Annotated in this window: 218 protein-coding genes, 4 tRNA genes, 1 pseudogene and 1 riboswitch (2 of these 224 cut by a window edge); of the genes and pseudogenes, 132 read left to right on the forward strand and 91 right to left on the reverse strand. The window is 63.8% G+C overall.

The window, feature by feature from the left end:
- The 5 genes from pheT to hisN all read right to left on the reverse strand — a co-directional run.
- Positions 1-1,475, reverse strand: partial view of a phenylalanine--tRNA ligase subunit beta gene (pheT, locus tag QYC26_RS08280; protein ID WP_317514906.1) — the 5' portion only. Its footprint begins 898 nt before the window's first position; only the first 1,475 of its 2,373 coding nucleotides appear in the window; its start codon is at positions 1,473-1,475; its stop codon lies off the left edge, out of view.
- On the reverse strand, positions 1,472-2,548 hold the full coding sequence (gene pheS, locus QYC26_RS08285; protein ID WP_317514907.1) for a phenylalanine--tRNA ligase subunit alpha: 1,077 nt from the start codon (positions 2,546-2,548) through the stop codon (positions 1,472-1,474). Before pheS ends, pheT begins: the two co-directional genes overlap by 4 nt.
- A 113-nt stretch (positions 2,549-2,661) precedes the next feature.
- Positions 2,662-3,027 (reverse strand): 50S ribosomal protein L20, encoded by a 366-nt coding sequence (gene rplT / locus QYC26_RS08290; RefSeq protein ID WP_317514908.1) that lies wholly within the window; start codon positions 3,025-3,027, stop codon positions 2,662-2,664.
- 13 nt (positions 3,028-3,040) lie between these two features.
- Positions 3,041-3,244, reverse strand: coding sequence for a 50S ribosomal protein L35 (gene rpmI, locus QYC26_RS08295; protein ID WP_317514909.1), 204 nt, complete (start codon positions 3,242-3,244; stop codon positions 3,041-3,043).
- A 131-nt stretch (positions 3,245-3,375) separates the two neighbouring features.
- Entirely contained in the window at positions 3,376-4,164 is a 789-nt protein-coding gene (gene hisN, locus QYC26_RS08300; RefSeq protein ID WP_317514910.1) for a histidinol-phosphatase, read from the reverse strand.
- Positions 4,165-4,249: 85 nt separating this feature from the next.
- On the opposite strand from hisN, the gene QYC26_RS08305 reads away from it, so the two are divergent.
- Positions 4,250-4,678, forward strand: a complete 429-nt coding sequence (locus QYC26_RS08305) for a VOC family protein (protein ID WP_317514911.1) — start codon at positions 4,250-4,252, stop codon at positions 4,676-4,678.
- Between the two features lie 18 nt (positions 4,679-4,696).
- On the opposite strand, the gene QYC26_RS08310 is transcribed toward QYC26_RS08305, so the two are convergent.
- Positions 4,697-5,632 (reverse strand): ribose-phosphate pyrophosphokinase, encoded by a 936-nt coding sequence (locus QYC26_RS08310; protein ID WP_317514912.1) that lies wholly within the window; start codon positions 5,630-5,632, stop codon positions 4,697-4,699.
- A gap of 110 nt (positions 5,633-5,742) precedes the next feature.
- Between QYC26_RS08310 and QYC26_RS08315 the strand changes: the two genes are divergently transcribed.
- The 4 genes from QYC26_RS08315 to QYC26_RS08330 all read left to right on the forward strand — a co-directional run bounded on the left by QYC26_RS08315 (position 5,743) and on the right by QYC26_RS08330 (position 9,068).
- Complete coding sequence (locus QYC26_RS08315; RefSeq protein ID WP_317514913.1) at positions 5,743-7,398, forward strand: NAD+ synthase; 1,656 nt, start codon at positions 5,743-5,745, stop codon at positions 7,396-7,398.
- Positions 7,395-8,714 (forward strand): glutamate--tRNA ligase, encoded by a 1,320-nt coding sequence (gltX, locus tag QYC26_RS08320; RefSeq protein WP_317514914.1) that lies wholly within the window; start codon positions 7,395-7,397, stop codon positions 8,712-8,714. Before QYC26_RS08315 ends, gltX begins: the two co-directional genes overlap by 4 nt.
- Positions 8,714-8,905, forward strand: coding sequence for a DUF4169 family protein (locus QYC26_RS08325; RefSeq protein ID WP_317514915.1), 192 nt, complete (start codon positions 8,714-8,716; stop codon positions 8,903-8,905). Before gltX ends, QYC26_RS08325 begins: the two co-directional genes overlap by 1 nt.
- Before the next feature lie 72 nt (positions 8,906-8,977).
- Positions 8,978-9,068: transfer RNA gene (locus QYC26_RS08330), tRNA-Ser, on the forward strand.
- Between the two features lie 212 nt (positions 9,069-9,280).
- Here the strand turns inward: QYC26_RS08330 and QYC26_RS08335 are convergent.
- Together QYC26_RS08335 and QYC26_RS08340 are read right to left on the reverse strand one after the other, a co-directional pair.
- Positions 9,281-9,355: transfer RNA gene (locus QYC26_RS08335), tRNA-Gln, on the reverse strand.
- An 85-nt stretch (positions 9,356-9,440) separates the two neighbouring features.
- On the reverse strand, positions 9,441-10,535 hold the full coding sequence (locus QYC26_RS08340; protein ID WP_317514916.1) for a branched-chain amino acid aminotransferase: 1,095 nt from the start codon (positions 10,533-10,535) through the stop codon (positions 9,441-9,443).
- An 89-nt stretch (positions 10,536-10,624) separates the two neighbouring features.
- On the opposite strand from QYC26_RS08340, the gene QYC26_RS08345 reads away from it, so the two are divergent.
- Positions 10,625-11,122 carry a MarR family winged helix-turn-helix transcriptional regulator gene (locus tag QYC26_RS08345; protein ID WP_317514918.1) on the forward strand — a complete coding sequence of 166 codons (498 nt, stop codon included), beginning with the start codon at positions 10,625-10,627 and terminating at the stop codon, positions 11,120-11,122.
- A gap of 65 nt (positions 11,123-11,187) precedes the next feature.
- Here QYC26_RS08345 and QYC26_RS08350 read toward each other — a convergent pair whose 3' ends face one another.
- From QYC26_RS08350 to QYC26_RS08375, 6 genes are all read right to left on the reverse strand, one after another.
- Positions 11,188-12,330, reverse strand: a complete 1,143-nt coding sequence (locus tag QYC26_RS08350) for an aromatic ring-hydroxylating oxygenase subunit alpha (RefSeq protein WP_317514920.1) — start codon at positions 12,328-12,330, stop codon at positions 11,188-11,190.
- Between the two features lie 2 nt (positions 12,331-12,332).
- Positions 12,333-13,211, reverse strand: a complete 879-nt coding sequence (locus tag QYC26_RS08355; protein ID WP_317514921.1) for an amidohydrolase family protein — start codon at positions 13,209-13,211, stop codon at positions 12,333-12,335.
- Positions 13,208-14,845, reverse strand: a complete 1,638-nt coding sequence (locus tag QYC26_RS08360) for a class I adenylate-forming enzyme family protein (RefSeq protein ID WP_317514922.1) — start codon at positions 14,843-14,845, stop codon at positions 13,208-13,210. The genes QYC26_RS08355 and QYC26_RS08360 overlap by 4 nt, the downstream gene beginning before the upstream one ends.
- A 366-nt stretch (positions 14,846-15,211) precedes the next feature.
- A complete protein-coding gene (locus QYC26_RS08365; protein ID WP_317514923.1) occupies positions 15,212-16,087 on the reverse strand; it encodes an SDR family NAD(P)-dependent oxidoreductase in 876 nt (291 codons plus the stop codon).
- A 104-nt stretch (positions 16,088-16,191) separates the two neighbouring features.
- Complete coding sequence (locus tag QYC26_RS08370) at positions 16,192-17,376, reverse strand: acyl-CoA dehydrogenase family protein (RefSeq protein ID WP_317514924.1); 1,185 nt, start codon at positions 17,374-17,376, stop codon at positions 16,192-16,194.
- Positions 17,373-18,491, reverse strand: coding sequence for an acyl-CoA dehydrogenase family protein (locus QYC26_RS08375; protein ID WP_317514925.1), 1,119 nt, complete (start codon positions 18,489-18,491; stop codon positions 17,373-17,375). Before QYC26_RS08375 ends, QYC26_RS08370 begins: the two co-directional genes overlap by 4 nt.
- A gap of 246 nt (positions 18,492-18,737) precedes the next feature.
- Here QYC26_RS08375 and QYC26_RS08380 point away from each other — a divergent pair, with 246 nt between their 5' ends.
- From QYC26_RS08380 to QYC26_RS08405, 6 genes are all read left to right on the forward strand, one after another.
- The gene (locus tag QYC26_RS08380) at positions 18,738-19,484 is read left to right on the forward strand and encodes an SDR family oxidoreductase (protein ID WP_317514926.1); all 747 of its coding nucleotides are present in this window, start codon (positions 18,738-18,740) and stop codon (positions 19,482-19,484) included.
- Positions 19,485-19,669: 185 nt separating this feature from the next.
- A complete protein-coding gene (locus QYC26_RS08385; protein WP_317514927.1) occupies positions 19,670-21,370 on the forward strand; it encodes an FAD-dependent oxidoreductase in 1,701 nt (566 codons plus the stop codon).
- A 28-nt stretch (positions 21,371-21,398) separates the two neighbouring features.
- The gene (locus QYC26_RS08390; RefSeq protein WP_317514928.1) at positions 21,399-22,172 is read left to right on the forward strand and encodes an SDR family NAD(P)-dependent oxidoreductase; all 774 of its coding nucleotides are present in this window, start codon (positions 21,399-21,401) and stop codon (positions 22,170-22,172) included.
- Between the two features lie 5 nt (positions 22,173-22,177).
- Complete coding sequence (locus tag QYC26_RS08395) at positions 22,178-22,801, forward strand: nuclear transport factor 2 family protein (protein WP_317514929.1); 624 nt, start codon at positions 22,178-22,180, stop codon at positions 22,799-22,801.
- The gene (locus tag QYC26_RS08400; RefSeq protein ID WP_317514930.1) at positions 22,801-23,871 is read left to right on the forward strand and encodes an alkene reductase; all 1,071 of its coding nucleotides are present in this window, start codon (positions 22,801-22,803) and stop codon (positions 23,869-23,871) included. The genes QYC26_RS08395 and QYC26_RS08400 overlap by 1 nt, the downstream gene beginning before the upstream one ends.
- Position 23,872: 1 nt before the next feature.
- Entirely contained in the window at positions 23,873-24,370 is a 498-nt protein-coding gene (locus tag QYC26_RS08405; protein WP_317514931.1) for a nuclear transport factor 2 family protein, read from the forward strand.
- Here QYC26_RS08405 and QYC26_RS08410 read toward each other — a convergent pair.
- The gene (locus QYC26_RS08410) at positions 24,367-24,672 is read right to left on the reverse strand and encodes a hypothetical protein (protein WP_317514932.1); all 306 of its coding nucleotides are present in this window, start codon (positions 24,670-24,672) and stop codon (positions 24,367-24,369) included. The two genes, QYC26_RS08405 and QYC26_RS08410, sit on opposite strands and share 4 nt — an antisense overlap.
- A 185-nt stretch (positions 24,673-24,857) precedes the next feature.
- Here QYC26_RS08410 and QYC26_RS08415 point away from each other — a divergent pair.
- Positions 24,858-25,513 (forward strand): annotated as a pseudogene (locus tag QYC26_RS08415) (peptidylprolyl isomerase).
- Positions 25,514-25,566: 53 nt separating this feature from the next.
- Here QYC26_RS08415 and QYC26_RS08420 read toward each other — a convergent pair.
- Positions 25,567-26,397: an SDR family NAD(P)-dependent oxidoreductase gene (locus QYC26_RS08420; protein WP_317514933.1), complete on the reverse strand. Its 831-nt coding sequence runs from the start codon at positions 26,395-26,397 to the stop codon at positions 25,567-25,569.
- A gap of 323 nt (positions 26,398-26,720) precedes the next feature.
- On the opposite strand from QYC26_RS08420, the gene QYC26_RS08425 reads away from it, so the two are divergent.
- The 4 genes from QYC26_RS08425 to QYC26_RS08440 all read left to right on the forward strand — a co-directional run bounded on the left by QYC26_RS08425 (position 26,721) and on the right by QYC26_RS08440 (position 29,560).
- Complete coding sequence (locus QYC26_RS08425; protein ID WP_317514934.1) at positions 26,721-27,215, forward strand: Lrp/AsnC family transcriptional regulator; 495 nt, start codon at positions 26,721-26,723, stop codon at positions 27,213-27,215.
- A gap of 12 nt (positions 27,216-27,227) precedes the next feature.
- The gene (locus QYC26_RS08430; protein ID WP_317514935.1) at positions 27,228-27,734 is read left to right on the forward strand and encodes an Lrp/AsnC family transcriptional regulator; all 507 of its coding nucleotides are present in this window, start codon (positions 27,228-27,230) and stop codon (positions 27,732-27,734) included.
- Between the two features lie 92 nt (positions 27,735-27,826).
- The gene (locus QYC26_RS08435) at positions 27,827-28,369 is read left to right on the forward strand and encodes a flavin reductase family protein (protein WP_317514936.1); all 543 of its coding nucleotides are present in this window, start codon (positions 27,827-27,829) and stop codon (positions 28,367-28,369) included.
- Between the two features lie 111 nt (positions 28,370-28,480).
- Positions 28,481-29,560, forward strand: coding sequence for a Rieske 2Fe-2S domain-containing protein (locus QYC26_RS08440; RefSeq protein WP_317514937.1), 1,080 nt, complete (start codon positions 28,481-28,483; stop codon positions 29,558-29,560).
- A 107-nt stretch (positions 29,561-29,667) separates the two neighbouring features.
- Here QYC26_RS08440 and QYC26_RS08445 read toward each other — a convergent pair whose 3' ends face one another.
- Positions 29,668-30,969, reverse strand: a complete 1,302-nt coding sequence (locus tag QYC26_RS08445; protein WP_317514938.1) for an Hsp70 family protein — start codon at positions 30,967-30,969, stop codon at positions 29,668-29,670.
- Between the two features lie 116 nt (positions 30,970-31,085).
- Between QYC26_RS08445 and QYC26_RS08450 the strand changes: the two genes are divergently transcribed.
- Positions 31,086-31,715 (forward strand): NAD(P)H-dependent oxidoreductase, encoded by a 630-nt coding sequence (locus QYC26_RS08450; protein ID WP_317514939.1) that lies wholly within the window; start codon positions 31,086-31,088, stop codon positions 31,713-31,715.
- Between the two features lie 10 nt (positions 31,716-31,725).
- Here QYC26_RS08450 and QYC26_RS08455 read toward each other — a convergent pair whose 3' ends face one another.
- Positions 31,726-32,304: a TlpA disulfide reductase family protein gene (locus tag QYC26_RS08455; RefSeq protein ID WP_317514940.1), complete on the reverse strand. Its 579-nt coding sequence runs from the start codon at positions 32,302-32,304 to the stop codon at positions 31,726-31,728.
- Between the two features lie 31 nt (positions 32,305-32,335).
- Here QYC26_RS08455 and argH point away from each other — a divergent pair, with 31 nt between their 5' ends.
- From argH to QYC26_RS08480, 5 genes are read left to right on the forward strand one after another with little or no spacing between them, the layout of a single operon-like run.
- Entirely contained in the window at positions 32,336-33,712 is a 1,377-nt protein-coding gene (gene argH / locus QYC26_RS08460; RefSeq protein ID WP_317515032.1) for an argininosuccinate lyase, read from the forward strand.
- Positions 33,709-33,948 (forward strand): hypothetical protein, encoded by a 240-nt coding sequence (locus tag QYC26_RS08465; RefSeq protein ID WP_317514941.1) that lies wholly within the window; start codon positions 33,709-33,711, stop codon positions 33,946-33,948. Before argH ends, QYC26_RS08465 begins: the two co-directional genes overlap by 4 nt.
- Positions 33,949-33,965: 17 nt before the next feature.
- Entirely contained in the window at positions 33,966-35,237 is a 1,272-nt protein-coding gene (gene lysA, locus QYC26_RS08470; protein ID WP_317514942.1) for a diaminopimelate decarboxylase, read from the forward strand.
- Between the two features lie 57 nt (positions 35,238-35,294).
- A complete protein-coding gene (locus QYC26_RS08475) occupies positions 35,295-36,068 on the forward strand; it encodes a bifunctional precorrin-2 dehydrogenase/sirohydrochlorin ferrochelatase (protein WP_317514943.1) in 774 nt (257 codons plus the stop codon).
- Positions 36,065-37,021 carry a zinc transporter ZntB gene (locus QYC26_RS08480; protein WP_317514944.1) on the forward strand — a complete coding sequence of 319 codons (957 nt, stop codon included), beginning with the start codon at positions 36,065-36,067 and terminating at the stop codon, positions 37,019-37,021. Before QYC26_RS08475 ends, QYC26_RS08480 begins: the two co-directional genes overlap by 4 nt.
- Here QYC26_RS08480 and QYC26_RS08485 read toward each other — a convergent pair whose 3' ends face one another.
- The 3 genes from QYC26_RS08485 to mgtE form a co-directional block, all read right to left on the reverse strand.
- Positions 37,022-37,624 (reverse strand): beta/gamma crystallin-related protein, encoded by a 603-nt coding sequence (locus QYC26_RS08485; protein ID WP_317514945.1) that lies wholly within the window; start codon positions 37,622-37,624, stop codon positions 37,022-37,024. It abuts the gene before it with no gap.
- A gap of 99 nt (positions 37,625-37,723) precedes the next feature.
- The gene (locus QYC26_RS08490; protein WP_317514946.1) at positions 37,724-38,125 is read right to left on the reverse strand and encodes a DUF1489 domain-containing protein; all 402 of its coding nucleotides are present in this window, start codon (positions 38,123-38,125) and stop codon (positions 37,724-37,726) included.
- A 36-nt stretch (positions 38,126-38,161) separates the two neighbouring features.
- On the reverse strand, positions 38,162-39,580 hold the full coding sequence (gene mgtE / locus QYC26_RS08495) for a magnesium transporter (RefSeq protein ID WP_317514947.1): 1,419 nt from the start codon (positions 39,578-39,580) through the stop codon (positions 38,162-38,164).
- 196 nt (positions 39,581-39,776) lie between these two features.
- On the opposite strand from mgtE, the gene QYC26_RS08500 reads away from it, so the two are divergent.
- A complete protein-coding gene (locus tag QYC26_RS08500; protein WP_317514948.1) occupies positions 39,777-40,226 on the forward strand; it encodes a peptidylprolyl isomerase in 450 nt (149 codons plus the stop codon).
- A gap of 61 nt (positions 40,227-40,287) precedes the next feature.
- On the opposite strand, the gene QYC26_RS08505 is transcribed toward QYC26_RS08500, so the two are convergent.
- Positions 40,288-41,181, reverse strand: a complete 894-nt coding sequence (locus QYC26_RS08505; protein WP_317514949.1) for a LysR substrate-binding domain-containing protein — start codon at positions 41,179-41,181, stop codon at positions 40,288-40,290.
- 274 nt (positions 41,182-41,455) lie between these two features.
- On the opposite strand from QYC26_RS08505, the gene QYC26_RS08510 reads away from it, so the two are divergent.
- Entirely contained in the window at positions 41,456-43,750 is a 2,295-nt protein-coding gene (locus tag QYC26_RS08510; RefSeq protein ID WP_317514950.1) for a CDC48 family AAA ATPase, read from the forward strand.
- Here the strand turns inward: QYC26_RS08510 and QYC26_RS08515 are convergent.
- Positions 43,707-45,020 carry an MFS transporter gene (locus QYC26_RS08515; protein WP_317514951.1) on the reverse strand — a complete coding sequence of 438 codons (1,314 nt, stop codon included), beginning with the start codon at positions 45,018-45,020 and terminating at the stop codon, positions 43,707-43,709. The two genes, QYC26_RS08510 and QYC26_RS08515, sit on opposite strands and share 44 nt — an antisense overlap.
- 194 nt (positions 45,021-45,214) lie before the next feature.
- On the opposite strand from QYC26_RS08515, the gene QYC26_RS08520 reads away from it, so the two are divergent.
- A complete protein-coding gene (locus QYC26_RS08520) occupies positions 45,215-45,844 on the forward strand; it encodes a methyltransferase (protein ID WP_317514952.1) in 630 nt (209 codons plus the stop codon).
- A 6-nt stretch (positions 45,845-45,850) separates the two neighbouring features.
- Here QYC26_RS08520 and QYC26_RS08525 read toward each other — a convergent pair whose 3' ends face one another.
- Positions 45,851-46,987, reverse strand: a complete 1,137-nt coding sequence (locus QYC26_RS08525; protein ID WP_317514953.1) for a phosphatidylserine/phosphatidylglycerophosphate/cardiolipin synthase family protein — start codon at positions 46,985-46,987, stop codon at positions 45,851-45,853.
- A gap of 162 nt (positions 46,988-47,149) precedes the next feature.
- Here QYC26_RS08525 and rpoZ point away from each other — a divergent pair, with 162 nt between their 5' ends.
- Entirely contained in the window at positions 47,150-47,494 is a 345-nt protein-coding gene (gene rpoZ / locus QYC26_RS08530) for a DNA-directed RNA polymerase subunit omega (protein ID WP_317514954.1), read from the forward strand.
- A gap of 76 nt (positions 47,495-47,570) precedes the next feature.
- Here rpoZ and QYC26_RS08535 read toward each other — a convergent pair whose 3' ends face one another.
- On the reverse strand, positions 47,571-48,074 hold the full coding sequence (locus tag QYC26_RS08535) for a helix-turn-helix domain-containing protein (RefSeq protein WP_317514955.1): 504 nt from the start codon (positions 48,072-48,074) through the stop codon (positions 47,571-47,573).
- A gap of 115 nt (positions 48,075-48,189) precedes the next feature.
- Here QYC26_RS08535 and QYC26_RS08540 point away from each other — a divergent pair, with 115 nt between their 5' ends.
- From QYC26_RS08540 to QYC26_RS08670, 27 genes are all read left to right on the forward strand, one after another.
- Positions 48,190-48,498, forward strand: a complete 309-nt coding sequence (locus QYC26_RS08540; RefSeq protein ID WP_317514956.1) for a CC_3452 family protein — start codon at positions 48,190-48,192, stop codon at positions 48,496-48,498.
- A gap of 63 nt (positions 48,499-48,561) precedes the next feature.
- A complete protein-coding gene (locus QYC26_RS08545; RefSeq protein WP_317514957.1) occupies positions 48,562-50,655 on the forward strand; it encodes a bifunctional (p)ppGpp synthetase/guanosine-3',5'-bis(diphosphate) 3'-pyrophosphohydrolase in 2,094 nt (697 codons plus the stop codon).
- A gap of 47 nt (positions 50,656-50,702) precedes the next feature.
- Positions 50,703-51,512 carry a tryptophan 2,3-dioxygenase gene (locus QYC26_RS08550; RefSeq protein WP_317514958.1) on the forward strand — a complete coding sequence of 270 codons (810 nt, stop codon included), beginning with the start codon at positions 50,703-50,705 and terminating at the stop codon, positions 51,510-51,512.
- On the forward strand, positions 51,509-52,672 hold the full coding sequence (locus QYC26_RS08555; RefSeq protein WP_317514959.1) for an aminotransferase class V-fold PLP-dependent enzyme: 1,164 nt from the start codon (positions 51,509-51,511) through the stop codon (positions 52,670-52,672). The genes QYC26_RS08550 and QYC26_RS08555 overlap by 4 nt, the downstream gene beginning before the upstream one ends.
- A gap of 215 nt (positions 52,673-52,887) precedes the next feature.
- A complete protein-coding gene (locus QYC26_RS08560) occupies positions 52,888-54,297 on the forward strand; it encodes an O-antigen ligase family protein (RefSeq protein ID WP_317515033.1) in 1,410 nt (469 codons plus the stop codon).
- Between the two features lie 245 nt (positions 54,298-54,542).
- On the forward strand, positions 54,543-55,250 hold the full coding sequence (locus tag QYC26_RS08565) for a polysaccharide biosynthesis/export family protein (RefSeq protein WP_317511813.1): 708 nt from the start codon (positions 54,543-54,545) through the stop codon (positions 55,248-55,250).
- Positions 55,251-55,264: 14 nt separating this feature from the next.
- On the forward strand, positions 55,265-57,454 hold the full coding sequence (locus QYC26_RS08570) for a polysaccharide biosynthesis tyrosine autokinase (RefSeq protein WP_317511814.1): 2,190 nt from the start codon (positions 55,265-55,267) through the stop codon (positions 57,452-57,454).
- 19 nt (positions 57,455-57,473) lie between these two features.
- Positions 57,474-58,688: a hypothetical protein gene (locus tag QYC26_RS08575; RefSeq protein ID WP_317511815.1), complete on the forward strand. Its 1,215-nt coding sequence runs from the start codon at positions 57,474-57,476 to the stop codon at positions 58,686-58,688.
- A 61-nt stretch (positions 58,689-58,749) separates the two neighbouring features.
- Positions 58,750-59,577 (forward strand): aldolase/citrate lyase family protein, encoded by an 828-nt coding sequence (locus QYC26_RS08580; protein ID WP_317511816.1) that lies wholly within the window; start codon positions 58,750-58,752, stop codon positions 59,575-59,577.
- A gap of 53 nt (positions 59,578-59,630) precedes the next feature.
- The gene (locus QYC26_RS08585) at positions 59,631-61,046 is read left to right on the forward strand and encodes a lipid II flippase MurJ (protein WP_317511817.1); all 1,416 of its coding nucleotides are present in this window, start codon (positions 59,631-59,633) and stop codon (positions 61,044-61,046) included.
- A 73-nt stretch (positions 61,047-61,119) separates the two neighbouring features.
- Positions 61,120-61,680 carry a sugar transferase gene (locus QYC26_RS08590; RefSeq protein ID WP_317511818.1) on the forward strand — a complete coding sequence of 187 codons (561 nt, stop codon included), beginning with the start codon at positions 61,120-61,122 and terminating at the stop codon, positions 61,678-61,680.
- A 1-nt stretch (position 61,681) separates the two neighbouring features.
- Positions 61,682-63,448: an asparagine synthase (glutamine-hydrolyzing) gene (gene asnB / locus QYC26_RS08595; protein WP_317511819.1), complete on the forward strand. Its 1,767-nt coding sequence runs from the start codon at positions 61,682-61,684 to the stop codon at positions 63,446-63,448.
- Entirely contained in the window at positions 63,445-64,524 is a 1,080-nt protein-coding gene (locus QYC26_RS08600) for an acyltransferase (RefSeq protein WP_317511820.1), read from the forward strand. The genes asnB and QYC26_RS08600 overlap by 4 nt, the downstream gene beginning before the upstream one ends.
- Complete coding sequence (locus QYC26_RS08605) at positions 64,518-65,519, forward strand: hypothetical protein (RefSeq protein ID WP_317511821.1); 1,002 nt, start codon at positions 64,518-64,520, stop codon at positions 65,517-65,519. Before QYC26_RS08600 ends, QYC26_RS08605 begins: the two co-directional genes overlap by 7 nt.
- Complete coding sequence (locus tag QYC26_RS08610) at positions 65,512-66,762, forward strand: UDP-N-acetylglucosamine 2-epimerase (protein ID WP_317511822.1); 1,251 nt, start codon at positions 65,512-65,514, stop codon at positions 66,760-66,762. Before QYC26_RS08605 ends, QYC26_RS08610 begins: the two co-directional genes overlap by 8 nt.
- A 240-nt stretch (positions 66,763-67,002) precedes the next feature.
- On the forward strand, positions 67,003-68,124 hold the full coding sequence (locus QYC26_RS08615; RefSeq protein ID WP_317511823.1) for an N-acetyl sugar amidotransferase: 1,122 nt from the start codon (positions 67,003-67,005) through the stop codon (positions 68,122-68,124).
- On the forward strand, positions 68,090-68,740 hold the full coding sequence (gene hisH, locus QYC26_RS08620; RefSeq protein ID WP_317511824.1) for an imidazole glycerol phosphate synthase subunit HisH: 651 nt from the start codon (positions 68,090-68,092) through the stop codon (positions 68,738-68,740). The genes QYC26_RS08615 and hisH overlap by 35 nt, the downstream gene beginning before the upstream one ends.
- A 53-nt stretch (positions 68,741-68,793) precedes the next feature.
- The gene (locus QYC26_RS08625) at positions 68,794-69,561 is read left to right on the forward strand and encodes a HisA/HisF-related TIM barrel protein (RefSeq protein WP_317511825.1); all 768 of its coding nucleotides are present in this window, start codon (positions 68,794-68,796) and stop codon (positions 69,559-69,561) included.
- Positions 69,558-70,589 carry a Gfo/Idh/MocA family oxidoreductase gene (locus QYC26_RS08630; protein WP_317511826.1) on the forward strand — a complete coding sequence of 344 codons (1,032 nt, stop codon included), beginning with the start codon at positions 69,558-69,560 and terminating at the stop codon, positions 70,587-70,589. The genes QYC26_RS08625 and QYC26_RS08630 overlap by 4 nt, the downstream gene beginning before the upstream one ends.
- On the forward strand, positions 70,586-71,302 hold the full coding sequence (locus tag QYC26_RS08635; RefSeq protein ID WP_317511827.1) for an acylneuraminate cytidylyltransferase family protein: 717 nt from the start codon (positions 70,586-70,588) through the stop codon (positions 71,300-71,302). The genes QYC26_RS08630 and QYC26_RS08635 overlap by 4 nt, the downstream gene beginning before the upstream one ends.
- 23 nt (positions 71,303-71,325) lie before the next feature.
- A complete protein-coding gene (locus QYC26_RS08640; protein ID WP_317511828.1) occupies positions 71,326-72,129 on the forward strand; it encodes an SDR family NAD(P)-dependent oxidoreductase in 804 nt (267 codons plus the stop codon).
- 41 nt (positions 72,130-72,170) lie between these two features.
- On the forward strand, positions 72,171-73,205 hold the full coding sequence (neuB, locus tag QYC26_RS08645) for an N-acetylneuraminate synthase (RefSeq protein ID WP_317511829.1): 1,035 nt from the start codon (positions 72,171-72,173) through the stop codon (positions 73,203-73,205).
- The gene (gene neuC, locus QYC26_RS08650) at positions 73,202-74,332 is read left to right on the forward strand and encodes a UDP-N-acetylglucosamine 2-epimerase (RefSeq protein ID WP_317511830.1); all 1,131 of its coding nucleotides are present in this window, start codon (positions 73,202-73,204) and stop codon (positions 74,330-74,332) included. Before neuB ends, neuC begins: the two co-directional genes overlap by 4 nt.
- Positions 74,322-74,954 carry an acetyltransferase gene (locus QYC26_RS08655; protein ID WP_317511831.1) on the forward strand — a complete coding sequence of 211 codons (633 nt, stop codon included), beginning with the start codon at positions 74,322-74,324 and terminating at the stop codon, positions 74,952-74,954. Before neuC ends, QYC26_RS08655 begins: the two co-directional genes overlap by 11 nt.
- Positions 74,951-76,420, forward strand: a complete 1,470-nt coding sequence (locus tag QYC26_RS08660; RefSeq protein WP_317511832.1) for an aminotransferase class I/II-fold pyridoxal phosphate-dependent enzyme — start codon at positions 74,951-74,953, stop codon at positions 76,418-76,420. Before QYC26_RS08655 ends, QYC26_RS08660 begins: the two co-directional genes overlap by 4 nt.
- A 126-nt stretch (positions 76,421-76,546) precedes the next feature.
- Positions 76,547-78,475: a nucleoside-diphosphate sugar epimerase/dehydratase gene (locus QYC26_RS08665; RefSeq protein WP_317511833.1), complete on the forward strand. Its 1,929-nt coding sequence runs from the start codon at positions 76,547-76,549 to the stop codon at positions 78,473-78,475.
- Positions 78,472-79,623, forward strand: a complete 1,152-nt coding sequence (locus QYC26_RS08670) for a glycosyl hydrolase family 28-related protein (RefSeq protein ID WP_317511834.1) — start codon at positions 78,472-78,474, stop codon at positions 79,621-79,623. Before QYC26_RS08665 ends, QYC26_RS08670 begins: the two co-directional genes overlap by 4 nt.
- Before the next feature lie 215 nt (positions 79,624-79,838).
- Here the strand turns inward: QYC26_RS08670 and QYC26_RS08675 are convergent, their stop codons facing one another.
- Genes QYC26_RS08675 through QYC26_RS08685 form a run of 3 tightly spaced genes read right to left on the reverse strand, consistent with a single transcriptional unit; the run spans position 79,839 to position 81,555 of the window.
- The gene (locus tag QYC26_RS08675; RefSeq protein WP_317511835.1) at positions 79,839-80,015 is read right to left on the reverse strand and encodes a Trm112 family protein; all 177 of its coding nucleotides are present in this window, start codon (positions 80,013-80,015) and stop codon (positions 79,839-79,841) included.
- Positions 80,012-80,644: an LON peptidase substrate-binding domain-containing protein gene (locus QYC26_RS08680; protein ID WP_317511836.1), complete on the reverse strand. Its 633-nt coding sequence runs from the start codon at positions 80,642-80,644 to the stop codon at positions 80,012-80,014. The genes QYC26_RS08675 and QYC26_RS08680 overlap by 4 nt, the downstream gene beginning before the upstream one ends.
- Positions 80,644-81,555, reverse strand: a complete 912-nt coding sequence (locus QYC26_RS08685; RefSeq protein ID WP_317511837.1) for a tetratricopeptide repeat protein — start codon at positions 81,553-81,555, stop codon at positions 80,644-80,646. Before QYC26_RS08685 ends, QYC26_RS08680 begins: the two co-directional genes overlap by 1 nt.
- 160 nt (positions 81,556-81,715) lie before the next feature.
- On the opposite strand from QYC26_RS08685, the gene QYC26_RS08690 reads away from it, so the two are divergent.
- Both QYC26_RS08690 and QYC26_RS08695 read left to right on the forward strand, forming a co-directional pair.
- Positions 81,716-81,790 (forward strand) — tRNA-Gly (locus tag QYC26_RS08690).
- Positions 81,791-82,085: 295 nt separating this feature from the next.
- Complete coding sequence (locus tag QYC26_RS08695; RefSeq protein WP_317511838.1) at positions 82,086-83,474, forward strand: mechanosensitive ion channel family protein; 1,389 nt, start codon at positions 82,086-82,088, stop codon at positions 83,472-83,474.
- A 94-nt stretch (positions 83,475-83,568) separates the two neighbouring features.
- Here QYC26_RS08695 and QYC26_RS08700 read toward each other — a convergent pair whose 3' ends face one another.
- The 8 genes from QYC26_RS08700 to QYC26_RS08735 form a co-directional block, all read right to left on the reverse strand.
- The gene (locus QYC26_RS08700) at positions 83,569-83,733 is read right to left on the reverse strand and encodes a YezD family protein (protein WP_317511839.1); all 165 of its coding nucleotides are present in this window, start codon (positions 83,731-83,733) and stop codon (positions 83,569-83,571) included.
- Positions 83,734-83,743: 10 nt separating this feature from the next.
- Entirely contained in the window at positions 83,744-84,784 is a 1,041-nt protein-coding gene (locus QYC26_RS08705; RefSeq protein ID WP_317511840.1) for a sulfate/molybdate ABC transporter ATP-binding protein, read from the reverse strand.
- Entirely contained in the window at positions 84,781-85,629 is an 849-nt protein-coding gene (cysW, locus tag QYC26_RS08710) for a sulfate ABC transporter permease subunit CysW (protein WP_317511841.1), read from the reverse strand. Before cysW ends, QYC26_RS08705 begins: the two co-directional genes overlap by 4 nt.
- Positions 85,629-86,495 carry a sulfate ABC transporter permease subunit CysT gene (gene cysT / locus QYC26_RS08715; protein ID WP_317511842.1) on the reverse strand — a complete coding sequence of 289 codons (867 nt, stop codon included), beginning with the start codon at positions 86,493-86,495 and terminating at the stop codon, positions 85,629-85,631. Before cysT ends, cysW begins: the two co-directional genes overlap by 1 nt.
- A 26-nt stretch (positions 86,496-86,521) precedes the next feature.
- Complete coding sequence (locus QYC26_RS08720) at positions 86,522-87,553, reverse strand: sulfate ABC transporter substrate-binding protein (RefSeq protein WP_317511843.1); 1,032 nt, start codon at positions 87,551-87,553, stop codon at positions 86,522-86,524.
- 156 nt (positions 87,554-87,709) lie between these two features.
- Complete coding sequence (locus tag QYC26_RS08725; RefSeq protein ID WP_317511844.1) at positions 87,710-88,393, reverse strand: RBBP9/YdeN family alpha/beta hydrolase; 684 nt, start codon at positions 88,391-88,393, stop codon at positions 87,710-87,712.
- A gap of 390 nt (positions 88,394-88,783) precedes the next feature.
- Positions 88,784-89,896, reverse strand: coding sequence for a DNA polymerase III subunit beta (dnaN, locus tag QYC26_RS08730; protein WP_317511845.1), 1,113 nt, complete (start codon positions 89,894-89,896; stop codon positions 88,784-88,786).
- A gap of 211 nt (positions 89,897-90,107) precedes the next feature.
- Complete coding sequence (locus tag QYC26_RS08735) at positions 90,108-90,680, reverse strand: porin family protein (protein WP_317511846.1); 573 nt, start codon at positions 90,678-90,680, stop codon at positions 90,108-90,110.
- Between the two features lie 106 nt (positions 90,681-90,786).
- Between QYC26_RS08735 and QYC26_RS08740 the strand changes: the two genes are divergently transcribed.
- Positions 90,787-91,449 carry a histidine phosphatase family protein gene (locus QYC26_RS08740; RefSeq protein WP_317511847.1) on the forward strand — a complete coding sequence of 221 codons (663 nt, stop codon included), beginning with the start codon at positions 90,787-90,789 and terminating at the stop codon, positions 91,447-91,449.
- Positions 91,446-91,946: a hypothetical protein gene (locus QYC26_RS08745; RefSeq protein ID WP_317511848.1), complete on the forward strand. Its 501-nt coding sequence runs from the start codon at positions 91,446-91,448 to the stop codon at positions 91,944-91,946. Before QYC26_RS08740 ends, QYC26_RS08745 begins: the two co-directional genes overlap by 4 nt.
- A gap of 1 nt (position 91,947) precedes the next feature.
- Here the strand turns inward: QYC26_RS08745 and QYC26_RS08750 are convergent, their stop codons facing one another.
- On the reverse strand, positions 91,948-92,262 hold the full coding sequence (locus QYC26_RS08750; RefSeq protein ID WP_317511849.1) for a YdeI/OmpD-associated family protein: 315 nt from the start codon (positions 92,260-92,262) through the stop codon (positions 91,948-91,950).
- A gap of 82 nt (positions 92,263-92,344) precedes the next feature.
- Positions 92,345-92,551: a hypothetical protein gene (locus QYC26_RS08755; protein ID WP_317511850.1), complete on the reverse strand. Its 207-nt coding sequence runs from the start codon at positions 92,549-92,551 to the stop codon at positions 92,345-92,347.
- Positions 92,552-92,923: 372 nt separating this feature from the next.
- On the opposite strand from QYC26_RS08755, the gene rlmN reads away from it, so the two are divergent.
- From rlmN to QYC26_RS08770, 3 genes are all read left to right on the forward strand, one after another.
- The gene (gene rlmN, locus QYC26_RS08760) at positions 92,924-94,132 is read left to right on the forward strand and encodes a 23S rRNA (adenine(2503)-C(2))-methyltransferase RlmN (protein WP_317511851.1); all 1,209 of its coding nucleotides are present in this window, start codon (positions 92,924-92,926) and stop codon (positions 94,130-94,132) included.
- Positions 94,133-94,225: 93 nt separating this feature from the next.
- Entirely contained in the window at positions 94,226-95,458 is a 1,233-nt protein-coding gene (locus QYC26_RS08765) for a cyclopropane-fatty-acyl-phospholipid synthase family protein (protein ID WP_317511852.1), read from the forward strand.
- Positions 95,459-95,589: 131 nt separating this feature from the next.
- Positions 95,590-96,807, forward strand: a complete 1,218-nt coding sequence (locus QYC26_RS08770) for an argininosuccinate synthase (RefSeq protein ID WP_317511853.1) — start codon at positions 95,590-95,592, stop codon at positions 96,805-96,807.
- On the opposite strand, the gene QYC26_RS08775 is transcribed toward QYC26_RS08770, so the two are convergent.
- Entirely contained in the window at positions 96,764-97,996 is a 1,233-nt protein-coding gene (locus tag QYC26_RS08775) for a glycosyltransferase family 87 protein (RefSeq protein ID WP_317511854.1), read from the reverse strand. The two genes, QYC26_RS08770 and QYC26_RS08775, sit on opposite strands and share 44 nt — an antisense overlap.
- A gap of 199 nt (positions 97,997-98,195) precedes the next feature.
- Here QYC26_RS08775 and QYC26_RS08780 point away from each other — a divergent pair, with 199 nt between their 5' ends.
- A complete protein-coding gene (locus QYC26_RS08780) occupies positions 98,196-98,618 on the forward strand; it encodes a GtrA family protein (protein WP_317511855.1) in 423 nt (140 codons plus the stop codon).
- 66 nt (positions 98,619-98,684) lie between these two features.
- The gene (locus QYC26_RS08785) at positions 98,685-99,101 is read left to right on the forward strand and encodes a nuclear transport factor 2 family protein (protein ID WP_317511856.1); all 417 of its coding nucleotides are present in this window, start codon (positions 98,685-98,687) and stop codon (positions 99,099-99,101) included.
- Here the strand turns inward: QYC26_RS08785 and QYC26_RS08790 are convergent, their stop codons facing one another.
- Genes QYC26_RS08790 through QYC26_RS08800 form a run of 3 tightly spaced genes read right to left on the reverse strand, consistent with a single transcriptional unit; the run spans position 99,102 to position 101,441 of the window.
- Positions 99,102-99,503, reverse strand: a complete 402-nt coding sequence (locus QYC26_RS08790; protein WP_317511857.1) for a GtrA family protein — start codon at positions 99,501-99,503, stop codon at positions 99,102-99,104. It lies immediately after the preceding gene.
- Positions 99,500-100,729 carry a glycosyltransferase family 87 protein gene (locus QYC26_RS08795; protein WP_317511858.1) on the reverse strand — a complete coding sequence of 410 codons (1,230 nt, stop codon included), beginning with the start codon at positions 100,727-100,729 and terminating at the stop codon, positions 99,500-99,502. Before QYC26_RS08795 ends, QYC26_RS08790 begins: the two co-directional genes overlap by 4 nt.
- Positions 100,730-100,742: 13 nt before the next feature.
- Positions 100,743-101,441: a class I SAM-dependent methyltransferase gene (locus tag QYC26_RS08800; RefSeq protein WP_317511859.1), complete on the reverse strand. Its 699-nt coding sequence runs from the start codon at positions 101,439-101,441 to the stop codon at positions 100,743-100,745.
- A gap of 101 nt (positions 101,442-101,542) precedes the next feature.
- Here QYC26_RS08800 and QYC26_RS08805 point away from each other — a divergent pair, with 101 nt between their 5' ends.
- Positions 101,543-103,339, forward strand: a complete 1,797-nt coding sequence (locus tag QYC26_RS08805; protein ID WP_317511860.1) for an AcrB/AcrD/AcrF family protein — start codon at positions 101,543-101,545, stop codon at positions 103,337-103,339.
- A gap of 62 nt (positions 103,340-103,401) precedes the next feature.
- On the opposite strand, the gene QYC26_RS08810 is transcribed toward QYC26_RS08805, so the two are convergent.
- Both QYC26_RS08810 and folD read right to left on the reverse strand, forming a co-directional pair.
- Positions 103,402-104,022: a MarC family protein gene (locus QYC26_RS08810; RefSeq protein ID WP_317511861.1), complete on the reverse strand. Its 621-nt coding sequence runs from the start codon at positions 104,020-104,022 to the stop codon at positions 103,402-103,404.
- A 73-nt stretch (positions 104,023-104,095) separates the two neighbouring features.
- On the reverse strand, positions 104,096-104,986 hold the full coding sequence (folD, locus tag QYC26_RS08815; RefSeq protein WP_317511862.1) for a bifunctional methylenetetrahydrofolate dehydrogenase/methenyltetrahydrofolate cyclohydrolase FolD: 891 nt from the start codon (positions 104,984-104,986) through the stop codon (positions 104,096-104,098).
- A 235-nt stretch (positions 104,987-105,221) separates the two neighbouring features.
- Here folD and rfbC point away from each other — a divergent pair, with 235 nt between their 5' ends.
- Genes rfbC through rfbA form a run of 4 tightly spaced genes read left to right on the forward strand, consistent with a single transcriptional unit; the run spans position 105,222 to position 108,696 of the window.
- A complete protein-coding gene (rfbC, locus tag QYC26_RS08820; protein ID WP_317511863.1) occupies positions 105,222-105,791 on the forward strand; it encodes a dTDP-4-dehydrorhamnose 3,5-epimerase in 570 nt (189 codons plus the stop codon).
- A 9-nt stretch (positions 105,792-105,800) separates the two neighbouring features.
- A complete protein-coding gene (gene rfbB / locus QYC26_RS08825; RefSeq protein ID WP_317511864.1) occupies positions 105,801-106,856 on the forward strand; it encodes a dTDP-glucose 4,6-dehydratase in 1,056 nt (351 codons plus the stop codon).
- A complete protein-coding gene (gene rfbD, locus QYC26_RS08830) occupies positions 106,856-107,752 on the forward strand; it encodes a dTDP-4-dehydrorhamnose reductase (RefSeq protein WP_317511865.1) in 897 nt (298 codons plus the stop codon). Before rfbB ends, rfbD begins: the two co-directional genes overlap by 1 nt.
- Positions 107,749-108,696 (forward strand): glucose-1-phosphate thymidylyltransferase RfbA, encoded by a 948-nt coding sequence (gene rfbA, locus QYC26_RS08835; protein ID WP_317511866.1) that lies wholly within the window; start codon positions 107,749-107,751, stop codon positions 108,694-108,696. Before rfbD ends, rfbA begins: the two co-directional genes overlap by 4 nt.
- Here the strand turns inward: rfbA and QYC26_RS08840 are convergent.
- From QYC26_RS08840 to QYC26_RS08870, 7 genes are all read right to left on the reverse strand, one after another.
- A complete protein-coding gene (locus tag QYC26_RS08840) occupies positions 108,629-108,922 on the reverse strand; it encodes a DUF167 family protein (protein ID WP_317511867.1) in 294 nt (97 codons plus the stop codon). The two genes, rfbA and QYC26_RS08840, sit on opposite strands and share 68 nt — an antisense overlap.
- Positions 108,923-109,213: a YggT family protein gene (locus tag QYC26_RS08845; protein WP_317511868.1), complete on the reverse strand. Its 291-nt coding sequence runs from the start codon at positions 109,211-109,213 to the stop codon at positions 108,923-108,925.
- A gap of 107 nt (positions 109,214-109,320) precedes the next feature.
- Positions 109,321-110,217, reverse strand: coding sequence for an acetylglutamate kinase (argB, locus tag QYC26_RS08850; protein ID WP_317511869.1), 897 nt, complete (start codon positions 110,215-110,217; stop codon positions 109,321-109,323).
- On the reverse strand, positions 110,214-110,858 hold the full coding sequence (locus QYC26_RS08855; RefSeq protein ID WP_317511870.1) for a queuosine precursor transporter: 645 nt from the start codon (positions 110,856-110,858) through the stop codon (positions 110,214-110,216). The genes argB and QYC26_RS08855 overlap by 4 nt, the downstream gene beginning before the upstream one ends.
- An 86-nt stretch (positions 110,859-110,944) precedes the next feature.
- Positions 110,945-111,076 (reverse strand): hypothetical protein, encoded by a 132-nt coding sequence (locus QYC26_RS08860; RefSeq protein ID WP_317511871.1) that lies wholly within the window; start codon positions 111,074-111,076, stop codon positions 110,945-110,947.
- A 150-nt stretch (positions 111,077-111,226) separates the two neighbouring features.
- The gene (locus tag QYC26_RS08865; protein WP_317511872.1) at positions 111,227-112,096 is read right to left on the reverse strand and encodes a 3-hydroxybutyryl-CoA dehydrogenase; all 870 of its coding nucleotides are present in this window, start codon (positions 112,094-112,096) and stop codon (positions 111,227-111,229) included.
- 82 nt (positions 112,097-112,178) lie between these two features.
- Complete coding sequence (locus QYC26_RS08870; RefSeq protein WP_317511873.1) at positions 112,179-113,402, reverse strand: UbiH/UbiF/VisC/COQ6 family ubiquinone biosynthesis hydroxylase; 1,224 nt, start codon at positions 113,400-113,402, stop codon at positions 112,179-112,181.
- A 158-nt stretch (positions 113,403-113,560) separates the two neighbouring features.
- Here QYC26_RS08870 and QYC26_RS08875 point away from each other — a divergent pair, with 158 nt between their 5' ends.
- The 4 genes from QYC26_RS08875 to ribA all read left to right on the forward strand — a co-directional run bounded on the left by QYC26_RS08875 (position 113,561) and on the right by ribA (position 118,807).
- A complete protein-coding gene (locus QYC26_RS08875) occupies positions 113,561-115,909 on the forward strand; it encodes an FtsK/SpoIIIE family DNA translocase (RefSeq protein ID WP_317511874.1) in 2,349 nt (782 codons plus the stop codon).
- A gap of 121 nt (positions 115,910-116,030) precedes the next feature.
- The gene (locus QYC26_RS08880; RefSeq protein WP_317511875.1) at positions 116,031-116,657 is read left to right on the forward strand and encodes an outer membrane lipoprotein carrier protein LolA; all 627 of its coding nucleotides are present in this window, start codon (positions 116,031-116,033) and stop codon (positions 116,655-116,657) included.
- A gap of 273 nt (positions 116,658-116,930) precedes the next feature.
- Complete coding sequence (locus QYC26_RS08885; protein WP_317511876.1) at positions 116,931-117,725, forward strand: exodeoxyribonuclease III; 795 nt, start codon at positions 116,931-116,933, stop codon at positions 117,723-117,725.
- A complete protein-coding gene (gene ribA / locus QYC26_RS08890; RefSeq protein ID WP_317511877.1) occupies positions 117,722-118,807 on the forward strand; it encodes a GTP cyclohydrolase II in 1,086 nt (361 codons plus the stop codon). Before QYC26_RS08885 ends, ribA begins: the two co-directional genes overlap by 4 nt.
- A 7-nt stretch (positions 118,808-118,814) precedes the next feature.
- Here ribA and QYC26_RS08895 read toward each other — a convergent pair whose 3' ends face one another.
- Together QYC26_RS08895 and QYC26_RS08900 are read right to left on the reverse strand one after the other, a co-directional pair.
- Positions 118,815-119,474 (reverse strand): HAD family phosphatase, encoded by a 660-nt coding sequence (locus tag QYC26_RS08895; protein ID WP_317511878.1) that lies wholly within the window; start codon positions 119,472-119,474, stop codon positions 118,815-118,817.
- Positions 119,471-120,148 (reverse strand): YggS family pyridoxal phosphate-dependent enzyme, encoded by a 678-nt coding sequence (locus QYC26_RS08900; RefSeq protein WP_317511879.1) that lies wholly within the window; start codon positions 120,146-120,148, stop codon positions 119,471-119,473. The genes QYC26_RS08895 and QYC26_RS08900 overlap by 4 nt, the downstream gene beginning before the upstream one ends.
- 22 nt (positions 120,149-120,170) lie before the next feature.
- Between QYC26_RS08900 and QYC26_RS08905 the strand changes: the two genes are divergently transcribed.
- A complete protein-coding gene (locus QYC26_RS08905; RefSeq protein WP_317511880.1) occupies positions 120,171-120,725 on the forward strand; it encodes a thiamine phosphate synthase in 555 nt (184 codons plus the stop codon).
- 73 nt (positions 120,726-120,798) lie between these two features.
- On the opposite strand, the gene QYC26_RS08910 is transcribed toward QYC26_RS08905, so the two are convergent.
- On the reverse strand, positions 120,799-121,497 hold the full coding sequence (locus QYC26_RS08910; protein WP_317511881.1) for a porin: 699 nt from the start codon (positions 121,495-121,497) through the stop codon (positions 120,799-120,801).
- 234 nt (positions 121,498-121,731) lie between these two features.
- On the opposite strand from QYC26_RS08910, the gene QYC26_RS08915 reads away from it, so the two are divergent.
- Genes QYC26_RS08915 through holA form a run of 4 tightly spaced genes read left to right on the forward strand, consistent with a single transcriptional unit; the run spans position 121,732 to position 126,262 of the window.
- Positions 121,732-122,193: a DUF3576 domain-containing protein gene (locus tag QYC26_RS08915; protein WP_317511882.1), complete on the forward strand. Its 462-nt coding sequence runs from the start codon at positions 121,732-121,734 to the stop codon at positions 122,191-122,193.
- Between the two features lie 18 nt (positions 122,194-122,211).
- Positions 122,212-124,719: a leucine--tRNA ligase gene (gene leuS, locus QYC26_RS08920; RefSeq protein WP_317511883.1), complete on the forward strand. Its 2,508-nt coding sequence runs from the start codon at positions 122,212-122,214 to the stop codon at positions 124,717-124,719.
- Positions 124,716-125,234 carry an LPS assembly lipoprotein LptE gene (lptE, locus tag QYC26_RS08925; protein ID WP_317511884.1) on the forward strand — a complete coding sequence of 173 codons (519 nt, stop codon included), beginning with the start codon at positions 124,716-124,718 and terminating at the stop codon, positions 125,232-125,234. The genes leuS and lptE overlap by 4 nt, the downstream gene beginning before the upstream one ends.
- Positions 125,231-126,262 (forward strand): DNA polymerase III subunit delta, encoded by a 1,032-nt coding sequence (gene holA / locus QYC26_RS08930; RefSeq protein WP_317511885.1) that lies wholly within the window; start codon positions 125,231-125,233, stop codon positions 126,260-126,262. Before lptE ends, holA begins: the two co-directional genes overlap by 4 nt.
- A gap of 35 nt (positions 126,263-126,297) precedes the next feature.
- Here holA and QYC26_RS08935 read toward each other — a convergent pair whose 3' ends face one another.
- The 6 genes from QYC26_RS08935 to QYC26_RS08960 are packed head-to-tail and all read right to left on the reverse strand — an operon-like array spanning position 126,298 to position 132,079.
- The gene (locus tag QYC26_RS08935) at positions 126,298-127,209 is read right to left on the reverse strand and encodes a ParB/RepB/Spo0J family partition protein (RefSeq protein WP_317511886.1); all 912 of its coding nucleotides are present in this window, start codon (positions 127,207-127,209) and stop codon (positions 126,298-126,300) included.
- Positions 127,206-127,991: an AAA family ATPase gene (locus QYC26_RS08940; RefSeq protein WP_317511887.1), complete on the reverse strand. Its 786-nt coding sequence runs from the start codon at positions 127,989-127,991 to the stop codon at positions 127,206-127,208. Before QYC26_RS08940 ends, QYC26_RS08935 begins: the two co-directional genes overlap by 4 nt.
- Positions 127,988-128,620 (reverse strand): 16S rRNA (guanine(527)-N(7))-methyltransferase RsmG, encoded by a 633-nt coding sequence (gene rsmG / locus QYC26_RS08945; RefSeq protein WP_317511888.1) that lies wholly within the window; start codon positions 128,618-128,620, stop codon positions 127,988-127,990. The genes QYC26_RS08940 and rsmG overlap by 4 nt, the downstream gene beginning before the upstream one ends.
- Complete coding sequence (mnmG, locus tag QYC26_RS08950) at positions 128,617-130,476, reverse strand: tRNA uridine-5-carboxymethylaminomethyl(34) synthesis enzyme MnmG (protein ID WP_317511889.1); 1,860 nt, start codon at positions 130,474-130,476, stop codon at positions 128,617-128,619. The genes rsmG and mnmG overlap by 4 nt, the downstream gene beginning before the upstream one ends.
- A gap of 60 nt (positions 130,477-130,536) precedes the next feature.
- Complete coding sequence (gene mnmE, locus QYC26_RS08955) at positions 130,537-131,826, reverse strand: tRNA uridine-5-carboxymethylaminomethyl(34) synthesis GTPase MnmE (RefSeq protein ID WP_317511890.1); 1,290 nt, start codon at positions 131,824-131,826, stop codon at positions 130,537-130,539.
- A 16-nt stretch (positions 131,827-131,842) separates the two neighbouring features.
- Positions 131,843-132,079, reverse strand: a complete 237-nt coding sequence (locus tag QYC26_RS08960; RefSeq protein WP_317511891.1) for a DUF6489 family protein — start codon at positions 132,077-132,079, stop codon at positions 131,843-131,845.
- A gap of 51 nt (positions 132,080-132,130) precedes the next feature.
- Here QYC26_RS08960 and QYC26_RS08965 point away from each other — a divergent pair, with 51 nt between their 5' ends.
- Genes QYC26_RS08965 through QYC26_RS08975 form a run of 3 tightly spaced genes read left to right on the forward strand, consistent with a single transcriptional unit; the run spans position 132,131 to position 134,294 of the window.
- Positions 132,131-132,628: a methylated-DNA--[protein]-cysteine S-methyltransferase gene (locus QYC26_RS08965; protein WP_317511892.1), complete on the forward strand. Its 498-nt coding sequence runs from the start codon at positions 132,131-132,133 to the stop codon at positions 132,626-132,628.
- Positions 132,625-133,314, forward strand: a complete 690-nt coding sequence (locus tag QYC26_RS08970; RefSeq protein WP_411197585.1) for a dienelactone hydrolase family protein — start codon at positions 132,625-132,627, stop codon at positions 133,312-133,314. The genes QYC26_RS08965 and QYC26_RS08970 overlap by 4 nt, the downstream gene beginning before the upstream one ends.
- Complete coding sequence (locus tag QYC26_RS08975) at positions 133,311-134,294, forward strand: quinone oxidoreductase (protein WP_317511894.1); 984 nt, start codon at positions 133,311-133,313, stop codon at positions 134,292-134,294. Before QYC26_RS08970 ends, QYC26_RS08975 begins: the two co-directional genes overlap by 4 nt.
- A gap of 65 nt (positions 134,295-134,359) precedes the next feature.
- On the opposite strand, the gene QYC26_RS08980 is transcribed toward QYC26_RS08975, so the two are convergent.
- The 4 genes from QYC26_RS08980 to hemE all read right to left on the reverse strand — a co-directional run bounded on the left by QYC26_RS08980 (position 134,360) and on the right by hemE (position 138,022).
- Positions 134,360-135,100, reverse strand: a complete 741-nt coding sequence (locus QYC26_RS08980) for a YjbE family putative metal transport protein (RefSeq protein WP_317511895.1) — start codon at positions 135,098-135,100, stop codon at positions 134,360-134,362.
- A gap of 21 nt (positions 135,101-135,121) precedes the next feature.
- Positions 135,122-136,378: a transcription termination factor Rho gene (gene rho / locus QYC26_RS08985; RefSeq protein ID WP_317511896.1), complete on the reverse strand. Its 1,257-nt coding sequence runs from the start codon at positions 136,376-136,378 to the stop codon at positions 135,122-135,124.
- A gap of 160 nt (positions 136,379-136,538) precedes the next feature.
- The gene (locus tag QYC26_RS08990) at positions 136,539-136,985 is read right to left on the reverse strand and encodes a CopD family protein (RefSeq protein ID WP_317511897.1); all 447 of its coding nucleotides are present in this window, start codon (positions 136,983-136,985) and stop codon (positions 136,539-136,541) included.
- Complete coding sequence (gene hemE, locus QYC26_RS08995; protein WP_317515034.1) at positions 136,982-138,022, reverse strand: uroporphyrinogen decarboxylase; 1,041 nt, start codon at positions 138,020-138,022, stop codon at positions 136,982-136,984. The genes QYC26_RS08990 and hemE overlap by 4 nt, the downstream gene beginning before the upstream one ends.
- 296 nt (positions 138,023-138,318) lie before the next feature.
- Between hemE and QYC26_RS09000 the strand changes: the two genes are divergently transcribed.
- The 11 genes from QYC26_RS09000 to QYC26_RS09050 all read left to right on the forward strand — a co-directional run bounded on the left by QYC26_RS09000 (position 138,319) and on the right by QYC26_RS09050 (position 145,253).
- On the forward strand, positions 138,319-139,143 hold the full coding sequence (locus tag QYC26_RS09000) for a pyruvate, water dikinase regulatory protein (protein WP_317511898.1): 825 nt from the start codon (positions 138,319-138,321) through the stop codon (positions 139,141-139,143).
- Positions 139,140-139,736 carry a Maf family protein gene (locus tag QYC26_RS09005; RefSeq protein ID WP_317511899.1) on the forward strand — a complete coding sequence of 199 codons (597 nt, stop codon included), beginning with the start codon at positions 139,140-139,142 and terminating at the stop codon, positions 139,734-139,736. The genes QYC26_RS09000 and QYC26_RS09005 overlap by 4 nt, the downstream gene beginning before the upstream one ends.
- The gene (gene aroE, locus QYC26_RS09010; RefSeq protein WP_317511900.1) at positions 139,733-140,545 is read left to right on the forward strand and encodes a shikimate dehydrogenase; all 813 of its coding nucleotides are present in this window, start codon (positions 139,733-139,735) and stop codon (positions 140,543-140,545) included. Before QYC26_RS09005 ends, aroE begins: the two co-directional genes overlap by 4 nt.
- Complete coding sequence (gene coaE, locus QYC26_RS09015; protein ID WP_317511901.1) at positions 140,542-141,144, forward strand: dephospho-CoA kinase; 603 nt, start codon at positions 140,542-140,544, stop codon at positions 141,142-141,144. Before aroE ends, coaE begins: the two co-directional genes overlap by 4 nt.
- A gap of 1 nt (position 141,145) precedes the next feature.
- Positions 141,146-141,856 carry a DNA polymerase III subunit epsilon gene (gene dnaQ / locus QYC26_RS09020; RefSeq protein WP_317511902.1) on the forward strand — a complete coding sequence of 237 codons (711 nt, stop codon included), beginning with the start codon at positions 141,146-141,148 and terminating at the stop codon, positions 141,854-141,856.
- A gap of 54 nt (positions 141,857-141,910) precedes the next feature.
- Positions 141,911-142,504 carry a ribosome hibernation-promoting factor, HPF/YfiA family gene (gene hpf, locus QYC26_RS09025; RefSeq protein ID WP_317511903.1) on the forward strand — a complete coding sequence of 198 codons (594 nt, stop codon included), beginning with the start codon at positions 141,911-141,913 and terminating at the stop codon, positions 142,502-142,504.
- A gap of 71 nt (positions 142,505-142,575) precedes the next feature.
- Positions 142,576-143,043 carry a PTS sugar transporter subunit IIA gene (locus QYC26_RS09030; RefSeq protein ID WP_317511904.1) on the forward strand — a complete coding sequence of 156 codons (468 nt, stop codon included), beginning with the start codon at positions 142,576-142,578 and terminating at the stop codon, positions 143,041-143,043.
- Positions 143,033-143,533, forward strand: a complete 501-nt coding sequence (locus QYC26_RS09035; RefSeq protein WP_317511905.1) for a PaaI family thioesterase — start codon at positions 143,033-143,035, stop codon at positions 143,531-143,533. The genes QYC26_RS09030 and QYC26_RS09035 overlap by 11 nt, the downstream gene beginning before the upstream one ends.
- A complete protein-coding gene (locus tag QYC26_RS09040; protein WP_317511906.1) occupies positions 143,530-143,871 on the forward strand; it encodes a DUF1491 family protein in 342 nt (113 codons plus the stop codon). Before QYC26_RS09035 ends, QYC26_RS09040 begins: the two co-directional genes overlap by 4 nt.
- Positions 143,872-144,079: 208 nt before the next feature.
- Positions 144,080-144,679, forward strand: coding sequence for a cell wall hydrolase (locus QYC26_RS09045; protein ID WP_317511907.1), 600 nt, complete (start codon positions 144,080-144,082; stop codon positions 144,677-144,679).
- 94 nt (positions 144,680-144,773) lie between these two features.
- Positions 144,774-145,253 carry an MmcB family DNA repair protein gene (locus QYC26_RS09050; RefSeq protein ID WP_317511908.1) on the forward strand — a complete coding sequence of 160 codons (480 nt, stop codon included), beginning with the start codon at positions 144,774-144,776 and terminating at the stop codon, positions 145,251-145,253.
- A gap of 21 nt (positions 145,254-145,274) precedes the next feature.
- Here the strand turns inward: QYC26_RS09050 and QYC26_RS09055 are convergent, their stop codons facing one another.
- Entirely contained in the window at positions 145,275-145,883 is a 609-nt protein-coding gene (locus tag QYC26_RS09055; protein WP_317511909.1) for an ankyrin repeat domain-containing protein, read from the reverse strand.
- A gap of 45 nt (positions 145,884-145,928) precedes the next feature.
- Between QYC26_RS09055 and QYC26_RS09060 the strand changes: the two genes are divergently transcribed.
- Genes QYC26_RS09060 through QYC26_RS09070 form a run of 3 tightly spaced genes read left to right on the forward strand, consistent with a single transcriptional unit; the run spans position 145,929 to position 147,683 of the window.
- Complete coding sequence (locus QYC26_RS09060) at positions 145,929-146,552, forward strand: SCO family protein (protein WP_411197586.1); 624 nt, start codon at positions 145,929-145,931, stop codon at positions 146,550-146,552.
- Entirely contained in the window at positions 146,540-146,983 is a 444-nt protein-coding gene (locus tag QYC26_RS09065) for a YcgN family cysteine cluster protein (protein ID WP_317511911.1), read from the forward strand. Before QYC26_RS09060 ends, QYC26_RS09065 begins: the two co-directional genes overlap by 13 nt.
- On the forward strand, positions 146,964-147,683 hold the full coding sequence (locus QYC26_RS09070) for a SprT family zinc-dependent metalloprotease (RefSeq protein WP_317511912.1): 720 nt from the start codon (positions 146,964-146,966) through the stop codon (positions 147,681-147,683). The genes QYC26_RS09065 and QYC26_RS09070 overlap by 20 nt, the downstream gene beginning before the upstream one ends.
- On the opposite strand, the gene QYC26_RS09075 is transcribed toward QYC26_RS09070, so the two are convergent.
- The 7 genes from QYC26_RS09075 to QYC26_RS09105 all read right to left on the reverse strand — a co-directional run bounded on the left by QYC26_RS09075 (position 147,656) and on the right by QYC26_RS09105 (position 154,324).
- Positions 147,656-149,785 (reverse strand): PBP1A family penicillin-binding protein, encoded by a 2,130-nt coding sequence (locus QYC26_RS09075; protein ID WP_317511913.1) that lies wholly within the window; start codon positions 149,783-149,785, stop codon positions 147,656-147,658. The genes QYC26_RS09070 and QYC26_RS09075 overlap by 28 nt on opposite strands.
- A gap of 64 nt (positions 149,786-149,849) precedes the next feature.
- Positions 149,850-150,254, reverse strand: coding sequence for a peptide-methionine (R)-S-oxide reductase MsrB (gene msrB, locus QYC26_RS09080; RefSeq protein ID WP_317511914.1), 405 nt, complete (start codon positions 150,252-150,254; stop codon positions 149,850-149,852).
- A gap of 31 nt (positions 150,255-150,285) precedes the next feature.
- Positions 150,286-151,398: an NAD(P)/FAD-dependent oxidoreductase gene (locus QYC26_RS09085; protein ID WP_317511915.1), complete on the reverse strand. Its 1,113-nt coding sequence runs from the start codon at positions 151,396-151,398 to the stop codon at positions 150,286-150,288.
- Complete coding sequence (locus QYC26_RS09090; RefSeq protein ID WP_317511916.1) at positions 151,377-152,075, reverse strand: methyltransferase domain-containing protein; 699 nt, start codon at positions 152,073-152,075, stop codon at positions 151,377-151,379. The genes QYC26_RS09085 and QYC26_RS09090 overlap by 22 nt, the downstream gene beginning before the upstream one ends.
- A complete protein-coding gene (locus QYC26_RS09095; protein WP_317511917.1) occupies positions 152,072-153,145 on the reverse strand; it encodes a type III polyketide synthase in 1,074 nt (357 codons plus the stop codon). Before QYC26_RS09095 ends, QYC26_RS09090 begins: the two co-directional genes overlap by 4 nt.
- Positions 153,146-153,355: 210 nt before the next feature.
- Positions 153,356-153,442 (reverse strand) — tRNA-Leu (locus tag QYC26_RS09100).
- 153 nt (positions 153,443-153,595) lie between these two features.
- Positions 153,596-154,324: a zinc-ribbon domain-containing protein gene (locus QYC26_RS09105; protein ID WP_317511918.1), complete on the reverse strand. Its 729-nt coding sequence runs from the start codon at positions 154,322-154,324 to the stop codon at positions 153,596-153,598.
- Positions 154,325-154,489: 165 nt separating this feature from the next.
- On the opposite strand from QYC26_RS09105, the gene ftsE reads away from it, so the two are divergent.
- The 4 genes from ftsE to QYC26_RS09125 are packed head-to-tail and all read left to right on the forward strand — an operon-like array spanning position 154,490 to position 157,318.
- Positions 154,490-155,206, forward strand: a complete 717-nt coding sequence (gene ftsE, locus QYC26_RS09110) for a cell division ATP-binding protein FtsE (protein WP_317511919.1) — start codon at positions 154,490-154,492, stop codon at positions 155,204-155,206.
- Positions 155,203-156,099: a cell division protein FtsX gene (locus QYC26_RS09115; protein WP_317511920.1), complete on the forward strand. Its 897-nt coding sequence runs from the start codon at positions 155,203-155,205 to the stop codon at positions 156,097-156,099. The genes ftsE and QYC26_RS09115 overlap by 4 nt, the downstream gene beginning before the upstream one ends.
- Positions 156,096-156,626: a YdcF family protein gene (locus tag QYC26_RS09120; protein ID WP_317511921.1), complete on the forward strand. Its 531-nt coding sequence runs from the start codon at positions 156,096-156,098 to the stop codon at positions 156,624-156,626. The genes QYC26_RS09115 and QYC26_RS09120 overlap by 4 nt, the downstream gene beginning before the upstream one ends.
- Positions 156,626-157,318, forward strand: a complete 693-nt coding sequence (locus QYC26_RS09125; RefSeq protein WP_317511922.1) for a lysophospholipid acyltransferase family protein — start codon at positions 156,626-156,628, stop codon at positions 157,316-157,318. Before QYC26_RS09120 ends, QYC26_RS09125 begins: the two co-directional genes overlap by 1 nt.
- 22 nt (positions 157,319-157,340) lie before the next feature.
- On the opposite strand, the gene QYC26_RS09130 is transcribed toward QYC26_RS09125, so the two are convergent.
- A complete protein-coding gene (locus tag QYC26_RS09130; protein WP_317511923.1) occupies positions 157,341-158,249 on the reverse strand; it encodes a prephenate/arogenate dehydrogenase family protein in 909 nt (302 codons plus the stop codon).
- Positions 158,249-159,349: a histidinol-phosphate transaminase gene (hisC, locus tag QYC26_RS09135; RefSeq protein WP_317511924.1), complete on the reverse strand. Its 1,101-nt coding sequence runs from the start codon at positions 159,347-159,349 to the stop codon at positions 158,249-158,251. The genes QYC26_RS09130 and hisC overlap by 1 nt, the downstream gene beginning before the upstream one ends.
- A gap of 120 nt (positions 159,350-159,469) precedes the next feature.
- Between hisC and recF the strand changes: the two genes are divergently transcribed.
- The 4 genes from recF to QYC26_RS09155 all read left to right on the forward strand — a co-directional run bounded on the left by recF (position 159,470) and on the right by QYC26_RS09155 (position 166,601).
- A complete protein-coding gene (gene recF, locus QYC26_RS09140) occupies positions 159,470-160,537 on the forward strand; it encodes a DNA replication/repair protein RecF (protein WP_317511925.1) in 1,068 nt (355 codons plus the stop codon).
- Positions 160,538-160,619: 82 nt separating this feature from the next.
- Entirely contained in the window at positions 160,620-163,100 is a 2,481-nt protein-coding gene (gene gyrB / locus QYC26_RS09145) for a DNA topoisomerase (ATP-hydrolyzing) subunit B (RefSeq protein ID WP_317511926.1), read from the forward strand.
- A 613-nt stretch (positions 163,101-163,713) separates the two neighbouring features.
- Positions 163,714-164,427 carry a TorF family putative porin gene (locus tag QYC26_RS09150; protein ID WP_317511927.1) on the forward strand — a complete coding sequence of 238 codons (714 nt, stop codon included), beginning with the start codon at positions 163,714-163,716 and terminating at the stop codon, positions 164,425-164,427.
- Positions 164,428-164,450: 23 nt separating this feature from the next.
- Entirely contained in the window at positions 164,451-166,601 is a 2,151-nt protein-coding gene (locus tag QYC26_RS09155) for a methyl-accepting chemotaxis protein (protein WP_317511928.1), read from the forward strand.
- A 72-nt stretch (positions 166,602-166,673) separates the two neighbouring features.
- Here the strand turns inward: QYC26_RS09155 and QYC26_RS09160 are convergent, their stop codons facing one another.
- A complete protein-coding gene (locus tag QYC26_RS09160) occupies positions 166,674-168,743 on the reverse strand; it encodes a S9 family peptidase (protein WP_317511929.1) in 2,070 nt (689 codons plus the stop codon).
- A 168-nt stretch (positions 168,744-168,911) separates the two neighbouring features.
- Positions 168,912-169,145, forward strand: a riboswitch (cobalamin riboswitch).
- 187 nt (positions 169,146-169,332) lie between these two features.
- Here QYC26_RS09160 and QYC26_RS09165 point away from each other — a divergent pair.
- From QYC26_RS09165 to QYC26_RS09205, 9 genes are all read left to right on the forward strand, one after another.
- Positions 169,333-171,192, forward strand: coding sequence for a TonB-dependent receptor plug domain-containing protein (locus tag QYC26_RS09165; protein WP_317511930.1), 1,860 nt, complete (start codon positions 169,333-169,335; stop codon positions 171,190-171,192).
- Between the two features lie 75 nt (positions 171,193-171,267).
- Positions 171,268-171,846 carry a hypothetical protein gene (locus QYC26_RS09170; protein ID WP_317511931.1) on the forward strand — a complete coding sequence of 193 codons (579 nt, stop codon included), beginning with the start codon at positions 171,268-171,270 and terminating at the stop codon, positions 171,844-171,846.
- Positions 171,843-172,694 (forward strand): ABC transporter substrate-binding protein, encoded by an 852-nt coding sequence (locus QYC26_RS09175; protein WP_317511932.1) that lies wholly within the window; start codon positions 171,843-171,845, stop codon positions 172,692-172,694. The genes QYC26_RS09170 and QYC26_RS09175 overlap by 4 nt, the downstream gene beginning before the upstream one ends.
- Positions 172,640-173,704, forward strand: coding sequence for an iron ABC transporter permease (locus tag QYC26_RS09180; RefSeq protein ID WP_317511933.1), 1,065 nt, complete (start codon positions 172,640-172,642; stop codon positions 173,702-173,704). Before QYC26_RS09175 ends, QYC26_RS09180 begins: the two co-directional genes overlap by 55 nt.
- Positions 173,701-174,498, forward strand: a complete 798-nt coding sequence (locus QYC26_RS09185) for an ABC transporter ATP-binding protein (protein ID WP_317511934.1) — start codon at positions 173,701-173,703, stop codon at positions 174,496-174,498. The genes QYC26_RS09180 and QYC26_RS09185 overlap by 4 nt, the downstream gene beginning before the upstream one ends.
- A 67-nt stretch (positions 174,499-174,565) precedes the next feature.
- On the forward strand, positions 174,566-174,973 hold the full coding sequence (locus tag QYC26_RS09190) for a DUF1636 domain-containing protein (RefSeq protein WP_317511935.1): 408 nt from the start codon (positions 174,566-174,568) through the stop codon (positions 174,971-174,973).
- Positions 174,970-175,992 (forward strand): nicotinate-nucleotide--dimethylbenzimidazole phosphoribosyltransferase, encoded by a 1,023-nt coding sequence (gene cobT / locus QYC26_RS09195; protein ID WP_317511936.1) that lies wholly within the window; start codon positions 174,970-174,972, stop codon positions 175,990-175,992. Before QYC26_RS09190 ends, cobT begins: the two co-directional genes overlap by 4 nt.
- A complete protein-coding gene (locus QYC26_RS09200) occupies positions 175,989-176,558 on the forward strand; it encodes a histidine phosphatase family protein (protein WP_317511937.1) in 570 nt (189 codons plus the stop codon). The genes cobT and QYC26_RS09200 overlap by 4 nt, the downstream gene beginning before the upstream one ends.
- The gene (locus QYC26_RS09205) at positions 176,555-177,271 is read left to right on the forward strand and encodes an adenosylcobinamide-GDP ribazoletransferase (protein ID WP_317511938.1); all 717 of its coding nucleotides are present in this window, start codon (positions 176,555-176,557) and stop codon (positions 177,269-177,271) included. The genes QYC26_RS09200 and QYC26_RS09205 overlap by 4 nt, the downstream gene beginning before the upstream one ends.
- Here QYC26_RS09205 and QYC26_RS09210 read toward each other — a convergent pair.
- Genes QYC26_RS09210 through cobD form a run of 3 tightly spaced genes read right to left on the reverse strand, consistent with a single transcriptional unit; the run spans position 177,239 to position 180,631 of the window.
- The gene (locus QYC26_RS09210; RefSeq protein WP_317511939.1) at positions 177,239-178,711 is read right to left on the reverse strand and encodes a cobyric acid synthase; all 1,473 of its coding nucleotides are present in this window, start codon (positions 178,709-178,711) and stop codon (positions 177,239-177,241) included. The two genes, QYC26_RS09205 and QYC26_RS09210, sit on opposite strands and share 33 nt — an antisense overlap.
- Complete coding sequence (gene cbiB, locus QYC26_RS09215; protein ID WP_317511940.1) at positions 178,699-179,637, reverse strand: adenosylcobinamide-phosphate synthase CbiB; 939 nt, start codon at positions 179,635-179,637, stop codon at positions 178,699-178,701. The genes QYC26_RS09210 and cbiB overlap by 13 nt, the downstream gene beginning before the upstream one ends.
- Entirely contained in the window at positions 179,630-180,631 is a 1,002-nt protein-coding gene (cobD, locus tag QYC26_RS09220) for a threonine-phosphate decarboxylase CobD (RefSeq protein WP_411197587.1), read from the reverse strand. The genes cbiB and cobD overlap by 8 nt, the downstream gene beginning before the upstream one ends.
- Before the next feature lie 75 nt (positions 180,632-180,706).
- Between cobD and cobU the strand changes: the two genes are divergently transcribed.
- A complete protein-coding gene (cobU, locus tag QYC26_RS09225; RefSeq protein ID WP_411197588.1) occupies positions 180,707-181,231 on the forward strand; it encodes a bifunctional adenosylcobinamide kinase/adenosylcobinamide-phosphate guanylyltransferase in 525 nt (174 codons plus the stop codon).
- A gap of 227 nt (positions 181,232-181,458) precedes the next feature.
- The gene (locus QYC26_RS09230; protein WP_317511942.1) at positions 181,459-183,366 is read left to right on the forward strand and encodes a glycosyltransferase; all 1,908 of its coding nucleotides are present in this window, start codon (positions 181,459-181,461) and stop codon (positions 183,364-183,366) included.
- Between the two features lie 57 nt (positions 183,367-183,423).
- Here QYC26_RS09230 and proC read toward each other — a convergent pair whose 3' ends face one another.
- Positions 183,424-184,269, reverse strand: a complete 846-nt coding sequence (gene proC, locus QYC26_RS09235) for a pyrroline-5-carboxylate reductase (RefSeq protein WP_317511943.1) — start codon at positions 184,267-184,269, stop codon at positions 183,424-183,426.
- Positions 184,270-184,345: 76 nt separating this feature from the next.
- Positions 184,346-185,896: a peptidoglycan DD-metalloendopeptidase family protein gene (locus QYC26_RS09240; RefSeq protein WP_317511944.1), complete on the reverse strand. Its 1,551-nt coding sequence runs from the start codon at positions 185,894-185,896 to the stop codon at positions 184,346-184,348.
- 211 nt (positions 185,897-186,107) lie between these two features.
- Here QYC26_RS09240 and QYC26_RS09245 point away from each other — a divergent pair, with 211 nt between their 5' ends.
- From QYC26_RS09245 to QYC26_RS09270, 6 genes are all read left to right on the forward strand, one after another.
- Positions 186,108-188,597 (forward strand): helicase-related protein, encoded by a 2,490-nt coding sequence (locus QYC26_RS09245; protein ID WP_317511945.1) that lies wholly within the window; start codon positions 186,108-186,110, stop codon positions 188,595-188,597.
- The gene (locus QYC26_RS09250; RefSeq protein WP_317511946.1) at positions 188,587-188,913 is read left to right on the forward strand and encodes an RNA-binding S4 domain-containing protein; all 327 of its coding nucleotides are present in this window, start codon (positions 188,587-188,589) and stop codon (positions 188,911-188,913) included. Before QYC26_RS09245 ends, QYC26_RS09250 begins: the two co-directional genes overlap by 11 nt.
- A 28-nt stretch (positions 188,914-188,941) precedes the next feature.
- Complete coding sequence (gene fdxA, locus QYC26_RS09255; RefSeq protein WP_317511947.1) at positions 188,942-189,280, forward strand: ferredoxin FdxA; 339 nt, start codon at positions 188,942-188,944, stop codon at positions 189,278-189,280.
- A gap of 242 nt (positions 189,281-189,522) precedes the next feature.
- On the forward strand, positions 189,523-190,044 hold the full coding sequence (locus QYC26_RS09260; RefSeq protein WP_317511948.1) for a CarD family transcriptional regulator: 522 nt from the start codon (positions 189,523-189,525) through the stop codon (positions 190,042-190,044).
- A gap of 122 nt (positions 190,045-190,166) precedes the next feature.
- Positions 190,167-190,919, forward strand: coding sequence for a head GIN domain-containing protein (locus QYC26_RS09265; protein WP_317511949.1), 753 nt, complete (start codon positions 190,167-190,169; stop codon positions 190,917-190,919).
- A complete protein-coding gene (locus QYC26_RS09270) occupies positions 190,876-191,634 on the forward strand; it encodes a GIN domain-containing protein (protein ID WP_317511950.1) in 759 nt (252 codons plus the stop codon). Before QYC26_RS09265 ends, QYC26_RS09270 begins: the two co-directional genes overlap by 44 nt.
- Positions 191,635-191,638: 4 nt before the next feature.
- Here the strand turns inward: QYC26_RS09270 and QYC26_RS09275 are convergent, their stop codons facing one another.
- A complete protein-coding gene (locus tag QYC26_RS09275; protein ID WP_317511951.1) occupies positions 191,639-192,205 on the reverse strand; it encodes an HNH endonuclease in 567 nt (188 codons plus the stop codon).
- A 112-nt stretch (positions 192,206-192,317) separates the two neighbouring features.
- On the opposite strand from QYC26_RS09275, the gene gluQRS reads away from it, so the two are divergent.
- From gluQRS to QYC26_RS09305, 6 genes are all read left to right on the forward strand, one after another.
- On the forward strand, positions 192,318-193,190 hold the full coding sequence (gluQRS, locus tag QYC26_RS09280) for a tRNA glutamyl-Q(34) synthetase GluQRS (protein WP_317511952.1): 873 nt from the start codon (positions 192,318-192,320) through the stop codon (positions 193,188-193,190).
- Between the two features lie 26 nt (positions 193,191-193,216).
- Positions 193,217-193,441, forward strand: a complete 225-nt coding sequence (locus QYC26_RS09285; protein WP_317511953.1) for a twin transmembrane helix small protein — start codon at positions 193,217-193,219, stop codon at positions 193,439-193,441.
- A 4-nt stretch (positions 193,442-193,445) separates the two neighbouring features.
- Positions 193,446-194,018: a cob(I)yrinic acid a,c-diamide adenosyltransferase gene (locus QYC26_RS09290; protein WP_317511954.1), complete on the forward strand. Its 573-nt coding sequence runs from the start codon at positions 193,446-193,448 to the stop codon at positions 194,016-194,018.
- An 82-nt stretch (positions 194,019-194,100) separates the two neighbouring features.
- Positions 194,101-195,372, forward strand: coding sequence for an ergothioneine biosynthesis protein EgtB (gene egtB / locus QYC26_RS09295; protein WP_317511955.1), 1,272 nt, complete (start codon positions 194,101-194,103; stop codon positions 195,370-195,372).
- Between the two features lies 1 nt (position 195,373).
- A complete protein-coding gene (gene egtD / locus QYC26_RS09300; protein WP_317511957.1) occupies positions 195,374-196,354 on the forward strand; it encodes an L-histidine N(alpha)-methyltransferase in 981 nt (326 codons plus the stop codon).
- 57 nt (positions 196,355-196,411) lie between these two features.
- The gene (locus QYC26_RS09305) at positions 196,412-197,080 is read left to right on the forward strand and encodes an MBL fold metallo-hydrolase (protein ID WP_317515036.1); all 669 of its coding nucleotides are present in this window, start codon (positions 196,412-196,414) and stop codon (positions 197,078-197,080) included.
- A gap of 23 nt (positions 197,081-197,103) precedes the next feature.
- On the opposite strand, the gene QYC26_RS09310 is transcribed toward QYC26_RS09305, so the two are convergent.
- A complete protein-coding gene (locus QYC26_RS09310) occupies positions 197,104-197,523 on the reverse strand; it encodes an MAPEG family protein (RefSeq protein WP_317511958.1) in 420 nt (139 codons plus the stop codon).
- A 216-nt stretch (positions 197,524-197,739) separates the two neighbouring features.
- Here QYC26_RS09310 and rpmF point away from each other — a divergent pair, with 216 nt between their 5' ends.
- The 5 genes from rpmF to QYC26_RS09335 all read left to right on the forward strand — a co-directional run bounded on the left by rpmF (position 197,740) and on the right by QYC26_RS09335 (position 200,747).
- The gene (rpmF, locus tag QYC26_RS09315) at positions 197,740-197,919 is read left to right on the forward strand and encodes a 50S ribosomal protein L32 (RefSeq protein ID WP_317511959.1); all 180 of its coding nucleotides are present in this window, start codon (positions 197,740-197,742) and stop codon (positions 197,917-197,919) included.
- A gap of 29 nt (positions 197,920-197,948) precedes the next feature.
- Positions 197,949-198,998, forward strand: a complete 1,050-nt coding sequence (gene plsX, locus QYC26_RS09320; protein WP_317511960.1) for a phosphate acyltransferase PlsX — start codon at positions 197,949-197,951, stop codon at positions 198,996-198,998.
- Complete coding sequence (locus tag QYC26_RS09325; protein WP_317511961.1) at positions 198,995-199,954, forward strand: beta-ketoacyl-ACP synthase III; 960 nt, start codon at positions 198,995-198,997, stop codon at positions 199,952-199,954. The genes plsX and QYC26_RS09325 overlap by 4 nt, the downstream gene beginning before the upstream one ends.
- 71 nt (positions 199,955-200,025) lie before the next feature.
- Positions 200,026-200,325 carry an integration host factor subunit alpha gene (locus QYC26_RS09330; RefSeq protein ID WP_317511962.1) on the forward strand — a complete coding sequence of 100 codons (300 nt, stop codon included), beginning with the start codon at positions 200,026-200,028 and terminating at the stop codon, positions 200,323-200,325.
- Positions 200,326-200,330: 5 nt separating this feature from the next.
- Positions 200,331-200,747, forward strand: coding sequence for a MerR family transcriptional regulator (locus QYC26_RS09335; protein ID WP_317515037.1), 417 nt, complete (start codon positions 200,331-200,333; stop codon positions 200,745-200,747).
- 17 nt (positions 200,748-200,764) lie between these two features.
- On the opposite strand, the gene QYC26_RS09340 is transcribed toward QYC26_RS09335, so the two are convergent.
- Both QYC26_RS09340 and QYC26_RS09345 read right to left on the reverse strand, forming a co-directional pair.
- Positions 200,765-201,313, reverse strand: coding sequence for a histidine phosphatase family protein (locus tag QYC26_RS09340; RefSeq protein WP_317511963.1), 549 nt, complete (start codon positions 201,311-201,313; stop codon positions 200,765-200,767).
- The gene (locus QYC26_RS09345) at positions 201,310-204,039 is read right to left on the reverse strand and encodes an ATP-dependent DNA helicase (RefSeq protein ID WP_317511964.1); all 2,730 of its coding nucleotides are present in this window, start codon (positions 204,037-204,039) and stop codon (positions 201,310-201,312) included. The genes QYC26_RS09340 and QYC26_RS09345 overlap by 4 nt, the downstream gene beginning before the upstream one ends.
- 40 nt (positions 204,040-204,079) lie before the next feature.
- On the opposite strand from QYC26_RS09345, the gene QYC26_RS09350 reads away from it, so the two are divergent.
- A complete protein-coding gene (locus QYC26_RS09350; protein WP_317511965.1) occupies positions 204,080-205,651 on the forward strand; it encodes a lysine--tRNA ligase in 1,572 nt (523 codons plus the stop codon).
- On the forward strand, positions 205,648-206,175 hold the full coding sequence (locus tag QYC26_RS09355; RefSeq protein WP_317511966.1) for a GNAT family N-acetyltransferase: 528 nt from the start codon (positions 205,648-205,650) through the stop codon (positions 206,173-206,175). The genes QYC26_RS09350 and QYC26_RS09355 overlap by 4 nt, the downstream gene beginning before the upstream one ends.
- 47 nt (positions 206,176-206,222) lie before the next feature.
- Here QYC26_RS09355 and QYC26_RS09360 read toward each other — a convergent pair whose 3' ends face one another.
- The 7 genes from QYC26_RS09360 to QYC26_RS09390 all read right to left on the reverse strand — a co-directional run.
- Entirely contained in the window at positions 206,223-208,070 is a 1,848-nt protein-coding gene (locus tag QYC26_RS09360; protein WP_317511967.1) for a DUF885 domain-containing protein, read from the reverse strand.
- A gap of 125 nt (positions 208,071-208,195) precedes the next feature.
- Entirely contained in the window at positions 208,196-208,804 is a 609-nt protein-coding gene (locus QYC26_RS09365) for an RcnB family protein (protein WP_317511968.1), read from the reverse strand.
- 129 nt (positions 208,805-208,933) lie between these two features.
- A complete protein-coding gene (locus QYC26_RS09370; RefSeq protein WP_317511969.1) occupies positions 208,934-209,617 on the reverse strand; it encodes a 2OG-Fe(II) oxygenase in 684 nt (227 codons plus the stop codon).
- Positions 209,614-210,885: an amidohydrolase family protein gene (locus QYC26_RS09375; protein ID WP_317511970.1), complete on the reverse strand. Its 1,272-nt coding sequence runs from the start codon at positions 210,883-210,885 to the stop codon at positions 209,614-209,616. Before QYC26_RS09375 ends, QYC26_RS09370 begins: the two co-directional genes overlap by 4 nt.
- 67 nt (positions 210,886-210,952) lie before the next feature.
- Positions 210,953-211,477, reverse strand: coding sequence for a carboxymuconolactone decarboxylase family protein (locus QYC26_RS09380; RefSeq protein ID WP_317511971.1), 525 nt, complete (start codon positions 211,475-211,477; stop codon positions 210,953-210,955).
- Positions 211,467-211,961 (reverse strand): hypothetical protein, encoded by a 495-nt coding sequence (locus tag QYC26_RS09385; RefSeq protein WP_317511972.1) that lies wholly within the window; start codon positions 211,959-211,961, stop codon positions 211,467-211,469. The genes QYC26_RS09380 and QYC26_RS09385 overlap by 11 nt, the downstream gene beginning before the upstream one ends.
- Before the next feature lie 45 nt (positions 211,962-212,006).
- Positions 212,007-212,329: the 3' portion of a TetR/AcrR family transcriptional regulator gene (locus QYC26_RS09390; protein WP_317511973.1), read on the reverse strand. Its footprint extends 259 nt past the window's final position; the window shows 323 of its 582 coding nt (coding positions 260-582); its start codon lies beyond the right edge, outside the window; the stop codon is at positions 212,007-212,009.

Here is a 212,329-nt window from a genome sequence, read left to right on the forward strand (position 1 = left end):
TCGACCAGCTGTTCGGGCGTGGCGGTGACGGCCGCAACACCGGGTGCACGCGGCAGCGGCGTGGACGGGACATGCTCGAGGCCGATGATGCGGATCACCTCCTCGACGATATCGGCCGCGCCAAGCACGTCGCGGCGCCAGGTCGGCGGAGTGATCTGCCAGGCAGCACCGGTTTCGACCGCAAAGCCGAGGCTTTCGAGGATCGCCTTCTGACGATCCTGATCGACCGCAACGCCGGCGAGCGTTTCGGTGAGTGCCGGATCATAGGCGAAGTTCGGCATATCGAGCGGCGGCTGCCCCGCGCGGGTGATGCCGCTGGCGGTGCCACCGCACAGATCAACCACGAGGCGCGTTGCGATCGCCAGACCATCCTCAAGGAACGCCGGATCGACCCCGCGCTCGAAACGGCTGCGCGCGTCAGAGGTCAGACCAAGCTTCTGGCCGGTGCGGGCGATATGCTCGGGCGTAAAATAGGCGCATTCGATGAGCACGTCGGTCGTGGTTTCGGAAACGCCCGAATCCTCGCCGCCCATGATGCCGCCAATGTCGTGGACATGATTGTCATCGGCGATGACAGTCATGTTCGCATCGAGCGTATAGGTCTTGCCGTTGAGCGCGAGCACGGTTTCGCCGTCCTTCGCGCGGCGCGCAACCAGGGCTCCCGACAGCTTGGCACGGTCATAGACGTGGAGCGGGCGGCCGAGATCGATCATCACATAATTGGTGATGTCGACCAGCGTCGAGATCGGCTTCTGACCGATCGCCTTCAACCGGCGCTGCATCCATTCGGGGCTGGTGCCGTTGACGACGCCCGAGACCGACTGGCCAAAAAAGGCCGGGCAGCCCTCGGCATCGAGCGTGGCGACATCGGGACCGGCGCCCGTGCCGGCGACCGGATCGATCGCGAGCGCCTTGAGCGTACCGATGCCCGTGGCCGCGAGGTCGCGCGCGATTCCGCGCACACCCATGCAATCCTGCTTGTTGGGGGTGATCGAGACATCGATGACGGGATCATCGAGACCGGCATATTGCGCGAAGACGGTGCCAATCGGTGCGTCCTCGGGCAATTCGATGATGCCGTTGTGATCCTCACCCAGCTCAAGCTCGCGGTAGGAGCACATCATGCCGTTCGATTCGACGCCGCGGATCGCGGTGACCTTGAGCGTGACGTCGAGACCCGGGACATAGGCGCCCGAGGTGCCAAACACGCCGACAAGCCCGGCACGCGCATTGGGCGCGCCGCAGACGACCTGGATCGGGCCATCGCCGGCATCGACCGACAGCACCTGAAGCTTGTCCGCCTGCGGATGGCGTTCAGCGGTCAGGACGCGGGCGATACGGAACGGCGCGAGCTTTTCGGCGGCGTTCTCGACACCTTCGACCTCGATGCCGATGGCGGTGAGTTTTTCCAGAATGGCGTCAAGCGAGGCATCGGTATCCAGATGCTCCTTCAGCCAAGAAAGCGTGAACTTCATGCGCCCACTCCTCCCGAAAGCGTGGGCACGTCGAGTGCCGCAAAACCATAATGACGAAGCCAGCGGAGATCGCCGTCGAAGAAGGCGCGCAGATCGTCCATGCCGTATTTGAGCATGGCGAGACGATCGACCCCCGTGCCGAAGGCGAAGCCCTGCCATTCCTTCGGATCAAGACCGCAGGCCTCGATCACGCGGGGGTGGACCATGCCGCTGCCGAGCACTTCCATCCAGCCTTCGGAGCCACCGATCACGCGGCGGCCCTTTTCGATCGAATAGCCGACATCGACCTCGACCGAGGGTTCGGTGAAGGGAAAATAGCTGGGACGCAGGCGGAGCACGATGTCGTCGCGCTCGAAAAACGCCTTGAGGAAGGTTTCCAGCGTCCATTTCAGATGGCCGAGATGGATGCCGCGATCGATGACCAAACCTTCGATCTGGTGGAACATCGGGGTGTGGGTGGCATCGCTGTCCGAGCGATAGACGCGGCCCGGCGCGATGATGCGGATCGGCGGTTCCTGCGACATCATCGTCCGGATCTGCACCGGCGAGGTATGCGTGCGGAGCAGCATGTCCTTCCCGTCGCGCTTGTCGGGGAAGTAGAAGGTGTCGTGCATCGCGCGCGCCGGATGCGTTTCCGGAATGTTGAGCGCGGTGAAATTATGCCAGTCGTCCTCGATCTCGGGACCGGTGGCAACCGAGAAGCCCATATCGGCAAAGATTTCGGCGAGTTCGTCCATCACCTGCGACACCGGGTGTACGCTACCCTGCGGCGCAGTGGGCGCGGGCAACGTCATGTCGAGCGTTTCCGCCGAAAGGCGCGCATCGAGCACCGCGCGCTCAAGACCGGCCTTGCGATCGGCGATGGCGTTGGTGACGGCTTCGCGCAGGGCGTGGATCTTCGGCCCTTCGCTCTGGCGTTCGTCCGGGCTCATCTTGCCCAGCGATTTCAAAAGCGCGGTGATAGCGCCCTGCTTTCCGAGCGCCTTTACGCGCACATCCTCGACCGCTTCGGGGGTGCCCGCCGCAGCGACAGCCGACAGCAGTTCGGCTTCAAGAGTGGTGAGATCAGTCATGGAATTCCGCTCTGAACTAGTCGGTGAGCCAAATAGGCAAGCGCGCCCCAAAAGCAAAGGGCGCGGATGGCATTGCCACCCGCGCCCCAAACGCTTTCTCAGCTCAGGCCGTTTTAGGCAGCCTGGGGCAGAGCCGCCTTCGCCTGAGCGACGATGGCGCTAAACGCTTCCGCTTCGTGCATCGCAATGTCTGCGAGCACCTTGCGGTCGAGTTCGATGCCAGCCAGCTTGAGGCCGTGCATGAACTGCGAATAGGTGAGGCCTTCTGCGCGGACGCCGGCGTTGATACGCTGGATCCAGAGGCCACGGAAAGTCCGCTTCTTAACCTTACGGTCGCGATAGGCGTACTGACCGGCCTTTTCGACGGCCTGACGAGCGATACGGATCGTGTTCTTGCGACGGCCGTAAAAGCCCTTCGCCTGATCCAAAATCCTCTTATGCTTAGCCTTGGTGGTCGTACCACGTTTGACGCGTGCCATTGTCTAGTACTCCTTAACGCAGGCCGTACGGCGCCCAGAGCTTTACGTGACCCCAATCGGAATCAGAAAGCACGTCGGTACCGCGGTTCGAACGGATGTACTTGGCGTTATGGCTCGACAGACGGTGGCGCTTGCCAGCAACACCATGCTTGACCTTGCCATTAGCGGTGATCTTGAAACGCTTCTTGACCCCGCTCTTGGTCTTCATCTTGGGCATTTTCGTCTCCTCTAACTCGACGATTGCGAACGGCCTCGGCAGCCCTAACAGCCGGACAGCTCCCCCGTTTCCGGGATGAATCGTAAGAAGCGGGCCCTGTACCGGACTCCCTGGCCCAATGCAAGTTTTGCTCAGTGGTGGTGGTCACCCGCGGCCAGCGCCTCGATGATGTCGTCGATGCGCGCAGGGTCACCGGCGGCGATGACATCGCCCTTGCTGTCGGCATCGAGCGGATCGCCTGACCAGTCGCACATCCGCCCGCCTGCGCCCTCGACCACCGGAATCAGCGCCGCAAAATCGTGAAGCTTCAGCCCCGCTTCGACCACGATATCGATATGGCCCGACGCCAGACCGCCATAATTATAGCAATCCCCGCCAAAGATCGTGTCGCCGCACTGGCGCGCCAGCCACGAGAAATGCTCGGCCGAGCAACCGGGAAAATATTGCGGGCCGGTGGTGCCCAGAATCGCCTTGTCGAGCGCGGTGCACGACCGGGTTTTTGCCGGCTTGCCATTGAATTCGGTCGGGCGGCCGACATAGCCGACCCAGCGTTCGCCGATGATCGGCTGATCGATCACCCCCATGATCGGCCAGCCATCCTGCAACAGCGCGATCAGCGTGCCGAAGATCGGACGCCCCGCGATGAAGGCGCGGGTGCCGTCGATCGGGTCGAACACCCAGGTACGGCCGCTGGTGCCGGGCTTTTCGCCAAACTCCTCCCCCACAATCGCGTCGGTCGGGCATTCGCGGTCGATAATCGCGCGCATCGCTGCCTCTGCCGCGCGATCTGCCTGGGTAACGGGCGAAGCGTCCCCCTTGGTCTCGATCTCGAAACGGGACCGGAAAAAGGGACGAATGGCCTCTCCGGCTGCCTGGGCGAGGCGGTGAGCAAGGGCGAGATCGGTATCGGGTCTGGTCATGCCGATGCGGTAGCGCATGGCCGCTCAGAGGGCTAGACTGCTCCCGCCCGCTCCCCAGACGCGGCCAGCCGGACAGGAGAAGACGATGCCCGTTCGCCCCGCCCTTATCCCCAATCTCTGGTACAAGGATGCGCCCGCCGCGATCGATTTCCTGTGCCGCGCCTTCGGCTTCGAGAAACACGCGGTCTATGCCGATGACGAGGATGCCGAGATCATCCATCATGCCGAGCTCGTCCGCGACGGGCATATGGTGATGCTGAGCAGCTATGGCGGCGACAGCGAGTTCAGCCGGAAATCGAAGCTGCTGCACCCGCAGGATGCGGGCGGCAATACCCAGTCGATCTATATCGTCCTGGACGATGTCGACGATCACGCAGACCGGGCACAGAAAGCGGGCGCGAAGATCATCCTCGCGCCCGCCGATCAGGATTATGGGGGCCGCGTCTATTCGGCGCTGGACCCAGAAGGTTATGCGTGGAGCTTTGGCAGCTACGATCCCTGGACCGCCGCCTGAAGCTCCCCGCCCCGATGCTTAGTCGAAGAGGCTCGACACCGAGGTTTCGTCCGCGATACGGCGGATCGCCTCGGCCAGAAGCGGCGCGATCGTCAGGTGACGGATCTTCTTCGCATCCTTGATGAGTTCGTGGCTGCCGATCGAATCGGAGATGACAAGTTCGGCCAGCTGCGAATTTTCGACACGCGCAACCGCGCCGCCCGACAGCACGCCGTGGGTGCAATAAGCAACGACGTCTTCGGCGCCCGCAGCCTTCAGCGCAGCAGCGGCATTGCACAGCGTACCCGCCGAATCGACGATATCGTCGATCAGGATGCAGAAGCGGCCTTCGACGTCACCGATGATGTTCATCACCTCGGACTCGCCAGCACGCTCACGGCGCTTGTCGACGATCGCGAGCGGGGCATTGTCGAGTCGCTTGGCGAGCGCACGCGCGCGCACCACGCCGCCGACGTCGGGCGAGACGACCATGATGTTCTTGCCGCCGAAACGCGCGTGGATATCGGCCGACATCACGGGTGCGGCGTAGAGATTGTCGGTCGGAATGTCGAAAAAACCCTGGATCTGGCCAGCGTGCAGATCGACCGACAGCACGCGGTTGGCCCCCGCGGTCGTCAGCAGATTGGCGACGAGCTTGGCCGAAATCGGGGTCCGCGGGCCGGGTTTGCGATCCTGACGCGCATAGCCGAAATAAGGGAGGACCGCGGTGATCCGCTTGGCCGATGAGCGCTTGAGCGCATCGATGCAGATCAGCAGTTCCATGAGGTTGTCGTTGGCGGGGAACGCCGTCGACTGCAGTACGAACACGTCTTCGCCGCGCACATTTTCGTGGATTTCGACGAAGACCTCTTCGTCGGCGAAGCGCCGGACGCTTGCATCGGTCAGCGGGATCTCCAGATATTCGGCGATCGCCTTGGCCAGCGGCAGATTCGAATTGCCGGTGAGTAGTTTCATGGTTTGAGATTCCCGCAATGCAGTTACGATTGCGCCTGCCCTTTAGTCATCCAAGTGCAATGATGAAAGGGGGCATTGCCGCTGGGCGGCTCGCTGCCTAATCAGGGCACATGATCAACCGGCTTACAATCGCGCTTGCGCAGATATCCCAACGCGTCGGCGACCTGACCGGCAATGCCGATGCGATGCTTGCCTGGCGTGCCCGGGCAAGTACCGCAGATCTTGTCGTTTTTCCCGAGATGCAGCTGATCGGCTACCCCCCCGAAGACCTGGTTCTGAAGCCCGCGCTGGTGGCGCGCGCCGAGGCCGAACTGGCGCGCCTGGCGGTGGCAACGGCTGACGGCGGCCCGGCCATGCTGGTGGGCAGCATCGCCCGTGAGAATGGCAATCTTTACAACATGGTCGCCCTGCTTGACGGCGGGGAGATCGTGGCCGTCACGCGCAAGCATGAATTGCCCAATTATGGCACATTCGATGAAAAGCGGTTGTTCACATCGGCCCCGCCGGCCGAACCGATCGCATTTCGCGGCGTGCAGTTGGGCATTCCGATCTGCGAGGATATCTGGTTCCCCACCGTCTGCGCCAATCTGAAGGCCAAGAGTGCCGAGATCCTGATCTCGCCCAATGGCAGCCCCTATGAAATCGACAAGGACGATCTGCGCAGCGGCTCGATCGCGGCCGCGCGCGTCAAGGAAACCGGCCTGCCGATAGTCTATCTCAACCGTGTGGGCGGGCAGGATGAGCTGGTGTTCGACGGTGCATCCTTCGTGCTCAACGCCGATGGTGCGGTCGCGCTTCAACTGCCCGATTGGGAAGAAGCGCTTGTGGAGACGATATGGGAGCGTGGCCCCACGGGCTGGCGCTGTGCACCCGGCACGATCCACGCGCTCGAACCCCATCCGTCCGACATCTACCATGCGATGGTGGTGGGCCTGCGCGACTATGTGACCGCGAACCGCTTTCCGGGCGTGATCCTCGGCCTGTCCGGCGGAATCGACAGCGCGCTTTCAGCGGCAGTTGCCGTCGATGCACTGGGCGCGGACAAGGTCCGCTGCGTGATGATGCCCTCGCGCTTCACCAGTCGCGAATCGCTCGATGATGCCGAAATGTGCGCCAAGCTGCTCGGCGTCCAGTACGACACCATCCCGATCGGCCCCGCCGTCGACGCATTCGATACGATGCTGGCCGATGCCTTTGCCGGCCGCGCGCGCGATCTGACCGAAGAAAATATCCAGTCGCGCATCCGCGGCGTCACGCTGATGGCGCTCTCGAACAAGTTCGGCCACATGCTGCTGACCACCGGCAACAAGAGCGAGATGTCGGTCGGCTATGCCACGATCTATGGCGACATGGCCGGCGGCTATTCGGTGCTGAAGGATGCGTACAAGCTCACCTGCTTCGAGCTTTCACGCTGGCGCAACGCCAATCGTCCACGCATCGGCCTTGGCCCCGACGGCCCGGTGATGCCCGACAATGTCATCACCAAGCCGCCCTCGGCCGAGTTGCGCGACGATCAGAAGGATTCGGACAGCCTGCCCGAATATGACGTGCTCGACCCGATTCTGCACGGGCTGGTCGAGGAAGAATTATCGGTCGACGACGTGGCAGCGCGCGGTTTTGACCGCGACACCGTCGCGCGGATCGAAAGACTGCTCTATATTGCCGAATATAAGCGGCGTCAGGCGCCGCCGGGCGTAAAGCTCGGCAAGCGCAATTTCGGACGCGACCGCCGTTACCCCATCACCAACGCATTCCGGACATCATGACCGTCACCACCCGCTTCGCCCCCTCGCCGACCGGCCGACTCCATGTCGGCAATATCCGCACCGCGCTCCACAACTGGATGTGGGCGAAGAAGCATGGCGGGCGCTTCCTGCTGCGCATCGACGACACCGACGCTGAACGGTCGACCGAAGAAAATGTGGAGTCGATCCGCGCCGATCTGCGCTGGCTTGGCCTTGAATGGGATGGCGAGGCGCGCCAGTCCGAACGCTTCGCGCTCTATGAGGAAAAGTTCGAACAGCTGAAGGCTGCAGGCCGCGTCTATGCCTGCTACGAAACGCCCGAAGAACTTGAACTGCGCCGCAAGGTCCTGCTCGGTCGCGGGCTTCCGCCGGTCTATGAGCGCCAGCCTGCGGACGCGCCCATTCCCGAAGGCCGGACACCGCATTGGCGTTTCCGTCTCGATCACGACACCCCGATCGTCTGGCACGATCTGATCCGTGGCGAGCAGCGTTTCGATCCCAAGCTGCTTTCCGACCCGGTGATCCGCCGCGCCGATGGCAGCTGGCTCTATATGCTGCCCTCGGCGATCGACGATGTCGACATGAGGATCACCCATGTGGTGCGCGGCGAAGACCATGTTTCGAACACGGCCGCGCAGCTTCAGATGTTCGAAGCGCTGGGCGCCCCTGCCCCGGCCTTTGCGCACGAGGCGCTGCTGACCGGGAGCGAAGGCAAATTGTCCAAGCGCCTCGGGTCACTCGGCGTTGAACATTTCCGCGAGGCCGGGATCGAACCGGCGGCGATCATCGCCAAGCTCGCGCGGATCGGGACGAGCGATCCGGTCGAGCCCTATGCCGATGCGCAGCCGCTGATCGACAGCTTCGACTTTGCCCGCTTCGGCCGTGCGCCCGCGCGCTTCGACGAGGCCGAACTGGCGACGCTCAACGCCAAGATCGTCCACCAGTTCGATTTTGCGGCCGTCGCGGATCGGCTTCCCGACGGCATGGATGCGGCGGGCTGGGAAGCGATCCGCCCCAATCTGCAGCATGTGGCGGAAGCTGCCGACTGGTGGCACGTCGTGCGTGGGCCGGTCGCTGCGCCCGCGCTATCCGATGAGGACCGCGCCTATATCGCCACCGCGATCGACGCAGCCGCAGACATCGAAGACTGGGCAACCAATCCCTGGGGTGCGCTCACCGGTGCCCTGAAGGAACAGACCGGGCGCAAGGGCAAGGCGCTGTTCCTGCCGCTCCGCCAGGCGCTCACCGCGCGCGAGCACGGCCCCGACATGGCGGCGCTCCTCCCCCTGATCGGCCGCGAGCAGGCACTCGAGCGGCTGCGCAACGCTGCGGGCTGATGGGCGACGTCGTCAACCTCCGCACGGCGCGCAAGCAGCGCGCGCGCAAACAGGCCGAACAGGCCGCGACCACCAATCGCACGCTGTTCGGCCGCACCCGCGCACAAAAGGCACACGACACCGCCGAGGCGGAGAAACAGACCCGTTTCCTCGACCAGCACCGACGCGAAGACGCCAAAGACGAGCAATAGCGCAGCCGGATGCGCAAGGCATCTTGCGCATATGCGATCAGCGCTTTAGGGGCGTCCATTCCAGAGCAATGCGGAGCGGTGGCCGAGTGGTCGAAGGCGCTCGCCTGGAAAGTGAGTATACGGCAAAACCGTATCGAGGGTTCGAATCCCTCCCGCTCCGCCACCACATTTACCCCGACACGGATTTTCTCGAGGGCTTCCGGATCAAACTATCCGGCCTGATCGGATATCGCGGGCCGAATCTCGCTAACGCATCCGGGTATTCGGACAGCCAAAAGCGTTGGCCGAAATTTCGGGATCAATCGACTTTGGAGTGTCCTGAGCGTGTCGACCGCCGCCAGTTCCGCGCCAATGCGCTCTACTCTGCGGTCGTACTGGCTGGGGCGGCAGGATTCGAACCTGCGAATGCCGGTACCAAAAACCGGTGCCTTACCGCTTGGCGACGCCCCAATGTTGAGCGGCGCTTATAGCGAGATGATCGCGTGTGAGAAGAGGGGAATGGCAGAAAATTGAGGCCATCCCCCCGTCCCGTTCTTTAGAAAAGGGTTTCGGTCCAGCCGTAAGGATCGGCGGCGTCGCCGCGCTGGATATCGACCAGCGCCTGGCGCAGGCGCTGCGTGACGGGGGCGGCCAGCTGATCGCCGATGGTGAACGACGCGGTCGCGCTTTTCACGCTGCCGATCGGGGTGACGACGGCGGCGGTGCCGCAGGCAAAGGCTTCGGTCAGGCGCCCGCTGGTGGCGTCTTCGCGCCATTGTTCGATCGAATAGGGCTCTTCGCGCACGGTGATGCCCTGATCACGCGCAAGGCGCAGGATCGAATCGCGGGTGATGCCGGGCAGGATCGTCCCGGTGAGCGGCGGGGTGACCATCGAGCCGTCTTCGAACACGAAGAAGATGTTCATGCCGCCCAGTTCCTCGACCCAGCGGCGTTCGACCGCATCGAGGAAGACGACCTGATCGCAGCCATTGCGCGAGGCCTCTGCCTGGGCGGCGAGGCTGGCGGCATAGTTGCCGCCGCACTTGGCCGCGCCGGTGCCGCCGGGGGCTGCGCGCGTATATTCGCGCGTGACCCAGAGCGAAACGCTGGGGGCACCGCCCTTGAAATAGGCGCCGACTGACGAAGCGATCACCATGTAGAGATATTCGGACGAGGGCTTCACGCCGAGGAACACTTCGCTCGCATACATGAAGGGGCGCAGATAGAGCGCGCCGTCCGGGTTATTGGGGATCCATGCACGGTCGACGCTGACGAGCTGGCGGATCGATTCGAGGAACAGTTCCTCGGGGAGTTCGGGCATGGCGAGACGCCGCGCCGACGAGTTGAAGCGCGCGGCATTGGCGCCGGGGCGGAAGAGCGCCGCACCGCCGCCCGGGCGGTGATAGGCCTTCATGCCCTCGAAGATTTCCTGCGCATAATGGAGCACCGAGGCCGCCGGATCGGTGGACAGCGGCTGACGCGCGGTGATCTGCGCATCGTGCCAGCCCTTTTCCTCGGAATAGCGGATGAGCGCCATGTGATCGGTGAACACGCGACCAAAGCCCGGGTTTACGAGCCGCTCGCTACGCTCGGCATCGGAAACGATATTGGGGCTTTGCGTAAAAGCGAAGGTCGGAGCACCGGATGACATAATAGTCCCTCATATAGAGAAGCGCGGCGCCCGCTCGCGTGCGTCGCGTAGCTTGCGCTGACCTAGGCCCGGCGGCTAGATACGTCAATATGGCTGTCCCACCAACGACCACCGCTTCACCGCTTTTCCTTCGCGGCCCGGAAATCCGCCGGGGGCTTGAGCTGCTCTATTTCGGATACAGCCATTTGCTGCGCGCGATCGACGAGACGCTGGAAGACCAAGGGCTTGGCCGGGCGCATCACCGCGCGCTCTATTTCATCGCGCGCCAGCCCGATCTGAGCGTGAGCGAACTGCTCGCGCTGCTCGCGATCACCAAGCAATCGCTGGGGCGCGTGCTCAACGAGCTGACCGCGCGCGGACTGGTCGAGCAGCGGCCGGGAATCAACGATCGGCGCCAGCGGCTGTTGCGGCTGACCCCCGAGGGCAGCGCGCTCGAACAACAGCTGTTCAACCTGCTGCGCGAACGCCTGTCAGCGGCCTATGGGCAGGCCGGGCAATCGGCGGTGGCGGGTTTCTGGCAGGTGCTGGAAGGGCTGATCCCGTTGCGCGAGCGCGACCGGGTGGCACGGCTTCAGCGCGGCGGCTGACAAAAAAATCGCTCCGGTCCGAAGGGGTGGACCGGAGCGACGAGGTTGGAGCGTGGCGCTGGCGCTCAGCCAGCGGACGCCTTGGCCTTTCGGTTCATGTTGAGCTGGGTCAGCGTGCGCGTGCCGCCATCCTTTTCCCATTCCGCATAGAATTGCGCATAATATTGGCGGAATGCAGCTATCGGGCCGTCGCCATCGCAGATGATGGCATCGGGCATGTAGCGCTGCCGATCCCACACCACCTTGTCCTGATCGAGCTGCTTGCAGATGTCGCGGATCAACGCGCGGGCGAGACCGCCCATCGGACCTTCGGCCTGTTCGCGCGGCTGGGTGAAGGCGAAGCGGACATGGACCTTGTCCTTGCTGATCGGGGTGACGCCAGCGACGAGCAGCGTTTCCGAAATGCCGGTGAAGCGCGTCCAGCTCTGGCCCGGGCCGGTGGTGCCGTACGCGATGGCGCCATCGACCTCGCCCATCGGCGTGCCCATCTTCGCATCGACACGCGCGGTGCGCTCATGCCCGTCAAAGTTCAGCTGATAGTCGGGGAAGTTGGCGGTGCCGTGGATATATTTGAAGTGCGCGGCATCGACGCCGTTTTCGGCCATGTTCTGGATCGAACCCCAGACATTCCATTCGTGGCGCTCATACGCCGTCCAGTCCGGATTGCTGGTTTCGGGGAAATCCTTGACCTCCCACTTCGGCGCCTCGCCAAAGGGGTGGTACCAGAACCAGACGAAGTTGTTCTTTTCGACCACCGGCCATTGGTGGTTGCACGGCTTTTTCACCTGCGGCGGAATGGTCTTGGCGTACGGAATCTCACGCACCACGCCGGTTTCGTCATAGCGCCAGGCGTGGAACGGGCATTCGATCAGATTGCCGTGCACCTTGCCGCCAACGCCGAGATGCGCGCCGAGATGGCGGCAATAGCCGTCGAGCATGCGGGGAACGCCATCCTCACCGCGCCAGACGACGAGATCGCGGTCGAAATAGCGCAGCGGCTTGGCCTGACCGACTTCGATTTCGTCGGAATAGCAGGCAACGAACCAGCCAAAGGGGTGCGGCAGATCGAGATTGCGTTCCTCGATCGAGGCGCGCTCGGTCACTTCAGCCAGGCGCCACTCCTTGAGCGCATCGCCTTTGAGGCTTTCAAGCACCTGCCATACGGCGACCGGCGCTGTACGGGCATCGGTTTCGGGCTTGCCGGACATCGTCATTCTCCCAGGTTGAATACTTTGAGCGCATTTTCGCGCAGGAATTTCGGCCAGACAGCGTCCTTGAAGGGCACGTTCTCGAGATCGCCGAAGATGCGATCGAGGCTGAGGCCCATCGGGAAATAGCCGGCATAGATGATCTTGTCGGCGCCGCGGGTGTTCGCGTAGTCGATGATCGCCTTCGGATAATGCTTCGGCGCAAAGGCGCTGGTCGAATAATAGAGGTTCGGCCATTTGAGCATCAGCTTGACGGCAAGCGCCTCCCACGGCTCCGCGCCGTGACGCATCACGATCTTGAGATCGGGGAAGAACCAGCAGATTTCGTCGAGCAGTTCGACGCGCTGGTTCATCATCGGGATGCGCGGCCCCGGAATGCCGACATTGAGGAGGATCGGCAGGCCGAGTTCCGAACAGACGGCATAGATCGGGAACATGTATTTATGGTCGATCGCCACCTGCGGGAAGGTGCCCGCGGGGAAGCAGCTGACCGCCTTGATCCCGAAATCGGCATGCGCCTGACGGATGCGGCGCACCTCTTCCATCCCGCCATTGGGATCGATCGGCAGATCGAAGAAGAAGCGATCGGGGAAGCGTTCCTTGGCGCGGATCGAGGTTTCATCGCCGTTGAAGCCGACCAGCGCCTTTTCGATGTTGAAGCGTTCCATCTGATCGACCGTCCAGGCGACGAAATCGTCGGCCTTGCCGATATCGGGAATGTCCTTGAACATGTACTGCGCAGGCATCTTGAACTGTGCCTTGCTTTCCTCGTCCCGCAGGAGTTGCGCGAACCAGCTGTACCAATCGGAACGATTCTCGTTGGTCGGGATGCCAAGCATCGTATCGATAACGCGAATATCCTTGGGAACACCCATGTTCATTCTACTCCTTCTGCTTGCGGCCACTGGGCCCGGAGGATCAGCTTGTTGATCTTGCCGGAACCGGTCCGGGGCAGTGGCTCGATCTGGAAACGGACTTCGGTGGGAGCCTTGTAGGCACCCAGCTGTGCGGAAACATGTTCGACGATCTGGACACCCGGGAGCACGACGCCTTCGGGCAGCACGATCTGCGCGACCAAGCGTTCACCAAGACGCTCATCAGGAACACCGAAGGTGGCGACTTCGAGGACTTCGGGAATGAGCCCGATCACACGCTCGATCTCGGCGCAGTAGATATTCTCGCCGCCGCAGATGATCATGTCCTTCTTGCGGTCGATGATATAGACAAAGCCCTCGTCATCGACGCGGCCGATATCGCCGGTTGCGAACCAGCCATCGGCATCGACGCCACCACCCGACCAGTAGTCGCGCATGACCATCGGCCCACGCACGACGATCTCGCCCACCGAGCCTTCGGGCAACGTACGGCCATCGCCGTCGACGACGCGCATTTCGGCGAGTTCGAGCAAGCGCCCGGCGCTTCCCGGACGGCCGACGAAATCTTCGCCCACCGCCATCGCGACCGCGCCGCTGGTTTCGGTGAGCCCATAGCCCGAACCCAGCAGCGCCTTGGGGCAAGCCGCGAGGATCGAGGAGATGAGGTTGAGCGGCAAGGCCTGCCCGCCCGTCGACACCGACGTGACCGAGGAGATGTCCGCGCCCGCGATTTCGGCGCGGTTGAGGACATCCCACAACATGGTGGGCACACCCGAAAAAGCGGTGATCTTTTCGCGTGCGATCAGTTCGAGCGCACTGGCCGGATCCCAGCGCTGCATGACGACAAGCTTGCCGCCCGAGGCCATGCCGCCGAGGAACAGCGACAGCCCGCTGACATGGAAGAGCGGCTGGACCAGCAGATTGCAGGGCTGCGGCATGGCCGCGAGCAATTGTTCGGGCGGAAGCCCATATTGCTTGGCCATGTTATGCAGGATCATCGCACCCGACAGCTGGACGCTCATGATCCCGGTGATGAGCGCGCGGTGGGTGAGGCAGACACCCTTCACGTCCCCGGTCGTGCCCGAGGTAAACAGGATGGCGGCATCGTCATCGGACTGCGCACCCAGATCAACCACCGGCTGCTTGCCCGCGAACGCGGCGGCGGGCCATTCATCGACGAGATCGATGAGCGGGACTCCCCAGCCGGCGTCGCGCAGCGCGGCGATGCGACGGCCATCGAGAAAGGCGAGACGGACGCCGACCGCGTCCGCCGCCGACCGCATTTCAGCGCCGGACAAGCGGCTGTTCACCAGGACCGGAATGGCCCCGACCAGCACGACAGCGACAAAGGCGACGATCCATTCGATACGGTTCTGCATCGCGATGGCGACGTGCTGACCGCGCAGATCGGGATATTCGGCCTGAAGCCAGGCGGCGAGCGCATCGATCCGGTGATAGGTATCGGCATAGCTGAGCGCCTGATCACCCTCTACGAGAAAGGGCAGATCGGCGTGTCGACGCGTATGCGTGAACAGGGTTTGCAGATTCGATGGGGCATGCCGGAACAGCCGCATCGGGCGCCCGAGCGCCGCGCCTTCATAGATTTCGAACGGAGCCCCCGGCGCCGTGAGACCGCTCATCGAACAGCCTCCGCCTTACCGGGGAAAACAACGGGCACATGCCCTGTCAGACCACAGCGAGCCACATCCACCTCCAGTTATGAGCGTTCTGGCGGACGGAACCCGACCGACGCTTCTGTTGTGAGAATTCGTATCCAACAAATATGAATTCTACGCAATACTAAAATTAGACCGCAGTTTATGATTATATTGCGAGATCAACATTCGGGGTCTGCGATTTTCGCGACTCACCCGCTGGAATCGAGGATAGCGGGCGCCCGCCCCCACGTTCAACCGCCCGATTGGTGCGGCGGATGCGCATCAAAAAAGGCCCCCGCGCCATGTGCGCGAGGGCCTTTGCAAAGCCGGTAAAAACGACTCGGGCGATCAGTAGACGATGGCCGGATTGAGGTCGTTCGGGCTGCCCAGCATCTCGCGGTACGAGGGGGGCACCTTGCCACCGCGATCGGTGATGCCATAGCGCTGAGCGATTTCCGCGCCGATCAGCGTACGCCCCGACAGATCGTCGCCCTCGGGATCGTTGGCGATCGCATGGACGATGTGCCCGGTGAAATTGGGCGTCTCGGCAGTGGCGATGAAGTCCTTATATTGTTCCTGATTCACCTCGGCGGCGATCAGCGCGCGCTCGGTCAGGAGCGGCCCCATCCAGATCGACACGGCGCGGACGCCGTGCGGTTTGAGATCGACGGCCATGTCGTGCGCGAACTTGTCGAGACCCGCCTTTTGCGCGCCATAAGCCGGGCCGTGCATATAGCAGGTGGCGCCGAACGACGACCCGAATGCGATCAGGCCCTTTTTCTGTTCAACCATGATCCTGGCGGCATGCCAGCTGGCAACATAGGCCGAGCGCAGGCCGACATCGAGGATACCCGCCGCGCCAAGATCCTTTTCCCAGAAGGGAAGCTGTTCGATCAGCTGCGGGTGCATATAGGTGGCGTTGTTGACGAGGATGTCGAGGCGGCCCGAATCCTTCTTCACCTGCGCGAACAGCGCGGCGACCTGTTCGTCATTGGCGTGATCGCAGATCACCGGAATGCCCTTGCCGCCGGCGGCGGTGACCGCCTCGGCGGTTTCATAGACGGTGCCCGGAAGCGCGGTGCCGTCCCAGCCCTTGGCCGAACCGGTTTCGGTGCTGCGGCCCGTGACGTACACCGTCATGCCCTTTTCACCCAGGCCGAGCGCAATACCCTTGCCCGCGCCACGGCTGGCGCCGGTTACGATTGCAATGCCGGAATCTGCCACGTCCACACTCTCCATAATGCGTAAAATTTTTGACTAATTGCTACGATATGCAGAGTTACTGTCCGCATCAAGGCGAATGATGCGGACAGTCATGCTTCTATCGATCAGCCCCGCGGTTCGCGCGGGAGCCCGAGCGCGCGCTCGGCGATGAGGTTGCGCTGGATCTGGTTGGTGCCGCCATAGATGGTGTCGGCCCGCGACCCCAGGAACATGCGCGGGAGGAAGTGGAAATCATAGGGCGCGGCGTCGGCGATCTCGGCCGAGGGGCCAAGCACATCCATCACCAGTTCGCCAAAGCTGCGCCGCCACGACGCCCAATAGATCTTGTAGGTGAGCGCGGCGCCCGAAAGCCCCTCTCCCCCCGCATCGGAAAGCGTGCGCAGCGCGCTGTAGCGCATCCCCTTCAGCCCGATATGCGCCTGCGCAATGCGCTGGCGGATACCCGGATCGTTGAGCGCGCCGTTCTTGCGCGCGGCATCGAGCAGGGCGGCAAATTCGATGCGGAAGCTCATCTGCTGCGCGAGCGTCGAGACACCGCGTTCGAAGCCGAGCAGGCCGAGCGCGACCTTCCACCCTTCACCGGGCGCCCCGACGATATTTTCCTCGGCCGTGCGCGCACCGTCGAAAAAGGTTTCGTTGAATTCGGCGTCACCCGTGATCTGCCGGATCGGGCGGATGGTGATGCCGTCCTGATGGAGCGGCACGAGCAGGAAGGAGAGCCCCTTGGGCCCGACCGACCCCTCTTCGGTGCGCGCGAGCACGAAGATCCAGTCGGCATATTGGGCCAGGCTGGTCCAGATCTTCTGCCCCTCGATCACCCATTCGCGGCCATTGGGGCCGTCTTCCAGCCGCGCGCGGGTGCGCACATTGGACAGATCGGACCCCGCGCCGGGTTCGGAATAACCCTGCGCCCAAAGCTCCTTGCCCGCCTGCATCGCGGGGAGGAAGCGGCGCTTCTGATCCTCGCGCCCGAAATGGAGGATGGTGGGGCCGGCGAGTTCGATGCCGATATGGCCGATCCGCCCCGGCGCGCCGGAACGGGCATATTCCTCGGCAAAGATCACCTGTTCGGCGAGTTCGGCATCGCGCCCGCCATATTCCTTGGGCCAGCCGATCGTGCTCCAGCCGGCGGCGCCGAGCGCGCCTTCCCAGCGCTTGCGTTCCTCGATCAGCCCGGACTGCTCCATATGCCCGCGCAGGCTGGCAAAGGGGCCCGAGAGCTGTTCATCGAGCCAGCCGCGCGCTTCGAGGCGGAAGGCTTCCTGTTCGGGGGTGAATCCCAGTTTCATGCCACGGCCCCCTGTTCGATTGCATTCATGATGATTTCCCGGTGCCAGTCGGGCGTGCCGAAGAGCGTGAGCGAGCTGCGTGCGCGCTTGAAGAAGAGGTGCGCGTCATGTTCCCAGGTGAAGCCGATCCCGCCGTGGAGCTGGATCATGTCGCCCGCAACCTTCATCATCGCCTCGGTACAGGCGGTCTTGGCGACCGATGCGGCCTCGGCGAAATCCTCGGGCGTCTCGCCCGCAGCGGCGGCGGCGTACCAGGCAATGCCCTTGGCGGCCTCGATCGCAACCATCATGTCGGCCATGCGGTGCTTGAGCGCCTGAAAGCTGCCGATCGCGCGGCCGAACTGGTGGCGTTCCTTGGTATAGGCGACCGTTGCTTCCAGCGCGGCACCCGCCCCGCCAACCGCTTCGGACGCAACCAGCAGTGCGCCGGTGCGCAGCGCATGGACGAGCGCATCCCCTGCCCCGCCGACAATATCCGCGGGCGCGAGCCGGACGCCGGTGCACTTCACCCGCGCCATCGGGCGGGTCTGATCCATCATCGGCAGGCGTTCGACCTCGAGCCCCGGCGTGTCCCGCCGCACAAAGGCGACGTGAAGATTGTCCTGGTTGTCGCGTGCGGCGCACAGGATGATATCGGCGACATGGCCGAACTGGACGAACCAGGCCTCACCATCGAGCACGCCGTCAGCCGAGAGCGTCATCGGCACCGCCGACACATCCGCGCCGCCCTTCTTGCCGCAATAAGCGAGCGTCGCGATCTGATCGCCGCCGATGACGGCGGGGAGCAGCGCGCGCGCGGCGTCCGAATCGAGCGCATTCAACAGCGTCGCAGCGACGCCGATCGAGGCGAGATAGGGGCTGGGCATCAACGACCGGCCGAGCATTTCGTGGACCGAGGCCAGTTCGACCATGCCGAGGCCCGAACCACCAGCCGATTCGGGCGTGGCGATGCCGCCAAAGCCGAGCTCGCCGACGAGCACCTGCCAGGCGGCACGGTCGAAGCCGTCCTCCGTCTCGACGGCGCGCCGCACCTGATGGGAATCACCATATTGGGCGGCGTAGGATTGCGCCGCCTCTCGAATCATCGCCTGTTCCGGCGTAAACGCAAATTGCATCGCTGGCCCTTCATCTCCACCCACCGGCCCGCGCGCTGCCGCCGATCGAACGCATCGATCGGCCTTGCAGCGACGGACAACGATGGCCATCCTCTCACCGCCCCGATAGGGCGGCACTCATTATTCCAGCGGCAAATTGCGCGGCGACATCTAAAATTTCAAGACTCATAGTCAAATTTTGATACAATTCGTAGTTTGCAAGCAGATACGATACGACAATCGACAAAAAGAGAGAGGTCTGACCGAATGTTTCAGGGCAAATCCTACTTCATTACGGGTGCCGGCGGCGGAATCGGCCGCGCAACCGCCGTGGCGCTGGGCGCGCAAGGCGCCCGCGTGACGCTGGCCGATGTGCACGAAGCCGGGATCGAGGAAACCGCCAAGCTGGTGCGCGACGCGGGCGGCGAGGCCGCAACGGTCCGCCTCGACGTGACCGACAAGGCCGCGACCGACGCAGCGCTCGACGCGCATGCCGCGCGCTGGGGCGGGCTGGACGGCGCGTTCAACAATGCGGGCGTGACGCTGGAAGGCGTGCATTCCGAATGGGGCGATGCCGCGATCATCGAACGCACGCTGGCGATCAACACCATGGGCGTGGCCCACTGCATGCAGGCGGAGATCCGCCACATGCTGGCAAGTGGTGGCGGCGCGATCGTCAACACCGCATCGATCGCGGGCGAAAGCGGCGCGGGCGGTGCGGGCTATTGCGCGAGCAAGCATGCGGTGATCGGCCTCACCCGATCCGCAGCGCTGCGCTATGCCACGCAGGCGATCCGCGTGAACGCGGTGTGCCCCGGCGTGATTTCGACCGCGATGACCGCCCCGATCGAAGCCGACCCCAAGGGCGCGGCGATCCTGGCGCAGATGCAGCCGATCGGCCGCATCGGCCAGCCCGAGGAAGTCGCCTCGGCGGTGCTCTTCCTGCTGTCCGACGCGGCGAGCTTCGTCACCGGCCACCCCCTGGCCGTCGATGGCGGTTATCTGGCGCGCTGAAACGCACCATGTGCGTATTTGTGAGAGATAATTCTACGAATCGCACGAGTTGAAAAACGCACAACCCGATCATTGCGTAACAGATCGGGTTGTGCAAAACTCACCCCCGAAGGCAATAACAGCAAATTCGGGCAGGACGGGATGACAGAGAAACGGCAGCGCGCACGCACGGGCGGACCCCGTCGATGACCACGACCAGCCCCGCACAGTTCGACCATGTCGTCGACCTTCTCGTCATCGGCTCGGGCGCCGGTGGCATGACCGCCGCGATTTCCGCCGCAGCCCTGGGCGCCGAAGCGCTGGTGATCGAAAAAAGCGACAAATATGGCGGCACCTCTGCCATGTCGGGCGGCGGCATCTGGATCCCCAACAGCCATCTCGCCCGTGCGGCCGGACAGGTGGACGATCCCGAGGATGCCTTTCGCTATGTCCGCGCGCTGAGCGCGCCCAATGTGAGCGACGAGCAGATCCGCACCTTCGTGACCGAAGCCCCGCGCATGCTGGAGTGGATGGAGGAGAATGCGGGCGTACGCTATATGAGCGTGCCCTATACCGATTATCACGCCGAACTGCCCGGCGGAAAGCTGGGCTGGCGCACGCATATGGCATGCGAGATCGACGGCCGCCTGCTGGGCAAGGACCTGGACGATCTGCGCGATCCGTCGAAAGCGGCGAGCCTGTTCGGCAAGATCAGCTGGACGCTAATGGAAACCCAGACGCTGCTGTTTCGCACCAAGGGCTGGCAAGGCACGCTCGCGAAGATGCTCGCGCGCTATTATCTCGACATCGGTCAGCGCCTGCGATCTTCGAAGGACCGATTCCTCAGCCTTGGCAACGCGCTCGCTGGGATGCTGCGGCTGGGCATGCGCCGCCACAAGGCCGATCTGTGGCTGAACACCGGCATGAAGGAGTTGATCGAAGAGGATGGCCGGATCACCGGCGTCGTCGTCGAACGCGAGGGCCGCACGCTGCGCATCGGCGCGCGCCGCGGCGTGGTGCTGGCGGCGGGCGGTTTCGAACGCAATGCCGAGATGCGCCGCAAGTTCCTGCCGGGATCGTTCGATCCGCTGGGCAGCGGATCGCAGGTCAACAACCAGGGCGAGAGCATCGTCGCGGGCGAGGCGGTGGGCGCCGCCACCCGCAACATGGATTCGTGCTGGTGGGCGCCAACCTTCCGCGTGCCGGGCGAGGACAGCGCACGGCTGTGCACCTTTGAACGCGCGCTGCCCGGGTGCATCATCGTCAACCGCGAAGGCAAGCGGTACCAGAACGAGGCCGCGTCCTACCACATCACCGGCGGCGACATGGTCCGCGCCGAGGCCGAGAACGGCATCACCAACCCGTCGTGGATCATCTTCGACGCGGGCTATCGCAACCGTTACCCGATGGGCCCGGTGCTGCCGCTGATGCCCGACTGGATGCTGCCCGGCGAAGTGAAGCAGATTCTGGTCAAGGCGCGCACGATCGGCGAACTGGCCGAAAAGACCGGCATGCCCGTGGACGCGCTGGAAGCCACCGTCAGCCGTTTCAACGAAAACGCCCGCAAGGGCGAGGACCCCGATTTCGGCCGCGGGCACAATGCCTATGACCGTTATTACGGCGACCCGCGTTTCGGCCCCAACCCCAATCTGGCGCCGCTGGTCGACGCCCCCTTCTATGCCATCCCCATCCATGGCGGCGACATCGGCACCAATGGCGGGCTGGTGACCGACGCCAAGGCACGCGTGCTCGATACCGCAGGCGCGCCGATCAAGGGGCTGTACGCGGTGGGCAACAACGCCGCCTCGGTGATGGGCTATTCCTATCCGGGCGCCGGATCGACGCTGGGCCCTGCCATGACCTTTGGCTGGATCGCGGGACGCGATGCCATGCAAGCGAACAACTGAACCACAGAATTTAGCCGGAGTGCAGTGAATGACGCAGACTTTTGAAGGTAAGATCGCAGTCGTTTCGGGTGGCAGCGAAGGGATTGGCCTTGCCACCGCAACGATGCTTGCCAAGCGCGGCGCGCATGTGACGATCATCGCCCGTCGCCCCGAAAAGCTCGAGGCCGCCAAGGCCGCGATCGAAGCCCAAGGCGGCAAGGTCGACACCGTTTCGCTCGATATCAGCGATGCCGAAGCCTATGGCGCGGCGATTGCCGACGTGGCCGAAAAGCATGGCCGCATCGATTGCCTCGTCAACAACGCCCCCTCGGTCGCCTACAGCGCGATCGCCGATGCGAGCCTTGAAAGCTGGCGCCAGGATTTCCGCGTGAACGCCGAAGCCGTGTTCCTCGGCACCAAGGCGGCAATGGCATCGATGGCCAAGACTGGCGGCGGCTCGATCGTCAACATCTCGTCCACCTGCGGCATCCGCGCGGCACCGGGCATGGCCAGCTATTCGGCGTCGAAGGCCGCGCTGATCCAGTTCACCGCCGTCGCCGCGATGGAAGGCGCGCGCCAGGGCATCCGCGTCAACACGATCGTCCCCGGCCAGGTGAACACCCCCGCCAACCAGGCATTCACCGATGCCGCGCCCGAACTGGCAGAAAGAATCGCCGACACCATCCCGGCCGGCCGCAGCGGCCAGCCCGATGAACTGGCCGAAGCGATCCTGTTCCTGCTGTCGGACGCAGCATCGTACGTCACCGGCGTCGCGCTGCCGGTGGACGGCGGCAAGGCTGCCCAGCTGTACATGCCCAGCTGATCGCCATGGCCGATACCGAACTCCTCGCCCGGATCGACCGGCTCGAATCGCTCGAGCAGATCCGCCAGCTGCCCGCGCGCTATGCGCTCTGCCTCGACATGCGCGATATCGACGCCATGGCCGGCCTGTTCACGCCCGACGTTCGCGTCGGGCGGGACAAGACGGGCCGTGACGCGCTGCGCGACTATCTCGACGAGACGATGCGCGTCCAGTTCACCGGTACGTCGCACCATGTTGGCGGGCATGTCATCGAATTCGACAGCCCCGACCGCGCGCGCGGCGTCGTCTATTCGAAGAACGAGCATGAGACCGGCCCCGAATGGGTGATCATGCAGATGATGTATATCGACGACTATGTGCGCGTCGACGGCCGCTGGCATTTCGAACGGCGCCTGCCGCTCTATTGGTATGCGACCGACCTCAACAAGCCGCCGATCGGCGACAAGAAGATGCGCTGGCCGGGCCGCGAACCCTATGACGGCGGCTTCCACAAGCTGTTCCCGAGCTGGGATGCGTTCTGGAACCGCAAGGGCGCGCCCGAAGGCCCCGTTGCCGCCCCCGCGCCGTTCGACGAATTTCTGAAAACCATGCGGGGTTCTGCCGATGCCCCGCGCGTAAAGGTACGTTGATGCCCACTTTGTTTGATCCGGTGCGCCTTGGCGCGATCGAGATGGCCAACCGCGTCGTGATGGCGCCGATGACGCGCAGCCGCGCCGATGACGGCGACATTCCCGGCGACATGGTGGCCGAATATTACGCCCAGCGCGCCAGCGCCGGGCTGATCATCACCGAAGGCGCGCAGCCTTCGGCCGATGGCAAGGGCTATTGCCGAACCCCCGGCCTGTTCAACGAGGCGCAGGTGGAAGCCTGGGCCAAGGTGAATGCGGGCGTGCACGCCAAGGGCGGCCGCATCGTGCTGCAGGTGATGCATGTCGGCCGGATTGCCAGCGCGCTGAACAAGGACGCGGGCACGCGCACCGTCGCCCCCTCGGCCATCCAGGCGCAGGGCAAGATCTTCACCGATGTCGAGGGCATGGTGCCCTTCGACATGCCCGAGGAACTGACGACCGCCGAAGTGGCCGAAGTGATCGCCGAGCTGGGCCGCTGCGCCAAGCTGGCCAAGCAGGCCAATTTCGACGGTGTCGAGCTGCACTGCGCATCGGGCTATCTGCCGATGCAGTTCCTGTCGACCGGCACCAATACGCGCACCGACCAATATGGCGGCCCGGTTGAAAACCGCATCCGCTTCGCGGTCGAGGCGATCGACGCGATGGCGGCCGAAATCGGCGCCGACCGCGTCGGTTTCCGCATTGCGCCGGGCAATCCGTTCAACGACCTGCACGACGACAACCACCCCGAGACCTATGCCGCGCTGCTCGATGCGCTCGACGGCAAGGGCCTGGCCTATTGCCATCTCGTCGACATGCATCTCGACTGGCTCGACAGCCGCGCGCTGCTCGCCAAGCACTGGTCGGGACCGACGATCCTGAACGAGAGCATCGAACTGCCCGAGGCGCAGGAACTGGTGGCCAAGGGCGGCGCGGACGCGGTGTCGTTCGGCCGATTCTACATCGCCAACCCCGATCTGGTCGAACGCTTCCGCGACGGGCTACCGCTCGCGACCTTCGGGTCGAAGGCGCTCTATGCCGGTGGAGCCGAGGGCTATATCGACTTCCCGCCGCACGGGGCCGACGCCTGAGATGAGCGACACGGAGGCGCGCCTCGCCGCCCTTGAGGCCGAAGTCCGGGCGCTGCGCGATCATATCGAGATCGCGCAGGTCATCGCCCGCTACGGCCCGCTTGCCGACAGCGCGGACACGCTGGACGGTGGCATGGCGACGGGCGCCCTCTGGGCCGAAGACGGCGTCTATGATCTTGGCGGGGGCTGGGAAGGCCAGGGCCCCGCCGGGATTGCCGGGCTGCTCGACAATGACGTCCACCGCGCGCTGGTGCGCGACGGCGCGGCGCATATCCCGAGCGCGCCGCGCATCGTGCTGGACGGCGACCGGGCGACCGCGCTCAACTACACGCGCGTGTACAAGCACGAAAACGGCACGTTTTCGGTGTGGCGGGTTTCGGTCAACCGCTGGGAACTGGCGCGCGGGGATGCGGGCTGGAAGATCGTCCGCCGGACGAACCGGCTGCTCGACGGCAATGACGAGGCGCGCGGGCTGTTGCGCACCGCGCGCGAGAATTAAGCCGCGGGCTCGACCGCGAAGAGCGTGACCCCGGCATATTTGGGATCGTTCGCATCGAAGATCGATTCGGGCGTGAACGGACGGTCCACCAGTTCGACCTCGGACAAGCCGGTGAGCTTGTAGGTTCCCACCTTGGGCTCGCGCGGGGGCTTGCCATCGCGCTCGACGGTCACTGCGTCGAGATGCAGTTCGCCGTGCTTGGTGTAGAGGATATGGGGCGCCATGATCGCCGACTGGCGATTATAGGTGGCACGGATACATTTGTGCAGCGCGATCGCTTCCAGGAGGACCTTGGTCGGCATGGCGCGCGAAATGACCCAAAAAGACCGGACAATCAACCTTATTGTGCAGTGCGGCAACAATCGCACCGATTGATGCGCGACACCGGAAGATTCTTCTAGCCGCCAGCAGGATCGCGACCGAATCGGATATGGAATGCCGGCATTTCGATCTTTCGGCGCACGATCCACTCGATTAGGCTGGACGCATGATGATGACGCTGATTGCCGCCGCGCTGCTCGCCACGGCCCCCAATGCCGCCCAGACCCCGCCCGCGCCGACGGCCCCCGCCGCCGAAGCGGTCGCGCCTGCGCCCACCGCGCAGGAAGAGCCGGTGACCGTGCGGCTGGAAACCAGCCTTGGGGCGATCGTGATCGCGCTCGACCCGGTGCATGCGCCCGTGACGACCGCCAATTTCCTGCGCTATGTCGACCAGAACCGGCTGGCGGGCACCGGATTTTACCGCGCGATGCAGGTGGGCGAAGGGGGGCTGATTCAGGGGGGCACCGCAATGAGCCGAAGCACACATTGCCGCCGATCGCGCATGAGCCGACGAGCCAGACCGGGCTGAAGCATCTCGATGGAACGATCTCGATGGCGCGCTATGCCCCCGGGTCGGCAGCGGGCGATTTCTTCATCGCGGTCGGCGACCTGCCCTCGCTCGATGCCAACCCGGACGCCGAGGGCGACAATCTGGGTTTTGCGGCCTTTGGCCGGGTGGTCGAGGGGATGGACGTGGTGAAGCGCATCCTGGCGGCCCCGACATCACCCACCGAGGGCGAGGGCGTGATGCGTGGGCAGATGATCGCCGAGCCGGTAAAGATCCTCGCGGCCATGCGCACAAAAAAAACGCCGGAGCGCTGAGCGCCCCGGCGAGCAAAGGACGGGCGGCGCAGGAGACCGCCCTGCCCCCGCTATCAGATCATGTACGACCCGCCATTGGCGGCATAGAGCGCGCCGGTGACGAAGCTGGCGTCGTCGCTGGCGAGGAACGCCACGACCGAAGCCACTTCCGACGGGTTCGCCATGCGGCCAAGCGGCACTGCGGCCGCGAGCGAAGCACGCCATTCGGCCGAGATATTCTGCATGATCGGCGTGTCCGTCGGGCCCGGGGCGACGGCGTTGACGCGGATGTTGCGCGGCGCGAGTTCGCGCGCGAGCTGGCGTGCAAGGCCGATGACCGCGGTCTTCGACGCGACATAATGCGGGCTGCCTTCGCCCGATGCGGCCGAGGTGGAGCTGATATGGACGATCGAGCCGCCATTGCCCTTTTCCGCCATCACGCGGACGACCGCGCGGGTGCAGAAAAAGGCGCCGTCGAGATTGACGGCCACGACGCGGCGCCAGCCATCGTCTTCCATGTGGATGAGCTGATCGACGGGTTTGCGCGAGCTGCCCTTTTCGGCGATCTCGGCATCGCGTTCGGCCATTGCGGCGTAGAATTTGTCGCTGCCATCGCCCGCCGCCGCACCGATGCCGGCATTGTTGACGAGGATATCGATCGTGCCGAACGCCGATGCGGTTTCGGCGACGACCGCATCGACGGCCTTGCTGTCGGTCACGTCGAGCTTGAAGGCGAGGTGCTGATCGGGGTTTTCGAACGAGGCCTTGGCTGCTTCGGCAGCGGCAACGTCCATATCGCACAGCGCAACGCGCGCACCATCGGCGGCGAGCCGTTCGGCAATGGCGCGGCCAATGCCCTGCGCGGCGCCAGTGACGAGCGCCGTCTTACCTTCCAATCTCTTCATCCAATCCTCCGTATGGGGCATTGTTGCCCCGATCCTGTCCGTTGGCGCGCACCCGACATTGCCTGGCACTGACCGATATGGCGGTACGCCCTTTCTTAACTACGCAAAATAACCTTAGCAACTTTTCAAATCATCGCTTTGCGTTAATAATGCCAATTGCAATCGCGCGCATATGGCCTAATCGGAATCTAGATTCCGTTATTGCCGCGCGGCCGATAGGCTCTTGACGAAAGACAGGCCAAACCCGCAGCACGGCGCAACAGGTTGAAACACCAGTGTCATGATTGCGGGCGGACAGGGATTTCCGGCCGGCATTAGGGGGAATGACAGCATTGAGGCGGACGACGAACAAGGACGCAGCACCGCATTACCAGTTCGACGAGATCGACCGATCGATCGTCGCGCTGCTGCGGGACAATGGCCGCGCCACCAATCAGCAGATCGCCAAGAAGCTCGATCTGGCACCCGCCACCGTATCGTCGCGCATCAAGCGCATGGAAGCCGCCAATGCGCTGTGCGTGGTCGCGGTGTCCGACTTTGCCGCGCATGGCTATGACGTTTTGATCGAACTGTGCATCCAGGTGGAAAAGCGCTCCGCCGCCGCGGTGGGCGAGGAACTGGCGGCGCTGCCCGAAGTGTTCGCCGCGCATGTCGTGACCGGCGCGCACGAGATCGACCTGCTGATCGCGCTCCACAGCCTCGACGAACTGCCCGAGCTTTACGGACGGATCAGCCAGATCCAGGGCATCCGCACCATGACGCCGGCGATTGCCGTCGACACGGTGAAATATGAATTCGACCTGGCCCCCCTTTCCTGAGCTGGCACCGACATGGCAAAACCCACGCTTGACGATCTCGATCGCAAACTCATCGACCTGCTGGCCAAGGACGCGCGCGTCAGCAACCGGCAGATCGCGGCCAAGCTCGACGTTACCGAGGGCACGGTGCGCGCGCGCATCAAGCGGCTGCAGCAGGAAAATTTGATCCGCTTCACCGCGATCACCGGCATCACCACGCTACGACTGCTGCGCCCCTTCTTCGTCTATGTCTCCGCCGATCCCGCCAAGGTGCGCCCGCTCGCCGAAGAGATTGCCGGATTGCCGCAGATCCACGCGGTGCTGACCACGCTGGGCCGCCACAATATCCTTGTCATCGGGCTGTTCGCCGATCTGGAAGATGTGATGACCACCGCAACCCAGCGTATCGTCGAGCTTCCCGGCGTCTATAATGTCGAAACCTCAATCGCGGTTTCGACTCTGAAGTATAATCCACGCGTGGTGCGGATCACCGGAACCCCGCCGCACATGGATGAAAATGACGAAGAAGCCGAGGGTTGAAACGCGAACACGCGGAATCGGCCAGAACAACCTCCATCTTGCGTAATTCAGCGGTTCATGCGATACGAAATTGAATGAGAGAGGAGATCGCAATGGCCAGCCCGGCCCCCGCCAGTGAAGCGCAAGACGTGACGCAGACCGCCCCGATCGCCGCCGCGGACAATACCGCAGCGCTTGGCGCGGACTTCAAGCAGGCGATGCGCCGGCTTGCCGCCAGCGTTTCGGTGATCACCGCGCGCGAAGAGGGCGAACCCCGCGGCATTGCGGCCACCGCCGTGACCTCGCTGACCGTCGATCCGCCGGCGATGATCGTCTGCGTCAACCAGTCGGCCAGCATCCACCCCGCGCTCGCGATCGGCGCGCCGATCTGCATCAACCTGCTCCACCAGCAGCACCGCGAGGTTTCGGGCGCCTTTGGCGGCATGATCGCGTGCGACAACAAGTTCGACCATGGCGAATGGCAGGACGACGAACGCGGCATCCCCTATCTGGTCGATGCGCAGTCGAACATCTTCGCGACCGTCGAGCAGATGACGCCCTATGGCTCGCACTCGATCATCATCGCGCGCGTCGCCGGGGTGCGCAACCGCGACGATATCGCCCCGCTGATCTTCCAGAATGGTGGCTATCTTTAAAGCCTGCGTTCATCGCAGGACTTGAATTAACTGGACATATGCCCCCAGATCGGGGCGGAATTAGCGCCCCCCCCAATGCGGGAGTCGCGAAAAGGACTGAGGAGAGAGTTTGTGGCTAAGACCGCTGAATATGGACTCGGCGAATACACCTTTCCCCGCGGCTGGTTCATGGTCGCGGCTTCGGACGAGGTGACCAAGAAGCCGATCGGCGTGCGCTTCTTTGCGCAGGATATGGTGCTGTACCGCGGCGAAAGCGGCAAGGCCTATATCATGGACGCCTATTGCCCGCACATGGGCACGCACCTGGCGAACAACACCACTTCCTATGTCGTGCGCGACGACAGCCATGTCGAAGGTGAATCGATCCGCTGCCCCTATCATGGCTGGCGCTTCGGCCCCGACGGCAAGTGCGACGACATCCCCTATTCGCCCGCGCCGATCCCCAAGGCCGCCTGCGTCCAGACCTGGCCGCTCGAAGAGCGCGCCGGCTGCGTCTTCGTCTGGTATGATCCGGAAAACGGCACGCCCGATTATGATCTGCCGCCGTTCGAAGAATATACCGATCCGGCCTGGGTTCCCTGGAAGATCGACCATCTTGGCGAGCTGGCCTGCCACCCGCAGGAAATCCTCGACAACATGGCCGACAAGGCACATCTCGAGCCGGTACACGGCAGCTGCGACATGCAGTCGTTCGAGAACCAGTTCAACGACCATGTCATCCGCCAGGTGCTGAAGGCCGGTCACCGCACGCTCGCCAGCGACGGCGGCGATTACATGACCAACGACACCTGGTACACGGGCCCGGGCATCCTGCAGTCGCGCATGATCGGCGAGCACCCCTCGCTCATGCTCATCTGCCACACGCCGATCGATGACGGCGTGGTGAAGGTGTGGCACGCGCTGCTCGTCAAGTCGCCCAACGCGGTGGCGAACGAGGACGACGTCGCGCTTGCCCGCCAGTATCAGGAATCGAGCCGCCTTGCCTTTGCCCAGGATTTCGAAATCTGGGGCAACAAGCGCGCCTGCATCCATCCGATGATGGTTCAGGGCGACGGCCCGTTCCACAAGGTCCGCATCTGGTACAAGCAGTTCTACAACCCGCGCGAAAAGGCGCAGGATTTCCAGAAGCGCGCCAACGGTACCATCGTCACCAAGGGCACCGCGAGCGAGCCCTGGGCGAAGGCGTCCTGATCGCCTGATCCGCATACGGAAAAGGCGTCGGCATTCCCGGTTCGGCGCCTCTTCCGAAGACACGGCCGTTCCTGCCCATAGGCGGGAGCGGCCTTTTCTTTTGCCCCCTAGACCGCCCAGCGGGCGATATCATCCTCCAGCCCGACCAGCGCGAGCCCCGAGGCGATCGAGGTCAGCTCGCCCCCCGTGGCCAGCCGCTCGCCCCCGAAGCGGTCGGCGAACAGCCCGCGGATCGCGGGGATGAGTGACGAGCCGCCGGTGAGGAAGACGCGGTCGATCTCGCCGGCCGCAACGCCCGCATTGGCGAGCGCCTGATCGACGGTCGCTGCGATGAGCGCCAGATCCTCGGCGATCCAATGCTCGAAATCGGCGCGGCGCACCTCGGCCGCGATGTCGAGCCCGGCACCGGTGAAGCGGAATTCGGCGACTTCGCTGTCCGACAATGCGCGCTTGACCCGGCCGACCGCGTCGTAGAGCGGATAGCCGAGTTCATTCTCGATCACCGCGATCATCCGGCCGATCGCCTCCGCATCGACCGCGCTCTTGCGCAGCCGGGCCAGTTCCTCGAGCGTGCGGCGGTTGCGCATCAGCGCCAGCCGCGACCAATCGGCGAAATCGGCGAAATAGCTGCGCGGGATTTCGAGCACCTTGCCCATCGACTGATAGCTGCCGCCCTTGCCGAGCATGGGCAGGACCAGCCGGTCGAGAATCCGGTAATCGAACCGGTCGCCCGCAATGCCGACACCCGCATGGCCGAGCGGCTGGCAGCGCTGCGCCGCGCCCGGCGCCGCCACGCGGACCACCGAAAAGTCGCTGGTACCGCCGCCGAAATCGGCGACGAGGATGGTGGCGGCGCGGTCGAGCCGCGCGGCATAGCTGAACGCGGCGCCCAGCGGTTCGTAGACATAATGGATTTCGGTGCCGAAACCCGCGAACATCTTGTCATAGCGTTCGCGCGCCAGCGCCGGATCGGGGCGGCCGCCGGCATATTCGACCGGACGGCCGATGACGATGCGTTCGGGCCGCGCCGTCAGCCGGCCGCCGCTATGCGCGACAAGGCGATCGAGGAAAAAATGGCCGAGTTCCTCGAAGCGGTAGCGCTTGTCGAACACCGAGGCGCTTTCGAAGCTGGCGCTGGCCGCGACCGACTTGAACGACTGGATGAAGCGGCTGTCGGACGGCCATTCGAGATATTCGTTGATCGCGAAGGGCCCGGCATCGACCGCAAGCCCGCCGGGCACGTCGTCATGCCAGAAGCAGAGCGCCGAGCGGAAGGCCGAGCCCGGCCCGTCGCCCGCGTCGAAATGGAGCAGCTCGGGAGCGATGCGCGCGTCATCGGCCAGCGCAACCACGCTGTTCGTCGTGCCGAAATCGAGGCCGAGCGCCCGGCTGTCGCCGCCAGCGTTCATATGCAGTCTCCCTGGATCGATTGCGCGGCGGATCATGCCCGGCCGCGAGGAACGCGCGCCTATGCAGATATGGCGCCACCGTTGCAAGCGCCGCCATTATCCGGGATAGCGGATATATGCCCGGCCCCACCGAATCCCGCCGCCCGCTGATCGTCGGCCTTGGCGGCACGACCAAGCAGAACAGCTCGAGCGAACGCGTGCTGCGCCATGTGTTGCAGGCGTGCGAATCCGCGGGCGCCGACACGCTGATGTTCGACGGCCCCGCGCTCGACATGCCGATGTACGCCCCCGAAGTGGCCGAGCGGACCGAAAAGGCGCAGGCGCTGATCGCCGGGCTGCGCCGCGCCGACGGGATCGTCATCGCCTCCCCCGGCTATCACGGCACGGTATCCGGCCTCATCAAGAACGCGCTCGATTATGTGCAGGACATGGCGGCCGACGAGCGCGTCTATTTCGAGGGGCGCGCGGTGGGGTTGATCGCGGTGGCGGCGGGGTGGCAGGCGACGGGCACGACGCTCGCCACATTGCGCTCGATCACCCATGCGCTGCGCGGCTGGCCCACGCCGATGGCGGTGACGATCAATGCGGTGACCCCGGTTTTCGGGCCGGATGGCGGCGTGGCCGATGCCGCGATCGGCGCCCAGCTCGATATATTGGCGCGGCAGGTCGTCGATTTCGCGCAGATGAAGGCGCTGCACGATCTGGCGCAGGCGGCGGGCGACGCCTGCGACAACCACCCGGGCTGATTAAAGCGCCTTAGCCCGCCTTGCCGAGCGTTTCGGCGAGCAGCGTGTTGGCGCGCGGGCCGTCCCAATCCATGCCGCCCACGACGCGCCAGACTTCCTTGCCCTCGGCATCGTAGAGGATCGTCGTCGGCAGCATCCCGCTGGCATAGGTGAGCCCGAGCAGATTCTCGGCATCGACATAGGCTTCGAGGTGCTTGAAGCTGTTCTTGGCGAACCAGGGGGTGACGACGCCCGCCCCCTTTGAATCCTGCGAGACGGTGAGCACCTTTAGCCGGGCGCCCTCGCGCGCGGCCAGCCGGTCGAGCGTCGGCATTTCCTTGACGCAGGGGCCGCACCAGGTGGCCCAGAGATTGACGAGCAGCGGCTTGCCCTGGAACTTGGCGAGCGTCACCGGGCTGCCATCGGGGGCGTTGAAGGTGACATCGGGCATGGGGGTCCCTCGCGACGCGATGTCGAGCGTACCGGTAATTTCGCCCTCGGCGGGCGCCTCTGCCGCGTCCTTTGCTTGCGGGGCGGGTTCCGATTGCCTATCGCAACCGCCAAGCGCGAATAGCCCAGCCCCGAGGAAGATGATGAACGAAGACCGCACGCAAAGCTCCAATGAACAAGGGTCGAATGCAATGTGGGGCGGGCGTTTCGAGGAAGGCCCCGCCGCGGTTATGCGGGAGATAAACGCCTCCATCCCCTTCGACAAGCGGCTGTGGCAACAGGATATCGCCGGATCGAAGGCGCATGTCGCGATGCTGGCCAAGCAGGGCATCGTTTCGACCGAGGACGCCGCCGCGATCACCGAAGGGCTGACCAGGATCGCCGCCGAATATGAAGCGAACGGCGTGCCCGAGGACCTGACGCTCGAAGACATCCACATGGTGACCGAAAGCCGCCTGGCCGAACTGATCGGCCCCGCCGCCGGGCGCCTGCACACCGCGCGGTCGCGCAACGACCAGGTGGCGACCGATTTCCGTCTCTGGGTGCGCGACGCGATCGACATGGTCGAACCCGCGCTCGCCAATCTGCAAAAGGCGCTGGTCGCGCGCGCCGAGGAGCATGCCGCGAGCGTGATGCCCGGCTTCACGCATCTTCAATCGGCGCAGCCGGTGACGCTGGGGCATCACCTGATGGCCTATTACGAAATGATCGCGCGCGATCGTTCGCGCTTTGCCGATGCGCGCGAGCGGATGAACCGGTGCCCGCTCGGTTCGGCCGCGCTTGCCGGCACCGGCTATCCGATCGACCGCCATGCGACCGCAGCGGCGCTGGGTTTCGACGGCCCCACCAACAATTCGCTGGATTCGGTATCCGACCGTGACTTCGCGCTCGATTATCTGATGTCCGCCAGCCAGTGCGCGCTGCACCTGAGCCGGCTGGCCGAAGAATTCATCATCTGGGCGAGCCAGCCCTTCGGCTTCGTTTCGCTGTCGGACCAGTGGTCGACCGGCTCGTCGATCATGCCGCAAAAGCGCAACCCCGACGCCGCCGAACTGGTGCGCGGCCATTCGGGCCGGATCACCGGCTGCATGGTGGCGCTGACCATGACGATGAAGGGGCTGCCGCTCGCCTATTCGAAGGACATGCAGGACGACAAGCCGCCGGTGTTCGAAGCGCACGACCTGCTGGGCCTGTCGATCGCGGCGATGACCGGGATGATTGAGAGCGCGACCTTCCGCACCGACCGGATGCGCGGGCTGGCCGAGGCCGGCTTTGCCACCGCGACCGATCTGGCCGACTGGCTGGTGCGCGATGCGGGCCTGCCCTTCCGCGAAGCGCATCATGTGACCGGCCGCGTCGTGAAGACCGCCGAGGAACGCGGTGTGACGCTGGGCGAACTTCCGCTCGACGTGCTGCAGGCGATTGATGCGCGTATCGGCGAGGGCTGTTTCGCGCTATTGGGGGTCGATGCCTCGGTGGCGAGCCGGGTGAGCCATGGCGGCACCGCGCCGTCCGAAGTGCTCAAGCGGATCGCCGAGGCGAAGGCCGATTTGGGATTGCAGGCATGAAGAAGCTGATCGCCGCGTCGTTGCTGGTCATGGCGCTTGCCGGGTGCGGCAGCAAGAAGGACCTGTTCCGTCCCGAAGGCGATCCGGTGCCCGTAAAGCCCGCAACCGATATCGACGCGCTGACATCCGAAGAGATGATCACCCCGTCCGAACAATCGCGCCCCGAACGCGCCGACGAGATTCTGCGCCGATCCGAAAAACGGCAGGACGACCGTTTCGACCTGCCCCCCACCTGAACCGAGTTTTCTCATCGATGGACCATTTCACGCTTCGCGACGGGCAGTTGCATGCCGAAGACGTCGCGCTCGACACGATTGCCGATCAGGTCGGCACCCCCGTCTATGTCTATTCGCAGGCGACGATCGAACGCCATGCGAACGTATTCCGCGATGCGGTGACCGGCGCGGGCAACGACGCGCCGTGGATTTCGTTCGCGGTGAAGGCGAACCCCAACCGCGCGGTGCTGTCGGTGCTGGCGAAGCAAGGCTTTGGCGCGGATGTGGTGTCGGCGGGCGAGCTGCTGCGCGCAGTGGCGGCGGGCATTCCGGCGGAAAAGATCATCTTTTCGGGCGTGGGCAAGACCGAAGAGGAAATGCGCATCGCGCTTGAACACGGCATCGGCCAGTTCAACCTGGAATCCGAGCAGGAAGCCGAGATGCTGTCGGCCGTGGCCGCCGCGATGGGCACCCGCGCGCCCGTGGTCTACCGCGTGAACCCCGATGTCGATGCGGGCACCCATGCCAAGATTTCGACCGGCAAGTCCGAAAACAAGTTCGGCATTCCGATCAACAGCGCGCCGGCCGCCTATGCGCGCGCCGCCGCGCTGCCCGGGCTGAAGATCCAGGGCGTTGCCGTCCATATCGGCAGCCAGCTGACCGACCTGGGCCCGCTGGCCGCGGCGTTCGAGAAGGTGGGTACACTCATCGCGACGCTGCGCGCCGATGGCCATGCGATGCTGGTCGCCGATCTCGGCGGCGGCCTTGGCGTTCCGTACAACCCCGCCCAGCCGGTGCCGCCCAGCCCCGCCGAATATGGCGAGATGGTCCGCCGCGTGACCGCCGGATGGGATATCCGTCTGGCCTTCGAACCCGGCCGGCTGATCGTCGCCAATGCGGGCGTGCTGCTGTCGCGCGTGGTGCGCGTGAAGGACGGCGCGGTGCACCCCTGGGTGATCGCCGACGCCGCGATGAACGACCTGCTGCGCCCCAGCCTGTACGACGCGTGGCACGATATTCGCGGCGTTGCGCCCAAAGGCACGAACATGGTGGCCAATGTCGTTGGCCCGGTGTGCGAAACCGGCGACACCTTTGCCATGGCGCGCGAGATGGACAGCGTGGACGCGGGCGATCTGATCGCCTTCATGACCGCCGGCGCCTATGGCGCAACCATGGCGAGCACCTATAACAGCCGCGCGCTGACCCCCGAGGTGCTGGTATCGGGCGATCGCTGGACCGTGGTGCGCGCGCGCCAGCCGCTGGAAGCGCTGATCGCCGCCGACACGGTTCCCGACTGGCTGGCCGAATAACCGGCCAAGGCATTGAACGGCTTGGCAAGCGAGCCAAGCCGGGCGACAAGTCGTTCGATGCACAGCCTGCCCATCTTTCTGAGGCTTGAGGGCCGCCCCGCCATCGTCATCGGCGATGGCGACGGCGCGGCTGCCAAGCGCCGGCTGCTCGAACGCGCGGGCGCGCGGATCGTGGATGCGGATTCGCCCGAGGCACGCATCGCGATCGTGGCGCTGGAGGATGACGCGGCCGCCGCCGCCGCGACCGCGGCACTGCGCGCGCGCGGAATCTGGGTGAACGCCCCCGACCGCCCCGAACTGTGCGATTTCACGCTGCCCGCGATTGTCGACCGCGATCCCGTGATCCTCGCCATCGGCACCGGTGGCCAGTCGGCGGGGCTGGCCAAGGCGCTGCGCCAGCGGCTGGAGGCGCTGTTGCCGACGACGCTGGGCAATCTCGCGCGCCAGCTTTTCGCGGCGCGCGGCGCGATCCGCAGCCGCTGGCCCGACGCCGCCGACCGCCGCCGCGCGATCGACGCGGCGCTGGACGGGCCCCTATCCCCACTGACCGAGACGCCGCCCGATGCGGTGGAGGCGTGGCTGAGCGCCCCGGATGCGCCGACGGCCACGCGGCTCGAGACGATCCGGATCGCGTCCGACGATCCCGACCTGCTGACGCTGCGGGCCGCGCGGTTGCTGGGGCAGGCCGACACGGTGTTTCACAGCAAGGCAATCGCGCCCGCGATCCTGAACCGTGCCCGCGCCGACGCCGTCCGGGTTCTGGCGGCACGCCTGCCCGATACGCTGCCCGAGGGCCTGAGCCTCTATCTGACCGACGCGGAGACCCAATGAGCTTTGCCTGGATCGTAGAGAACGGAACACCCCGCGCGGCCACGCTGGCGGAGGCGGACGCCGCCTATGGCACCGCCGATTTCATCTGGGCGCATCTCGACATCCGCAATGCCGGCGACATGGCGTGGCTGGCGGGGGAAACCGACCTGCCCGATGTCGCGCGGGCGGCGCTGGTGGCGCAGGAAACACGCCCGCGCTGCGACCCGATGGACAGCGGCGCGCTCGTCAACCTGCGCGGGCTGGGCGCAACACCCGGCGACGATCCCGATCCGCTGGTATCGATCCGGATCTGGGCCGAGCGCGGCTGGGTGACCTCGGTCTGCCTGCGCACCCCGCAAGCGCTGGAGCCGCTGCAGGCGGCGATGGCGGCGGGCAAGATCCTCGATCCCGGCGATCTGATCTCGACGCTGGCGATCCTCATCACCGAAGCGCTCAACCCCGATGTGGCCGCACTCGGCGATCTGCTCGACGATTGCGAAGTCCAGCTCGACGCAAAAAATGTCTACCAGTTGCGCCGGCGGATCGCGCGGGCGCGGGTGCAGGCAATCTCGTATCGCCGGTTCGTGGCGCCGCAGCGTCAGGCGCTGGAGCGGCTGGCCGGGATTAATGCCGACTGGATGGACGAAAATGACCGGCTGCACCTGCGCGAGGCAGCCGACCGCTGCGCGCGCATGGCGGAGGAACTGGAAGCCGTGCGCGAGCGTGCCGGACTGATGCACGAGGAACTGACCGATCTGCGTTCCGAGCAGATGGACAAGCGCGCGCTGATGATTTCCATCGTCGCGTTCATCTTCCTGCCGCTCACCTTCCTGACCGGGCTTTTGGGCATGAATGTCGACGGCATCCCCTTTGCCCATGAATCCTGGGCATTCTGGGGCGTCGTCATCATCTGCGTGATCCTGTCCGCGCTCATCGCCTTCTGGTTCGTCGCGCGGCACTGGATCAGCCGCTGATTACATGCCCGTGTTGCTGCACAGCACATCGGCCAGATAGACGCGGCGGTTTTCGGTCTGCATCGCCTGCCGCGAGGCACGGCTCCACCCGCGCGACTTGCAAAAGCGTTCGGCCGAACGCGCCGCGCAGGCCGCCGTGGCCGAGCCATTGGGGCAGGCGAGCACGCGCTGGTTGCGTTCACGCGGCGCGGTGAAGAATTCGGCCGCCATCCCGCGCAACGACCGATCGGGCGTGTTGCTGCCGCCACCGCCATCCCAGCTTACCGGGCGCAGCGAGGCCACGGTCGACAGCTGCCCGCGCAGATTGCGGTCGTCACGGTCCACGGTGATGCAAGTGCCGCGATAATTGGGTTGCGAGCAGAGCTGCCATGCGCCGCTGCGGACGCGGATGCTCGTCACCCGCCAGTTGAGGCGCATATCGGGATTGGCGCGCGAGACGGTAACGGCAGGGCCCGCGAAATTGACGTCGCGGTAGATGGTCGCCTCTCCGCGCCCGCCGAGCAGCTTTTCGGCAACGGTCGTCGGCTCCTGCGCCAGCGCGGGCGCGGCGAGAACGGCAAGCGCGGTGAACAGAATGGGTAATGCGGACCGAACAGGGATCATCGTCGTCCTCCACATCGAGAGTCGCACGTGCGACGCGCGGCGCAGCATATCAGCGATGACACGAAAACCGAGGCCAATAATGGCGCCCGATCAGCGCGATCAGAGCAGTCCGAGCGCCGCCAGTTCGTGCCGCAGCGCGGCGGGCAGTTCCGCCCCGCCCAGCGCGGCGAGATCGACGGGCGCATCGCTGCCCTCGAGATAGCGCCAGCCCTGATGCGCGCGGCGTGGGCGCGGATCGACGGGGATCAGCCTGGCATCGAGCAGGATGATCCAGCGGCGTTCATTCTCCATCTCCTCGAAACCGAGGATCTGCTGCCGCGCGACGAGCTTGTGCTTGATGATCCAGAACAGCGATCCGCCGATCAGCTCGGCATGGCGGGTCGGCCGGTTGCGCGTGGTGACGACCGCGACCTCATTGGTGGTGCGCGCCTGCAGGCGTTCGGCGAGAATGTCGAGCGAGGGGCAGCCAACCGCAACCTTGGTGATGTTAAGCAAAGCCATGGCGCCCAATTGGGGCGCACGGGCCCGGCGATCAAGTCAGCCCGCGAGCCCGGCCGCCGTCGCCAACCCCAGAAAGACCAGAAAGCCCATCGAATCGGTCATCATCGTGACGAACACCGACGATGCGACCGCCGGATCGGCCCCTGCACGTTCGAGCGTGAGCGGGACGACGACGCCAGACAGGCCGGCGATGAGGATGTTGGTCATCATCGCGGCGGCGATCACCATGCCCAGCTGCGGATTGTGGAACACCGCCCAGACGCCGAGCCCGATCACCAGCGCGACCGTGGAGCCGTTGAGCAGGGCGATCTTGATCTCGCGCCTTATGCTGCGCCAGGTGTTCGACTGGGTAAGCTGGTTGGTGGCGAGCGCGCGCACGGTGACCGCCATGGTCTGCGTGCCCGCATTGCCGCCGACCCCCGCGACGATCGGCATCAGCGCGGCCAGCGCCACCATCTGCGCGATCGTGCCTTCGAACAGCCCGATGATCGTCGAGGCCACCAGCGCGGTCGCCAGATTGGCGATGAGCCAGCGCACGCGGCCCTTATAGCTTTCAAGCACGGGCTCGTTGATGTCGCCATCGCCCGCGCCGGACAGCTTCAATATGTCCTCGCCCGCTTCTTCCTGGATGATGTGGACGATGTCGTCGACCGTGATCATCCCCACCAGCCGGCCCGACTGATCGACGACCGCAGCCGAGATAAGCGCATATTTCTGGAATTTGAGCGCGACCTCTTCCTGATCCATATCGACCGGAATGAGCGTCTGTTCGCGCTTCATCACATCGCCGATCGACACCGCGCGCGGGGTGCGGAGAATCCAGCTGAGCGCGCAGCAGCCGATCGGATGATGGCTGGCGTCAACCACATAGATTTCCCAGAAATCGTTGGTCAGATCCTCGTTGCTGCGCATGTAGTCGAGTACGTCGCCGACGGTCCAATGCTCGGGCACCGCGATAAGATCGCGCTGCATGAGGCGGCCGGCCGATTCCTCGGGGTAGGACAAGGCCTCCTCGATCGCCGCGCGGTCGTCGGGATCGAGCGCGCGCAGCACCGCGCGCTGATCGGCCTCTTCCATGTCCTCGATCAGCGCGACGGCGTCGTCGGTGTCGAGTTCGCCCGCAATCTCGGCAACCTCATGCGGCTCGAGCGCCTCGATCAGATCCTCGCGGACATAGTCGTTCATCTCGGCGAGCACGTCGCCGTCGAGCAGATCGGTGATCGCGGCGGCGAGCGCGCGGCGCTGGTCGCTCGGCACCAGTTCGAAAAGATCGGCGATGTCTGCGTGGTGCAGCGGATCGACGAGCGCACGCGCGCCCTCGGAATCGCCGGCATCGACGCGGTCGAGCACCGCGGTGACGAATTCGGGGGTCAGCCGGTCTTCAGCGTCGTGGCTCGGCTCGGCAACCACGGGCTGTTCATCATCGGGCATGGCTTTCAGTTCGCTTTCGCTCATGCGGCCTCCTTCTGATGAATCTGCTGGGGTTTCCCGTGCCGCTTTGCGCACTTTGCACAAAAGGGAAACCCGCTTTTTCACGGCGCATGCAACTTATGCGCGAACGACAGCGCGTTAGCCACACATGCCGCTCTTTTAATGAAGCCGGTGATCGCTATATGGGCGACAGTTTTCCACCCATATACGGGAGCCGGACATGGCGGACACTCTTACCCTTACCCTCGACAGCGGCGGCGATGTCGTCATCAAGCTGCGCCCCGATCTGGCCCCCGGCCATGTCGAGCGCATCTCGCAGCTTGCCAATGACGGCTTTTATGACGGCGTGGTGTTCCACCGCGTGATCCCCGGCTTCATGGCGCAGGGCGGCGATCCGACGGGTACGGGCATGGGCGGCTCCAAGCTTCCCGACCTCAAGGCCGAGTTCAACAAGGAACCGCATGTGCGCGGCGTGTGCTCGATGGCCCGCGCGATGAACCCGAACAGCGCGAACAGCCAGTTCTTCATCTGCTTCGAAGACGCGCGCTTCCTCGACGGCCAGTACACCGTCTGGGGCGTGGTTGAATCGGGCATGGAACATGTCGACGCGCTGCCCAAGGGCGAACCGCCGGCAACCCCGGGCAAGATCGTGACGGCACGCATCAGCTGATCAGCCGGACACGTACCGAACATGCAAGCGCCGTCGGATGGAAACATCCGGCGGCGCTTTGCTATTCGGGAGATTTGGCGTCGAACAGCCTGACCAGCCAGTCGTGGAACAACCGCACCGCGCGCATTTCGAGCGCCCGGGGGCGGCAGGCGAACCAGTAGCTGTACGGGCTTTCGACATCGAAATCGAAAAGCCGGACGAGCCGCGAATCCTGCGAATCCTCAAGATGGCTGTCGAGCATGAAGGCCACGCCGAGCCCCCCGGCCGCCGCCTCGAGCATGAGCTGGCCGGAATCGAAATGGTCGATCGCCAGCGGCTCGAGATCGGGCATGCCGATCGTCTGGCGGAACACCTCGAAGGTTTCGGGCATGTCGCGGTGGATGAGCACGGTGGTGCGCGTCAGATCCTCGGGCGTGCGGATCGCCTTGGGGCCTTCGGTCAGCGCGCGGCTGGCGATGGGATAGACGCTGTTGCGCCCCAGCCGCCGCGAATAAAGCGCGGGATCAATCTCGCGCGCGAGCGGGATCGCGACGTCGAGCCCCTCACCCAGCCGCGCCAGGCTGTAGGCGGCGGTATCGATATCGATATGGAGTTCGGGATGACGCGCGCGCAGATCGGGCAGATGACGCATCAGCTTTTGCGATGCAAACAGCGGCAGGATGCCCAGACGCAGACGCAGCACATCGTGATTGCCCGACAGTTCCTCGATCGCGAGCGACAGCATGTCGATCGCGGGCGCGATCTGGCGCAACAGCTTTTCACCGTCTTCGGTGAGCACCAGCGCCTGGTGGCGCCGGCTGAACAGCGGACGCCCGAGAAACCGTTCGAGCGCCTGAACGCGCCGGCTAAGCGCCGGGGATGACAGGGCAAGATCCTCAGCCGCCGCCTTGATCGAGCCGAGACGTGCAACCTGCACAAAGGCTTCAATGGCAGTGAGGGGGGGCAGGCGCCGCATGGTGGTCCTCATTTATGCAGGCAGACAGGCTGCTGTCCGCGCGCATCTGATATGCGAGAGCAACAATAGTTGCAATCTGCGCAAGCGGAAAGAAGTTTTTCGCACTTGCACAAAATCATGCTGCAGTGCACATAGAGCAGGCCTTTCAGGCATCCTCTCCTAAAAACTTTCAAGGCCGGTCCTGCGGGATCGGCCCTTTTTTTTTGCCCGTTTCGCTCGCATCCCCCCCGAACCGCCCCTATCTTTGCGTTTCCAGGGACAAAGGAGCGCGCAGATGGCCGATCAGGACGTTCAGCAAAAGCGGCTGCAAGTGGCGAATGCCCGCCCCGAAGACAGCGGACGCGGACTGGCAAGACTGTCCACCGCCACGATCCAGGCACTGGGCCTGAACGAAGGCGACATCATTGAAATTACCGGAAAACGCACGACGGCTGCCCGCGTCGTCCGCCCCTATCAGGAGGATGAGGGGCTGGAACTCGTGCGCATGGACGGGTTGCAGCGCGCCAATGCGGGCGTGGGGTCGGGTGACTTCGTCGAGATTCGCAAGGCCGAGACCAAGCCCGCCCAGCGAGTCGTGTTCGCACCCGCACAACAAAACCTCCGTCTGCAGGGATCCTCGAACGCGCTGAAGCGCAGTTTCATCGGCCGGCCGCTGATGGCGGGCGACGTGGTTGCAACCGCCGGGCAACAGCAGGTGGATCAGGGCAACCTGCCCCCGCAATTGCGCCAGATGCTGGCGGCGCCCGCCTATGCGCTGCAGGAAATCCGGCTTGCGGTGGTGAGCACGGTGCCCAAGGGCATCGTCCATATCGACGCGGAGACCGAGGTCGAGCTGCTGCCCGAATATGTCGAGCCCAAGGACGCACGCCGCGCCGACGTCACCTATGACGATGTCGGCGGGATGGCGACGACGATCGACCAGTTGCGCGAGATGGTGGAGCTGCCGCTGCGCTATCCCGAACTGTTCCAGCGACTGGGCGTCGATCCGCCGCGCGGGGTTTTGCTCCACGGCCCGCCGGGAACCGGCAAGACGCGACTTGCCCGCGCGGTGGCGAATGAGAGCGACGCCGAATTCTTCCTGATCAACGGCCCCGAGATCATGGGCTCGGCTTATGGGGAGAGCGAGAAGAAGCTGCGCGAGATTTTCGAGGCGGCACAGAAATCGGCGCCGTCGATCCTGTTCATCGACGAGATCGATTCGATCGCCCCCAAGCGCGAGCAGGTGCAGGGCGAAACCGAGAAACGCCTTGTTGCGCAGTTGCTGACGCTGATGGACGGGCTGGAAGCACGCAGCAACCTTGTCGTGATCGCGGCGACCAACCGCCCCGAGGCGATCGACGAGGCGCTGCGCCGCCCCGGCCGGTTCGACCGCGAGATCGTCATCGGCATCCCCGACGAACGCGGACGGCGCGAGATATTGGGAATCCACACCCGCGGCATGCCGCTGGGCGACCGGGTGGACCTGGGCGAGCTGGCGCGCACCACCTACGGCTTTGTCGGCGCCGACCTGGCGGCGCTGTGCCGCGAAGCCGCGATCGAGGCGGTCCGCCGGATCATGCCGAAGATCAACCTGTCCGAAGGCACGATACCGCCCGAGGTGCTCGATACGCTTTCGGTGACGCGCGAGGATTTCCTTGCGGCGATCCGCCGCGTCCAGCCCTCGGCGATGCGCGAGGTGATGGTGCAGGCGCCCGATATCGGCTGGGACGATATTGGCGGGCTCGACGATGCGCGCGAACGGCTGCGCGAGGGGGTTGAGCTGCCGCTCAAGGACCCCGAGGCGTTCCGCCGCATGGGGATTCGCCCGGCCAAGGGCTTCCTGCTCTATGGCCCGCCCGGCACGGGCAAGACGCTGCTTGCCAAGGCGGTGGCGCGCGAGGCGGAGGCGAATTTCATCGCCACCAAATCGAGCGACCTGCTGTCGAAATGGTATGGCGAGAGCGAGCAGCAGATCGCCCGGCTTTTCGCACGGGCGCGGCAGGTGGCGCCGTGCGTCATCTTCATCGACGAGCTCGATTCGCTGGTGCCTGCACGCGGCGGCGGCTTTGGCGAACCGCAGGTGACCGAGCGCGTCGTCAACACGATCCTGGCCGAGATGGACGGGCTGGAGGAATTGCAGTCGGTGGTGGTGATCGGGGCGACCAACCGCCCCAATCTGATCGACCCCGCGCTGCTCCGCCCCGGCCGGTTCGACGAGCTCGTCTATGTCAGCGTGCCCGACGCCAATGGCCGGCGCCGGATCCTTGCGATCCATACCGCGCGGATGCCGCTGGCTGCGGATGTCGACCTCGACCTGCTTGCCGAGCGGACCGACCGGTTCACCGGCGCCGATCTGGGCGACCTTGTCCGCCGTGCGGGGTTGATAGCGCTGCGCGAATCGCTTCAGATCGAAGCGGTCCGCATGGCGCATTTCGAGGCGGCGCTGAAGGAAACCCGCGCCTCCGTCTCGGCCGAGATGGAACGCGAATATGAGGTGATGGAGGCCAAGCTGAAGCAGGACGCGCTGAAGATTGACCCCGTCGGCTTCATCGGCCCGGGGATGCTTCGTCCGCGGAACGCGCAGAAGTGATCGCGCGGAGCGCGTAAACAAGCGTGACGAGAAGGGCGAACGCCGCAACCGCATAAGGCAGCGGCTTCGCCACTTCATAGAGCCCGACGCCGATCGACGGGCCGACGACGAAGGTGGCACCGTTCACCGCCGTCACCCGGCCCGCGACGGCGCCCTGCTCCTCCGCCCCGACGGCGAGCGAGGCGCCCGCGGTGAAGCCCGGGCGGACGAAACCAAAGCCAAGCGACGACAGCGCAAAGGCGACCGAGATGGCGTGGAGCGAAGTGGCGATGCCGGTAAGCGCGCTACCGATCGCAGCGATCACGATCCCCCAGATGACGAGCGCGCGGGGGGTGAGCGAAAGCAGCGGGATGAGCCCCCATTGCGCGAGCAGCGTGGCCCCCGCGCCCATCATCAGTACGATACCGATTGATTGCTGCGCCATGGCAGGCGGCAGCCCCAGCCGGTCGATGACGAGAAAACCGATCGCCTGCCCGGTCATCGCCTGCGCATGGCCCATGACCAGACCGACGAGCATCCACGGCCAGATTCGCGGATCGCGCAGCCGGACATCGACGCTCGATCGCTGCGCGGTGGCGGCGGTGATGCTTGCCCCGCTCGATTGCCCGCCGATCGTGGGATAGCTCGTGGCCGCACCGTGCGCGCTGGGATCGTGGATGACACCATGTGCCGGGAGCAGGCGTGCAACCGCGATCATCACGATGATCCCGAACACCGCGATGACATAGGCGGGCCCCGCCAGCCCGACGATGGGGAGGATCAGAAAGGGCGCGAGCGCCGGGCCCAGAATCGTCCCCAAGCCGAAGGCCGAGCCCAAAAGCGTGAGCGCGCGCGTGCGCTCAGCGCGCGTGGTGCTGTCGGCGACGATCGCCTGCGCCGCCGGGGGCGCGGCCGCACCGAAATAGCCGTAAAGGAGGCGCCCGAAGACAAAGGCGAGCATGGTGGCCGCCGGGCCGATCCAGCCCAATATGCCAGCGCTGAGCGCAAGGCCGCAGAGGATGAGCGAGGCGATGAAGCCGCCCATGCCCAGCAGGATCATCGCCTTGCGGCCGTGATGATCCGATTTGCGCGCCCAGCGCTGCGCCACCAGCGCCCAGACGAGCGCGGAGACCGAAAAGGCGACTGCAATCGCGGCATCGGGTATTTCGAGCGAGCGACCGATGGCAGGCAGCACCGATTGCAGCGCGGTGTTCCCGGCCGCGATCGTCAGCATGACGACAAAAAGCAGCGTGAATTCGCGGCTGCGGCCGTCGGACGGCAGCTTCAGCATCGCGGCGCAACGATGGGCATCGAATCCGGCCCCTCTCCAAAGGCTTGTCCGGTATTCGGACCATGTCATCGCGATAGGCCGGAACGATCGGGGAACGAAAGTAAAATCTGCGTCTTTCCCAATCGACGCGGCGCTTGAACTGCGCCTGCAATTTTGCGAGGGCTGACGTCAGCAGTCCTTTACCGAGGAAATACATGCCCGCATCAACCGCCAAGACCACCCGCAAATTGCCAGCCTGGCTCGGACAATGGGCGCGCAAGCGGTCTGGTCCACTGGCAATGTTCTTCAAGGGTTTCCTGAAGCACCCGGTGATGGTGGGTTCGATCATCCCGTCTTCGGACAAGCTGATCGCCAACATGCTTGGCCCAGTTGACTGGGCCAATACGAAGCTGTTCGTCGAATATGGCCCCGGTGTCGGCACCTTTTGTCGGCCGATCCTGAAAAAGATGGCGCCCGATGCCAAGCTGATCGCGATCGACACCAATCCCGACTTCATCGAGTATCTGGGGCAGGAAATTCCCGATCCGCGCTTCGTTCCGGTACTGGGTTCGGCCGCCGATATCCGCAAGATCATCGCCGAACATGGCCATGATCATGCCGATTATGTGCTGTCTGGCCTGCCCTTTTCGACGCTGCCCAGCGGCGTAGGACCGCAGATCGCTTCGGAAACGCAAGGCGCACTGCGCCCCGGCGGCGCGTTTCTGGTCTATCAGTTCTCGCCCAAGGTGCATGACTTCATCGCGCCGCATTTCGAGCGGATCGATCATGACGTCGAATGGTGGAACATTCCGCCCGCCCAGCTTTATTGGGCGTGGAAGGACTGACCCCGCTCAGTCGAGCCCGAAATTGAGGCGGCGCGTAATGGTGTAATCCATCACGCCGACGATCAGATAGGCGAGCATCCAGCGCCCGCGCGTGATGACATTCGCCCGCGCATGGTGGAGTTCGGGCGTGATCCGCTCGCAACTGGCGAGCTGTTGCTCGAAGAAGCGCCGCATCGCATCGGCAAAGCCCGCATCGTCGATGCGCAGCATCAGTTCCATGTTGAGATAGAGGCTGCGCATGTCGAAATTGGCGGAGCCAATATAGACGACATCATCCACCACGATCAGCTTCATATGGAGCAGGCCGGGCAGATATTCATAGACCTCGACATCGCGGCGCAGGAGCAGGCCGTAGAGCAGCCGCGCCGCGCCGACGGTGGCGGCATTGTCACTCTGGCTGGCGGTTACCAGCCGCGCCGCGCCGCCTTCGCGCTGCGCGACACGCCCGATCCGCTTGAGCATCGAGCGGCCGGGCGAGAAATAAGCCTCGACCATGTCGGCGCGGTGCGCGCGTTCGAGATCATGCTTCACCGTGCGCGCCCAGGGATTGAGGCGGGGGCTTGGCCCGCCAAGCAGCCAGCGCAGCGGGCCGCGCTGCGGCGGCAGCGATTCTTCGAGAATCCGGCGCAGCGCGCGCCAGCCGGGCTTGTCGAGCTGCACCCAGCGACTGAGCCCGTCATAATAGGTGACAAGCCACGAGACCGCAGGCCCCTGCACCACCAGCCCCAGATCGTGCCAGCGTTCGGCCTCGGGCGGGGCGAAATAATCATTGCCGATATTGAACCCGCCGATGAGCGCACGGCCATGATCGGCAATCGCAATCTTCTGGTGGTTGCGGAGCAGATAGCGCCGCCCGAAGCGCGGCGCGAAACGAAAGAATCGACACCCCGCCGCCTTGAGTATGGCGAAAAACATGTCGGGGGTCCGATTGCTGCCGAACCCGTCGACAATGCACGACACCGTGACGCCGCGATTGAGCGCGTCGAGCAGTGCATCGCGCACCATGACCCCCGAGGCATCCGCTTCGAAAATATAATAATAGAGGCGCAAGCTGTAGCGCGCGCCCTCGATCAGATCGAGCAAGGCGCGCAGCCGTTCGGGGCCCTCGACGACAAGCGTGAGCCGATGCCCATCAACCTTCATGGACCCTTCGCCATTTTTGTGGCTTGCCCGCTCCATCCCCAATCCTTGGGTCCTTGGGGCAGGAAGGGCAAGGGAAAAGCGGCATTTCCTTGACTCCGGAGCCGCCCATCGCTAGATCCCGCCATCTTTCCGATATTCTTTTTGCTTGCAACTGGAGCGACTATGGCGCGCGTTACCGTCGAAGATTGCGTCGACAAGGTTTCCAACCGGTTTGACCTTGTTCTGTTTGCGGCACAGCGCGCACGCCAGATTTCGGGTGGTGCAGACCTGACGCTGGAACGCGACCGCGATAAAAACCCGGTCGTCGCGCTGCGCGAGATCGCCGAGGAAACGATCCGTCCCGACGATATGTGCGAAGCCGTGATTTCGAACCTGCAGCGCGTCCGCATGGACGATGACGATGTGGCGGATGAAATCGGCTCGATCGCGCAGTCGGCCGAAGCGCTGCGCCTCACCGCCGCTGCGCCGCCGCGCAACCAGAATGTGGGTGGCGATTACGAGGGCTGATCCCTCCGGTCATTTCCCATGCAAAAAGCCGGGCACTGCCCGGCTTTTTTGTGCCTGCTAAACAGGACTTACCAAATCAGGCCGCGCGGTCGGCGCGCGCCGGCTCCTTGGTTTCACCGATCGGGTGCACCTCCTCCGCATGGAGCCAACACAGATCAGCGTGATCGAGCTCGCGGTCGTCATGGGCGCGGATGCTGATCGAGCGAATCGGTTGCAGGTCGCGCTTGTCGACCAGCACCGGGGTCGACGGGACACCCGATTCCCAGCGTTCGCCCCATTGCCGGAGCGCGACCATTGCCGGAAGCAGTTCGGCCCCCTTTGCGGTGAGGCGATATTCGATCTTGCGGCGATCATGCGGCAAAGGCTGGCGCATCAATATGCCGTGCGCGACCAGCCGGGAAAGCCGGTTGGCGAGGATGTTGCGGGCGATGCCGAGTTCCGACTGAAATTCCTCGAAATGGCAGACGCGGTTGAACGCCGCACGCAGGATGAGGAACGACCAGCGTTCCCCCATCGCCTCCAGCGCTGCGGGCAGCCCGCATTCATGCGCGATTTCCTTGAGCGGTTCTCTCAGTCCCATTTCGGCAGATTAGCGTAAAAACCAAGCCGTGCAAAACGATATAAGTTTTAGGTTGCAACTAGAAACTTTACATGATAGCCCGCCGCCAGCAATCCGGCATCAGGAGGCCCAGACCATGCCCCGCTTTTCGATTGTTCTCGCTGCGCTCGCGCTTGTGGCGCCCGCCTCCGCATTCGCCGCCGAACCGGCCGGCCCCTTTTACAGCGCGACCTTCGCCACGGCGCCGAGCAAGACTTCGCTGATCGTCAACGACCATCTGTGGAAATGCGATGAAAATGGTTGCGCCTCCGCCAAACCCGCCAAAAGCCGCCCCGCGGTGATGTGCCAGGGCCTGACCCGCAAGCTGGGGACGATCACGGCCTTTCGCGCGGGTTCGGAGAACTTTGACGCCGCAGCACTCGCCAAATGCAACGGCAATGGCTGATCGATCAGCCTGACCGAAAATATTTCGTTGCAATGCAGCAGCGCGCGGTCAAAAAATGATCGCGTGTTGCGACAATATGAACTTGTAGACCGGGTCCTTTCCTACGATCCTGATGCCGACGAAGCGCTGCTCAACCGCGCCTATGTGTTTTCCATGCAGCGCCATGGCACACAGAAACGTGCCTCGGGCGACCCCTATTTCAGCCACCCGATCGAGGTGGCGGGGATTCTTACCGACCTGAAGCTCGACGACGAGACGATCGCGACCGCGATCCTCCACGACACGATCGAGGATACGCTGACGACCCGCGAGGAGATCGAGAAGATCTTCGGGGACAATGTGTCCCGGCTGGTCGATGGCGTCACCAAATTGTCGAAGATCGAGGCGCAGACCGAAAGCCAGCGCGCCGCCGAGAACCTGCGCAAATTCCTGCTCGCCATGTCCGACGACATTCGGGTGCTGCTGGTCAAGCTGGCCGACCGGCTGCACAATATGCGCACGCTCCACTTCATCAAGAATGAGGAGAAGCGCCGCCGGATCGCCAAGGAAACCATGGATATCTATGCCCCGCTCGCCGAGCGGATTGGCATGTACGAGTTCATGCGCGAGATGCAGACGCTGGCCTTCCAGCATCTTGAACCCGAAGCCTATGCCTCGATCACCAAGCGACTGGAACAGCTACAGGGCGATGGCGGCGACCGGATCGCCAAGATCGGTTCGGGGCTGAAGCTGCTGCTCAGCCGCGCCGGGCTTGAGGTCGAAGTTTCGGGTCGCGAAAAGCACCCCTATTCGATCTGGCGCAAGATGGCCGAGCGCCATATCAGCTTCGAACAGCTGTCGGACATCATGGCGTTCCGCGTGATCACCGAGGATACCGACGCCTGCTACCGCGCGCTCGGGATCATCCATCAGCGCTGGCCGATGGTGCCGGGGCGGTTCAAGGATTTCATCTCGACCCCCAAGCGCAACGGCTACAAATCGCTCCACACGACGATCATCCATGCGGGCGACACGCGGATCGAGGTGCAGATTCGTTCGAAGGCGATGCACGCGCAGGCCGAATTCGGGCTGGCGGCGCACTGGGCCTATAAGCAAAAGGGCCAATCCGACGGGCAGGCAGGGTGGATTCGCGATCTGCTCGAGATTCTCGAAACCGCCGACAATGCCGAGGAACTGCTCGAGCATACGCGCATGGCGATGTATCAGGATCGGATATTCGCCTTCACCCCCAAGGGCGAGCTGTATCAGCTGCCCAAGGGCGCGACCCCGGTCGACTTCGCCTATGCCGTCCACACCGATCTGGGCGACCAGACGGTGGGCGCCAAGGTCAATGGCCGCGTGGTGCCGCTGCGCACCCAGCTGCAAAATGGCGATCAGGTGCAGATCCTGAAATCCAAGGGGCAGGAACCCCAGCCGGGCTGGCTGAACTATGCCGTCACCGGCAAGGCGCGCGCCGCCATTCGGCGTTATGTGCGCCAGAAGGAGCGCGAGGAAACGATCGCGCTGGGCCGCAAAATCTATGACGAGATCGCGCTGCGCCTGCCCGCGCAGCTGGGCACCGAGGCGCTGGGCAACGCGCTGAAGCGCCTGCGCATCGCCGATGAGGCGACATTGATGGAATCGATCGCGCGCCAGCGGATCTCGGATACCGAGCTGATGGAAGCGCTGATGCCCGGTTCCACCGGCGGCGATGTCGCGGGCGCGCATGCACCGGCGCAACGCGAGGCGATTTCGATCAAGGGGCTGACGCCGGGCGTGGCGTTCAACCTCGCCGAATGCTGCCACCCGGTGCGCGGCGACCGCATTGTCGGCCTGCGCCGGCCCAATGAGGGGATCGAGGTCCACACCATCGACTGCGAAACGCTGTCCGACGGCGGCGCCGATGCCGACTGGATCGATCTGGCCTGGGGCGGCAAGGCCGATTCGAGCACCGCGCGGCTCAACATCGTCGTCAAAAACGAGCCCGGCGCGCTCGCGGTGATGGCGGGCATATTCGGGACACACAAGGCGAACATCCTCAACCTCAGGCTGGAAAACCGGGATTCGAGCTTCCACAGCTTCATGGTCGATCTCGAGGTGAAGGACGTGCATCACCTGATGCGCATCCTCGCGGCGCTGCGCGCGGCGGACGCGGTGAGCCGGGCCGAGCGGGTCTGACGCGAAACCGGTTTCAATTGTAATCAGTTGAACGGTAAAAGGGGGGCATGACCGATGCCCCCGCCCCCGCCGCCGACATGACCTATGCGCGCTATCTCGCGCTCGACACCCTCTTGGATGCGCAGCATCCGGTGTCGGACCGGCATGACGAGCTGTTGTTCATCATCATCCACCAGACCAAGGAATTGTGGCTGAAGCAGATGATCGCCGAGCTGAAGCTCGCGGTCGGGCAGATTCGCGACGATGCGCTGGTGCCCGCCTATAAGGGGCTGGCGCGGGTTTCGCGGATTCAGGCGGTGATGACGCTGAGTTGGGACGTGCTCGCAACGATGACGCCCAGCGATTACAGCCGCTTTCGCCATGTGCTGGGGACGAGCTCGGGATTCCAGTCGGATCAGTTCCGCACCGTCGAATATCTGCTGGGGTTGAAGGACGCAGCCTTTCTGCGCTTTCAGGAGGATCGCCCCGAAGCGCAGGCCGCGATGCGCGCCGCGCTGGAAGCGCCCAGCCTGTGGGACGAGGCCAACCGCGCGCTCGCGCGTGCAGGCTTCGCCCTGCCCGATCATGTGCTTTCGCGCGATTGGGCCAGCGCCTATGCGCCCGACCCGGCGGTGGAGGCCGCGTGGACCGAGGTCTACCGCGACACCGAACGCTGGTGGCCGCTTTACCAACTGGCCGAAAAGCTCGTCGACCTCGACGATGCGCTCGCGACCTGGCGGCACAAGCACGCGCAGACGGTGGAGCGCGTGATTGGGTTCAAGCGCGGCACCGGCGGCACGGCGGGGGTATCCTATCTCCAGTCGACCATCGCCAAGCGCGCCTTTCCCGAATTGTGGACGCTCAGAACCCAGCTATGAGCCACAAGCGCCTCTTCACCCACGCTCTCGCCGCGCAACGGGCCGCAGGCCGGCTGCATTTCGCGGCACATTCACACCATTTATGGCCCGATGCCGCGCGCGCCGGGCAGATCGCGTGCTGGGAAGACGGCGCAGGGCTGGCCGACCATAAATGGGCCAGGGTGATGGGCGAGGTCTGGCCGGCGGCACAGGCGGAGATCGCGCAGGAACTGCGCCTGCCCGATCCGGAAAGCATCGTCTTTGCCACCAACACGCATGATTTGCTCATCCGCCTGCTCTCGGCGCGGTCCGAGCGGCCGGTGCGAGTGCTCGCCAGCGACAGCGAGTTTCACAGTTTTCGCCGTCAGGCCGCGCGCTGGGTGGAAAGCGGGCGGATCATATTGGACACCGTGGCGCTGGAGCCGTTCGACAGTTTCGACGCGCGTTTCGTGGCCCGGGCGCGCGAGACACAGCCCGATCTGGTGTTCGTCAGCCAGGTTTTCTTCAACAATGGCCATGTCTTCCGCGAGATCGCCGCGCTTGCCGAACTGGCGCGCGCCGAGGGCTGCTGGGTCGTCATCGACGGCTATCACGGCTTCATGGCGATCGAGACCGATCTGTGCGCGGTGGCGGACCGCATCTTCTATCTCGCGGGCGGCTATAAATATGCGATGGCGGGCGAAGGCATGGGGTTCATGCACTGCCCGCCGGGCTTTGGGCCGCGCCCCCAAATCACCGGCTGGTATGCCGCGTTCGACGATCTGGGCGCGGCGCCGGGGACAATCGGCTATGCCCCCGACGCGCGCCGCTTTCTGGGCGCGACCTTCGATCCATCGGCGCTCTACCGATTCCGCGCGGTGCGGGACGTGCTGCGCGCAGAAGCGCTGTCAACGGCGCGGATCGCCGCGCATGTCAACGCGCTGCAACGGCGGCTTGTGGCGGCGCGCGGCGCGACGCCGCTTGGCGCCATGACGCTGCTCAACCCGCCGGGAAAGGATGACAATCACGCCCGCTTCCTCGCCTTTCGCGGACCGCAGGCACAGGCACTAACCGCCGCGATCGACCAGGCCGGGGTGACGGTGGATTGCCGCAGCGATGTGCTGCGCATCGGCATCGGGCTGTATCACGATGCGGCCGATGTCGACGCGCTGGTGGAACGGTCGTCCCGAATCACGGTCTGAGCGCCCCCATTGATTCTTGACTGGCTCTCGGCGCATTGCCGGGCGCCTCCCCTGTCGATAGAGAACATCGTCATATATGGGGCATGGATCGGTTAGGATCGTCCTTGGCAATCGAGCGGAGCGGGATCGCAAACTCCATCAACCCTCATGGTTGGCTTGGACTCAAGATGGTGTATTAATGCCCATAATTCAGCTAAAATTGGGATCATAATTTGGTGAAGAAAACATTGCTTGAGCGAAGCGCCACTGCCTTTGCCCAAGGTGGCACCCTGATATTCCTGCTATGTTGTTTTCTTCTGGGCGGCTCATCACGAGCTGACCAACCAGCACAGATTGGCATCCGAACGATCGCCATTGCGATGATCGCTATCGCCCTGTTTTTTATTAAAAAAAATGAACTTAACAGAGTTCGTACACCCTTACTGTTCCTCGGCGCACTACTCAGTCTTATGCTCCTGCAGATTGTCCCTTTGCCACCGCAAATCTGGCATAACCTGCCCGGCCGAGAGATAGCGGTACAAGGCTCCGCCCTTACCGGATTGATGGACATTTGGCGCCCACTCAGCTTTGAGCCCCACGCCACACTGAATAGTTTGCTTGCCACCCTCCCGGGCTTTGGGGTGATTTTGTTACTCGCGATGATGCGGAGCTACGACCTCTATAAAGTGGTCATCTTGCTGGTACTCCTCATGTTGCTGAGCGGCGCGCTAGGCCTCATCCAGGCTTCCAGTGGACAACTTTACTTTTATGGCGCGGCAAATCGCGGGGGAGCAGTCGGCTTCTTCGCCAACCGCAACCATCAGGCCGCAATGCTCACGTGCCTAATTCCCATGCTGGCGCTCCTTGTACCCTATTTCAGCGATCGGATTCCCATCGGACTACGGGTTGCGATTGCCAGTGTTCTGAGCCTTTTTATCATCCCTCTCGTGCTGGTCACTGGCTCACGCACCGGAATTTTACTGCTCGTTGTAGGGTGCGCAGGAGGCCTCCTGCTGGTTCGGAAATCTGGCATCAACATGCGCGCCGCTTTTGGTCCGCCTAGTTCCTGGCTGCGCAGGCTTATGCGCGCCGCTCCACTTGCCTTAAGCATTGGCCTAGCTGCTCTAGTCGTCACACTCATGGTCTCTGGACGAGCGATCGCAATTAACCGGTTGTTCGATCAAGATGTCGAGGCCGATGATCGTCTACAACTTTTCACCACGATGATCGACATGGCACGGGCGCACTTCCCGTTCGGCACAGGGTTCGGCACCTTCCCGACCATGTTCAAAATTGTCGAGCCGGATTGGTATGTGCGCGCGCCTTACTTCAATCACGCCCACAACGATCTGCTAGAGATCATAATAGAAGGAGGCATCCTGAGCTTAGCTCTGATGCTTGCCTTCATTGCCTGGTGGAGCATTATCTCCCTTCGCCTGTGGCGTAGCGATTCATCCTCAGATCGGAAGATTGCCCTAGGTCGCCTCGGCAGCATTATTACCTTGATATTTACCCTTGCGAGCGTTGTAGACTATCCCTTGCGAACCCCCATCGGCCAGGTACTATTCCTTTTTGCTATGGTCTTGATGGCGCGAGCAACTGAGAAGAGCCCGGACATGAGGTTGCTGGAATCGGACCGAGAATGACGCGCCCGCCCGTAATGCAGCAGCAGATTGCACGGCACCTGCAACGTGCTGAATGAAGACCCCCGGATGATGCTGGGAGGCGTTTCACAGCGAACGCAATTTGATCGTTTTAGTAAATGAACTCTCCTGGCCTCATGGGTATGTCGGTGGACGCGCCCGTGATGATCGGCTAGGGAAAAATGCCCTTTCGACGTCATCGCAAGGGATAGAAGCCAATTGTCAGCCAATAACCCAAGAGGCATCTGGTGCGTTTTGTATGGATCGTGGCCCTAGTAGGCGCACTTTGTGTAAGTGGATGCGGAGGAAAACCGCGCCTTGAGGCCGGACCTGGCCTCGCGGTTGCCGAAACAGGCCAACTCCCGGAGCCTAGACGTGAAGACCTCACGACCGCGGACCGCCCCTATCTCATCGGCCCATTCGACAAGCTGCAAATCAGCGTCTTCGGTGTCGAAGACATGGAGCAGAAGATCCAAGCCGACGCCAGCGGTCGCATCTCTTTTCCGCTGGCAGGCGTGATCGAGGCTGCCGGAAGAACCCCTGGAGAACTCGCAACTGCCATTGCAACCCGCCTCCGCCCCTATGTGCGAGATCCGCAAGTTACGGTTAACTTGGAAGAAACCGTCAGCCAGGTCATCACGGTCGAAGGCGAAGTCAAGACGCCTGGCCAATATCCCGTGGTGGGTCGCATGACCCTGCTGCGCGCTATCGCGCGAGCAGAAGGGACGAGCGAGTTTGCTCGCCTGCGCGAAGTGGTGATTTTCAGGACCGTGGGAAATCAACGCTATGCAGGATTGTATGATCTGAAGGCTATTCGCCAAGGCGCCTATGAAGATCCGGAAGTTTTTGCCAATGATGTGGTAATAGTGGGGACTTCAGAAACGCGCCGCATCTTCAAGGATGTGCTCGCCGTATCGCCGGCGATCCTCGCGCCGCTGATCTACCTGATCCGCTAATATACGAGAAATTAATGGATATCGATTATATAGGCGGTCGCCGACAGGAACAAACTGACGGACACATGAAGGACGCCGGCGGCGGAACTGGCCGTGTCCATCTGCCATTGGCGCTTCAGTACTGGCGCATCATCATGCGTTGGAAATGGGTCGTGGTCGGCATTCTCGCCGGAGCCTTGGCCCTGGGGCTGGTCGCCACTTTGTTCATGACCCCGATGTACACCTCTACTTCCACAGTAGAAATTTCTCGTCAGCGAGATCGGGTAGTCAACGTGCAAAGCGTTGAGCCTGAGGTCAGCGCCGTCGATCTCGAATTCTATCAGACTCAATATTCACTTCTGCAGGCTAGGTCCCTCGCTCAGCGCGTCGTAGCAGACCTACGTTTCGCAGAAACCGACGAATTGTTCGATGCGTTCGGCGTTAATCCCGCCGATGGCATTTCATTCTTCGAAGCAGAGAACCAACGCATTACCGCCGAGCAACGCGCAAAGCGGCTTAAAAAGGCAACGGACATCCTGCTGGACCACATCAGCATAGCGCCCGTACGAAATTCCTCACTCGTTGAGGTTAGCTTCTCGAGCCCAAACGCCGATCTTTCTCGTCGCATCGTAACCGCTTGGACCAAGGGCTTCATCACGTCGAATCTTGATCGAAGGTTCGAGGCCTCCTCTTACGCCCGCAAGTTTCTCGAAGACCGCCTGGAGCAGATCCGGCAGCGCCTTGAGGAATCGGAACGTCGCGTGGTCGCATACGCCTCCCGCGAACGCATCGTCAGCATTCCTGCCGAACAACAAGGCGCAGCCGAACGATCGCTGGTTGGCGATGACCTCGCTCGCCTGAACGCAGAGCTGGTCTCTGCGACTGCTGATCGCGTCCGTGCAGCCAGTCGGTTGAATTCCAACGGCAACACTTCGGTGGAGGCCCTCAACAATCAGACCATCTCCACCTTACGTGCCAAACGCGCCGAAGCAGCTGCTGAATATTCCAAGATGTTGGCTCGTTTTGAACCGGAGTACCCCGCATCAAAGGCGATAGCTTCGCAAATCAAGGATTTGGATAGAAGTATTGCCAATGAAGAGGCGCGGGTCAGAGATGGAATTTCAAAGAATTATCATGACTCAATGAGCCGTGAAAACACCCTGCGCGCTCAACTTGAGACACTCAAGAACGACGCTCTCAATTTGCGCCGACGTAGTATTCAGTATAATATCTACCAGCGCGATGCTGACACCAACCGCCAACTCTACGATGGCCTGCTTCAGCGCTACAAGGAAATCGGTGTTGCCGGCGGTATCGGTAGCAATAATGTGCTTGTGGTTGACGCAGCCAGCCTACCGGATAAGCCATCAAGCCCGCGCTTAGTTCTCAATCTAGCGATCGCGCTCATTTTGGGCCTTATTATCGCCGCCGCAGTGGTCTTCATTCTCGAACAGGTGGATGAAACGATCAAAGATCCGCTGCAGGTCGAGCCGGCGTTTGGCCTCCCCAATATCGGCATCATCCCGCTCGTTGAAGGTGAACCGAACGAGTTGCTCACGGATCGTAAATCGGCGCTTTCCGAGGCCTATCTGTCGCTTCAAACGAATCTGCGCTTCTCCACCCATCATGGTGTCCCGCGCTCTCTCGCCGTTACGAGCACGCGTCCGGCGGAAGGCAAGACAACGACCTCCTGGGCGCTGTCTCAAACTCTGGCGCGCATCGGTAAAAAAGTGGTGCTCATCGATTGCGATATGCGATCCCCATCGCTTCATCACATCATGGGTATAAATAATGAGCGAGGCGTTAGCGATTATTTGGCTGGCAACAATGAAATCGGCCACCTTATCACGTCTTCGGGTATAACCGACCTTGATTTGATCACGGCGGGGCCACATCCACCAAGCGCAGCCGAACTGCTCAATGGCCCACGCCTGCACACGCTGATCACTGCACTGCTGGAACGATATGACCACGTCATCATCGACTCCCCTCCAGTCATTGGCTTGGCCGATGCTCCGCTGATCGGCAGCCAAGTCGAAGGCGTCGTCTATGTGATTGGCGCCAATGGCGCCGTGACCAATGTTATCCGCTCGGCCATCGCGCGCTTGCAAAGTGCTAAGGCGAACCTGCTTGGTATAACCCTGACACGGTATAAGTCGTCGCACGCTTATTACGGCTATGATTATGGCTATGGTTATGGGCAGAACGCCAAGGAAGTGGCATGACTAACGCCAGGAGCACGGCATGAGAAATGGCAAGGGGCAACTATCACCCGCACTCCTAATGGTGCAGGGGGTAATGCTGCTTGCCACAGCCGGCTTGCTCGCAAAGTTTACGATCGACACCGGTATAGGCCATGTCATGGCACGCAAGGCGCCCAGTGTCGCATTGCGCTACGCTCCCCACAATCCAGATGCCCTTGCCAATCAGGCCTCCCTGACCTTACAGCAGGGGACCCCCGGATCGATAGTTCGCGCCAGCAACTTGGCCCTGAAAGCCACCCGTTACTCGCCGGCTCAAGCCAAGGCCTATAGTGTGCTTGGCTATGTCGCTGATGCTACGAATCACCCTGAAAAAGCAGATAAACTTGTTGCTTTTTCTGGGAGCTTAAGCCGCCGCAATCTTCTGACCCACCTGTGGTTCATCGAAAAATATTCAGCGCAGGGCGATATCGATCAAACGTTGCGTCACTACGATCTGGTGCTCAAGACATCACAGGAAGGCTTCGCAATCCTGCTTCCTGTCTTGATAGAGGCGGCAAAAAGTCCCACGATTCAAGCTCCTCTGACCAAGTTCCTCGTCAAGGACCCCTCATGGGCGGATCCCTTTTTGCGAGATTTCATTGCCAAGAGCGATGCACCCGATGCATTGGTCATGCTTGCGCAACGATTACGGCATGCCGGCCACCCCCTCGCCACCGAACGCAAGTTGCAGCTTTTAACTCGATTAGTAGAACTTGAGCGTTTTGACGATGCCGCAACAGTTATGGGGCTGAAAAATCGCGCTGCGGTATTCGATGGAGATTTCCAGCAAGGAAACGCATTGGGCCCATTTAGTTGGAATTTAACAAACAACTATACTTACGGTGCAGCCCGCGAACCTCAGCCGGCCGGAAAGCATGCCCTAACATTCTTCGCCGAACGGAGCGCGGGCGGCACAGTCGCTCGGCAATTATTAGTCTTACCGCCCGGCCAGTATCGCCTAGCGACCCAAGCCTCTTATGGCCCAGAGGTAGCCCCCCCTCGTCCATCGTGGCAATTGATCTGCGCCATTGCCAATCAGAAACCGTTGGCAACGCTCGACCTGCCATCAACGCCCAAGTCAACCGAAGCATCAACCACATTCTCGGTACCGAATGGATGCAACGGACAATGGATAACCTTACGGCTTCAGTCGCCTGACGACATAGAAAGCATTATTGGGCAAGTTGATTCGATAAAAATCACTCGCATCATGTAGTGCCTTGCCATAATCATTCACGATTACACATTTACGTTAACCCATTATACGGCCAAGAGAATTGCGCTTCTTTTTTATCACCAGCACCCCATCCATCGCTCGCTTTGTGGTTGATAGCGGCGTCGATCGCATTTTGGTCGACCTCGAAATCGTCGGCAAAGTCGAACGCCAAGGTCATCTGAATACCGTCATCAGCCATCACACGATAGAAGATGTGGCAGCGATCCGAGCTGCCGTGCCGGACGCCGAACTGATGGTTCGCCTCAACCCCGTCCACAAGGGCACGTACGCCGAGGTGGATGCCGCAATCGCGGCCGGCGCCGACATATTAATGCTGCCAATGTTTCGGACTGTCGCGGAAGTGGAGAAATTCGCGGGCCTAATTGATGGACGCTGCCGTTTATGTCTGCTGGTGGAAACCAAAGAGGCTATGTCACTGATAGATTCCTGCGCATCCGTATCCGGAGTGCATGAAGTCCATATTGGATTGAACGACCTCAGCCTGGATCTGGGCCTAGATTTCATGTTCAGTCCGTTTCCGCTTGGCCTCATCGACGATATGGCGACGAGGCTTGCCCCGCTTGGCAAGCCATTCGGGATTGGCGGCCTAGCGCGAGCTGATGAGGGGCTGTTGCCGGCGCGCCTGCTGCTTGGAGAGCATGTTCGACTAGGCTCCTCAGCCACCATTCTGTCACGCACCTTTCACCGGCAACATCAAAGCGTCGAAGCCATTCGCGGCGAAATGGACTTTGCCCATGAAGTGCAGCTTCTCCGCGAGGCGGAGCGTGCTTTTCAAACGGCATCACCGGAAGCGCTAGAAGCCAATCGCATCGAGATCGGACGGCTGATTGCTCAGATCAGGTCGGCGCGCTCGGAGCCATCGCGCTGAACGCCCTAGCCCGAATCCGTGCCGTCGCACTTGGCGCCGGCACCCTGCTGGCCTTGGCTTTGTTGCTCGGCCGCGTCTCTGGGCTCGCACGCGAACTGCTGCTCGCCTTCCGCTTCGGTGTATCGCGGGAAGCGGATGTCGCAGTGGTGTTATTGACCCTGCCCGATCTGTTGGTGAACCTCCTGCTTTCCGGTGGGCTAAGCGCCGCGCTGGTCCCACGGTTGCGTACGTTGCCAGACGCGCAGGCCGCTCAGGTCTTTCAACAGGCCTGTTTATGGGCGCTCACCTTTTTCGGCGCACTGGCGCTGCTCATCGCGATCTGGCCCGCAGGAGTTGTATCGCTATTTGCGCCGGGCCTATCGCAGCCCACCTCGTTGATTACCGCGCCCGTCGCGATGCTAGTGGCACTTTCGATACCGCTGACCGCACTTTCAGGCGTGACCACTGCCTATCTCAATGCAGGAAGCCGCTACTTCATCGCCGGACTCGGGACCTTTATCTTCAATGCCGCCATCATTACCGCTTTGGCCTGGTGGCAAAAAGGCGGACTCTTGGTGCTGTCGGGAGCGATAGCAATCGGCGCCTTATTTCGCCTTGCGTCCCAGATGGCAATCTCCCCGCCTCAGGCATGGCGCAAGCAACCGGAACGTGTGCCCGCCGATCCACGATTTCGTAAAGCATTCACCGCCGGCGTAATGGCCGCCAGCCTAGCGCTAGTGCCAGCCGCTATGATCCGCGCAGCCGCCTCCCTATTGGGGCCAGGCAATATCGCGGCGTTTAACTATGCGCAAAAACTTGTCGAACTGCCGCTCGGGATTTTTATAACCACAATCAGTACAATCGCGCTGACGAGATTAAGTGGCCATCGCGCCGACGGCGATCCCCTGGCGGCACGGCGCACGCTCCACGCGAACCTACGCCTGTCCTTGATACTAGCCCTGTTCATCCTCCTCTTCGGTGAAGCTCTCGCTGGCGTCCTGGTTTCCCTGGTTTTCGAGCGTGGCACGATTTCTGCTGGCGATGTCGAACGGATCGCATCGCTGACACGGATTGCGCTGCTCGGTATTCCGTTCATTTCGGTCAGCAGCCTCGCGACCGCCGCCCTGAATGCGCAGCTTCGTACACCAGAAGTGCTCCGGGCAACGGGGATCGCGCTCATTGCCCTAATTGTGATTGCGTTGCCTGGGCTGATTATATCCAGCGACCGCCTATTGATGGGATCCGTGGTGGGGTCACAAGGTATACTCGCCTGGCTGCTTGCGCGCCGCGCAAAGATTTGCCTCATGGGCCCTGATGGCGTAGTGAACCGGCGGTTCTTCAACGCAGTTGCTGCTGGCTGTGCGGTAGCGCTGCCATTTGCGGCTATTCCACTGTTTCTTTCGGGCAGTGATATTGCGGCAATCGGCCTCGGCGCGATCGGTTTCGGTGCTGGCACCAGCGTTTCCGCGAAGATTCTGGGATTTTGGTGAAAGTTGCATAGGAGCCGCGGTGACGTCGCCAACATGGTATGAAAGACAGCGCAGGTCCCCTAGCCCGATATCTATGTCGGCGAAGCGTGCCTTCGACTTGATTTTGGCAAGCGTCGCTCTGGCGATGCTCTCTGTCCCGATGCTTGTCGTTATGCTGGCGATCTACCTCAGCGACCGCGGCCCCGTTTTTTATCGGCAAATCCGAGTAGGACGAAATTGTCAGCCGTTTGGCATGCTGAAATTCCGCAGCATGGTCATCAACGCTGATAAAGTAGGCGGCTATGCGACGGCGAGCGGAGATCCCCGGATCACCTCGATCGGTCGCTTCATCAGACGGACGAGTCTGGACGAGCTGCCACAATTACTCAACGTCCTCCAAGGCAACATGAGCATTGTGGGTCCGCGTCCGGATGTGCCGGCCCAGGAAACGCTTTACACGCCAGACCAGTGGCGCGCACGCCATAGGGTTCGTCCGGGCATCACCGGCCTGGCGCAGGCCGTCGCGCGGTCGACCGCGTCGGCTGAGGAACGCACAGCACTTGATCTGGCTTATGTGCAGACAGCATCTGTCTTCTTCGACCTCAAAATCATTCTGATGACGGTTCGTCAACTCATCGCTAGGACGGGTAACTAACGTGTGTGGCATTTTCGGTTATTTTGACCGCAAGGGGGAAGCCCTTTCGGAGGCTCAGATTCTTGCCATGGGGAGCGCCATTCGCCATCGCGGCCCCGACGATCAGGGCATCTACAGCGAACCGGGCGTCGCCCTTGGCAACCAGCGCCTTTCGATCATCGATATTGCGGGCGGGCATCAACCCTTCGTCTCCGACGACGGGCAAATCATAGTCGTCCAGAACGGCGAGATCTTCAACCACATCGAACTGGCTGCCGAACTGGCCGGCACACCATATGCCTGCAGGACCCACTCAGACACCGAGGTGCTGCTCCGCCTCTACGAACGTGGCGGACTGACGTTCCTCGACAAGCTGAACGGCATGTTCGCGATCGCGATCCTCGATCGCCGCGAAGGCGCGCTATATCTGGTCCGCGACCGCATCGGCGTCAAACCCCTATATGTCGCCGACGATGGCCAACGTCTGACGTTCGGATCCGAGATTAAGGCCATTACGCCCGGCCTTCGGCAACCGGCGACGCTCGACCTCGAAGCGCTGCACCATTTCCTGACGTTCAATTATGTACCCGCCCCCCACACCATGCACGGCGGCATCCGCCATGTGATGCCCGGCCATGTGATGAAGATCACCCGGGCAAATGTGACGAGCCGGCGGTGGTGGGACCTCGCCCAGATTGGACCGGTTCACGATCGCCCCGAGCAGGACTGGATCGAGGAATTCAACGCAATTCTGGACGATGCTGTCCGCATTCGCATGCGATCGGATGTGCCATTCGGCGCATTCCTGTCAGGCGGAGTGGATTCCAGCACAATCGTGGGACTGATGGCCCGCCATGCATCGGAGCCCATCAAGACGTTCTGCATCGGCTTCGAAGACCCCCGATATGACGAAGCCCCTTTTGCCGAAGCAGCCGCGCGCCGGTTTGGGACGGAGCATGTCATGCGCCGCGTCGACCCAGACATGCTCGAGCTATGGCCGATGGCCGTTCACCATTGCGATCAACCGCACGGCGACATCTCGTTCCTGCCAACCTATCGCGTCTCAGAACTCGCCGCGGAACATGTCAAAGTCGTGTTGACTGGCGACGGGGGCGACGAACTCTTCGCTGGCTACGACAAATATGCGAACTTCTTCGCGCAGCCAGAGATCAGCGCCCTGGATGACGACATCTTCCAGCGGCGCTATTTTGACAGCATCTCACTGTTCAGCGACGCCGGCAAGCTCGGCCTTTATACGCCCAACACGCGCCGCGCCGTCGAGGCAATCGATTCCTTCGACATTGCGCGTCAATGGTTTGACCAGGTGCCGCACCAAGACCGGATCAATCAGGCGCTTTTTCTTGATATGCAGCTCCTCCTCAGCGGCAACAATCTCGTCAAGCCCGATCGAATGGGCATGGCGGTTTCAATTGAGGCGCGCACACCGTTTCTCGATTATCGCATGATGGAATATGCCTTCCGCATGCCAGGCCATCTGAAACTGAAAGATGGTATCACCAAATATCTGTACAAAAAGGCTGTCGCGCCACTGATCGGAGACGAGCTGGCCTATCGCAAGAAACAGATGTTCACCGTTCCGGTAGGTGATTGGTTCCGAGATAGGTTAAGTGGTTATTGCCGGCAGCACGTTGACGGTGTTCTAGAGAAAAGTTCGATTTTCAACCAGAAGGCTCTGTATGACATGCTGGATGAGCACATGTCAGGAAAAGAAAATAGAACCAGAGAGATAAGAAGTATTCTCTCTGTCGGGCACTGGATAGAATCATGACGGCGAATACAGCAGAATATTCTGCTATAAATTCATCCAAAGTTTATGGGCGCTCTAGTGAGCGGCTTGATTCTCTCGACATACTCCGCGGAATATGCGCGATATCAGTAGCCGTATACCATTATTTCATCTGGTCATTCCCAGACAATTCCAATTACACTAATGGCATAATTAGTGTTTTTGGAATTTATGGCGTAAGTATATTTTTCGCTTTAAGCGGATATAGTTTAGCCCATGGCTATGGCGAACGTTTCTCTCAAGCGCTTTCGCCAAAAAATTTCATTGCCTACGCCAAGAGAAGAGCCGGACGAATTTTTCCGCTGTTTTTTTTAGCAATAATTGCATCAATTGCTGGAAAAGTAATTTCCGGCAAAGCTCCTCCCGAAATATTCGAGATATTGTCCAATATATTTTTGGTATTTGGATTTGTAGATCCGTCGCGCACTCCTGTCATAGGCGGGTGGAGCATAGGGATAGAAATAGTATTCTACACAATATTTCCAATTTTAATACTAATGAGAAAGCACATCATTATAGCATTGATTTTATCAATGCTATTTATGGCCATTATTGCCAACGACATAGGCAAAATTGGGAATATAGATGAAGGATGGTCGAATTACGTACACCCCTCAAATCACATACTATTCTTTGCATCAGGTGTATTTTTTAGACAATTTCTTTACAGAAAAGAGATAATTTTTTCTAAGAATCCACTTTTTGCCATTTTTGTAATAGTATTTTTTATATGGATTGTATCTCAAGATCAAAATGTTGACGAAATAGTTATCGGGCACAAAAGGATTGCCCTATCTGTTCTTTCAGTTTTAATAGTCATGTATGCATCTTATATAAAATTGCCAAAGTCAGCCTCTAAATTTTCAAGCATGATGGGCGGCCTTAGCTATCCATTCTACCTATTCCATCCGCTTGTGTTTTTTGCGTCATCTCAGATAATAGGAATTGACTATAAAGCCATTCCAATACTGCTGATCATGGCCTTAACATGCGCCACAGCAATCGATCTCGCAATCGACAGGCCAATTCAAAGACGAATAAAGGCAGTGGGATGGTGATGGCCGAAAATACTGCAAAATCTAATTTTTCTCACAAGGCTGCAGCGTCAAACCTTTGGCGATTCAACACCATTTTACTTTATTTATTAGTTTCTTTTTTTGTAATATTGTACTCTCGTGACCATGGCCAAACATTCCTTTTAAATAGCAAACAAGATGGGTTTACGAGTCAAGTAAATTACATTTGGAACTATGTTGATGGTGACAATTCCATTTTTCAACTAGACCCCCTCCTCTGGATACACGCTCTGCGAGCACTTATTGCATACGTATTTGTATCGATAGAAGATGCGGGGGGGAACGCAGCCGTATATTTTACTATATTGGCGATGACGCTCCCCATTTTGAATGTATTTTCAAGATTTAAAAGAGGATTTATTGTCGTCCTTTTGCCCATTTCTATGGCAGCCCTAAGCCCAAGAACAATCCTCGTTATAATATCAGTAGCATATTTAATAATATACATGAGGGCCAAAAGTGGAATAGGCCATTTAATTGTTTCTTTTGTTTTTACAAATCTTAGCTCCGGCGTAGTTATGAACAATCTCCTTATATCATCAACGGTCATTAGAAATCACAAGAAATCTATTTCGTTGAATGTTTATATAGCCCTTCTCTTTATATCACTTACGATTTCCGTTTCTGATAAATATAGCGGTTTCATTGAACAAAGAGCAGGGTACGACTCCGCTGTGTATGGCGCGACGGGATTTTGGGCAATACTTTCACGAAGTACAATATACACATCTGCTATTAATGCAGATTACGCGAGGTTATTTGTATATATTGCCTTAGCTTCCTTGGCAGTCGCCATGCTATTTTTCACGCTACGGTCACGCCAGTACCGGGGATATTTCGCGATCATGCTGTCCGCCATCCCCTCGCTCGCGTTTGAAGGATTGGGCTTCGTGTCACTGTTAGTCCCGATTTTATTGCTGCTCGCGGGCGCTCGCTTGCCTTGGCATCCTCAGGAATCGGTAAAACGCCATGACTGATTTGCTGGACAGCATAAGGGGCAAGGTCTTGCTGGTCTCCTATGGCGGAGGCCATGCCGCCGCCCTGGCCCCGGTCGCCCTGGACTTGCAGCGGCGCGGGATTCCGTTCGCCATCCTTGGCCTGACGACCGCCCCCGCCTATTTTGCCCGGCACGGTCTCACGGCCCTTGGTATCGCCGATTTCGTAAACAGCGTACCGGGCTACGAGACTGCCTGCGCGATCGGCCGCCTGCTCGCAGCCGATCAACCCCGACATGCACTTGTCTCCGCTAGCGAAACCGCAGCCTATCTGGGCGTCGGTTACAAGGCGCTCGAAATCGCGCTGGGAGAGCAAGAGGCACGCCGTCGCTATGCGGCATTGGGGCGTCAGATTTTCCGTCCTGTCGACTTCTTCCAGCGCCTGTTCGAGGCCGCCCGGCCTTCGGCAGTGGTTGCCACCAGCGCACCCCGATCAGAACGCGCGGCGATGGAAGCAGCCGCAGCAGCACGCATCCCATCCTTGTGCGTCGTTGACCTTTATGCCTCCGCCGAAATCGAATGGTGCGCGATGAAAGGTTATGCAGACAAGATCTGCGTCCTGAACGACGAAGTCGCCGAGCGCTTTCGCACAAGGAACGTTCCGGAAGAATGTGTTGTCGTGACCGGCAATCCGGCGTTCGACCGACTGGGCCAGTTGGATGTCGCAGCAATACGCGAGCGCTATCGCAGCGAGCACAATTTGGCGCAGGACGACCAGTTGCTCCTCTGGATATCGCAGCCGGAACCAGCCTCCCACCCCTCCTCTTCGAGTACCGGAGATCCGGCGCTGCCCGTGCGGATCGAGAAATATCTGGCGAATGCCTTTGAAGCTGACCCCGGTGTGCATATTGTCATGCGGCTGCACCCCAGCGAGGACCGCCCGCCCGCCGCAAGTGGTCCACGGCTGCGCTATAGCACCGCTGTCGAACCGCTGGACACACTCCTTTGCGCTGCGGATTGCATTGTAACGTGCGGCTCAACTGTGGGTTTGGAGGCAGGACTGCTGAGAATTCCTGTCGTTCAAATCATGGAGTCGATTTTCTCGCAAGATCTCCCACTGGCAGATTTGGGGTTTGCCCTCGCCGCTCCCAATACCCAGCACGCAATCCCGCTGATCCGAGATGCGTTAAACACCTCCGGGACACGCGGCCATGCCAACACGTCCTTTAACGCGGCGGCCCATGTTGCCGACCTCGTTGCCGACCTCGCTTCCGGCGACACCTAACCTCTCGATCGAACGCTTAGCCTAAATGGTCAACACCATCGTCGCTTCCCTAGGACATCTTATCGGTACATATCTAACTGCGTTGAATGGAATTAAGCTTCACCATTCCCATCCCAACGTCTATGACGCGAGGCGTTTCCAATCGGGAAACAGAAACGGTGATATCTACGGAAGCGCGGCCCCGGCTTCGTTACACGACGCCGTATCCACATTAACCCATTGAGAAGATAGTGCTCGAACATGACAATCGATCAGAAAGTATTTCGTTGTTCGAATTGCCTCAACATGTCGACACGGCCTCGCATTCAGTTCGACACCCAAGGGCGCTGCAACGCCTGCGTATGGGGTGAGCAAAAGCAGCTTATCGACTGGAGCAGCCGCGAACTTGAGTTAGAGGCGCTGCTCGCCAAGCACCGTCGTGACGACGGGTGGTTCGATTGTATAGTGCCAGTGAGTGGTGGCAAGGACGGCTCCTACGTCGCCTACAACCTGAAGCACAAATATGGGATGAATCCCCTTGCGGTGACTGTGACGCCCGCGCTAGCGCTGGATCTTGGCAACCAGAATCTTCGCAATTTCATTAACAGTGGATACAATCACGTCCAGATTTCACCGGACGCAGAGGCGATGCGCTCACTCAATCGCACCGGTTTCATCGAGATGGGCTTTCCTTATTATGGCTGGCTTATCGCAATTCAATCGGCGGTCGTCCGCCTGGCCGTCCAACTCGGTATCGAACTCATCTTTTACGGCGAAGATGGGGAGGTCGAGTACGGCGGATCGACAGAAACCGCCAATCGCGCAACCTATACCGTCGACTATATGCGTCGGGTTTACCTCGAGGGAGGCCACGACACTGTTCTGGAGCGGTCCGGACTTCCGAATGCCGATCTCAACTTTTTCAGATTCCCGTCAAACGAGGAACTGAGCAAGAGCAATCTCGAAATCGCCCATTGGTCATATTTCGAAAATTGGGATCCTTACCGCAATTATCTGATCGCCAAGGAATTCTGTGGCCTTCAGGAGGCAGAGGCGTCGAATGCCGGCACCTTCACCAATTTTGCGCAAAACGATCAGGCACTTTACTCCCTCCATACTTATTTGATGTATCTTAAATTCGGCTTCGGGCGCGCGACCCAAGATGCCGGTATCGAGGTGCGTCGTGGCGCGATGACCAGAGAACAAGCCCTGAATCTCGTCAGGGTCTATGACAATCATTATCCTGAGGAATTCATAAAAAGTTATTTGGAATATTATCAAATAACGCAGGCAGAATTCGACGCAGTTCTTGATCGCTGGACCAATAAAAATCTCTTTGAGAAAATCGATGGCCGTTGGCAACCAAATTTCGACGCCGACTGATAGCCAGATCGCCCTGATCGACGCCAATATCGGCAACATCGATTCAGTGGCATCCGCGCTGCGCTATCTCGGTCTCGACTTCCGGCTAGCCTCCTCCGCCGAGGAACTGGTCAATGTCTCGCATGTCATCCTACCCGGCGTCGGCGCATTCCGGGCCGGGATGGCGGCACTCGACAGCCATGGGCTCATTTCGCCGCTGCGCGCTCTGTCGCGCAGCGGCGAAAGCAAGTTGCTCGGCATATGCCTCGGCATGCAGCTGCTTGGTGATCACAGCGAAGAAGGTGATTGCGACGGTCTTGCCATCATGCCATTCCAGGTCCGTCGGCTTCCGCAACCGTCCACCGGGACTATAAAGGTGCCACATGTGGGCTTCACCTCAGTAGCCGGCTATCAAACATCAGGCCTGTTTTCCGGTCTCGGCGATGCTGCCGACTTCTACTTCACCCATTCCTTCGCGGTGCACGAGATAGACCGTCCCGCCAATCTCGGATGGTCTCAGCATGGGACAGAGTTTATCGCAGCATTCGATGCCGGAAACATTTGTGGCGCGCAATTCCATCCCGAGAAAAGCCAATCCAATGGCTTACAATTGCTCAAGAATTTTCTAGATCAATAATCATGCCAAAAAAACGGGTCATATTCACGCTATTCTATGACGCAGGAAATTTCATGCTCAGTCGGAACTTCCGACTCCAGAAGGCAGGTGATGCCCGCTGGCTGCTCAAGAATTATAAAATCGCCGACATGTCCGCCTTTATCGACGAACTGATGATCGTAGATGTCACCCGTGGCCCCCGCGACCGCCAGCGCTTCATTGAGGATATTCGTCAGATCGCGACAGGATGCTTCATCCCCCTCACGCTTGGCGGGGGCATAGATAGCGTTGAAGCTGCTAGTTTTTTTGTTGCGAATGGCGCAGACAAGGTCATCGTCAATTCGCTGTTCGATGACGCCCCTTCGATCGTCCGCCAGATTGCCGACACCTGCGGGGAACAATGCGTGGTCGGCGGAATCGACCTGCAGAGATCCGATGACGGCACCTATATCGTATATACCGGGCAAGGCAGCAGCGCCTTACCCATATCGGTTCACGACCGGATCACGATGATGCTGGAAGCGGGTGCCGGGGAGATCCTGCTCCAGTCGATCACCCGAGACGGCACCGGACAGGGCTTTGACTTCGAGATGATCGACGAGATCGGGCAGGCACTGCCTGTTCCTCTCATCCTGTGCGGCGGCTGCGGCAAAGGCGCGCACATGCGCGAAGCCCTTCAGCGCCACGACGTTGACGCTATCGCCACGGCAAACCTTTTTAATTTCATCGGAAACGGCCTTCAGACTGCCCGCGAGGAATTGCTGGCGGACGGCCTCGATCTTGCACGATGGGATGTCTCGATGATCCGGTCGCTGCATAACATATTGGCAATGCCCGCGTGATAGAAGCAACGAGTGAGCCGCGCTTCGTCGTGGCGAGTCTGGGAAGCATCGGACAGAGACACCTGCGCAATCTGCGGCAGCTACGCCCAAACGCGCTCATCGCAGCGCTTCGTCGTCCAGGTGGCGGCACTGAGACATTCGAGGGGTGCGACGCGCTTTTCACCAGCATTGAGCAAGCGCTGCCTTTCCAGCCTGTGGCAGCAATATTGGCTGGACCGGCGACCACTCATATCGAGCTAGCGCAGGCCTTCGTCGAACGCGGCATTTCAGTGCTAATCGAAAAACCCTTGTCAGCCGATCTCCACGGATTAGCCAGACTTTCCGAGACGGCACAAGCGCAGGGCACACCGATAATGATCGGTTATAATCTGCGCTTCAATGCCTCACTCGCCTCGATGCGCGCGGATCTCCAAGCTGGTGCCATCGGTGACGTCCTGTCAGTACGCGCGGAGGTGGGGCAATATCTGCCAGATTGGCGCCCTGGATCGGATTATCGTCAGAACGTGTCCGCTCAACGTTCTTTGGGCGGCGGGGCCCTTCTCGAGCTCAGCCACGAGATAGATTATATTTACTGGTTGTTCGGCATGCCCGAACGAGTCACCTGCCGTGGCGGCCGCCTCTCCGACCTTGATATAGATGTGGAGGATTGCGTCGAATTGTGCCTTGAGTACTCCTCCCCGCCTCGCCTTGTGTCAATTCACCTCGACTTCCTGCAACGTCCAGCAATCCGAACCTGCAAACTGGTTGGATCGCGCGGCACGATGCTATGGAACGCGCTGGAGGATAGCTATGCGGTGAACGTAGCGGAAGCCGCGCCGGACAGACGCATCGTCCACAAGCCGATGCACGATCGCAACCAGATGTATCTGGATGAGCTGTCAGCTTTCCTTGCAGCTGCAGAAAACCGCCATCCCACTCCCATCCCGCTTGCAGAGGGAATAGATGTTATGCGGATTATCACCGCAGCCCGCCGGTCGTTGGAAAGTGGTCGCGCAGAACAGCCAATCGCGATAACGACGTCAGCATGACGGCACGAGCTTTTATCTTCGCACGGGGTGGATCAAAGGGGGTTCCGCGCAAGAATGTCCGCCTCCTCGATGGCAAACCCCTCATCGGTTATGCAATCGACATCGCACGGGCATGCCCTTCGCTAGGTGACGTCATCATCTCCACGGATGACGATGAAATTGCACAAACGGCCTTGACGTTGGGAGCACGCGTTCCGTTCCGGCGACCAGCGGAACTTGCCTCTGACACTGCCTCCGAATGGCTAGCCTGGCGCCATGCCATCGAATGGACACGTGAACATGACGGCGGCGATTTCGACGTCTTCGTCAGCCTGCCCGCGACCTCTCCTTTCCGTGCGGTCGAAGATGTCGAAGCATGTATAGCCATGCTTCGCAACGATCCGGCCGCTGACGTGGTCGTAACCGTCAGGAAGGCTGAACGCAGCCCCTATTTCAACATGGTATTCTTGAATGACGACGGTGCCGCCCGGCTCGTCATCCGACCCGAACATGGCGTCACCCGCCGACAAGATGCTCCTCAAGTCTATGACATGACCACCGTGGCCTATGCTGCACGCCCCGACTTTGTACTATCCCGCAATGGCATATTCGAAGGCCGTGTGCGCGTGGTGGAAGTGCCGCCTGAGCGGGCCATGGATATTGACACCCCCTATGATTTTGCCATCGCCGAATATATAGCGCGCGATTATGCGGCCGACCGCGGCAATCTCTAATATCGACACGGAGAGGCTTTCCGATGCGCACGATTTCGGAACTGAGCGACCTCACGGGTCGCATGGCCATAATTACGGGCGGAGCTGGGCATATCGGCCGCGCTATGGCAACCGCGTTGGCCGAGCATCATTGCAACATATTATTGGTTGATCGCGACCCTGATGCACTCGTCCGAGCGGCGAACGAGCTAAGCGACATAGGAACGGGCCGCATTCACACTGCCACGGTTGACCTGGAAAGCGAGGCGCAGCGCCTCTCGCTCGTCAACCGCGTCCAAGCGGATTTTGGCCGGCTCGATATCCTCATCAACAATGCCGGTTTCGTGGGCGACAGCCAGCTGGAAGGATGGGCGGTACCATTCGATCAACAGCGCATTGATACCTGGCGCCGAGCGGTCGAGGTAAATTTGACAGCCCCGTTCCATCTTTCGCAGGCACTTTCTCCCCTTCTTAGAGCAGGTGGAAAAGGCTCGATCATCAATCTTGGCTCCATCTACGGCGTATTAGGTCCCGATCTGGGGCTCTATGCCGGGACAACTATGGGAAATCCGGGCGCCTATGCAGCCAGCAAAGGTGGCCTGCTGCAGTTGACGCGCTGGCTGTCGACCAGTCTTGCACCCTCAATCCGGGTCAATAGCATCAGCCCGGGTGGGCTAGCGCGAGGCCAGGACGAGCGTTTCACGGCACGCTATCTCGCCCGTACCCCCTTGGGCCGGATGGGGGGCGAGGAAGACTTCAAAGGGGTAGCATTATTCCTTGCCAGTGACCTATCCGCATGGATCACTGGGCAGAACATTCTGGTGGATGGCGGATGGTCGGCATGGTAAACACCGCCGGCGCGTAAATTATCAGGAGCAAATCCACCCTCGTGACGACGACGTTCATCATTGCCGAGGCTGGCGTCAATCACAACGGCCGCGAGGATCTCGCTTTTGAGCTGGTTGACGCAGCAGCCGAAAGTGGCGCCGACGCGGTTAAATTCCAGACTTTCTCAGCCGACAAACTTGTTCGCAAAGGCGCAGCGACGGCCGAGTATCAGGAGCGCCAGACCGGCAGCACCGATCAGCACAACCTTCTGAAAGCACTCGAACTTTCGCGCGACCTCCACGTCGCCCTGTTCGAGCGCTGTGAAATGCTGGGGATCGAATTCATGTCGACGCCTTTCGACGAGGAGGCAGCCAGTTTTCTCGCCGACCTAGGCATGCAGCGCTTCAAGATCCCATCGGGGGAAATCACCAATGAGCCGTTTCTCGCGCACATTGCCGCGATCGGACGACCGATCATCCTTTCGACAGGGATGGCCGATCTCGCCGAGATCGAGCGTGCGGTCACTGTCATCCGCGAGACGCGCACGCGCGTCGGTCTGCCAGCGCTCGTAACGGGCGATCTGACGGTTCTGCACTGCACGTCCAATTATCCTGCCAATTATGCCGATACGAATTTGCGCGCGATGGCGACGATCGCGGCGGCCACCGGCTTACCCGTCGGCTATTCGGATCATACGCTTGGCCTCGCGGTTTCGACTGCGGCGGTCGCATTGGGCGCAACGGTGATCGAAAAGCATTACACTCTCGACAAGACCATGTCTGGTCCCGATCACGCCGCATCGCTGACCATTTCAGAACTGCGTGAACTGGTGAAACAGATTCGCGCTGTCGAAGCTGCACTTGGGTCCCCCGAAAAGCGACCAACCCAAAGCGAATTGCCGGTCCGTGCACTGGTTCGCCGTAGCATTACCCTTATTCGTCCAGTCCAGGCTGGCGCAGCTATCACTCGCGAAGATATCGCCTTACTGCGCCCCGGTGATGGCATCGCCCCTGGCGCTTGGGACGATGTGATCGGACGGCGCGCCACGCGCGCGATGGATACAGGTACCACCTTGCGCTGGTCCGACGTAAAATGATGCGCGACATTCGATACATCTCCGGAACTCGGGCAGATTACGGCCTGATGCGGGAAACGCTTCGCGCCATTAACCACCATCCCAATCTTCGCTTGAGTCTGCTCGTCACCGGAATGCACCTCGATCCGGCCTATGGAGCAACCGTCCACGAGATCGAGGCCGATGGCTTTCACATTTCCGGCACAATCGCTTCGGCAGAGGATCAAGCCAGCGGCTCTGCCATGGCGCGCGGAATAGCGCGGATGATTACGGGATTTACCGATGCCCTAGAAAAAAATCGGCCCGATCTGGTGGTTCTATTAGGCGATCGCGGTGAAATGTTGGCGGGGGCGATCGCCGCCATTCATCTCGATCTGCCCATCGCCCACATACATGGCGGCGAACGGTCCGGAACCGTAGACGAACCTGTCCGCCACGCCATATCGAAACTTTCCCATTATCATTTCACCGCGACAGCGGAAGCCGCGCAACGATTGCGGCACATGGGGGAATTGACGGAGCGAATCTTCCAAGTTGGTGCACCCGGCTTGGTTGGGTTGACCGCTTCCGCTTCTCACAACCGTGTGACACTTGCGGCTGAGGTCGGCTTTGACCCAACGCGGCCAATTGCCCTGTTCGTGTATCACCCTGTTCTGCAAGAGGCTACCACGGCCGGCGACATCGCAGCATCCATACTAGATCTATTGCGGCGTCAGGGCTTTCAGATAATCGCATTAAAGCCAAATTCGGATGGCGGCAGCGATCATATCCGGACCATCCTGGAAACGTGCTCCGGCCTACCCGACATTCGGGTGGTCACCCACTTACCCCGAGACAGTTTCATCAGTTGGATGGCCGTCGCCGACGTCATGATCGGCAATTCCAGTGCCGGCATCATTGAAGCTGCGAGCTTCGGTACTCCTGTAATCAACGTCGGTATGCGCCAAAACTTCCGTCAACGTAATGCCAATGTCATTGACGTCGAAGCCAACGCACTGAATCTTGACGCGGCACTGCAAGATGTCGTGCGCAAGGGCCGCTTCCCCATCGCCAACATTTATGGGGATGGTATGTCGAACACGCGAATTGCCGATCTGCTAGCCAGCGTCCCCATCAACGGCGTAACATGGAAGTTCAATGCCTACTGAAAGACTATATATTGTTGGCGCCGGTGGCCATGCCAAGGTCGTTCTCGACGCACTGACGCTCAGCGTGCCGCAGCGCGCCGTCATCGTCGTTGACGAGGATGAGCAACGCACCGGCCAATTGATTCTAGGGCATACCGTTCTCCATTACCCTCTCCCTGAAACCTTGGGAGGAAGGGATTTTCACCTGGCGATTGGACACGCTGCAACGCGCAACCGCATGCATAAAATACTTGTCGCGGTCGGCGCGCGCGCCGTCACGATCCGACACCCAGCAGCTTCGATCGCCGCATCGGCCCTTATTGGCGATGGCTGCTTCATTGCCGCACAATCGGTTGTCGCACCATCTGCGCGAGTTGGCGCACATGTGATCGCGAACCATGGCGCGATCATCGATCATGACTGCGAGGTCGGTGATTTTTGCCATATCGCACCCAACGCCACCTTAGGTGGCGGGGCCATAATCGGCGCATCGGTATTGATCGGCGCCGGCGCGACCATATTGCCAGGGGTGCGAATTGGCGACGGCGCAACGATTGCGGCGGGCGCAACGATCGTACGTGACGTGGCTCCCGGAGAAACCGTTATTTTTGCCATGGTTCGAAAGCAGCAGGTATCGGCGTGAACATCGAAGCGATCTCTATTACCCGCGACTCTTCGTTGCGTCAGGCCCTTCAGCGGATGGATGAAGCTGGCAAGGGACTGCTGCTATTGGTTGATACTCAAGGCCGGTTCGAACGCACCATCACGGACGGCGACCTCCGTCGCGAGTTGCTCGGTGGGCGTGATCTTGACGTTAGTCTGGAAACCCTCCCCGCCATGCAGTCCTTGATCATCGATCGGAAGGTGACACGCCGCGAGGCGCTAGCGCTGATGAACACTCATTCGATTGATCATCTGCCGGTAGTGGATACAAACGGCGCAGCCTTTGACCTGCTCGACCGGCGTGAAATTGACGATCAGATTTTGCTCTCCACCCCTCATATGGGCGACACCGAGCAAGCCTTCATCGCAGAGGCTTTCCGCACCAACTGGATTGCCCCTCTGGGACCGAATGTCGACGCCTTCGAGCGCGAAGTTGCCAGTCTGGTAGGCATAGGCCATGCTGCGGCCGTATCATCCGGAACCGCAGCTCTCCATCTCGCCATGCGCCTCCTCGACGTCGGGCCGGGCGATCGCGTATTCTGCTCCACATTGACCTTCGCAGCGAGCGTCAATCCGGTTGTGTATCAAGGCGCAACTCCGGTCTTCATCGATTCCGAGCCTGAAAGCTGGAACATGTCTCCAAAGGCACTTGAACGTGCCTTTGTCGCGGCCAAAGCGGAAGGGCGGCTCCCTAAAGCAGTGATCGTTGTCAATTTATATGGCCAGAGTGCGGATATCGATCCGATCAAGGCGCTATGCGACGCCCATGGCGTTCCGATTGTGGAGGATGCTGCCGAATCGCTGGGAGCACTTTACAAAGGGCAGCCGAGCGGATCCTTCGGACTGCTCACCATATTTTCATTCAACGGCAATAAAATCATCACCACCTCGGGTGGCGGCATGCTCCTCTCAAACGATGGTACACTCATCGAACGAGCGCGCTTCTTAGCCACGCAGGCGCGAGACCCCGCGCCGCACTATCAGCATAGCGAAATAGGTTTCAATTATCGTCTGAGCAACGTCCTCGCCGGTGTTGGCCGCGGCCAACTCAAAGTGCTCGACGATCGGGTCAAAGCCCGTCGCGCAGTTTTTGACCAATATCGCGACGGACTTTCTGGTATTTGTGAAATACAATGGATGCCCGAACCGGAGTGGAGTTATTCTACCCGATGGCTCAGCGCCTGCACCATCAATCCGGCGGGGCCCGTCAATAGCGAGCAGCTGCGCGCGCATTTATCCGACGATCTGATCGAAGCTCGCCCAGTGTGGAAACCCATGCATCGCCAGCCCGTTTTTAGCGGCACAGATTATTTTATGTCTGACAATCAATCCGTCGCCGATCAGTTGTTTCAAAACGGTCTCTGCTTGCCATCCGGCTCCAACATGTCTGCAAATCAGATCGAAAGAACAATAGCTTCGATCCGCACGGCCTTCCGCAAATCCTGAACGTTCAGGCTGAGAAAACGACACAAGGTTGTGTCGTTTCTCTTGAAAGGGATATAGACCGCGCCTGTTAAAACCACGCAGTCTCATTCATGTATGACCATAGCACCTTACATCGAACGGATTAAAATGGCCAAGTTGGTCAGATACCAAGCGCACATGCCACGTTTCGGTAAAGGCACTCTCGCCCTGTTAGCAGATGCGTTGATGTGTCCGATTGCATCCTGGCTGGCTTTCTATCTCCGTTTGGGAGAAATTTCGGGCTTTGGCCAGGGCTTTAACATCGTCTCGATGGCCAGTCTTGCGATCGCGCTGCCAATCTTCTATTTTTCCAATCTCTATCGCGTGATCCTGCGGCATGCGACTTGGACGATGCTGATTGACATTGTTCGCTCCATGTTCATCTACGGCGTTCTCTTTGCACTGATTTTCGCGGTGATGGGAGTTCCAGGCGTTCCCCGGACCATCGGGCTCATACAACCCATGCTGCTGTTTCTCGGCGTCGGCTGTTCGCGGGCCATTGTTGGCTATTGGCTCGGTAGCGGGTTTCACCATCGCAAGCTCAACAACCACTTCACCAACGTCCTGATTTACGGCGCCGGCGCGTCCGGGAGACAACTGGCTAGCGCCATCGCTTACAGCGGAACATTGCGCGTCACCGGCTTTGTCGATGATTTACCCTCGCTTCAGGGTCGGCGCTTGGGGAACATTACTATTCACAATCCAGAGGATCTTCGAAACCTAGTGGAGCAGCTGGAGGTCGAGGAAGTGTTGCTCGCGATCCCGTCCGCACCTCGCGCGCGACGAAATCAAGTCATCAAAATGCTATATGGCCTCAAGGTGCGTGTCCGCACCTTGCCCGGACTGATGGACCTCGCCAGCGGCCGCGTACAGGTAAGCGATATTCGTCCGATCGAAATAGAAGATCTGCTCGGTCGCGATACCGTTGCCCCAGATTCAGCTCTGCTACGCCATGATATTGCCGGAAAAACGGTCTTGGTAACCGGTGCAGGAGGATCGATTGGCAGCGAACTTTGTCGTCAGATTTTGCATGTCGGCCCGACAACACTCCTACTGGTCGAAAATAGTGAATATGCCCTTTATTCGATCCATCAGGATCTGCTCAACCTCACTCGGCACAAGGCTGCACATTCTGTATCCATCATTCCCTTGTTGGCATCCGTTCGTGATGACCGGCGAATGGACGAGATCATCGGTAACTGGCGACCAGATACCGTATACCATGCAGCAGCATATAAACACGTACCGCTCGTCGAGCATAATCCCGCTGAAGGCATTCTAAACAATGTCGTAGGAACGCTGACCACTGCGAAGATTGCGTCGAATCACGGAACATCAAAATTCGTTCTCATCAGTACTGACAAAGCCGTTCGTCCCACCAACATTATGGGAGCGAGCAAGCGAATTGCCGAGATGGTATTACAAGCATTGGCCCAAACGAACACTCGTACATGCTTTACGATGGTTCGCTTTGGAAACGTCCTTGGATCCAGCGGATCTGTCGTTCCACTGTTCCGAAAACAAATTTCTGATGGTGGCCCGATCACGATCACCCATCGTGACATCAACCGCTATTTCATGACCATCCCCGAAGCATCACAGCTAGTCATTCAGGCCGGAGCCATGGCCAAAGGCGGAGAAGTTTTCGTTTTGGACATGGGAGAGGCCGTAAAGATAATTGATCTTGCAAAGAACATGATAGAATTATCCGGATTAACCGTGCGAGATCGAGACAACCCTGAAGGCGACATAGATATAAAAGAGGTTGGTCTTCGACCAGGGGAAAAGCTGTTTGAAGAGTTATTAATCGGAAACAACCCAGAACCAACTCCCCATAACAGAATCATGAAAGCCAATGAGCATAGAATTTCTTGGGAAGAGATATCCCTTGAGATTGACCGCATGATATCATCAATAGAATGCGACGATGTTCATCTTCTTAAGGCAATAATTCATAATATTGTTCCGGAATTCAACAGCACCTCTGACATTGTAGATCTGGTTACCATCCATAAAAAAGCAGCAAATCATCGATGAAATTTGCAAATTTAACATTAGTTTTTTTTATGATGATAAGCACATGTTGCACGGCATCACTTGCCGCGCAACAAGGCGTCGATGCAGGCAATCACCCCAAAAAGACCTCGACATCATCCGATGATCAGATCGATCCGAGATCCTTTGCAAATGTCCGCTTACCCCCTTTTGGCGCTCGCGGTGACGGACGAACTGACGACACCGCAGCCATTCAGGCTGCGATCGATTCCAGCGAGCGGGTATATCTCCCGAAGGGCGTCTATCTAATAAATCCCCAAATTGGACTGCACATAAGGACCGGCACCCAGTTGATAGGCTCCGGTCGCTCCAGCAGCATATTGATTGCCGGGCCGGGAGGAGGAAGCCTCAGCCAGCTCGCCAATTATGGCCCCGGATCCATCATTCGTCGTCGCTTTGCGCCAAATAATCGCAATCCCTATATAGCTTATGTTCGCCTTGCCGACTTGAGCATTGTTCTGACCCACCCGCAAAAGACTATAACTTCTGACAAAATACAAATTGGCATAGATTTTCGGAATGTATCGCGTTCAATTATTGAACGAGTCCATGTCGGCAACTCGCTCCCAATCGACGCAAGCATCCATCGTACCGCGAGCCACGTCTACGACAGCCAAGGATATGGCATCGTCCTCGGTACTGTTCCCAGCAGCCTTATCGATTATTCTGGCGGCGAGTTGAATGTCATTAGAGACTCAAATGTATGGGGCGCATTCAAAGCCATCGTTCTTGATGACGAAATTCTTAGCCCACGCTCGGCAGCGCATGGAACCATTATAGAATATACAGATATACAAGGTGCCCAGACATTATTGTCGCAAGAGAGCATATATACTCGCTCTGTCACATTTCGAAACAACACTCTTCAAAATGTAGTTCCCCAACCTGCAGGAAATGATCAAGCTACTGTACTGCGTATAGATGGTCAGGATATTCGGGTGGATGGCGGCTATGTAGAAGCTGGTGGATTAGCCAATTACCTTATCCGCCTCGGCCCTTTTTCTAAGAATTTAATCGTTTCTTTACAGCATATTAGCTGCACCAACAAACCGATCACGCTGGATCAAGGAAACGAAAATTCTATCTCCTACCGGGTGGATTGCCCCACTATCGTTCGTCGCGCGCCATAGCTCTGTCACTCCCCCGACCTTCAGATAGCCGAGCATGCGCTCTATGGGGTCGCAATGGTGCCCTATGCCTTGTAATCCGTCGCTCCGCCCCCCGTCCAAGAACATCCCCCAGATAGCGCATTTATTCCGCAAGCGACCAACGGTGCGCCGAGGAGGCCTCCTTTTGCCACGTGGGCTCAGACTACATCTGACCGTCGCACTGCGCGGGCCTGGCTTTACCCACCCAGCGAGCGCGCCTCGTCGACGAGCAGCACGGGAACGCCGTCGCGAATCGGATAGGCCAGTTTGGCCGCGTCGGAGACCAGCTCGTGGCGCTCGGGATCATAGCGCAGCGGCTGACGCGTGAGCGGACAGACCAGAATCGCGAGAAGTTCGGGATCGAATCCGCTCATTGCAGCGTCACTCCACTTTCCTCACCCCCATGGTGGCGGCTGAAAAACTGCAACAACTGGGTGAGCAGTTCGGCGCGTTCGGGCAGATCGGGCGATTCGAGCAGCGCCTGTTTCGAGGCGATGTCGAACGGCGCGATCTGCGCGACGCCGTTTACAAAGGCCTCGTCATCGAGCCGGGCGACCGCCTCCCAATCGACGGCATAGCCCTGCGCCTCGGCAAAACGGCGGGCGCCGGTTTCAAGCGCGGCGCGCGCCGCGATGCCGAGCAGGCCATCCTCGCTATCCGCTTCGAAGCCTTCGAGCGAGATCTCGACCTGACGGAAGGGGGTGGTGACATCGAGCTCGCGCACGAGGCGGAAGCGCGAAATCCCCTCGAGAACGATATTGTAGCGGCCGTCCTCCAGCGCCTCGACCTGTGCGATCCGGCCGATACAGCCGATATCGAACAGCGCGGGCGGCTCTCCGCCGCCCTTGGGCTGGATCATCCCGATCCGGCGATCGCGCGCCATCGCATCGCTGACCAGCGCGCGGTAGCGCGGTTCGAAGATATGAAGCGGCAACTGCATCCGCGGGAAGAGCAAGGCTCCCCCCAGCGGAAAGATCGACAGCCGGTTGGGTTTGTCGGCCATCAGGTGAACAGGATGGCGGACAGGCGGCGGCGCTGCGCGGAGACCCAGGGGTCCTCGAGCCCGACCACTTCCATCAGCTTCAGGAGCCGGGTGCGCGCCGCGCTGTCGTTCCAATCCCGGTCGCGGCGGATGATTTCGAGCAGCGCATCGGCAGCGCCGTCGCGGTCACCGCTCGCCATCAGCGCGCCGGCGAGTTCGTAGCGGGCTTCGTGATCGTCGGGATTCGAATCGATTCGCGCCCGCACCGCCGACAAATCGTCGACCGGCTGTGCCTCGCGCTTCAGCGCAAGCGCGGCTTCGGCGCGCTGGATGGCGGGATCCTTTTTTAGCTCGTCGGGGAGCGAGGCGAGCAATGCCTCGGCCTGTTCGGCATGGCCCGCCGCGATCGCAGCGCGCAGCTGCCCCGAAAGCGCGGCCGGATCCTCGGGCGCCATTTCGACGATCTGCGAGAAAATGCCGAGCGCGCGTTCGGCGTCACCCGCCGCGAGCGTTTCTTCACCCATCGCAATGAGCGGCGCGATTTCCTGCTTCAGATCCCCGGCTTCGCTTTGCACGGGAATCTGGCGGAGAATCTGGTCGAGCGTCTGCTTGAGCTGGCCTTCGGTGCGCGCATTGGTGAGATCGGCAACGATCTGCCCCTGGAATACGGCATAGACGGTGGGGATCGACTGGATGCGGAACTGCGCCGCGATCACCTTGTCCTTGTCGACATCGACCTTCACCAGCTTGACGCCCTTGGTGGCGTAATCGGCGGCGACCTTGTCGAGCACGGGGCCGAGCTGTTTGCACGGCCCGCACCATTCGGCCCAGAAATCGAGAATGATGAGCTGGGTCATGGACGGCTCGATCACATCGCGCTTGAACGCCTCGAGCGCCTCGCGTTCTTCCGTTCCCAATCCAAGACTTGCCACGTCACGTCACTCCCTTTGAAACAGGCGCCCAATATGGGGTGCGATGCATCTTTCTGCCAAGCCCTGCAAAAAGCTTTCACAAGGGGGGTTGCACGACCAAAAAACCGCTGCTAACAGCCCCTCACACCCAACGGGGGCCACGCCCTCGGATACGCATCGAGCGGGCGTAGCTCAGGGGTAGAGCACAACCTTGCCAAGGTTGGGGTCGAGGGTTCGAATCCCTTCGCCCGCTCCAGTGTTCCAGAAAATCGAGATCGATATTCGCCTTCGGGCACCCCGGATCGCATTGCGGTTGCCGGGCAGTTTTGCGTTTGGTGCCGGAAGATCGGCAAAACATTGCGCGGCACGCAGGGTGGCATAAGTTACACGAGAGATCCCCCCGCCCACATTGTTGGCAACGGTGTTTGATCCCGTATTTTCAATGTGTTGGGCGAAAATATCCGATTCGCCGCGCCGTGCTTGCCGTGACGCCCAAGGAACCGCATCATTGCGGGCGACGTTTCCAGCCTTTTGATAACGGGATGAATCCATTGCCGATTGCCGCGCGCCTGATCGCGACCCTTTTCCTGCCGCTGCTCATGATATCCACGCCGACCGCGAGCGCCCAGGCGATCGCGCTGCCCGGTGCCGCATCCGCCGCGCCCAAGGCCGATACGACAAATGAGAGTGCGGCGATTCCGCTGCAGAGCCCCGATGCCGAGATCGAAAAACGGCTAAAGGGCCTGTTCACGGAAATCGATGGACTTGAAACTGTCCGCGCGACCGTCAAGGGCGGGGTCGTCATTCTGACCGGCACCACGCTGAGCGTGGCCGACCAGGCCAAGGCGGAGGCGATCGCATCGCGGCTGGCGGGCGTGGTGAGCGTCGAGAACGGGCTGGTCGCCGAGCACCGGGTGAGCCGCCGGCTTGAACCGCTGGTCGCGAAAAGCGAGCAGATGCTGCAGGATACGCTTGCCTTCCTGCCGCTGTTGCTCGTCGCGTTGCTGATCTTTGTCGGATTCTGGTTCCTCGGCCGGTTCCTGACGCGCAGCACCAACATCTTCAAGCGAATCGCCCCCAACGCCTTTATCGAGACGCTGCTGCGGCAGGCGGTGCGCACATTGCTGATGCTGGTCGGGCTGGTGCTGGCGATGAGCGTGCTGGGGGCAACCGCGCTTTTGGGGTCGGTGCTGGGCGCCGCCGGTGTGCTGGGTCTGGCGGTCGGCTTCGCGGTACGCGACACGATCGAGAATTATATCGCCAGTATCCTGCTGAGCGTGCGCCAGCCCTTTGCGCCCAATGACCATGTCATCATCGAGGGATTCGAGGGCAAGATCACCCGGCTCAATTCGCGCGCGACGATCATCACGACATTCGACGGCAATGAGGTGCGGATCCCCAACGCCACGGTCTACAAGGCGAATATCGTCAATTTCACCCATACGCCCGAGCGCCGATTCCTGTTCGAGGTCGGCATCGGTTATGAAAACGACATTGCCGAGGCGCAGGCGCTGGCACTGGCGACGGTAAAGGCGATCGCCGGCGTGCTGCCCCAGCCCGCACCGTTCACGATCGTCGACCGGCTCGACGCCTATACGGTGGCGATCAAGGTCTATGGCTGGGTGGACCAGACCAAATCCGATTTCGGCAAGGTGAAGAGCGAGGCGATTCGTCAGGTGAAGGAAGCGTTCGACGTGCACGCCATCTCGATCCCCGCGCCGATCCAGAATGTCCACGAGATCGTCGAGCACCGCCTGCCCGATACGCTGCCCACCCCCGCCCAGGTGACGCCAGCCGCCGCCAAGACGCCCGCCAAGCCCAGCGCGAAGGACAAGCAGGCGGTGGTCGACACCAAGCCCGACGACACGATCGACGAAAAGGTGAAGGCCGAGCGCGAGGCGGGATCAGACCTGCTGACGAGCGACGCGCCGCGCGAATAGGCGCAAGCGCCCCTTTCCGCGGCATCCCCGCGCCCGACGCGCCCGGCGCTTCCGGTGCCGGTCAGCGCCTGCTTGGGATGCGCGGAACGGGATATCAGGGCGCGAAGCGGTGCTTTTCGGTGATGTCGAGCTGAACCACGCGGCCGTCATGGACGGTGAGCACGACATTGCCGAAGCGCACGCTGTCGAGCGCCTCCATCAGTTTTTCGAGCACGGCATCGATGCGCATATCGCGTTCGGAAACGGGCGTGACAGACATGGTGCTTCCTTCAATCCGCGAACAGGCGCGCGCGCGTGGGACGAAACGCCATGCGCTGGCCGGGAACGGGCGCCAGATGCGGCGCGACATCGATTTCGACGGGCTTGTCGATTCCGGCCATCTGCCCTTCGACGCGCACCCCGCCGCCGCGCGGGCGCGTCTGGGTGACGATGAAGGGAAGCGCCCCGCCCGATTCCTCGACCAGTTCGATATCGTGCGGGCGGAAGAAGAGGCTGCGCGCCCCCTCCCCCGAACCCGTGACGGGGACATCGATCTGGCGATCGAAAAAGCGGACGCCCCCGCCCTGCGAAAGCGTGACGGGAATCCGGTTCGATTCGCCGACAAAGTCGAAGACGAAGGCGCTGGCGGGCTCGTTATAGATCTGGAGCGAGGTGGCGACCTGTTCGATCACGCCGTGATCCATCACGACGACACGGTCGGCGAGTTCGAGCGCCTCTTCCTGATCATGGGTAACGAAGATCGAGGTGAGCCCCACCCGGTCGTGCAATTCGCGCAGCCAGCGGCGCAGATCCTTGCGGACGCGCGCATCGAGCGCGCCAAAGGGTTCGTCGAGCAGCAACAGCTTGGGATCGACCGCGAGCGCGCGGGCGAGCGCGACGCGCTGGCGCTGGCCCCCCGACAGCTGCGCCGGATAGCGATTGCCAAGATGGCCGAGCTGGACGAGATCGAGCAGTTCCTGCACGCGGTCGCGGATCGCGGCCTTGGACGGGCGCTCGCTGCGCTTGCGGACCGACAGACCGAAGCCGACATTGTCCGCCACCGTCATATGCTTGAACAGCGCATAATGCTGGAAGACGAAGCCGACCTGGCGATCGGCGACCTTGAGGCCGGTCACGTCCTCGCCGTTGAATTCGACCGTGCCGGTGTCGGGAAAGGCGAGCCCCGCCATGATCCGCAACAAGGTCGTCTTGCCCGAGCCAGAAGGGCCGAGCAGCGCCAGAAACTCGCCCGGCTCGGCGCGCAGGTTGATGTTTTCCAGCGCGGCATATTCGCCGAAACGCTTGGTGATATTTTCGAGCCGGATGCTCAATGCCCGGTTCCTTTCCCCTGATAATCGAAGCGGCGTTCAAGCGCGGTCTTGAGGATGAGCGTCACCAGCGCGAGCAAGGCGAGCAGCGAGGCGACGGCAAAGGCGGCGACGAAATTATATTCGTTGTACAGAATCTCGACATGGAGCGGCATCGTGTTGGTCTTGCCCCGGATATGGCCCGAGACGACCGAGACCGCGCCGAATTCGCCCATGGCGCGCGCATTGCAGAGCAGCACGCCGTAGAGCAGCCCCCAGCGGATATTGGGCAGCGTGACATGCCAGAAGGTCTGCCAGCCCGAGGCACCGAGCGAGATCGCGGCTTCCTCATCATCGCGGCCCTGCTCGGCCATCAGCGGGATGAGCTCGCGCGCGACAAACGGGAAGGTGACGAAGATCGTCGCCAGCACGATCCCCGGAACGGCGAAGACGATCTCGATATCATGTTCGATCAGCCACGCGCCGAACCAGCCATGCGCGCCGAAGAGCAGCACATAGATGAGCCCCGAGACCACCGGCGAGACCGAGAAGGGCAGATCGATAAAGGTGATGAGGATCGACTTGCCGGGAAAATCGAACTTGGTGATCGCCCAGGCGGCCGCCACGCCGAAGACGATGTTCACCGGCACGCTGATCGCCGCGACGAGCAGCGTCAGCCGCACGGCGGCGAAGGCGTCGGGTTCGGCCAGCGCCTCGACATAGGCGCCGACGCCCTTGGCGAGCGCCTCGGCAAAGACCGAGACGAGCGGGAGGATGAGCACCAGCCCGAAAAAGCCGAGCGCGATTCCGATCAGCAGCCAGCGAAAGCCGCGCGATTCGGTGTTGGGAAGATCAGGTCTGCTAGCCATCAGCCATTTGCCCGGTGCCGGCTCCAGGCCTGGAGCGCGTTGATGAGGAGGAGCAGGACGAACGACGCGACGAGCATCACCGCGGCGATCGCGGTGGCACCGGCATAATTATACTGCTCAAGCTGGGTGACGATGAGGAGCGGCGCGATTTCCGACACAAAGGGCATGTTGCCCGCGATGAAGATCACCGAGCCATATTCCCCCACCCCGCGCGCAAAGGCGAGCGCGAAGCCGGTGAGGAGCGCGGGGAAGATCGCGGGCAGGATCACCAGCCGGAAGGTCTGCCACCGGCTGGCGCCGAGCGTGGCGGCGGCCTCCTCGACATCGGCGCCGACCTCGGCCAGCACAGGCTCGACCGAGCGCACGACAAAGGGCAGCCCGATGAACATGAGCGCGACCACCACGCCGAGCGGGGTGAAGGCGACCTTGATCCCGAGCGGTTCGAGAAACTGGCCGACCCAGCCATTGGGGGCATAGAGCGCGGTGAGCGCGATGCCCGCAACCGCAGTGGGGAGCGCAAAGGGGAGATCGACCAGCGCGTTCACCACGCGCTTGCCGACGAAATCATAGCGCACGAGGATCCACGCGATGATCAGCCCGAACAGGCTGTTGATCGCCGCCGCAAGCAGCGAGGTGCCGAAGCTGAGCTTATAGGCCGCGATCGCGCGTTCGGAGAGGCCGATGGCGACGAAATCGGCCCAACCCATGCCCGCGCTGCGCACGAACACCGCGCTCAACGGAATGAGGACGATCAGGCACAGCCAGCCCAGCGTGAAGCCGAGCGTCAGCCCGAATCCGGGAATGACCGTGCGTCGCCGGCGTACCGGGCGGATGCGCGGCGGCGGCAGGGTGGGTTCAAGGGCCATGGCGGTCACGCTCGCCATATTGGAGGTCAGCGCTTCAGCGCGGCGAAGATCGTGTCGAACACCCCGCCATCGTCGAAATATTTCTTTTGCGCCGCGCCCCAGCCGCCAAAATCATTGTCGATCGTGACGAGATTGAGCTTGGGGAAGGTGGCGGCATATTTCGCCGCGACCGCCGGGTCGCGCGGGCGGTAGAAATGCTTGGCGATGAGTTCCTGCCCCTGAGCGGTGTAGAGGAAGCGCAGATAGGCCTCGGCCACCTCGGCGGTGCCGTGCTTGCGGACATTGGCGTCGACCACCGCGACCGAGGGTTCGGCGAGGATCGAGATCGAGGGGGCGACGATTTCGAACTTGCCGCTGCCGAGTTCCTTTTCGGCGAGCCAGGCCTCGTTCTCCCACGCCAGCAGCACATCGCCGATGCCGCGTTCGACAAAGGTGGTGGTGGCGCCACGCGCGCCCGAATCGAGCACGGGAACGTTCTGGAACAGCTGCGTCACATAGCGCTGCGCCGCCTGTTCGGACCCGCCAGCCTTGCGGCCATAGGCCCAGGCGGCAAGGAAGTTCCAGCGCGCACCGCCGCTGGTTTTGGGGTTGGGGGTGATCACCTGGACGCCGGGCTTCACCAGATCGCCCCAGTCCTTGATCCCCTTGGGATTGCCCTTGCGCACGAGGAAGACGATCGTCGAAGTATAAGGCGCGCTGTTGTCGGGCAGGCGCGCCTGCCAGCCGGCGTCGATAAGCCCCGATTTCTGCGCGATCGCGTCGACGTCATAGGCGAGCGCGAGCGTGACCACATCGGCCTCGAGCCCGTCGATCACCGCGCGCGACTGCTTGCCCGAGCCGCCATGGCTCATGTTGAAGCTGACCTCGGTGCCGTGCTCGGCCTTCCACTGGCGCGCAAAGGCGGCGTTCACATCCTTGTAGAGCTCACGCGTCGGATCATAGGAGACGTTGAGCACCTGAACCGCGCCGGCGCCGCCGGCCTTTTCCCCCGAACACCCCGGCAGAATCGCGATTCCGATCAGCGCGGCGAGCGTGGTGGCGGTCCTGGTGAATCTCATCTCTATCTCCCCTCGTGTCACGCCGACATAACTCAACTATAAAAGTTGACAAGATAGCGTTGATTGGGCGGCGGCTAGATCGGCTAAAGAACCGGCCATGGGTTGACCGGTTCCCTGGCCCGGCTGGCGGGGACGCGGCCGCCCCGCCAGCCCATATCAATGGCGCGGATCCCCCATTTCAGCGCCCGGCCCGCTGGCTGGCGGATAAAGCGTCCACGGTCCCAGCGCCGAGCGATCATCGGGGGTCTGGCGCACGCTGATATTGGCGGCGGCGACCAGCCGATCGAGCAGCCGCTGGCCGAACAGCCATGGCCCCACCCCCGATTCGGCGTTGATGTGGCCGAGATCGCCGACGTCGACGAAATGGCTGCCCCAGAATTTGGCCATGCTGTGCGATCGATCGATATGCGCATAGGGATCGTCCCGGCTGCCCACCACGATCGACGGGAAGGGCAGCGGGGTTCTGGGCGTCGGCCCGAATCCGCCGATCGACGCGCCGATTCCCGGGCGATCGCAATCGGGCGGCGCGACGAGCAGCGCGCCGGCGACCGGCCAGCCATAGGGCTGCCCCTCAAGCGCGGCCCACCACGCCACCGCAAGGCAACCCAGACTGTGCGCGCAGAGGATGACGGGCGCGGGCGCCTTGGAAATCGCCTGCCCCAATTTGGTGACCCAGCTGTGGCGGTTGGGCGTGCTCCACATGCCCAGTTCGACGCGCGCGCAATCGCCGCGCGTATGTTCCCAGAGCGTCTGCCAGTGCGCGGGCCCGGAATTGTTCAGACCCGGAATGGTGAGGACCAGCGGTGTGAGGCTGCGACCGGCAAAATCGGCGTCCGACATGCGACTCTCCATCCTTGTTTTCCGGTGACGGTCGAGTGCGTGACTTCTCGACCGTCTGCGCATTTCCTAACCTCAACCAATTTGGTTGACAATATACACCGGGCCAAATGTGGCACCAATGAGGCGGGCCGAATGTGCCCGCTTTCAAACCGGATTCAATGGCAATTCCGGGGCATGCGGGTGCCGCCTAAACCAAGCTATTGCCGGGGAAACTATTTCTTCCGGATTTGGCGGGTCTCGATCATCCCCCTGCCCGCCCGGCCTTCTCCAATGGCGTATGACGCTGCGCATTGGGGCGAGAATGGGGCACGCCCCATCTGGCGCGCGCAAAGAAAAGGCCCGCCCCCGACGGGGACGGGCCGATCTGTTTCCAGGCCGGATGACCGCGCGTCAGACGCGCATCGGCATCAGCACATAGAGCGCGGGCGACCGGTCATTCTCACGGATGAGCGTCGGTGCGGCGGCATCGGCGAGATGCACCTCGATATTGTCGCCTTCGAGCTGGCCGAGAATGTCGAGCAGATAGCGCGCGTTGAAACCGATATCGAAGCCGGGCGAGGTGTAGTCGCCGGGGATTTCCTCGGCCGCGGTGCCGTTTTCGGGACTGGTGACCGACAGCGTGATCTTGTCGCGATCGAGCGTCATCTTGACCGCGCGGGTCTTTTCGGTGGCGATCGTCGCCACGCGGTCGACGCCTTCCTCGAAGCTGCGCGGATCGATCTTGAGGATCTTGTCGTTCGCGGTCGGGATGACGCGGCTGTAATCGGGGAAGGTGCCGTCGATCAGCTTGGAGGTGAGCACCGCAGTGCCCAGACCGAAGCGGATCTTGGTGGCCGACAGCGACACTTCGACCGAACCGTCTACCTCGTCGAGCAGCTTACGCAGTTCCCCCACGCATTTGCGCGGCACGATGACGTCGGGCATGCCCTCTGCGCCATCGGGACGCGGCACGGTGACGCGCGCAAGGCGGTGGCCGTCGGTGGCGGCGGCCTTCAGCACGGGCTGTGCTTCGTCCGACACATGGAAGAAAATGCCGTTCAGATAATAGCGCGTTTCTTCGGTCGAGATGGCGAAGCGCGTCTTGTCGATGAGCTGGCGCAGCGTTTGCGCCGGCAGTTCGAAACGGGTCGGCAGCTCGCCCTCGGCGATCACGGGAAAATCGTCGCGCGGCAGCGTGGCGAGATTGAAGCGGGCGCGGCCCGCATTGATCTGCATCTTGCCGTCGGCGGCATTGAGCTCGACCTGGCTGCCCTCGGGCAGCTTGCGCGCGATATCGAACAGCGTGTGCGCCGACACGGTGGTGGCGCCGGGCTGATCGACCGCGGCTGAAACATTCTCGACGATCTGAAGATCGAGATCGGTCGCCATCAGGCGGATGCCGCCATCGGCGCTCGCTTCGAGCAGAACGTTGGAAAGAATGGGGATCGTGTTGCGGCGCTCAACCACGGATTGCACGTGGCTGAGGCTCTTCAGGAGCGTTGCGCGTTCAATCGTCGCCTTCATGTCCTAAACCCCCGGACTGGTGATCTGCTTGGGTGGGACGCGGACGCGCCCCGAGCGGTTTGGCAGCATCCTTAACAAGAAAAAGGGCCGGAGCAAGCGGCTCCGGCCCCATCTTTTTCTCCGATCCGGGCGGAGGCCCGGCCGGAAAAGAGGCAGCGCGGGGATCGCGGGGCTTAAGACACGCCCCGGACCACGCATCCGCCCCGGTGCATCAGAAGCGGACGCCGACGCCAGCCATCAGCTGGTGACGCTCAAAGCCCTGCTCGTAGTTCGAATAGCGATATTCGCCCTTTACATAGGCATTGCCGCTGACCTTGTGCTCAACGCCTGCGCCCACGCGCACGCCGTCGAGATGGGTCTTGTCGAGGGTTACGCGGTCAACGCCGTCGTCCGAGGTGATCTTGGCATCGGCGTTGGTGTAACCAGCCTTTGCATAGAGCAGCGTGCCCGGAGCAACCGCGGTACCGACGCGTGCGCCGACATAGAGGTCGCGGCCTGCCTTCAGGCAGACTTCGGGATCAACCGCATCACCGGCACCAGCGCAAAGCTTCTGGTCCGAATCCGAATATTCGGCTTCGAGGCCGAGCACGGCCTTGCCCATTTGCTTGTCGTAGCCGACGGCGATGCCGTAGCCGAGATCTTCCTTGCTGCCGGTGCTGCCTTCAGCGCGGTCCCAGCCGATCAGGCCTTCAACGCGCGGGCCTTCGAACGAACCGGCTTCCTGTGCCATCGCGGGGGTGGCGGCGACAGCGGCCAGCAGCGAAGCAAGAACAATCTTACGCATACACAACTCCATTACTAACAGCCCCGTTGCGGGGGACGACTGCTAAGTGCACCAAATGAAGATGGGTTGCATGAACCCCAGATAAACAGGAAATTCCGTTGCAATTATGCCACAGTATGATGATGACGTCCGGATGGATTCCAACCGAAGACTTTTCATCGCGCGGCACGGCGAAACCGTTTTCAATGCCGCATCACGGCTGCAGGGCGATCATCCGCACACCCCGCTGACGCGCGCGGGGTTCGCGCAGGCCGATGCGATGGGCAGCGCGCTGCGCGCGACGCTGGGCGCGCGCCCGGCGATCACGCTCTGGGCCTCCCCCACCGGCCGCGCGCTCCAGACGCTGGCGGTGATCGCCGAGCATCTGGAACTCGACTGGCACGCCGCGCGCACCGATGCGCGGCTGGGCGAAATCGCGATGTCGGGGTGGAGCGGGCGTTATTATCGCGAGGTGATCGCCGACCATGGCCCGATTCTCGACGCAAAGACCGGGCTGTTCGCGATGCGCCCGCCCGGCGGCGAATGGTATGACGATATCGCCGCACGGCTGCGCGCCTGGCTGGACGACACCGAATCCGAAGGCGGCGACCGGCTGATCGTCTCGCACGGAATCACCAGCCGCGTGCTCCGCGGGATCCTGACCGGCATGGCCGACGCGCCCGAGGCGAACGCGCCGATCGCCCCCGGATTGCCGCAGGGCAGCGTGGTGATGATCGCGGGCGGGAGCGAAAGCGTGGTGGCGCTGGGCACCGGCCGGGCACCGGCATGAGGCGGCGGATCGCCGCGCTGGTGGCTGCGGCCGGGCTGCTTGTCCCCTTGCCCGCCGCCGCACAGCGCGCCTCGCTTGGCATTTTCGAAAGCTGGGGCGCGTTTCGCGATGCCAAGCCGCTGCGCTGCTATGCCGTTGCCGTGCCAGAGCGGACGCTGCCCAACGCGGCATGGCGTGCCTTTGCCAGCGTTTCGCACTGGCCGGGGCAGAATGTCCGCGGGCAGCTGCATGTTCGCCTGAGCCGCGCGGCGAAGCCCGATACACCCGTGGTGCTCCGGATCGGCGGCGCGAAATTCCCGCTGGCGGCGGGCGGCGCGGACAGCTGGGCGGCCAACGCCACCACCGATGCCGCGATCATCAAGGCGATGCGCACCGGGCGGTGGATGTATGTCGACGCGCGCGACGCGAACGGCCGCGCCTTTACCGACCATTACCGCCTGCCCGGCGCCGCCACCGCGATCGACGCGGCCGCGCTGGGCTGCGCACGGCAGAATTGATTTACGACCGCGCCTTTTTCGATTGATCGATCAAAACCGCCTGTTGCCAGCGGCTTGGCGCCTTGTCGGTGCGGTGGATGCAGCCAGCCCAGCAACAGGGGCGTTTCTTGCCCTCCACCAGCTCCTCACAGGTGCGCGCGATGCGGCGCGCGCGTGTCTTTGGCTGTTTCGCGTCCTCGACCCAGCAGATGAACTCGTTGCGGCCGAGCGGGGTGAGGCCTTCCCACAGCATCAATATGTTTGAGTCGGCGCGCAGCGCGGCCTGAAGATCCTCGCCCGCTTCGTGGACGGTGCCATGGGCAAATGCGCTTGCCATCGAGCCTCCTCGCCGTGCGGCCCGCAGGCCGGGTGATGGAGGCTGCATAGCATGGCGGTCTTCGAACCGGCGCCTCCCAATTTCACATCGCGGGGGGCAAGCGGACGGCAAGCGAGGAGCGCGCGAGCCGGATATGCTTGAGCTCGGCCGGCTGGGCCTGATGCCGCGCGGATGCGTTGACAGCGAATGCATTGGCAGGGGTGGCCGATGGACCGGCCCCTTGCGCCGAACAAGCGGCCGTCGCCAGTGCAAGCACGGTGCAGGCCATCAGCAATGAAAGCCTGATCATCAAACCCTCCTTCGCCGGATTTCCGGCTGAATTTTCTCTCATGGGCAATGCGCCGTCCGGGTGCGCTGTGTCGCGACAAGGCTGCATGGGCGCCCGGATCGGTGGATCTCTGGCGCCGGCACCGTGCCATGGGCATCGCCGTTCGCGACCGCGCCGCCGGTGGCCGCAACCGGGGAAGCGCCCATGCATTCGGCCGGAAGAGTCTCCGGGATGCTTTGGGCCAGATACCGGTGCAGACCAGCATTGCCGATGCGGGCCAGTGTACGCGTCCGCCGGGATTTTGCGCGTGATGCGCATCACAGTCGCCGCATCGCTACCGGACGAATCCGCGTGGCCTAGCAAAATGGGCGATTCTGCACTAAATGGCGCGCCATGAACGCCCCCCTCAGCACCGCCATGCCGATTCCCGGCCATATCGATCCTGTGCCCGTGCCGCGCGCCATCACCCCGCGCGAGGATGGCCGAATCGACCTGATCGGCCTGCCGAAGGAAGAAATCCGGTCCTATCTGCTGGAAAAGGGCATGGAGCCCAAACAGGCCAAGCTGCGTTCGAAGCAGCTGTGGCACTGGATTTACAATCGCGGGGCGACGCGCTTCGACCAGATGACCGACATCGCCCGGACGATGCACCCCTGGCTTGAGGAACGCTTTGTCATCGGCCGTCCGCAGGTGATGGAAGCGCAGGTTTCGACCGACGGCACGCGCAAATGGCTGCTGCGATCGGATGACGGCCAGGATTATGAAATGGTCTTCATCCCCGATGCCGACCGGGGCACGCTGTGCGTCTCGTCGCAGGTGGGCTGCACGCTCAACTGCCGATTCTGCCACACCGGCACGATGCGCCTCGTGCGCAACCTGACGCCGGGCGAGATCGTCGGTCAGGTGATGCTGGCGCGCGATTCGCTCGACGAATGGCCGAGCCAGCCCGATGGCCGCATGCTCACCAACATCGTGATGATGGGCATGGGCGAGCCGCTGTATAATTTCGACAATGTCCGCGACGCGCTGAAGCTGATCATGGACGGCGACGGGCTGGCGCTGTCGAAGCGACGGATCACGCTGTCAACTTCGGGCGTCGTGCCGATGATGGCGCGCGCGGGCGAGGAAATCGGCGTCAACCTGGCGGTGTCGCTCCATGCCGTGACCAAGGAGGTGCGCGACGAGATCGTCCCGATCAACCGCAAATACGGGATCGAGGAACTGCTGCAGGCCTGTGCCGACTATCCCGGCGCGAACAATGCCCGGCGCATCACCTTCGAATATGTGATGCTGAAGGACAAGAACGACAGCGACGAGGAAGCGCGCGAGCTCGTCCGCCTCATCCGCAAGTACAAGCTGCCCGCCAAGGTGAACCTCATCCCGTTCAACCCCTGGCCCGGCGCGCCCTATGACACCTCGACGCCCGAACGCGTCCGCGCGTTCAGCAACATCATCTTCGAAGCGGGCATTTCAGCCCCCGTGCGCACCCCGCGTGGGCGCGACATCGACGCGGCGTGCGGCCAGCTGAAGACCACGTCGGAAAAGAAGAGCCGCGCCGAGCTGGACCGGCTGGCCGAAGAGAAACAGGCAGCCCTCGGATAAACCAGAGGCGGCCCCGCGCGGCCGCCAAGGGTTGACGTCAGCCTCCGCTTGCTTACCCCTTGAGGGGGAAATGAAAAAGCGAGCGGAGACGGCATGGCTCTTATCGACACTTTTCTGAATCGCCTGGTGAAGCGCGGCACACTGACGCTCACCGATCATGACGGCAGCGTCCGTAGCTTCGGCACCCCCGATCCCGAATTCCGCGACGTCGCGATCCGCTTCACCACGCGCGGTACCGGCCGCTATATCGCCAGCCACCCGCGGCTGGGCGCCGCCGAAACCTTCATGGACGGACGGATGGTGATCGAGCGCGGCGATATCCTCGACCTCATCACGCTCATTCGCAAGAACAACCCCTGGCACAAGGGGCGCGATCTCGAAATCCCCAACCCCGCGCGCCGCACGCTGAGCGCGGCGGTCAGCCGGCTGTCGCGGCTCAACTGGGAAAGCCGGTCTAAACGCAACGTCGCGCATCATTACGATCTGGGGAATGCGCTCTACGAACTCTTCCTCGACGACGACCTGCAATATAGCTGCGCCTATTTCACCGAGGCGGGCAACAGCCTTGAACAGGCGCAGGAGGACAAGAAGGCGCATATCGCCGCCAAGCTCTATCTGCAGCCGGGGCAACGCGTGCTCGACATCGGCTGCGGCTGGGGCGGGATGGCGCTCTATCTCCACCGCCATTTCGACGTCGATGTGCTCGGCGTGACGCTGTCCGAGGAGCAGCTGGCGCTTGCGCGCAAGCGCGCCGCCGAGGCGGGGGTTTCGGACCGGGTGAAGTTCGAGCTGATCGATTACCGCCATGTTACGGGCAAGTTCGACCGGATCGTCTCGGTCGGCATGTTCGAACATGTCGGCCCGCCGCATTACCGCGAATTCTTCCGCACCTGCCACAATCTGCTGACCGAGGACGGCGTGATGCTGATCCACACCATCGGCCGGTTCGGCGGGCCGGGCACGACGGATGCCTTTACCCGCAAATATATCTTCCCCGGCGGCTATATCCCCGCGCTGTCCGAGGTGCAGGCGGCGAGCGAGCAGAACCGGCTGATGACCACCGATGTCGAGACGTTGCGCGTGCATTATGCGCTGACGATCCGCCACTGGTACCAACGCTGCGAGGCCAATCGCGAGCGGATCGTCGCGTTGTACGACGAACGCTTTTTTCGCATGTGGCAATTCTACCTGGCGGGCGCGATCTCGACCTTCGAATATGGCGGCATGGGCAATTACCAGTTCCAGTACGCCAAGCGGCGCGATGTGCTCCCCCTCACCCGCGACTATATCGGCCAGATCGAGAAACAGGGGCACCGCACGCCGTGAAAGCGGCCAATCCATCGATAGAATCGCGATTCGGAGGGGCTTGAGGGCCCACAGATGTTGCACCGCGGCGCATAAGCGCATAGGCGCGCTCAGAACCCTTTCCGTATCGCCTGTTTCGCGAGGAATTCATCATGAGCGACAAGATCAATCGCGTTGTGCTTGCCTATTCCGGCGGCCTCGACACCAGCGTGATCCTCAAATGGCTTCAGCAGACCTATAACTGCGAAGTCGTCACCTTCACCGCCGATCTCGGCCAGGGTGAGGAACTCGAACCCGCACGCGCCAAGGCCGAGCTGATGGGCGTCAAGCCCGAGCATATCTTCATCGACGACCTGCGCGAGGAATTCGTCAAGGATTACGTCTTCCCGATGATGCGCGCCAACGCCGTCTATGAAGGCTGCTATCTCCTCGGCACCTCGATCGCGCGGCCGCTGATCGCCAAGCGCCAGATCGAGATCGCCAAGATGGTCGGCGCCGATGCCGTCAGCCACGGCGCCACCGGCAAGGGCAACGATCAGGTCCGCTTCGAGCTCGGCTATTACGCGCTCAACCCCGACATCAAGGTGATCGCACCCTGGCGCGAATGGGATCTGACCAGCCGCACCGCGCTCATCGAATTCGCCGAAAAGCACCAGATTCCGGTGCCCAAGGACAAGCGCGGCGAAAGCCCCTTCTCGACCGACGCGAACCTCCTCCACACCTCGTCCGAGGGCAAGGTGCTCGAGGATCCGTGGGAAGAAGTGCCCGAATATGTCTTCTCGCGCACGGTGAGCCCCGAGGACGCCCCCGACAGCCCCGAAATCATCACGATCGATTTCGAGCGCGGCGACGCGGTGGCGATCAACGGCGAGGGCCTGAGCCCGGCCAGCCTGCTCACCAAGCTCAACGATCTCGGCCGCAAGCATGGCATCGGCCGCCTCGACCTGCTCGAAAACCGCTTTGTCGGGATGAAGAGCCGCGGCATGTACGAAACCCCGGGTGGCACGATCCTGCATCTGGCGCACCGCGGCATCGAGCAGATCACGCTCGACCGCGGCGCCGCGCACCTCAAGGACGAGCTGATGCCGCGTTATGCCGAGCTCATCTATAACGGCTTCTGGTTCAGCCCCGAGCGCGAGATGCTGCAGGCGGCGATCGATTACAGCCAGGACAAGGTGACCGGCACCGTACGCCTCAAGCTCTACAAGGGCGCCGCACACCTCATCGGTCGCAAGTCGCCCTATTCGCTCTATTCCGAGAAGGTCGTGACCTTCGAGGACGACCAGGGCGCGTATGACCAGCGCGACGCGGAAGGCTTTATTAAGCTTAACGCACTACGCCTGCGCCTTCTGGGACGACGGGGTAACTAACCGACCGGGTATCGGCCATCGCTACCCTGAACTGAGCGATGGCCAACCCAATCAGCATGACCGGCATAAGCGGGGCGCCGAATATGGCGACCACCATGCCAAATTGTGGGCTCATGAAGCCCAACGTGGCCAGCCTGTAATCTAACCCCGAGACCCCCGGCCGCATCATTACGGCCAAGGCGCCGACCACCACGACCGTCAGATCGTAGTTGAACGAATAGGGCAGTACCAGAAAGGTGCAGGTGGCAACGAGGAAGGCAAGGTCCTTGCGCGATACCTTCCTGATAGCCGCGATGGCCACCATGCCAACCGCACCGAGCGCCACAAGCGCCTGAACAGTGCCGGCAACGGCCCAACTCCCCCCCTTCTGTATGATCGCGGACATGACAGACGGCGACATCAGGCGAAAAAACATGCCATTGGGGTCGATCATCGCGGCCTGAACCCCGCTGGTGCGCAGGAGATATTCGGACCACGGCGCCCATCCATAGACCAGGCCCGTCGCGACGACGAGCACGGCGACCGTCGACGCAGCAGAAAAGATCGCGCGCCAATCCCCACGCAGCGCCAATGCCAGGGGAACGAGAACCGCCAAATGCGGCTTGAGGAACATCAGGCCGAAACAAATGCCCGCGCGCACCGGCTTTTCATCGAGAAGTCGCCACCCGAGCAAAAACAATCCACCGATCAAAAAACCATAATGGCCCGTCCAGATATTGACGATCGCAGCGGGCGTAACGAGCGCGAGCGCTGGCCAACCAGCGCCTTCCGGCCACCACTTCCCGACGGCCCAGACAAAAAAAGCGCCCGTTCCTGCAAGCCAAAGAGCAAGAGACAACCAATAAGGGAACAGTGAGAAAAATGCAGCCAAGGGATAGGATACTGGCGGATAAGAATAATTATGGGAACCGATATTGCCGAACAATGCCTTCTGATAGGAAGCATATGCTTCCAGATCATAGGGTATGTCCAAACGCCCTTCACGAACGAGATTTCCACCCGTCCATACATTTATATAATCTCTCCCCCAGTAAACGACATCACCTATGACACCGTTATCCATCATCAGATAATCTCTTATCATGAAAATAATAACAAAAACGCCACCAAAAACCCATGGCACCCACAGGGGAACTTCTTCCGGCTTTCCATTAAGCATCCTTGCCAAGACGGATGTTAGTGCGTTCATTCAAGCCCCCGGTGCACTTTTCTACGTAAATCAATCAATGCTGCATGTGCTTGATTCACAAGCCCTCATCGACTGGCGTCGCAATGTTGTTATTAGCATAATGTTAACCCGATTATAACAGCATCACCTGATGTCGAATTATCGATCAGCTTCGACCATCGCCGTGACCTCGTACGGATTCAGGCGTCGAATAACGCGATTGATCGATCAGCTACGCTGCGGCTTCCTCGCATATCTTGTGATCAGTGTCGTCGCGCTCGCAGTTGACATGATGTCCTTCATGGCAATTCTCTCAATGACATCGCTGCGCCCAGGTGCCGCGGCATGTGCCGCATGGTTCATCGGTCTGTTCACACATTATTTGATCGCGCAACGAACGCTTTATCGCGCACCACCAGCAATCACAGCATGGTGGGTGCGGCTATGGCATTTTGTTCTCTACGCGGCCCCTTCCCTTGGCGGGATGGCATTGACCGTCATGGTCGTCGAGTTCGGCATCATGGCGGGACTTTCCCCACTAATTGCCAAATCGCTTGCCGCCATCCTCAGCTTCCTGCTCGCATTCGTGCTGAGACAGGTCATGTTCGGTCATTCTGCTTCGATGCGCACGGACGCCGACTAGACACCTTTTCGCTTCCGTCCACAGCGCCCGACCAGTAAGCCGATCCGAAAAGGGGAGGATCGACGCATGAGCGCTGCCGCGAACAAGGCAATCATCAGCAATTTTCTGGAGGTCATCGGCCAGGGCGATGTGGCGGCGATCCGCGATGCCTATGCCGAGGATGGCTATTGCCAGACCATGGGCAGCACGCTGATTTCGGGCAAATTCGGTCGCGAACAGGTCGCGGCGGCGGCAGGGCGGATTTTCGATGCCTTCCCGAACGGCGTTCGCTTCGACGTGGTCAACATGACCGCCGAGGACGACCGCGTCGCCGTCGAGGCGGTGTCGCACGGCGACCATGTTTCAGGCGCGCATTATTCGAACCATTATCACTTCTTCTTCCGCCTGCGAGACGGCAAGATCACCGAACTGCGCGAGTTCATGGATACCGAGATGGTGACCGATATATTGTGCGGCGGGCAGCGGCCGGCGCGCACCGCCTGATCAGTGTGAAAAGGTCCAGTAACGATTGAGCAGGAAGGCGAGCCAGGGGGTCGCCAGCACCATCGGCAGGATCGAGAGCGATACCGACAGGCCGAGATGCGTGACCATCAGCCAGACCCAGAAGCTGTTGAGCAGATAGCAGAGCGCTGAGACGATCACATAACGGCCCTGCGCCTTCAGCCCGCCGCCGCTGTTGTTGGTGTGCCCGAAGGTCCAGCGGCTGTGGAGCAGATAGCCGATGATGCCGACGACCAACGTCGAAATCGTGTTCGCGGCATAGGCGTTGACATGGAGCGGCTGCGCCATCGTCCAGTAAAAGGCCGAATGGAGCGCAGTCATCGCCCCACCGCTGAAAACATAGGCGAAAAGCTGGCCGAAAAGCGTCTTGGGCGAACGGATCATGCGCCCGCCCTATCCGCGTCGCGCGCCATGCGCCAGCCCGCAAGCGCCATCATCGCCGCGATCGCGAGCGGCGACACCCAATAGCCTTCGCGCGCCAGCGGCACCTGCGCCAGCGGGACGAGGAAGGCGAGGCCGAAGACAAGGCGTTCGGGCGACCACCACGCGGTGCCCCAGCGGCGCGCGGCGATGAGCGCGAACAGGCTGAAGGCGACGAGATCGTAGTTGAACGAATAGGGTAGGATCAGCGCGGTCGCCGGCAGGCTGAGAAGGCCAAGATCGCGGAGCGCCACGCCACGCCGCCACGCCCAGACGAGAAGCGCGAGCGCATAGAGTGCCGCCAGCCCCTGCCCCAGCGCGACCGCGGTGCTATTGTCCGTCACCGTCTGGATCATCCGGCTGACGCTGGGCATCATATAGTTGAATTCGCGCCCCGGAACGAATTCGACAAGGCTGGCCTGAAAGGTGAGCGTCGAGCTGAACCAGGTGACCCAGCTTTGCGGCCCGAAGGCCATGGCCGACAAGAGCACCAGCGCGACCACCCCGGCCCCGGCCCAGACGATCGTGCGCCAGTCGCGCCGCATCGCGAGTATGACGGGCACCAGCACGCCCATATGCGGTTTCACGCTCATCACCGCAAAGGCAAGCCCCGCGCGCCATGGCCGGCTTTCGGGTCCTGTACCGGCCAGACGAAAGCCGTACAGCGCAAGCGCGCCAATGAAGAAACCGAAATGCGCGGCCCAGATATTGACCACGGTGCCCGAGAGGAAGAGCACGCTCCAGCCCGGCAGCCCGACATCGCGCAGCCAGGGGCGCGCTGCGTGCCAGAACAGCGCGATCCCGCCCAGCGTCCACAGAATGAGCGCGGGGATATAGCCGAGCAGCCCGAACGGGATCGAGAAAAGCAGCATGTGCGGCGGATAGGAATAGGCATAGATCCCGCGCGCGCCGATCGCGGCTTCGAGCGTCCGCCGATATTCGGGCCGGTCATAGATCGCTTCCTGCCCATGAAGCAGGATTTCGCGGCCGCCATGCCAGATATTGACGAAATCGCGGCCGATGACCGTCGAAGCGTTGAGCCGGATGCCATGTAGATAGGACAACTCGGTCGCGATCAGCGTGTAGCCGAGCCAGATCGCAACCGGCCAGACGACCAACCCATATATCCCGAAAGCACCCGCAAGGCGCCACAGCCCGCGCAGGCCCGCGCGCATCAGAGTATCCATCATGCCATGCGCGCCTTCAGGCGATGTCCTCGAAATAGAAAATGTCGCGCCCGATGCCTTCCAGCCCGTGCACCTTCGGAATCGGCGTCAGATAGCGCAGCAGGCTGTGCGGATAGGGAAAGAAATGGAGGTGCGGATTGAAGGTGAAGCGATATTCGCGTTCCTGCGGCACGACGATGATCAGCCGCTTCTCCGCCACGCGGCGCAGTTCGGCGAGCGCGGTCCGGAATTCGAGGATATGTTCGAGCACATGCGTGCAGACCACCGTGTCGAACGCGCCATCTTCGAACGGCAGCTGTTCGACATGACCCTCGACGAAACGAATCTCGGGATGGCGCTGCTTGGTGCCTTCTTCGATGATGAAATCGGTGCCCGTCAGATCGAGATGCGGCATGCGCTGCTTGAGCCAGTGGACGAGATAGCCCGTGCCGCAGCCGACATCGAGCACGGTCTTGCCGGCAATCGTCCCGGCGATGCGTTCGAGGCACGCTTCCGAATTGTCGGTTTCGTCCTGCACGCGCGGCATGCGTTCGTAGACCGAGCGATATTCCTCGGCGGTCACAAAGGGAATGCGCGCACGGAAACGCTCGATATCGTCGACCAGCGGGCCCCAGTGCCGCCGGAACAGCCAGCGCATCGGCCCGGAATCGCGGATAAAGGGGGGAATGATCTCTTCGAGTATGGTGCGAATGGCGTTAACGGTTTCGCGTTTCATTCCGGGTGAAATCCCTAGCGGGTGCAAGCGGCGGGAGGCGCGCTTGCCCTTTCCGCGCGACGCCTTAAAGCATTTGCGCTCAGGTTCAAGCGGTGAGGAAAATGAGCATATCAGGCGCGGGCGCGGCATGGAAACGACTGCTGCGCGAGGACCAGTGGCGCCTCTGGACGCTGCTGATCTGGCTGGGAATTACGATCTATATGATCGTCAAATTCTGGGGGCGGATCCACTGGTTCGCCCTGGGCGACACCGACGATAATCTGCGCATGATGGAAGTCCGCGCCTGGCTGGACGGGCAAGGCTGGTACGATCTGCGCCAATATCGGCTCAATCCGCCCGAAGGGTTCAACATCCACTGGTCGCGGCTGGTCGACATTCCGATCGCCGGCATCATCCTTGCGGTGAAACCGCTGTTCGGGACGGCGGTGGCCGAACGCGCGGCGATTGCACTCGCCCCACTCCTGCCGCTTGGCGTCGTGCTGCTGGGTCTTGGCGCGGCCGTGCGACGACTGGTTGCGCCGTGGAGCTTTCCGCTGGTGGCGATGCTGCTGGTGCTCGGCGCTGGTTCGGCGGCCGGCATGTTCACGCCGGCGCGGATCGATCATCATAACTGGCAACTGGCGATGCTTGCCGTCATCGTCGCGGGGCTTGCCGACAGCGATCGTCGGCACGGCGGCCTGACCATCGGGATCGGCAGCGCCTTGTCGCTGGTCATCGGACTGGAGATGATGCCCTATCTGGGGCTCGCGGGTGCCGCGGTCGTGCTGCGCTGGATTTGGGACAAGGCCGAAGCCGCACGGCTGCAGACCTATGCCATCGCGCTCGCGGGGGGATCGGCGCTCGGCTATCTCGTCTTCGCATCCTATGACAACCGCATGCCGCGCTGCGACGTGCTGTCGCCGGTATGGATGTCGACCATGGTGCTCGCCGGCGCGCTTTTGTTCGTGCTGGCGCGGATGCGGCTCGAAAGCCGCGGCGCGCGGCTGGGCGCCTCGGTCGTTGCGGCGGGCATTCTGGGCGCCTTTTTCATAGGCGTCTGGCCGCATTGTCTGGGCCGCCCCGAAGGGGTGTCCGACGAACTGCAGAAAAGCTGGCTGGACAATATCCGCGAGGTGCGCCCGGTTTACCGCCAGGAATGGCGGGTGATGGCACAGATGCTGGCACTGCCCGTCATCGGGATGATCGGCACCCTCGTCGCGTTCTGGTTCAACCGCCGCGATCGCGACCGGCTGATGGCCTGGGCCTCGGTGGCACTGCTGTCGAGCTGCGGCTTTGCGATGATGTTCTTCCAGAGCCGCGCCGCGCCTGCGGCACAGTTGCTCGCCATCCCCGGTGGCGTCGCGCTGATCTGGCTGGTCCTTCCCATCGTTCGCGGCAGCCGTTCCTTCCTGATCCGCGTCGTGGGAACGGTGGCGCTGGTGCTTATCGGCTCAGGCAATATCGTCAGCGGCGCGATCGCGCTCATGCCCAAAAAGGCGGAAACCGCCGCGCGCGTGAAGGTCCGCAAGGCGGGCGCCGCGTGCGGGACGATCCCCGCGATGGAACCGCTCGACAAGTTCCCGCGCACGGTGGTGATGACAATGAACGATCTCGGCCCCCGGCTGATCACGCTCACCCATCACGACGCGATTTCGGGCCCCTATCACCGCAATGGCGAGTCGATCCTCGATCTCCACCACGCCTTTGACGGGACGCCCGAGACCGCACGTGCGGTCGCACGCAAGCACGGCGCGACGCTGCTGCTGATCTGCCCGGGCTTTGCCGAGGGCACGGTGTACAGGGCGCGCGCGCCCAAGGGCTTCTATGCGGGGCTCGAGGCCGGGAAGGTGCCCGACTGGCTGGAGCCGCTGCCGCTTCCCGAACATTCGCCCTTCAAGCTGTGGCGGATCAAGGACTGACACGAAAAGGGCGGACCTTCCCGGTGGAAGGCCCGCCCTTTTTCAATGCCCCGTAGCCGGGATCAGCCGAAATTGGCCTTGAGTCCGTCGATCACGAACTGCGCGGCGAGCGCGGCAAGGATGACGCCAAGCAGACGCGTGACCACGGTTTCGACCTTGGGCCCCACTGCGCGCATCAGCGGCCCCGCCGCCAGCAGGCAGAACAGGCTGAGGACCAGAATCACCCCCATCGCGCCGAGCACGACGAGCGTTTCCTCAAGCCCCTTGCTGCGCGCCATCATCAACATGACGCTGGCGATCGAGCCCGGCCCGGCGAGCATCGGGATCGCCATCGGGAAAACCGAGACATCCTCATGCTCGGGGCTGGCCTGCACCTCCTTGGCGCGTTCCTCGCGGCGCTGGGTGCGTTTTTCGAACACCATTTCAAGCGCGATGAGGAACAGCATGATGCCGCCCGCGATGCGGAAGCTGTCGAGGCTGATGCCAAGCGCACCGAGCAGCTTTTCGCCGAACAGCGCGAAGACGAGCAGGATGACCGCCGCGACGACAACCGCACGGATCGCCATCGAACGCCGCGCCTGCGCCGAAGCGCCCGTGGTGAGGCTGGCATAGATCGGCGCGCAGCCCGGCGGGTCGATCACCACGAAAAACGTAACCAGCGCGGAAATGAAAAGCTCAATCATGCCGCCCTATCCCCCAGTGACGTCATAACGAAAAAGACATGCGGGGGCGCGAACGGCGCCCCACGCACAAGAATCAAAGACCGGCCGGCGGCGCAAGACCGACGCGGCGATGCGCCGCGACCAGCGTGTTGCGCAGCAGGACCGCGATCGTCATCGGGCCAACGCCGCCCGGCACCGGGGTGATCGCCGAAGCCGCTTCGGCCGCGCTGGCATAATCGACATCACCGACAAGCCGCGTCTTGCCATCCTCGGCGGCGGGCACACGGTTGATGCCAACATCGATCACCGTGGCGCCGGGCTTGATCCAGTCGCCCTTCACCATTTCCGGGCGGCCTACAGCGGCCACGACGATATCGGCGCGGCGCACGACATCGGGCAGGTCCTTGGTGCGGCTATGCGCCACGGTCACGGTGCAGCTTTCCTGGAGCAGCAGCTGCGCCATCGGCTTGCCGACGATGTTCGAACGACCGATCACCACCGCGTTCAGCCCCGAAAGGCTGCCGAGCTTGTCCTTCAGCAGCATGAGGCAGCCAAGCGGGGTGCAGGGGACGAGCGCTTCCTCGCCCACGGCCAGCTTGCCCGCATTGACGACATGGAAACCGTCGACATCCTTCATCGGATCGATCGTCGCGATCACCGCTTTTTCATCGATCTGCGGGGGCAGTGGCAATTGGACGAGGATACCGTCGACCATGTCGTCGGCGTTGAGTGCCTCGACCACGGCAATCAGGTCGTCCTGGCTGACGCTTGCGGGCAGCTTGTGCTCGAAGCTCTGCATGCCGGCGGCCAGCGTCGCCTTGCCCTTGGAACGGACATAGACCTGGCTTGCCGGGTCTTCGCCGACCAGCACCACCGCCAGCCCGGGCGCGCGGCCCGATGCCTTGTGAAACGCGGGAACAGCCGCCCCCACGCGTTCGCGCAAACCGGCCGCGAAGGCCTTTCCGTCAATAATTTCTGCTGTCATGCGCATGCCCTGTACAGATTCCGGAGCGCCTGCGCCAGTTGCTGCAGCGTATCCGGGTGAGGAAGCGATGCCCCAGCGCAGGACAATCCCCCTCCTCAGAAAGCCCTCGAAATTCTCACTACAGCCCCTAGCGGATTTAGGGAGCGCGCCTGCGCCCATAATAATACCGTATGTTACAGGGGATAATCAGCGGGAAAGCCCCTTTCGTCATCGGCATGCGCCGAGAGGCTCGCTGATGGAAAACACCGTCAGATTGATCACCCCGCAGCGCCATGACGATGATCGCGGATGGTTCACCGAAACCTATTCCGAACCCGTTTTCAGCGCGATGGGGATCGATTGCCGCTTCGTACAGGACAATCATTCGTTGTCTTCGCCGCAATATACGCTGCGCGGGCTACATTTTCAGGCCCCACCCTATGCTCAGGCCAAGCTTGTGCGCTGCCTGCGTGGCACGATCTTCGACGTGGCAATTGATCTGCGGCAATCTTCTCCCTCCTATGGCCAGTGGGCCGGATATGAACTTTCAGCGGGAAATGGCCGCCAGCTTTTCATCCCGATCGGGTTTGCGCACGGGTTCGTGACGCTCGAAGCGGACTGCGAAGTGGCGTATAAATGCTCGGCAACCTATTCGCCCGAGCATGCCCACGGCCTCCACTGGGCCGATCCGGATATCGCCATAGCCTGGCCCATCCCCGACGGCGTCAAGCCGATCCTCAGCGAACGCGACGGCCGCCTGCCCCCGTTGGCCGAACTTGTCAGCCCCTTCACCTACGAACCCACCACGCTGGCAGCGTACAGTTAAGGAGAGAAGATGCGCATCTTCGTCACCGGCGGCGCCGGCTTTATCGGCTCAGCGCTGGTCCGGCACTTGATCGACCACACAAAGCACGAGTTGCTCAATTTCGACAAGCTGACCTATGCCGGATCGCTGTCGACCGTGGAGCGCGTTGCGGCCAACACCCGTTATCGCTTCGTGCAGGGCGACATTTGCGATGCCCCGGCCGTCGCCCATGCGCTCCGTCGATTCCAGCCGCAGATCGTGGTGCATCTGGCCGCCGAAAGTCATGTCGATCGTTCGATCGATGCGCCGGAGGCATTCATCCAGACCAATATCGTCGGCACCTATACGATGCTTTCGGAAGTCCAGAGTTACTGGCGCACGCTCGGTGCCGACGCGCGCGGCGCCTTCCGCTTTCATCACGTCTCGACCGACGAGGTTTTCGGATCGCTCGGCGAGGACGGCCTGTTTACCGAAACAAGCGCCTATGATCCGCGCTCACCCTATTCGGCGTCGAAAGCCGGTTCGGATCATCTCGTCAGCGCCTGGGGCCACACCCATGGCATGCCCGTGCTGATGACGCATTGTTCGAACAATTACGGCCCCTATCACCTTCCTGAAAAGCTCATCCCGCTGATGATCATCAAGGCGGTTTCGGGCGAGCCGATGCCGATTTACGGGCATGGCGGGCATGTACGCGACTGGCTGCATGTCGAGGATCATGTCCGCGCGCTTCAGGCGGTTTTCGAGCGCGGCATCCCCGGCCGAAGCTATAATATCGGCGGGAACAGCGAACAGCAGAATATCGAGGTCGTCCGCGCGGTTTGCGCGTTGCTCGACGAGATTCGGCCGAGGGTGGACGGCAAAAGCCATTCCGAGCAGATCACCCATGTCGACGATCGCCCCGGGCATGATGCGCGCTACGCGATCGATGCGTCGCGGATCAGGGAAGAACTGGGCTGGGTGCCGCAGGAAAGCTTTACGTCCGGCCTCAGAAAGACGGTTGAGTGGTATCTGCAGAACAGGGACTGGTGGGAACCGATCCTGGCCAGCCGGCAGATCGGCCACCGCCAGGGGCTGGCGGCCTGATGCAGGCCACGCGCGCCGTTCTGGTCACCGGCGCCGATGGGCAGCTTGGAACCGCATTGCAGCGGCTGACCTGGCCCGGTGGCTGGGAGATCGTCGCGACCAATCGCGCGGTGCTTGATTTGTGCGATACGCGGCAGATCACCGAGATCGTGGCATCGCGCGACTGGGCGGCGATCATCAATTGCGCGGCCTATACCCAGGTCGACAAGGCCGAGGATGACCGCGCAACCGCCTGGGCGGTAAACGCGCTTGCCCCGGCGGCTTTTGCGCAGGCCTGCGCCGCGACGGGAGCGCCGCTGATCCAGCTGTCGACCGATTATGTTTTTTCAGGCGACGGCGAAGGCCCCTGGGCCGAGGACGCACCGACCGCGCCGCTCAACGCTTACGGCGCCTCGAAACGCGACGCCGAACTGGCGATCCAAAGCTCGGGCGCGCGCCATGCGATCATCCGCACCAGCTGGCTGGTGAGCGGCCATGGCAAAAACTTTGTCACGACCATGCTGCGGCTCGGCCAGACCCAAGAGTCGGTCAGCGTCGTCGACGATCAGCACGGCACCCCCACCAGCGCAGCGGACTTGGCTCAGGCGCTCCAGACGGTCACCTTACGGCTTGCGAACGATCCGCATGCCCCCACGGGCATATTCCATTTCAGCAATGCGGGCGCCGTAAGCTGGGCAGGCTTTGCCGAAGAAATATTTCGGCAATCGGCCGCGCGCGGCGGCCCCTCGGCGCGCGTCGTTCCGATCGGCTCAAGCGCCTTTCCGGCGCTGGCGCACAGGCCCGCCAATTCACGGCTGAGCCACAGCGCCATTGGTGCCGCCTATGCCATCACGCCGCGCGACTGGCAGGCCGCGCTCGGCGATATCCTCGACGAAATAATCGGAAAAACCCCATGAAAGGCATCATCCTTGCCGGAGGCGCGGGCACTCGCCTCCAACCGGCGACGCTCCCCGTCAACAAGCAGCTTCTGCCGATATATGACAAGCCGATGATCTATTACCCGATGTCGGTGCTGATGCTCGCAGGCATCCGGGAGATGCTGATCATCTCGAGCGCCGAATATATCGACAATTACCGCCGCCTGTTCGGCAACGGCGCAGAACTTGGCCTCTCCATCCAATATGCCGTCCAGCCGCGCCCCGAGGGGATTGCCCAGGCCTTTCTGATCGGCGCCGACTTCATCGGCGACGACAGTGTCGCGCTGATCCTGGGCGACAATATCTTCTTCGGCGCGGGGCTGATCGAGCTGCTGAAAAGCGCCGCAGAGCGCAGCACCGGCGCAACGATCTTCTCGTACCGGGTGGATGATCCCGAGCGCTATGGCATCGTCGACATAGACGAGATGGGGTTTGCCCGGAAAATCGAAGAAAAACCACGAAAGCCGGTGTCGAACCATGCGGTGACGGGGCTTTATTTCTACGACAACCGCGTTGTCCATTTTGCGAAAAAATTGCGCCCATCGGATCGCGGCGAGCTGGAAATAACCGACATCAACAAGATCTACATGAAACTGGGCGATCTCTTCGTCGAACAGATGGGCCGGGGTTATGCCTGGCTTGACACCGGAACCCATGACAGCCTGCTGGACGCGAGCGAATTCGTGCGGACCATCCAGCGCCGACAGGGCATTCAGGTCGCGTGCCTCGAAGAAATCGCACTCGATCAAGGGTTCATAACGCCCGATCAGGCGCGCGCGCGCGCCGCGCTGTTCCAGAAAACGGCTTATGGCCAGGCGATCCTCGACGCCCTTGCCAGCCGCCCCCTGGCGGCAACTACCCGATCAGTTGCCGGAGCGCCTGCGCCAGTTGCTCCGGATCCCCTTTCAGCCGGACGCGTTTGAGGCGGGCGGTTTCGCCGCTGATCAGTTCAACCTCGCTGCGCGACAGCTTGAGCGATTTGGCGAGGAAGCGGATAAGCGCGGCGTTCGCCTCGCCATCGACGGGCGGCGCGCGCAGCTTTACCGGAAGCCAGTCTTCCTGCGGCGGCAGGACGGCATCGCGCGAGGACCGGGGGGTAACCCGGATCGCGACGGTCAGCCCGTCCTTATCCGCGCGCCAGGCCGCCAATCAGCCCAGCGAATACATGACGTTGGGCAGGACGATGTTCATCAGGATATAGAGGATCAGCAGCACGACGAGCGGCGACAGATCGAGCGCGCCGAGATCGGGCATGATCCGGCGAATGGGGCGATAGATCGGCGCGGTGATGCGATCGAGCGCATAGAGCACCGAGCGGACGAGATCGCTCGACGTGTTCACGACGTTGAACGCGACCAGCCAGGAGAAGATCGCCTGGATGATGATCACCCACCACAGAACGGTAAGCAGGAAATAAACGATCTGCAGCAGCATCAGCATGGACGTATCCCGTTGTAACGATCTTCTAACCCGATAGCCGATAGCGCGGGCCGGGGACAACCTTCGGCATCACCGATGGGCATGCCCCCTGCCCCGCCACGCGCCGATCAGCGGCGGACGAGCGTACCCGCCCCCTTGCGAGTGAAGATTTCGAGCAGCATCGCATGCGGCACGCGGCCGTCGAGGATGACCGCGGCGTCGACGCCACCCTTCACCGCGTTGACGCAGGTTTCGAGCTTGGGGATCATCCCGCCCGAAATCGTGCCGTCCTGCTGCAGCCCGGCGATCGCGTCGGGATCGAGATCGCTGAGCAGATTGCCCTGCTTGTCGAGCACGCCCGGAACATCGGTGAGCAGGAAAAGACGCGACGCATCCATTGCCGAAGCGATCGCCCCCGCCATCGTATCGGCGTTGATGTTGTATGTATGCCCATCGGCGCCGACCCCGATCGGGGCGACGACGGGGATCATCCCCGAGGCCGAGATCGTGTCGAGCACGGTGCGATCGACACAGGAGGGTTCGCCGACAAAGCCGAGATCGACGACCTGTTCGATATTGCTGTCGGGATCGCGGCGCGTGCGCGTGACCTTTTCGGCGGTGACGAAGCCGCCATCCTTGCCCGAAATGCCGACCGCGCGGCCACCGGCGGCGGCGATCCACGAGACCAGTTCCTTGTTGATCGCGCCCGAGAGCACCATTTCGGCGACCTTGGCGGTTTCGGCGTCGGTGACGCGGAGCCCGTCGACAAACTGCGATTCAACGCCCAGCTTCTTGAGCATCGCGCCGATCTGGGGCCCGCCGCCATGGACGACGACGGGGTTGATGCCGACCATCTTCATCAGCACGACATCTTCAGCGAAATCGCGCGCCAGCTCGGGATCACCCATCGCATGGCCGCCATATTTCACGACAAAGGTCTTGCCCGCATATCGCTGCATATAGGGCAGCGCCTCGGTGAGGGTTTCGGCCTTGGCGAGCAGCGAGGGATCGGGTGCGTGGTTCACGGCATTACTTTCGCGGGGTTGGCGTCGAGCTTGCGGCCAAGCGCGACAAAGACATGGATGAGCGGCGGAACGATGACCGCAGACAGCACCGCCTTGGCGAGCATCTGGCCGAGCAGCAATTCGCCGATCGGGAAGACGCCGTAAAAGGCGAGCGTGATGAAGATGAGCGAATCGACGACCTGGGAGAGCACGCCAGCGATCGCGCCGCGCACCCAGATGGCGCGGCCGCTGTCGGAACGCAGCGCCGAAAAGATCGTGATGTTGAGCATCTGGGAGACGCCATAAGCGATGATCCCGGCGAACATCAGCCGCGGGCTTTGCGACAGGACGAGCTGGAACCCCTCAAGCCGCGCCGGTTCCATGCTGGGCGATGCGGGCAGCGCGAGCACCAGTTCGAAGAGCAGGATCGCGAAAATGAGCGGGATGAAGCCGAAGCGGACGAGCTTGCCCGCATTGTCGCGGCCGTGCAGTTCGGCCACCGCGCTCGACATGACGACGAGCAGCAGGAAGGCGAAAATGCCGGCCTCCACCGCAAGCGGCCCGAGGCTCACCTGCTTGTTGCCGAGCACGCCCGCGACGCACGTCATCCCGCCATACAGCACGGAAAAGACGAACAAGGATCGCGGTATCGTAACAGTCATGATGGTTCCCGGCCCGGTGGCGACGCCGCCCGCATAGCGTGGCGGGGCCGGAGGCAAAACAAAAATCGCCCCCCGGCCCCGTGCCGTCAGCTTTTGGGACGGATATAGATGGGCGCAAGCGCCGCGCGGATCGTCGCGGCATCCCTAAGCGCACCCTTGGGATTGCCGCCTTCGAGATAATGAATGGCGAGCGCCTGGTTGAGGCGGACGCGGCGCAACCAGTTCTCAGCGTTCCTTGGCGGCGTCGGCAACGGACGGCGCGCACAGGGCAAGCGCCGCAACGGACAATAATCTGAACTGCATGAAATCCCCCCGGATCGTCGGCGAAAACCCTAATATGATCCGGGGAGAGGTAAAGCGATTTACGCTTAGCGGGTGGGAACGGGTTCCGCGCCCGAATAGTCGTAGAAGCCGCGACCCACCTTGCGGCCATACCAGCCGGCTTCGACATATTTCACGAGCAGCGGCGCCGGGCGATATTTCGGATCGCCGGTGCCTTCGTGGAGCACGCGGCAGATTTCGAGGCAGGTGTCGAGACCGATGAAATCGGCAAGCGTGAGCGGCCCCATGGGGTGGTTGAGGCCAAGCTGCACCGCGGTGTCGATGTCGCGGATCGAGGCGACGCCCTCGCCGAGCGCGAAGCAGGCTTCGTTGAGCATCGGCAGCAGGATGCGGTTGACGATGAAGCCGGGCGCGTCATTGGCGTGGACGACCTGCTTGCCCAGCGCCTTGGCATAGGTTTCGACGGTCTTCACGGTTTCGTCCGCCGTGGCGAGGCCGCGGATCAGTTCGATCAGGCCCATGACGGGAACCGGGTTGAAGAAGTGGACGCCGATGAAACGCTTGGGATCGGGCGATGCCTGCGCCAGGCGCGTGATCGGAATCGACGAGGTGTTCGACGCGAGGATCGCCTGATGCCCCAGCACCTTGCCGACCTGTTCGAAGATCGCGCGCTTCACTTCCTCGCGCTCGGTGGCGGCTTCGATCACCAGACCGGCCGCGGCCATCGGCTCGAAATCGCCCACGGGCTGAATGCGGGCCAGCGCCTGATCGCGCGCGGCGGCGTCGATCTTTTCCTTTTCGACGAGACGGTTGAGCTGCTTGGCGATGCCTTCCTTGGCCCGCTCGGCAATTTCCAGCTTCGCATCGGCCAGATAGACATGATAGCCGGCCTGCGCCGAAACCTGAGCGATGCCCGAGCCCATCTGGCCCGCGCCGATTACGCCAACCGCCTGCATAGTCTTTCTCCCTTGCGCAAAGATGATGGAGGCGCCTCTATCGCCTCAACCCCGATTGCGCCAGAGGATCAGGCAAAGCCCGTCAGATCGGCATGCCCTGCAGCAGCTTGGGAAGCGCGCCGGATTCACCGCGCGCCTCGGCCATGAAGCTGCGCTTGAGCGGCGGAATGCGCTGGACCATGCCAAGGCCGAAACGCCGCACCGCCGATGCGGCGTCGCCCGGAATCCCGAACAGGCGGGTGAGCGTGTCGGTAGCGGTGGCCACCATGAAGGTGTCGAGCCCGCGCCAGCGTTCATAACGCGCGAGCAATTGCGCATCGCCGCAGTCGAGCCCGATGCGTACGCCTTCGGTCAGCACCTCGGCGAGCGCGGCGACATCGCGGAAGCCGAGGTTGAGCCCCTGCCCTGCGATCGGATGGATACCGTGCGCGGCATCGCCCACCAGCACCAGCCGTTCGTCGGTGATGTGCGCAGCGTGATGGAAATTGAGCGGATAGCTCTGGCGCGGCGCGACCGGGGTGAGCTTGCCGAGGAAACCGCCCATCTGCTTTTCGGCTTCCGCCCAGAAGCCGCGATCAGACAGCTTGAGCATCCCCGGCGCATCCTTGGCGGATACGGTCCATACCAGCGCCGAGCGATTGCCCGGCAGCATCGGCAGCAGCGCGAACGGCCCGGCGGGGTAGAATATCTCGTAGGCGACATTGTCGTGCGGGACTTCATGCTCGAACGCCGAGATGATCGCGACGTGATGATAGTCCCAGCGCGCGACGTTGAGGCCCGCCGCCTCGCGCGTGGGCGAACGGCGGCCCTCGGCCGCGATGAGCAGTGCGCCCTTCACCACTTCGCCATTGTCGAGCGTGGCGGTGACGCCGCTGGCATCGCGCACCACATCCACCGCGCGGTTGGGCATGCGCAGACGAATATTCTTCGCCTCGAGCGAGGCCGCGCGCAGCGCCTCGCGCAACAGGCGGTTTTCGAACATGATGCCGAGCGGGCCTTCCTCTTCTTCGGGCCGGAAATCGAGGATTCCGGGCTTGAGGCCATCGCTCACGCGGATTTCGCGGATCGGGCAGCCCTGCCCTTCGAGATGCCTGCCGACGCCGATCGCCTCGAGCATCCGCCAGCTCGCGCTCGCCACCGCCGAGACGCGGCCGTCAAAGCCGGGGGCGACCACGGCATCGGGATTGGCCGGATCGATCACCACCGAACTGATCCCGTTGCGGTCGAGCGCGATGGCGAGCGTCAGCCCGACCAGCCCGCCGCCGAGGATGATGACGTCACTTTTCTCGCTCGCGATCTCGTTCATGTGCCTGTCCTTATCCTACCCGGCGCCCACGCAAAAGCCCGCAGGCGCTGCGACCAGCCGATTGCCCGAACTGGTCCGGCGCACTTGACGCGACAACCCGCCCCCCGGCATTGTGCGCGCGCAAAAATAGCGAATTTTCCGCAGATTTCGGGGTGGGCATGGCAAGCCGCAGCATGAACAAGGACGCGCCCGAGTGGCGGGAGTCGATGAAGCGTAGCGCAGAGCGCACCGGCGTGCTGCTCGGCGGTGCGGCGATCATAGTGCTCACGCTGCTCCTGGTGATCGCGCTTTTGAGCTATCGCCCGAGCGATCCGTCGCTGATGACCGCAGCCGAAGGCCCTGCGCGCAATTTCGTCGGTGCGGCAGGCGCATGGACCGCCGATATCCTCCTTTCCTTCTTCGGCCCCGCAATCGGGCTGATCGTGCCGCTGCTCATCGTTTTCGGCACGCGGATGCTGCGCGGCGTGCCCATCGGCCGCTGGCGCCGCCGCACGCTGGGCGCGCTGGGCGGAATCATCCTGATCGGCGCGTCGCTTGCGGTGTTCCGCGGCAATGCGCTGCCCTATCTGCCCGGCGGATTCGGTGGCGCGTTCGGAATCGGGATCGCCAGCGGGTTCGACTGGCTGCTCGCGCTCCTGGGCGACGAGACGGTGCGATCCTGGGTACGTGCAGCGATTCTCGTGACGCTCGCGGGATCGGGAATCGTGCTCTGGGCCAAATGCCTTGGCCTTGACGACGAGGAACGCGCCTGGCTGTTCCGCCGCCGGGGCAAGAGCGCATCGCCGCAGGCCGCCGATGACGACGCCTATTATTTCGACGAGGAAGACGACGAGATCGTGCCCGAGGCGCCGCGCCGCGCCGCGCCCGAGCCACGCCCCGAACAGGCCGCCGAGGAACGCCGCGCGCCCGTCATCTCGCTGCCCGAGAGCAAGACCTTGCCCGCCGACCGCGCCAAGACGGGCCCGGCCGAGCAGACCGCGTTCGACCTGCACGATCGCTATGCCCTGCCCTCGACCAGCCTCCTCCATCCCGCCCCCGCCAATTCGGGCCAGACGGTCGACAAGTCCTCGCTCGAGCGCAACGCCCGCCTGCTCGAAACCGTGCTCGACGATTTCCATGTAAAGGGGTCGATCGTCGAGGTGCGCCCCGGCCCGGTCGTCACCATGTACGAGCTCGAGCCCGCCGCCGGGATCAAGGCGAGCCGCGTGATTCAGCTGGCCGACGATATCGCGCGCAATATGTCCGCGCTGTCGGCGCGCGTCGCGACGATTCCGGGACGCAGCGTGATCGGGATCGAGCTGCCCAACAAGAATCGCGAATCCGTGTCGTTCCACGAACTGGTGACGTCACAGGCCTTTGCCGATCAGGGCGGGCAGCTGCCGCTCATCCTCGGCAAGAACATCGCGGGCGATCCGGTGATCGCCGATCTTGCGCCCATGCCCCATTTGCTGGTGGCGGGGACCACCGGCTCGGGTAAGTCGGTCGGCCTCAACTGCATGATCCTGTCGCTGCTCTATCGGCTCAGCCCCGACCAGTGCCGCATGATCATGATCGACCCCAAGCAGCTCGAACTGTCGATCTATGACGGGATCCCGCATCTGCTGTCGCCGGTCGTCACCGACCCGGCGAAATCGGTCCGCGCACTCAAATGGGCGGTCGAGCAGATGGAGGAACGCTACCGGATGATGGCGTCGGTGGGCGTCCGCAGCCTGGCCGGGTTCAACGACAAGGTGAACGGCGCGCGGCAAAAGGGCCAGAAGCTCGGCCGCCGCGTCCAGACCGGCTATGACGGCGATACCGGCCAGCCGATCTATGAGGAAGAAGAGCTCGACTATCACGCGCTGCCGCAGATCGTGATCGTGGTCGACGAGCTGGCCGACCTGATGATGACCGCGGGCAAGGAAGTCGAATTCCTGATCCAGCGCCTTGCGCAAAAGGCGCGCGCGGCGGGCATCCACCTGATCATGGCGACGCAGCGCCCCTCGGTTGACGTCATCACCGGTGTCATCAAGGCCAACCTGCCGACGCGGATCAGCTTTGCCGTGACGTCGAAGATCGATTCGCGCACCATTTTGGGCGAACAGGGCGCCGAACAGCTGCTCGGCAAGGGCGACATGCTCTATATGCCCGGCGGCAAGCAGATTGCGCGCGTCCACGGCCCCTTCGTCTCCGACGAGGAAGTCGGCCGCATCGCCGATCACTGGCGCACCCAGGGCGCGCCCGAATATATCCAGGCGGTGACCGAGGAACCCGAGGATGGCGGCTATGCGCTCGACGGTGCCCCGTCGGGCGACGACAGCCCCGAGGACCAGCTCTACCGCAAGGCGTGCCAGCTCGTTGCCGAGAGCCAGAAGGCGTCGACCAGCTGGCTGCAGCGCCAGCTGCGCATCGGTTATAACAGCGCGGCGCGGCTGATCGAGCGGATGGAAAAGGAGGGGCTGGTTTCGCGGCCCGACCATGTCGGCCGTCGCGAGGTGCTGATGGATACCGACGGCCGCCCGGTCTGATCCCCCCGCTCTGCCCTCCCTATGTCGGAACGCAGGCGCCCCTTGCCGGGTTGAAGCGGGTTCAGTTGGCATTCAATCCCTGACCCGCATAGCGGCGAGGACAGGAAGTCAGGAGTATAGCATGTTTCGTCGCCTCGCTTTCGCGCTTGCCGTCGCCCCGATCGGGTTGGCCGGCCTCGCCGCGCCCGCAGCCATCGCGGCCCCCGGCGATCTCGACCGCGTCTCCGCGCATCTTCAGGCGGTGAACAGCCTGACCGCCGATTTTTCGCAGACCGACCGCGCCGGCAAGGTGCTGACCGGCACACTCACCATCAAGCGCCCGGGCAAGATCCGCTTCCAGTACCAGAAGGGAATCCCGCTGCTGATCGTGGGTGACGGCAAGGCGCTGACGATGATCGACTATCAGGTGAATCAGGTGCAGCGCTGGCCGATCGGCAAGTCGCCGCTCGCGGTGCTGCTTGATCCCGCCAAGAATCTGGCGGGCGTCGCCAAGATCGTGCCGTCGGCCGATGACCGCATCGTCGTGGTCGAGGCGCGCGATCCCAAGCACCCCGAATTCGGCGTGCTGACGCTGGCCTTTGTCCGCAACCCCTCCGCCCCCGGCGGGCTGATGCTGCAGGGCTGGGTCGCGCTCGACGCGCAGAACAACCGCACGACCATTCGGCTGAGCAATCAGAAGTTCAACATGGCGGTGCCCGAAAGCGCGTTCCAGTGGCGCGATCCGCGCCCCAAGGCACGGGGCCACTGATCGAAAAGGATTAATTCCCCTGGCCGACCGCGTTCATTCATATTGCGGACAGGAAGGGGGAATTAGACATCATCCTTGCGGATGTGGGGCGGATTCCGGATTTCCCCCTGTTGCCAGAATGGCCCCACGCCGTTTCGCGTGACGAAGCGAACCTGGCCCCCGCCCACGCCCCCTGGAGCGGGGGCCAACCTTTTCCGGCGCAAATCATCGCACCGGCAGCCAAATGCAGCGAGGGTGTTCCCTCCCGCCCCCGAAATGGTTTAGGGCCTGCGCATGTCCGATACGATCAGCATCGCCTCCTGGAACATCAACTCGGTTCGCTTTCGCATGGAGATCGTCGAACGATTTCTGCGCGAACAGGCGCCCGACGTGCTTTGCCTTCAGGAAACCAAGACGGTGGACGCGACCTTCCCGGCCGATGCGTTCCGCCGGCTGGGCTATACCCACCAGATTCTGCACGGCCAGCCGATGCACCACGGCGTGGCGATCGTGTCGAAGATTCCGATCTTCGAGGACGACCGGCTGGACTGGCAGGCCAATGGCGAGGCACGCCATGTCGGCGTGCGGCTGGAAAACGGGCTGCGGCTCGAAAATGTCTATATCCCGGCGGGCGGCGACGTGCCCGACCGCGTGGTCAATCCCAAATTCGGTCAGAAGCTCGATTTCCTCCAGCGAATGATCGAATGGTCCGAACAGCTCGACGTGCCGACGCTGCTGGTGGGCGATTTCAACATCGCGCCGCTCGAATGCGACGTGTGGAGCCACAAGCAGCTGCTCGACGTCGTCAGCCACACGCCGATCGAGGTGGAGACGCTGGGCCGGTTGCAGGCCGCCAATGACTGGGTCGATCTGGGCCGCAGCTTCATCCCCGCGCCCGAACGCCTCTACACCTGGTGGAGCTACCGCGCGAAGGACTGGGCGGCATCGGATCGCGGCCGCCGGCTCGATCACATGTGGGCGACCAAGGATGTCGCGGCACAGGCGGTCGGCCACCGCGTACACGAGGATTGCCGCAGCTGGCTGAAGCCGTCGGACCATATCCCGCTGGTGACGGAGTTCCGGTTTTGAGCACGGCCGGCGCCCAGCCGCGCGCCGCCGCGCGGGCGATCGACGCGCTACGCCGTGGCTGGCCGATCGCGATCCGCGGCACCAGCGGCACGCTGGCGCTGCTCGCGATCGAAACCGCCGACGAACCGCGTCTGGCCGCGTTCGATCCCGAGGCTAAGGCCGCACTGCTGATTTCGGCGGGGCGTGCGGCGACGCTCAAGCTCGCCAACCAGCTTGAGGCGGCACAGCCCGAAAAGCCCGTGATCGTCGGCCGCGCGCCGTGGATCGATCTGGCGGGCGCGGTTGCGGTTGCCGATCCCGCGCTCGATCTTGCGACGCCGCTCAAAGGCCCGTTCCGCGCCATCGGCTGCGCGGCCCCCGATGCCGCCACCGCCGCGCTTGAACTGGCGCGGATCGCGGGAATCCTGCCCGCCTTCTTCCTGATTCCGACCGATGCGCCCGAAGGCCGCGGTGCCGAGGTGGTGATCACCCCGGCGGATATCGCCGCCTATGACGATGCCGGCGCACTAGTAATCGCGGCGCGCGCGCGGCTGCCGGTGGAAGTGGCCGAGCATTCGGAAATCGTTGCCTTTCGCAGCACCGAACATGCGGGCGAGCATGTCGCGCTGATCATCGGCACGCCCGATGGCACGCCCCCGCTCGTCCGCCTCCACAGTGAATGCCTGACGGGCGATGTGCTCGGATCGCTCAAATGCGATTGCGGGCCGCAGCTCCACGGCGCGCTCCACGAGATCGCCGCCCATTGGGGGGTTCTGCTCTATCTGCGCCAGGAAGGGCGCGGCATCGGGCTGGTCAACAAGCTGCGCGCCTATAGCCTGCAGGATCAGGGGCACGACACGGTCGACGCCAATGTCCGGCTGGGCTTTGCGATCGACGCGCGCGATTTCGGCGTCGCCGCGCAGATGCTCAAGCTGATCGGCCAGACGCGCATCCGGCTACTGACCAACAACCCCAACAAGGTCGAACGGCTGCGGCGCGAAGGGATTGATGTGGTCGAACGCGTTCCGCACGCGATGGAGCCCAATCCGCACAATCAGGGCTATCTCGACACCAAGCGCGACCGGACCGGCCACCAGCTCTGATAGCGGTTCAGCCGATCAGCGCGGCGATCTCGTCAAACCCGTGAACGATGTGGCGCGCGCCCAGCGCGCGCAGCTTGTCGCCATGATCGGGCGCGCAGTGCTGGCCGGCGCACAAGCCGACGACATAGCCGCCCGAGGCGACCGCGCCGGTTACGCCGACGGGGGAATCCTCGATGATCAGCGTGTTGGCGATATCGATCCCAAGCGCCTGGGCGGCATGAAGATAGATGTCGGGCGCGGGCTTGCCGCGGGCGACATGTTCGCGCCCGCTGAAGATATGGGCAAAGCTGCCGCGCAGCCCGAGATGCCCCAGATGCGCCTCGATCCAGCGCGTCGAGCTTGAGGACACGATCGCGCGCGGCAGATCGGGCGCCAGCGCGCCGACGAAAGCGGCCGCGCCCTTGACCGGCGGAACCCCCTCGGCAACCACGCGGGCATCTTCGGCCGCGCGCATGGCGTGAAACGCCTCGGGCACCGGACGGCCGATCCATGCGGCAATGGCATCGAGGAACTGATCGCCCGACAGCCCCATGAAATGCGCCATCGCATCCTCGGTGCTGAGCGGATGGCCCAGCGCGGTGAGCGTTTCGGCGAGATGCGCGTTGCCCGCATATTCGCTTTCGATCAGCACGCCGTCGAAATCGAAGAGCAGGCCCGCAAAGCTCATGCGCGCGCGCCGAACAGCGCCGAACCGACGCGGACATGGGTGGCGCCGATCGTCACCGCCGTCTCATAATCGCCCGACATGCCCATGCTGAGCTGATCCAGCCCATTGTCGCGCGCGATCTTGGCGAGCAGCGCGAAATAGGGCGCGGCCTCGACATCGGCGGGGGGTACGCACATCAGCCCCTTGAGCGGAAGCCCCGCCGCGCGCACCTCGGTGAGCAGCGCGGGCAGATCGGCGATCGCACAGCCGCCCTTCTGCTCTTCATCCCCGATATTGACCTGGACGAAGCAATCGGGGCGGCGGCCGGTCTTTTCCATCGCCTTGGCGAGCGCGGCGACGAGCGAGGGGCGGTCGACCGAATGGATGGCGTCGAACAGCTGAACCGCATCCTCGGCCTTGTTCGACTGGAGCTGGCCAACGAGATGCAGCGCGACATCGGGATACTCGGCGCGCAGCGCAGGCCATTTCGCCTCGGCTTCCTGCACGCGGTTTTCGCCGAAGACCCGCTGGCCAGCGGCCAGCATCGGCCGGATCGCATCTTCGCCATGCGTTTTCGATACGGCGATAAGCGCGATCTCGGCGGGCTTGCGGCCCGCGATCCGGGCGGCCTTGGCGATCGTGCCCAGCACGGCTTCGCGGCGCGTGGCCGCTGCGGTGATTTCCTGTTCGTCCATGGCCGCTGCTATAGGCAGGCGGATGACGCGCCGCCACCCCCGCAATGTGCCCAGCCTGTGGCTGATGACCGATGAACGCATGGGCGCGCGGCTGTTGCCCGCGGTAAAGGCGCTGCCGCGTGGCGCGGGAATCGTCTTTCGCCATTACAGCCTTGGGGACGCCGCGCGCCGGGCGCTTTTCCATGCGGTGCGCGCCGAAGCGCGGCGGCGGCGGATCACACTGCTGCTCGCCGCCACGCCTACGCAGGCGCGGCAATGGGGCGCAAACGGGTTTCACGGCCGCAGCGGCCGGGCGCTGCCCGGTCAGCTCCACAGCGCGCCGGTGCATAACGCCCGCGAATTGCGCGCGGCGCAGCGGCGCGGCGCGGATATTGTCTTCATCTCCCCGCTCCACGCCACCCGCTCGCACCCCGGCAGCCCGGCGCTGCGCCGATTTCAGGCCGCCGCGCTGATCCGGGCGGCGGGACGGCCTGTGATCGGGCTTGGCGGCATGACGTCACACCGTGCGCGGGCGCTGAAAATCCGGGGGTTGCACGGCTGGGCGGCGATCGACGCGCTCACGCCGCAGCCACGCTGAGGCGCTGCTCAAGATTTCAGGAAGCTAAGCGTTGTAGAGGCGATCGGGAAAAGCCCGCCCCGCCCCGCCTTCATCAGAACTTGAAGGCGGTGCCGATATAGACGGCCTGGCTGTCGCGGCGATTGTCGCTCGCCAGCGGCTGAAGCCGGTCGCGTTCCTCAAGCCGGTAGCGCACACCCGCCGTCACGTCGAGGTTGCGGCTCAGGCTGTAGCTGCCGCCCACGTCGAGCGAATAGGTGTTTTCGGGCTGCACCGCGCGCAGCGTATGCTGGCCGATGCTGCGATCCGCACCCAGCTGAACCCGCCCGCTCCAGCGCGGCGCGGTATAGCTGGCGCCGGCGGTGACGACTTCGCGGCCGCCCGGCTGGATTCCGGTATCGATGCGAGCAACGTCACCCGAAAGCGCAAAACGCTTCCAGCCGATCGACGCGCCGAGATTATAGGTCGAGGCCGAGGCGCCCATCGAACCAAGCGCGGCCATTTCATCGCGCCCGGTGAGGCTCGTCACACGGCCTGCGGTGCGCGCCCGCACGGCGACGGTGACACGGCGGCTCTGCGCGGCATCGCCCGGCGGGGTGAAGCGGAAACCGGTGCTCGCCAGCTCGCTCTTGGCCAGAATGGCGGCAAGGCGCGGATCGGCGGCGGCCGGGGTGAAGGATCCGATCCCGCCCTGCGCCGTCAGCGAAACGCGCGGTTTGGCGGTCGGGGCAAGCGTTTCGCGGGCCGCGAGAATCGTGGGCGACAGCATCAGGCCGGTTGCGGCTGCCGCCACCCCCGCCAATGCCCAAATTGCCCGACTCGCTTTCATCGTTCCGCTTCGAATCCTTGATCTACTCAATGGCGCATATCACGACCTTCGTTGAAATTTCCAGCGATCTACGCATTTTTCCGCCATCTGTTGCACATCGCACACAGGGTAGTCCGATACCCCCGAAATCCGGTGCTTGCGGGCAGCGCCACAGTATCTATAACGGCCGTGACTGTGCACGTTTCTAAGGATTTCTTGATGGCCCGCCTGACCAGCGCCGTGATTGCGATTGGCCTTCTCACCACCGTTTCGGGCTGTGCCTGGGTGAAGAAGGATCTTGGCATCACCCCGCGTGACGATCGCAAGACCACCGATCTCGCCGCTTCGCGGGTGACGACCATTGGCGTCAACAGCTATTTGTGGCGCGCAAGCCTCGACACGCTGTCGTTCATGCCCCTCGTCCAGACGGATTCGAATGGCGGCGTGATCGTGACCGACTGGTATGTGAATCCCAATTCGCCCACCGAACGGATGAAGCTGACCGTATCGATCCTCGACCAGGATCTGCGCGCCGACGCGCTCAGGATCGCAGCGCTCCGCCAGGTGAACCAGAACGGCCAATGGGTGGATGCGCCGGTGCAGGCGGCAACCGTCCAGAAGCTGGAAGAAATCATCCTGACCAAGGCGCGCGATCTGCGCCGCACTGCTCTTTACGACTGATCCGGACCTAAACGTATAATGACTTCGCGTTTCAATCCGCTGGCGGCCGACGCCCGTTGGCAGGCCGTTTGGGAAGAGCGTGGCACGTTCCACGCTTCCGATACCAGCGACAAGCCCAAATCCTATGTGCTCGAGATGTTCCCCTATCCCTCGGGGCGCATCCATATGGGCCATGTCCGCAACTACACGATGGGCGACGTGCTCGCCCGTTTCCGGCGGATGACCGGACATGAGGTGCTCCACCCCATGGGCTGGGACGCCTTCGGCATGCCCGCCGAAAATGCCGCGATGGAAAAGAAGGTCCATCCCGGCGCGTGGACGCGCGACAATATCGCCTCGATGAAGGCGCAGTTGAAGCGGCTCGGCTTCGCGCTCGACTGGAGCCGCGAGATCGCGACCTGCGAGCCCGAATATTATGGCCAGGAACAGTCGTTGTTCCTCGACCTGTACGAAGCGGGCCTCGTCTACCGCAAGGAATCGGCGGTGAACTGGGACCCTGTCGACATGACCGTGCTCGCCAATGAGCAGGTGATCGACGGCCGGGGCTGGCGCTCGGGCGCGCTTGTCGAAAAGCGCAAGCTTAGCCAGTGGTTCCTCAAGATCACCGATTTCGCCGACGATCTCGTCGCCGGATTGAAGACGCTCGACCAATGGCCTGAAAAGGTCCGCCTGATGCAGGAAAACTGGATCGGCAAGAGCGTCGGGATGCGTTTCTCCTTCAAGTTCGCCGGTCGCCCCGGCGGGTTCGAGGTGTTCACCACGCGCCCCGACACGCTGTACGGCGCAAGCTTCACCGCCATCGCCGCCGATCACCCGATCGCGCAGGAACTGGCCAAGAACAGCCCCGAGCTGCAGGCGTTCATCGCCGAATGCCAGAAGACGGGCACCGCCGCCGCCGAGATCGAAACCGCTGAAAAGAAGGGTTTCGACACCGGCCTGCGCGTCGAGCATCCGTTCGACCCCAACTGGCATCTGCCGGTCTATGTCGCCAATTTCGTGCTGATGGAATATGGCACGGGCGCGGTCTTCGGCTGCCCCGCGCACGACCAGCGCGATCTGGATTTCGCGCGCAAATACGACCTGCCCGTCAACCGCGTCGTCGCCCCCGAAGGCCATGAGCATGAGCCGATCGACGACGAGGCCTATGTCGGCCCCGGCAAGCTCGTCCATTCGCATTTCCTGAACGGGATGGAAGTGGAAGACGCCAAGGCCGCGGTGATTGCGCGCGCGCAGCACGATGGCTGGGGCAAGGGCACCACGGTGTGGCGCCTGCGCGACTGGGGCGTTTCGCGCCAGCGCTACTGGGGCACCCCCATTCCCTTCATCCACTGCGAAGGCTGCGGCGTGGTACCGGTTCCCAAGAGCCAGTTGCCCGTCAAGCTGCCCGAGGATGTCAGCTTCGACATCCCCGGCAACCCGCTCGATCGCCACGCGACCTGGAAGCATGTCGACTGCCCCAAATGCGGCAAGCCCGCGCGGCGCGAAACCGACACGCTCGACACCTTCGTCGATTCAAGCTGGTACTTCATCCGCTTCGCCAGCCAGCCCGACGACAAGCCGTTCGACAAGGCGGTGGCCGAAAGCTGGCTGCCCGTCGGCCAGTATATCGGCGGCGTGGAACATGCGATCCTGCACCTGCTCTATGCGCGGTTCTGGACGCGCGCGCTGGCCAAGATCGGCAAGATCGACGTGACCGAACCCTTCACCGGGCTGTTCACCCAGGGCATGGTGACGCACGAAACCTACAAGTCGCACGATGGCCGCTGGCTTTCGCCGCTTGAGGTGGAAGCGCGTGAGGGCGCGATCGTCGAACTCGAAACGGGCGAGCCGATCGTGCGCGGCCGTGTCGAGAAAATGTCGAAATCGAAGAAGAATACGGTCGATCCGGGCCCGATCGTCGACCAATATGGTGCCGACGCGGTGCGCTGGTTCATGCTGTCGGACAGCCCGCCCGAACGCGATCTGCCCTGGTCTGAATCGGGGATCGAGGGCGCCTGGCGCTTCGTCAATCGCCTGTGGCGGATGATCGACGGCGCCGCCCCGGCCGAGGGCGAGGACAAGGATCTCGAGCGCAAGCTGCACAAGACCATCGCCGGCGTCGCCGAAGATATCGAGGGTCTTGGCTTCAACAAGGCGGTGGCCAAGCTCTACGAACTCGCCAACGTCATCGAAAAGGCAAAGCCCTCGGCATCGCGCACCGCCGCGATCGACGCGATGGTGCGCCTCGTGTCGCCGATGGTGCCGCACCTGGCCGAAGAAGCCTGGCAGAAGCTGGGCAACGAAGGGCTTGTCGCCGATGCCAGCTGGCCTGCGGTCGATCCGTCGCTCCTCGTCGACGATCAGGTGACCATCGCGGTCCAGATCAACGGCAAGCTGCGCGACACGCTGACGGTAGCCAAGGGCATGGCCAAGGACGCGCTGGAAACGCTCGCACTTGCTGCCCCCAATGTCGTCCGCCAGCTCGATGGCGCCACCCCGAAAAAGGTGATCGTCGTGCCCGATCGCCTGGTCAACATCGTCGCGTGAAGCGCGCGGCACTCCTCCTCGCGCTCGGCGCGCTGTCGCTGGCCGGTTGCGGCCTGCGGCCCCTGTATAGCGGTGGTGCCTCCGGCCCCGCCGCGCAGGCGCTGGGCGAGATCGAGATCGGGCCCATCGCGGGCAAGAATGGCTGGCTGGTGCGGAGCGCACTCGCCGACCGTCTTGCCGCAGTGCCCAAGGGCGCGGCACGCTACCGGCTCGAGGTGGAGCTTGATGACCAGATCATCGGCTATGCGATCCGCAGCGATGATGCGGTGACGCGCGAACGGCGAACGCTGCGCGCGCGTTACCGGCTTGTCGCCACCGACAAGGGCACGGTGATGCTCGACGCGACCGCGGGTTCGGATACGGGCATCGACATCGTGTCTTCGGAATATGCGACGATCGCCGCCGAGAACACCGCGCTTGAAAACATGTCGCAGGCGATTGCCGACCAGATCGTCGCGCGGATTGCGCTGTTCGCGTCGCGGACCAAGGATTTGCCGGCCGCGGACACGCCGTGAAGGCCAATCTGGCGCAGGTCGAGCGGGCGCTCGACGCCCCCTCCCCCGGAAACCGGCTAATCCTGCTCTACGGCCCCGATGAATCGGGGTCGCGGGCGCTCGCCGCGCGGCTTGAACGCGCCATGGGGCCCGAGGCCGAACGGATCGAACTCGATTCCGCCACGATCAAGGGCGATCCCGCACTGCTCGCCGACGAAGCTGCATCGATTTCGCTGTTCGGCGGCGCGCGGCACATCCGTCTCTCGCTCTCCAATGCCGAAGACGCCCTTCTGGCCGTTCAGGCGCTCGTAGAGGCCCCAACAGCGGGTAATCCGGTCGTTGCCATAGCCGGCGCGCTAAAGGCCACCAGCGGGCTTCTGAAGTTCGCTTTGGGGCATCCCGCGATCCTCGCTTTTGCCAGCTATGCGCCCGAGGGGCAGCAGGCGGACCGGCTTGCCGCCTCCATGGCGCGCGACGCCGGGTTGCGCCTCGCCAGCCCCGAGATCGCCAAGCGGCTTGCCGCAGCGGCCGCGGGCGACCGCGCGGTGCTGCTGCGCGAGATCGAAAAGCTCGCGCTCTATCTCGACGCCGATCCCGATCATCCGGTCGAGCTCGATCATGCAACGCTCGATCTGCTCGGCGCGGATTCGGACGAAGGCGACATGAGCCGTGTCGTCGATGCGGTGATGAGCGGTAACCCGGCGATGCTCGGCGTGGAACTCGCGCGACTCGCCGCCGTCGGGATCGAGGGGATTCCGCTGCTCCGATCGGTGCTGAAACGCGTCCACTTGCTGATTCAGCTGCGCGCGCAGGTCGATGAGGGCGGCCATGTCGAGGCGGTGATGAATTCCGCCGGCAAGGCGATCTTCTGGAAGGAAAAGCCCGCGGTCCAGCGTCAGCTGGGGCTCTGGGATTCGCCCCGGCTCGCCACCGCGCTCCACCGCCTCATGGACGCCGAACGCGCGCTCAAGGCGTCGGGAACGCTCGGCACCGCGATGGGCGACGAAGCGCTCCTCACCATCAGCCGCGCCGCCGCGCGCAAGCGCTGACGCGCCCGCCGCGACACGCGCGGCGCTGTCGCCAATCAGATCTTTTCGCCGCTCAACCGCTGGCAGATCATGTCGAGCTGATCGAGCGTGGTGTAGCTGAGCGTCAGCGAGCCATTCTTTTCGCCGTGGTTGATCCGCACCTTGAGCCCGAGCAGATCGCCGAGCTGGCGCTCGAGCGCCAGAATATCGGCATTCTCATGCTCGACACGGGGTTCCACGGGTGTCGCCGGTGCCGCGCGGCCGGGCTTGGCCGATCGCACCAACGCCTCGGTATCGCGCACCGAAAGATCGCGGCGCACCACGTCCTCGGCCAGCGCCTCGGCATCGGGCGCGGTGATCAGCGCGCGGGCATGGCCCATGCTGAGCGTCTTGTTCGCGACGAGATCGCGAACCTTGAGCGGCAGTTCGAGCAGGCGCAGCAGATTGGCAACATGGCTGCGCGACTTGTTGACCAGACGGCCCAGCGCCTCCTGGCTGTGACCGAATTCCTCGGCAAGCTTCTTATAGGCCTCGGCCTCTTCGATCGCGTTCAGGTCCTCGCGCTGGATATTCTCGATGAGCGCAATTTCGAGCGCTTCGGACTCGCTGAAATCCTTAACGATAACAGGAACTTCATGCAGATGCGCCCGCTGCGCCGCGCGCCAGCGGCGTTCCCCCGCGACGATCTGGTAACCCGGGCCATGCGGACGCACGACGATGGGCTGGATCACCCCGCGCTTGGCGATCGAGGCGGCCAGTTCGGACAGCGCATCCTCGTCGAAATGCTGGCGCGGCTGCCCCGGATGCGGCTTCATATCCGTAACCGATACCATCTTCACCCCGCCCGATCGCGGCGTGGCGGGTGCGACGGGTTCCTCACGCGCGACTTCGCCGAGCAGCGCGCTCAAGCCCCTGCCCAGCCCCGAATGGCGTTTCTTGGGGGCGACGGCGCCCGGTTCGCCGCTCACGCCGCCACCGCCTTAGGCCGTGCGGGCAGGCGCCCGATCAGCTCGCGGGCCAGCGCCATATAGGCCTCCGAGCCCGCGCAGCGAATGTCGTAGATCAGCGCGGGCATGCCAAAGCTCGGCGCTTCGGACAGGCGGACATTGCGCGGGATGACGGTGTCGAACACCACCGGGCCCAGACAGGCGCGCACATCCTCAGCGACCTGTTCAGTCAGATTGTTGCGGCGATCATACATGGTGAGCGCGACACCCAGAATCTCGAGGCTGGCATTGAATCGACCACGGATGAGATCGACCGTGTTGAGCAGCTGGCTCAACCCTTCGAGCGCGAAGAATTCGCACTGCAGCGGCACGAGCAACGACTTGGCCGCAACAAGCGCGTTGATCGTGAGCAGGCCGAGCGACGGCGGGCAATCGATCAGGCAGATGTCCCAGCGATCCTCAACCGACTTGAACGCGGCATCGAGACGGTGGGTGCGGTCCTCATATTCGACCAGTTCGATCTCGGCGCCCGACAGATCGACCGTCGCCGCGATCAGATCGAGGCGCGGCACCTTGGTCGGGATCACGGCTTCTTCGACGCTGCATTCGCCGGTGAGGACGTCATAGCTCGACTGCGGACGGTCGCTGGGATTGACGCCCAAGCCGGTGGAAGCATTGCCCTGCGGATCGAGATCGACCAGCAGCACGCGCCAGCCCGAAGCCGCGAGCGCGGTTGCGAGGTTGATGGCGGTCGTCGTCTTGCCGACTCCACCCTTCTGGTTTGCTACCGCGATGCGGATCATGCTTTCCCCCGTTTGACGCCGCGCGCCACGATGATCGATGAGTCCGCGTCGGTCAGACTCTGTTCCACGTGAAACACACCTTGCCATGTCTTTGACGCGGCTTCCAGTTCCGACGGCGCATTTCTGCCCTTGGGCAAAAGCCATAGCGTATTTGGCCGCGAAAATCGCTCGGCAAGCGCGAAAAGGCGCTCAAGCGGGGCAAAGGCACGGGCGCTGATGACCGCCGCGTCGAAGCGTTCGACCGTCTCGAGCCGCCGCCCCTCGACACGAACGCGGTCTCCCACCCCCAATATCTCCGCAGACTCCCCAAGAAAGTCGACGCGCTTGCGGCGCGATTCCACGAGCACGATCGGTCGGTCGGTGAGCGCCGCCACGATGAGGCCAGGAAAGCCCGCGCCCGATCCAAGGTCCATCCACGGCCCTGCGGGCGCATCCTTGGCCTTGGGAACAAGCTGCGCGGAATCGACGATATGGCGCGCCCAGACATGCTCGCGCGTCGAGGCGGAGATCAGATTCTGCTTGTCGCCCTCCTCCAGCAGGAAGGCGATGAACGCCTCGATCCGTTCCTCTGTTTCACGTGGAACAGCCAGATGATCGCGCAGCCAGGCGCGTGCTTCGTCTTCGGTCATATGCTTGCTGCCCGGCGGGCCTCGATCAGGATAGCGGAGAGCGCAGCCGGGGTGATCCCCCGCACGCGCGAGGCGGCGCCCAATGTTTCGGGACGCGCGGCCTCAAGCCGTTCCTTCATTTCGTTCGAGAGCCCGGCGATGCCGCGATAGTTGATCGCTTCGCCGAGGCGGACGGAATCATTGGCGCGCAGCTCGCGAATCTCCGATTCCTGGCGCGCGAGATAGGGCGCGTAATGCGCGTCCTCGGCGATCTCGTCGGCAAGGTCGGCGGCGACATCGGCGAATGCATCCGACACGCGGTCGATATCGGCGCGGCCGACATCGGGGAAGCGCAGCCATTCATAGAGCGAGCGCTTCGACCCATCGGCCGATACCTTCGCGCCCGATTCGGCCATGCGCTGTGCGCTCACCACCTGCTGAAGCGAGCCGATCGCGCGGGTACGCTGCGCCTCGCGGGTCGCAAACCAGTCCCGCCGCGCTGCCCCGACACAGCCTGCGGCAATCCCGATTCCGGTGAGCCGCGTCGCACTGTTATCGGCGCGCAGCCGCAGACGATATTCGGCGCGCGCGGTGAGCATACGGTAGGGTTCGGTGATTCCCTGCAGCACAAGGTCGTCGATCATCACGCCGAGATAGCTGTCGGCGCGGTCGAAGATCACCGCCCCCTGCCCCCCGACATGGCGCGCGGCGTTAAGCCCGGCGACAAGCCCTTGCGCGGCCGCCTCTTCATAGCCCGTCGTGCCGTTGATCTGCCCGGCGCAGAACAGCCCGTTCACCCCGCGCACCGCGAGCGACGATTCAAGCGCACGCGGGTCGATATGGTCATATTCGACCGCATAGCCCGGCTGAACGATCTCGACCTTTTCGAGCCCCTTCATGCTGCGGAGGAGATCGACCTGGATCTCGCGCGGGAGCGATGTCGAGACGCCGTTGGGGTAGACGAGCGGATCGTCGAGCCCTTCGGGTTCGAGGAAGATCTGGTGGCCATCGCGGTCGCCAAAGCGGACGACCTTGTCCTCCAGCGAGGGGCAGTAACGCGGCCCGCGCGCGCCGATCGCGCCGGTATAGAGCGGCGAGCGATCGAGCGACGCGCGGATGATATCATGGGTCCGCTGGTTGGTGCGGGTGATCGCGCAGAAAAGCTGCGGCGCCACCCGGCCGGTGCTGAGCGGCGACATCGTCCAGTCGGCGTCATCGGTCGGCTGAATCTCGAGCGCCGCCCAATCGATCGTCCGCCCATCGAGACGCGGCGGTGTCCCCGTCTTGAGCCGCGAGATCGGAAGCTCGAGCGCGCGCAGCTGGTCGCCCAGAGTCTGCGCAGCCTCTTCCCCGATCCGGCCGCCGGGGGTGATAGACTCACCGCAGAACATCTTGGCGTTGAGGAAGGTGCCGGTGGCGAGCACGACGGCACCGGCACCGAGCGTTTCGCCCGAGCCGAGCACCAGCCCTGTTACCGTCCGACTGTCATCCTCGGCAAAGCGCAGCGCGCTGGCTTCGGCCTCGATCACGGTCAGCCCGTCCTGCTCGGCGAGCATCTGCTGGATAGCGGCCTTGTAGCGTTTGCGATCGGCCTGAATGCGCGGCCCCTGGACCGCCGCGCCCTTGCTCATGTTGAGCATTCGATAATGGATCGCGGCATGGTCGGCGGCGCGCCCGATCAGCCCGTCAAGCGCATCGACCTCGCGGACGAGATGCCCCTTGCCCAGTCCACCAATGGCGGGATTGCACGACATCGCGCCGATCGCATCGGCGCGGAAGCTGACGAGCGCGACGCGCGCGCCGGTGCGGGCGGCCGCTGCGGCTGCCTCGCATCCGGCATGACCGCCGCCCACAACAATGACGTCGAAAAGCTGCATGGCCCAAACGCCTAGGTGAGCGCTGGCCCCAAGTCAAAATGTTCCACGTGGAACATCGGACTATTTGCCGATGCAGAAGCGTCCGAAAAGCGCGTCGAGCATGTCCTCGGTCCCTGCGCGGCCGGTGAGGCGATCGAGCGCGCCGCGCGCATAGCGCAGATTTTCGGCGAGGATGAGCAGATCGTTGCTGCCCTCAAGCGTGGTGCAGCACGCGGCGAGCAGGTTGCGCTGGCGGGCGTTGAGCGCCAGCTCGCCCGGGCGCGGGAGCAGCGCATCGGCGCGGGTGGTGAGCTGATCGACGAGCGCGTCCATCCCCGCCCCTGTCCGCGCCGAAATCGCAATATCGGCATCGGCGGGCGCCGCTTCGCGCCCTTCGCGATCGGCCTGGGCGTGGATGCGTATCGTCTTGTCCGGCGCGGGCGAGGCCGATGCCTCGTCGAGCCAGAGCAGGATATCGCTCGCCTCGATCACCGCGCGCGCGCGGTCCATGCCGATGATCTCGATCTCGTCGCTGGTGGCGTCATGAAGTCCGGCGGTATCGCTGAACACGAAGGGACGCCCGGCAAGCGCGATCGGCACCTCGATAATGTCGCGCGTCGTCCCCGGCCGCGCCGAGACGATCGCTGCCTCGCGCCCGGCGAGCGCGTTGAGCAAGGTCGACTTGCCCGCATTGGGCGGACCGGCGAGCGCGACGCGAATGCCATCGCGCAGCCGCTCGGCCGAGGGTCGGTTGAGGAAGGTTTCGATCTCGGCGGACAGTGCCGCGATCTCGGCGGAGAGCGTCTTCGCCGCGCCCATATCCTCGTCGACGTCATCCTCGTCGGAAAAATCCAGCAGCGCCTCGACCCGCGCAGAGATCCCGAGCAACTGATCCTGCCACGCGCGCACGCGCGCGCTCAACCCGCCTTCGGCCATCGCCATCGCGCTCATGCGCTGCAGCTCGGTTTCGGCGAAGAGCAGATCGGACAAGCCTTCGGCCTCGGCGAGATCCATCCGGCCATTTTCAAACGCGCGCCGGGTAAAGGCACCGGGCTCGGCGGGCATCAGCCCCTCGACCCGGCCAAGCACTTGGAGCACACGCGCCACCACGGCCCGGCCGCCGTGCAGATGCAGCTCGGCCAGATCCTCGCCGGTCGCGGTCGCCGGCCCCGGAAACCAGAGCACCAGCGCCTGATCGAGCACGGCACCGTCGGCGGGATCGCAGAGCCGTGCCAGGCTCGCCTGACGCGGGCGCGGCAAACGGCCGGCGAGCGCGCGGACCGCATCGGCGGCGTGCGGCCCGCTGATCCGGACGATCGCGATGGCGGCGGGCGGCGCGCCGCTCGACAGGGCAAAGATGCTGTGCGTCATCGTCTTGGCTAAGGGCTTATTTCCGCGTACCGCCGATCTGGCCGAGCAGATCGCGCCAGAGATTCATCCCCGCCTCCCCCATCGGGGTCCAGTTGCGCATCAGCTGCTCGATCAGCTCGGGATTGATCGCCTTGCCGCCCAGCGCATCGACCAGCCCCGCGACATATTTTTCATGAACCGGCGACAGATCCGGCAAGCCCATGAAACGGCGGGCTTCTTCCGGCGTGCAATCGATCTCGACATTCACCTTCATGGTGTTCTTCTCCGCTTGAGCAGCCGCGCGGCCCCCTGCTACGCTGCATCCATGTCCTATGCCCCCGACCATGCCCGGATCGCAACGCCCATCGGCATGATCACGATCTGCGGCACGGCCGACAACCTCTCCGCGATCACGATAGAGTCCGGAATCGGCGAAGGCGAGGTGCAATCGCGGGCGCCTGCCGTCATGGCGGCCGTGGCGCAGCTGCGCGCCTATTTCGAGGGGCGGCTGCAGCATTTCGACCTGCCGCTCCTCCCGCTCACCACGCCGCGCGGCGAAGCGCTGCGCGCCAGCATCGCCGCCATCGGCTATGGCGAGACGATGAGCTACGGCGCGCTAGCAGCCAGCATCGGCTCGTCGCCCCGCGCGATCGGGCAGGCCTGCGCGCGCAATCCCTATCCGATCATCATCCCCTGCCACCGCGTGCTCGGCGCGGGCGGCGCGCTTGGCGCCTATAGCGCGGGGGCTGGGCCCGACACCAAGCAACAGCTACTCATCCACGAAAACCCCAACTTTGCGAAAGGCACCCTATGGGCATTATGACCACAGTCGAAACCCTTCATCACGACGGCAGCTTCCAGGCCTATGTCGCCGAACCGGCGGGCACGCCCAAGGCGGCAATCGTCGTGATTCAGGAGATCTTCGGCGTGAACCCCGGAATCCGCGCCAAGTGCGACGAATGGGCGGCGCAAGGCTATCTCGCCATCGCGCCCGATCTGTTCTGGCGCCTGCGCCCCGGAATCGAGCTCGATCCCGATGTCGAGGCGCAATTCCAGGAAGCGCTGGGCCTGTTCGGCCAGTTCGATCAGGACAAGGGAATCGAGGATATCGAAGCCACGATCCGCTTTGCACGTGAAAAGAGCGGCGGGCTCAAGGTCGGCTGCACCGGTTACTGCCTTGGCGGCCGGCTTGCCTTCATGACGGCGACGCGCACCGACATCGATGCCTCGGTTGGCTATTACGGCGTTGGAATCGATGGCCTTCTTGGCGAAAAGCACGCCATCTCGCGCCCCGTGATGCTGCACGTGCCGACCGCCGATCATTTCGTCGACGCCGATGCGCAAAAGCGCATGCACGACGGGCTCGACGATCACCCCAAGGTGACGATCCACGACTATCAGGGCCTCGACCACGGCTTTGCCACCCAGATGGGCAATCGCCGCCACGAGGAAGGCGCGCAGCTGGCCGATGGCCGCACCGCCGCCTTCTTCGCCGAGAATCTCGCTTGAGCGAGCATTACCGCCTTGTGATCCGCCAGCCCGGCGGGCCCGAAGCGATCGAGCGGGAGGTGTTCGACCTCCCGCCCGTTCCGGGGCCCGGCGAGGTGCGGATTCGCAATCGCGCGATCGGGCTCAACTTCATCGACGTCTATCACCGCATGGGGCTCTATCCCCTGCCCTATCCCGCCGGGCTCGGCCGCGAGGCGGCGGGTGTGGTCGAAGCGCTCGGACCCGGTGTCTCGGGTTTCGCGGTAGGCGACCGGGTCGGCTATCTGTTCGCCCCGGGTGGCACCTATGCCACGCACAGCATCGCCGCCGCCGACAGCCTGATCCGCCTGCCCGACGAGATTTCGGACGAAATGGCCGCAGCCGCGCTCCTGAAGGGGCTGACCAGCTGGATGCTGATCGAGAAATGCGCGCGCGTGGCGGCGGGACAGGCGGTGCTCGTCCATGCAGCCGCCGGCGGCGTGGGCAGCATCGCGGTGCAGTGGCTGAAGGCGATCGGTGCGGTCGCGATCGGCCATGCGGGCAATGACGCCAAGGCGGCACGCGCCAAGGCGCTGGGCGCCGACCATGTGCTGAGCGGCGATTTCGCCGCGCTGGCTGCATCCGTACGCGCGCTTACCGATGGTCGGGGCGTCTCTGCGGTGCTCGACGGTGTCGGGCGCGACAGCTGGCAGGCCTCGCTCGACAGCCTTGCGCGTCGTGGAACCATGGTCAGCTTCGGCAATGCCAGCGGCCCTGCCCCGGCGATCGAGCCGCTCGAACTCAGCCGGCGTGGATCGCTGATGCTCACCCGCCCCACGCTCGGCGATTTCATGGTCGATCCCGTCGAACGCCAGCAAGGCGCCGATGCGCTGTTCGGACATATCAAGAGCGGCGCGGTGACGATCGAGATCGGCCAGCGTTTCCCGCTGGCGGCGGCCGCAGAGGCACACCGGGCGCTTGAGGCACGTGAGACCACCGGATCGACGATCCTGCTGCCCTGAGCCCCCTCAAAACGGCAAATGCGCAAAGAAAAACGCCCCGGTAGCGATACCGGGGCGTTTTCGTGTCAGAAGTTGGCGGTCAGCACCATCAACCCGACATCGGGATCAACGATCCCTTGGTAGATCATCTTGATCGCGACATAGACGATCACGGCCAGGCCGACATAAGCGATCCAGCGATAACGCTCGATATATTTGGCGATGATGTTCGCCGCGATACCCATGAGCGCGACCGAGAGGATGAGGCCGATGACGAGAATGCCCGGATGCTCGCGCGCGGCGCCCGCCACCGCGAGCACATTGTCGAGGCTCATCGACACATCGGCAACCGCAACCGCCCAGGCGGCGGCGGCAAAGCTCTTGGCCGGCGCGATACCGCTATTTTCGTCGCCCTCCACCTCGGGCGAACCGGCATTGCCGGCCGTCACGGGATGAAGTTCGCGGTACATTTTCCACGCCACCCAGAGGAGGAGCAGACCACCCGCGAAGATCAGCCCGATAATGCCGAGCAGCCAGCTGACGACCAGCGCAAAGCCGATCCGCAGCACCAGCGCCGCGATGATACCGATCATGATGACCTTGCGGCGCTGTTCGGCGGGAAGCCCCGCTGCCAGCGCGCCGACCACGATCGCATTGTCGCCTGCAAGGACGAGATCGATCAGCAGAACCTGACCGAACGCCGCCAGCGCCGCGGGCGAGCCGATATTCGACAAATCGTTGAGGATATGCTGCCAGATATCGGCAGGTGATCCGAGCCCGGCCCCCGCCGCAGCGGCGGCCGACGTCATGGCAATGAGTTCGTGCATGATGGCGATCCCGGTTGCGGCTTACTGATTCATCGAATCGAAGAAGTCTTCGTTGGTCTTCGAATCCTTCATCTTGTCGAGCAGGAACTCCATCGCATCGATGGTGCCCATCTGCATGAGGATGCGACGCAGCACCCACATCTTCGACAGCTTCGCCTTGTCGACCAGCAGTTCTTCCTTGCGGGTGCCCGACTTGCCGACGTCGAGCGCCGGGAAGATGCGCTTGTCCGCAACCTTGCGGTCGAGCACGATTTCCGAGTTACCGGTGCCCTTGAATTCTTCGAAGATCACTTCGTCCATGCGGCTGCCGGTATCGATGAGCGCGGTCGCGATGATCGAAAGCGAACCGCCTTCCTCGATATTGCGCGCGGCACCGAAGAAACGCTTGGGGCGCTGGAGCGCGTTGGCGTCGACACCGCCGGTCAGCACCTTGCCCGACGAGGGCACCACGGTGTTGTAGGCGCGGCCGAGACGGGTGATCGAATCCAGAAGGATCACGACGTCCTTCTTGTGCTCGACGAGGCGCTTGGCCTTTTCGATCACCATTTCGGCGACCTGGACGTGGCGCTGCGCGGGTTCGTCGAAGGTCGAGGAAATGACCTCGCCGTTCACCGAACGCTGCATGTCGGTCACTTCCTCGGGGCGTTCGTCGATCAGCAAGACGATCAGGAACACTTCGGGGTGGTTGTCGGTGATCGCCTTGGCGATGTTCTGCAGCAGCACGGTCTTACCGACGCGGGGCGGTGCGACGATCAGCGCGCGCTGGCCCTTGCCCTGCGGCGCGACGATATCGATCACGCGCGCCGACTTGTCCTTGACGGTCGGGTCGAGCGTGTCGAGCACCAGCTTCTGCTCGGGGTAGAGCGGGGTGAGGTTGTCGAAGTTGACGCGGTGGCGCACGGCGTCGGGATCGTCGAAATTGACCGAGACGAGCTTGGTCAGCGCGAAATAGCGTTCGCCGTCCTTGGGGCCGCGGATTTCGCCTTCGACGGTGTCGCCGGTGCGCAGGCCGAACTTGCGGACCTGGTTGGGCGAGACATAAATGTCGTCGGGGCCGGCGAGATAATTGGCATCGGGGCTGCGCAGGAAGCCGAAGCCGTCCTGGAGCACCTCGATCGTGCCCATACCCATGATCTGGGTACCGTTCTCGGCCTCCACCTTCAGGATCGCGAACAGCAAATCCTGTTTGCGCAGGGTCGATGCGCTTTCAACACCCAGCTTTTCGGCCAGCTCAACCAGCTCGGCGGGCGACTTCTTCTTGAGATCTTTTAAATGCATATGGGATTCCGAATGGAGTCTGGGAGTGAATTCCGCAGGAAATGAGACTCGATTACTGGATAGAAAACCCTGCGCGAACGGCAGAGTGGTCCGACAGGCGTTAAGCGGCCTGCCGGATCAAGTCAAGCAAGCGCCCGAAGGCGCTCGACAGAATGAGGAGTCAGAAGGGACGAACGACCGCGAGGATCACGATCACCGCGGCGGCAACACCGGGCACTTCGTTCCACATGCGCAGCTTCTTGTCCGAAAAGGCGCGTTCGCCGCGCGCCAGCTTTTTCGCATAGCCGACCGTCCAGCCATGATAGCCGCTGAGCAGCAGCACAAAAAGCAGCTTGGCGTGGAACCAGCCTTGCGAAAACATGCCGCCATTCAGCGCGAGCACGATCCCGAGCACCCAGACGACGATGAGCGAAGGGTTCAGGATGATGTTCTTCAGCCGGCGCTCCCGCTCGATCCAGCGCGCATCCTCGGGCGAGCCGACAGGGGCTTCCTGATGATAGATGAAGAAGCGCGGCATCATGAACAGCCCCGCCATCAGGAAGATGGCGAAGATGATGTGCGCGGCCTTCACCCACAGCCATAGATTGCCCAGAAAACCTTCCATCATGCCCCCCTGCGGACAAGGCCGAGAAGCTGTTCGACATGCGCGATCGGCGTGTCGGGCAGGATTCCATGGCCCAGGTTGAAGATGTGCGGTCGATCGCCCAGCGCATCCAGGATGCGGGCGACGGCACTTTCGAGCGCCGAACCACCGGCAATAAGCGCGAGCGGATCGAGATTGCCCTGCACCGGCAGATTGGCCGGCAGGTTCGCCGCCGCCCAGACCGGATCGACCGTTTCATCGAGCCCGACGGCATTCACCCCGGTTTCGCGGGCATAGGCTGGAAGCTTGCCCCCCGCCCCCTTCGGAAAGCCGATGATCGGGGTGTCGGGATGGCGCTGGCGCAAGGCATCAACGATCCGGACCGTGGGGGCGATGACCCAGCGTTCGAACTGCGCGGGCGACAGGCTGCCCGACCAGCTGTCGAACAGCTGGACCGCATCGACGCCCGCTTCGATCTGCTTGGCCAGATAATCGACCGTGCTGTCGGCGATGGCGTTGATGATCGCTTCGAACGCCTGGGGATCGCGGTAGGCATAGCGTCGGGTTTCGCCCTGCTCTCGGCTGCCCTGCCCGGCCACCATATAAGTCGCCACGGTCCAGGGGCTTCCGGCAAAGCCCAGAAAGGTCGTCTGCGCGGGCAGATCGGCGCGTACCCGCCGCACCGTTTCATAGACCGGTTCCAGCCGCTCCATCACCGGGGTGAGCGCCGCCAGCGCATGATCGACGAGCGGGGGCGACAGACGCGGCCCCTCGCCCGCCTCGAAACGCAGATCCTGACCCAGCGCATGGGGGATCATCAGAATGTCGGAAAACAGGATCGCGCCATCAAAGCCGAAGCGGCGGATCGGCTGCAAGGTGATCTCGGCCGCGGTCTCGCTGTCGGTCGCCAGTTCGAGGAAGCCGCCCTTTTGTTCGCGAAGCGCGCGATACTCGGGAAGGTAACGCCCGGCCTGGCGCATGAGCCAGACAGGAGGCACGGGCTGGCGGGTCCCCCGGAGCACGGCGAGCAATGGGCGAACGGAAGCGTGTCGGTCGGTCAGAGCTTTGTCCCTCTACCTATCTATCTTGATTCAAGAAGATGGGTGTTGATGTTGGTCGCTTGATAGCGGGGCTTATCCCCCAGGCACAGTTTTGCCAACAGCTTGACTCCTGAGGAGTCGAGAGTCCGCACAGAGTCGATTCAAATATCCCCATGACTCACATTTTATCCACAGGGGGTATGGGTTGTGGATAGTTTGTGGAGCGAATCTAGGGCATCGGGGATGGAATCCAGAGTTTCCGGACTCTGTGAGTCTTTTGCTAGATAATTCCCAAACTTATCCACAAAGATGCACCCATGACCCGTTTACACCTTCATCTCCTGTCCGATTCCACCGGCGAAACCCTGGAAAACATAGCAAAAGCGGCGCTAGCGCAATTCGATGGCGTCGAAACGATCAAACATTTCTGGCCGATGGTCCGGTCCGAAGGACACCTCGATCGGATCCTTGTCGACATCGCGCAGAACCCCGGACTCGTCCTCTTCACGCTGGTGAACATCGATATCCGGCGCAAGCTTGAAGGGCGCTGTCGCGCGCTTGGGCTGCCGATGGTCGCCGCCCTCGATCCGGTCACCGATGCGCTGTCCAACCTGCTTGGTCAGCAGGCCAAGGCGCGGCCCGGGCGACAGCACACGCTCGACGCCGCCTATTTCGCGCGGGTTGATGCGATTCAGTTCACCATCGCGCATGACGACGGCGTGAACTGGGAGAATTGGGAAGAGGCGGACATCCTGCTCGCGGGCGTGTCGCGCTGTTCGAAAACGCCGACCTCGATCTATCTCGCCAATCGCGGATTCAAGACCGCCAATATCCCGATCGTCGTTGAATCGCCGCCGCCCGACAAACTCTATTCGCTGCGCAATCCGCTCGTCGTCGGGCTCACCGCGAGCACCGACCGGCTGGTCCAGGTCCGCCGCAACCGGCTGCTCTCGCTCAATCAGGCGCCCGAGACCGATTATGTCGATCAGGATGCCGTCACCCGCGAAATCGCCTTTGCCCGCCGGATGTTCGCCGATAATGGCTGGCCGGTGATCGACGTCACCCGCCGCTCGATCGAGGAAACCGCCGCGGCGATCATCAACCTCTATAATGAGCGCAACGGCGCCCGGGAAATCGCATGACTCTTGTTCTCGCCTCCGAAAGCGCCGCGCGCCGCGCGATGCTGGCGGCGGCCGGCGTGCCGCACGAGGCGCTGGCCCCGCGCGTCGATGAAGACAGCGCCAAGGCCGCACTGCGCGCCGAGGGGATCAGCGCGCGCGGGCTGGCCGATGCGCTGGCCGAACTCAAGGCGGTCCGCCTCTCCACCCGGGTGCCCGGCGCATTGGTCCTCGGCTGCGATCAGACTCTGGCGCTCGACGACGGCACGATGTTCGACAAGCCCGCCGACCGTGCGGGTGCCGCCGAGCAACTGCGTCTGCTGTCGGGCCGCACCCATGCGCTCCACAGCGCGGCGGTGATCGCCGAGAACGGCCAGCCGATCTGGCGGCATGTAGACCGCGCCAAGCTCTATGTCCGTCCGCTCAGCGACGCGTTCATCGAATCCTATCTCGATGCCGAATATGAAGCCGTGCAATATTGCGTCGGCTGCTACCGCATCGAGGGGCCGGGGATTCAGCTCTTCTCGCGCATCGAGGGGAGCCATTTCACGATATTGGGGCTCCCGCTCCTGCCGCTTCTCGATTTCCTGCGTACCCGAAAGATATTGACGTCATGACGCTTCCCTATGCCGAGGTGATCGGCGATCCGATCGCCCAGTCCAAATCGCCGGTCATCCACAAATTCTGGCTCGAAAAGCTCGGAATCGCGGGAGATTACCGCAAGACTCACATCACCGCTGACGGGCTGGAGGCGTTTTTTCGCGAGCGCGCGGCCGATCCGGCGTGGAAGGGGTGCAACGTTACTGTCCCGCACAAGCAGGCGGTGATTCGCTTCGTCGAGGATCGCGGCGGCGTGGGCGACAGCATCGGCGCGATGAACACGGTCATCCGGCTCGATGACGGCACGCTGATCGGCACCAACACCGATGCCGCCGGATTTTATGGCCCGATCGCCGATCTCGATCTGGCTGGCCGCGATGTCGTCGTGATCGGCGCGGGCGGTGCGGCGCGCGCGGTGCTGTTTGCGCTATCGCGCGCGGCGGTGGGCGAGGTCACGATTCTCAATCGTACGCGCGAAACCGGCGTCGAACTGCTTCGTCATTTCGGGCTGAAGGGCAAGGTGCTGCCGCTCGACGCGCCGATTCCGCCCGCCGCGCTGATCGTCAACGCCAGCACGCTCGGCATGACCGGCGCGCCCGATTTCGATCCCGATCTGTCGGACCAGCCCGATGACTGCGTCGTCTATGACATCGTCTATGCGCCGCTGCAGACCGCGCTTCTTGCCGAAGCCGAGGCGCAGGGGCTGGAGACGGTTGACGGACTCGCGATGCTGATCGGCCAGGCGGCGGTGGCGTTCGAACTCTTCTTCGACCGCGAACCCCCGCGCCTGTTCGACGAGGAATTGCGCAAGCTGCTCACCGCATGATCGTCATCGGGCTCACCGGATCGATCGGCATGGGCAAATCGGCGGTAGCCGCGATGTTCATGGCCGAAGGGGTACCCGTGTTCGACGCTGATGCCGCGGTACACCGGCTGCAGGGCCCGGGCGGGCGGCTGCTCGCTCCCATCGAGGCGCGTTTTCCCGGCACGACCGGGTCGGACGGGGTGAATCGCGCCGCGCTCGGCCAGGCTGTGTTCGGCAATCCCGAGGCGCTCGCCGCGCTCGAGGCGATCGTCCACCCCGTCGTCGCGCTTGACCGGTTGGCGTTTCTGCGCCGGAATCGCGCGCGGCCGATGGTGGTGCTCGATATTCCGCTGCTCTTCGAAAAGGGCGGATCGGCGCGGGTCGATCATATCGTCGTCGTCTCCGCCCCGGCGTGGAAGCAGCGCCGGCGCGTGCTCGCGCGCCCCGGCATGACGCCCGAAAAATTCCGCCGCATCCTCAAGCTCCAGCTGCCCGACGCGCAAAAGCGCCTGCGCGCGGACACGGTTGTCGACACTGGCGGGGCGAAAGCGGCGACACGCGCAAAAATCCGCCAACTGGTGGCTTGCCTCCGCGCAAAACAGCGCCGATATTGTTCGTGACATGCGTGAGATAGTATTCGACACCGAAACGACCGGATTGAGCGCTCAGGGAGGCGACAGGCTCGTCGAGATCGGCTGCGTCGAACTCTTCAACCGGGTTGAAACCGGGCGCGTCTTCCATGCCTATTTCAACCCCGAGCGTTCGATGCCGAGCGAGGCGCAGGCGGTGCACGGCCTGTCCGAGGCGTTTCTCGCCGACAAACCGCTCTTCGCCGACAAGGTCGAGGATCTGCTCGACTTCCTCGAAGACACCCCGCTCATCGCGCACAATGCGCAGTTCGACTTTTCCTTCCTGAATTTCGAACTGAAGGCGTGCGGCCGCCCGATCGTGAGCCTTGATCGGATGATCGATACGCTGGCGATGGCGCGCACGCGTCATCCCGGTGCGAAGCACACGCTCGACGCGCTGTGCAACCGTTATGGCATCGATCGCAGCCACCGTGTGATGCACGGCGCGTTGCTCGACGCGCAGCTTCTTGCCCAGGTCTATGTCGAGCTGACCGGCGGACGCCAGATCGGGCTGATGCTGGGGGCGCCCGAAACGCTGGTTACGGCCGCGGCCGGACCCGCATCGGCGGTTGCCACGTTGGTAGAGCGTGTGGTGCGCCCCGCGCGTGCGCATGCCGCAAGCGAAGAGGAGCTGACACGCCACGCAGAGTTCGTTGCCAAGCTGACCGACCCGCTCTGGTTAAAGGGGGTGGTCGCCGGGTGACGGTCCAGTGCCGTTTCGGTCGAAGCGGTACAGTATCTTGATGGAGAAATAGCCATGGAAATCCGTGTTTCGGGTCATCGTGTCGACACCGGCGAAGCGCTTCGGGCGCATGTCGAGGATCGACTGACTGCCATCGCGGACAAATATTTCTCGCGCGCGCTTTCCGCACAGGTCACCTTCAGCAAGGGGCCGCATGATTATGGCTTCCGGTGCGACATCGTCGCGCATGTGATGCAGGGCGTGATTCTGAAGGGAAGCGCCACCGGGCAGGAAGCCCATCCTGCCTTCGACACCGCCGCCGACCGTATCGAAACCCAGCTGCGTCGGTACAAGCGCCGGCTGAAGGATCGCGCCCCCGCGCAGCAGGCGGCCGCCAACGCCGCGATGGAGCTGCTCAACGGCAATGCGGGCTATACCGTCTTTGAAATGGCCGAGGAAATCGAGGAAGCGACGGATAATCCGCCCATCGTCGCCGAAACCCGCGTGGACGTGCCCGATGCCTCGGTTTCGGATGCGGTGATGATGCTCGATTTGCGCAATACCAACGCGTTGCTTTTCAAAAACAGTGGCACTGGCGCGTATAATATGGTCTATCGCCGCGGCGACGGCACCATCGGCTGGGTCGAGCCGCAGCGCGCCGCCATCTGATTTCAGCAACCGTAAAGGTTGGATAATACAAGGTTCGAGGCGGGCTATATGCCCGCCTCTGCGGATTTAATATGAGCAACTTCAGTGATATACTTGTTCCCGCCACGGTTGTGGCGGGGATGCCGGTTACCAGTAAGAAGGCCCTTTTCCAGCAGCTCGCGGCAATCGTTGAGCGCGAGGTGGGCCTGTCTGCGCGTACCGTGGTCGAGCGTCTGAGCGACCGCGAAAAACTGGGTTCGACCGGATTCGGCGGCGGAGTCGCGATTCCGCACGGCAAGATCGAGGGCCTGAATCAGGTGATCGGGGTGTTCGTCCGTCTGGATGAGGCGATCGAGTTCCAGGCGATCGACGATATGCCCGTCGATATCGTGTTCATGCTGCTGTCCCCGCCCGATGCGGGGGCTGAACATCTGAAGGCATTGGCGCGCGTCAGCCGCGCGCTGCGCGACAAGCAGTTCCTCGCCAAGCTGCGCGGCGCGGGGTCGACCGATGCGCTGTTCGCGCTTCTGGTGACAAGCGAAGCGCGCGATGCTGCCTGAGGCAGGCGATCCCGGCGCGATGGAGGGCGAACAGGCCCATTTTCGCGCGCTGGAATCGCTTTATGCGAGCGCGCCGATCAACCTGCTTTTCCCGTCGCGCCTTGAAATCCCTGCGGCCGGCGAAGCGCGGATCCATTTCGACGTCGACGAGCGCGTCCATCACGCGGCGGGCGCGGTGCACGGCACCAGCTATTTCAAGATGCTCGACGACGCTGCCTTTTATGCGGCGAACAGCCTCGTCACCGATTATTTCCTGCTGACGACCGCGTTCAACCTGTTCTTTACCCGCCCGATGAAAAAGGGCCCGGTGATCGCCGAGGGGCGCTGGATCAGCGGCAAGCGGCGTGTTTACGTGGCCGAAGCGCGGCTGATCGATGCCGAAGGCGAGGAATGCGCGCGCGGGACGGGCACCTTCATGCGCTCGCGCATCCCGCTCGCCTCGCTTCCCGGCTATTCCACCACGCCGACTGTGGCATCGCCGCGCGCGTGACGCCGCGGCTTACCAGCAAGTTTCTTGTATCGGCGCTCGTCCGCCGCGTCGAAATCGAGGGTGGGCACGGCGCGATCCTGGCACGCGGCGATGCCGAAGCGGGCGCGATCCTGCTGCTCTGCGCCGAACGCGGCGTCCCCCAAAAGCTGCTCGAACGCACGCTCGATTTCGATCGAGGCTATGTCTGGACGGCATGCGGCCCCGAAAACATTGACGATTCAGAGGCTCTCGCCGCCTATATCGACCGCCGCCGATCGCGTGACCCCGACCTGTGGCTGGTTGAACTGGATATCGCTCACGCCGAACGGTTCGCCGCTGAAACAATCGCTCAGGGTTGACTCGAAACGCGTCTGCGAACATTTGGGCGTCCAACGCCACGCGTCAGGCCGTGTTCCCGTAAGTTGGGAAGTCCGGCAACGCAGTCGGGGGGCGATCAGGGAATGCCAGAATTTGGGGGCATCCTAGTTCGATCAGTCAACCGCACATCGCCTTGAGTTGATGAGTCCGATTTTGCGCGCTGCGGGTTCCGCGGCGATTTCCCTTTGCGTGTTTGCGGCGGCCGTCGAAGCCGTTCCGTCAGTCGCTTTCGCTTCGGCATCGGTTACCAACCCGACCAGCGAAACCGTAATTTCCGATCCTGCGATCATTAACGCACCCGTCGTGCAGCAGGTTCCCGTTCTCGAAGATGCTGCGGCTCCGGCTGCACCCGAGGCGGTAGAGCCCGACACCAAGCCCGTTTCGCTGCGCGCACTGGTCGATGCCCAGAACACCGAAACCGCGCTCAGCAAGGATGAGGAATGCCTTGCCGGTGCGATCTATTTCGAATCCAAGGCGGAATCGCTCGAAGGCCAGCACGCCGTGGCCGAAGTGATCCTGAACCGTGCCGAATCCGGCCGCTTCCCGACCAGCATCTGCGGTGTGGTCTATCAGCCCAGCCAGTTCTCGTTTGTGCGCGGCGGCAAGATGCCCGCGATCAACCGTGACAGCTCGGCCTGGCACCAATCGGTTGCGGTCGCCCGTGTCGCGATGCAGGAACGCTGGGACACGGCAGCGTCCGATGCGCTGTTCTTCCACGCCACGCGCGTTTCGCCGCGCTGGAAGCTGAAGCGCGTCGCAACGATCGGTAATCACATTTTCTATCGTTGATTTCCGCGCCAACGGCACGAGATTGAAAAAGGGGGCGAGGCCATGATGCTTCGCCCCCTTTTCCATGTTCCTGTTACGTTCTATGGTGCCGTGCATGGATGCGGGATCGATTCTGGAAAAGGCCGTGGCAACCGACGTCGCACGCGGCGTGGCGCGGCTGTTCCTTGCGCATGACATGACCGCATTGGTCGAGGTGCCGCTTGGCAATGGCCGGCGCGCCGATGTGATGGCGCTCGATGCATCCGGGCGGATCACGATCGTCGAGATCAAGGTCGCGCGCGGCGATCTTCTGGGCGACATGAAATGGCCCGATTATCTCGATTATTGCGATCGTTTTTTCTGGGCGGTGCCGCCGGGCTTCGATGCCGCGCCGCTCGACGGCGCCTTTTTCCAGCCAGAGCGCACCGGCGTGATCGTTGCGGATCGTTATTCGGGGGCGATCCTGCGCGAGGCGGCGACGGTGTCGCTGGCCGGGGCACGGCGTAAGGCGGAAACGCTGCGCTTTGCCCGGCGGGCGGCGTCGCGGCTGCTGAGCTTGCAGGACGGCGATCTGGCGCGGATCGAGGAGCAATAGGCCCCTCGATCGCTGAGGGGCTTATTTGGGGCCCATCATCCCTTCGGAACGCGTCTTGCCCTGTTCCTCGATCAGCTTGAGCACCGCGGTCGCGCGTGGGTCGCGCTTGGCATAGTCGCGCGCGGACATGCCCGCGAGCGTATCGGCCCGATCGGGATTGGCGCCGGCAGTCAGCAGCAGGCGGACGGTCCGCACATCGCGGTTCTGGACCGCGCGGATAAGCGGGGTTTCGCCCTGGGCGTTCGCCGCATCGACGCGCGCCTTGCGGCCGACGAGCAACTGCGCGCCCTCGAAAAAGCCGAGCTGCGACGCAACCATCAGTGGGGTATTGCCCTGCTTGTCGGTAAGGTCGACCTTGGCGCCCTTGCCGATCAGGAAACCCATCCAGCCGAGATCGCGGCGCTGGGTGACGATGTGGAGCGCGGTTTCGCCGGTTTTCTGGTCCTTGGTGTCGACAATCGTGCTGCCGGGTTCCCCCAGAAGCTCGGTCGCCTTGGTGCCATCCGCGTCGCGCGCCGCCTTCAGGAAACTATAACTGTCGGAAAACTGGGCCTGCGCGGTCGTCGGCAGAATGGTGGTCGCCAGCAGCGCGGCAATCATCATTCGGGCGGGGCGTTTCGGAAATTCCATCGCGTTTGCGTTCCTGTTGTCTTGCGCTCCAGCCAATAGCAAAGCATGGCTAGACCCGCCATGAACGTTTTCAATCGTCCCCTCGCCCTTGGCCTGGCCGCGCTGATGACGCTGGCCGGCTGCAATCCCGCCCCCGGCGATGCGCCGCTGTCCGAGGCGCCGCTTGCCGGCGCGCGGATCGGCGGACCGTTTTCGCTGACCGATCAGGACGGCAAGACCGTGACCGACAAGGATTTTGCGGGCCAATACCGCATCATCTATTTCGGTTATACCTTCTGCCCCGATGTCTGCCCGGTCGATGTCCAGAAGATCATGCAGGGCTTCAAGCTGTTCGAGAAGGAACAGCCCGCGCTCGCCGCCAAGGTCCAGCCGATCTTCATCAGCGTCGATCCCGAGCGCGACACGCCCGAAGTGCTCAAGCAGTTCATCGGCAATTTCCACCCGCGCCTGATCGGCCTCACCGGCACGCCCGATGCGATCGCCGCGGTGGCCAAGGATTATGCGGTCTATTTCCGCAAGGCGGGCGCCGAGACGGACCCCAAGGCCTATCTTGTCGATCACAGCCGGCAGACCTATCTCATGGGCCCTGATGGCGGCCCGGTGGCGCTGGTGCCGCTCGATGGCACGCCTCAGGAAATTGCTGCGGTATTGAGCCAATGGGTGCGGTGACGAAAGCTTTCTGGGAAACCAAGACGCTGGAACAGATGGACCGGGCGGAATGGGAAAGCCTGTGCGACGGCTGCGGCAAATGCTGCATCCACAAGCTCGAGGACGAGGAAACCGGAGAACTTCTGCCCACCAATGTCGCGTGCAAGCTGCTCGATCGGCATAGCGGGCAGTGCACCAATTATCGCCATCGCCGCGCCTTTGTTCCCGAATGCGTGCGCCTTACCCCCAAGCTGCTGCGCGAGATCGACTGGCTGCCCGACAGCTGCGCCTACCGTCTTATCGATGAGGGCAAGCCTCTGCCCGACTGGCATCCGCTGGTGAGCGGCGATCCCGAAAGCGTCCACCGCGCCGGGATTTCGGTGCGCGGCTGGACGATTTCCGAGGTCGATGCCGGCGATCTGGAACTCCATATTGTCGACAGGCCCCTCTGAACTCTCCTTCGGCCCGGCGGGGCGCGAGCGCCCGCTCCAGATCCGCCGACGGCCGGGGGCGCGTTCGGTTCGGCTGACGGTCGATCCCCGCACCGGGGCGATCACCCTCTCCCTGCCGCCCCGCCACAGCCTGCGCGCCGCGCTTGCCTGGGCCGAGGGGCAGCATCGCTGGGTGGAGGATGCGCTGTCGCGCATTCCGGTGCCGCGCCCGATCTATCCGGGCGGGCCCTTTCCCTTCGAGGGGCGCGACCTGATCGTCGACTGGTGCGAAGGGCTCACCCGCACCGTTCGCCATGAAGACGACCGGCTGGTCTTTGGCGGGCCGCTCGACGCCGTGACGTCACGCGTGCTCGGATGGGCCAGAAAACAGGCGCTCGAGCGGATGACGCGCGAGACGCACGAGATCGCCGCCAAGGCCGGGGTCAGCATTGGCCGGGTCAGCGTTGCCGATCCGCGCGCGCGCTGGGGCAGCTGCTCGGCGAACGGCGATATCCGCTATAGCTGGCGGCTGGTGATGGCGCCCGTCTATGTCCGGCGCTCCACCGTCGCGCATGAGGTCGCGCACCGCGTCCATATGGATCACAGCCCCGCCTTTCATGCGCTGGCGGCAAAATTATACGGCGGCGATCCTGACGAGGCGCGCGCATGGCTGCGCGCGCATGGCAGCGCGCTTCACTGGGTGGGGCGGGAAACGTCCTGAAGCAGGTTTTGCGGCTGATTGCGCTGGCCTGACGGCGGGCTGGCGGGCTGGCGTTCCTGCTGCGGCTGGCGCGGCGTTGCCGGGCGCTGCGGGGGGCGTTCGCGGCCCAGAACATCGTCGATCCATTGCTGGTCGAGCTTGGGCGGGGCCTGCATGTCCTCGCCGTCCTGCGGCATTGCGCCCTGAATCTCGGGATTTTCCGCGCCGGGGACGGGATTGCCGTGCTCGTCGACGAACACGCCTTCGTCGGGCGCGCCGTAATAGGCCTCGTCATCGGGCTCCAGCTCCCATTCGGGCAGCGTCACCTCGGTTTCGAAATTCTCGATCGGGCGTTTGGCGACCGCGATCTGCATGAAGCTGGCAAAGGCGCGCGCGGGGGCGGCCCCGCCCTGCAGCGACCCCACCGCCTTGGCGTCGTCGCGGCCCATCCATACGCCAGTGGTCAGCCCGCTCGAGAAACCGAGGAACCAGCCATCCTTGTTCGAACTGGTCGTCCCCGTCTTGCCCGCGACCGGGCGGCCGATCTGCGCGGCGCGGCCGGTGCCCGCGCTCACCGCGGTCTGCAGCAGGTCGGTCATCTGCGCGGCGACCCAGGGCGCCACCAGCACGCGCGAATCGTCGGTCTGGTGCTGGTAGAGGATCTCGCCATTATCGGCGGTCACCTTGGTGATGCCGTAGGGGACGATGGCGATGCCCTTGGCCGCGACCGAGGCATAGGCGCGCGTCATATCGATCAGGCGGACATCGGCGGTGCCGAGCACGATCGAGGGATGGTTGTTGAGCGGGGTGGTGATCCCGAAACGGCGCGCCATGTCGGACACGGTCGAAAAGCCGACCTCCTGCCCCAGCTTCGCCGCCACGGTGTTGATCGAATAGGTGAAGGCGGTGCGGATCGTCATCTCGCCCGAGAAGCGGCGCGAGCTGTTGCGCGGCGACCAGCCGCCGATCGTCACCGCTTCGTCGACCACGGTGTCGTTGGGCGTATGCCCCGCCTCGAGCGCGGCGAGATAGACGAACAGCTTGAACGCCGAGCCCGGCTGGCGCTGCGCCTGCGTCGCGCGGTTGTAGATCGACGAGACATAGTCCTTGCCGCCCACCATCGCGCGCACCGCGCCGTCGCGGTCGAGCGAGACGAGCGCGCCCTGCAGCCCGGCGGGGGTGTTCGCGCGAATCGCCGCGTCGGCGGCGCGCTGCATGCTGGGGTCGAGCGTGGTCCACACCACGATCGGGCGTTCGCTTTCCTCGATCAATGTTTCGAGCTGCGGCAGCGCCCAGTCGGTGAAATAACGCACGCTGTTCTGCGGTGGTTCGGGGGCGAGCTTGATGTCTTCGGGGCGCGCCTCGGCGGCCTCGCTCGGCGAGATGACGCCGGCATCCTGCATCACCTGCAGCACCACGCCGGCGCGGCCGATCGCGGCCTCGGCATCGGCGGTGGGCGAATAGTTGGAGGGCGCCTTGACCAGCCCCGCGATCACCGCGGCTTCGGCCAGCGAAAGCGACTTGGCGTCATGACCGAAGAATTTGCGGCTCGCCGCGTCGATTCCGTAGGCGCCGCCGCCGAAATAGACCTTGTTCAGGTACAGCTCGAGGATCTGGTCCTTGGTGAACTTGCGCTCCATTGCGAGCGCGAGGATCATCTCGCGGAATTTCCGCCCGAAATCCTTGTTGTTGTTCAGGAAGATGTTGCGCGCCAGCTGCTGGGTGATCGTCGATCCGCCCTGCGCCCAGCGGCCGCGTTGCACGCGCACGATCAGCGAGCGCGAAATGCCGATGGGGTCGACGCCGGGATGCATGCGGAAGCGGCGGTCTTCCACCGCCACCATCGCATCGGTCATTACCTGCGGAATCTCGTCATAGGACAGCCATTCGCCGTAGCTGGGGCCGAGCGAGACGAGTACCGAACCGTCTGCCGCGCGCACCTGGATCATCTGTCCATTGGGATCGCGCTTCAGTTCGCTGAATCCTGGCATGCTCGACATGGCGATGCCGACCGCGATGACGAGCGCGATCAGCGCCGCGATGCCGGCGAAAAACGCAAGCTTTGCGGATTTTACGAGAAAGCGCTTGATGCGCGTCGATGCACGGGGAGGTTTGGCTGCCATTTGTGGTGCGATGATTTACGGGGAAATATACGCACTGCCAAGCCGATCTGGCGTGAACGGCGCGTTAATCGTCGTGGCGCTGCCCCTGAAAGTCGAGCGCGACGCTGTTCATGCAATAACGCAGGCCCGTCGGATTGGGGCCGTCGGGGAAAACATGGCCCAGATGTCCGTCGCATTTGGTGCAGCGCACCTCGACGCGGCGCATGCCATGGCTGGCATCGGCATGTTCGGTCACGGCATCCGCGCTGGCGGGGGCAAAGAAGCTGGGCCAGCCCGAACCGGATTCATATTTCTCGTCCGATCGGAAAAGCTCGGCGCCGCATCCCGCGCAGCGATAAAGACCCGGCGCCTTGTTGTCGGTCAGCAGGCCGCTGAACGCCCGCTCTGTCCCCGCCTCGCGCAGGACGTGATATTGCACGGGGGAAAGGCGCTTGCGCCATTCTTCTTCGGAAAGATCGAGCCGGTTCATCGCCCAAATCTGATGCGGATGCGCGCGCCGGTCAATAGCGCGGGCGCGCGCTTTCGCCGATCCGGGTCAACCGGGCGATCAGCGCGGCGGCGCCGGGGACATGCGCGATCAGCGGTGGCAGCAGCGGGCGGAGCGAAGCGCTGCCGGCCGCCGTTGCCACCAGCCCCGCCACCGCCAGCGGCCCCCTGCTTGCCCGTGCCATGTCGGCCTGAAAAGCGCGCGCGGCCGGGGCGCCTCCCGCGCTATGACGTCGTGCCGCCATCAACCCGCTCAGCAGCGCGATGCCGATCCCCTCCCCCGCGAGCGAGGGGATGACCGCCGCCTGATCGCCCAGCCGAAACACTCCCGGCACCGTTATCGCCGCACGCCAGCCATAGGGGATGGCGACGATGGCATCGATCGGCGCATCGGGTGCGGCATGGGCGATGCGATCGCCCAGCGCGGGCGAATCACCGGCCAGCACCTTCAGCAGCGCCCAGGGATGCCTCCCCGCCGCCTTCAGCCGCGATTTGCGCACCGCCATGCAAAGATTGCCGCTGCCATCCTCCTGCAGCACCAGCCCGGCATAGCCCCCGGCAAACAGGTGCAGTTCGATTGCCGACCGCAGCATCTGCGTCAGCGCCGGGTGCGGCGCGAGCCGCAGGCGCAGCCCCAGCATCGGGTCGGGCTCGGCGGGCGCGCCGCGCGGCAGCCCGCGACAGTCATGCTTGCCGGTCGCGAGAAACAGGCTTTCGCAGGTGATGGTCGCGCCGTCAGCGGCCTCAACCCGCCCCGGTTCGGCGTGGGTTACCGCCACGCCGCGCTCAATTGCTGCGCCGCCATGTTCGGCTATGCTGCGCAGCAATCGATCAAGCCGGCGCCGCGATAGCCCGGTGGCGGGCGCGGGCAGCCGCACTTCTCCGCTGTGCGTGCCGGCGAACAGCCGCAGCGTGTCGATCGCATGGCCGCCCAACTCGACGCGCGCCAGCCCAATCGCCTCCAGCGTTGCGCAGGTGCGCCAGCTCAGGAAACCGCCGCACAGCGCATCGCCGTCGTCGCGTTGGCGTTCGAGCATCAGTGCCGGGAGCCCCGCGCGCGCGAAGCCGATCGCCGCCGCCGCGCCCGCCGGGCCGCCGCCCAGAATCAGGCGATCCGTTCGACGCACAACCGGAAGGGAAAGGCGCGGAAGATTCGCGTATCGCCGGGGGCAATCCCCGCTTCCGCCAGAATCGGCGGCCATTCGTGCGGGCGGTAAGCGCGCCGGATCGACAGACTGCCGTCATGACGGACGATCTCGTGCCAGTGCATCGCGCGCGCCAGAATCGGAAAGCCCAATGCGGACAGCCGGTGGCGGTGGAGGTCGTTGATCAGCCAGCCGACCCGCGCCTCGGCCATCATGAAGCGCAGAAAGGCGATGAGCTCGCCGTGGCGCATATGATGCGCGACCAGGCTTGAGAGGATGATGTCGAACCCTTCTCCCCTCAGCTCGGCATAATCGCCGGTGCGCCAGTCGATCGCGCAATCTGGCGGGCTGTGCGCGCGTGCGGTGGGGGCGCTCGATGGGTTGAGATCGATCCCGACCAGCCGGGTGGCAATCCCACGCCTTTTGGCCCAGCGATCGATGGTGCGCAGCATATCGCCGTCGCCAAAGCCGACATCGAGGATCGTCGCCCGTGTCCGCCCGGCGAGCGCGCGGTTCAGAAAGCTCAGAGTCGGGCGCTGGGCGAGCGTGGCGCGGTTCACCTTGGTGAGGTCGCCCAGAACCTGCGCATAGACCGCCGGATCGAGGTCGGGCGCGTCCATCCGCTCTTCTTCGAGCGCGCGGAGGGCGAGGCTCTTCATCGCGGTGGTCCGAAGCGAAAGCCTTCCGCCGCCAGCCCGGGGCCGAAGGCGAGCGCGATGCCCGGGCCGTGTATCCCGTCGGCGAGCATGCGTGCGAGCACGAACATCAGCGTCGAGGACGACATGTTGCCGCAGGCGCGCAGCACCGCGCGCGAATCATCGAGCGCGCCAGCCGACAGGTCGAGCCCGTGCTCGACCGCATCGAGCACCGAACGCCCGCCCGCATGCACCGCCCAGTGCGTGATCGCCGCGAGTGCGCGGCCGCCGGTCATCAGCGCGCGGACCTGGGGCTGGGCAAGCGCCGTGCCGATCTGGCCGGGCACCGCGCCCGACAGGTGCATGAGAAAACCATGATCGCCGATCGTCCAGCGGATGAGATCGCCGGAATCGGGAATCGTCGTGGCAAAGCAGCCCTCCATCGCCAGCCCCTCGGGCCGTGCGGATACGAGCGCGGCGGCCGCGCCGTCTCCGAACTGGAGCATGGCGAGCAGCGCTTCCAGCCGGTTTTCAGGCGTCAGGTGGAGCGACGACAGCTCGACCGTGATCACCAGCACCTGCGCCTCTGGGTCGGAGCGCACGATATGGCGCGCGCTACGCAGCGCGGCGACGGCGGCATAACAGCCCATGAAGCCGACGAGCAGCCTTTCGACATGCGGAGAGAGCCCGATCTGCTGCGCCACTATCTGGTCGATCCCCGGCGCGCTGAACCCGGTGCAGCTGGCGAGGACGAGATGGGTGATGCGGCCCGGATCGAAGGCAAGACCGGCGATCGCCCTGCCCGCCAGAATCGGCGCCGCTTCGGTATAAAGCGCCATGCGCCTTGAGGTCGGCGGCTGGTCGGGGCCGCCATAAAGCCCCTCGGGGCCGGTGGGTGGTTCGTCGAGGATCGACCAGCGATGCGCGATTCCCGAACGCGCCGTCATCCGCCGAAAAATCGCACGTTCGCTGGCGGGCAGCCGTGCCTCGGCCCAGTCGATGAACAATTGGTGGATGTCGCGATCGGGAATCGCGGTGGCAATGGCGTTGATATGCGGGGTGGGCGCGTCGAAACTGCGGGCATTGGTCGGCATGCCGTTTCTCTCCTCCCCGTGCATTCTGCATACGGAAAGCCCGGCGTGGACGGTGGGGCGCCCCCTCGGCCCGATCGCGCGCACGCATGTCCGCTATCAACCCGGAAAGGGCGCGCACTGTTCCATAGTCGTGCCAGCCGACTTTTGCGCGCGTGCGCCAGGCCACGGTTTTCCCCGTGAGGGGGAGGGATATTTATTTCAGAGAGAAGATGGTGCGGTCGAGAAGACTCGAACTTCCACGGGCTTTCGCCCACAACGACCTCAACGTTGCGCGTCTACCAGTTCCGCCACGACCGCACTGATCTTTCCGCCGGAAGAAACCGGCGTCTGGTAAGGCGCGTGCCTCTAGCAGGGGGTTTCGGGGTTGGGAAGCCCCTTCACGCGGGAAAATCGCATTTTTCTGCGATTTTTTGTTAAAATCCCCGAAACATGGGGGTTTTGGGCCTGCGATTATTTCAGGCCCGCACCGGAAAAGCTGAGATTGAGTTCCTTGGCGCTCTTGGGCACGTCCATCTCGGCGCTGTCGAACGCGGTTGATTCCTTGGGCGCGAGCTTGCGCACCGACGGAACGATCCGCCAGCCATAGACGACACGCCCCGATGTATCGCGCAATTCGGCGATGATGTCGGGCACGATCTGGGCTTCGTCGGTCGGATTGATGATTCGGCCCGACACCGCGAACAGTTCGTTCCCGCTCGGCTGCAGGCGGCGTTCGGGCTTGCGCGGCACCTCCAGCAGCAGCGGAATTTCCACCTGCGCCGATTTCACGCCCAGCCATGCCGCCGTGCCCGGCGTGCCGAAATATTGCACTGCGCCGAAACCGGCGACCATCAGCAGCCCCGCCCCCGCCGCGGCAAAGGTCCAGCGCCGCGCCGGATTCTTCTTCGGCTTGAAAGGCGGCTGATGCGCATAGGGATCGAAACCCGTTTCTGCGGTGGGCTCGGCCACCGGTTCGGCGGCCAGCGTCGCCGCGCGCGCGGGTTCGGCGGCGGCGGCCGGAATCGGATCGGCGGCGGGCTGTGCCGTTGCTATGGGCGTTTCGGCGGCCGCCTCGGCATCCGGGGCGGGTTCGAACCAGCTATGCTTGCACGAGGCGCAACGGACCGTGCGGCCATCCGCGCCGATCGCCGTATCGGGGACCGTATAGCGTGTCCCGCACTCTGGGCAGGTCAGGATCATCTGATTTGGAAAACCCCATGTTTCGGATCGAACTGTAAACACGCAGCCGATTCAAGTTGCAAGCCTCTCGGCGGTAAGGGCTGTATTTGACGGCACAAGTCGCTTTACGCGGCGCGCGGCTCTGTGCGATGGCAACGCCGGGCAAAGGAGTGTCAGCGGTCAGCGATGACGAGCATTGTGCAGTTCGAAAATGTCGGCCTGCGCTATGGCACAGGCGCCGAAACGCTCTCGGATCTGAGCTTTTCGCTCCCCGAGGGCGCGTTTTGCGTGCTTACGGGGCCGTCGGGCGCGGGCAAGACCTCGCTGCTCCGGCTTCTGTATCTGGCGCAGCGCCCCAGCCGCGGGCTTATCCGCCTGTTCGGTGAGGATGTCGTTACCCTCCCCCGCGAAAAGCTGCCCGCGATGCGGCGGCGCATCGGCGTGGTGTTTCAGGATTTCCGGCTGGTCCCGCATCTTTCTGCCTTCGACAATATTGCGCTGCCGCTCCGCGTCATGGGGCAGAGCGAGCGCGAGATCGAGGCGCCGGTCAACGAGATGCTCGCCTGGGTCGGCCTGTCCGACCGCGCCTCCGCCCGCCCCGCGACGCTTTCGGGCGGCGAACAGCAGCGCGTGGCGATCGCGCGTGCGGTGATCGGGCGGCCCGATCTGCTCGTGGCCGACGAGCCGACGGGCAATGTCGATCCTGAAATGGCCGAGCGGCTGCTCCATCTGTTCGACGGGCTGAACAAGCTCGGCACCACCATCGTTGTCGCGACGCACGATATCCATCTCCTCAACCGCGTGCCGCGCGCGGCCTTGATGCGGCTCGATCGAGGCCGCGTGACCGACCCCACCGATGAGTTGCGCCATGCGCTCCGGTTGGAAGCGGGAACGCCGGCATGAGCTTCGGCCTCATCTCCAGCCGCGCCGATCGGCGCCTGCTGCCCGAAGGGCGGCTGGCGGGGCCGATGCCCTGGGTGATTGCGATCATGATGTTCCTGACCGCACTCGCGGCCGCCACGGGGCTTGGCCTTGGCGCGGCGGCGCGCACGATCGGCAATGATCTGTCGGGCAAACTCACCGTCCAGATCGTCGAGGCCAATCCCGATATCCGCGATGCGCAGGCGCAGGCGGTGGAACGCGTGCTGCGCGGGCAGGCCGATGTCACCGCGCTGCGCCGCGTGGGCGAGGCCGAGATGGCTGCGCTGCTCGAGCCCTGGCTGGGCGAAGCGGGGCTTTTGGGCGAAGACCTGCCCGTCCCCGCGCTCATCGATGTCAGCCTGCGCGACGGCGACGACAAGCGCGTCGAGGCGGTTGAGCAGGCGGTGCGCAAGGTGGCCCCCACCGCGCGGATCGATCGCCATGCCCGCTGGCTTGAACCGATCATCGCGCTCATCGGCTCGCTGCAATGGCTTGCGGCGGCGCTGGTCGGGCTGATGGCGGCGGCCACCGCCTCGATCGTGGTGCTCTCCGCGCGCGCCGCGCTCAACACGCACCGCGAAACGATCGACGTGCTCCACCTGATGGGGGCGACCGATCTCCAGATCACCCATCTGTTCCAGCGCCGCATCGCGCTCGATGCGCTGTTCGGCGGGCTTGTCGGGCTGATCGCGGCCTATGCCGTCATCCTGTTGCTGGGGGACAGGGTGCAGGCGATGGGATCGGACATGCTGGGCGCGGTCAGCTTGTCGGGGATCGACCGCGCGCTTATCCTCGCGCTTCCCTTTGCGGGCGCGCTTCTGGCAACCTTTGCCGCGCGCGTCACGGTCATCAAATCCTTGCGGAAAATGTTGTGATCAAGCGCCTGTTCTCGATTGTCCCTTTGATCTGGGCGCTGGGCTTTGCGGCGTTCGTCGTCTTCCTGCCGCGTCCGGCGGGCGATGTTGTCACCGATGGCGTCACCGCGCTCACCGGCGGGCCGGGGCGGATCGAGCGCGGGCTTGAGGTGATCGAACGCAACGAAGCCAAAAGACTGCTGATCTCGGGCGTCAACCGCAGCGTGAAGCGCAAGGAACTGGCGCATACGCTCGGCATCCCCGTCGAACGCCTCGAATGCTGCGTCGATCTTGGCCGCCAGGCGGTCGATACCCGCTCGAACGCGCAGGAAACCGCAAATTGGCTCAAGCGCCGCGGGTATAAAAGCGTGCGGCTCGTCACAACCGATTGGCATATGCGTCGCGCACGCTATGAACTGAGCCGGGCCGTGCGCGGCAAGGTGGTCATCGTCCCCGATGCCGTTCGCAGCCAGGCCAGTTTCTCGGTATTGTTCCGGGAATATCATAAATATCTGCTCAGCCATGCCGGCGCAGCCGTAGGATTGTGATGATTTTAGTTCGTTCGCTGCTGTTTGCGCTGATCTTCTATCCGGGGACGCTGGTCTATGTGCTCTCGGCGCTCGCCGTGGCGCCGTTCAGCGTAGCGATGCTGCGCAGCATTGCGCGCGGTTGGGCGGCGTTTCACCGCTGGTGCGCGGCGGTGTTCCTCGGTATTCGCGTCCGCATCGTCGGTACCGTTCCCGATCATCCGGTGCTGTTCGCGATCAAGCATGAATCGATGTTCGAGACGCTCGAGACGCTCATTCAGTTTCGCGATCCGGCGGTGCTGGTTAAAAAGGAACTGACGCAGATTCCGCTCTGGGGGAAGGTCGCGCTGCTCCACGGCGTCATCCCCATCGACCGTGAGGGCGGGGCCACCGCGCTGCGCCAGCTGGTGCGCCAGGCGCGCGCCGCGGCATCCGAAGGGCGTTCGCTCGTGATCTTTCCCGAAGGCACGCGCGTACCGCATGGCGAGCGGCCGGAGCTGCGCTCGGGCTTTGCCGCGCTTTACCGTCAGATCGGGCTGCCCGTCGTCCCCGTCGCGCTCGACAGCGGGCTCGTCTCGCCGCGCCGTACCTTCCTGAAGCGGCCGGGCGTCATCACCTTCCACTTTTGCGACGAAATCGCCCCGGGGCTCGATCGCCACACCGTCGAGGCGCGCGTGCACGCGGAAATCAACCGGCTCAATTCGGCCGGCTGAGTTCGGTCAGCGCACGGCATTTTCAGTCGTGATGGCGGCCGAAATCGGCGGCCGCATCGTCCTGCCCCTGTTCGATGATGCTGCGGCGGATCGTGCGCGTGCGCGAGAACAGATCGAACAGCTCGTCGCCCTTGTCCCAGCGGATCGCCCGTTGCAGCGCGCTCAGATCCTCCGAGAAGCGCTGGAGCATGTCGAGCACGGCATCCTTGTTGGACAGGAAGACGTCGCGCCACATCGTCGGGTCCGATGCCGCGATGCGCGTGAAGTCGCGAAAACCGCCCGCCGAATATTTGATCACTTCGGATTGGGTGACGGTTTCGAGGTCGGATGCCGTGCCCACGATCGTATAGGCGATGAGGTGCGGCAAATGGCTGGTGACCGCGAGCACCAGATCGTGGTGCTGCGGGTCCATTCGTTCGACATTGGCGCCCAGCCGCCGCCAGAACTCCTCGACGCGCACCGTGGCCGTTTCGCTGGCCTCTGCGGGCGGGGTGACGATGCACCAGCGCTGGTGAAACAGCGTCGCGAACCCGGCATCGGGGCCGCTATGCTCGGTCCCCGCCACCGGGTGCGCGGGGATAATGCACGCATTCGGAAGCGCTTCGCTGAGCGCGGCGAGCACGCTCGCCTTGCACGATCCGACGTCGCTCACGATCGCATCAGCCGGCAGATCGGCGGCAATCGCCTCGCCCGCCTTGCCCATCGCGCCCACGGGTACGCACAGGATCGCCAGATCGGCGTCGATCACCGCGCTACCGGCGGTGTCGGCAATGTCGTCGCACAGCGAAATCTCGCGCGCCCGCTCACGGACGGCCGGATCGGCGTCGTAACCGGTCACGCGCACCGTCGGCATATATTGGTGCACGGCCCGGGCGACCGACGATCCGATCAAGCCCAGCCCGATCACGGTAACGCGCGAAAATGGCAGCATCAGCCGGCAGCCTCGGCCAGTTCGCGCAGCGCGTCTGCAACGCCGCGGGTTTCTTCCTCGGTGCCGATGGTGATGCGCAGCCCGTGGCCAAGCCCCTGCCCCGGCAGCCAGCGCGTGATATAGCCGCGCTCCATCAGCCCGTTATACGCGGCCTCCGCGGTCAGCGGCCCCTCGAACAGGACGAGCAGGAAGTTCGCCTTGGACGGCACCGCGCGCAGCCCCTTATTGCCCAGCGATTCCACCTGTGCGGTGAACCAGGCCAGCCATTCGTCGTTATGCGCGCGGCTGCCGGCCACGAAATCATCGTCGGCAAAGGCGGCGATCGCGGCGTTCTGCCCGGCGGTCGTCACGTTGAACGGCGCGCGGATGCGGTGGAGCGCGTCGATGATCTCCGCCGAGGCATAGCCCCAGCCGATCCGCTCGGCGGCAAGCCCATAAATCTTGGAAAAGGTGCGCGTGACGAGCACGTTCGGCGCCGATACCGCAAGCGCAAGCCCGCCATCGTCGTCGGCTGCACCCAGATATTCGGCATAGGCCTGGTCGAGCACGAGGAGGACGTCGGCGGGAAGGCCGGCATGAAGCCGCGCGATCTCGGCGGCGGGGGTATAGGTGCCCGTCGGGTTGTTGGGATTGGCGACGAAGACGACGCGGGTGTTGGGCGTGACCGCGGCGAGCAGCGCGTCGACATCGGTCGCATAGTCCGTGTCGGGCGCGATCACCGGGGTGGCGCCCACGCGGCGCGTGGCGATTTCGTACACCGCAAAGCCATAGCGCACGAACAATACTTCATCGCCCACGCCGGCAAAGGCGCCGGCGGCGAGGTGCAGGATCTCGTCCGAACCGGTGCCATAGATGACGCGCGCGGGATCAAGACCGTATTTCGCGGCGATCGCTTCGCGCAGCGCTGCGGCACTGGCATCGGGATAGCGCGACAGATTGGCGCCCCCGGCCGCGAAGGCTGCCTCCGCATGCTGGCTGGTGCCAAGCGGATTTTCGTTCGACGAAAGCTTGGCGACCTTGCGGCCGTCAGCGGTGGTGGAACGACCGGGAACATAGGGTGCGATGCCCTTGATCCAGTCCTTGGGGCGCGGTGCTGTCATGGTCGCCGCCTTAGAGGATCGAGCGGCGCTTGGGCAAGCAATCGCTTATGGGGGTATGATCGTTCACCACGCGCGAAAAATCCATTCGCGCCCAGAACTTCCCCGGCCTAGAAGGCGGCCGTGTCCATCGAGCGCCTGACCCTTACCGATTTTCGTACCTATGCCGATGCGGTGCTCGCCCCCGGCCCCGAATTCGTGATCCTCACCGGCGAAAACGGCGCGGGCAAGACGAACGTGCTCGAGGCGGTGTCGCTGCTCGCCCCCGGCCGCGGTCTGCGGCGCGCGGCGCTCAGCGAAATGGCGCGCGATACCGGTCCCGGCGGCTTTGCGGTGGCGGCGCGGCTGGGGGACGGCGATCTCGGCACGGGCACCACCCCGCAGGCGCCCGAACGGCGGCTGGTGCGGATCAACGGGGCGGCGGCGGCGGCCACGCAATTGTCCGAATGGCTGTCGATCCTCTGGCTCACCCCCGCGATGGACCGGCTTTTCCTCGAAGGTGCCGGGGGACGGCGGCGCTTTGTCGACCGGCTGGTGCTGGCGCTCAATCCCGGCCATGCGGTGCATACCGCGCGCTATGAGGCGGCGATGCGCGCCCGCAACAAGCTGCTTGGCGCCGAGGGGCGCCCCGATGCCGCCTGGCTCACCGCGCTCGAGGCGCAGATGGCCGAACACGGCGCGGCGATCGCCGAGGCGCGGCGGGATACGGTACAGGCGCTGTGCGAACGCCTGGCCGAGGCCCCGCCCAGCATCTTCGCACGGCCAACCTTGGCGCTCGACGGTGGCAATATCGACGGGGCGGCGGCGTTCGCCGCCGATCTTGCGGCTTCGCGCGCGCGCGATACCGGCGCCGGGCGGGCGCTGGTCGGCCCGCACCGCAGCGATCTTGTCGTCACCCATGTCGCCAAGAACCAGCCCGCCGATCGTTGCTCGACCGGCGAGCAGAAGGCGCTTCTGCTCTCAATCGTGCTCGCGCATTCCGAACTCGTCGCCGATCGGCTGGGGCGGCGCCCGGTGCTGCTGCTCGACGAGGTGGCCGCGCATCTCGATCCCACCCGCCGCCAGGCGCTGTTCGACCGTTTGGGCGCGGCCGGTGGGCAGGTCTGGATGACGGGAACCGAGGATGCGCTGTTCGACGGCGTGCCTCCCTCCAGCACGCGCTTCAGGATTGCCGACGGGCATATTATATGATGCCCCTCTCCACTCGCCCCGCCGCCCGGTTCGGGCGCCGGTTTCGCTTGGGTTTTGCCAAGTGCTTCGCTATGGATTTCTGATGAGTAACGATCCCGCACAAAATCCGAATGCCAATGAATATGGTGCAGAGTCGATCAAGGTCCTGAAGGGCCTCGATGCGGTTCGCAAGCGGCCGGGCATGTATATCGGCGATACCGATGACGGCTCGGGCCTGCACCACATGGTGTTCGAAGTGTCGGACAACGCGATCGACGAGGCGCTGGCCGGGCATTGCGACCGGATCATCATCCAGCTCAACGCCGATGGCTCGGTCTCGGTCGAGGATAATGGCCGCGGGATTCCGACGGGCATCCACCCCGAAGAAGGCGTGTCCGCCGCCGAGGTGATCATGACCCAGCTCCACGCGGGCGGGAAGTTCGAGAACACCTCGGACGACAACGCCTATAAGGTGTCGGGCGGCCTGCACGGCGTGGGCGTCTCGGTCGTCAACGCGCTCTCCGAATGGCTCGATCTCAACATCTGGCGCGACGGCGAAGAGCATTATATGCGTTTCCGCCACGGCGATGCCGAGGCGCCGCTCAAGGTTATCGGCCCGGCCAATGGCAAGAAGGGGACGCGCGTCACCTTCCTCCCCAGCCCCGCCACCTTCAAGATCACCGAATTCGACTTTTCGAAGCTCGAGCATCGCTACCGCGAACTCGCCTTCCTCAACTCGGGCGTGCGGCTGTTCCTGGTCGATGCCCGGCACGAGGAAAAGGTAGAGCATGAACTGTTCTACGAAGGCGGCATCGGCGCGTTCGTGCAGTGGCTCGACCGCGCGAAGACCCCGCTTTTCGCCGATCCCATCGCGATTTCGAGCGAGCGTGACGGTATCGGCATCGAGGTCGCGCTCGAGTGGAACGACAGCTATTACGAAAACGTCCTCTGCTTCACCAACAACATCCCGCAGCGCGACGGCGGCACCCATCTCGCCGCCTTCCGCGCCGCGCTGACGCGCACGCTCAACGGCTATGCCGAGAAATCGGGGCTGCTGAAGAAGGAAAAGGTCGCGCTCACCGGCGACGACATGCGCGAAGGGCTGACCGCGATTGTCTCGGTCAAGCTGCCCGATCCCAAGTTCAGCTCGCAGACCAAGGACAAGCTCGTCTCGTCCGAGGTGCGCCAGCCGCTCGAAAGCCTGATGTCGGACAAGATGACCGAATGGCTCGAGGAAAATCCCGCGCACGCCAAGGCGATCATCCAGAAGGTGATCGACGCCGCCGCTGCGCGCGAAGCCGCCCGCAAGGCGCGCGAGCTTACCCGGCGCAAGGGGGTGATGGATATCGCCTCGCTCCCCGGCAAGCTTGCCGACTGCCAGGAACGCGATCCGGCCAAGTCCGAACTCTTCCTCGTCGAGGGTGACTCCGCAGGCGGTTCGGCCAAGCAGGGGCGCGATCGCCATTATCAGGCGATCCTCCCGCTCAAGGGCAAGATCCTTAACGTCGAGCGCGCGCGCTTCGATCGCATGCTCTCGTCGAAGGAAATCGGCACGCTCATCCAGGCGCTGGGCACCAGCATCGGCCGCGAGGATTTCAACCTCGAAAAGCTGCGCTACCACAAGATCGTCATCATGACCGACGCAGACGTCGACGGCGCGCATATCCGTACGCTGCTGCTTACCTTCTTCTATCGCCAGATGCCGCAGATCATCGAGGCGGGGCATCTCTACATCGCCCAGCCGCCGCTCTACAAAGTCTCGCGCGGCCGTTCCGAAGTCTATGTGAAGGATGACGGCGCGCTCGACGATTATCTCGTCGATGCCGGCCTGTCGGCGATGGTGCTCGAAACCAAGGGCGGGGCGCGCTCGGGCGCCGATCTGCGCGAACTGGTCGAACACGCGCGCCGCATGCGCACGCTGATGCGCTATATCCCGCGCCGCTTTAACCCCGCGATCGTCGAGGCGCTGGCACTGGCGGGCGCGCTCGCCCCCGACCTGCCGCTCGAACGCCGCGAAGAGGCGATTGCGCGCGTGGCTGACTGGCTTGGCGCAGCCGATCCCGAAGCGCGCTGGACGGGCCGGGTGACCGAAGATCGCGGCTATCAGCTCGAACGGCTGTGGCGCGGCGTGACCGATCACCACGCGATCGAAGCCAGCTTCCTTGGCAGCGCCGAGGCGCGCAAGCTCCACGGCTTGGCCAGCGAACAGGCCGAAGCCTATGCCTCGGCCTCGCGCCTCATCGCCTCGGCCAAGGCCGGTCAGCAGGGCGAGGACGGCGAAATCGCCGCGCTGAGCGAGGGCAAGGGCACGTCCGTGTCGCGCCCGTCCGAACTGCTCGAGGCGATCCTCGCCTCCGGGCGCAAGGGCCTGTCGATCCAGCGCTACAAGGGTCTTGGCGAAATGAACGCCGAGCAGCTCTGGGAAACCACGCTCGATCCGCAGAACCGCTCGCTCCTCAAGGTCGAGATCGCCCAGGCCGACGTCGCCGACGAGATCTTCACCCGCCTGATGGGCGACGTCGTCGAACCGCGCCGCGAATTCATCCAGGAAAACGCGCTGAGCGTGGCAAATCTCGACGTCTGAAGCATGAAGCGGATGGTAGGCCGTTTCATAAAAGAGAGAAATGTTTCAGAGAAAGTGAGAAACGAAGCTCGCTGGTTACAGGGGCGCTTGCGAAAATGAGTAAATTACAAGTTATATTCATTTTTTCATTGATGATGATTTCGCAAATTTTATTTGAAATTTATGGGGATCTTGTACCCTCATTCGTGAGGGTGATTGCACCTGCCTCAATTGTGCTCTTGGTCCATTTCATGGGAAAAGGAATGGCGATTAAATAAAAAGTCGTGGGGGAGCGTCTGGGTCGGTGCGCGCAAACACGTCCACTTCGGGGCACTGACCGAGACGGGTAGCGTCGTTTCTTGTGATGGCTGCGGGCAATCACTCTGCAGCTATTTAGTTTTCGCGAATCTATTATCAGCCCTTCCCGACATGTGCCATTTTGCCGACGCCGCGCGGAAAGCCGTGCCGCACGGATGGTGAAGATCCGTACACCAACATTCTCAGAAACATTTTGTTACATGAATTGAAAGCATTAGCGGCTTTGCGCGCGTGCGCTCCGCCCGCGTGCGCCGGTGGTGATTCCTAACCTCCTATAATGACAGTGCTTTTCTAACGTCCCGAAAAGAGGACTTTCATGCGCTTTGTCACTTCGTCGGGGCTTGCCCTGATCGCATTCCTATTGCCTGTCGCCGCTGCGGCTGAGACTGCCGCCGACACCCCCGAATTCACCGTTTCCGGCGCCGCTACCATCGTCAGCGATTATCGCTTTCGCGGCGTTTCGCTGACCGGGAAGGATCCCGCCGTCCAGGCTACGATCAACCTCGCCCATGAAAGCGGCGTCTATATCGGCGCCTGGGGATCGTCGATCGACATGGGCGACCGCTACGGCGCCACCGAAATCGATTTCTATGCGGGCTGGGCGGGGAGCATCGCCCCGCGCACCGATCTCGACATGGCGGTCGCCTATTACAGCTATCCCGGCGGCAGCGGCCCCGGAAAGATCGAATTTTTCGAGACCAGTGCCAAATTGTCGCACGATCTGGGCCCGCTCCGCACGACGCTGGGCATGAACTATAGCTGGGATCAGGCCGCGCTTGGCGACGACAATCTCTATCTTTACGGCGAAGCTGCCGCCTCCATTCCGGGGACGCCGCTCACATTGAAGGCGCGTGGCGGCCGCACCCGGGGCGCGCTCAGCCCCCGCGCCGGCAGCTATCATGACTGGTCGCTTGGCGCCGATGCGGGCTTCGGGCCGATCACGGTCGGCCTTGCCTATGTCGATACCGATCTCGGCCGCGGTGCCCGCGCCGATGGTGCTGCGCTGCTGTCCATCAGCGCCGCCTTCTGACCCTTTCTGCTGGAGCGATTACAATGAAAGAGCTTTTCAGTCGCATGCATATCGCAGGCAAGCTGATGACGGTCGCCGGGCTGGCGATCGCAACGCTGCTCCTGCTTGGGTTCACCGCCGTGGTTCTGCAGACCCGGTCGGCGGTCGGTGCCCTTTCCGATGAATCCGCGATCGCGCAGGCCGATGCCGAGGGCAATCAAGTCAAGGCCGATATCGCCGCTTTCGAAGCGACCGCACGCGCCATGGCCTCGGCGCTTGGCAAGCTGCACGCCGATGGTGCGCGCGACCGCAGCGTCGCGCTCACCGTGCTCAAGACCGATCTTCTTGAATCGAAGATGGCGCTGGGCAGCTGGACGATGATCACCCCCGATCAATGGGATGGTCCCGATGCCGCAAAGATCGGTTCGGCCGGTTCGAACCGGCACGGCAATTTCACCCCCTATTGGGTGAAGAGCAGCACCGGCGCGCTCAATCAGGTGCCGATTGACGAGGAAGGGGCCTATGAAAAGCCCTATTTCCGCACCGCGTTCGAAAGCGGCGAAGGCGCGATCGTCGATCCGTACAGCTTCGACGTCGACGGCAAGAGCGTGATGATGACGTCGATCGCGCATCCTGTGCGCTCGGGCGATAGCGTGATCGGTGCCGCCGGGGTCGATATGGAACTGAGCAGCGTGTCCGAACGCCTCGGCGCGCTCAAGCCCTTCGGCACCGGCCGGGTCATGCTGCTGTCGGGCACCGGCGCCTGGGTGGCGAACCCCGATCCGGCGGCGCTCGGCAAACCCTATGCCGATCCGGGGCTTGAAGAGGTCAAGGCCGCGCTCGCCAGCGGCGAAACGCGCGTGCTCCCCAATCTCGATATCGACGGGGTGGCCATGCGCCGCGTGATCCGGCCGATCGCGCTCGATGGGCTCAACGCCACCTGGGGCCTGGTGCTCGACGTTCCCGAAGCGACGATTGCCGCGCCGGCGCGTGAAATGGCGTGGCAGCTTGTCATCGGCGGCTTGCTGATCGTCGGCGCGGTGCTTGCCAGCCTCTTTTATGCCGCGCGCAACATCATCGGGCGCCCGATGGCGGGGCTCAGCGACGCGGTCGACCGGCTGGCCAAGGGTGAGGATTGCACGATCCCGCAGCTCGAGCGTCAGGACGAAATCGGCACGATGGCGCGCGCGGCGGATGTCTTCCGTCTGGCGGCGGCCGAACGCGCCGAGGCGGATCACCGCGCGGCCGAGGAACAGCGTGTCGTCACCAGCGCGGTCGGCGCGGGGCTCGATGCACTCACCCATGGCAATCTCACCGCCGAGATCACCGCACCCTTCCCCTCGGGCTATGCCGCGCTCAAGGAGAATTTCAACGCGGCGCTCGGCGAGTTGCGCCGGATGATCGGCGCGGTCGCGCACAGCGCGGGCGGCATCCGCTCGGGCTCGCAGGAAATCGCGCAGGCCTCCGAAGACCTGGCCCGCCGCACCGAAGCCAATGCGGCGAGCCTTGAGGAAACCTCGGCCGCGCTCGTCCAGATCGATCAGCGCCTCAAGGCCTCGGCGCAGGCCGCGTCGCAGACCGTGCGCCGCGCGGACGAAGCGCTCGAAACCGTCACCAGCGGCCGTGCGGTTGCCGGTGAGGCGGTGCAGGCGATGGACCGGGTGAGCGAAAGCGCCAAGGGCATCGATCAGGTGATCGAAGGCGTCGACAAGATCGCCTTCCAGACCCGCGTCCTTGCGATGAACGCGGCGGTCGAAGCCGGCCGTGCGGGCGATGCGGGCCGTGGCTTCGCAGTCGTCGCTGATCTCGTCTCGGCGCTCGCGATGCGTGCTGAGGAAGAGGCCAAGCGCGCGCGCGATCAGCTCACCGTGACGCAGACCGACATCGTCACCGCGGTCGATGCCGTCCAGCGCGTCGACGGGGCGTTCGAAACCATTTCGGGCGGGGTGTCCGAAGTGCACATGCTGCTCGGCCAGATGGCCGAGGACAATCAGGTCCAGTCGTCGGCGATCACCCAGATCAGCGTGGCGGTGACGACGATGGACCAGTCGACCCAGCAGAACGCCGCGATGGTCGAGGAAACCTCCGCCGCCGCGCGCAACCTCACCACCGAGGCGGTCGCGCTCAACGATCAGGCCGCGCGCTTCGATACGGGTGCCGCGCAGACCGCGCCCCGGCTGTCCTCGGCGGCCTGATCCGCCGGGCAAACAGCCCAAGATCGTGCAGGCGCCCGCGGTTCGGTCAGGTCCGATCCGCGGGCGTTTTGATTATAGCGCCGGGGCCGGTGTCGCTGGCGATGTGCGGTATTTGCCGAACCAGTCGAGGATCGCCGAAGCCTTGGCCGCCGATTGCGACGGGCGCGCCGCGATTCCGCCGTGGCTGGCGCCGGGGATCTTCACCAGCGCGGTGGGCACGCCGCGCAGCTGGAGCGCCGAATAATATTGCTCGGACTCGCTCACCGGCGTGCGGTAATCCTCGCTGCCGACGACGACGAGCGTCGGGGTCTGCACATTGCCGACCAGCGACAGCGGCGAGCGGTTCCAGAACGCCATCGGGTCTTCCCACGGGAATTTGCCGAACCAGTAGCGTGAGAAATAGGGCGTGTTGTCCGCCGTCAGCGCAAAGCTGGCCCAGTCGATCACGGGTTTTTGCGTCGCGGCCGCCTTGAAGCGGTTGTTCTTGCCCACGATCCATGCGGTCAGCACGCCGCCGCCCGATCCGCCGGTGACGAACAGATTGTCGGGATCGGCATAGCCGCTCGCGATCGCGGCATCGACCGCGGCCATCAGGTCGTCATAATCCTCGCCCGGATATTTGTGATGGATGAGGTTGGCGAATTCCTCGCCATAAGAGGTCGATCCGCGCGGATTGGTATAGAGCACGACATAGCCGGCGGCGGCATAGAGCTGGTTGTCGGTCGAAAAGCTGGGGCCATAGGCGGTGTGCGGCCCGCCATGGATTTCGAGGACGAGCGGATAGCGCTTGCCTGGCTGGTAATCGGGCGGGGTGACGATCCAGGCGGGCACCGGGCGTCCATCGGGCGCGGTGACCGCCAGTTCCTGCACCTGGCCAAGCGCCTTGGCGCCGAGCATATCCTCGTTGAGCCGTGTCAGGCGCCGCGTCTTGCCGCCCTGCACCACCGAAATATCGGCGGGGCGCAACGCACTGCCGCTGGTGAACGCCACCGTGCCGTTTTTCGAAACGCTGAAATCGCCGCCGCTATAGGGGCGATCGAGCCCGCTTCCGGCCAGCCCCGTCGCGACCGCCGAAACCTTGCCGTCCAGCGTCACGCGGCCCACGCGGTTCTGCCCGCGCGCGTCGTAGAGGATATAGAGCGAGCGCCCGTCCGCCGCCCAGACCGCCTTGTCGATGCTCGTATCCAGCGCCTTGGTGAGCGAGCGCGATCCCGAACCGTCGCGGTTCATCACGTACAGTTCGGCATTCTGATAGCCGAGCCGCTTGTCGTCGAACCCGATATAGGCGATCCGGCTGCCATCGGGCGAAATGGCGGGCGCGCCATCGGGTCCTTCGCGGCTGGTGAGCGCGGTCAGCGCGCCGGTGGCGATATCGAGCGCATGGATCTCGCTGTTCACCGGCTCGCGTTCCCAGTCCTTGGTGCGGACCGCGCTGAAATAGAGCGTTTTGCCATCGGGCGCCCAGGCCAGCGGCCCGCCATCATGGACCGCGCCGAAGGTCAGCTGGCGCGGCGGCCCGCCTTCGGCCGATACGGTGAAGATATGGTCGAAGCCCGGCGTCACATAGCCGCCGCCGTCATTGCGGTAGACGACCTTGTCGATCACCTCGAGCGGGGGCGCCCAATTGGCGCCCTCGGGCTTGGCGGGTGCCTTGCCGAGCTTGGTCCCCTCGTCGGGCACCGTCATGATATAGGCGAGCCGCGTCCCATCGGGGGACCAGCTGATGCTTTGCGGGCTGTCGGGCAGGCCGGTTACGCGCGCCACCGCGCCCGTTTCCATCCAGCGGACGAACAGCTGCGGCGCATCGCCGTCACCGGCCGAGACATAGGCCAGCCGCTTGCCATCGGGGGACCAGCGCGGCTGGCTGTGCGCGCCCGGCCCGGCAATGAGCGGCGTGTGCGCGCCGGTGCGCGTATCGATCAGCCAGATCGACGGGCGCGCCTTGTCGCTCATGATGTCGTTCGATCGGCGGACATAGGCGATCATGGCGCCATCGGGGCGGATCTGCGGATCGCTCGCCACCTCCAGCCCGAACAGGTCCTTGCCCTCGAAATAGCGGCTGGGGGTTTCGGCGGGCGCGGCGAATGCTGGTGCGGTTGTGGCGGCAAGGAGCACCGGAATTAGGCTGGCGCGAAACGGCATCGGAAACCTCCCATCGGATATTGCGGGCCAGAATGCTGTTTTCGCTGCCCGTTTCAAGCAAGTCGTTTCGTTTGCAGCAAAAGTTCACGCAGCCTCTCGCCCTGTACCAAGCCCCCTTTTCGCGCGGCGGTTTTTGCCCTAACAGGCCGTCCGGGCGCCTTTACGGCGTCCGATACAGATCGCGCCGGTGCCCTTGATCGGGCTTAATTCGGGAATGCGGTGCGGGTGGCATGGCCATCCAAATCCGCGGCTGTCCCTGCAACTGTAAGCGGAGAGCGCGATGCACTGGCCCTTTCGAGGGGCAGCCACTGGATCCGGGCCGAATGCGCCCATGATCTGGGAAGGTGTGCATCAAGCGAAGACCCGCGAGCCAGGAGACCTGCCGGCGTTGCGGTCGCTCTTGCCTCGGTCCAGGGGATGGCCAAGGCACGGTTGTTTCTCCGTCTGAGCGACGAACCATGTGGCTGGGGCCGCATCGGTGCCTGTCGGCGAGCGCCCGTCGCGCCCGTTTGCCGACGCGCGCCGACCGTTCGTTCGCGCACGGCACGCCCCCGCCCGTCCGATTTGCTCAGGCGCGGGGGAAACAGAAATGAAATATGTAACGCTCGGTCTCTTGCTCGCGGGTGTCTCCGCACCCGCATTCGCGGCCGATTCCGCCGATAACGAGATCCTCGTCACCGCCAGCCGCATCCCGCTCGCCGCGCGCGAGGTGGGGAGCGCGGTCACCATCGTCACCCAGGAAGACATCAAGGAAAGCCAGGCGCCCTTCGCCAAGGATCTGCTCCAGATGATCGCGGGCGTCCAGCTGACCACCGACCGCCCCGGCGACAATACCAATGTCAGCATCCGTGGATCGGACAATGATCAGGTGCTCTTCCTCATCGACGGGATCGAGCTTGGCGATCCCAGCTCGACGAGCACGCAATATCAGTCCGATCACCTCGTCACGCGCGATATCGCGCGGATCGAGGTGCTGCGCGGCAATCAGAGCTCGCTTTATGGTTCGGACGCGATCGGCGGCGTGGTCAACATCATCACCCAGCGCGCGACCGAAGAAGGCATCTCGGTCAATGCCGAGGGCGAATATGGCGCGCATGATACGCTGAACGGCGGCGCGTCGATCCTTGGCAAGAAGGGCGCGGTCGATTTCCGCCTCACCGCCACCGGCTATCAGCACAAAGGGCCCTCGCTCGCCGATCCCGCCACGGGCAGCGCAACCGAGCGCGACGAATATTGGCGCTACGGGTTCAGCGGGCGTCTGGGCGTCGCCGCGACCGACAATCTCGAACTCCAGCTGATCGGATTCTGGCAGGACGCGCATTCCGATCTCGACAACACCAATTCGGACAGCGCAAACACCGTGCGCAAGCGTGAATATGCCTATGCCGGGCAGGCGCGCTATGGCAGCGATGACGGGCATTTCCACGCCGATCTCACCGCCAGCCGCTATGTCGCGCGGCGCCTTTATTTCGGCAATTCCTACAAGCCCGAAGGCGATCTCTACAAGGGCACCAAGGACGTCGTCGCGCTCAACGCCAATTATGATTCCGGATCGTTCGTCAGCGTCGCCGCGGGCGTGAACAAGGAATGGGAAAAGAGTGATCAGGTCACCAACTATTCGGGCAATTTCGATGCGTCGGTGAACACCTCGGCGGTGTACGGCGAACTGGCGCTGCGCCCGCTCAAAAACCTCACCCTCACCGGCGCCGCGCGGGTGGACGATCACAGCCGTTTCGGGTCGTTCGACACCTATCGCGCTACCGCCGCCTATCTCATCACCGATGCGATGTCGGCGGCCGATATCAAGCTGCGCGCGAGCTATGGCACCGGCGCCAAGGCGCCCGGGCTCTATCAGCTGTTCGATCCGCAATATGGCAATCCCAATCTCGAGGTCGAAACCTCGAAGGGCGGCGATGTCGGGTTCGACCTTGGTTTCGGTCAGGCCTTTACCGCGCAATTCTCCTATTTCTTCGCGCGCGTCCGCAACGAGATCGTGTTCGACGGGTCGATCCCGCCCTATGGCGGCTATGGGCAGTTCGGCCGCACCAAAAAATCGGGCGTCGAGATCGGCATGACGGTGCGCCCCACCAATTGGCTGTCGATCGCGCAGAGCTACACCTATCTCAAGGCGCGCGAGGATGGCGACGAGGACGGCGTCTATCTCGACATGGGGCGTCCGAAGAATTCGGGCAGCACCGCGGTCACCGTCACCCCCTATGACGGCGTCTCGCTCACCGGCCGCGCGCGTTATCGCAGCCGCAATGAATCGAGCTATGGTGGTGCCACTGCGGGCTTTGCGGTCTTCGATCTGCTCGGATCATACCGGCTGAACGACACGGTCGAGCTTTATGCCCGCGTGCTCAACCTCTTCGACAAGCAGTATCAGATGAGCTTCGGCAAGAACACGCTGGGCGCCAGCGCCTATGGCGGCGTCCGCCTCAGCTTCTGATCCTTCCCTGCTTCCCCCGGCGCCGCGCGATTTTTATCGAAAAGATCGCGCGGCGCCACCCGGAGACCCTAAGCCATGCCGCACCCCATTGCCGTAGAGCACAAGACCGCCGAGGACGGCCGCGTCCTCGCCGAATTTTGGCCGCTTCCCACCGATCAGGCCTTTCTCGAAACGCTGTTTCGCGATCTGTTCGAAAATCACTGGCACCAGCTTACCTTCGGCCCGATGGTCGAAGGCGGCGCCTATGAACTGCGCTGCCCCGGCGCGCCCCAATCGATCACCGTCAGCGGCGGCTATTTCACCGTCCATTGGGGATCGGGCGGGCATTTCCATCTGTGCATCGGCGAAAATCGCGGATCGCCCGAAAATCCCACCCCGCCCGAACTGATCGCGCATCGCCGCCCCGGCCGGGTCTGGCTCGAACGCGGGCTCGACCGCGCGGGCCATCCCGTCACCTGGTCGCTGCGCGCGGTGAACGGGCGCGGCGAATCGACGATCGCGATCTTCTTTCCCAATCCCTTCCTCACCCCGGACGACGGGATCGCCGAGACCCCCGATTTCGGCCGTCTCGCGCTCTGGCAGCTGGTACTCGAACGCTATGCCGGCACCCTGCCCGATGGGCGCGACAGGCTCGGCAAGGGGTTCGGCAAGTGAACCCGCGCCGGGCGATCGCACTGTTTGGCGCGGTCCTCGGGCTCTTTTCCGCATCGGCAATCGCCGCCCCGGTGCGGGTCGCCTCTTACGGCCTGTGCGCCGACCAGATGGTGCTGATGCTCGCCCCGCGCGCGCAGATCGCCGCCGTGTCGCCACAGGCCACCGGGCCCTTGTCGCATTATGCGGCGCGCGCGCGTGGTATCCCCGCCACGCGCGGTTCGGCCGAGGAAATCCTCGCATCGGGCGCAAGGCTTCTGGTGACGAGCGACATGATGGACAAGCGCACCATGGCGGCGCTCGACCGGTTCGGAATCGCGGTGCTGCCGCTCCCCTTCGCCAATGACTGGGCGGAAATCGCGGCGATGACGCGCGATGTTGCTAAGGCGCTGGGCCGGCCCGAACGCGGTGAGGCGGTGCTCACCGACATGCGCGCTACGCTTGCCGCTGCCCGCCCGTCCGAGCCGCGCGCGCACTGGCCGACCATCATCTATTACCGCCCCGATGGCGGCGGCGCGGGGGAAGGCACCTTTGTCGATGCCGCACTCCAGGCGGCGGGCTACCGCAATCTGCAGGCCGAATGGGGCCCGCCCGGCTGGGGCGGGGTGCCGCTCGAACGCGTGATCGGCGCGCCGCCCTCCGCCTTTGCCGTCAGCTATTTCGACGGGGCCGCGCCCAGCAGCACGGTGCTGCGGCGCAATCCGCTGCTCTGGGGCAAGGCACAGCACCGGCCGATCCTCTCCGTCCCCGGAAAATACTGGAATTGCGGCAGCCCGCTGCTGGCCGAGGCGGTCAAATGGCTCGCCGCACAGCGCGCCCCGCTGCGCGCGCGCATGACGGGAGGCGCATGATGCAGAACCCGCCTGCCCATGCGCACGATCTGCGCCTCAACCTCTTTCTGCTGCTTTTGCTCACCGCGCTGATGCTGGCCTCGCTGCGCATCGGCTATGTCGTCATCCCCACGAACGATCTCGTCGCCGGCGCCTTTGGGCTGGCGGATGAACCCACCGTCACCATCGTCCAGCAACTGCGCATGCCGCGCATGCTGCTCGCGGTGCTGCTCGGCGCGTCGCTCGGCGGGGCGGGGGCGATGCTCCAGGGCATATTGCACAATCCGCTCGCCGAACCCGGAACGCTGGGGATCACCGGCGCGGCCAGCCTCGGCGCGGTCATCGCGATCTATTTCGGGCTGATGGCGATCCATCCGCTGCTGCTGCCGCTCTGCGCCATGGCGGGCGGCGCGGCGGCGACCGCGCTCCTTCTCGTCGCCGCGCGGCGCCGGGCGTCGACGCTCACGCTCATCCTTACCGGGGTCGGCATTGGCGGGGTATCGGTGGCGCTCACCTCGCTCGCGATGAACCTTTCGCCCAATCCCTGGGCGGTCAGCGAAATCGCGATGTGGCTGCTGGGTTCGGTGCGCGATCGCACCTTTGCCGAGGTCTGGCTTGCCGCGCCCTTCATCCTTGCGGGCATGGCGATGCTGCTCGCCGCCGCCCCCGCGCTCAACAGCCTGTCCCTGGGGGAGGAAGCCGCACGCAGCCTCGGGCTCGATGTTCAGCGGACGCGCTGGCTCGCGATCACCGGCACCAGCCTTGCGGTGGGCGCGGGCGTCGCGGTGGCAGGATCGGTCGGCTTTGTCGGGCTGATGGTGCCGCATCTCCTCCGCCCGCTCGTCGATCATGTCCCCAGCCGGCTGGTCCTGCCCAGCATGCTCGGCGGCGCGGCGCTGGTGCTCGCGGCGGATATCCTCATCCGGCTGATCGCGGTCGGCCCCGAATTGCAGCTCGGCGTGCTCACCTCGCTCATCGGCACGCCCTTCTTCCTCTATCTCGTCCACCATCTGCGAAAGGCCATGACATGACGATCCTTACCGTCGACGCCTGTTCGGTGCCGCTGGCGCAGAAGAATATCCTCAGCGATGTCGGCTTCTCCGCCACCAGCGGCAATTTGATCGGGCTGGTCGGCCCCAATGGCGCGGGCAAGTCGACATTGGTGCGCGCGGTGGCGGGCTTGCTGCCGCTGAGTGAAGGCCGTGTCCTGCTCGACGGCGCCGATGTTCATGCGCTCCCCCGGCGCGAAGCCGCACGGCGGATCTCCTATCTGCCGCAGGGCGATACCGTGCACTGGCCGCTTTCGGTCGAAAATATCGTCCGGCTCGGGCGCACCCCCTATCAGGCGGGCTTTGCGCGTACCACGCCGGGCGATGCGGCCGCGGTAGCGCGCGCGATGGCGCGCACCGGCGTCGCCGCCATGGCGGATCGTGACGTCACCCGCCTTTCGGGGGGCGAGCGCGCGCGGGTTCTGCTCGCCCGCGCGCTCGCGGTCGAGGCACCCGTTCTCCTCGCCGATGAGCCGATGGGCGCGCTCGATCCCAGCTACAGCCTCACCATCATGGAATTGCTGCGTGCCGAGGCCGCGCGCGGAACGCTCGTCATCGTCGTGCTCCACGATCTCGTGCTCGCCAGTCGCTTCTGTGATCGGCTGATCGTGCTCGTGAATGGCCGGTTGGTCCGGGACGGCGCGCCGATGGACGTGCTCGGCAACGCTGAAATCAGGCGCTTCTACGGCGTCACCGGCCATTATGGCCACCATGACGGCGAAGCCTTTGTCCTTCCCTGGAAACCCGTTTCCGCCCGCACGGCGGAACTTGTATGACCCCGCACCCCTATCGGAGCCGCCTTGTGACCCATCTCCTTGCCACCGCCTTTCGGAACACCCGCCCATGCTGACCCGCGTCGAAGACGGCCCCGCTGTCGTGGCCTGCAACACCTGCCGTTTTTCGGCGGACAAGACCAATGGTCCCGATGGCCGCCGGGGCGGCGCGCATATGGTCGATGCGCTGCGCGCGGCCAAGGCCGCCGATCCGCGCTTTGACAAGGTCGCGGTGCAGGAAATGCCGTGCCTGTTCGCGTGCAGCCGCGCCTGCACCATCCATCTGCGCGCGCCCGACAAGGTGGGCTATGTGCTCGGCGGATTCGAACCGGGGGCGGACGCCGCGCAGGCGATCCTCGAATATGCCGCGCTCTATGCCGACAGCGATTTCGGCCGTGTGCCCTTTGCCGACTGGCCCGAAGGCGTGAAGGGGCATTTCATCACGCGCACGCCCCCCGCTGGATTTGTCGCCGAATGACGCGCGCCTTCGCCGATCCGGCCGCTTTTTCCGATGCGCTGCGCCATTTGCCCGGCGCCGATGAGGCGGCGGCCATGGCGGCGCGCGCGCGCCAGGCCGTGCTCACCAAGCCGCTCGGCTCGCTCGGCCGGCTGGAGGATGTCGCCGTCCAGCTCGCCGGCTGGCAGGGGCGCGAATGCCCGCAGCTGGGTCATGTGCGCACCGTCATTTTTGCCGGCAATCACGGCGTCGCGGCGCGCGGCGTCAGCGCCTATCCCGCCGAAGTGACCGCCCAGATGGTCGCCAATTTCGAGGCGGGTGGGGCTGCGATCAATGCGCTCGCCGCCGCCAATGGCATGGAACTGGTCGTCGTCCCGCTCGATCTCGATCGCCCGACGCGCGATTTCACGCACGCTCCCGCGATGGACCCCGAGGAATGCCTAGCCGCGCTCAATGCTGGCGCGGCGGCGGTGGAGGGCGATCTCGATCTGCTCACCATCGGCGAAATGGGGATCGCCAATTCCACCGCCGCCGCCGCGCTCTGCGCCGCCAGCCTTGGCGGTGCGGTTTCTGGATGGACGGGGCCGGGCACTGGGCTCGACGGTGCGGGCGTCGCCGCCAAGATCGCGGTGATCGAACAGGCGCTCGCGCATCATGCATTGGGTGACGACGCCACCCCGTTCGAGATTCTCTGCGCGCTGGGCGGGCGCGAAATTGCCGCCATGGCGGGTGCGGTGGTTGCGGCGCGCCGCCGCCGCGTTCCCGTGGTGGTCGATGGTTTTATCAGCTGCGCGGCGCTCGCGCCGCTCCTCCGCGCCGCGCCCGATATCGCGGCGCACTGCATCGCGGGCCATGTCTCGGCCGAACCGGGGCATGCCGCGCTGTTGCAGGCGCTTGGCCTTCAGCCCCTGCTCGCGCTCGGCATGCGGCTGGGCGAAGGCAGCGGCGCGGCGCTTGCGGTCGGGATCATCCGCTCGGCGGTCGCCGTCCATAACGGCATGGCGACCTTTGCCGAGGCGGGGATCGCAACCGCGTCATGACCGCCTTTCTCCTCCATCTGATGCGCCACGGCACGCCCGAACAGCCGGGCCGCCTCCACGGCCATAATGACGTCGCGCTGGCTCCCAGGGCCGAAATCTCGTGCCTGGAACAGGCGCGGCTGGTCGAGTTCGATCGTCTCGTCACCTCCGATCTGGCGCGCGCGGGGGACTGCGCACGCGCCATCGGAGAGGAGCGGGGGATGGCGCCCCTGATCGATCCGCGCTGGCGTGAACTTGATTTCGGCGTCTGGAACGGTTGCGCCCCGGCCGAGGTCGATCAGACCCGGCTCACCGCCTTCTGGGCCGATCCCGACGCCAGTCCGCCCCCCGGCGGCGAAAGCTGGTCGGCGCTTTGCGCGCGCGTGGCGGTGGCGATCGGCGCGCTTGAGCCGCATTCAACGCTGGTCGTTTGCCACGGCGGCGCGATGCGCGCCGCGCTTGCCGGCTTGTGCGGCTTTTCGGTCGCGCAGGGCTGGGCGTTCGATCTGCCCTATGCCGCCATGCTGTCGCTGCGCGTCTGGCCGGGGGAGCGCCCGATGGCGCAGATCGTCGGGCTCTGGCCATGAAGCCCCTCATCCTCGCGCTCCAGTTCCTGACGCGGATCCCGCTCCCGCGCGTTGAGGCCAGCGCCGATGATTTTGCGCGCGCGATGCGCTGGTTTCCCGCCGCCGGGCTGGTGGTCGGCGGTTGCGTCGCGGGGGCGGCGTTTCTCGGCAATTATATCGGCCCGTGGCAGGGCGCGCTTGCCGGGCTCGTCGCGTGGGTCATCGTCACCGGCGGGCTGCATCTCGACGGGCTCGCCGATCTGGTCGATGCGCGCGGTGCGGCGCATGGGGACAAGACCCGTTTTCTCGAGGTTCTGGCCGATCCGCATATCGGCAGCTTCGGCGTCATGGCGATCGTTCTGCAGATGCTCGCCAAGCTCGTCCTGGTCCACGCCGCGGTGCTCGGGCAGCACTGGCTCGCGCTTATCCTCATTCCGTTCGCCGCGCGGATCGCGCCGCTGGTCTGGACGCGCTGGCTCCCCCCGCTCCATCAGGGGCTTGCCGCGCGCTTCCGTCATGGCGTCAGCCTGCCGGCAATCCTTGTCTGGGGGCTTGCCCTTGCTGCGGCCGGCTGGTTCGTGCCTGCGCTCTGGGCGGGTTTCCCGCTGATCGCGGCGGGCTATTACTGGTTCCGCACCCAGTTGGGCGGGATTTCGGGCGATTGCCACGGCGCCGGCATCGAACTGCTCGAAACGCTGCTCTTAATCGCCCTGATTGCCACGCGCCTCGGCTGACAGCGCGATCATCGCGTCGATATCGACATGGCGTTCCAGCTCGGCGGCAATCGCGTCGAGCGCGCGGTCGATCTGCGTGCCGTGATGCTGCCCGTCGCTCGCAACGCCCAATCGCTCCAGAAAGGCGCGGCGATGGCCGGGCTGTTCGAACAGCCCGTGGAGATAGGTGCCCATCACCCGCCCGTCCGCGCTGATCGCGCCGTCCGCCGTGCCGCCGTCGATCTGCGCATAAGGCCGCGCGCAGTCGTCGCCATGGGTGCGGCCCATATGCATTTCATAGCCTGAAAGCGCGCCGCCCATCGCATGGCCGGTCACCGGCTTCAGCGTCTTTTCGCCGGTCAGCACGGTCTCGATATCGAGCAGCCCCAGCCCGTCGACCGCACCCGCCGGCCCCTCGACGCCGTCGGGATCGGCGATCCGCCGTCCCAGCATCTGATAGCCGCCGCACAGCCCCAATATCGCACCCCCGCGCCGGTGATGCGCGCGCAGGTCGATATCCCAGCCCTCGGCGCGCAGCGCGGCGAGATCGGCGATCGTCGATTTCGATCCGGCCAAGATCACAAGGTCGATATCGGCGGGAATCGGTGTCCCCGGCTTCACCCAGACCAGTTCCACCGCGCTTTCCAGCGCGAGCGGGTCGAGATCGTCGAAATTGGAGATACGCGGCAATATCGGGCAGGCGATCCGCACCCGGCCCGCGCCCTTCGCCGCGCCGCGCTCCAAAATCACCGCATCCTCGCTCGGCAGATATTTGACCGGGGTCAGCCACGGCACCACGCCATAGCCGCGCCAGCCCGAAAGCGCCTCGATCTGCCGATAGCCATCCTCGAACAGGCTGATATCGCCGCGAAACTTGTTGATGAGGAACCCGTGGATCATCGCCGCATCCTCGGGCGCGATCACGGTGCGCGTGCCGACCACGGCGGCGATCACCCCGCCCCGGTCGATATCGCCGACCAGGATCACCGGCACCCCGGCGGCGCGCGCAAAGCCCATATTGGCGATGTCGCCCGCGCGCAGGTTGATCTCGGCGGGCGATCCCGCCCCCTCGATCACCACGATGTCCGCCTGTTCGCGCAGCCGCCAATAGCTTTCGAGCACATGGCCCAGAAGCGGCTTGCGCGCCTCGCGGAAATTGCCGCCATGGATGCTGCCGCGCACCCGGCCGTGCACCACCAGTTGCGATGTCCGGTCGGCCTGCGGTTTCAGCAGCACGGGGTTCATATCGGTGTGTGGCGGCACCCGGCAGGCAATCGCTTGCAGCGCCTGCGCGCGGCCGATCTCGCCGCCATCGGCGGTGACGGCGGCATTGTTCGACATGTTCTGCGGCTTGAACGGGCGCACGGTGAGCCCGCGATTGGCGAGCGCGCGGCAGATCCCCGCCACCAGCACCGATTTGCCGACATCGGACCCCGTTCCCTGCAGCATCAAAGCGCCCATGCAATGCTCCCTGCGCCGATCCACAACAGGAAACAGGCGTTTTTGTAGATGATCAGCGCGCGCGCGAGGTCGCGTGTTTCCGCATCGCGTCCCTCGCCGCCGATCCAGGCTTTGTCCAGCACCACCCCGTCATAGGCGACGGGCCCGGCCAGCCGCACGCCCAGCGCCCCCGCCATCGCCGCTTCAGGCCATCCGGCATTGGGGGAGGCGTGCTTGCGCCCGTCGCGGCGCATCGTGGCCAGCCCGCGCCCGCCCGCGATGGCGATCAGCAGCCCGGCGAGCCGCGCGGGGATGAAATTGGCGATATCGTCGGCGCGCGCGGCGGCCCAGCCAAAATGCGTATAAGGCGCTTCCTTGTGCCCGATCAGGCTGTCGGCGGTGTTCAGGGCCTTATACGCCCAGATGCCGGGCAGCCCGAGCAGCATCAGCCAGAAGAGCGGCGCAACCACCCCGTCGCAAAAGCTTTCGGACAGGCTTTCGATCGCCGCGCGGCTCACCCCGGCTTCGTCCAGATCGCGCGTGTCGCGCCCGACGATCATCGCCACCGCGCGGCGCGCGGCGGGCAGGTCGCCGGCGGCCAGCGCCTGCCCCACCGGGCGGACATGATCATAAAGGCTGCGCTGCGCGAGCGCGGGAAAGGCGAGGATCGCGGTCGCCACCCAGTGCCAGCGCCCGAAGCATTGCTCGGCAATAAGCGCAAGGCCCCAGGCTCCGCCCCCCGCCATGCCCAGCAGCAGCAAGACCGTCATCACCCCCAGCATGCGGCGCGTCGCATCGCTTTTGTCGGGCCGGTTCCAGCGCCGGTCGCAGCGCGCGATCAGCCGCGCAAAGCCCCCCACCGGATGCCCCACGCGCCGGTAGAGCGCGTCAGGCCAGCCGATCGCCGCGTCGAGTATGAGTGCGAGCACCGCCATCGGCTCAGCCATCGCCAAGCGCCCTGTCGAGCCGGTCAAGCGCTTCCATGCCCCCCGGCAGGCCGATGCGCAGCCAATGGGGTGCATAGTCGAACGGGCGCGTCAGGATCGCCGCGCGCGCCAGCCGCTCGAACAGCGCCGACGCATCTGCCGTCTCCACCAGCCGGAAGAGCGGGCAGTTCCCGTGCGGGCTGAGGCCATGACGTCGCAGCACGCTATCGAGCCGGTCTGCCTGGGTTTTGAGGCTTTCGCGCGTGGCGGCAATCCACGCCGCATCGGCATAGGCCGCCGCCCCGATCGCGACGGCGCCTGCGCTCACCGGCCAGCTTCCGACGAACGCGCGCAGCCGCGCAATCAGCTTGGGCGGCGCGATGGCGAAGCCGAGCCGCAGTCCCGCCAGCCCAAAGAATTTGCCGAAGGACCGTGTCACGATCAGCGGCAATCCCGCGCCCACCAGCGGCGCGGCGGACAGTTCGGGCATGCAGTCGCCAAACGCCTCGTCGACGATCAGCCACCCGCCCCGCGCGCTCTGCGTCTCGGCAAGGTGGTGGAGCGTCTCGGCCGGGCTTGTCTCGCCATCGGGGTTGTTGGGGTTGGCGATCACCAGCGTGCCCGCATGGCCGGCATGCGCCAGCACCGCGTCGCGGCTGGCGCTGCGCGCGCCATCAAAGGCGTCGGCATAGGTGCGGTAAGCGGGGCTCGCGATCAGCGCGTCGTCCGGCAGCCCCAGAAGCGGCAGCAGGCGCAGCGCCATCTCGCTGCCCGGCACCGCGCAGACATAGTCGGGCGGCGCGCCGAAATGCGCGGCGGCGGCGTGCTCCAGTTCGGCGAGTGCGGTGGGCGCGGGAAGTGCGCGCCAGTCGACCCTGATATCGGCCGCCCCCGGCCAGGGATCGGGGTTGATCCCGGTCGACAGGTCGATCCAGTCGGCTGCGCCCTGGCCGAAATGCGCCTGCGCCGCGGCGATATTTCCCCCATGATGCAACCAGTCGTGCAACGCACCCATCCCGCAATCGCCAAGCCGATGGTCGTCCGCGCAAAAATCCCGGCGGCTTAGTGAAATGTCTGTTAGACGCGCGGAATGATGACAGAGACCGGTTTTCGTACCGCGCTGGTAACGGGCGGGGCCCGTTCGGGAAAGAGCCGTTATGCACAGGCCTGCGCCGAAGCGCTGCCGGGGCGGCTGGTCTTTGTCGCCACCGCGCAGGCCTTCGACGCCGAGATGGCCGATCGCATCGCGCGCCACCGCGATGATCGCGGCGAACGCTGGTCGACGGTCGAGGACCCCTTCGATCTGCCCCAGACGATCCTGCGCTGTGCCGCGCCCGACTCGGTGGTGCTGGTCGATTGCCTCACCCTTTGGGCGTCGAACCTGCTGCTTGCCGAGCGCGACGGCGTCGCCGCCACCCGCGCGCTGGTCGAATCGATCGCTGGTGCGGCCGGTCCGGTCGTCTTCGTTACCAACGAGGTGGGCATGGGAATCGTGCCCGAAAACGCGCTGGCCCGGGCCTTTCGCGACCTTGCGGGGACGGTCAACCAGGCCGTGGCGGGGGCGTGCGACAGCGTCACGCTGATGGTCGCGGGGCTGCCGCTTCGGGTAAAATAGTTTCTGTTTTAACTACATAAACAGAGGCTGGCGCTTCGGTCCACGCGGCGTGAAAACGGGACGAGCGGAGGCTGGGGTGGTTGAGGCTTCAGTTATCAAAGCCTAATTCACAGCCGCCATAAAAGCGCGCGGTCGCGCTTTGCTTATTATACCTGAGTCGGCAGACGACTTCGAGGTTGGACTCGAAACGACCGCGCGCTGCCGGGCGGAATGATTGAGGGTTATACATGCTCCTTGCACGGGAGTCTCTCGACGCGGGCCTGCTGTTTCTCGCCCTGATGAATCTGGTTGTTCCGGCGCTTGCGGCCTGGAACGTCAAGCGTCCCTATCAACTGCGGTTCGACGATCGCGCCGAATGGGCGCTGTTCGGCCTTGGTTTTGCCTCTTCGGGCATGATCGCGGCGCTCGCCGTGCCCATGGGCGGCAGCCTCGATCTGGTGATGATCGCCTTTGGCGCATCGGTCTTCGCGCTGCGCCATTTCGTGCCGCGGCTCACGCTCACCGGGGCCTGCGAAACCGCGCTTGCCCCTTTCACCTTCCTGATCGCGACGCTGTGGAGCTTTGCGCTCGTCGGCGAACTCGGCTTCCCGCACTGGTTCAAGGTGCTGATGCTCTTCGGCAGCCTGGCCGGGATGATCGGCCTCGGCTTTTCGATGGCGGGGCGTTTCGCGCGCCAGTCGCTCCTCACCCACCGCGAATGGCAACGGCCGACCGCGCCGCTTCCGATGCGCAGCGCAGGGCGCCTGCCCAAGGTTTCGGTCCAGCTCGCCTGCTATGCCGAGCCGCCCGAAGTGGTGATCGCGACGATCGATCATCTCGCGCGCCTCGATTATCCGAATTACGAAGTCATGGTGTGCGACAACAACACGCCCGACGAGGCGCTGTGGCGCCCGCTCGAGGCACACTGCGCGCGCCTCAACCGCGAACTTGGCTTCGAACGCTTCCGCTTCTTCCATGTCGCGCCGCTTGCTGGCGCCAAGGCGGGCGCGCTCAATTGGTGCCTGCCGCGCATGGCGCCCGATGCCGAGGTGATCGCCGTCATCGACGCCGATTATTTCGCCGAACCCGATTTCCTCGCGCGGCTCGTCGGTTATTTCGACGATCCCAAATTCGCCTATGTCCAGACGCCGCACGATTATCGCGGCTATGCCGGCAGCCCGTATCTCAATGCCTGCTACTGGGAATATATGCCCAGCAACAAGGTCGATATGCCGGGCGTCAGCCAATATGGCGCGGGCTTCACCATCGGCACGATGTGCCTCATCCGCACCGAGGCGCTGAAGCGCGCGGGCGGCTGGGCCGAATGGTGCCTGACCGAGGATTCCGAAGTCTCGGTGCGCATCCGCGCGCTCGGCTATCACGGGCTCTATCTGCGCCAGACCTTCGGGCGCGGGCTGATCCCCGAAACCTTCGAGGATTACAAGAAGCAGCGTTTTCGCTGGACGGCGGGGCCGGTGCAGCAGCTGTGCCGTTACTGGCGTCTCTATCTGCCCAGGCCCTTTGCCGCGCCGTCGAACCTGAAGCCGTGGTGCAAGCTGCTCGAATTCCAGCGCAGCCTCGCCCCGCTTGCGGGGGCGGTCACCCAGATCATGGCGGTGTTCACCAGCATCTTCCTTGCCGTCATGACGGCAAGCGACGCGCTGCCCGCGCTGGTCCTCCCCGATATCGGCTGGGCGGTGCTGCTGCTCGGGATGGCAAGCGGGCTGGTGCGCATCTGGCATCGCTACCGCCTCACCGGCACGCGCCGGCTGCGTGACATGCTGGGCGGCGAACTCGCGCGGCTCTCGCTCACCTATGTCGCGGCGGTCGCCAGCTTTGCCGGCCTGTCGCGCAAACCGCTCGCCTGGCGTCGGACGCCCAAGTTCAAGGCGGAAAATGCCGGGCTCACCGCGCTCTACAAGTGCCTGCCCGAAACGATGGTGGGGATGTTCCACCTCGTCCCGGCCTGGTTCATCCTCGTCCGCTGGGACGGGATCGGTGCGCATCTCGGCCTTGTGTCGCTGGCGATGGTGCTGTTTTCGGCGCTGCGCTTCTTCGCGGCCCCCGTCATGGCGGTGCTCAGCGAAAAGCATCTCTACCGGATCAACCTGCCCTATGCCGAGGGCGGGCTTGCACCGGGGTCGCTCAAGGCTTGATCAGTAACCGGGGCGGGCGCTACACCAGCGGCCCGCCCCCCGTTATTCGTGCGGGGCTCAGCCCTGCGCCGTCGCCTTGGCGCGGCGCGCTTCCTCCGCCAGTTCGACCGCGCGTTCGGCTGCGGCCTTGAGTGTCGCCTCCACAAGCGCATAGATCGCCCGGTCGGCATCCAGCACATTCAGCCCGGCGCGGGTCGTCCCGCCGGGGCTTGCCACCCGGTCGGCCAGTTCGGCCGGGGTTTCGGTCGATGCGGCGGCCAGCGCCGCTGCGCCTTCGACGGTCGCCAGCGCCAGCTGCTGCGCCTGGTCCTCGGAAAAGCCCAGTGCGCGCGCGCCTGACGCCATGGCGTCGATAAAGCGGTAGACAAAGGCCGGGCCCGATCCCGAAACCGCGGTCCCTGCGTCGATCAGCGCCTCGCTTTCCACCCACATCGCCAGCCCCAGCGGCTCGGCCAGCGCCTGCACCGCCATGCGCGCGGTGGGGGCGGTGCCGTCAGCCGCGTGGAGCAGCGCCACGCCCTTGCCCAGCGCCACCGGCAAATTGGGCATGATGCGGATGACGCCCGCCGCGTCAGGAAAGGCCGCGCCCAGCGTCTGCAGGTCTACGCCCGCCATGACCGAGGCGATCGCCGTGTCCCCATCGGTGGTGGCGGCCAGCCCGGCGGCGGCGCTTTCGAACATCTGCGGCTTCACGCCGAGGAGGAGGAGCGCGGGGGGTGCCTCGCCGCTGGGCAGCGCGGTGAAATGCCGCACCCCGGCGGGCACCGCGCGGGGCGAGGGATCGATCACGGTAACACTGGCGGGGTCGAGCCCCGTCTCGATCCAGCGCGACAGCATCGCGCCCACCATGTTGCCGCACCCAAGCAGCCACAGCTGCCGCGAAACCGTGAAAGGATAGATCATATACCGCGCGTTAGGCGAAAAGGCGGGTGACGAAAAGCGCCTCTGTGCGAAACAAAGCTGCGCGTGGGCGCTGGGCTCAGCGCACTGCCGCTTGTGTGCCGCCCGCAGGGGCTGCCGGGGCTGCCGCCGGTCCGCCGACGCGTACGCCGGTCAGCTGGTTCAGCTTGGCGCGGAAGCGCGCGAGTTCGCCGCCCGAAAGCTGCGCCTTCTGGACGAAGGACACCGATTTCGGATTGATCGCCTGCCCGTTGCGATAGAGTTCGTAATGGAGGTGCGGCCCGGTCGACAGTCCGGTCGATCCGACATAGCCGATCACCTGCCCCTGCGAAACGCGCGCGCCGCCGCGCACCGCGATTCGGCTCATATGCGCATAGCTGGTGGCGAGCCCGCCGCCATGCTGAAGCTTGACGTAATTGCCATAGCCGCGATTGCGCCCGGCAAAGGTGACGACGCCGTCGGTCGCCGCGCGGATCGGGGCGCCGTGCGGGGCACCGAAATCGAGCCCCTTGTGCAGCCGTGAATAGCCGAGCAGCGGGTGCCGTCGCATCCCGAATCCCGAGGTCAGCCGCCCGGTTACCGGCTGCACCATCGTGCCGCGCTGCTGGCCGACGCCCGCTGCCTCGAACCATTCGGTGCGCCCGCCGCTCGTCCACTCGATCATGCGGATCTTGCGCTTGCCCTGATCAAGCCCCGCGTAAAGCAGCTTACCGACCTTGGTCTCGCCGGTTTCGGCGCGCGCATGTTCGATGATGATGTCGAACCGGTCGTCGGCCCTCAGCTGGCTCATCGGCACCTGGGTCGCGATCGCGCGGATATAGGCCTGGATCGCGCTGCCCGGAACGCCCGCCGCGCGCGCCGAGGCCACCAGATTGGACCCGCGCCGCCCCTGGATGCGTAAAGGTGTATGGTCGACCGCGATCGGAATCTTGCGCAGGCTCAGCGCACCGTTCACGCGTTCCACCTGCAGCCGCATGTCGAAGGTCGCGCGGAACGCGAGCATGTCGAGCGGGCGGGAAACATTGCGGTTGGGGCGGCGGCCGAGCGTGATGTCCATCCGCGTGCCGGGGATGATCTCCTTCATCGGCACCGCCTGCGCCACCATCCTGGCTACCTGTGCGGCCTCGGCATCGCCCACGCCCGCGCGGGTCAGCACGCGCGAAAAGCCGTCGCCGCGGCTGACGGTTGCGACCAGATCGATCGACGGGCGTTCGGGGGTCGAGGTCAGCGGCGCGACCAGATCGGTCGCGTTCATCCGCTTGCCCATGTCGCTGCCCAGCGCCATCGGCTGGATCACCTGCGCGCGCGCTTCGCTGCGCTCGTCTTCGGTGATAGTGTTGGGTTCGACCGCGATCAGCGGGCGCAGTCCGGGCGACAGCGCCCAGGCGGAGGAGATAAGGACGACGCAGGTGGCCACCCCGCGAAACCATTCGCGTGAACCGATGCGCGCGCCAAGGTCGGGAACAAGGTCGATGTCGCCGAGCGCGGCCTGAAGGCGGCTCCAGCGCGAGGCGGCGGGGCTCTTGCGCCCGAACGTGCCGCCCTGGCCACGGCCGATCGCCTGGTCGAGCGAAAGCGCAGCCGTGCCGCCGCCATTCGCGCCCAATGCGTAGTCGCTCCGCTGATACAAGGCTTACGCCCCCCGAATTCCACTTTGCCCCTCGAAGCACCCCGAAAGGCGTTCGACCCGTTTGGCTGTGTGTGAAGGCGCAGGGTTAAAGTCAAATTAAGCCCGATTGCGGGGGCCGCCTTCTGCGGTGAACCGTGCGGATCGAGGGATTGGGGGGCTGCGCGGCAACGGGGTTCTTGCGCTTGTCGGTGCGATTGCCGATTTAGGGGGCATGACCCGTTTCGCGCGTTTGCCGGTTTCCGCCATTTTGGGGCCGACCAATACCGGTAAGACCCATCTCGCCGTCGAGCGGATGTGTGCCCATTCCAGCGGCATGATCGGCTTTCCGCTCCGCCTGCTCGCGCGCGAGGTCTATGACCGCGTCGTCGCGCTGAAGGGCGCGGGCGCGGTGGCGCTGATCACCGGCGAGGAAAAGATCGTGCCCCCCGGCGCGCGTTGGTTCCTGTGCACCGCCGAAAGCATGCCGATCGACCGCGATTTCGCCTTTGTCGGGATCGACGAGGCGCAGCTCGGCGCCACCCCCGAACGCGGCCATGTCTTCACCGATCGGCTGCTGCGCGCCCGCGGCCGCGAGGAAACGATGATCCTCGGTTCCGAAAGCCTGAAGCCGATGATCCGCGCGCTCGTCCCCGATGCCGAGATTGTCGGCCGCCCGCGTTTCTCGACGCTCAGCTATGCGGGCGCGAAGAAGCTTTCGCGGTTGCCCAAGCGCTCCGCGATCGTCGCCTTCTCGGCGGAAGAGGTCTATGCCGTCGCCGAAATGCTGCGCCGTCTGCGCGGCGGTGCGGCGGTGGTGATGGGCGCACTCAGCCCGCGCACGCGCAACGCGCAGGTTGAAATGTTCCAGTCGGGCGAGGTCGATTATCTCGTCGCCACCGATGCGATCGGCATGGGGCTCAACATGGATGTCGCCCATGTCGCCTTTGCCGGGCTCGCCAAGTTCGACGGCCGCCGTCGCCGGCGGCTGACGCTCGCTGAAATGGCGCAGATCGCGGGCCGCGCGGGGCGCCACCACCGCGACGGCACCTTTGGCACCTTGGGGCCCGAGGCGGGCGGAATCAGCTTTTCGCCCGAAGAGATTGAGCGCATCGAGAATCACGATTTCCCGTCGCTCGAGCATCTGTTCTGGCGCAATGGCGAACCGGCGATGGATCGGCTCGACACGCTCGTCGCCTCGCTCGAACAGCGCCCCGACCTGCCCCAGCTGCGCGCCGCGCCCGAGGCGGTCGACCTTGCCGTGCTGCGCCGGCTGGCGGCCGAACCATGGGTGCAGGATCGCGCCGCGCGCGGGCCGATGGTCCGTCGGCTCTGGGCGGCGTGTGGCCTGCCCGATTTCCGCAAGACCGGGGCGGAGCACCATGCCCGGCTCGTCGGCCGGATCTTCCGCCATTTGTCCGAAGGCAATGGCCATGTGCCGACCCAATGGTTCGCCGATGAAATCGCGCGGCTCGATACGATGCAGGGCGATGTCGAGACGCTGTCGGCGCGGATCGCCTCGATCCGCACCTGGGCCTATATCGCGCACCGCGCCGATTGGCTCACCGATCCGCATCACTGGGCCGAACGCACGCGCGAGATCGAGGAACGTCTCTCCGATGCGCTTCACACCGGGCTCACCCAGCGTTTCGTCGATCGCCGCACCACGCTTTTGATGCGCGAGATCGGCTCGGACCCCGATGCCTTTCCCTTCACCATCGCCGATGACGGCGCGGTGCTGATCGATGACGAGCCGATCGGCCGGCTCGAAGGCTTTCGCTTCCACCCCGCCGCCGATGCGCGCCATGCCGATCGCAAGCGGCTGCTGGCCGTCGCCGAACGCCGGCTGGCTGTGGAGCTGGGCCGCCGCGCGGCGCGGCTGGTGGCGGGGGAGGACAAGGATTTCGTCCTCGACACCCCAACCGGCGCGCGCGCGCAGATCTGCTGGCAGGGCGCGCCCATTGCCGCGCTCCAGGGTGGGCGCAGCCTCATCCAGCCACAGATCCGGCTCGACCGCGCGCTCGATTCGCTCGACGAACTCACCCGCAAGCGCGTGCGTGGCCGGATCGAACAATGGCTGGCGGCCCAGCTGGCGCGCCAGCTCCGTCCGCTGGTGCGCTTGGCGCACGCTGCCGCCGACCCCGAAACCTCGCCCTTCCTGCGCGCGCTGCTCGTTCCGCTGGGCGAGGCGGGCGGGGTGGCCCCGCGCGGTGCGGTCGACCGCGCGCTCGAAGGCCTCGACAAGGACGGGCGCTATCAGGCGCGCCGTCTCGGCATCGAGATCGGCACGCTCGACCTTTATCATCCCGCGCTGCTCAAGCCCGAGGCGATGCGCTGGCGCATGGCGCTCATCGCCGCGCGCGACGATATCGTCCTGCCCGCGCAGCCGCGTCCCGGCGCGGTGCTCCTCGATGCGCCCTCGCGGCTCCCCGATTTCCGCAGCTTCGGCAAGCAGGCGCTGCGTGTCGATCTGGTCGAACGCATCGCCCGCGCCGCGCATGAGGCGCGTAGCGGCCGTCGTCCCTTCCAGCCCGATTCCGCGCTCGCCACCTCGGTTGGCCTCGGCACCGATGCGCTGGCGCGGCTGATGCGCCTGCTCGGCTTCGAATCGCGCGCCGATGGCTGGGCGTGGCGCGGGCGCCCGCGCGCCAGACGGACGGAGGAACGCGCCGTGAACGGGGCCTTTGCCGGGCTTGCCGATCTGGTGCGCGCGCATGGCCGATGATCCGCCGGGGGTCGCCGCGCAGCGGCTCGACCGGTTTCTCTGGTTTGCGCGGCTGGCCAAGACGCGGGCGGTGGCGCAGGCCTTGTGCGCGGCGGGGCATATCCGGCTCGACGGGCGGCGCGTCGACCGCGCGCATGCGCTGGTCCGGCCCGGTAGCGTCCTCAGCCTGATGGTCCACGGCCATGTCCGCGTGCTACGGATCGAGCAACTGCCCCTGCGCCGCGGGCCCGCCGCCGAGGCGGCGGCGCTCTATCGGGAGATTCCACCGGCTTCGGCGTCAAAAGAGCAGATTGACGGATCGGAATCGGGGCAATAGCAGGGCCGCTACAGGAGGATTGATCCCAATGACCTATGTCGTCACCGACGCGTGCATCCGCTGCAAGTATATGGACTGCGTGGAAGTGTGCCCCGTGGACTGCTTCTACGAAGGCGACAACATGCTGGTGATCAACCCCAGCGAATGCATCGACTGCGGCGTCTGCGAACCCGAATGCCCGGCCGAGGCCATTTTGCCCGATACCGAAAATGGTCTCGAAAAATGGTTGGAGCTCAACAACACCTTCTCGGCGCAGTGGCCCAACATCACGCGCAAGCGCGAAGCGCCCGCCGATGCCGATGAATTCAAGGGACAGGACGGGAAATACGAGAAATTCTTCTCGCCCGAACCCGGCCAGGGCGATTGAGGCACGGCGGCTCCGCCGCCGTCCATCGCGATCAATTGCTGTGCTGCCGCCCGCAAAAATGAACGCGGGCTGGCATTTTTGTTGTGACTCTGTTAAACTCCGTCATCGCAAGCGCGTGTTTACCACGACGCTAGAGGAGATTCACACCTGCTGACCGCCATATGGTTTCCCCGTCCCGACTTGCATGGTCAGGAAGGATACCCATATTCTGGCGGTCTTCCCCATGGAAAGGGCCACAACACATGGCTTCCAAGGCTTTGTCCTTCGACGTCGGCGATTATGTCGTTTACCCCAAGCACGGCGTTGGGCGCGTCATTGAGCTTCAGAGCACCGACATCGCGGGCATGCAGCTCGAACTGTACGTTCTGCGTTTCGAAAAAGAGCGGATGACCCTCCGCGTTCCGACCAACAAGGCCGAAAGCGTCGGCATGCGCAAGCTGTCGTCGGACAAGACGCTCAAGGAAGCGATGGAAACGCTCAAGGGCAAGCCCAAGGTCAAGCGCACCATGTGGTCGCGCCGCGCGCAGGAATATGAAGCCAAGATCAATTCGGGCGACCTCGTGTCGATCGCCGAAGTGGTCCGCGATCTGTTCCGTGCCGACGATCAGCCCGAACAGAGCTATTCCGAGCGTCAGATCTTCGAAGCGGCCACCAGCCGTCTCGCCCGCGAGCTCGCGGCGATGGAAGAGACCGACGAACCCGGCGCGCAGGCGAAGATTCTCGAAATCCTGAACAAGGCCGCGCCGCTCCACGCCAAGGATTGAGCGGTCCTTTATGGGATCCGAAAAGGGCGGCCTTGGGCCGCCCTTTTTCATATCTGCCTGATATCGCTGGACGCGCCCCGTTGCATTCTGTATTGCTTGCGTAACACAGTGGGAGTTCGGCAATGCGCGCAATCTTTCTCGTCCCGGCCTTTATGGCGATCGTCGGCTGCTCGGTGGACAGCGATGCCGGCGATGTGAAGCTCAGCGGCCAGAACGGCGCGCGCAGCTACAACGTCGCCAATTTCGACGAAATCTCGGCCTACGGCCCCGACACGGTCATCGTGAAGGTCGGCGGCCCCTTCTCTGTCAAGGCCGAGGGCGATACCGCGCTGCTCGACCGGCTCGAGGTCGAGGTGAAGGGCAGCGATCTGCGCATCGGCCGCAAGCGGACGGGCGGCGTCCAGATCGGCGGCAATAACGGCGCGGTCACCTTCACCGTCACCCTCCCCGCGATCAAGGCCGCAAGCCTGGCCGGCTCGGGCGACATGCAGATCGACAGCGTCGCCGCCGCCAAATTCGAAGCGAAGATGGCGGGCTCGGGCAATCTCGCGATCGACGCGATCAAGGCCGATGATCTCGATGTATCGATCGCGGGCTCGGGCGATGTGAAGCTTGCCAAGGGCAGCGTCGGGCATCAGGAATATTCGATCGCCGGCTCGGGCAATGTCGAGGCAATGGGCGTCGCATCGAAAACCGTCGATATCTCGATCGCCGGCTCGGGCGACCTCAAGCTTGCGGCCTCCGAAAAGGCCAATGTTTCGATCATGGGGTCGGGGGATGTCGAGATCGTGGGCACCACGCAGTGCAGCGTCAACAAAATGGGTTCGGGCGATGTGCGCTGCACCCCGGCTGCGGCTGCGCCAGCCGCCAACTGACGGCCAGACACTGCGGCGTTCTCATGTCGCCATTGTCGCGTTTCTGGCCTTCGGGTCGGCGCCGGCATTGGCGGCGGAGCGCGGCTTCACCGTCACCGATTTCGATCGGATCCGGCTCGAGGCACCCTATCAGGTCACGCTCGAAACCGGCCGCTCGTCCACCGCGCGCGCCAGCGGAGACCGCGAGGCGCTCGATCGCGTCCGCCTCGATGTCCAGGGGCGCACGCTCGTCATCCGCACCGATTCCCGCGATTGGGGCGGTTTTCCGGGGAGGACCAGCGCCGCCGGGCCGGTCATGCTGCGCCTTTCCACCCAGGCGCTGCGCGGCGTCACGCTGATCGGCAGCGGCGCGCTCAGCGTCAACCGTCTTCGCGGCGAAAGGTTCGTCGGCACGCTCGATGGCTCGGCCACCTTCGCGGCGGATGGTATCGCGGTCGACCGGTTCGAGCTTGTCGCCACCGGATCATCCTCGGCACGGCTTGCGGGCACCGCGCGGATGTTCGGCGGGGTCGTGCGTGGTTCGGCGCGGGTTGAGGGGGCGCAGCTGCTCGCCAATGATCTGACACTGACCACGCAGAGCAGCGACCGGGTCGCGCTCGCCGCGCGGACCAGCGCCAAGGTGCAATCGTCGGGATCGGGCGAAACGGTGATCACGGGCAGGCCCGCCTGCACGGTATCTGCGGTTGGCTCGGGAAGCGTCAGCTGCGGGCGTTGATCCGTCAGGCGAGCAGCTCGATGTCCCAATAGAGCCAGTCACGCCAGCTATCGTGCAGATAATTGGGTGGGAAGGCGCGGCCATTTTCGTGCAGCTGCCAGTTGGTTGGGCGGATTGGCGTCACATGCAGGTGCATCCCTGCTTCCATCGGCGTTCGGCCGCCTTTTTTCAGATTGCAGGGCGCGCAGGCGGCGGCGACATTTTCCCAGGTGGTGCGTCCGCCCTGGGTGCGGGGAATGACATGGTCGAAGGTCAGATCGCGCGAGATGCCGCAATATTGGCACTGGAAACGATCGCGGAGGAAGAGGTTGAACCGGGTAAAGGCGGGATATTCCGAGGGCCTCACATATTGTTTGAGCGCGATGACGGAGGGCAGTTTCATCGCGCAGGTGGGACTTCGGATCTCTCTTTCATAATGGTTGATGATCGATACGCGATCTAGAAAGACAGCCTTTACAGCGGTTTGCCATGGCCAGAGACTGAGTGGGTAATAGCTGAGCGGCTTGTAATCCGCGTTGAGCACCAGCGCGGGGCAATTGTCCGGGTGACGGATCAGATCGGGGTGATACATGGTCGCCTGTATTCTCCCTTGGCCCCATCTTCCTTGCGGAAAATGATGACATGGGCATGACACCATATCACGCGACTCACGGTCAACCCCCGTTCTGCGCTAGGGCTTGGGGATGACCGAAGTTGCGACACGCTTTGCCCCCAGCCCCACCGGGCGCCTGCATCTCGGCCATGCCTGGTCGGCGCTCCTCGCGCATGATTTTGCGGCGCGCGCGCACGGCCACTTCCTGCTGCGGATCGAGGATATCGACCCCACCCGCTCGCGCCCTGACCATGTCGACGGGATTATCGAGGATCTGCTCTGGCTGGGCCTGCAATGGGAAGGCGAAATCGTCTTCCAGTCGCAGCGCACCGCGCTTTACCGGATGGCGCTTGAGGATCTGAAGCGGCGCGGGCTGGTCTATCCCTGTTTCTGCACCCGGTCCGACATTGCGCGTGAGATTGCGGCCAGCGCCTCGGCCCCGCATGGGCCCGATGGGCCGCTCTATCCCGGCACCTGCCGCCATCTCGCGCCCGATATGGCCGCGCGGCGCGCGGAGGGAGAGGCGCATTGCTGGCGGCTCGATACTGCCCGGGCGATGGCGGCGGCAGGCCCGGTCGATTGGGTCGACGGCGCCGGCGCGCGCCACCCCGCGCGCGCCGATATCCACGGCGATGTCGTGCTCGCGCGCAAGGATTCGCCCACCAGCTATCACCTCTCGGTCACGGTCGACGATGCCGAACAGGCGATCAGCCATGTCGTGCGCGGGCGCGACCTTTTGGAGGCGACGCATGTCCACCGCCTGCTCCAGGCGCTGCTCGGGCTGCCCAGCCCCGTCTATGTCCATCACGATCTGCTCGGCACCGCAGACGGAGCGCGGCTTGCCAAGCGCAACGGCGCGCCCGCGATCGCCGATCTGCGCGCGGCGGGCGTCGATCCGCGGCACCTGGTGGCCGATCTGCGCGCGGGCATTTTTCCGGGCGGCTATCGCCCATTGGCATTGTGAAACGAAGGGCTTAGACAAATAGCCTTATGAGCACGCTTCTCGTCGTCCTTCTCATCGTCGCGGTCATCGCGACCGTCGTCGCGCTGGTGCGCGGCATCATCGCCTTCCTCAAGACGAGCGAGGAGGATCTCAAGGGAGACGGGCCAAGCCCGTCCAGCGAAAAACAGAACCGCATGATGATGATGCGGATCCTGTTCCAGGCGCTGGCCGTTATCGTTGTTGTATTGTTGCTTCTCGTTTCTCGGGGCTGATCCCATGGTAAAGTTGAACAAGATCTACACCCGCACCGGGGACGACGGCACCACCGGCCTTGTCGATGGCAGCCGCATCGCCAAGAACGATGCCCGCATGGAAGCGATCGGCACGGTCGATGAGGCGAACAGCGCGATCGGCATCGCCGTCGCCGCGCTGCCCGCCGGCGATCCCTATGCCGTCATGCTCGCGCGTATCCAGAATGATCTCTTCGATCTCGGCGCCGATCTCGCCACCCCCGGCGAAACCTTTGCGCCCAGCGAAATGACGCTGCGCATCGTGCCCGAGCAGGTCGACCGGCTGGAACGCGAGATCGATGCGATGAACGCCGATCTGCAGCCGCTCCACAGCTTCATCCTCCCGGGTGGCAGCCCGGCTGCCGCTGCGCTCCATCTGGCGCGCGCGGTCACCCGCCGGGCCGAGCGCACCGCCGTCGCCGCCGGGCAGGATGTCCCGCTCAACCCGCAGGCGCTCGCCTATCTCAACCGGCTGTCCGATCATCTTTTCGTCATGTGCCGCATGCTCAACGGCGGCGGTGCCGACGATATTTTGTGGGTGCCCGGCGCCTCGCGCTGAAACCGATCCGGTTCCGGCGCGTACTGTGAGGGCGGGGGGCTGAGGCCCACGCCCTTGCGGGGCAGGACGCTGGAGGAACCGGATGGCATCACGGCTAAAGCCAGAGGCCGCGCCCGTTGCGCTGACTGCGCTGTTCCACAATGTTCGTGCATTGAGCGTCGCGCTCGCGGCGCCCCTGTCCGATGCCGACGCCACCGCGCAGTCGATGCCCGATGCGTCGCCGGCAAAATGGCACCTCGCGCACAGCAGCTGGTTTTTCGAAACCTTCGTGCTGCGCGATCATGTCCCCGGCTACCGCCTTTTCGACGCGCGCTGGCCCTTTCTGTTCAACAGCTATTATGATGCCGAGGGGCCCCGCCACGCCCGCCCCGAACGCGGGCTGCTGACCCGGCCTTCGCTGGGCGAGGTGCTGTCCTACCGCGCGCATGTCGATGCGGCGCTGTTGCGCGCCTTGCCCGATCTGCCGCCGCCCGCGTGCGCGCTGGTTGAACTGGGCTGCCATCACGAACAACAGCATCAGGAATTGCTGCTCACCGATATTCTCCACCTCTTCTCGCGCAATCCGCTGCTTCCTGCGGTCTGGGATACCGCGCGCAGCGATCCCGCGCCCGAACCGGGGCCGCTGCGCTGGCTTGCCGGGCGGGCGGGGCTCGTGGAGATTGGGGATGCCGGGGTGGAAGGCTTCGCCTTTGATTGCGAACGCCCGCGCCATCCCGTCCAGCTTCAGCCACATCTGATCGCCGATCGCCCGATTTCGAACGGCGAATGGTGCACCTTTATCGACGATGGCGGCTATCGTCGGCCAGAAATGTGGCTGGCCGATGGCTGGGCCTGGGTCGAACGCGAAGCCATATTCGCGCCGCTCTATTGGCAGCGCGACGGGCATGATTGGATGCAGTTCGCGCTCGACGGGCTCCACCCGCTGCGCCCCGGCGCGCCGGTGTCGCATATCAGCTATTATGAGGCCGATGCCTTTGCGCGCTGGGCGGGCGCGCGCCTGCCGAGCGAGGCGGAATGGGAGGCGGCCGCCGCCGCGCAGGATCCGCTGGAGGGCAACCAGCTCGACCGGGCGGAGCCCGTTCGTCCGCGCGCCGCCGCCGCCAGCGACGGCCTGCGGCAGATGTTCGGCGATGTCTGGGAATGGACCGGCAGCGCCTATCTCGCCCATCCCGGTTTCCGCACCGCGCCGGGCGCGGTCGGCGAATATAATGGCAAGTTCATGTGCGGCCAGTTCGTGCTCAAGGGCGGCAGCTGCGCCACCCCGCGCGGCCATGCGCGCGCGAGCTACCGCAACTTCTTCTATCCGCATCAGCGCTGGCAATTTTCGGGCGTCCGGCTGGCGCGGGACATCTGATATGGCTGCCGATACGCCGCTTGCCCGGTCGGAAAGCGCGGTCGACCCCGCCTTTCGCGCCGATGTGCTGCGCGGATTCGCCATGAGCGGCCAGCGCGCCATCCCCGCGCGCTGGCTCTATGACCGCGCGGGGTCCGAATTGTTCGAGGAGATTACCCGGCTCCCCGAATATTATCCGACCCGCACCGAAACCGCGCTGCTCGCTGCCACATCCGCCGAAATCGCCCGCCATGTGGCGCCCGGCGCAGTGGTCGTCGAATTCGGATCGGGCGCGTCCACCAAGACCCCGCTTCTGCTCCGCGCGATTGCGCCCGCCGGATATATCCCCATCGATATCTCTGCCGCCTTTCTGCGTGAATCGGCCGATGCCCTTGCCGCTGATTTCCCGGACATCCGGATCGAGCCGATCACCGGCGACTTCACCCGCCCCATCATCTTGCCCGATTGGACGGCCGCGCACCCTCGCCTCGGCTTCTTTCCCGGCTCCACCATCGGCAATCTTGCGCCCGAGGCGGCGGTCGATCTGCTGCGCACGATGCGCGCTTCGCTTGGGGAGGGCGCGCTGCTCCTGATCGGGTTCGACCGGGCAAAGCCCGAATCGGTGCTGCTTCCCGCCTATGACGATGCGCAGGGCGTCACCGCGCGGTTCGACCTCAATCTGCTCGCGCGCATCAACCGCGAGTTGCAGGGCACGATCCCGCTCGATGCCTTTCGCCATAAAGTCGTCTGGAACGACTTTGACTCGCGCGTCGAAATGCATCTGGAGGCGCAGCGGGACATCACCTTCCGCATTGCCGGGCAGGATTTCGCGATGCACGCGGGCGAGACGATCCATAGCGAGAACAGCCATAAATACGGCGCGCGCGATTCGCGCATGCTGCTGCGCGCGGGCGGCTGGTCGCCGCTTTATGAATGGAGCGATGCGCGCGACTTCTTCACGCTCGTCCTCGCCCGTGCCAGGGCGCGGCCGCTCGCGCCCTGATCCCGCGGGTGCGGGCGGCGCTTGCATCGCGACGCCGCAACCGCCATCTCCCTGTCCATGAACACGCCCACCCCGCCGATGAAGGCCGCGATCATCCCCGTCACCCCGCTGCAGCAGAACTGCACGCTCTTCTGGTGCACCGAAACCAACAAGGCGGCGTTTGTCGATCCGGGTGGCGATCTCGATCGGCTGAAGGCGGCGGCCGCGCAGGCTGGCGTGGAGATCGAGAAGATTCTCGTCACCCATGGCCATATCGATCATTGCGGGCAGGCGGGCATTTTGGCCGAGGAACTGGGCGTGCCGATCGAGGGGCCGCACCGCGACGATTCCTTCTGGATCGACCGGCTGGGCGAGGACGGCGCGAAATATGGCGTAGAGGGGCGCAGCTTCGTGCCTGATCGCTGGCTCGAGGATGGCGATACCGTCCAGGTCGGCAATCTCTCGCTCGACGTCATCCACTGCCCCGGCCACACGCCGGGCCATGTCGTGTTCCACCATCCCGAATCAAAGGTGGCGATGGTCGGCGACGTGCTGTTCCAGGGATCGATCGGCCGCACCGATTTCCCGCGCGGCAACCATCAAGATCTGCTCGATTCGATCACGGGCAAGCTCTGGCCGCTGGGCGGCGAGACCGCCTTTGTCCCCGGGCACGGCCCGATGAGCAACTTTGCCCACGAACGCCGCACCAACCCCTTTGTGGGCGATGCGGCGATCGCACGCGGCTGAGTCGATACGATTCTATAGAGCGGTCAGCCGATGGCGGTGATTTCGGTCACCGTCGCCTGCGGCGTGAAATAGGGAATCGAGATCGCGTAGAGGCCAAGGCCGAGCAGCGCGAGCATGGTGATCATCGTGCCGGCCATCCGTGCCGGCTTCAGCCCGTCCATGCCAAAGGGGTGCAGCACCCGGCCGAGCAGATAGACGCCGCCCACCGCCCATAGCCACAGGCTGGTGCCCTGCGCATATTCGATCAGACCGATCAGAATCAGGACGAACGGGGTATATTCGGTGAAGTTCGCATGCGCGCGCATGCGGGCGATCAGATGCGGATTGCCGCCGTCCCCGATCGAGACTCCGGCCGCGGTGCGCACTTGGCCCACCCGAATCCCCAGCCAGAGATTGATGAGTGCGGCCGCCCCCGCGATGGTCAGCGTGATGGGTAAAATCATGAAGTCCCCCGTTTCTTTGCTATCCGAAACCTGTCATGCGCGGCTTGCGGTTGCAACGGGCCTTGCAACTATTGGCCGAATCGCTATACGCGCGGCTTCGTTCGCGATGAGCCCGGCCGCCTTGGCCCGCGGCCTTTACAGGCCGTCGGTTGCTATCAAGGCATCAAGGGCGTAACCGCACATTTTGTTTTTTGAAGAACTGGAACAGGTGCCGGAATGGCTGTCCCCAAGAGAAAAACCTCGCCGTCGAAGCGCGGCATGCGCCGCAGCCATGATGCCCTGAGCATCGAGAGCTATCAGGAATGCCCGAACTGCGGCGAACTGAAGCGCCCGCACAATCTGTGCACGGCGTGCGGCCACTATAACGGCCGCGAGATCGTTTCGGTCGAAGGCTGATCCCAAAAGAATCGCAGGAGTACGGACCGGTGGGCCTATCGCCGCGGATCGCTGTCGACGCGATGGGCGGCGATGAAGGCTTGGCCGTCATGCTGGCCGGCGTCGCGCTTGCGCGGCGTCAGCATGACGGCATGCGATTCCTGCTTGTTGGGGATGAGGCGCAGATAAAGGCGGGGCTGGATAAGCACCCCAATCTGCGCGCTGCTTCCGAAATCCTGCACGCACCCGATGTGGTGGCGGCGACGGACAAGCCTAGCCAGGCGATTCGTCGTGCGCGTTCCACGTCGATGGGCCTTGCCATCAACGCCGTGAAGGCGGGTGATGCCGGGGCCGCTGTGTCGTCCGGTAACACCGGCGCGCTGATGGCGATGGCAAAGCTTGCGCTGCGAACGATGCCCGGCATCGATCGCCCGGCGCTTGCTGCGTTGCTGCCGACGCTCGGTGACAACGATATGGTCATGCTCGATCTCGGCGCCAATACCGAGTGCGACGCCCAGAACCTCATCCAGTTCGCCGTGATGGGCGCCGCCTATGCGCGTACCGTGATCGAGCTTGAGCAGCCCCGCGTGGCGCTGCTCAACATCGGTACCGAGGATCTGAAGGGCACCGACGAGATCAAGGATGCGGCGGCCGCGCTGCGTTCTGCGCAGAATGTGCCGATGAACTTCACCGGCTTCATCGAGGGCGATCGTCTGTCGCGCGGTGAGGTTGATGTCGTCGTCTGCGACGGTTTTTCCGGCAATATCGCGCTCAAGACCGCCGAAGGCACGGCGCGGTTCGTCGGCGATCTGCTCAAGCGCGCCTTCCGCAGTTCGCTGCGCTCCAAGATCGGCTTTCTCATTTCGCGGCCCGCTACCGAGCTGCTGCGCCATCATCTCGATCCGAACAACCATAATGGCGCGGTTTTCCTTGGCCTCAATGGTCTGGTAGTAAAGAGCCATGGTGGTGCGAACGAAGTCGGCGTCGCGAACGCGATCGGCGTTGCGGCCAAGATGGTCCGCAACGATCTGACCCGTCGAATCACCGAAGATCTCGATCATTTCAAGGCCCATTGGGGGGCAGAGGTACACAAGTCATGATGCGTCGCGCGGCGATTCTGGGCACGGGTTCGGCACTTCCGGCACGCCGGGTTTCCAATGCAGAACTGGCGCAGACGGTGGACACGTCCGACGAATGGATCGTCGAGCGTACCGGCATCCGCTTCCGTCATATCGCCGGGCCCGACGAAACCACCGCGACGCTCGCCACCGCAGCCGCGCAGCAGGCGCTGGCTGCAGCCGGGGTTGAGGCGTCGGCGATCGATCTTATCGTGCTCGCCACCGCCACCCCCGATCAGACCTTCCCGTCTTCGGCCACCAAGGTCCAGGCCGCACTCGGCATCGACGATTGCATCGCTTTCGACGTGCAGGCCGTCTGCTCGGGCTTTCTCTACGCGGTCTCGGTTGCTGAAAGCATGATTCGTGCGGGTTCTGCCAACCATGCGCTGGTGATCGGCTCGGAAACCTTCAGCCGCATCCTCGACTGGGAAGATCGCAACACCTGCGTGCTCTTCGGCGACGGCGCAGGCGCGATCGTCCTCGGCGCAACCGAGGAAGACCGCGGCATCCTGTCGACCAAGCTGCACGCCGATGGCCGGCACAACGAACTGCTTTACGTCGATGGCGGTCCCTCGACCACGGGCACCGTCGGCAAGCTCCGGATGAAGGGGCGCGAGGTGTTCCGCCATGCGGTGGTCAACCTCGCCAATGTGCTCGGCGAATCGCTTGGCGCGGCGGGGCTTGAGCCCGGCGATATCGACTGGCTGGTCCCGCATCAGGCCAATGCCCGGATTCTCGACGCCACCGCGCGCAAGCTCGATCTCGATCCCGCCAAGGTCGTCGTCACGGTCGATCAGCATGCCAATACTTCGGCGGCGTCTGTGCCGCTCGCGCTCGATCTTGCGGTGCGCGACGGGCGGATCAAGCGCGGCGATATCGTCGTGCTCGAGGCGATGGGCGGCGGATTCACCTGGGGGGCGGCGGTCGTCCGCTACTAATTCTCCCCCCGATTGAATGCCGTGGACCGCAATGTTAAAAGGAAAACAACGCGGTACATGAGAGGATCAAAATGACTTCTGCATCGACGCTCACCCGTGCTGACCTTGCCGACTCGCTCCACCGTGAAATCGGACTGTCCCGGTCGGAATCATCGCAGCTGGTGGAACAGATTCTCGAATATATGTCGGACGCGCTGTCCCACGGCCAGAATGTGAAGATTTCCGGCTTTGGCAGCTTTGTCCTGCGCGACAAGGGCGAACGCGTCGGCCGCAATCCCAAGACCGGGGTTGAGGTTCCGATCGCGCCCCGCCGTGTGCTCACCTTCCGCGCCAGCCAGATGCTGCGTGATCGGATCGTGAAGGCGGGTTGATCTGAATCGTGGCGGACAAGTCTGAAGGCGCGTTTCTGACGATTGGTGAGCTGGCCGATGAACTCGGCCTGCCCCAGCACATCCTGCGCTATTGGGAAACGCGCTTTCCGCAGCTCCGCCCGCTCCAGCGCGCGGGCAAGCGCCGCTATTACCGGCCCGCCGATGTGACGCTCGCCAAGCGGATCGATCAGCTCCTCAACCATGAGGGCTATACGATCAAGGGCGTCCAGAAACTGCTGAGCCAGCGTGCGCCCAAGGCGAATGGACCGGCGGAAGAAAGTGTCGAGCCCGAGGCGGTCCCGGCACCCGCGCCCGCATCGGTGGCGGTTGACGCGGTTCAGCTCCAGGGCACATCCTCCGAAATGCTCGCCGAACTCAAGCGGCTGCGCGCCACGCTGGCCCAGGCGCTCGCCGCCGCCTGAGCGGACCCCAATGGCAATCAGTGCGAGGCGGTGTCCGGGCCCAGTGCGGAATCGAGATCACGCGGCCGTACGAACCGTGTGAGCACGCCGCTCGCCGAACGCACCTCGCTCCAGGCATCGATGTCGAACCGGATTTCGGCAAGCGCTGCGGTCGGGAATTTGGTTTCCACCGCATCACGCAGCGGATCGCCCGCACGGTCGGGGATGAGCGAGAGGATCAGATCCTCGAAACCGGGATTATGCCCGCACACAAGCAGGCTCTGCGCGGTGTCGGGCGCATCATGGATCACGTCCATCAGCGTCGCGGCAGACGCGAGATAGACCCGCCGGTCCCACGCCGCCTCGATCTCGCGACCAAGCCCCTCCCACAAGCGGTCGAGCGTTTCGGTGCAGCGCACCGCGGGTGAAGAGATCAGATGATCGAAATCCAGCTGTTCGTCGCGGATATAGCGCCCCATGCGGCGGGCGGCGCGCTTGCCGCGGGCGTTGAGCGGCCGGTCGAAATCGCGGGCCACCGGGTCGTCCCAGCTCGACTTGGCGTGGCGCAACAGCGTTAGTCGTTTCATCCTGTCCCCAAATGCGCGGCATCCGCCGCTGCTTCGTGACCGCCCAAGGTTACGGGGCCAAGACGGTCTTTAACGTGCATCACCGCTTCGTCCAGAGTCACGCGGTGAACCGGGGTGCCCGGCGGAAAGGCGGACAGCAGGCGCGAGGGCATGGCCGACGACAGCATCACGAAAATCCCCCGGTCGTCCGCGCGGCGGATCAGCCGGCCGAACGCCTGCGCCAGCCGCGCGCGGATCAGCCGATCGTCAAACCCGCTGCCGCCGCCCGCCAGCCGCCGCGCGGCGTGGAGAACGGTGGGCTTGGGCCAGGGAACCCCTTCCATCACCACCAGCCGCAGCGAATGGCCGGGGACGTCCACCCCGTCGCGCAGCGCATCGGTGCCGAGCAGCGAGGCGCGTGGATCGTCGCGGAAGATATCGACCAGCGTTCCCGTGTCGATCGGGTCGACATGCTGCGCATAGAGCGGCAGCCCCTCGCGCGCCAGCCGGTCGGCGATGCGCGCATGCACCGCGCGCAGCCGCCGGATCGCGGTGAACAGCCCCAGCGTGCCGCCCTCGGCCGCCAGCACCAGCCGGCCATAGGCACCGGCCAGCGCGCCGATATCGCCCTTTTTCACATCGGTGACGATCAGCACTTCGGACCGCGCGGCATAATCGAACGGGCTCGGTGCCTCGAACCGCTCGGGTGCGCGGGTCATGTGCACCGCGCCGCTGCGCGCATCGGCATTGTCCCAGTCGCCGCCGCCCTTCAGCGTGGCCGAGGTGATGAGCACCCCGTGCGCGGGTTTCAGCACGACATCGGCCACCGGGCGTGTCGGGTCCAGCCAGTGGCGGTGGAGCCCGATATCATAATCGCGCCCCTCGATCCGGTCGACGGCCAGCCAGTCGACAAAGTCGGGGGCTGCCGGCCCGCCGATGCGCGACAGCAGCGACAGCCAGCCCGACAACAGATCGGTGCGCCAGCCAAGGCTGGCGATCGCGCCTTCGACGCGCGCGCGCGCCTGCCCGTCCAGCCAGTCCGGTCCGTCCTCGATCAGCGCCTCGAGCCTGCGGCCCAGCCGTACCAGCGGGCGCAGCAGCGCATCGAGCGCCTCGGTCGCGCCGGCGGCGGCGGAGACGATATCGCCGTCGAGCTCGGCCATCTCGGTTTCAAGGCCATAGCCCGCATCCTCGCCCTGCCCGCGCGCATAGACGGTACCGCGCACCGCGGCGAGCAGCGCCTCGATCGGGCCGAAGGGCGCTCCCTCCGCCAGCCTTTGCAGCCAGCCGTCCGAGGGCAGCGCCTGTGCGGCGTTGACCGCGTCGGTAATCGCGCGGCCGCCTTCCTCGTCATAGCTCGCAACGTCGGACAGGCGCGCCGCCAGCCCGCGCCGCCGCCCGCGCGATTTGCCCTCGGGCCCGGTGACCCAGCGGCGCAGTTCGATCGATTCCTGTCCGCTGAGCGCGGTCGAGAACATCGCGTCGGCGGCGTCGAACAGGTGATGGCCTTCGTCGAAGATCAGCCGCGTGGGCTGGTTCGCGGCTTCGCGCCCGCGCGCGGCGTTGACCATGACGAGCGCGTGGTTGGCGATCACGATATCGGCCTGCGCGCTCGCGCGCACCGCGCGTTCGATGAAGCATTTGCGGTAATGCGGGCAGCCCGCATAGACGCATTCGCCCCGCCGGTCGGTGAGCGCGGTCGAGCCGGCGCGCCGGAACAATGTCGGCAGCCAGCCGGGCATGTCGCCGCCCACCATGTCGCCGTCCGCGCTATAGGCGGCCCAGCGCGCCACCAGTTGCGCCAGAATCGCCGCGCGCCCCTGAAAACCGCCCTGCAGCGCATCTTCGAGATTGAGCAGGCAGAGATAATTTTCGCGCCCCTTGCGCAGCACCACCTTGGTCCGCCGCTCGCGCCGGTCGGGGAATATCCGCTCGCTCTCGCGCGCCAGCTGGCGTTGCAGCGCCTTGGTATAGGTCGAAATCCACACCGGCCCCATCGCGCGCTCGGCCCAGAGCGATGCCGGGGTCAGATAGCCCAGAGTCTTGCCGATCCCCGTGCCCGCTTCGGCCAGCACCAGATTGGGCTCGTCGCGCGCGGCGCGCGGGGTGAAGGCCGCGCTCACCGCATTGGCATAGGCCTGCTGGCCGGGGCGCAGCTCGGCACCGTGGCCGGTCAGCTGGTCCAGCCGTGCGACGATCGATTCGGAATCGAGCGCGATGGTGCGCGGGGCGGGGCGGGGCGGTGTTTCTTCCCATTCGGGCAGCTTCGAAAACAGCCAGCGTTCGGACTGGGTGGGCTTGTCCAGCCGCTCGCACAGGATCGCCGCCCAGGGCCAGCGCATGCGCAGCAGCGACTGCGCGGCTGTCCACGCGCCCTCGCGCTCGGCCCAGTGCGGATCTGCGGTCCGCGCCAGCAGCGCCTCTGCCGCGCGCAGCAGGAATCCGGCGGTCGCGCTGTCATCCTGCGGCGGCGCCAGGCCCAGCGCGCGGGCCAGCCCCTTGGGGGTCGGCACCGCGAAATGCGCGGGGTTCACGAATGCGAACAGTTCGAGCAGGTCGAGCCCCGACAGGTCGGGATAGCCGAGCCGCTGGCCAACCAGCGGGGCATTCAGTAGAATCATCGGCGTTTCGGCGGCCCGCGCAATCGCTTCACCGCGCCCACAGGCGCGAATTTCTCCCTCGGGAGTGGCGATCCATATGCCGCCATGGCTTGCATAGAGCGCGGGATAGGGCAAAGAAGCCGTCATTCTCCCCGTTATGCCGATAGGACAGGAAAGGGCAACGTACGTGAGCGATCTGCGCGCAGCCGCGATGGAATCAAAAGCATGGCCGTTTGAAGAAGCGCGCAAGCTCCTTAAACGCTATGCCAAGGGCGCGCCGGAAAAGGGCCATGTCCTGTTCGAAACCGGATACGGCCCCTCGGGCCTTCCGCATATCGGCACCTTCAACGAAGTGCTGCGCACCACGATGGTGCGTCAGGCGTTCGAGGCGCTGTCCGATATCCCCACCCGCCTCATCGCCTTTTCGGACGATATGGACGGGCTGCGCAAGGTGCCGGACAATGTCCCCAACAAGGACATGCTCGCCGAACATCTCGGCAAGCCGCTGACCAAGGTTCCCGATCCGTTCGGCAAGTTCGAAAGCTTTGCGCATCATAACAATGCGATGCTGCGCGATTTCCTCGATCGCTATGGCTTCGAATATGAATTCCTGTCGGCCACCGAATGCTATTTGTCGGGGCGGTTCGACAATGCGCTGAAGCTCGTCCTGAAGCATTATGACGACATCATCGGCATCATGCTGCCGACGTTGCGCAAGGAACGTCAGGCCACCTATTCGCCCGTGCTGCCGATCAGCCCCAAATCGGGCATCGTGCTGCAGGTGCCCGTCACCGTGGTCGATGCCGAGCAGGGCCTCGTCCGCTTCGAGGACGAGGGCGAGGTGATCGAACAGTCGATCCTGTCGGGCGGCGCCAAGCTGCAGTGGAAGGTCGACTGGGCGATGCGCTGGGTCGCGCTCGGCGTCGATTACGAGATGTCGGGCAAGGACCTGATCGACTCGGTCACCCAGTCATCCAAGATCACACGCGCGCTCGGCGCCCGTCCGCCCGAAGGCTTCAACTACGAGATGTTCCTCGACGAAAAGGGCGAGAAGATCTCAAAGTCGAAGGGCAATGGCCTGTCGATGGAACAGTGGCTCACTTATGGCCCAGAGGAAAGCCTCGCCTTCTACGCGTACCGCGAACCCAAAAAGGCCAAATCGCTGCACATGGGCGTCATCCCCCGCGCGGTCGACGAATATTGGCAATTCCGTACGAACTGGAAGGATCAGGCGATCAAGGAACGCCTCGGCAATCCCGTCCACCACATCCATAACGGCGCCGTGCCCGAGGAAAAGCTGCCGGTCACCTTCGGCCTTCTCCTCAACCTCGTCGGCGTGATGGGCGAAGCGGGCAAGGATCAGGTCTGGGGCTATCTCGCCAACTATATCGACGATGCCGATCCTGCGAAGCACCGCGAGCTTGACCGCTTGATCGATTATGCGCTTGCCTATCACCGCGATTTCGTCGCGCCGACGCTCAAGCGCCGCGCGCCGACCGAAAACGAGGCAAAGGCACTCGCCGATCTCGATGCGCGTCTGGCAGCGCTTCCCGCCGATGCCGATGCGGAAACGATCCAGAACGAGGTCTATGCGGTCGGCAAGGTCGAGGATTATGCCTTCGCTTCGCTGCGCGACTGGTTCAAGGCGCTCTATGAAACGCTTCTGGGGGCCGAACAGGGCCCGCGCATGGGCAGCTTCATCGCGCTTTACGGCATCGACAACAGCCGTAAACTGATCGCGGAGGCACTGGCCGCATGACCGATACGCCGGCAATCGTCGCCCTCGATCCCGAAGGGCTCGATGCCCGGGCAGAGTCCTTGGGTGCGATCTTGCTGGCGTGCGTCGAAAACGGCGCCTCGGTCAGCTTCATGGCCGATCTCACGCTCAGCCGCGCGGTGTCCTTCTGGCGCTCGACGCGGATTTCGCTCGAACGCGATACGCTGGCGATCCTCGTCGCCGAAATCGACGGGCGCCCCGCCGGGGTGGTGATGGTCGTGCGCGCCGGGCCCGACAATCAGCGCCACCGCGGCGAAATCGCCAAGCTGCTCGTCGATCCGGCGATGCGCGGCCGCAATGTCGGACGCAGCCTGATGGCGGCAGCCGAGGACAAGGCGCGGGCAATGGGCATGTCGCTGCTCGTGCTCGATACGCAGACGGGCAGCGTCGCCGAGCAATTGTACCACAAGCTGGGCTGGCATTGTGCGGGCACGATCCCCGCCTTTGCGCTCGACCCGTCGGGCACGCCGCGCTCGACGACGATGTTCTACAAGGAACTCGGCTGAAAATACGCCGCCGGAAACCTGCGTGGTTCCTGGCGGCGCTTTTCCAGTTACTGCTTCGACGCGATCCAGTCGTCGATCTTCTTTTCCAGCACGCTCAGCGGCAGCGCACCGGTCATCAGCACCTCTGCATGGAATTCGCGCGGGTCGAACTTCGCACCCAGCTTGTCCTGCGCGCGTTTCTTCAGCTCGGAAATCTTGAGCTGGCCGACCTTGTACGCCAGCGCCTGGCCCGGCCAGACGATATAGCGCTCGACCTCGGCGGTCGCGTCGGTGCGGCCCATGCTCGAATTGTCGAGCATATATTCGATCGCCTGTTCGCGCGTCCAACCTTTGGAATGGATGCCTGAATCGACGACGAGGCGCATCGCGCGGAGCATTTCGTCGTCCAGCCCGCCAAAGCGCTGATAGGGGTCGGTTTCCATGCCGAGTTCGTTCCACAGCGTTTCGGCATACAGGCCCCAGCCTTCGGCAAAGGCGGTGTTGCCGCCAAAGCGCATGAACGAGGGCAGCGCCTCATTTTCCTGCGCCAGGCTGATCTGGAAGTGATGGCCTGGTGCGCCTTCGTGCAGATACAGCGTTTCCATCCCCGGCGTCGTGCGCGAGGGCAGGTCATAGGTGTTGAAATAGAAGATGCCGGGCCGCGTCTTCGACGGGGCCTTCGGATCCCAGTTGCCGGGTTCATAGGATCCGCCCGCCTGGTTCTTTTCGCGGTACGGTTCGTAGAAGCGAATCTCGAGCGGCGTCTTCGGGATCGTCGAGAACTGGCTGGCGATCACCGCGTCGACGCGCTTGCCGATCGCATAATAGCCATCGACCAGCGCCTGCTTCGATGCCGGCTTGAACTTCGGGTCGGTGCGCAGATGCTCGAAAAATTCCTTGAGCGTGCCCTTGAACCCGACCTTGGTCTTGATCGCTTCCATCTCGCCGTGGATCCGCGCCACTTCGGACAGGCCGAGCTGGTGGACATAATCGGCGGTCAGCGGCAGCGTCGTCAGTTCCTCGATCGCCGTCCGGTACAGGATGTCGCCACCCTTCATGCTCGAAATCCCTACCTTTTCGCGTGCGACGGGCAGATATTCGTTCTTCAGGAAATCGCGCAGGCGGACATTGGCGGGCTGGATCTGGTCGCGGATCATCGCCTGATATTCGGCGGTCAGGCGCTTGCGATCAGCGGGGGAGATCGTGTCGGGGAACTTCTTGATCGGGCCATAGAGCACCGAACCCTCAACCCCCTGCTCGATCTGCGCGTCGAGCTGGCCGATCACGTTGTTGACCGACATCTTCGTTTCTACGACGCCCGATTGCATGCCCTCGCGGAACCGGTCGATCGACCGATCGATCAGCGTCACATAATCCTTGTGGCGCTTCAGATTATTCTCGTAATCAACCAGCGTCTTGAACGGTGCCGCCCCCTCGCCCGAGGCGAAGGACGGGTAGAAGGTGTGAAAGCCCGTGAAATGGTTGATCGGGCGCACCGCGGTCAGCGCGAGCATTTCGGGCGTGAGCCGTTTCAGCCCCAGCTGCGTCTGCCATTCGAAAACGTCATAGGCGATCTGGTCGGTGGGGTTGAGCGTCGCGCGGTCGATCGCGTGGAGGCGCTTCAGCTCGTCCTCGGCTGCGGCGCGCTCGGCGTCGAAATAGGCATCTGACACATAATCGCCCAGCCGGTCGGCATAGCGCATGTCGCCGCGAAAGATGGCGGAGACCGGGTTGCGCTTGAGCGTGGCTTCGTCGCTGTCGTGGAAAAGCTGGTGCAGCCGGGCGTGCGCATCCTGCGCCGGTTGCGCGACAGCGGCGGTCGGGGTTTGCGCCTGTGCCTGTGCGGAGGCAGCCGCAACCGGAAGAAGCGCCGTCGACACCGCAAGCGCGGCGCGGAGCGAAAAGATAAGGGACATCGACAAGACCTCGCTGAATTTTTGCGTGTTACTGAGGTATTACAGTAGGTCCGATACGGCAAGAACCTCCTGCCTCGCGGCAGAAGGTCCTCGCTACGCTGTCGATGTGGTCGGCGGTCAGGCGCTTACCAGAAGAAATTCCGGATCACGTCGATCACGCGGCCACGGCGGGTGTCGACCAGCAGCACGTCGTCATAATGACGCACCCAGCGCTGGTAACCGCGCGTCTGGGGCAGGCGGTACCGCCAGGGATCGGAAATCCAGTAGCGTTCCGAATAATAGGGTCGGCCGATATGCCCGCCATTGTTGAAGCGCTGATATTTCCACGGCGCCCGCCAGTTGCCACGCGAATAGACATGGCGGTTGTCGCGGCGATAGTCGCGCCAGTCGTCCCGGCCCCAGTCGTGGCGCTGATCGCGCTGCCAGTCCCGGCGATCCTGATTGCGCTCACGCTGCCAGTCGCGGCGATCATGGTCGCGGTCGCGCTGCCAGTCACGGCGGTCCTGCTCGCGGTCGCGCACGGTGTCGCGGTAATCGCGCTGTGCGTCGCGGGCTTCGCGAATTTCCTTGGCGACGCGGTTGGGAGAAGCACCGCGATCGATCGCCCGATCGACGTCGCGCCGTTCCTTCTGATATTCCTGACGGTCGCGGCGAACATCCGCGGCGGACTGGGCCGATGCCATCGACGGGATGGCGGTGGCGATCATCAGGCCGAAAATGATCATCTTACGCATACGCTACTCCTGCACTCGTTCCGTTGGTCGCGGGGTGAACCCTGCGCGGCCCCGGTACAAGGTCAGGGATGCCCGATTCGAAATGAACGGGCTGCGAATGATCTTGTCAGCTTTCAGAAAGCATTGGTTTTACAGCCAGCTCCGCTCGCGAAACCATTTGGTGACGATATATTTGGTGCCCGCCGTCACCGGCTGGCCGGCGTGCAGCGTCTGCAGGTTGGGCGCGCCGTCCGACCCCATATTGTTCCACGCCATCAGCATCCCCGCGCGCGGCGAAACCGCGATTCCCAGCGCGGGAAACCCGGTTTCACCGCCGGCTTCGGGTTCGTTGAGGTAGATCATCACCGTCCAGCTGCGCTGCCCGCCGGTTTCTTCCATCTCGGGCCAATAGGGCTGGTCGATATGGAAAAAATCATGGTGCGGCTGGAATTGCTCGCCGACGCGGTATCGCTGCCCCTGCAGCGTCTCGCCATTGTCCGGATCGATTCCGGTCAGCGTGCAGATCCTTGCATCGATCCGCAGGACGAATTCGTCCCAGCGGTCGAGATTGCAGCTGTAGCTCGTGCGGAATCCGTTGTTTTCGCCTTCGAGGAACAGGGTCGAGGGTTCGCTGTCGGCATCGATCAGCGCAATCAGCTGGGCGCATTCGGCGGGGGAGAGGAAATCATATTGGATGAACAGCTCGATTCCCTCGACCCCGGCCTTCTGCACGCCGGGCGCGGCGTGCAGCCGCGCGCCCACCTGCTGGCCGATTTTGGCCAGCGCGGTCGACGGCGGGCCTACACTGGGGGTTTCCTGCGCCTTGGCCGTCACGGGATCTGGCGTCCCCGCACCATGACGAACTGCACCTTTTCCAGCGTCCGGATATCGCTCAGCGGGTCGCCATCCACCGCGATGATGTCGGCCGAGTAGCCGGGGCTTATCCGTCCGATCTCGCCGTCCATGTCGAGCAGCTTGGCCGCAGTGGTCGTGGCACTCGCCAGCGCCTGCGTTGGCGTCATGCCGCCAAGCGCCACCATCTGCCCGAATTCCTCGGCATTGCGGCCATGTTCGAACACGCCCGCATCGGTCCCGAACGCAATCGTCACCCCCGCCTGATGCGCGGCCTTCAGCGCCTTGCCGACATCGCTCAGCGTCTCGCGCACCTTCTTCTCGACGGTGGGCGTATAGACATTCTGGCCCAGCCGGTCGCGAATCCCCGTGAACGCCATCAGCGTCGGGACGAAGGCGGTGCCGTTCGCCTTCATCACCTTGATCGCCTCGGCATCGGCAAAGGTCGCATGTTCGATGCTGTCGACGCCCGCACGCGCCGCGCCTTCGATCCCGCGCGCGCCGTGTGCATGGGCGGCCACGCGCAGGCCAAGGCTGTGCGCGGTATCGGCAATCGCCTTCATCTCGACATCGGTGAAATGCTGGCCCAGCCCGCGGCCCTGCTGCGAAAGCACGCCGCCCGTCGCGGTGATCTTGATGACGTCGGCGCCGTTCTTCGACGCTTCGCGCACCCGTGCCGCGCATTGCTCCGCGCCCGTGCAGCTATTGTGTCCGTCGAGCACGGCATTCACCTCGGGGCGGAATCCGGAAACATCGCCGTGCCCGCCTATGATCGAGATGGCGGGCCCCGCCGAAACGATACGGGGGCCGGGGATCATTCCCTGCGCGGTGCCCTTGCGCAGCGCAAAGCCCACCTGCCGTGCCGATCCCAGATCGCGCACCGTGGTGAATCCCGCGCGCGCGGTCACCAGGGCATTTTTTGCGCCCACGATCACACCATATTCGTCGGGCTCTACGGCTTCCTTCCAGAAATCGCCGCCCGGATCGCTTGATAGGTGGACATGGAGGTCGACCAGCCCGGGCAGCACGGTCTTGGCCGAAAGATCGATCAGTTCGGCGCCGGCAGGGGCCGGCTGCAGCCCTTGCGCGATTGCCGTGATGCGCCCGTCGGTGATGGTGATCGTGCTCTGCCCCAGCGCGGGCTTGCCCGCTTCGGTAATCACGCGTCCGGCATGGATCACCTTGGTGTCGGCACGGGCGGGCGCCGCCACCGCAATCGCTGCAACCCCAAGGAAATAGGCAATCTTCATTATCTTCATCTCCCCTATGCGCCCGACACTGCAAGAGCAGTCCGCCGGGCGCAAGGGGGACGACGCGTCAGCCCGTGGCGATGGTCACGGGCACTTCGGTCACCGGCAGATCCTCGGGCATCCCGCCAATGCTGACGGCGGTGCGCGAGGTAAAGTTGAACGTCATGAGCGCGGTCAGCATCGACGCCACTTCCTCGGAAGAAAAGGCTTGCTGCACGCGCGTCGCCGTCGCGTCGTCCATCCCGGCTGGAAAGCCCAGATAGGAATCGGCGAGTGCGATCGCAGCCTTTTCGCGGTCGGATAATGCGCTTTCGTCATAGCCATCGGCCACCATCGCCGCGCGGTCCTCGGTCAGCCCGTCCTGCCGGGCGACGTCATAGCGTACCGATTTGCAAAAGACGCAGTTCACCGTCCGCGCGTTGCGCAGGCGGATGATCTCCAGCAGCGACGGCGAAACCAGGCTGTCGCGCCAGATATGGCCGTTCAGCGTGATGATTTCAGACACGGTTTCGGGCACCAGCCCAAGTGCGCTGTCGCGGATGACGTTGCCGGTCTCAGTTCCGGGCGGGCTGACGCGGGGTTCAGGCGACATGCGCGGCCTCCTTCACAATGTTCTGGGTTTCAAGCGCGCGCAGGCAGCGCGCGGTGCGGATGCGGCCGTCGATGCAGCCCAGCGCCTCGATCAGGAAGACAAGCCCGGCATCGCCGTGATGCGTCTTGACGTCATCGGCCACCGCGTCGGTGATCGACTGGGCATCGGTCCAGTAATATTCGGCGAACAGCAGGATCGCCTGTTCGCCCGCGCCGAACGCATCATCCGCCAGGGCATGGTCGCCGATCACCGCCGCGCGGCGCGCCGCGAAGGCGGGCGTCGCCTCGATCCGGTCATTGGTCAGCGCCAGTTCGTGGCTATCCCCGTGCAGGCGGGCCAGCGTCAGCCGGCAATGCTCCAGCATCTCGGGGGCGATCCGCGTCTGGCGCCACAGGCTGTCCCATAACCGGGCAAAGCTCGCGGCCGCCGGGCCGCCTTTCTCGAGCCACCTGTCGAGGCTCAGGCTATTGGGTTCCTCATGCATGTTCGGGTCATCCTCTCCTTATGTGTCTTTGTTTTGGCGCTGGCGTCATGCCATCAGCGCGGCGCGGATCATCGCGGGGATCGCGTCGGTCGGTGCCTGGTGCCGCGCGGCCACGCCCATTCCCTGGCTCGTGATCAGCAGCCAGCGCGCGGTGGCGGCGGGAGCCAGCGCCGCGCGGATCTCGCCGCGGCGCTGCCCTTCGGCAATCAGCCGCGCGAATTGCTGTTCGATCCGCGCATAATAGGGGTCGAGCACCGCGTTCACCGCCGGGTCGCTCCGCCCCAGTTCGATCACGCTATTGGCCAGCAGGCAGCCGCGCCGGTCATGTCCGGGCGCGCCGTGATGCGCGGGATCGCTCGCCATCAGGA

The organism is Sphingomonas sp. C3-2 (assembly GCF_033025475.1).
In the GTDB taxonomy this organism is placed as follows: Bacteria; Pseudomonadota; Alphaproteobacteria; order Sphingomonadales; family Sphingomonadaceae; genus Sphingobium_A.

Excerpts from the sequence above, each read along its gene's own strand:
- QYC26_RS08480 (WP_317514944.1), top strand. The coding sequence starts at position 36,065 with ATGAGCTTTGCCTGGATCGTAGAGAACGGAACACCCCGCGCGGCCACG.
- mgtE (WP_317514947.1), bottom strand. The coding sequence starts at position 39,580 with ATGAGCGAAAGCGAACTGAAAGCCATGCCCGATGATGAACAGCCCGTG.
- QYC26_RS08640 (WP_317511828.1), top strand. The coding sequence starts at position 71,326 with ATGCGCACGATTTCGGAACTGAGCGACCTCACGGGTCGCATGGCCATA.
- QYC26_RS08755 (WP_317511850.1), bottom strand. The coding sequence starts at position 92,551 with ATGATCAGGCTTTCATTGCTGATGGCCTGCACCGTGCTTGCACTGGCG.
- QYC26_RS08600 (WP_317511820.1), top strand. The coding sequence starts at position 63,445 with ATGACGGCGAATACAGCAGAATATTCTGCTATAAATTCATCCAAAGTT.
- hpf (WP_317511903.1), top strand. The coding sequence starts at position 141,911 with ATGGAAATCCGTGTTTCGGGTCATCGTGTCGACACCGGCGAAGCGCTT.
- QYC26_RS09035 (WP_317511905.1), top strand. The coding sequence starts at position 143,033 with ATGCTGCCTGAGGCAGGCGATCCCGGCGCGATGGAGGGCGAACAGGCC.
- QYC26_RS08420 (WP_317514933.1), bottom strand. The coding sequence starts at position 26,397 with ATGAAGAGATTGGAAGGTAAGACGGCGCTCGTCACTGGCGCCGCGCAG.
- QYC26_RS08635 (WP_317511827.1), top strand. The coding sequence starts at position 70,586 with ATGACGGCACGAGCTTTTATCTTCGCACGGGGTGGATCAAAGGGGGTT.
- QYC26_RS08775 (WP_317511854.1), bottom strand. The coding sequence starts at position 97,996 with ATGAACGCACTAACATCCGTCTTGGCAAGGATGCTTAATGGAAAGCCG.
- dnaN (WP_317511845.1), bottom strand. The coding sequence starts at position 89,896 with ATGAAGGCGACGATTGAACGCGCAACGCTCCTGAAGAGCCTCAGCCAC.
- QYC26_RS08960 (WP_317511891.1), bottom strand. The coding sequence starts at position 132,079 with ATGAAGGTGAATGTCGAGATCGATTGCACGCCGGAAGAAGCCCGCCGT.
- QYC26_RS08875 (WP_317511874.1), top strand. The coding sequence starts at position 113,561 with ATGGCAAGCCGCAGCATGAACAAGGACGCGCCCGAGTGGCGGGAGTCG.
- QYC26_RS08725 (WP_317511844.1), bottom strand. The coding sequence starts at position 88,393 with ATGTCGGACGCCGATTTTGCCGGTCGCAGCCTCACACCGCTGGTCCTC.
- proC (WP_317511943.1), bottom strand. The coding sequence starts at position 184,269 with ATGATCTATCCTTTCACGGTTTCGCGGCAGCTGTGGCTGCTTGGGTGC.
- aroE (WP_317511900.1), top strand. The coding sequence starts at position 139,733 with ATGACGCTTCCCTATGCCGAGGTGATCGGCGATCCGATCGCCCAGTCC.
- QYC26_RS08520 (WP_317514952.1), top strand. The coding sequence starts at position 45,215 with ATGCCCGCATCAACCGCCAAGACCACCCGCAAATTGCCAGCCTGGCTC.
- pheS (WP_317514907.1), bottom strand. The coding sequence starts at position 2,548 with ATGACTGATCTCACCACTCTTGAAGCCGAACTGCTGTCGGCTGTCGCT.
- folD (WP_317511862.1), bottom strand. The coding sequence starts at position 104,986 with ATGACAGCAGAAATTATTGACGGAAAGGCCTTCGCGGCCGGTTTGCGC.
- cobD (WP_411197587.1), bottom strand. The coding sequence starts at position 180,631 with ATGGGTGCGTTGCACGACTGGTTGCATCATGGGGGAAATATCGCCGCG.
- QYC26_RS08610 (WP_317511822.1), top strand. The coding sequence starts at position 65,512 with ATGACTGATTTGCTGGACAGCATAAGGGGCAAGGTCTTGCTGGTCTCC.
- QYC26_RS08445 (WP_317514938.1), bottom strand. The coding sequence starts at position 30,969 with ATGAACGCTGGCGGCGACAGCCGGGCGCTCGGCCTCGATTTCGGCACG.
- QYC26_RS09275 (WP_317511951.1), bottom strand. The coding sequence starts at position 192,205 with ATGTATCACCCCGATCTGATCCGTCACCCGGACAATTGCCCCGCGCTG.
- QYC26_RS09115 (WP_317511920.1), top strand. The coding sequence starts at position 155,203 with ATGAGCTTCGGCCTCATCTCCAGCCGCGCCGATCGGCGCCTGCTGCCC.
- QYC26_RS09290 (WP_317511954.1), top strand. The coding sequence starts at position 193,446 with ATGGTAAAGTTGAACAAGATCTACACCCGCACCGGGGACGACGGCACC.
- fdxA (WP_317511947.1), top strand. The coding sequence starts at position 188,942 with ATGACCTATGTCGTCACCGACGCGTGCATCCGCTGCAAGTATATGGAC.
- QYC26_RS09305 (WP_317515036.1), top strand. The coding sequence starts at position 196,412 with ATGAACACGCCCACCCCGCCGATGAAGGCCGCGATCATCCCCGTCACC.
- QYC26_RS09325 (WP_317511961.1), top strand. The coding sequence starts at position 198,995 with ATGATGCGTCGCGCGGCGATTCTGGGCACGGGTTCGGCACTTCCGGCA.
- cysT (WP_317511842.1), bottom strand. The coding sequence starts at position 86,495 with ATGGCCCTTGAACCCACCCTGCCGCCGCCGCGCATCCGCCCGGTACGC.
- QYC26_RS08675 (WP_317511835.1), bottom strand. The coding sequence starts at position 80,015 with ATGAGCGGATTCGATCCCGAACTTCTCGCGATTCTGGTCTGTCCGCTC.
- QYC26_RS08395 (WP_317514929.1), top strand. The coding sequence starts at position 22,178 with ATGGCCGATACCGAACTCCTCGCCCGGATCGACCGGCTCGAATCGCTC.
- QYC26_RS08765 (WP_317511852.1), top strand. The coding sequence starts at position 94,226 with ATGGCTCTTATCGACACTTTTCTGAATCGCCTGGTGAAGCGCGGCACA.
- QYC26_RS08680 (WP_317511836.1), bottom strand. The coding sequence starts at position 80,644 with ATGGCCGACAAACCCAACCGGCTGTCGATCTTTCCGCTGGGGGGAGCC.
- QYC26_RS08360 (WP_317514922.1), bottom strand. The coding sequence starts at position 14,845 with ATGAGCGGTCTCACGGCGCCGGGGGCTCCGTTCGAAATCTATGAAGGC.
- cysW (WP_317511841.1), bottom strand. The coding sequence starts at position 85,629 with ATGGCTAGCAGACCTGATCTTCCCAACACCGAATCGCGCGGCTTTCGC.
- QYC26_RS08310 (WP_317514912.1), bottom strand. The coding sequence starts at position 5,632 with ATGAAACTACTCACCGGCAATTCGAATCTGCCGCTGGCCAAGGCGATC.
- QYC26_RS08800 (WP_317511859.1), bottom strand. The coding sequence starts at position 101,441 with ATGAAACGCGAAACCGTTAACGCCATTCGCACCATACTCGAAGAGATC.
- QYC26_RS08405 (WP_317514931.1), top strand. The coding sequence starts at position 23,873 with ATGAGCGACACGGAGGCGCGCCTCGCCGCCCTTGAGGCCGAAGTCCGG.
- QYC26_RS08625 (WP_317511825.1), top strand. The coding sequence starts at position 68,794 with ATGCTCAGTCGGAACTTCCGACTCCAGAAGGCAGGTGATGCCCGCTGG.
- QYC26_RS09310 (WP_317511958.1), bottom strand. The coding sequence starts at position 197,523 with ATGATTTTACCCATCACGCTGACCATCGCGGGGGCGGCCGCACTCATC.
- gluQRS (WP_317511952.1), top strand. The coding sequence starts at position 192,318 with ATGACCGAAGTTGCGACACGCTTTGCCCCCAGCCCCACCGGGCGCCTG.
- rfbD (WP_317511865.1), top strand. The coding sequence starts at position 106,856 with ATGCAGGCCACGCGCGCCGTTCTGGTCACCGGCGCCGATGGGCAGCTT.
- QYC26_RS09365 (WP_317511968.1), bottom strand. The coding sequence starts at position 208,804 with ATGCGTAAGATGATCATTTTCGGCCTGATGATCGCCACCGCCATCCCG.
- QYC26_RS08915 (WP_317511882.1), top strand. The coding sequence starts at position 121,732 with ATGGCCCGCCTGACCAGCGCCGTGATTGCGATTGGCCTTCTCACCACC.
- QYC26_RS08370 (WP_317514924.1), bottom strand. The coding sequence starts at position 17,376 with ATGAAACTGGGATTCACCCCCGAACAGGAAGCCTTCCGCCTCGAAGCG.
- QYC26_RS09205 (WP_317511938.1), top strand. The coding sequence starts at position 176,555 with ATGAAGCCCCTCATCCTCGCGCTCCAGTTCCTGACGCGGATCCCGCTC.
- QYC26_RS09285 (WP_317511953.1), top strand. The coding sequence starts at position 193,217 with ATGAGCACGCTTCTCGTCGTCCTTCTCATCGTCGCGGTCATCGCGACC.
- QYC26_RS09375 (WP_317511970.1), bottom strand. The coding sequence starts at position 210,885 with ATGAAGATTGCCTATTTCCTTGGGGTTGCAGCGATTGCGGTGGCGGCG.
- QYC26_RS08615 (WP_317511823.1), top strand. The coding sequence starts at position 67,003 with ATGACAATCGATCAGAAAGTATTTCGTTGTTCGAATTGCCTCAACATG.
- QYC26_RS08540 (WP_317514956.1), top strand. The coding sequence starts at position 48,190 with ATGCCCCGCTTTTCGATTGTTCTCGCTGCGCTCGCGCTTGTGGCGCCC.
- cbiB (WP_317511940.1), bottom strand. The coding sequence starts at position 179,637 with ATGGCTGAGCCGATGGCGGTGCTCGCACTCATACTCGACGCGGCGATC.
- QYC26_RS09345 (WP_317511964.1), bottom strand. The coding sequence starts at position 204,039 with ATGACGGCTTCTTTGCCCTATCCCGCGCTCTATGCAAGCCATGGCGGC.
- QYC26_RS08400 (WP_317514930.1), top strand. The coding sequence starts at position 22,801 with ATGCCCACTTTGTTTGATCCGGTGCGCCTTGGCGCGATCGAGATGGCC.
- QYC26_RS09105 (WP_317511918.1), bottom strand. The coding sequence starts at position 154,324 with ATGATCCTGACCTGCCCAGAGTGCGGGACACGCTATACGGTCCCCGAT.
- QYC26_RS08970 (WP_411197585.1), top strand. The coding sequence starts at position 132,625 with ATGACCACAGTCGAAACCCTTCATCACGACGGCAGCTTCCAGGCCTAT.
- QYC26_RS08700 (WP_317511839.1), bottom strand. The coding sequence starts at position 83,733 with ATGTCTGTCACGCCCGTTTCCGAACGCGATATGCGCATCGATGCCGTG.
- QYC26_RS08990 (WP_317511897.1), bottom strand. The coding sequence starts at position 136,985 with ATGATGGAAGGTTTTCTGGGCAATCTATGGCTGTGGGTGAAGGCCGCG.
- rpmF (WP_317511959.1), top strand. The coding sequence starts at position 197,740 with ATGGCTGTCCCCAAGAGAAAAACCTCGCCGTCGAAGCGCGGCATGCGC.
- rho (WP_317511896.1), bottom strand. The coding sequence starts at position 136,378 with ATGCATTTAAAAGATCTCAAGAAGAAGTCGCCCGCCGAGCTGGTTGAG.
- QYC26_RS08525 (WP_317514953.1), bottom strand. The coding sequence starts at position 46,987 with ATGAAGGTTGATGGGCATCGGCTCACGCTTGTCGTCGAGGGCCCCGAA.
- QYC26_RS09125 (WP_317511922.1), top strand. The coding sequence starts at position 156,626 with ATGATTTTAGTTCGTTCGCTGCTGTTTGCGCTGATCTTCTATCCGGGG.
- QYC26_RS08490 (WP_317514946.1), bottom strand. The coding sequence starts at position 38,125 with ATGGCTTTGCTTAACATCACCAAGGTTGCGGTTGGCTGCCCCTCGCTC.
- QYC26_RS08410 (WP_317514932.1), bottom strand. The coding sequence starts at position 24,672 with ATGCCGACCAAGGTCCTCCTGGAAGCGATCGCGCTGCACAAATGTATC.
- QYC26_RS09245 (WP_317511945.1), top strand. The coding sequence starts at position 186,108 with ATGACCCGTTTCGCGCGTTTGCCGGTTTCCGCCATTTTGGGGCCGACC.
- QYC26_RS08485 (WP_317514945.1), bottom strand. The coding sequence starts at position 37,624 with ATGATCCCTGTTCGGTCCGCATTACCCATTCTGTTCACCGCGCTTGCC.
- coaE (WP_317511901.1), top strand. The coding sequence starts at position 140,542 with ATGATCGTCATCGGGCTCACCGGATCGATCGGCATGGGCAAATCGGCG.
- QYC26_RS08475 (WP_317514943.1), top strand. The coding sequence starts at position 35,295 with ATGCACAGCCTGCCCATCTTTCTGAGGCTTGAGGGCCGCCCCGCCATC.
- QYC26_RS08325 (WP_317514915.1), top strand. The coding sequence starts at position 8,714 with ATGGGCGACGTCGTCAACCTCCGCACGGCGCGCAAGCAGCGCGCGCGC.
- QYC26_RS09265 (WP_317511949.1), top strand. The coding sequence starts at position 190,167 with ATGCGCGCAATCTTTCTCGTCCCGGCCTTTATGGCGATCGTCGGCTGC.
- QYC26_RS09185 (WP_317511934.1), top strand. The coding sequence starts at position 173,701 with ATGACGATCCTTACCGTCGACGCCTGTTCGGTGCCGCTGGCGCAGAAG.
- QYC26_RS08425 (WP_317514934.1), top strand. The coding sequence starts at position 26,721 with ATGACAGCATTGAGGCGGACGACGAACAAGGACGCAGCACCGCATTAC.
- QYC26_RS09330 (WP_317511962.1), top strand. The coding sequence starts at position 200,026 with ATGACTTCTGCATCGACGCTCACCCGTGCTGACCTTGCCGACTCGCTC.
- lysA (WP_317514942.1), top strand. The coding sequence starts at position 33,966 with ATGGACCATTTCACGCTTCGCGACGGGCAGTTGCATGCCGAAGACGTC.
- QYC26_RS09360 (WP_317511967.1), bottom strand. The coding sequence starts at position 208,070 with ATGTCCCTTATCTTTTCGCTCCGCGCCGCGCTTGCGGTGTCGACGGCG.
- QYC26_RS08865 (WP_317511872.1), bottom strand. The coding sequence starts at position 112,096 with ATGCAGGCGGTTGGCGTAATCGGCGCGGGCCAGATGGGCTCGGGCATC.
- ftsE (WP_317511919.1), top strand. The coding sequence starts at position 154,490 with ATGACGAGCATTGTGCAGTTCGAAAATGTCGGCCTGCGCTATGGCACA.
- QYC26_RS08435 (WP_317514936.1), top strand. The coding sequence starts at position 27,827 with ATGGCCAGCCCGGCCCCCGCCAGTGAAGCGCAAGACGTGACGCAGACC.
- QYC26_RS08740 (WP_317511847.1), top strand. The coding sequence starts at position 90,787 with ATGCCACAGTATGATGATGACGTCCGGATGGATTCCAACCGAAGACTT.
- QYC26_RS08555 (WP_317514959.1), top strand. The coding sequence starts at position 51,509 with ATGAGCCACAAGCGCCTCTTCACCCACGCTCTCGCCGCGCAACGGGCC.
- QYC26_RS09050 (WP_317511908.1), top strand. The coding sequence starts at position 144,774 with ATGGATGCGGGATCGATTCTGGAAAAGGCCGTGGCAACCGACGTCGCA.
- QYC26_RS08790 (WP_317511857.1), bottom strand. The coding sequence starts at position 99,503 with ATGATCCGTTCGCCCAAGACGCTTTTCGGCCAGCTTTTCGCCTATGTT.
- hisH (WP_317511824.1), top strand. The coding sequence starts at position 68,090 with ATGGCCGTTGGCAACCAAATTTCGACGCCGACTGATAGCCAGATCGCC.
- QYC26_RS08745 (WP_317511848.1), top strand. The coding sequence starts at position 91,446 with ATGAGGCGGCGGATCGCCGCGCTGGTGGCTGCGGCCGGGCTGCTTGTC.
- QYC26_RS09200 (WP_317511937.1), top strand. The coding sequence starts at position 175,989 with ATGACCGCCTTTCTCCTCCATCTGATGCGCCACGGCACGCCCGAACAG.
- QYC26_RS09060 (WP_411197586.1), top strand. The coding sequence starts at position 145,929 with ATGGCTAGACCCGCCATGAACGTTTTCAATCGTCCCCTCGCCCTTGGC.
- QYC26_RS08940 (WP_317511887.1), bottom strand. The coding sequence starts at position 127,991 with ATGATCCGCATCGCGGTAGCAAACCAGAAGGGTGGAGTCGGCAAGACG.
- QYC26_RS08720 (WP_317511843.1), bottom strand. The coding sequence starts at position 87,553 with ATGAGATTCACCAGGACCGCCACCACGCTCGCCGCGCTGATCGGAATC.
- cobU (WP_411197588.1), top strand. The coding sequence starts at position 180,707 with ATGATGACAGAGACCGGTTTTCGTACCGCGCTGGTAACGGGCGGGGCC.
- QYC26_RS08735 (WP_317511846.1), bottom strand. The coding sequence starts at position 90,680 with ATGCGTAAGATTGTTCTTGCTTCGCTGCTGGCCGCTGTCGCCGCCACC.
- QYC26_RS08355 (WP_317514921.1), bottom strand. The coding sequence starts at position 13,211 with ATGAACATGGGTGTTCCCAAGGATATTCGCGTTATCGATACGATGCTT.
- QYC26_RS09000 (WP_317511898.1), top strand. The coding sequence starts at position 138,319 with ATGACCCGTTTACACCTTCATCTCCTGTCCGATTCCACCGGCGAAACC.
- hisN (WP_317514910.1), bottom strand. The coding sequence starts at position 4,164 with ATGACCAGACCCGATACCGATCTCGCCCTTGCTCACCGCCTCGCCCAG.
- QYC26_RS08665 (WP_317511833.1), top strand. The coding sequence starts at position 76,547 with ATGGCCAAGTTGGTCAGATACCAAGCGCACATGCCACGTTTCGGTAAA.
- QYC26_RS09055 (WP_317511909.1), bottom strand. The coding sequence starts at position 145,883 with ATGGAATTTCCGAAACGCCCCGCCCGAATGATGATTGCCGCGCTGCTG.
- rfbB (WP_317511864.1), top strand. The coding sequence starts at position 105,801 with ATGCGCATCTTCGTCACCGGCGGCGCCGGCTTTATCGGCTCAGCGCTG.
- QYC26_RS08880 (WP_317511875.1), top strand. The coding sequence starts at position 116,031 with ATGTTTCGTCGCCTCGCTTTCGCGCTTGCCGTCGCCCCGATCGGGTTG.
- QYC26_RS09155 (WP_317511928.1), top strand. The coding sequence starts at position 164,451 with ATGAAAGAGCTTTTCAGTCGCATGCATATCGCAGGCAAGCTGATGACG.
- QYC26_RS08845 (WP_317511868.1), bottom strand. The coding sequence starts at position 109,213 with ATGCTGATGCTGCTGCAGATCGTTTATTTCCTGCTTACCGTTCTGTGG.
- QYC26_RS08750 (WP_317511849.1), bottom strand. The coding sequence starts at position 92,262 with ATGGCAAGCGCATTTGCCCATGGCACCGTCCACGAAGCGGGCGAGGAT.
- QYC26_RS08340 (WP_317514916.1), bottom strand. The coding sequence starts at position 10,535 with ATGTCATCCGGTGCTCCGACCTTCGCTTTTACGCAAAGCCCCAATATC.
- QYC26_RS08315 (WP_317514913.1), top strand. The coding sequence starts at position 5,743 with ATGATCAACCGGCTTACAATCGCGCTTGCGCAGATATCCCAACGCGTC.
- msrB (WP_317511914.1), bottom strand. The coding sequence starts at position 150,254 with ATGAACCGGCTCGATCTTTCCGAAGAAGAATGGCGCAAGCGCCTTTCC.
- egtD (WP_317511957.1), top strand. The coding sequence starts at position 195,374 with ATGGCTGCCGATACGCCGCTTGCCCGGTCGGAAAGCGCGGTCGACCCC.
- QYC26_RS08375 (WP_317514925.1), bottom strand. The coding sequence starts at position 18,491 with ATGCAATTTGCGTTTACGCCGGAACAGGCGATGATTCGAGAGGCGGCG.
- QYC26_RS09150 (WP_317511927.1), top strand. The coding sequence starts at position 163,714 with ATGCGCTTTGTCACTTCGTCGGGGCTTGCCCTGATCGCATTCCTATTG.
- QYC26_RS08385 (WP_317514927.1), top strand. The coding sequence starts at position 19,670 with ATGACCACGACCAGCCCCGCACAGTTCGACCATGTCGTCGACCTTCTC.
- mnmE (WP_317511890.1), bottom strand. The coding sequence starts at position 131,826 with ATGACGCACAGCATCTTTGCCCTGTCGAGCGGCGCGCCGCCCGCCGCC.
- QYC26_RS09005 (WP_317511899.1), top strand. The coding sequence starts at position 139,140 with ATGACTCTTGTTCTCGCCTCCGAAAGCGCCGCGCGCCGCGCGATGCTG.
- QYC26_RS08605 (WP_317511821.1), top strand. The coding sequence starts at position 64,518 with ATGGTGATGGCCGAAAATACTGCAAAATCTAATTTTTCTCACAAGGCT.
- leuS (WP_317511883.1), top strand. The coding sequence starts at position 122,212 with ATGACTTCGCGTTTCAATCCGCTGGCGGCCGACGCCCGTTGGCAGGCC.
- cobT (WP_317511936.1), top strand. The coding sequence starts at position 174,970 with ATGACGCGCGCCTTCGCCGATCCGGCCGCTTTTTCCGATGCGCTGCGC.
- QYC26_RS08515 (WP_317514951.1), bottom strand. The coding sequence starts at position 45,020 with ATGCTGAAGCTGCCGTCCGACGGCCGCAGCCGCGAATTCACGCTGCTT.
- QYC26_RS08380 (WP_317514926.1), top strand. The coding sequence starts at position 18,738 with ATGTTTCAGGGCAAATCCTACTTCATTACGGGTGCCGGCGGCGGAATC.
- QYC26_RS09130 (WP_317511923.1), bottom strand. The coding sequence starts at position 158,249 with ATGCTGCCATTTTCGCGCGTTACCGTGATCGGGCTGGGCTTGATCGGA.
- gyrB (WP_317511926.1), top strand. The coding sequence starts at position 160,620 with ATGAGTAACGATCCCGCACAAAATCCGAATGCCAATGAATATGGTGCA.
- QYC26_RS08885 (WP_317511876.1), top strand. The coding sequence starts at position 116,931 with ATGTCCGATACGATCAGCATCGCCTCCTGGAACATCAACTCGGTTCGC.
- QYC26_RS08570 (WP_317511814.1), top strand. The coding sequence starts at position 55,265 with ATGGATATCGATTATATAGGCGGTCGCCGACAGGAACAAACTGACGGA.
- QYC26_RS08305 (WP_317514911.1), top strand. The coding sequence starts at position 4,250 with ATGCCCGTTCGCCCCGCCCTTATCCCCAATCTCTGGTACAAGGATGCG.
- QYC26_RS08980 (WP_317511895.1), bottom strand. The coding sequence starts at position 135,100 with ATGCACGAACTCATTGCCATGACGTCGGCCGCCGCTGCGGCGGGGGCC.
- QYC26_RS09385 (WP_317511972.1), bottom strand. The coding sequence starts at position 211,961 with ATGCATGAGGAACCCAATAGCCTGAGCCTCGACAGGTGGCTCGAGAAA.
- QYC26_RS08450 (WP_317514939.1), top strand. The coding sequence starts at position 31,086 with ATGCCCGGCCCCACCGAATCCCGCCGCCCGCTGATCGTCGGCCTTGGC.
- QYC26_RS08795 (WP_317511858.1), bottom strand. The coding sequence starts at position 100,729 with ATGATGGATACTCTGATGCGCGCGGGCCTGCGCGGGCTGTGGCGCCTT.
- QYC26_RS08465 (WP_317514941.1), top strand. The coding sequence starts at position 33,709 with ATGAAGAAGCTGATCGCCGCGTCGTTGCTGGTCATGGCGCTTGCCGGG.
- QYC26_RS09170 (WP_317511931.1), top strand. The coding sequence starts at position 171,268 with ATGCCGCACCCCATTGCCGTAGAGCACAAGACCGCCGAGGACGGCCGC.
- hisC (WP_317511924.1), bottom strand. The coding sequence starts at position 159,349 with ATGACAGCACCGCGCCCCAAGGACTGGATCAAGGGCATCGCACCCTAT.
- gltX (WP_317514914.1), top strand. The coding sequence starts at position 7,395 with ATGACCGTCACCACCCGCTTCGCCCCCTCGCCGACCGGCCGACTCCAT.
- rpoZ (WP_317514954.1), top strand. The coding sequence starts at position 47,150 with ATGGCGCGCGTTACCGTCGAAGATTGCGTCGACAAGGTTTCCAACCGG.
- QYC26_RS09160 (WP_317511929.1), bottom strand. The coding sequence starts at position 168,743 with ATGCCGTTTCGCGCCAGCCTAATTCCGGTGCTCCTTGCCGCCACAACC.
- QYC26_RS08965 (WP_317511892.1), top strand. The coding sequence starts at position 132,131 with ATGTCCTATGCCCCCGACCATGCCCGGATCGCAACGCCCATCGGCATG.
- QYC26_RS09230 (WP_317511942.1), top strand. The coding sequence starts at position 181,459 with ATGCTCCTTGCACGGGAGTCTCTCGACGCGGGCCTGCTGTTTCTCGCC.
- QYC26_RS08810 (WP_317511861.1), bottom strand. The coding sequence starts at position 104,022 with ATGATTGAGCTTTTCATTTCCGCGCTGGTTACGTTTTTCGTGGTGATC.
- QYC26_RS09210 (WP_317511939.1), bottom strand. The coding sequence starts at position 178,711 with ATGGGCGCTTTGATGCTGCAGGGAACGGGGTCCGATGTCGGCAAATCG.
- QYC26_RS09380 (WP_317511971.1), bottom strand. The coding sequence starts at position 211,477 with ATGTCGCCTGAACCCCGCGTCAGCCCGCCCGGAACTGAGACCGGCAAC.
- QYC26_RS08785 (WP_317511856.1), top strand. The coding sequence starts at position 98,685 with ATGAGCGCTGCCGCGAACAAGGCAATCATCAGCAATTTTCTGGAGGTC.
- QYC26_RS08655 (WP_317511831.1), top strand. The coding sequence starts at position 74,322 with ATGCCTACTGAAAGACTATATATTGTTGGCGCCGGTGGCCATGCCAAG.
- QYC26_RS09250 (WP_317511946.1), top strand. The coding sequence starts at position 188,587 with ATGGCCGATGATCCGCCGGGGGTCGCCGCGCAGCGGCTCGACCGGTTT.
- rlmN (WP_317511851.1), top strand. The coding sequence starts at position 92,924 with ATGAACGCCCCCCTCAGCACCGCCATGCCGATTCCCGGCCATATCGAT.
- dnaQ (WP_317511902.1), top strand. The coding sequence starts at position 141,146 with ATGCGTGAGATAGTATTCGACACCGAAACGACCGGATTGAGCGCTCAG.
- QYC26_RS08805 (WP_317511860.1), top strand. The coding sequence starts at position 101,543 with ATGAGCATATCAGGCGCGGGCGCGGCATGGAAACGACTGCTGCGCGAG.
- QYC26_RS08505 (WP_317514949.1), bottom strand. The coding sequence starts at position 41,181 with ATGCGGCGCCTGCCCCCCCTCACTGCCATTGAAGCCTTTGTGCAGGTT.
- QYC26_RS09180 (WP_317511933.1), top strand. The coding sequence starts at position 172,640 with ATGGCTCGCCGCACAGCGCGCCCCGCTGCGCGCGCGCATGACGGGAGG.
- QYC26_RS08350 (WP_317514920.1), bottom strand. The coding sequence starts at position 12,330 with ATGTCCGGCAAGCCCGAAACCGATGCCCGTACAGCGCCGGTCGCCGTA.
- QYC26_RS08390 (WP_317514928.1), top strand. The coding sequence starts at position 21,399 with ATGACGCAGACTTTTGAAGGTAAGATCGCAGTCGTTTCGGGTGGCAGC.
- QYC26_RS08590 (WP_317511818.1), top strand. The coding sequence starts at position 61,120 with ATGTCGGCGAAGCGTGCCTTCGACTTGATTTTGGCAAGCGTCGCTCTG.
- rfbC (WP_317511863.1), top strand. The coding sequence starts at position 105,222 with ATGGAAAACACCGTCAGATTGATCACCCCGCAGCGCCATGACGATGAT.
- QYC26_RS08535 (WP_317514955.1), bottom strand. The coding sequence starts at position 48,074 with ATGGGACTGAGAGAACCGCTCAAGGAAATCGCGCATGAATGCGGGCTG.
- QYC26_RS08575 (WP_317511815.1), top strand. The coding sequence starts at position 57,474 with ATGAGAAATGGCAAGGGGCAACTATCACCCGCACTCCTAATGGTGCAG.
- QYC26_RS08500 (WP_317514948.1), top strand. The coding sequence starts at position 39,777 with ATGGCGGACACTCTTACCCTTACCCTCGACAGCGGCGGCGATGTCGTC.
- rsmG (WP_317511888.1), bottom strand. The coding sequence starts at position 128,620 with ATGACCGAAGACGAAGCACGCGCCTGGCTGCGCGATCATCTGGCTGTT.
- QYC26_RS08870 (WP_317511873.1), bottom strand. The coding sequence starts at position 113,402 with ATGAACGAGATCGCGAGCGAGAAAAGTGACGTCATCATCCTCGGCGGC.
- QYC26_RS08670 (WP_317511834.1), top strand. The coding sequence starts at position 78,472 with ATGAAATTTGCAAATTTAACATTAGTTTTTTTTATGATGATAAGCACA.
- QYC26_RS09165 (WP_317511930.1), top strand. The coding sequence starts at position 169,333 with ATGAAATATGTAACGCTCGGTCTCTTGCTCGCGGGTGTCTCCGCACCC.
- QYC26_RS08895 (WP_317511878.1), bottom strand. The coding sequence starts at position 119,474 with ATGAGCTTTGCGGGCCTGCTCTTCGATTTCGACGGCGTGCTGATCGAA.
- QYC26_RS09340 (WP_317511963.1), bottom strand. The coding sequence starts at position 201,313 with ATGAAACGACTAACGCTGTTGCGCCACGCCAAGTCGAGCTGGGACGAC.
- QYC26_RS08510 (WP_317514950.1), top strand. The coding sequence starts at position 41,456 with ATGGCCGATCAGGACGTTCAGCAAAAGCGGCTGCAAGTGGCGAATGCC.
- QYC26_RS08855 (WP_317511870.1), bottom strand. The coding sequence starts at position 110,858 with ATGACTGTTACGATACCGCGATCCTTGTTCGTCTTTTCCGTGCTGTAT.
- QYC26_RS09065 (WP_317511911.1), top strand. The coding sequence starts at position 146,540 with ATGGGTGCGGTGACGAAAGCTTTCTGGGAAACCAAGACGCTGGAACAG.
- QYC26_RS09260 (WP_317511948.1), top strand. The coding sequence starts at position 189,523 with ATGGCTTCCAAGGCTTTGTCCTTCGACGTCGGCGATTATGTCGTTTAC.
- QYC26_RS09075 (WP_317511913.1), bottom strand. The coding sequence starts at position 149,785 with ATGGCAGCCAAACCTCCCCGTGCATCGACGCGCATCAAGCGCTTTCTC.
- QYC26_RS08550 (WP_317514958.1), top strand. The coding sequence starts at position 50,703 with ATGACCGATGCCCCCGCCCCCGCCGCCGACATGACCTATGCGCGCTAT.
- egtB (WP_317511955.1), top strand. The coding sequence starts at position 194,101 with ATGGCATCACGGCTAAAGCCAGAGGCCGCGCCCGTTGCGCTGACTGCG.
- rfbA (WP_317511866.1), top strand. The coding sequence starts at position 107,749 with ATGAAAGGCATCATCCTTGCCGGAGGCGCGGGCACTCGCCTCCAACCG.
- QYC26_RS09090 (WP_317511916.1), bottom strand. The coding sequence starts at position 152,075 with ATGAAGAGCCTCGCCCTCCGCGCGCTCGAAGAAGAGCGGATGGACGCG.
- QYC26_RS09190 (WP_317511935.1), top strand. The coding sequence starts at position 174,566 with ATGCTGACCCGCGTCGAAGACGGCCCCGCTGTCGTGGCCTGCAACACC.
- mnmG (WP_317511889.1), bottom strand. The coding sequence starts at position 130,476 with ATGCAGCTTTTCGACGTCATTGTTGTGGGCGGCGGTCATGCCGGATGC.
- QYC26_RS08900 (WP_317511879.1), bottom strand. The coding sequence starts at position 120,148 with ATGGACGAACAGGAAATCACCGCAGCGGCCACGCGCCGCGAAGCCGTG.
- QYC26_RS09270 (WP_317511950.1), top strand. The coding sequence starts at position 190,876 with ATGTGCGCTGCACCCCGGCTGCGGCTGCGCCAGCCGCCAACTGACGGC.
- QYC26_RS09355 (WP_317511966.1), top strand. The coding sequence starts at position 205,648 with ATGACCGATACGCCGGCAATCGTCGCCCTCGATCCCGAAGGGCTCGAT.
- QYC26_RS08345 (WP_317514918.1), top strand. The coding sequence starts at position 10,625 with ATGGCTGTCCCACCAACGACCACCGCTTCACCGCTTTTCCTTCGCGGC.
- QYC26_RS08905 (WP_317511880.1), top strand. The coding sequence starts at position 120,171 with ATGACGCGCCGCCACCCCCGCAATGTGCCCAGCCTGTGGCTGATGACC.
- QYC26_RS08430 (WP_317514935.1), top strand. The coding sequence starts at position 27,228 with ATGGCAAAACCCACGCTTGACGATCTCGATCGCAAACTCATCGACCTG.
- rplT (WP_317514908.1), bottom strand. The coding sequence starts at position 3,027 with ATGGCACGCGTCAAACGTGGTACGACCACCAAGGCTAAGCATAAGAGG.
- QYC26_RS09095 (WP_317511917.1), bottom strand. The coding sequence starts at position 153,145 with ATGCCGACCAATGCCCGCAGTTTCGACGCGCCCACCCCGCATATCAAC.
- neuC (WP_317511830.1), top strand. The coding sequence starts at position 73,202 with ATGATGCGCGACATTCGATACATCTCCGGAACTCGGGCAGATTACGGC.
- QYC26_RS08770 (WP_317511853.1), top strand. The coding sequence starts at position 95,590 with ATGAGCGACAAGATCAATCGCGTTGTGCTTGCCTATTCCGGCGGCCTC.
- rpmI (WP_317514909.1), bottom strand. The coding sequence starts at position 3,244 with ATGCCCAAGATGAAGACCAAGAGCGGGGTCAAGAAGCGTTTCAAGATC.
- QYC26_RS09030 (WP_317511904.1), top strand. The coding sequence starts at position 142,576 with ATGAGCAACTTCAGTGATATACTTGTTCCCGCCACGGTTGTGGCGGGG.
- argH (WP_317515032.1), top strand. The coding sequence starts at position 32,336 with ATGTGGGGCGGGCGTTTCGAGGAAGGCCCCGCCGCGGTTATGCGGGAG.